This is a genomic window from Flavobacterium sp. FlaQc-57, from assembly GCF_044007395.1.
Taxonomy (GTDB): Bacteria; Bacteroidota; Bacteroidia; order Flavobacteriales; family Flavobacteriaceae; genus Flavobacterium.
The window spans coordinates 346,030-576,715 of sequence record NZ_JBIPDA010000003.1; the positions used below are offsets into that span (position 1 = coordinate 346,030).

The following is a 230,686-nucleotide window of genomic DNA, read 5'->3' on the forward strand; positions in this document are numbered from 1 at the left end:
ATAGGCCTAAAAGACTTGGCTTGGCTGGCTCCATACATTATTTTACATCAAAAGTTTTAAGATAACTTTCTGTTGATGTTTTCATAATATTTCTCGATAGTACGATTTCGTGATTCTGGTACTTATAGGTAACAAAAAGCTTTTGAGTGTAATTGCAATTTTGTTTTAACACATAGAAACATAGATTTTCTTTTTTGAAAGGGAATTTCAAAAAAAACTAGTTTTTCACACATAGTCAAACGCACAAGGCTATGATTATTAAAATAAAGTGAAACGCCTTAATTAGGTAAAAAACTATCCCGAAACTTCGGGACTATGTGTTAAAAGAATTACGCCAAAGGTTAACAATAAGTATTATGATAAAAAGAATCAAACATAGTTTAGAACATCTTATAGATAAAAGTTCTCAAAATAAAACTTCAATCGCAGAGGAAAATCTACTTGATGATTTTGCTTTTACTCAATATCAAAATTCAAAATGGAATGAAATTTCAATGGGTAATCCTGATGAAGTTTCACGAAACATATACGAAGATATTCAACTTCGAATAGGAAAGAAAAAAACTTTCAATCCTTATTTAAAATACATGGCAGCTGCCAGTATACTTTTTCTTGTTGGTTTAGGATTTTTCTTCAAACCGAGCCTTCCTAGCGAAAAGCAATTATCATTTAAAACTTCGTCGATCCCCAAATCTATCAAACTAAGTGATGGTTCGAAAATTTATCTGGCAGCAAATTCATCATTTCAATATCCTGAAAAGTTCGAGGGAGATGAAAGAAAGGTTTCGCTATTAAAAGGAAATGCATTTTTTGAAATTGCCAAAGACAAAAAGCATCCTTTTATTATTGCTTCGGGCGAAATTAAAACAAGAGTGGTTGGAACTTCATTTCACATTCAGCTATCAAAGTCTAAATGTGAAGTGATTGTTGTGACCGGAAAAGTAAAAGTTACATCAAAAGGGCAGAGCGTTGATCTGGTTCCAAATGAAGAGGCTTTGTTTCATTCTCAAAAATTGACCAAACAATTGGCTGATACATCATTTTTAGTCAATTGGTATGCGACTGATGTAACGCTAAATCAAACTACCCTTAAACATGTAATTGCAATTTTACAATATAAATACGGAGTTTCATTTCAATACGATAATGAACATGTATTAGCAACGCCATTAACGGTGTTCATAAAGAAGGACGCATCATTAGAGAATGTTTTAGAGCAAATAAATTATATCACAAACCTAAAATTTAAAGTTTATGGCGAAATAGTAAAAGTGAATTAAAAAAAAAGCAGTTGCTGAGAACAACTGCGATTAATAATTAAGTATCGATAAAAACCAATAACTTAAATCATGTATTTTAAACTTACCTATTTAAATCTAAAGAGAATTGTCTTTTTAGTACTAGCGTTACTGACCATTCAGACGGGTTACAGTAAGACTAATGTCTTAGAAAATTCAAAAGTAAAAAATAAAATAGAAAAAGCTACACTTGTTTCTATTTTTTCAAAACTAAGTAAACAAACGGATTACAAATTTAGTTACGGGCAGGCTATTATAGCTGACAATACAGTTTATACGGTTGATTATTCTGATGAATCGGTGACTTTAATCTTAAATAACCTTTCTAAAAAAGCTAATTTCAATTACAATATAAACGGTAAATTAGTTTTAATTCAGAAAACAGAAGCAGCAAAACCTGCAACTCATAAAATGATTGACAGAGTGAAGGTGAAAGGAAAAATTGTAGATGAAAACAAGGTGCCGATTCCTGGTGCAAGTGTTTTAGAAACGAGTACTTCAAATTCAACAGTTTCTGATTTTGACGGAATATTTGAAATTACGATTGGAGAAGGAAAAACACTTCAGGTTTCGTATGTTGGATATAAAACAAAAACAGTTGTAGTTCAAAATGGTTTTATGACTGTTCAGTTAGAACCAGATACAGCTGAGCTAAATGAGGTTTTAGTAGTGGGTTATGGTAAACAGTCTAAAAAAGATGTTACCGGTGCAGTAACACAATTAGAGGCCGCCAATTTTAAGCAAGGGATTACAATTTCTCCAGATAATTTATTGCAGGGTAAAGTGGCCGGAGTTCGTGTTGTAAGTACAAGTGGAGAACCGGGAGCAGGTGTTAATGTTACCATTCGTGGAGTTGGATCTATTAGAAGCGGAAGTACACCTTTGTTTGTTGTTGATGGTGTTCCGTTGGCAAATGATGACGTGAGTCCTTCCGGAAGTAACGTTGGTTTTGGAGCTTCGGCGGCTAAAAATCCGTTAAACTTTTTGAATAGCAGCGATATTGAATCGATTACGGTTCTTAAAGATGCATCGGCGGCAGCGATTTATGGTGCAAGAGGATCAAATGGAGTTGTTTTGGTTACGACTAAAAAAGGCTCTAAAGGCGAAGCGAGTTTGACTTTTGATACTTATACTGGACTTTCGACTGTAGCGAATAAGCTGGATGTTTTAAGTGCATCTCAATACAGAAGTGCTATAAAGGAACCTGCTTTTGATCATAAAGGAAATACAGATTGGCAAGATGTAATTTACAGAACGGCAATTACAAAAAACAATTCATTGTCTTTTTCTAAGCAAACTGAATCTGGAAATTATTATGCTTCTGTAGCACAAATGGATCAGGAAGGTATTATTCGCAACAGTAATTTTAAACGTATGTCGGGTAGAATTAATGCAGCTGAATCGTTTTTAGATAACAAACGTTTAAAGGTAAAAGTAAATCTTACGGCTAGTGAAACTAAGGACGATGGTGTGCCTACAAGTGATGACGGAGGTTCAAATGGTCAGTTGATCGTACATACTTTAATGGCAAACCCAACGAGATCCGTTTTTGATGCTAACGGAAAGTACACCAATTTCAATATGAATGCGCATTACAATCCTGCTTATTTATTGAGCATCTATGAGGATCAAACGCGTACGTTGAGAGTTTTAGGAAATCTTGAAGCTTCGTTAAGAATTATCGATGGATTAGAGTACAAACTGAACATTGGTATCGATCGTTCTACTGCCGAAAGAAATACGACAATTTATCCAAACGTAACCGATTTAAATCCAAAAGGGAAATATGTTCAGAATAATTTAGATTCAAAAAACTCTTTAATAGAGCATTATTTAACGTACAATCTTTTGTTAGATAAACATAAGCTTGAAGTTTTAGGCGGTTTCTCGTATCAAAAATTTGAAAGATCAGGAACAGCATTTAGTATTGATGGAATTTCTGGTCAGGGAACAGGTGTAAAACCTTCTATTAATCCTGGATTTGCCGGAACACAATCTGGAACAACCGGTTATGCTCAGGAAAATGAGTTGCAATCTTATTTTGGAAGGGTTAATTATACTTTCAATAACAAATATCTTTTAACTGCTTCGATGAGAGCTGACGGTTCGACTCGTTTTGGAGATAATAATAAATACGGTTACTTTCCTTCATTTGCTTTAGGATGGAATGTGTTTAAAGAACGTTTCTTAGAAGATGTTTCAGCAGTGAGTAACTTAAAATTAAGAGCAAGCTGGGGGCAAACAGGAAATCAGGAAGTTGAAAATAAAATTACGCAGGCAAGTTATTCTCTTGCCGGAGCAGATGGGTATTATTTATACAATGATTTGAATTTAGTAAACGGAGTTTCAGTAAACAGAACACCAAATCCGGATTTAAAATGGGAAGTTGTTACGCAATACAATCTTGGTTTAGATTTTAGTTTATGGAATGATAAATTGTACGGAACTTTAGATTATTTCAATAAGACAACTACAGATGCGATTTTAAATGTTCCGTCTCAGGCTTTAAGCCCAACAACTACAATCTGGACAAATATTGACGGGGAAATTATCAACAAAGGTTTTGAAATTATGTTAGGTTCAAAATTAGTTGATAATAAAAATTTTACCTGGAGTATTGATGCAAACGGAGCTACTTTAAGAAATAAAATTGAGAATCTTCCTGTTTCAGAAATTTTAACGGGAACTATTTCCGGCCCGGGACAATCAGGTGTAAATGCAAATATTTACAAAAGCGGATATGCTGCTGGTTCATTCTATTTATTAGAACATACGGGATTTGATGCAAACGGTGCGAATGTATTTAAAGACCAAAACGGAGACGGTAAAATTGACAATAGTGACAGAATAATTATCGAAGGTGCTTTGCCAACTTTCTATTACGGATTTAATAGTGATATGAGATACAAAAACTTTACGTTTTCATTCTCAATCATTGGTCAAACCGGAGGATATTTATTGAATAACACAGGGTTAAATGCTTTAAACATAAATAACCTGGCTTCTGATCGAAATGTAGCTACAGGCTATTATGAATCAGGTGCAAATGCAACAAACTCACCAATTTTATCGACGTTGTTCTTAGAGAAATCAGATTTTATCAGATTGAATACGGCACGTATTGGTTACAATTTTGACTTAAAAGGAGTGAATTGGTTAAACGGATTGACGCTTTACGTTACAGGTCAAAACTTAATTACAATTACCAACTATTCAGGTTATGATCCTTTAATCAACAGTCCAAAATCAAACGGAGGAAATCAATCTATAGGTATTGATTATGCTAGTTACCCAACTTCTAGAACGTTTAGTTTTGGAGCAACTTTAAAATTATAATTTATTATGAAAACAAATACATTTTTTAATATAAAAGTAATAACGGTATTCTCATTTATCTGGTTGTTTGCCAGTTGTACCAATCTCGATGAGGTGGTGCTTGATGAGGTATTAGGAGATAATGCTTCAAATCCTGCGGGAGCGCTTGCAGCAGCTTATGACAGACTTGGAGATGGAACTTTTGTAGATCATGGAGGAGTTTTTTCGTTACAGGAATACACAACAGACGAGGCTATTTTACCAACTCGTGGAAGTGATTGGGGAGATGGAGGAAAATGGAGAGATATGCATGAATTTACATGGAAGTCTGACAATGCAATTGTGGGAAGCAACTGGAATTTATTGACCAACGGTATTACACGATCTCTAACAGCAATTCAGTCAGTTGAAGAAAGCTCAATTCCGCAAAAGAAATTGTTTTTGGCTGAAGCAAAAGGGCTTCTGGCGTATTATTTATACACAACTTTAGATTTATATGGACAAGCACCATATAGAGATCCAATGAATCCAAATGCACCATTACAAATTTTAAAAGCCGATACTCAAATTGATAAATTAATTACCGATGTTGAAGCTTTAATTCCTGATTTGGCTGATCTTGGAGATCAACAAACCCATAACGGACGTTTTACAAAACAAGCTGCATATGGTTTTTTGAGTGTTATGTATCTGAATCGTGCTGTATTTAAAGATCGTTTCAGTGCGACTTCAAATTTTAATTTTAATGAAGCTGCCGTAACCGGATCAACAGGAACAGATATGGATCGTGTAATTTATTACACTTCATTGTTAATCAATTCAGGAAAGTTCAGTTTAGAAAGCGATTATTTCAAAAACTTTGCAAGAGATAATAGTAATGGTAAAGAACTTATTTTTGCTATAACTCAAAAAATTGACTACATCCGTAACGGTTCAAACAGTTTTGCTTATGTATGTATGGAGCGTAACCAGAGAACATCAGCAGCAAATAGAGGTACAAATGCAGCTTGTACAACTCCGGAATTCTACGCAACCTGGAATGGCAATCATGACGATCCAAGATTTAATCAGGCATATCAATACTCAGATGGAACATGGTTTACAAATGATGGTACAACGCCTAGTGTTCCTGCAACAGATATTGTACCTAAAAGCACTAATTTGCCTTGGTTTCACTTTACAAGAGGTATTGTAGCCGGACCACAATATGGACCAATATTACTGCCTTCAGGGTCTCTTGAAATGGTTGGTAATCGTATTAAAGTTTCTCCATTATATATGGAAAAAAGTACTACTACAAGAATGGATTTTACGCCATCTTTAACTTTTAAAAATCCATCTCAGGCAGTTTTTGCTCAAAACGAAATCAATCAGGGAGCACGTATTTTTAAATACGAATTTGATCCTGAAGGAGGAAACGGAAATAGTAATGTTGACATTCCGTTATTTCGTTTAGGTGGAATTTACACTATTAGAGCTGAGGCTTATTTTAGAAAAGGAAATTCTGGATTAGCGATGGACGATCTTAATAAATTGCGTACAAGCAGAAAAAGAGAATCTCTATACGGAAGTGCTACAGGAAAAGCATTAACATCATTAGATGCAACGCAATTGTACAACGAAATAGGTTTTGAGTTGTATTGGGAATTGTATAGAAGGCCGCAAATGATCCGTTTTGGTAAATTTGATTTACCTGGAACTGCAAAACCAGCCTCACAACCCTTTAGAAGAGTATTCCCAATTCCACAAGGAGTAATAGATGTTACTAAAGAATTCAAACAAAATCAAGGATATAATTAAAAGTTTGTGTTAGTGTTTATTTATTTTTTTTACAAAACGCCTGTTTCGAAAGAAGCGGGCTTTTGTTTTTTTAATTTAGAGCGTAAGGGTAAGAATGTGGCGGCATAAGTTTTAACTTTGATATAGTATAGTGTGAAGCTAAACCTTTGTACCTTTGTGTTTTATAGTTCTTAATTCTTAAAAATAAAGCATAGTTATTTTATAAAAACGCGATTAGAAGATATAATATTTGAATTGTAATCTGTAAGTACTTTTGATAAGATTTTGTATTCAAATATGAAAACATAATAACTTAAAATTAGTAACAATTCAAAACAAGAATATCATGATACATCAAATTGACACTACTGATAATATAGTAGCTTTTAGAGCATTGGCAGAAGTAACAAACGAAGATTTTTTAAGTGTCGTTATTCCTGCAGTTGAACATTTGGTAAAACAAACCAATGAAATTAATTTTTTACTGGTTTTGGATACCGATAATGATGCTCAAAGTTTTACCTCGGGTGCGTGGTTGCAAGAAGCATTACTTGGATTAAAACATTTAGGAAAATGGAATAGGGCAGCTATAATTTCAGATTCTGAAGAAATTATTTCTTTTACAAACGGATTTAGTTATGTAGTTCCGGGAGAGTTTCACGGTTTTAAAAAAGAAGCTTTTAATAGAGCCTTAAATTGGGTTGAAGGAAATATTAATATTTCTTAAAAAGAATTTGTTTCAGGTTTTCTTTGTTTCAGAGTTTCAAGTTGTTTTTATCAAGTATTAAAAAATATACTCTAATAAGTTCAATAGAAAAACTAAAATCTAAAACAAAGAAAACGTGAAACTTGAAACAAAAAATTAGTGATTGTATTCGATACCACTACTATCTGTGATTTCTTTTTTTGCTTTATGATTTTTAGATATCTGCTTGTAACAAGCTGAGGCTAATAAAGGTAATGCAAGACTTCCAACAACTGCAGCTGTTTTATTTTGTCCTGCTTTTTTTAATACAGCACCAACTAAAAGAGAACCTACTCCGGCTAAAACTAAATTTTTTACAGAAAGCTTAGAAGGCGGATTTGGTGTAATTCCGTGCAATAATGGGTCTATAAAATTTAAATTTTCCATGATTATAATAATTTATTTAATTAAACGTGTTTGTATTTACTGAGATAGTTTCTCACTATCTACTTCATTTTCTATTTTTTCGATTTCTACTTTTTCTTTTTTTATCGCCTGTCTTAATAGTGCAAAAAGACTCATATAAATATTTGCCATAAAAATAAGCGAAAATCCTGCCAAAATGTAACCGCGCCAATCATTTAGCAAAAGTTTATAATTACAAAGGATCAAAAAAGCAATCGTGACATAGTGGCTAAAGCAATATTCGCACGTAAAGAGATAAAATGCCTTTCGCACGAAAAGAGACCTATTATTTTTAGAATGTTTGATGCACCATTCCCGAGGTTCTTTAAATATTTCTTCATGTGTTACAGTCCAGCTAATACAAGCTATCGGAAGAGCTAAAACAAACAACCACACGATTTGAATTGTTAGATCCATGATACAAATGCATTTTCTTAATCCATTTTAATTTGTCTAAAACGGATATCCTAAAATTACTTAAATTCAATCTAATAAGATTATATAGTTTTGAATTTTTATTATAAAATTTCATTCTAAATTTCAAAAAAAATAACCGTTAAAGCTCAAGTCCTTAACGGTTATTTAATTATGGTGTATCACAATGTCTAATATTTTTCTGGATTTATACTCGGAAAAGGATCGTGTGTTACTTCATCTAAGTCTTCGTCGAGATCATCTTCGTCTTCTTTGAAATCATCGTCATCGTCATCGTCATCGTCATCGTCATCAAGATCGCTTTGATTAGGGTCGTTGTCAATGTCATCAGATTCTTGATCATTTGTAATTTGATCTTCCCCATTTAAGATTGGTTCTTCACCCGGATTATTTTCGTTTCTGTTATAATCATTTGTTTGATGATTAACATCATCAATAAATTCTTCCTGATTTTGATATTTATCATTTAGATTATCATTATCCTTATCGATAAGAGTATCTAAGTCTTGATTAAAATTACGATTATCTCGATCGTAATTTTCATTGTTTCCATTTTTCATAGTCATTCATACTTTAGAATTAATTACTTTTTTGCTGTCGAAGGTTTCTTATCGTCTTTTTCATTATGCTTAACTTCTCTTTTTGGAGATGTTTCTTTCTTATCTATTTTTTTATCCATAGACTTTGGCCCTGAAGTCGAAGTGCTGCTGTTTTTCTGATATGTACTTTTCATGATAATTTCTTTTTTAGCTTGTTATCATACAAATCTACTTCCAAATGCTTCCTAACTCCTTACAGAAAAATATATTCTAATTGTATAATTAACAGTAGTTTATAATTTTAGGTTTAGTTTTTTAAATTTTAGTATTACAAATCCTTAGGCCATTTCCAGGCATAAAATACTATCAAGCTCGTAATAACGCTTTCTAAAAGTGCCAGGAAAACATAAAAACTTTTCCAAGGTGTAAGTGAAGTAAAGGCGATTAAAACCATAATTGCAGTAAAAAATATTCCAATCAAAATATTGAGAAACCTATTAAATTTCGGTTTTAAAAATATAGAAAGAAATACCATTACAGCAGGAATTGCCAATAGAATGGATGCTGAAAGTAACTTCATTGGACTATTTAATAAATTATCTCCGTTTAAAAGACCTGTAGTTTTTTCAGGTACATACAATTCAAAGTAATCTCCATACAAATAACATAAAGTTACCGCTGTCCAAAGAAAGGCAAGTTTAATTTTTATGTTCACTTCGAAATCTTTTAAGTTGCTGGTTTTCGTTTGAGTATCCATACTAAAGTTGTTTTTTTATAGGTCTAAATTATCGTTGTTTTGTTACAATTGATAATTGATTTTCGAAGGACTTGGATTGTGTTTCATAAATGATTTCTTATGTGAGATAGTTAATTGTTGATGAGGTTGAAATATTTAATTTGATAGACAATCGCAAGTTTTTTTTAGTTGGCTTATTTTGATAGCATTATGACTTTTAGAAGACGGTTAAATTATTAGAATTAAATATTTTTATAAGAGACAAGTAAAGTCGGTTGAAAAAACACAAGAAAAAAATTAGCACAATCATTTTATGTTCCGATGGAACATAAGCTATTATTTGAAAGTCAGTTGTTTTTTGATAATGTTGGTTAATATTAAATAAAGAGGGTTGATTGGTTTCATAAAAATGAATCAGGATAAAACATGCCTGAAATATTCTAATTATTCAATTAAATATTATTTTTGCAAGACGAAAAGTTTCTGAGATATTCTTGAAATTTTGATATTCAATTAAACAATTAAAAAGTATGAAAAAGCTATTTGTAATTTTGTTGTTGATCTTGCAAATCCCTGTGACTTTTGGAAATAACCAAAACGAAGATCCTTCATCTAAAAAAATTATTGGAACTTGGTATACTGACGGAAACCGAAGTACAAAATGGGTCTTTACCCAGGATGGTAAGGTATACAATTATAGCAATGATATGTTTAAAGTAATGTATCATTATAAAATTTCTAATAGTTGTCAAAATAACTCCGATGATAATGCTGAATTTTTAACCTTAATGGATAAAGAAGCAAATGAATATTGCTTTCGAATTAATGGTATAAATGTGAATAAAAATGGCATTTTATCTCTTTTAAATATGAGTAATATGCAACCACTTTTGTTTGTTAACGATGTTAATATAAAAACAGGGAAGTAATTTTTCTAAGATGATTTAATAAATCATTAAAATTAAGCTCATTTAAAGCTATTTCGTATTAGGTTTTTATTAACAAAAACTAAAATTTCATTCGATTATATTTGTAAGGCACAAATTAATCCTAAGCGTTTTACTTTATGAAAATCAAGTCAATATTTATTTTTTTGATATTAATTTTTTCAACATCGGCGTTCAGCCAAAATGTAAAACTTATAAATATCGATCAGCTTAATGAAAGGATAAAAAACGGAAAAGACAGCACTTATGTGGTTAACTTTTGGGCAACTTGGTGTGCACCTTGCATTAAAGAATTGCCTCATTTTGAAAAGCTGAGTGCCGAACATAAATCAGAGAAATTGGCTGTTTTGCTTGTAAGTCTTGATTTTAAATCTAAACTCACTTCGAATGTAATTCCATTTGTGAAAAGAAAAAATTTAAAAAATGAAGTTTTTCTCTTGAACGAAAGCAGCCCGCAGGAATTTATTGATCGCATTGATCCTTCGTGGTCAGGGAGTATTCCGGCAACGCTTTTTATTAAAAATAATAAACGAAAATTTGTCGAAACTGAATTTACCTATGAACAATTATTAACTGAATATAAAAAACTATAAATCCATAAACCATGAAAAAAATAATTCTTTTATTAGCATTGGCATTTTCGGCCTTTCTTTCTCAGGCGCAAACAACAACATTAAAAGCCGGAGATACTGCACCGGATTTTAAACTTAAAAATGTAAATAACAAAGAAGTTTCATTTGCCAGTTTCCCAAAAGCAAAAGGATTTATTATTGTTTTTACTTGTAATACTTGTCCTTATGCGGTAGGTTACGAACAGAGAATTATCGATTTAGATAAAAAATTCAGTTCACAGGGATATCCTGTAATTGCCATTAATCCAAATGATCCGGAAGCTTCAAAAGCAGATGCATTTAATAAAATGCAAGATTTAGCGAAAGAGAAAAAGTATCCTTTCCCATATTTGTTTGATGCCGGACAAAAAGTTACAGATCAATATGGTGCAAAACATACACCACATATTTTTATTGTTTCTAAAACAGCAAAAGGTAATGTTGTAGAATATGTTGGAGCAATTGATAATGACCCTGAAGGAACGAAAACAGAAAAAATAAAATATGCAGAAGATGCGATTGCAGCATTAAAAAGCAATCAAAAACCTGCCGTTACACAAACCAAAGAAATTGGCTGTACTGTAAAAAGAAAAGCAAAAGCTTAATAATAAGTTTATAAAAGACAAAAACGCCTCAAAAATTTGAGGCGTTTTTTATGCAATTGCTGCATTGTTTTTCAGTTGTTCCTGAAGCTCCAGCTCGGCAATAATTTGTGTTTTCATTGTAGTATGAATGTAATCTTTTACCTCCGCATATGAGATGTTGTATTGACGCGGAATATCTTGTAAATGATCGGGAAAATGAGATAGTAATTTATTATAGTAAACATCCAGTTCTTTATTGTTGGGCATTTCAAATTTTAAACGAATCTGAAATCTTCGTAATATAGCCTTATCAATGCTATCGTAATAATTTGTAGCACCAATAAGTAAAGTATCTGTAGGCAGATAATCAATTAATTGAATTATAGTATTTACTAAACGTTTCATTTCGGCTACATCTTTATCTTCGCTGTCACGACTTTTGCTAATTTGGTCAAATTCATCTAGAAATAAAACGGCTTTTTCGCGAATAGCTTTATCAAAAATAGCTTTTACATTTTTTGAAGTTTCACCAATTCGGGCATTAATCAAAGTACTTAAATTGATAATTACAATAGTTTTGTTTAAAGCCTTAGCAATAGCTTTGGCAGTGGTTGTTTTACCACAGCCGGAATGTCCGTGGAGCAGTATTTTATTATCAACTTTAAGATTGTATTTTTTTAATTCGTCAATATATTTATGTTCTTTTATAATCTGCAGCAATGCAGTTTTATTTTCTTCGCTGAAAAGTAAATCGTTAAGTACAATTTTTTCAGTATCGTTTACAACAAGTTCGTACAGATTCATTTGAGATTTATTTGGTGCAAAATTATGTTTTATTCCTGAATATTTTCATTCCAGATTTCTTTTCCTAAAAATCGGTTTCCAAATATTGAAGTGCCAATTCTAACAATGTTTGAGCCTTCGGCAATAGCCAATTCTAAATCCTGCGACATTCCCATAGAAAGTTTTAAAGGGTTTATTCCGTCAATTTTTGCATCGTAGATATCATCTCTTATTTTCCGAAGTAATTGTAAAGAAGGACGCATTTTTTCTTTTTCAACATCTAATAATCCAATCGTCATTAATCCTTTAATTTTTAAAGTTTCGTACTTTTTTATTTCTTTTATAAATGAAATAACATCAGAAGGAGCTAGTCCAAATTTACTTTCTTCGAAGGATGTATTAACCTGAACAAAAACATCAAGATGTCTGCCTTCTTTGCTTAATTGTTTGTCTAATTCGGCAGCTAAACTTAATCGGTCTAAAGATTGAATACAGCTAACGTATTTTAAAACATCTATCACTTTATTAGTTTGAAGATGCCCTATAAAATGGCGTTCGATATTTAAGTCTTTTAACTCTGAATCCTTATCGCGGAATTCCTGCATTTTATTTTCGCCTATTAAAGTTTCTCCGGCCTCAATTGCTACTCGTATGTTTTTGGCATGAACTGTTTTAGTAGCCAATAAAAGTTGCACATCTGAAATATCTCTGCCTGATATTTCGCAAGCATTCTTGATACGAATGTGAACTTGTTTCAAGTTAAAAATAATTTCTTCTTTCATGATTGCAAATTTAGCTGCAATGTACAAGATCCGTAAGATCCAGTTTTAACTATTTAAAACAGTCCAGATTGTAGTTTTAACTGGACCAGAAAACCATTACAAATCGAAAAACTGGATTATTTACCAGCGAAATGTTCTGTCTAATTTTGTATAGAAAATTAAAAATCAATTAAAATGAAAAAATCAATTTTTTATCACGCCGGTTGTCCGGTTTGTGTAAGTGCAGAACAAGATATTCTAAATTTAATAAATGCTTCAGAAATTGAAGTTGTGAATCTTGGTGAAGATAAATCCAGAATTCCAGAAGCTCAAAAAGCAGGATTGCAGTCTGTTCCCGCATTGGTTACTCCAAACGGAAATGTATTGCATATTAATTTTGGCGCCTCAATGGCAGATGTGATTGGGTAATCTGTTTTGTAAACAGATTTCAAAACTAATTTAGATCTATAAAATTAATAACATGAAAATAGCAGTATGGGATACTTATGTAATTCGAAAAGATGAAAAAATTATGCATTTTGATATTCTTGTGAATGAAAATAATGATGCAGATCAGGTTTTTGAATACGGTAAAAACTACCATAAAACAGTTTCTCAGGATGGCCAAAGCTTAACTTCAAAAGAATGTAAGTTTTGTCACATTGATAAAGCTCCCGAAGCAATAGAAAACCAAATTTTAAAAAATGGATTCTCTATTATCGAAATGGAAAACTGTAATTAATGGATTCTTTTTTAAATGATAATTAGACTGAAAATTATGTTTTCAGTCTTTTTTTTGTGTTACAAATATTTAGAAAGTGCTATAATACCTTCTTCCATTTGTTGTTCTGTAAGTGAAGCATAACCTAATCTAAAGCCATTTACAGGACGTCCAAAACTAAATTTTTCTGAATTCATCAGTAGAATTCCTTTTGAGAGTAAATCTGCGCAAACTTTCTCAAAATCAATAGTTTTGTTGGGTACAATCCAAAAAGCTAAGCCACCTTCTGGTTTAGAAAAAGTAATTTTATCTTTAAGATGAAGCTTACACAAACCTGTAAAATGATCTCTTTTTGCCTTATATATTAGGTTTGTTTTTTTGAGATGTCTTTTAATTTTTCCTTCATTTATAAGATGCAAAACGGCTTCTTCCATAATATTATCACCTTGAACGTCAATAATTTTGCGATGGCTGGCAATTTTTGAAATGTTGTCGACTGAACTGGCTACATAACCTATACGTAATGCAGGTGCAACAATTTTACTTAATGTGCCTATATAAATAAAGTTTTTTACATTACCGTAACTTGAGATAGGCAGTATAGGTCGTTGTCCAAAGTGGAATTCATTATCGTAGTCGTCTTCAATTATTGTAAATCCGTATTGATTCGATAATTCAATAAGTTTTAATCTTTTCTTTAAACTCATTGTCACGGTAGTGGGAAATTGATGATGTGGTGTTACATAAATTGCTTTTATAGAATCATGATTTTTTAAATGATTTTCAACTTCCTCTAAATCTAAGCCATCAGCTGAAACATTTACAGGAAGCAAGCTGGCTCCGGCATTTTCAAAAGCCTCCCAGGCAGGTTTATAACCCGGGTTTTCGATCATAACAAAATCTCCTTTCGAAAGTAAACAGTGTGCAGCGAGATACATAGCCATCTGACTGCCGCGTGTTATGCAGATTTGTTCGAGAGAAACATTCATGCCGCGTTTAAAATTCAGCATTTGAACAATCGCTTTTCTAAATTCGATATTTCCCAATTCACTGCTGTAGCCCATAATCTGCCAGCGTGATTTTCTATTAAATATTTCACGATACGCACGTGCCAGATCATTCATAGGGGCAAGGCGGCTGTCAGGAAGTCCGTCATCAAAAACAAGATGCGGTTTATGGTCTTCAACGGCAATATTAATTTGAGTTTCACTTTTTTTATTGCTGCTGATTTCAGGAAGAATATCTGCGATAAAAGTTCCTTTTCGATCTATAGTAATCAGCCAGCCTTCGGCAATTAAAACATCCAGAGCTTCAATTACCGTGTTTCTATTCACATTTAATAGTCCAGCTAATTGTCGGCTTCCGGGTAAAGCATTTCCGCTTATTAGTTTGCCTGACTTTACAGCACTGATTATAGCATCAGCAATTTGTAGATAGAGTGCTTTATCTGATTTTTTATCTAATTGAATTTCAAATTGCCAAGGTCTTAACATCTGGACTAGGTGTTTATATTAAAACTGTGTTATATGTACAGACCAAAGTTACAATAATTTTGTTGCGCAATACTGCAGTAATTAAAAATATAATAAACATGGAAACGAAAGAAAAAAAATTCTCATCAAAAGATTTTCACCAAACTTATGCAAGACCAAGTTTTGTAATGCCGGATAAATTGATTCACAAAAATGTCGAAAATGCCGGCATACACAACGAATTTTCGACTGAAAGAAAACATCCTGTATTTTTTGTAGATCTGCCAAGTAAAAATGTGAGTATGACAATTGGCGGATTGTTGCCAGGCCAGCTTACAAACCGACACAGACATACGTACGAAACACTTTTATATGTAATTGAAGGGACAGGTTATACGGAAGTCGAAGATCAAAAAGTAGAATGGAAAGCCGGTGATGCAGTTTATATTCCTGCCTGGACATGGCACAGACATCAAAACTTAAGCAATACTGAAAATGCAAAATATATCGCGACTGAAAATGCTCCGCAATTGCAAAATTTAGGTGTAGCATTAAGAGAAGAAGAAGGTAGAGATTTATAAAATAGAAAGAAATGAAAGACATAAAATTTAAAGGAATTATCGCTTATCCGATCACGCCATTTGATACAAATGAGAAAGTAGATATCAAACTTTACAAGCAATTGTTAGAAAGATTAATTGTATCAGGATCTCATGCTGTTGCTCCTTTAGGAAGTACAGGAGTAATGCCTTATTTGAATGATGATGAAAAAGAAGCTATTACAGAAGCTACTGTAGAACAAACAAAAGGCAGAGTTCCAATTTTAGTGGGCGTTTCTAATTTGACAACTGAAAGAACTATTTATCATGCCAAATTTGCTGAAAAAGCAGGAGCAGATGCGGTAATGATTATTCCGATGAGTTATTGGAAACTCAGCGACGATGAAATTGTAAAACATTATGATACCGTTGCGAAACAAATTTCGATTCCAATAATGGCTTATAACAATCCGGCTACGGCAGGAGTCGATATGTCACCGGCTTTATTAAAAAGGATTCTTGAAATTCCGAATGTTACGATGATAAAAGAAAGTACCGGAGACATTCAAAGAATGCATTATTTAAAGAAAGAATTGAGAGAAAATGTGGCATTTTATAACGGATCAAATCCGCTTGCACTATCTGCATTTGCAGCGGGAGCGACAGGATGGTGTACTGCGGCTCCAAATTTAATTCCGGAATTGAATATTGCATTATACAATGCTGTTCAGGAAAATGATCTTCTGGAAGCGCAAAGATTATTTTATAAACAAATTGATTTATTGCGTTTTATTGTTGAAAAAGGACTGCCCAGAGCAATTAAATCGGGTCTTAAGATTCAAGGAATTGATAGCGGACATTTAAGAAAACCACTTCAACCACTTACTGAAAAAGAGATTACTGATCTCGGTAGTATTATAAAGTTAGTTAACGCTGACTAAAATAGCAAAAGGCATAACTTTATTAAAGTTATGCCTTTCTTTTATGTAATTTACAAGCTCTTTAATTTTTTCATAAATACAGGAAACACTTCGTTTAACTCATCAAAAAGCGGATTTTTGCGATGTTTGAGTTTTATTTCACTAAATAATTTAAGACCCAGCGCAAACTGTGTCGCTTCTTGATGATTATCAAATAAGTTTTTGTCTTTTATTTTTTCGATAATGCTAAAAATTTCGTCGTGATTGTCAAATTCTATTCCAAGTTCTTTTGCAGGAGTAGTTTCGCCATTTGCGTATTCTTTTAAGCTTAATGTCAAATAATATTTGTTCGATCTTTTTTCCATGGGGCTTTAAATTATATTTACTTCAACCATTTTTCAACGATGGTTTTAAAGGTTTCTTTGTATTGCTCACCAACTGTTATTTCAGTTTTATTTACGAATATTGAGTTTTTACTGATGGCGTTTATTTTTTCAAGAGAAACAATAAAAGAACGGTTAATTCGCATAAATTTTGAAGCAGGTAATTTTTCTTCTAATGCTTTTAAAGAAATCAAAGAGACTAATGATTTTTGCGCATCTTCAAGATGAACTTTGACATAATCTTTAAGACTTTCGATATATAAAATGTCTTTTAGAGGAATTCTAACCCATTGATATTCTACTTTTAGGAAAATAAATTCGTCGTCAGTTGTTACAGATTGGTATTGATTAGAGGCTTCTTCAGACAATTGTAATACTTTGTTGGCAGCGCGCAAAAACTCTTCGTAGCTAAAAGGTTTTAAAAGATAATCTACTGCATTAACTCTGTAACCTTCAATAGCATAATGATTGTAAGCAGTTGTAAAAATGATTTTTGGCAAGGGCCCGGGTTGTTCTTGCAAGAGTCTTGCCAGTTCCATACCTGTTAAATTAGGCATATTGATGTCTAGAAAAACAATGTCTGGCTGTTGTTCGCGTATCAAACTCATTGCTTCAACCGCATTATCACAGCTGCAAGCCAATTGCAAAAAAGGAGTTTGTTCAATAAAGGTCTCCACGAGTCTTAATGCTAGTGGTTCATCATCTACGGCGATACATTTTAATACAATCATTGTTCTAAAGTTATTTGCAGATTCACTTTGTATTTTCCATTTTTGTCAATACCCGCCGTCATAATATGTTTGTTTGGATAAATTAAATGCAATCTGCGTTTTGTATTCGTTAATCCAATTCCGCCTTGATCTGTGGTCGAAGTTTTTTCAAAAAAAGTATTTTCGACTTCAAATTCAAGATTAGTTTCATTTTGCTTCAGCGTAATATGTATTTCACTTTTATCTGTAGCATGTACGCCATGTTTAAAAGCATTTTCGACTAAAGGTAATAACAACATCGGAACAATTGGATGGTCGTGTATTTTTTCCGGAATATCTGCTGTAATTGTTAATTTGCTATTGGCACGAAGCTTCATCAAAGCTATAAAATCTTTCATGAATTCTACTTCTTTTAATAAAGTAGTTCTTTCTCCTTCGGTGCTATAAAGTAAATAGCGCATCATTCGGCTTAAGGTGTGAAGAGCCTTGCGAGAATCTTCGATATTGCTATAAGTAAGCGAGTAAATACTATTAAGTGAATTAAAGAAAAAGTGCGGGTTAATCTGAGCCTTTAGCATTGCTAATTCTGCCATCGTTTTATCCTGCTCCAGTTTTTGTTTGTGTTGTGCCGCTTTTTGCCAATGATGCAACATTGCCCAACTTGTACTAATTCCTAAAACCAATAAGGTAATTGTGAAAACATAATTGTCAAAATAATCATTTCGGTATTTTTTAAAACCAAGTATTTCTGCCAGTTTACTATGTAGATCGGTGTTGATATTATAGACATAAGCAATAAGCTGCATAGCAAAAATGATAAAAAGCGCCCACAGGAAAAAGGGACTTATATTATCTCTAATGATCGTTTTTGGAACTATTATTTTGGCATTAGAATAAAAAATAACAATCATAAAAAACAATACAATCGATTGCCATATCCAAAAGATTCTTGGAAGAACAATATTCCAGGTTAATGGTATGTAAAACAACAGAGTAAATCCTAATAATAACCATCCCAGAATATGTAATCCCGCGTAAATATAAGGTTTGAAAAAGGTTGGAGACATCTTAATTTATGATTTTAATGACAATATTACGTTATATTTATACATAATATAAAATCAATCGCTCAAAATGGAGTTAGAACCTCTAAAAACCATTTTAGAGCCGACGAGCCTTTTTAAAAATACCTATTTAGAGCAGAATAAGTTCCATCGGTTCTTATGTTATATCTATCGATTGTCTTTAGGTCTTCGTCTATTGAAAATTTTTTGTTTGAGTTATTTTAGTTCTTTTGTTCACATATAAATTGATAATTACACATTTCTCACAATGAATAAGCAATCCTTTTTAAGCATTCTCGCAGTAGCAGTTATGATCGCATCGTGCGGTAATAAAAACGACAAATCGGCTCAGGCCGGAGGTGCACCACAAATTAAAGATTATAAAACGTTGATTTTAGAGCCAAAATCTGCAACGTTAAATACAGACTTTCCTGCAAGTATCCAGGGACAGCAAAATATAGAAATCCGACCTAGAGTTGAAGGTTATATCGAAAAAATCTTTGTTGACGAAGGTGCTGTGGTAAAAGCAGGACAGTCTTTGTTTAAAATAAATGCTCCTGAATATGAGCAAGAAGTTCGTACTGCTACAGCAAGTATAAAAAGTGCCCAGGCAAATTTAAGTTCGGCAAAGCTGGCTGTAAATAAAGTAAAACCGCTTGTAGAAAAAGGAATCATTAGTAAATATGATCTGGAATCAGCTCAATATACTTACGAGTCAGCTTTAGCAACTCTAGCTCAGGCAAATGCAAGTTTAGTAAATGCAAAAGTAAATTTAGGATATACTACAGTAACAAGCCCTGTAAATGGAGTTGTGGGTTCAATTCCGTTTCGTTTAGGAAGTTTGGTGAGTTCTAATACTACAGAACCATTAACTACTGTTGCAAGTATTGGAAACGTATATGCTTATTTTGCATTGAACGAAAAAATGCTTTTAACCTTTACTGAAAATACAGGGACTTCATTGAGTCAGGCAATTAAAAAAATACCAGCAGTTTCATTACTTCTGGCAGATGGTTCTACTTACGGAGAAAAAGGATATGTAGAAACTGTGAACGGATTAATTAATACAGAAACCGGTTCGGTAAACATTAGAGCACGTTTTCCTAATCCAAAAGGAATTATCAGAAGCGGAAGCAGTGCAACAGTAAGAATTCCGAAAGAAGTTAAAGATGTAATAATAGTACCTCAGAGTGCTACATTCGAACTTCAGGATAAAATTTTTGCTGTGACAGTAGGAAAAGACGGAAAAACAAAGAATGCTAATATCACTGTACTTGAAAATACTGCAGGAAATTATTATGTCGTAACCAGTGGTTTAAAACCAGGTGATCAAATTGTATTAGAAGGTGTAGCTTCATTAAAAGACGGAAGCGAAATCAAACCTCAGAATCAAAATGCCGAAACTGTTTACGCAGACTTAAAATAAGAAAAAAATGTTTAAAAAATTCATACAAAGACCTGTACTTTCGACAGTAATATCTGTTATTATTGTCATCTTAGGTGTTTTAGGCTTGATTGAACTGCCTATTTCTCAATATCCTGATATAGCACCACCAACAGTAAACGTTGCAGCAAGTTATACGGGAGCAAATGCCGATGTTGTATTAAAAAGTATTGTAATTCCGTTAGAAGAGCAAATTAATGGGGTAGAGAACATGACATACATGACTTCTACAGCAACAAATGACGGAAATGCATCTATAAAAATCTTCTTTAAAGTAGGAACAAATCCTGATTTAGCAGCGGTAAACGTTCAAAACAGAGTTTCGAGAGCTACAAGTTTATTACCTGTAGAGGTAACTCAGGCAGGGGTAACGGTAACAAAGAGTCAGAGTAGTAACTTACTGATTTTCTCTTTATACAGTGATGGTAATGCTTATAGCCAGACTTTCCTTCAAAATTATGCTAAGATCAACCTTGTTCCACAAATTCAGCGTGTAGTTGGAGTAGGTGATGTTACGGTTTTTGGAGCAAACGATTATTCTATGAGAATCTGGTTAAGACCAGATGTAATGCAACAGTACAAATTGATTCCTAGCGATATTTCGGCTGCTTTGGCAGAACAAAATATCGAAGCGGCGCCAGGTAAATTTGGTGAGAATGGAAATCAGGCTTTTCAATACGTAATTAAATATAAAGGTCGTTTAACAAGTGCCAAAGAATTTGGTGATATTATCATTAAATCTGTTGGAAACGGACAAGTGTTGCGATTAAAAGATGTTGCCAAAGTTGAGCTGGGATCGCTTAGTTATGCTTCTACAACCAAAACAAATGGTATTGAATCTACAGCTATGGCAATCAGCCAGACTCCGGGATCTAATGCCCGTGATGTAATCATCAACTCAAAAAAGCTTATCGAAGAAGCTGCAAAGACTTTCCCGAAAGGAGTAAAATATACAATTCTGGTTGATGTTAATGAAAATTTAGATGCTTCGATCTCAAAGGTAATTCATACTTTAATTGAAGCTTTTATATTGGTTTTTATCGTAGTATTTATTTTCCTTCAGGATTTTAGATCAACTTTAATTCCGGCGATCGCAGTTCCGGTAGCTATTGTAGGAACATTTTTCTTCCTGAATTTATTTGGGTTTACAATCAACTTATTAACGCTTTTTGCATTGGTTCTTGCCATTGGTATTGTGGTCGATGATGCTATTGTCGTCGTCGAGGCCGTACATGCCAAACTGGATCATGGTTATAAATCGTCTAAAAAAGCAACGATTGATGCCATGGACGAAATTTCAGGTGCGATTATTTCGATCACGCTTGTAATGGCGGCGGTATTTATTCCGGTTACGTTTATTAACGGTTCTACCGGGGTTTTCTATAAGCAATTTGGTATAACATTAGCGGTTGCGATTATTCTTTCGGCAGTTAACGCTTTGACGTTAAGTCCGGCATTGTGTGCTTTACTTTTAAAACCTCATGCTGACGATCATAAACATAAAAGTTTTATTCAGAGATTTTATACCTCGTTTAACGTTGCATTTGATAATGTAACTGGTAAATACAAACGTTCGGTTCAGTTTCTTTCTGTAAAAAAATGGATTGTATTAGCCTCAATTGTGGTTGCCGGTGCAGCGTTATTTTATATGATGAAAACTACACCATCGGCTTTTGTTCCTGCAGAGGATCAAGGTACTGTTTTTGCCAATATTAGTTTACCACCATCAGCTTCTATGGAGCGTTCTGATGTAATTGCTAAAAAAGTAGATAGTATTGCCCAAACAATTCCGGGTGTTAAAAATACACTTCGTATTGTGGGACAAAACTTTACAGCTGGAGCGGGAAGTGCCTACAGTATGGTTATTATAAAATTAGAAACTTGGGAAAAACGTGATTTAAGTGTTAATGATGTAATTGGACAGCTTTTTGCTAAAACAGGCGGTATTCGAGAAGCTAGCATTTTCTTTATTTCTCCGCCAACAATTCAGGGTTTTGGACAAAGTGGTGGATTCGAATTCCAATTACAAGATAAGGGAGGACATACTACAGCAGAATTCTTTAAAGTGAACACAGACTTTTTAGAAAAATTGGCTAAACGTCCGGAAATACAGTACGCAACAACACCTTTTAATCCAGGATTCCCTCAATACATGATGGATATTAATCTGGCAAAAGCAAAAGATGCCGGTGTTCCAATCAATACAATTTTGTCAACGATGCAAGGTTATTATGGTGGATTGTATGCTTCGAATTTCAATAAATTCGGAAAACAATACCGTGTAATGATCCAGGCTTCTCCAGAATTTAGAACAAATACAGAGGGGCTTAATAAGATCTTTGTTAGAAACAGTTCAGGAACAATGGCCCCAATTACAGAGTTTGTAAAAATGACAAGAGTTTTTGGACCGGAATCTATTTCAAGATTTAACCTTTTCTCTTCTATTTCGATAACTGGAGCTCCAAATCCTGGATATAGTTCAGGAGATGCGATCAAAGCCATTCAGGAAGTTGCTGCACAAGAATTACCGGCAGGTTACGGATATGAATTCTCTGGTTTAACACGTGAGGAATTGGCTTCAGGAAGTGAAACTATTTTCATCTTTATATTATGTCTGGTATTCGTTTACTTCTTATTAAGTGCACAATACGAGAGTTATATTTTGCCATTTGCAGTATTATTTTCGATTCCGTTTGGATTAGCCGGAGCGTATTTATTCTCCATTATATTCAAATTGAATAGTAATATTTATTTACAGATTTCCTTAATCATGCTTATTGGACTTCTCGCGAAGAACGGTATTTTGATTGTTGAATTTGCTTTGGACAGAAGACGTAAAGGAATGCCAATTGTACAAGCAGCTGTTGAAGGAGCCGTAGCACGTTTAAGACCGATTTTAATGACCTCTTTTGCTTTTATTTTAGGACTTGTTCCTTTAATGTTTGCTTCTGGAGCCGGAGCTGTCGGAAATAAATCAATCGGAACCGGAGCCGTTGGAGGTATGTTAATCGGAACCATTTTAGGAGTATTTGTTATTCCGGTATTGTTTATCATTTTCCAGACTTTACAGGAAAGAGTGAGTGGTCCGCCTAAAGAAAATTATGATGATGAAGGAGACGATGAAGAGGAAATTCAACAGATAGAAGCTCATAAAGAGTAAATAATTTAATTAAGAAAAAATGACTCATAGTTCAAATAAATATATTCTTTTGGTAGTTGCAGCCGCACTTTTAAGTGCGTGCTCAATTACGAAGAAATACGAACGTCCTTCGACAATTTCGACGGATAAGTTATATCGAGATCAGGCTTCTGCCGATTCGACTACGATCGCCAATATGCCTTGGCAAACTGTTTTTAAAGATCAGAAGTTGAATGCTTTAATTCAAAAAGGATTAGATCAGAACTTGAATTTAAAAAATGCGATAGAAAACATTGTTCAGGCACGTGCTACTTTACGTCAGACTAAGTTGGCTTATTATCCAACTTTAAATTTTGATGCAAATGCAACGCGTAACAAGCAATCTAAAGCCGCGTTAAATTTTCCGGCGGGAATTAATATTAATACGTTAACCACGACTTATAAATTGGGATTAAGTACTTCTTGGGAAGCTGATATTTGGGGAAAACTGAGCAGTTCTAAAAGAGCGGCTCTAGCAACGTACCTTTCGACAGATGCGGCAAAACAAGCGGTTCAGACACAGTTGATTTCAGATATTGCTAATAATTATTTTTTACTGTTATCGTATGATAAACAATTAGAAATTACAAAAGCAACATTAGAAAGCCGTATTAAAAATGTTGAAGTTATAAAAGCTTTAAAAGAAGGAGCGATTGTTACAGGTGCTTCTGTTGTACAAAGTGAAGCCAACCAACATGCCGCCGAAGTTTTGATTCCGGACTTGAAAAGAAGTATTCGTGAGACTGAAAATGTGCTTAATATTTTATTAGGACAAGCTTCAGGACCAATTGAAAGAGGAACTTTAAGCGATCAGGTAATTCCTGAAAAAATTGCTATAGGTTTACCGGCTCAATTGTTAGAGAATCGCCCGGATGTTCGTCAGGCAGAGTTTAATTTCAGAACTGCTTTCGAAACAACGAATATGGCTAAAACTTATTTTTATCCAAGTTTAACGCTTACAGCAAGTGGCGGTTTATCGACTCTTGAATTAAAAAATTTCTTTGATCAGTCTATTTTTTATTCTATAATAGGAGGATTAACACAACCTATTTTTAATCAAGGGCTTAATAGAGAAAGGTTAACAAACGCACAATCAAGACAAGTTCAGGCTTTCAATACTTTTCAACAAAGCCTTTTAGTTGCTGGTCAGGAAGTATCAAATGCTTTATATGCTTACGAAATGGCAGTTGCGAAAGAAGATTCAAGAGAGAAACAAATTGAAGCTCTGGAAAAAGCAGTTGATTTTACACAACAACTTTTAGAGTACAGTTCTGCAACTAATTATACTGATGTATTAACATCAGAACAAAATCTTTTAGCCGCACAATTAAGTGGTGTAAACGATAATTTACAGAAATTACAAGCTGTAGTCGATCTGTACCGCGCTCTCGGTGGTGGATGGAAATAGATTTATAATCTACTGTTACTAAAAATTGTTAAAAACGAAAAGCGCCTCAAATATTTGAGGCGTTTTTTCATTAAATAAGTTTATGTCGGGTCAAAATGCGTATTCGTCGATTGAGGTAGTGATTCTGTATATTGAGTGCGATGAATCTGAATATTGGCACTACTTTAGCTTAGTATTAAATCATATAAATACTTAATACTATAAAAAATGAAAAAAATAGGAATTGCATTAATACTCTTGATGAGTGTTTTTGCTCATGCACAAGTTTCGATCAATGTAAATATTGGAACACCCCCAAGTTGGGGACCACAAGGAAATGATGATGCCAGATATTATTATTTGCCAGATATCGATACTTACTATGATGTTGCTAAAAGCCAATACATTTATGATAATAATGGTAGATGGATTCGCGAAAATAAACTTCCGTCAAGATATAGACAGTATGATTTGTATGGAGGTTATAAAGTAGTTTTAAATGATTACAAAGGAGACGCTCCTTATACATATCATAACAAACACAGAGCTAATTATCCTAAAGGGTATCATGGAAAACCTCAGAAAAATAGAGGAAATAAACCTGAAAAAAATAATAAATCAGATCATAAACAGAAATCTAATAAAGAGTATTCAAAAAATGAGAAAGAACATTCAAAAGGAAATTCTAATAAAGATCAAAAGCATTCACATGATGATCATCATTAATTAAAAATATACTCCAAAAAAAGCCTTCAGTGATGAAGGCTTTTTTTTGGTTTAGATTGATATTAAATTTTTAAAAAGTTAAAAGAGTTTTAATCGAAAAAGGAATGAAAATAATTGATTATCTTTAGATTACCTCAAAAATAAAATTGAATAGTAAATTCTTCTATGTTACATTAAACTTAAAAAAATCTAAAAAATGAATCCATATAATAACTTAACAGAGGCTTTAGAGGGTTTGATTTGTCAAGGATATAATAGAAATTTTGTCTTGAAAAAGGATTTTTTAAAAGAGAGGAACAGCAGAGAAAAAATAAACAAGGATGAGTTTGAAGTACAACAGATTTATCATTTTGTTGATTCCGATTCGAAATTCGATGCTGTTATCTATGGCGTTTCTTCTGAAAAACATCACATTAAAGGTTTGATCGTAGCAGATCGTGAGATATTGCCAAAAAACAATTCCCATCAAACAAAAAGTAAGGTTGACGAGAAATCAATTTTATAGTTATCTGGGATAGTAAAGAAACATTTTTTTTGTACACTTTTCTAACCTTGTTTTTGCTTCTTCTAAAAAATCAAATAATAAAAGAATTCCAATACATACCCTTCAAAGTATTAATTCAAAAAAGAGATTCTATGAGTAAGATAGTGGCAGAACAATTAGTCGATATGTTGGTAGAAGCCGGAGTAAAGCGTGTATATGCAGTTACTGGTGATAGTTTAAATCATTTTAATGATGCAATACGCCGAAATGGAAAAATAAAATGGATCCATGTACGCCATGAAGAAGTAGGAGCATATGCTGCTGCCGCTGAGGCCGAACTGGATGGATTTGCAGTTTGCGCCGGAAGTTGTGGTCCGGGACATGTTCATTTAATAAACGGTTTGTATGATGCCCATCGTTCTCATGTGCCTTTGTTAGCCATTGCTTCTACGATTAATACAGGCGAAATGGGGATGGATTATTTTCAGGAAACAAACACCATTAGACTTTTTGACGACTGCAGTTGTTACAATCAAATGATTATGACGGCCGAGCAAGCGCCACGAATTATACAAACGGCTATACAGCACGCATTAGGAAAAAAAGGTGTCGCAGTTATCGGTTTACCCGGCGATGTATCTCAATTAAAAGCTGTTGAAAGTAACATATCTACTCAGTTTTTTAAATGTAATCCTGTTATCAGACCTTCTGATTCTGAATTACAAGAGTTAGCAAATGTTATAAATGAGAGTACAAAAATAACTTTGTTTTGCGGAATAGGATCTGATAAAGCACACGATCAGGTTGTACAGTTATCGCAACATATTAAAGCTCCTGTAGGATACTCTTTTAGAGGAAAAATGAGTATTCAGCCCAATAATCCTAACGAAATCGGGATGACAGGTTTACTCGGTCAGCCTTCGGCATATCATAGCATGCATGAATCTCATTTAGTACTATTATTAGGAACCGATTTTCCTTATGATAAATTCATGCCCACAAACAATAAAATTATTCAAATAGATACAAGTTCTGAGCGTCTCGGGCGAAGAGCCAACCTTCATCTGGGATTATGTGGAGATGTTGCCCATACCATAGACGCCTTATTGCCATTATTGGATGTAAAAACGGAGGATAGTTTTTTACAAGCGCAACTTAAATTCTACAGCAGTGTAAAAGAAAACATGAATATTTACATTGATGATAATGGAGGAGAAGATACGATACAGCCAGAATACCTCGCCCACATTATTGATAAATTGGCTAATAAAGATGCCATTTTTACTGTTGATACAGGAATGACCTGCGTTTGGGGAGCTCGTTTTATAAAAGGAACCGGAGAACGAAAAATGTTAGGTTCATTTAATCACGGATCAATGGCAAACGCAATGCCAATGGCTATTGGAGCAGCTTTGGCTCATCCTGAAAAACAAATTATCGCTATGTGTGGCGATGGTGGTTTATCGATGCTTTTAGGAGACTTGGCAACAATTCATCAATATAATCTTCCAATTAAAATTATTGTTTTTAATAATCGTGCATTAGGAATGGTAAAACTTGAAATGGAAGTTAATGGTTTGCCAGATAACGAAACAGATATGGTAAATCCTGATTTTGGATTAATTGCTCAGGCAATGGGATTTCAAGGTATAAATGTTCATAAACCTGAAGAAGTTTTAGAAGTAATTCAAAAAGCATTTTTATTTGACGGCCCCGTTTTACTTAATGTCTTTACTAATCCAAATGCATTGGCAATGCCTCCAAAAGTAGATTGGGCGCAAGTTACAGGTATGGCAAAATCAATGACCAAATTAATGCTTGGCGGTAAAATGGACGAAGTTTTCGAAACAATTAAGTCTAATTACAAACATCTAAAAGAAGGTTTGTAAATTTGTATTTTAATTAAAAAATCGATTTGATGGATGCAAATAGTAATAGGTCGTATACCAAGTATTATATTATTGCTTGGGGGTTTGGTTTAGTTTTTTACTTTTTAGATTATGTAATACGTTCTGCTCCAGCAGTAATGATTCCGGAGCTTTCGCATAGTTTTTCTGTAAGTGAGGTAGGATTAGTGACTATTATAGGTACATATTATTATACATATTCAACCTGTAGTTTAATTGCGGGAATAGCATTGGATCGATTTGGAGCTAAATATTCACTTTTTGCCGGAGCACTTATTTTAGGAATTGGCTGTTTGTTATTTTTAATTTCGAGTCAGTTTGCCGGAACCACCGGACGATTGTTTCAGGGCGCGGGATGCGCATTTGCATTTCCGGGTTGTGTTTATCTGGCCAGTAAGGGGTTTTCTGCAAAATCGCTTGCAACGGCGATAGGATTTACCCAGTGTTTTGGAATGCTTGGCGGATCAGCAGGACAATTTGTTGTAGGACCTTTGATTGAAAAAGGAATCGACAATACCATTTTTTGGTTGTGGATTGGAGTTTTTACGATACTTGTAGCTTTTGGACTTTACTTTGTGATTCCGGCAAATAAAACGGAGAAAAGTGAAGAAATTAGCCCCAAAAAACAAAGTCTATTAAGTCCCTATAAAATTGTTTTCAGTAATCCACAATCGTGGTTTTGCGGTATTATTTCTGGATTATTATTTGCTCCAACAACAATATTTGCAATGACATGGGCAGTTGATTTTTTTCAAAAAGATCGTGCCTTAGATTTCCATACAGCCACAATTTCGAGTGCAATGGTAGCATTTGGATGGGTATTTGGTTGTCCGTTGTTAGGATATTTTACAGATAAAATAAGAAAACGAAAACCAGTTTTAGTATTGGGAGCTTCAATGATGATTTTAAGCCTCGTTCAATTATTGTATTTTCCTGAATTACTTCCCATTAAAGTTAGTATGTTTTTATTAGGAGTTGCTTCTGGTGCAGCAATGATCCCATATTCTATAATTAAAGAAGCAAATCCTGACAACGTAAAAGGGAGCGCCACGGGAGCTATCAATTTTATAACTTTTGGAGTTACTACTATTTTAAGCCCGATTTTTAGTCATTTGTTTGGACAAACTCTTGGAAACACTACTGATAAAATGGTACACTTTCAAGAAGCTGGTTCATTCTGGATTATCGGAATCGCCATCGCTATTTTAGTTAGTTTTATGTTGAAAGAAACTGGTCAGGGAACTATTACCAAAGATGCGGCTGGAAATTTTATAAAGGATTAAAATTTAAAAACGGAAACAGCTAATTCGTGCATTTTCCCCCGAAACAAATATATACCTCTCTAATATTTTAATATGAAATTAACCCCACCGGAACAACCTACAAAAAAACTTGATCAACAATTTTCTTTTATCATCACACTCTTAAAAGGCGTAGGGCAAATTATGCTTCAGGAAAGCGTATTTACTGGTTTGTTATTTTTGGCAGGTATTTTTTATGGATCGCTCAGTATGGGTTTTGCAGCACTTCTAGCAGTTTTTATTGGTACCATTACAGCAAAGATATTAGGCTTTAACAAAACAGAAACAGCGCAGGGAATTTATGGTTTTAGTCCGGCTTTGGTTGGAGTTGCGCTTTTGTTTTATTTTGAATCTAATTTAATTGTTTGGTTATCGGTAATTGTAGGTTCAGTATTGGCGGCAATTGTACAACATGGGTTTAGCGTTAAAAAAATACCGGTTTTTACATTTCCTTTTATTGTGGTTACTTGGGGTTTAATATATGTTCTAAGAAATAGTTTTGGAGTTCCAGCTGCAGAATTTCTAAATAGCACCGCAGTTTTGACACCTGATTTTGCTTTTGCACTTAGAGGATTTGGTCAGGTTATATTTCAGGGAAGTACTTTTGCAGGTGCCGCTTTTTTTATTGGCGTATTTGTTTGTTCTCCCATACGTGCTCTTTACGGATTAGCTGCAGCATTGATTGCAGGAATTTTGGCTGGTTTATATAATGCTCCTGCAGACGGAATTATGCAAGGTTTATTTAGCTATAATGCCGTATTGTGTGCAATTGTTTTTGCAGGTAATAAAGCAATAGATGGAGTCTGGACGTTCATAGCTGTGGCTTTGTCGCTTGTAGTTAGTTTTGTGATGAATGCGTATAATTTTACGCCGCTTACTTTTCCGTTTGTTGTAGGAACCTGGATTGTTTTAGTATTGCAAAAAAGTACTAAAGGCTTTTTTTTAGATGGAAAACCAGCTATAAATGAGTAATATTGGATTGTTACTTTTAATATAAAAACATATTTAAAACGAAAAAAGGGTTGAATCTAAAATATCTGATTCAACCCTTTTTTATTTTTTTAAACAATTACTTCACAGCTTTTACTTTGTGTCCAGAAATACCAAAATAAAGAATGATGAAGAAACAAAGTAACGGAATAATGTATCCAGCCTGAATATCATCATGTTTCATATCGATTAAAGTTCCCATTCCGTAAGGCAATATAGCGCCACCAACAATGGACATTACTAACCACGAAGAACCTGTTTCTGTGTTTGATTTTAATTCCACCAATCCCAAAGAAAAGATGGTTGGAAACATAATTGACATAAAAAATCCGATTCCGCCAAGAGCGTAAATCACGTAAATTCCAGTTCCGTAAATTGCAACCAGACACAATAAAATGCTGCAAACGCAGTAGATAGAAAGCAAGACATAATCTTTAACAAACTTCAAAAAGAACGTTCCGCTAAAACGTCCAACCATAAATAAGAAACCATAAGCAGTTAGATAATAAGCCGCCGTTTTTTCATCAAGTCCGGCTCCTTTTTGTGCTATTCGAATAAAAAAACTGGTTATACAAACTTGTGCGCCAACATAAAAAAATTGTGCAACAACGGCCCAACTTAAGTGTGAGAATTTCAAAACTGAAAAGAATCCAGGCTTGACTTCCGTTTCTGTTGGTTGAGATTTCATAGACGGTAAGTGCATGAAATAAAATACAATCGCTACTAAAACCAATACAGTTCCTAAAATAATATACGGCAATTTTACAGCCGATGCTTCTTCCAGTAAATAAGCTGCTTGTGCTGTTTCAGACATAGCAGACATTTGTTCCGGAGTATGATTGACACCTGAAAGTATAAAAACACCACCTAACAAAGGAGCTAATGTTACCGCTAAGCCATTAAAAGATGCTGCTAAATTCAATCTGGTTGAAGAGGACTCAGGAGGTCCTAAAATCGCGGCATAAGGATTAGCACTTGTTTCTAAAATAGTTAATCCACAGCCAATAATAAATAAAGCCAATAAAAAAAGTTCATAAGTTCGAGTGTTTGCGGCCGGTACAAATAGAAATGCTCCAACTGCAAAAACTAACAAACCGGTAATAATACTGTTTTTATACCCAATTTTTTTGATAATAATTCCCGCAGGAATCGCCATTATAAAGTAAGCAAAAAAGATCGCAGTATCAATCAACGTAGATTGCCTGTTGTTAAGCTGACAAGCTTTTTTTAAATGCGGAATCAAAATTCCGTCTAAACCATGTGCCATCCCCCAAAGGAAAAATAAGCTCGTAATTAATATAAATGGTAAAAGGTATTTTGTTCCCTGTACTTTTTCTGTAGTGACTTCATGTTGGTCACTAATTTGGTTGGTTATTTGCATAGTTTTTTTTAAAGGTTGATAGTTAAATAGGTGCTAAGTTACTAAGGTCCTAAGTTGCTAAGGTTGTGAGTTGTTAAGTTTTAGAGATTTGAGTTTGGTAACTTTTTTTCTAAAAAAAACTTAGAAACTTAGCAACTCAGAGCCTTAGCTGCTTTTCTTGACTAATAGTAAATGATCACAAACAAGAACGACTTCACCTCTTTGATTAATAATTTCTACGTGTTCCGTTACGGTTCCCATATCTGGTTTTTTTGCTTCTCCTTTTTCTGAGATCGTAATTTCAGAATGAATAGTATCACCAATGTGAACTGGTTTTACAAATCGCATTCTGTCATAGCCTTTCGAAAAAGCTTCGGGATTAATTTCAGAAGCTGTTAAGCCAATACCAATGCTGAAAACCATTGTTCCATGTGCGATTCGTTGACCAAAAGGTTGTGTTTTACACCATTCTTCATCCATATGATGTGGAAAAAAATCTCCCGTATGACCTGCGTGAACTACAAAATCAGTTTCGGTAATCGTTCGGCCAAAAGTGACGCGTTTTTCGCCAATTTGATAATCTTCAAAGAAGGTTGATTTGAAATACATATATTTTTTAGTTTAATAAAAGTTAGATTTTAGGAGTTAGGAGGAAGATGCAAGATGTAAGAAGTAAGATGTGAAATATTAAAAGTGAAATAAAAATAAAAATTGTTTAATAGCAATTGTTTCAAAATAGCTATCAACTAAAACTCTGTATCTAGTTTCTTGCATCTTGCTTCTAATATTTCACATCTTGCATCTTTCTTTCAGATTATAATTCGTTAAGTGAAACTCCTCCGTTTGTGTTGCTACTATAACAGGCTTCAACGACTTTCATCGTGTCTAAAACGTCCTGAACACTTGCTAAAAGTTTGGTGTCAGAACCTTCTTTAAAGCGCATTAAATTTGACATTGTTCCTATGAAAGCTTCGGGAAACCAGGAACCTTCCAGTGCTACTTTTTTCCATTCGTATTCGCCTTTTTCATTTAATACTGAATATTCAAATTCGTCCGGTAAACCATCAGGATAATTCATTAATAAGCCCATTTTAGCTTTAATAGCGCCTTTTGTGCCTTCCCATTTAATGTAACTTTCCTCGTGTTTAGGCCCAAAATGATGATCGTGATTGGTATTGATTACCACATGTTTGTCTTCTCCATAATCCAGAATAATTGTAGAACGGCAAGAGGATAATTTTTTTAACGGATGTTTTGCCGTTTTTGCCATCACACTTTTCGGGTTTCCTAAGAACGATCTTATACAATCAATATAGTGAACACTATGAAAAAGAATTTCTAATCTGGGATGTTCTTTAATAAGAGGAAACAATTCCCAAGGCGTATTAACGGTTACTTTAAATTCAAAATCATACAATTCGCCAATAATTCCCTGATCGATAAGATGTCTTGCTGCACTTACAAAAGAGGCAAAACGCAACTGAAAATTAATCGCTGCAACCAGATTTTTACGTTCGCAAACTGCAACAATTTCGCGTGCCTGAGCAAGGTCATTTCCCATTGGTTTCTGAATCAAAACTGCTGCTCCGTCTGGCAGTTGTTCTAAAATTTCAATGTATTGGTCGGGTAGAACCGTAATATCGTAAATTGCATTTGATGGTGCATTTTTAACCGCATCGGCAACATTTTCAAAAACATGAGCGATTTTAAATTGTTTTGCAAGATCGTGTGCTTTAGAAACCGTTCTGTTTGTGATACCAAAAACTTCAAAACCGGCCATTTCATAAGCAGGTAAATGCGCATCTTTTACGATTCCGCTTGCGCCGATGATGATGATCGGCTGGGTTGTTTCCGGTAATTTTGGTTGATATGGAATATTCATGTCTATTCTATTTTTTGAATATTAATTTGTGTTTCTTCTAATAATTGTGCCGAAGGAATATCACTATTTATAGCTTTTAAAACCATATGATCGATAAATTCAGCAACTTTTGGCCAAATTGGGGTTTGTGGTAATGTCAGCGCATTTTCGTGAAGCATTTCCAGTTTATGGTAGAACGGAATTAAAGTATTAATTTCTTCATCTTTCCAAGTTGATTTTCGACAGCCAATTCCGCCTTCGATAGTCAATAATTTGTCACTTTCCGGTGTAGTTGCAAACCGTAAAAAATCGTAAGCTAATCTTTTGTGTTTGCTTCCGGAACCAATTGTATACAACCAATACACATTCAAAGAAGCGGTTTTATGATTCGGATCAGATGGGAGAGAAGCAATATCAATTTTGCCTTTTACTTTCGATTCTTCGATAACTTCAGCCATCGAAGCAAATCCAAACCAGTTGATTGCCATTGCAGCTTGTCCATCTGCGAAAGCCAAACCTGCTTCTACAGAACCAAAATCCTTAGATTTTGGATGAACAGCATTTTTGTCATTTACGATTTTACGATAAAAATCTAAAGCCTGAACCGCTGCATCACTATTAATAGAGATTTGATTTTTATCGTTGATTAAAGATCCGCCACGGGTCCATAACTGCAGGCAAAAATCAAAAACCATATTGTGCCCGTCTGGATAATTGGCAAAAATACAGCCGTATAGATTTTGCTCGGGACGATTAAAGAATGTTGCGATTTCCGTAAATGCTTTCCAGGTTTTTGGAGTAGAAAGCTCATGACCAAACTGCTTTTTGAAATTCTCTTTTTCAGTTTCATTTTCGAATAAATCTTTTCTGTAAATCAAACATTCGGGTCCATCGTGAAAAGGAAGTCCATATGTGCCGTTATCCAATTGTTGTAAATGCAGAAGCGATTTGTGCCAGCCGTATGGATAATTTTCAGGAGGATTTTCGGCTATAAAGGAATATAAATCAACAACCGCTTTTTCGTGTACAGCATCAAAAATCCAATCGGTATTGAGGTGTGCAATATCCCATTTCCCTTCCTTTAGACCTTTTTTTAAAATTGTAGTTTCGTAAAGTTCGTGCAATTCCAGAGGAATCATTTCGACTTCAATCTGAATATTGTTTTTAAGACAAAATAAATCCCACAGCTTTTTCAGTGTACTTTCGAACGGATCAAATTTGCGAACAGCGATTCTTATTTTTTTCATTATATGGAAATAAATTCTTTAATAATTTTCTCGTTGTCCTGCCCTAATTTTGGAGAACCTTTACTGGAAGTCAGGTATTCGCCATCAATTTTTATTGGGCAACGCGTTGTTTCATAAGAGTAACTGTCAAGCATGAATACTTTCTGAGTAAAATCCAGAACTTTGAATCCTTCTTCAGCAAAAAGCTGTTGGTAGTTTAAAACTCCGGCGCACCAAATGTCTGCAGGTTCTAAAATATTCAGCCAAAAATCAGTATTTTGAGTTTGTAAATGTTCCGCCAGAATATTCTTGATTTCATCTCTTAAAGTGAATTTATTTTCAGGAAAAGCCAGAAGGGCATCACATTTTAAAAGCGAAGCCAAAACCGGAATAGAACCCATTGCCAAAGCTAAAAAGCCATTTTTGGTTTTGTAAATTCCGTACGGCGCACCCAAGTAAGCGTGCGCATTATTAGTTTTCGTTCGAACAGGTAATTCGCCACCATCATTAAAATAAGTCGTAATCGTTTCAAACTGAAAATCAAAAGCCGATTCTAACATACTTACTTCAACTAATGCACCGATATTTTGAGTAGCTTTTCGATATAAAGCAGCTAAAATTCCCTGTGCCAAATGTGCTCCCGCCAACATATCTACAATAGATAAACCCATTGGTACCGGGCCATCTTCTTGATTTCCGCTTAACCAGGTTAAAGCTGTTAAAGATTGTAAAAGTAAATCCTGTCCCGGTAAATCTTTAAGTTCGGGATGATTTCCAAAACCTGAAATTGACGCATAAACAACATTCGGATTTATTGCTTTTAAATCATCATAACTCAAACCCACGCGTTCCATAACTCCGGGTCTGAAGTTGTGCATAACGACATCGGCTTTAGCCAACAATTTTTTTAATTTTTCTAATTCTGATGGTTCTTTAAAATCAATAGCAAAAGATTCTTTGTTTCTGTTAATCGTATGAAAAACAGAAGATTCACCATTCATAATTAAATCAGAAGTATATAAGGTTCTGCAGATATCGCCTGTTCCCGGTTTTTCAATTTTTATCACGCGCGCACCCAAATCAGCCAATCGTAAACTCGCTGAAGGGCCAGAAAGAAACTGACTAAAATCTACTATTAAATAATCTTCTAATGGCTTCATTCTATTTGCTTAAAAATTGTTCGTGTATATTGAGATTATCTTCTCCAACTTTGGGAGCTGCTTTTGAACTTGTCAAAATCTTTCCGTCGAGCTGAATGGGACTTCTTGTAGTAATTAAAGTTTCTCCATCAGAGTTTTTGACGGTTTGTTTCAATTGCAATTCATTTACAAAAGGCTGATTGTCGAGTTCTTCATAATTGAATACTTTTCCGCACCAAATACCTTGTTTTTGAAGTAATGAGATCCAATAATCAGCTGATTGAGTTAATAATTTCTCTGCTAATATTGTTCTGATTTCATCTCTTTTTTCAAACCAAAGATGTTTATCAGTGTATTGTTTTAAATCAACGCCGAGTGTATTTCCAATAAAAATTAAATTACCCATTGCCAAAGAAAGATAAACGTCTTGGGTCTGATAAACTCCGTATGGAGCACTTAAAAAAGCATGCGCACTTCCTTTAATATCGCCTCTTTCGGGCAATTGACCGCCATCATTTAAGAAAGAGGTAATAGCTTCAAACTGTACATCTAAAACGGATTCGAGTAAACTCACTTCAACCAAAACCCCTTTACCGGTTTTAGCTCTTTTAAGCAATGCTGCTAAAATTCCTTGTACAAAATGATTGCCGCACATTAAATCGGCTACAGCCAAACCAAACGGAACGGGTTCCTGACTTTTTCTACCGCTTAACCAACTTAATCCGGATAGCGATTGCAACAATAAATCCTGCCCCGGTTTTTTTGCCCAAGGCCCAATGTTTCCATAGCCTGTAATTGTTCCGTATATTATTTTTGGGTTGATTGCTAATGATTCATTAAAATCTAATCCAATTTTTTCCATTACGCCCGGTCTGAAATTATGCGTCATAATATCTGCCTGAGCGATTAGTTTTTTAATCAGAATCAAATCTTCAGGGTTTTTAAGATCGGCTGCAAATGATTCTTTATTTCTGTTAATGGTATGAAACAATAAACTGCTATCATCAAGAAAAAGATCTTTGATACTCAATTGTCTGCAAGCTTCGCCTTTTACCGGACGTTCTATTTTAATGACTCTTGCACCCAAATCGGCCAGTTTTAATCCAGCTGAGGGACCTGCCAAAAACTGGCAAAATTCCAAAACCACTAATCCTTCTAACGGTCTCATGTTGTTTGCAGGTTTAAAGATTTAGCATAAAGAGAATTCAATGTTTCTAAAACCAATTCTTCATTTCCGCCATTCATTAAATAATCACGAACAACATCGCCTCCATGATCCTGAAAATACATATGCCCGGAATATCTTGGGCGTAAAAAAGCGCGTTCTAAAGCCGGTAAAGTATTTTTGAAATAGTCATGCGTTACAGCATTGATTCGGTCGCTTTTCCACGCTTGTAAATGACCGGGTTGTCCGCCATTATCGGCGAATATATTTTGCTGAACCTGTGAGGATCCGGTAAATTCGGCATATTTAATAGCTTCAGGAATATGCTTGCTGAATGAGGAAACAGCTAAACCTGTTCCGCCCAGCGAACTAATCATTGGATTATTATTCAAACGAACTAAATCGTAAAAATGAAGCAGGTTTTTACTGTAACCCGTTCTCGAATAATTCGAATAACCATAAGCAAAAGGGCAATAGGCAATTGTATCAGAATTAACCATTGCTTCGTAAACCTGAATTGGATTTCGGTTAAAATTTGCAGGATCAATTAATTGTGCCAATTCTCTAAACATTTGCAAAGCCTTTTTTCCTGTTTCTACAGAAATTACTTTGTCATCAGATTGAAAAGGAGCTTCACCTAAACTGCAGCAATACATATAAAAGCTCATTAAAACATCGACAGGAATTCCGGCAAAAGCAACTAATCCTTTCTTTGCGAGTGTTAATAATTCGTCGTATGTCTGAGGTACTTTTAAACCTTGTTTTTCTAAAATATCCAAACGAGCTGCGGCAACCGGTGTGGCTGCATCAATAGGTAGCGCCCAAAGTTTGTTGCTAAAAACGTAACTTCCGTACGAATATCCAACCGTATTGATTTCCTGATCTTTTATATATTCAGCTGAAAGATGATCGGAGAGGGGAAGTATTGCGTTTGTATGAGCGCCAAAGCCGGTCCATGGATGATCAATAACAAGAAGATCAAATCTTTTTGCCAAATCTTCAATTGATGCATCTGCAAATTCCTGTAAGCTCCTTTTCTCCCATGTGATTTCTACGTTAGGATTTAGTTCTGTAAAACGCTGTGCTGTAGCAACCATTGGCAATAAACCTCTAGTGTGATTCCACGTTATCCCTTTTAATACCGTCATTTTTATTCTAATTTATAGGTGATGATTTTGCTTTAAAAATAATAAATGTAAAAAATACAATTACAAAAATAGAAATAAGATTGAATTGCGCAATGAATGATCTGTTTATTAACAATAGTTTTTTGCAGTATGTGAATCAGGTGTCTTCTTTTTTTACAAATGATATAATAAATGTTATAAAATATTAAAGTATGATCATTTTTAAAGATTCATATGAAAATATATCTCATATATAAAATTAAAAATTACTTTTGTAATTGTGTTTTTTACATTTATTATTTTAAGAGCACTATAACAGGACAAATAAGGACTAAATACAAATAAAAATGTTTTCATTAAAAAATAAAAAAGCCGTTGTAACTGGAGGCGGTAGCGGAATAGGAAGAGCTATTGCGACGTTGTTTGCAAAGCAGGGTGCGGAAGTACATATTTTAGATTTAACTCTAGAAAGTGCTCAGGAAGCGGTAGACGATATTAAGAAATTGGGAGGAAATGTTTTTTCATACGCCTGCAATGTAGCGAACCAAAAAGAGGTTATTGCAACATTTGAAACCATTGGAAATATCCACATTCTAATTAATAATGCAGGAATTGCAAATGTTGGAAAAGTTGATACAACTTCAGAGTCTGATTTTGATCGTGTGATGGAAGTAAACGTAAAAGGTGTTTACAATTGTTTGTACGCAGCGATACCGCAATTTCGACTTTCGAAAGGTGGCGTTATTTTAAATATGGCGTCTATTGCGGCATGGGTTGGTATTCAGGACAGATTTGCATATTCGACTGCAAAGGGCGCTGTAATGGCAATGACTTTGTCTGTAGCGAGAGATTATATTGGCGAAAATATTCGTTGTAATTCTATTTCTCCTGCACGTGTCCACACACCATTTGTAGATGGTTTTATTTCGAAAAATTACGCTGGAAAAGAAGCTGAAATGTTCGAAAAACTTTCACAATCACAACCTATTGGCAGAATGGGAAAACCGGATGAAATTGCAACGCTTGCCTTGTTTTTATGCAGTGACGAAGCAGGATTTATCACCGGAAGTGATTACCCAATCGACGGAGGATTTATTAAACTAAATAATTAAGGACAGGTACTAAGGTGCTAAGATTCTGAGGTACTAAGATTTCTTAGCACCATAAAAAAATAAAAATAATAATTAATTAAAAAGTTACTAAGGTCCTAAGCAGCCAAGATTTAAAAAACTTAGCATCTAAGAACCTTAGCAACTCAGCAACTTTAAATGATATGAAATTAATACGTTTTGGAGAAATAGGAAAAGAAAAACCAGGAGTTTTAATTGCTGAAAAAAGATATGATGTTTCTTCTATCGTTTCAGATTTTAACGAAAGCTTTTTTGAAGAAAACGGTTTAGAGAAATTACAAAAAGCTTTAGAAGCAAATCCAACTTTACCAGAAGTTGATGCGAATGTACGTTTAGGATCTCCGGTAGCGAGACCATCAAAAATAATATGTATTGGTTTGAACTATGTAGATCACTGCAAAGAAACCGGCGCACCAATTCCAACAGAACCAATTATCTTTTTTAAATCAACGACTTCATTGTGTGGTCCTGATGATGATGTTGTAATTCCTAAGAATAGCGTAAAAACTGACTGGGAAGTTGAATTGGCTTTTGTTGTAGGTAAAAAAGCAAGTTATGTAGAAGAAGCTGAAGCTTTAGATTATGTTGCGGGTTATGCTTTACTGAATGATTACAGCGAAAGAGAATTTCAAATTGAGCGTGGCGGACAATGGGCAAAAGGTAAAGGCTGTGACACATTTGCACCGCTTGGTCCCTTTTTAGCTACTAAAGACGAAGTAAATGATGTTGATAATTTATCGATGTGGCTTTCTGTAAACGGTAAAAAATACCAAGACAGTAACACGTTAAATTTAGTTTTCAAAATACCTTATTTATTACATTACTTAAGTCAGTTTATGACTTTGCTTCCTGGCGATATTATTAGTACAGGAACACCTCCTGGAGTTGGTTTAGGAATTAAGCCTGATCCAATTTACTTAAAAGCTGGAGATGTTGTAGAGCTTGGTATTGAAGGTTTAGGAACAAGCAAGCAAACTGCAGTTGCATATAAAAAATAATTATTAATTCGTTGAGCATAATTATTTAAACACATAGAAACATAGATATTCGATACGCAAAAAAAGGCGTTTCACTTGTCTAAATACACATAGCTATGTTTAAATGATATATCATTTATTTTGGTTTTCTTATTAAAAAATGAAAAATCTATGTTTCTATGTGTTTTATAATTTTTTTTAATTGTGCCCTGCGAGTTAGCTAAAAAAATCTAAGATGAAATTTATCGTATGCGAAAAACCGCAAGAGTTTGTAATTAAAGAAAAAGAAATTCCAGAGCCAAAAGAAGGTGAGGTATTGCTAAAAATAAAAAGAATCGGAATTTGCGGAACTGATATTCACGCTTTTGGCGGAACGCAACCTTATTTTGAATATCCCAGAATTCTGGGGCACGAGTTGGCAGCAGAATATGTAAAAGGGAATGCTGAAGGTTTTAAACCAGGTGATAAAGTAACTTTTATTCCGTATTTTAATTGCGGAAAATGTGTGGCTTGTCGCAATGGATTAACAAACTGTTGTGTAAATATCAAAGTTTTTGGAGTTCATATTGATGGAGGAATGTCTGAATATGTTGTGATTCCGGAACAATATTTATTGTACGGTCAAGGATTAGATTACGACCAATTGGCATTGGTTGAACCTCTGGCAATTGCTGCGCACGGAGTGCGAAGAGCGGCTGTTGGACCAAACGATACAGTTTTAGTTATGGGTGCAGGACCAATTGGTATTGGATTAATTCAGTTTGCTAAAATTGCCGGAGCAAAAGTTATAGTGATGGATATCAACGATTACCGATTAGGTTTTTGTAAAAATGAATTGAATGCTGATGCTACAATCAATCCGTTGAATGAAAATGTAAATGCAAGACTGGCAGAACTTACCAACGGCGATATGGCAAATGTAGTTATTGATGCAACCGGAAATAGAAATGTTATGAATGACGCTTTTAATTACATTTCGCACGGTGGAAGATTTGTTTTGGTTGGACTTCAGAAAGGCGAATTAACGTTCAGTCATCCGGATTTTCATAAAAGAGAATCTACTTTAATGAGCAGCAGAAATGCCACGATTCAGGATTTTGAATATGTAATGGAATGTCTTAAAAACGGTAAAATAGATCCTAAAAAATACATTACACACAGAACAAGTTTCTTTGAAATGATTACTGATTTCGGAAAACTAATTGATCCAAAAAATAATGTCATTAAGGCATTGATTGAGATAGACTAAGAGTTTAGTAAATAAAAGTTTTATGACACAGTTGTATCATTCCACGTTCCTCGGAATGACACAACTGAGAAAAAAAATTAAATACATAGAAACATAGTTTTTATTTTTTAAGAAAGGCGAAAGAAACTCGTTTCTCACACATAGCTATGTGTGTTAATGCAAGTGCAACGACTTTTGTTACGTCTTCTAGATCTATGATTCTATGTGTTTAAAAAATCTAACTATTGATAACCTCAAATAACCACAAAATAAAATGGATTTAAATTTAAAAAATAAAATTGTCGTGGTTTCTGGTTCAGCCGGAAAAGAAGGCAGTATAGGTGAAACCATCATCAAAAGATTAGCAGATGAAGGCGCAATTCCGGTATTGGTAGATCGAAATAGCAGAGGGTTTGGTTATGCAGAAGCATTGCAGAAAAAAGGAATTGATTCATTATTCGTTCAGACTGACGTTACGGATCCTGTCGAAATAGAAAATGCAGTAAAAAAGATTGTTGAAAAATACGGAAGAATTGATGCTGTAATCAATAACGTTGGTGTCAATGATGGCGCAGGTTTAGATTCAAGCTACGAAGAGTTTATGAATTCTTTGAAACTGAATGTAGTAAGCTATTTTTTATTAGTGAAATATGCTCTTCCGTACTTAAAAGAATCAAAAGGAAATATTCTGAATATAGGTTCTAAAGTCGCTTTAACAGGTCAGGGCGGAACATCAGGTTACGCCGCTGCGAAAGGTGGAGTTTTAGGATTAACCAGAGAATGGGCGGTTGATTTGATTCAGTTTGGAATTCGTTCAAACGCGATTATTATTGCAGAAAGTTATACTCCGGCATACGAAGATTGGATTAAGACGTTGGAAGATGGAGAGACAGTTTTAAATAAAATCAATAAAAGTATTCCGTTTGAAAGCAGAATGACCAAAACTGTAGAAATTGCAGATACGGCACTTTTTGTAATTTCAGATCGTTCATCGCATACTACAGGACAATTTGTTTTTGTTGATGGCGGTTATGTGCATTTAGATCGTGCGTTAATTAGTGATGTAAATTAATAAAGATGAATGATCGTATTGATTCACATCAGCATTTTTGGAAATTTGATCCTGTTAGAGACAGTTGGATTGACGATTCAATGAAAAAGATTCAACGTGATTTTTTGCCAGATGATCTTTTGCCTTTGCTTCAGGAAAATCAGTTTTCAGGATGTGTAGCCGTGCAAGCAAGCCAATCTGAAGATGAAACGAACTTTTTAGTCGATTTGGCTTCAAAGAATGATTTTATAAAAGGAATTGTAGGTTGGGTCGATTTACGAAATAAGAATATCTCAGAACGATTGGAATATTTTTCGACTCATAAAAAGATAAAAGGATTTCGACATGTTGTTCAGGGCGAAGCGGATGATTTTATGTTTGGAAAAGATTTCCGTAACGGAATTTCAGCTTTAAAACAATTCAATTATACGTATGATATTTTAATATTTCATCGTCAGTTGCCAGCTGCACTTAGTTTAGTTCAGGATTTTTTGGAACAAAAATTTGTGATTGATCATATTGCAAAACCTGATATTAAATCAGGCGATATTGACTCTTGGAAAAAAGGAATTCAGGAAATTGCAAAATACGAAAACGTAAGTTGTAAAATTTCCGGAATGGTTACAGAAGCCAATTGGAATTCCTGGACTGCAGAGAATTTAAAACCGTATTTAGATGTCATTTTCGAAAATTTCTCCACAGATCAATTAATGTTCGGATCTGATTGGCCGGTTCTCAATGTCGCTTCAGATTATACTGAAGTGGTAAAAACTTTGGAAGATTATATTTTGCAACTTTCAATCGAAGATCAAAACAAGATTTGGTTTAAGAATGCGAGTTCTTTTTATGATTTGTAAGATTACCCTACAGTTGCCGCAAAGAATGTCATTTCGATCCTGAGGCTTCGCGATCGAAATGACAAATAGGAAAAAAAAGCAGGCTGTTCATTATGAACAGCCTACTTTTTTTAAACATCTAACATCTAACATCTAACATCTAACATCTAACATCTAATAAAACTAAAACTTAACAGCTTTCTTTTCAACGGTTTTATCAATAGTCGTCGTCTTAGAAAAACTAACAGAAGAACCGCTCAAATCGATGTTTTTGCAAGCTTTACCGTTAATTGTAATCGTGTTAGATGAAGCTGGAGTAAATTCTATATTTTTAAGCGAAAGGTTTTGAGTATTGTAAATTTCAAATGCATTTTTGGCCTCAATATCTAATTTTGCATTGCTAATTTTGATTCCGTTTGCGTCGATGATTGAAAAGCCTTTTTCAGCTTTAGCAATCAAATTTGTGATTTCGATATTTTCCAGATTCATTTCAGGTAAACCTTGTAAAAATACTGCTTGTTGAGCACCTTTTATCGTAATGTTTTTGATCGAAATATTTTTGAATTGTGGTGTCTCCTCGTTTACAGGCACCGCTTTTGTACTTACCGTGTTTCCACCTTCGGCCAAAGTTTCTGCGATTGATTTTCCTCCGTAATACAAATCAAAAGAAATAGCCTGCGATGGAATATCAGTCATAAAAATATCTGAAATAAAGATGTTTTCTACAATTCCGCCACGCCCGCGTGTACTTTTAAAGCGTAAACCAACATCAGTTCCCATAAAAGTACAGTTAGATACATGCAGATTTTTTACACCGCCAGACATTTCACTTCCAACCGTTACACCACCATGTCCGTGATATACGATATTGTTTTTTACGATAATATTTTCGCAAGCAACACCACGATCACGACCATCTTTATCTTTCCCTGATTTAATACAAATGGCATCGTCACCAACATCAAAACTTGAATTTTCGATAATTACATTCTTGCAGGATTCAACATCAAGACCATCTCCATTTTGAGAAAACCAAGGATTGCGAACCGTTATATTACGTACAATTAAATCCTCAATCATAAACGGATGAATGTTCCAGGCTGGAGAATTCTGAAAAACAGGACCATCAAATAATACTCTTTTACTATTTTGAATACTTACCAATACCGGACGAAGAAAATCATGAATCGCTTCAAAATCTTCTTTAGTTTTTAGATCAGGACGTACATTTTGATCAGCGCCTTTAGCACCTTTTAAATATTGTTCAGATGGATACCAACTGTCTTTTTTCTCATTTAAAACGCCGCCTGAAGCGACAAATTTCTTCCATTGTTCGTCAGTTAATTTGCTTTTTTTAACCTGTCTCCAAGCTTCACCTGAACCATCCCAAACGCCATTTCCAGTAAAAGCTATATTTTCTAAATTTTTACCATAAATTGGAGAGATGCAACGCCAAGTATTTAAACCTTCAAAACTGGTTTCAATAATTGGATATAAAGTTTTATCAGTCGAGAATTTAATTAAAGCTCCGGTTTGTGCATGTAATTCAAGATTGCTTTTTAAAATAATTGGACCCGTAAGCCAGATTCCGGGAGGAATAATAACTTTTCCACCGCCTTTTTTCGAAACCGCTTCTATAGCATCGGCGAAAGCTTTAGTATTTAAAACATAACCACCATTTACGGCACCAAAGTCCTTTATGTTTACTGTGTTATTTGGAATAATTGGTTCGTTGACTTTTGCCATTTTAAATTCAATGTTTGCATAAGTATCATATGGTTTTGAATCTTGTGCAAAAGTGTTTTGCGAACAGCTGGTTATCATAAAGACCAGAGCAATACGTAAAAGGTTAATTGGGTTAGTTTTCATTCTGATTGAATTTTATTTGAAATTTAATTATAAATGCAAAGCGTTTGATTACTAAATCTAGTATCGAATGATCTTTTTTTATGAATTTGAAAAAAAATCCGTTTGATAAAAATCAAAACTTAAATGTAATCGATTACACAAATCTAATAAAAAATATTTTATAAAAAATAGTTCAGTAGTCGTTTCCACAAAAGAAAAGTTAAAAGTTATGAATTTGTTTTCTGTAATTCATTTGAATAATGCAGGAGGGTACAGGACACTTATGTTTTTAGGTTCTGCTAAATTGTGCCATATATTTAATATTAATGTTAAAAAAACTTGAGATGTAAATTTTTTATTACTATAAATTATGTCTCCAATAATTTTAATAACTAAAAGAAGCTAAAAATTAAAAATAATGCGATTAAATACTTTTACCAAACTACTATTGGCCATTTTTATATTCTGTACAATATTTTCTGTGAATGCAGCTGAAATTTGGGTTTCTCCAACTGGAAAAGACAGCAACATTGGAACAAAGTCAAGTCCGTTGGCAACTGTTCAGATGGCGATGAGAAAAGCAAGAGAATTACGCCGACTAAAAGACGCATCGATAAAAGATGGTATTCGTATAATTGTAATGAATGGTACGTATTATTTGAACGAACCGTTGTTTGTGAGACCCGAAGATTCAGGAACTCCTGAAAGTCCTACTACAATTGAAGCCGACACGAATTCGAAACCAGTTATAAGCGGTGGATTCGAAATAAAGAACTGGAAAAAAGCCGTTTCTATAAATGGAGTAAAAAAGTCGAATGTTTGGGTTGCCGATGCACCTCAAATTGCGGGCGAGATTATCAATTACAGACAATTATGGGTAAATGATAAAAAAGCAGTAAGAGCAAAAAGCACGGCAGGAAACACAATGGATCGCATTTTATCGTGGGATAAGGAAACAGAAACTTGTTGGATTCCGTTCAAAGATAAATCGATAAAGTTTGAGCCGGGAATGGAAATGTTTATTGTACAATGGTGGTCGATTGCGAATCTTAGAATCAAAAACATTGAAATTAAAAAAGACAGCGCCAGACTTTCGTTTGAACAACCAGAAAGCCGTATTCAGAGCGAACATCCTTGGCCAGCGCCATGGATTTCTAAAAACAACGGAAATTCAGCATTCTATTTGAATAACGGAATTTCAATGCTAAATGAACCCGGAGAATGGTTTTTGGATAAAAAAAATGCCAAAATCTATTATATTCCAAGAGTTGGTGAAGATATGAATTCGGCTAAAGTAATCGTTCCAGTCTTAGAAAATTTAGTCGAAGTAAAAGGAACAATTGATTCTCCAGTTCATGACTTTAGATTTAAAGGAATTTCTTTTCAATATAGTAATTGGCTTCGTCCATCGCAACAAGGACACGTTCCGTTGCAATCAGGAATGTATTTATTGGATGCCTATAAGTTAAAAATTCCGGGAACTCCAAATCAAGCAACATTAGAAAATCAGGCTTGGGTAGGAAGACCACGCGCTGCAGTCGAAGTAAACTATTCGAGTAATATTCAGTTTGAATCCTGTCGTTTTGAACATTTGGCTTCAACAGGTTTAGATTTAAATAAAGGAACAAATCACAATACCGTAAAAGGAAATTTATTTAAAGATATTGGTGGAAGCGCTATAAATGTTGGTGTTTTCTCTGAAGAAACTTTTGAAGCGCATTTGCCTTTAGTTATAAAAGACGAAAGAGAAATTTGCTCTGATGAAGTTATTGCAGATAATTTAATTACCAATGTTACGACTGAAGATTGGGGAACACTAGGAATAAGCGCAGGTTTTGTTCGCAATCTAACGATAGAACATAACGAAATATCTGATGTATCATATTCCGCAATCGCAATGGGTTGGGGTTGGACGCACACCGCAAATGTGATGAAAAACAATAAAATTTCGGCCAATAAAATTCATCATTATGCCAAACATTTACACGATGTTGCGGGAATTTATACCCTTTCGTCTCAGCCAAATAGCCAAATCGAAGAAAATTACATCGATAAGGTTTATAACAGTCCGTATGCACACGATCCGTTTTTATGGTTGTATTTGTATACAGATGAAGGATCAGAAGGTTTTACAATCAAAAATAACTGGATTGCAGAAAAGAAAATACTAAAAAATCATAATGGTCCAAAAGGAAATATCTGGGGAAATAATGATCCTTATGTAAGTGCAAAAATTAAAGATGCTGCCGGAATTAGAGCGCCATATACTGATTTAACAAAAGAAGTTGTAATTGACGAACCGTGGGGATTGCAAGAAATGCCAAAAGCAGTTGCAATCGAGTTGATTGGTTCTGACTTTGATATCGAAAAAATTAGATCGACTATAAAAGGTTTCCGAATTGTGGGTGAAGAATTGTATCAATGGAAAAATCATTTGGTGATTTACGGTAAAATGAATCAACCCGAAAGAACCAAACGAAAATTGGCTTTGGTTTATCCATCTGCAGAAATTAAAGTATATGAAAATCCAATTTATGACTTTCAGAATTTTGAAAGATGCAAAGATTCAAAACCGGCAGCAGAATGGGAAAACATTGTTTTGACTGCCAATTTAGTAAATGATTCAAAATTGGAAAAAGAATATATTGATTATCATGCAAGTCAATTTGAAAAATGGCCGGAAATCGCAAAAGGATTCTGCAATGCCGATTTTCAGCAATTACAAGTTTTCAAGTTTGAAAAGCAATTGATATTGGTAATCAGTATTCCAAAAGGAGAAAGTCTGGATAAACTAAACCCAAAAACAACTCAAAATAATCCACGTGTAGACGAATGGAATGCTTTAATGAAAAAATACCAAACCGGAATTGATGGCGCAAAACCAGATGAAACCTGGATTTTCCTGAATAAAGTGAATGTAGAAGAGAAAAAATAGAATAAAGAACAGAGAATATAGAGAAATCTGCGGAATCTGCGTGAAAAAACAATTAAAACTAACTATTTAAAATATAAAATAACCAATGTTAAAAATAGCCATTTTAGGACTCGGAGAAGGTCGAAGCACAATGTCGGCAGCTTTAAAGAGTTCAAAAGTAGAACTCGTAAAAGTTTGTGACCGAAACGAAGATTTGTGTAAACAAAGAGCAAAAGAGTTTGATTTTCATTCGTATACCACAAATTATGAAGATATATTAAATGACAAATCAATTGATATTATTGCCATTTATACGCCTGATCATTTGCATGCTCAACATGTAAAACAAGCATTATTACACGGAAAACATGTAGTTTGTACAAAACCGTTTGTCGATGATCTTTCGGATGCGGCTGCATTATTAGAATTAAGCAAACAAACAGGAAAAAAGGTTTTTATAGGTCAAAGTTCACGCTTTTTTGAACCAGCAAAACGTCAGCGAAAAGATTTTGAAGAAGGCTTAATAGGCGATTTAATTACTATAGAAGCACATTATCATGCAGATCACAGATGGTTTTTAGAAAAAGAATGGTCGTTGTTGCAATCTTTCAAATGGTTATACGGCGGTTTAAGTCATCCAGTAGATTTTATCAGATGGTATTTACCCAATATTGAAGAAGTAATGGGTTACGGAATGATCAGTAGCAACGGAAGTGCAGCGGGTTTAAAAAACGAAGATACCATGCACTTTATCTTTAAAGCAACCGATGGAAGAATTGCAAGAGTTAGCGGAGTTTATACTTCGCCAACACAACCTGCACAACGCGATAGCGGAATGAGTACAATACTAAGAGCGACCGAAGGCGCGAGCCAATCTGATTATCACGAATTGCGTTATGCGATTACAGATAAAACAGGCGAAGAAAAAATAATTACTTGGGGAGATTCGACCTTAAAACACTATTTCCGATTTGAAGGGCAAAGCCATCACGCAGGCGAATATCAAAATTATCTGGAATATTTTGTAGACAGTATCGAACTCAATTTTACGGCATATCCAGATATGGAAGAAGGAATTGGAACCGTAGCTTTATTGCAAGCAATGGATAAAACTTTAAAAACCGGAATGCCAGTAAAAATAGCTGATATTCTTAACGAATACGGACTATGAACAATAGCATCTACGATAAGTTAACGACCTTAGATTTTATAATTGTTGGGGTTTATTTGGCCGCTTTATTAATTATAGGATACGTTGTAAGTGTTAAACAAAGCAAGAAAAATGAAACCCTTTTTCTGGCCGGAAATTCCTTAAAATGGTATAGCATCGGGTTTAATATGTGGGGAACCAATGTTGGTCCATCGTCATTACTGGCTTTTGCAAGTATTGGTTACGCAACCGGAATTGTAGCCGGAAATTTTGAGTGGTATGCTTTTGTTTTTTTACTGCTTTTGGCAATGGTTTTTGCACCGCGATATATTGCGAGCAAAGTAAGCACAATGCCCGAATATATGGGAAAACGTTATGGCGACAGTACACAGAATATTTTAGCGTGGTATGCTTTAGTCAAAATTTTGGTAAGTTGGTTGTCATTGGGATTATTTAGCGGAGGTGTTTTAGTGCGCCAGATTCTTGGAATCCCAATGTGGCAAAGCGTTACCGTTTTAGTAATCTTTTCCGGAATATTTACTTTCGCAGGAGGACTAAAAGCAATTGCCAAAGTCAACGTTTTTCAGATGATTTTGCTAATTGTGGTTTCGTTAACCTTATCTTATTTAGGTTTGCAAAAATTAGGAGGAATTGATGTTTTAATTGCCAAAACGCCGTCTAATTTCTGGAATTTAGTGCAGCCAGCAAACGATGCGCATTATCCGTGGCCGGCCATTCTTTTGGGTTATCCTGTTGCAGCTGTAGCATTCTTTTGCACAGATCAATCGATGGTTCAGAGTGTTTTAGGAGCTAAAAATTTAGAACAAGGACAACTTGGTGTAAACTTTATTGGCTGGCTAAAAGTAATGGCATTGCCGTTGTTTATTTTACCAGGAATTCTTTGCTACGCATTATATCCGGAACTAGGAAAAAACTCCGATTTGGCTTATATGACAATGGTTACAAACCTGTTTCCAAGCGGAATGAACGGTTTGGTTATTTGTGTTATGATTGCCGTTTTGGTAGGAACAATTGGTTCTTCCTTAAATGCATTAAGTACTGTTTTTACCAATGATATTTATGTAAAAAAAATAAATCCAACGGCAACGATTAAAGATCAAATTAAAATTGGAAGAATCACCATTGCAGCCGGATGTTTGTTTGCAATTCTTATTGCGGTTGCGATTGATAATATCAAAGGACAAAACTTATTCAATATATTTCAGGCGGTTTTGGGCTTTTTAGCGCCATCTTTATCAGTAGTTTTTCTGTTGAGTATCTTCTGGAAACGTACCACAAAAAAAGCGGTGAACGCTACACTTTCTTGGGGTTCAGCTTTTAGTTTATTTGTTGGAGTTTTATATTTATGGATATTCCCTGCCGATGTTTATACCATTTGGCCTCACTTTTTATTAATCTCATTTTACATTTTTGCAGTTTTATTAGTTGCTGCAATTATTATTTCATTAGCCGATAAAAATCCGGAAGTTAATTTTTCTGAAGAAGCCGATATTCCTAAAACAAGTAAAAAGGTAAAACTGTTATTTGGATTATTAGGATTGACTATTTTGGTTTTGTATTTGTTTTTTAATGGGAATTAATAAAATATTTTCTTTTAAAAATCTCTAGTATTCTGATAGTAGTAGTAGTTAAAAAGAATATTTTATTAATATATGGATAGATTTCAATGATTAACAATTTGAAGGAAAATAAATAAAATTAAGGAAAATAAGTATTACGTTTGTTAAAATTAAAAAACATAATCAAAAGCAATTTATGGAAGAAATTAATGAGATTGAAAATTTTAATGAACATATAAATGCTAACTCACTTGACTATAAAGTCTATAGAAAACAAGAACTGGAAGAAACTAAAGAACGTCTTTTAGGGAGATTGCGAAGACAAAAAAAATTGTCAAGATTTTCGATGTTAACAGGAATTTTTATAATTATAGCTACAATTGCTATGTATTATATCTCCGATTTTTCTAGAATGTATTTTGTTATAATGATAGGCTATGCGATAATTATTTTATCATTTCCTTTTATAAATTCAAATCCAGAAGCAGAAACTCAAATACAACAAGTACAAAACGAATTAGATTTATTAGAAATTGAAGATTCAAGTATCGAGATGCGTGCTGAAAAGCTTTTTAAGTATCATCAACTTGAGTTGAAAAAGTATTATGATCAAACATTAAGGCATAGCTCATGGATATTTTTGACTGGATTATTTTGCATTATTTGTGGATTTGCATTTATTGGTACCACTTTGTATTTAATTTTTAATAATAAATCAATTGAATTCAATGAAAAAATTCTTTTAGGTTCAATTGGGACTTTATCAACGTTACTTTCAAATTTTATTGGAGCAATATATTTAAAAATGTATTCAGAAACACTAAAGTCATTAACGGAATTTCATAATCGATTAGTAATTACACATCACTTACATTTTGGAAATTATTTAACTTCGAAAATTACGGACAAAGTACTAAGAGAAAAAACTTTATCTGATTTGACTTTAAAAATTGCAGAAAATAAATCTTGATATTAATTATACAGTTTTTTGTAGTTATCCACTCGTAAATAATTAATTCCTTATATAGTGAAAAGAAGTCGTTGAATTTAGAGGCTGTTATTTATGTTTTAATTTTAATGCTGCAACTTTTTTGAGTAATTTTAAAAAATATTTGTCATAAAATATGTCGATAAAAGTAAGAACTAGAAAAATTCTGTGGTCTAGATCCGGAAATAGATGCGCAATTTGCAAGAAATTATTAGTTCATAAAATAGATGTTGCTAATGCAGATTTTATTGTAGGTGAAGAATGTCATATTGTTTCTTCTAAAAAAAATGGACCTCGAGGTGAAATAGAGATTTTAAATGACTTTGATGATTATAAAAATCTTATTTTGCTTTGTGCTAATGATCACAAGTTAATTGATGATTTTCCTGAAACTTTTTCTTTAGATATTTTAATTGAACTAAAAAATAATCACGAAAATTGGGTTGAGAAAGCAATTGAAAAAGATTTACTAGAGTACATACAAAGCACTAATAATATTCAAGTGCTTGATGAAGTAAAAGGGCAAACAGAACTTAGATCAATAATCCCTAATTCACATATTTATTTTTTCGATTTTTCAACCATAAAAGATCGAAATTTATCTATTCGAGTTAGTGAATTTTTCGAGGATTTAAGAGACTTGATAGATATTTATTCAGAAATTGAAATTAGCCAATTGCAACGTTATTTATTAAACTGTGAAGATGAAATTAAAGAATTTAATAAGGAAGGAATACGCATTTTTGGAAAAGGATTGGTTAGAAAATATAAATTTCAAAATGTACCAGAAAGTGATTACAAAGTAGCAATGTTTATTGCATTTGATCCAAAAGAGAGTCCTCAATCTGTGGAAAATAATAAACTTACAGTTAAATTGCCGGATGATTTTAATCCATTAATGTAATGTTGGTAATTTCAAATTTAAAATACTATTTATTCCCCGTAGAAACCAACAACTCCCGAATATCAATTTTCAAATATTTAGAAATTTCATAAAGTGTTTCAACAGATGGTTGAATTTCATTTGTACACCAGCGAGAAACAGTTGTTTCTGTTTTGCCTAAATGACTTGCTAAATCTTTACCATTTCTATTTTTTTCTGCCAAGACAGATTTTATTCTATTCAAGTTTAATTTCGACACATTGTTAATTTATGAATTCTCCTGCAAATATCGCAAAATTTTAATGACTTGAAAATCAAAGCGTAATAAATTAAAATCAACATTATTTGTTGATTTATTTTCTTTTTAATATAATTTATAGTAATATTGTGTAAATTACTAATAATCATGAAGCAAGAAAATATAATTGAACGTGCAGGAAAACGGCAATTAAAAATCCATAGTAAGTATATTCGAAGAGCATATATGCGTTATGTGGTATTTCCTGAAATCCGTCTTTGCGGAAAATGGCTTCATGATATTGGTTTTGCTCACGGAAAATTTGTAACGGTTCAACACGAGGAAAATAAAATCATTATCACGGTTAACAATTAAATTGAGAAGAAGACAAAGTAGTGCGTATTAATTATTTTATTTTTAATGGAAACTAAAACTATCAGATAAACTTTAGAAAATAATTAAAAAATGCTTCAGAAACCCTGAAGCATTTTTTTATGACGATTTTCAAGAAGCCTGAATGATAAATCTCACAACCCATTATCTATTTAAATAAAAATGAAATAAAATTTAGAGAATTAGATAAAAAAATGGGACTAAAATTATGTTCAATGTATTAAAAAAGTTAATTATTCCGCGTAAACAGGACAGTACAGGTTATGAAATGTAAAAAGAACGTTTATCTTTAGCGTTAAATTATTTTTATATGCAGAACCAATTTTCAATTTTTAAAGTTATTCTTCTTTTTGTCGCTCTTTTTACTTGTTCTTTAGTATCGGCACAGGAAAAATCCAAAGAAGCAACATGGATCTGGTATCCAGGTGATTTTGAAGTTTGGTTAAGCAATAAAATGCAAGTAAGACGTACAGAACGCGAAGCAGTATTTCCGCCGCTTTGGCAATATTACAGTCCTTATGCCTTAGTAACTTTTCAAACAGAAGTAGATATTCCAAAACCAGACGAGGTAAAAATCTACTCAGAAGGACCTTTTCAATTACTTTTAGATGGTGTTCAGGTTTATGGACAGCCAAAATCAATAACAATTCCAGCAGGAAAACACAAAATTTCCTTCAAAGTGTATAATCAGGAAGTTTTGCCAGCGATTTATATTGCAGGTAATTACGTTAAATCTGATGCCTCCTGGAAGGTAACAAACGAAGATAAACTTTGGATTGATGAAACTGGAAAAGCACAACAATCTGGTACACCTTGGGTTCCTGTTGGTTCTTGGAATTTTGATGTACCAGAGCATAAACCATCTCAATTTAAACTAACAACCAAACCTTTAAACGCCAAAAAAACAGAAAAAATAGCTGGTGGTCAATTAATAGATTTTGGTAAAGAAACGTTTGGTTATATTAAAATTCACGGCTTAAAAGGAAAAGGTAAAGTAGCACTTTATTATGGCGAATCTCGCGAGGAAGCTTTAGATTCTGCTAAATGCGAAACACTAGATCATTTATCTTTTGATGGAAAACAACCGGAAACATATACACATAACGGATCAAAAGCATTCCGCTACGTTCAGGTTCATGCAGATGCATCGGTAAAATATGATTCAATTTCGATGCTTTACGAATATTTACCATTAGACTATCGTGGTGCATTCAAATCATCAGACCAACAATTGAATCAAATTTGGGATGTGTCGGCTTACACGATGCATTTAACATCTCGCGAATTTTTTATAGACGGAATAAAACGCGACCGTTGGGTTTGGTCTGGCGATGCTTATCAAAGCTATTTAATGAATTATTATTTATTTTTTGATTCGGCTTCAATAGAACGAACGCTGTTGGCACTTCGTGGTAAAGATCCTGTAACAGCTCACGTAAATATTATAATGGATTATTCGCTGTATTGGTTTGTAGGTGTTTATGATTACTATTTACATACTGGAGATACGAAATTCATCAAAACTTTTTATCCACGAATGAAATCACTTATGGATTTCTGTTTAGAAAGAAGAAACAAAAACGGATTCCTTGAACCATTAGAAGGCGACTGGGTTTTTATTGACTGGGCAGACGGATTACCAAAAACTGGCGAGGTTAGTTTTGAGCAAATGCTTTTAGTAAGAAGCTTAGAAGCCATGGAAGTTAGTGCTAAAATTGCAGGTGAAAATGAGGACCAAAAACAATATCAAAAATTATCTAATGATTTAAAAACAAAATTATTTGAGGTATTTTGGGATAAAAAAGAAAACGTCATGAAGCACCAGCGTATCGATGGTAAAGTGCAAAACATTGTAACCAGATACGCTAATATGTTTGGTATTTTCTTTAATTATTTTAATGAAGAACAAAAGCAAAGTGTAAAAAATAAAGTATTGCTCAATAAAGATGTTCTTCAAATCACGACTCCATATATGCGTTTTTACGAGTTAGAAGCATTATGTGCGATGGGCGAACAGGATTACGTTTTAAAAGAAATGAAAGATTATTGGGGCGGAATGTTGAATGAGGGCGCTACATCTTTCTGGGAAGAATACAATCCAAAGAAAAAAGGAACCGAACATTTGTCGATGTATGGGCGTCCTTACGGAAAAAGCCTTTGCCACGCTTGGGGCGCGAGTCCAATTTATTTATTAGGAAAATATTATTTAGGTGTAAAACCAACCTCTCCGGGTTATTCAGAATATGAAATTAAACCAAATCTTGGAGGTTTAAAATGGATGGAAGGAAAAGTGCCAACACCAAACGGAGAAGTTGCATTGTATTGCAGCACCAAAGAAATTAAAGTAAAAGCAGGTGAGGGAGAAGGAAAATTAATTTTTGAAAGTTCAGCTAAACCCAAAACAAACTCTGGAACGATTACAGAATTAGCCAAAAATAAATATCAATTGACCGTTAAACCGAATGTAGAATATAAAGTGAGTTATAAAGCGATTTGAGTTCTTAGTGTGTAAATGTCTAGTTTGTCATTTCGAGGAACGAGAAATCGCACGCGTAACCACAAAGATTATAACGCCAGTTTGTCATTTCGATCCCGAAGCTTCGGGATCGAAATGACAAAAAAATCAAAAATAAATAACCAATGTCACCAAAAATTACAAAATACACCTTCAAATTAAAATGCACTTTTCTAATGCTGTTAACTTTCTGTATTCAAGTTTCAGCACAAAACTCAGCTTGGAAACCAGCGTCTTTTGAAGTAATCAATAAGTACAAAACTTTCAAAACAACCAAGTATGCTCATGTGTTTTCAGGAAGTAAACACAATATTGTCAAACTTGCTCCAGAATTAGAAGGATTAACGGGAATTGAATTGCCATTAGAAAGTTATAAAAATGGAAAAAATGCTCCATTAAAATTGAAATTCAAAGAAGACGTTCAAATTCTTATTGGCGCTTTTCAGGAGAAAAATAATGTCGATTATCTTCAATTGAGTGATAAATCAAATGCCAAATTAATTCTTGAAAATGGAGTTACTGTATCAGGTTTGTCTCCTATAAATGTTTATGCAGTTTCTTATCCTAAAGGGACTCAAACTATAAATTTAGGAAAAGGATTATTCACAGTTTTAGGAATTGTGAAAAGCAGCCAAAAATTAGAACCAAGAAACGCAGCACTTCCAGATGGAAAACTTTGGAATCCAACATTTATTGTTGAAGGATTCTCAGATGAAAAACCACTTTTCGAAATTATTGGCGGTGAAAATAAACCCGTTGTTGAAGAAGGAATGCCCGGAACAGAAGGTATTCAAGGGGGTTTTGAAGGCGGAAGAGTTGTAAAAGTTGGCGATACCTATCATATGTTTCCCACCGAAAGAGCCGGAGAAAAAGGAGTTGATTATTATTATGATCGCGTAAAAACCAAAATTGGACATTGGACTAGTAAAGATGCAATTCATTGGAAACGTGAATCGACAATCTACCAAGCCAGCGGAACTTACGCCATAACCGAAGATGATAACCCAATGAATGATCGCCGTGCCGCTATTTGGTCGTATATGCCTGTTTTTAACGAAAAGGCAAACAAATGGTACGGCTATTATTTAGCGTATACCGTTCATAAAGAAATACAGCCAAACCATTCTTTTGGTAGAATCTGGCGTTGCGAATCAACCGTTGAAGGAATCAACGGAATTGGTGGCCCGTATAAAGATATGGGAATCATTATGGAACCTGGCCTAGATTCTCAACCGTGGGAAGGCCGTCAGGGAGTTGCCTCATTTTTTCCCTATAAAGTTGGCGATAAGTACTTCGGATTTTATAGCGGGGCATATCCGTTCAATTCTTGGGCAGATTATCCAAAGAAATCAGGAAAAGGCTGGTTTGTAGCTTTGGCCGAATCAAAGAGTTTAGAAGGTCCGTGGACAAGAATAAAAGACGAAAATACACCAATCAAATCCATGCATCCGTTTTTTGTGGAGAATCCAATTGTGAGCCAGCTTCCAAACGGAATGTACATCGCTATTTTTGATGGAGGCCCAGAAGGTTGGGGACATCATTTGCCTAACATGATTGCCTATTCATTATCCAAAGATGGAAAAAAATGGGGTGAAGCAAGATATCTTCCAATCGAAACTAAAGTCGATAAATGGTGGGATATAATGAGAACGCCTTTATGCTTAATTCCAGAAGGCAATGATATTTATACCATAGTTTATGCAGCAATCGACCTAAAAAGAAGATTTCACCCAATGGGAATGGTAAAAGTAAAATTGAATAAAGAGGTGATGGAATCCCGTTTAGAAGAATTGAAGAAATAGAAAAAGGATACAAGATTTTAGAGAATAGAATATAGAGAATAGAATATAGAGAATAGAATATAGAGAATAGAATATAGAGTAAAGAATATAGAAACTTTGTGACTGAGCGACTTTACGAGATTATTTCAATAGCTAAGATTCGTAGTGAATAAAAAAATTAGCGCCTTTGAGGCAAAAGTAATATAATATGAAAATTAAATTCTTATTAATCGCCATTTCTGTACTTGCTATAACAAGCTGTGCAACCAAATATAAGAAAAGAGAAATTACTGAAAACGTAATGCAGGAGATTTACAACGAAGTAAAAACGCCTTACAAATACGGTTTAGTAATGGTTCCCACAGACAACTCATACAAAATGGATTGTCCGAGTGTTTTTAGAAAAGACGGTAAATGGTATATGACGTATTTAATTTACGACGGTAGAGGTTATGAAACGTGGTTAGCAGAAAGCGACAATCTACTAGATTGGAAATATTTAGGAAAAGTAATGTCATTCTCAGAAAACGAAAAACACTGGGATGTGAACCAAAAAGCCGGATATATTTCATTACAAGACCCAACTTGGGGCGGAAGCTACGAATGGGAAAAATACGAGGATAAATACTGGATGAGTTATTTTGGAGGAGACAGTAAAGGTTACGAAGCAGGCGTTTTATCAATCGGAATGGCGTATACCAAAGAAGCACCAACAAAACCACACGAATTTCAAAGATTAGAAAATCCGGTTTTAACGCCAAAAGACAAAGATGCTAAATGGTGGGATAATAGTACGATGTACAAAAACAGTGTGATTCGTGATAAAGATAAATTGACAGGACACAATTTTATAATGTATTATAATGCCCGTGGCGATAGTATAAATCCTGCTAAAGGTGCAGAACGTATTGCGATGGCAGTATCGAACGATATGAAAAAATGGGAGCGTTATGGCAATAAACCCTTAATCAATCATCATAAAGGAATCTCGGGAGATGCTTATATTCAGCGTATTAACGATACTTGGGTGATGTTCTATTTTGGAGCTTTTTGGACAGGTTGGAATCAAGGAGCATTTAACCGTTTTGCAGTTTCGAATGATTTAGTAAACTGGACTGACTGGAAAGGCGAGGATTTAATTAAATCATCTGAACCTTATGATAATATGTTTGCGCATAAATCATTTGTCGTAAAACATGATGGAGTGGTGTATCATTTTTATTGCGCCGTAAACAAAGCCGAACAAAGAGGAATTGCTGTTGCAACTTCGAAAGATTTAGGAGTTAGCAAATTGAATTTTGTGGCACCACCGGAGAAGGTTAAAAAGAGTAAAGAGTAAAGAGTAAAGAGTAAAGAGTTTCGATAGAAAACCTGTTGGGACTTATAACTACAAGATAATAAAGACACAGTTTGTCATTTCGAGGAACGAGACCCGAGCAATAGCGAACAGACGCAGTAAATCACACAAGTAACTCTGTATAGAAAAGTTAATAATATTTGTTAATATACGAGTGTGATTCCTCCTTCGTCGGAATTGCAAAAAACTAAAAAAAATAGAATTAATGTTCAAGCCAGTTCAAATAAATCACTTTTCCAGGTTTCGATTTTCGATACCAAAGTCAGTATTCACATGTTGCATTTTATTATTCACATCTTACACACACGCACAATCTGTAACCGGTGAACCTGCGGGAATTCCTGAGATACCAAAAAAGTATGAATTTGCACCTTGGGAAGATCCAACCGTTACAAGTATAAACCGTCAGCCATCACGAGCAACAGCTTATTCATACACCAATGTAGAAGATGCTCTAAAAGGTGATAGAACCAAAAGCCGTTTAAAAATGCTTGCGGGCGACTGGGATTTTAAATATGCATCAAACTTAAAAGAAGCATCAAAAGATTTCTATAAAGGAAAAGTGGAAGGTTGGAAAAAAATCGAAGTGCCATCGAACTGGGAATTAAAAGGATACGATATTCCCATTTATAAAAGTGCTGTTTATCCGTTCAGACCAATAAATCCGCCTTTTATACCCAAAGATTATAACGGAGTTGGTTCCTATCAGCGTAGTTTTACCGTTCCCGAAAATTGGAAAGATATGACCGTAACCCTACATTTTGGTGCTGTAAGTTCAGGTTTTCAAGTTTGGCTTAATGGAGAGTTTTTGGGATATGGAGAAGACAGTTTTCTACCATCAGAATTTGATATAACACCTTATTTAAAAGAGGGAGAAAATGTAGTTTCGGTACAAGTAATTCGTTGGACAGATGGTTCGTATCTTGAAGATCAGGATCATTGGCGCGTAAGCGGAATCCAGCGTGAAGTTTTTATAATGGCAGAGCCAAAACTACGCATTCAGGATTTCTTTTATCAAACCAAATTAGACAAACAGTATAAAGACGCCTCATTTCAATTACGACCAAAAGTAGAAAATCTAACAGGCGAAAAAATCAAAGATTATACCTTTCAGGCACAATTATACGACGCTAATAATGTGGCTTTATTCAAAGAACCACTTCAGAAACCCGTTATCGACATGATCAACGAAAGTTATCCACGTTTGGATAATGTTCGCTTTGGAATGTTTAAAGAGAATATTGCAAATCCAAAAAAATGGAGTTCAGAAGAGCCAAATTTATATACTTTGGTAATGTCGATAAAAGATCCAAAGGGACAAATTACCGAGGTTAAAAGCTGTAAAGTTGGTTTCCGTTCTGTCGAATTCTCTAAAGAAAATGGCAAAATGCTCATCAACGGAAAGGAAACTTATGTGTATGGAGTAAACCGTCACGACCAGCATCCAACAAGGGGAAAAGCCGTTACAAGAGACGATATTAAAGAAGATATTACAACCATTAAAAAATTCAATTTCAATTTTATACGAACAAGCCACTATCCAAACGATCCCTATTTCTACGATTTATGCGATCAATACGGAATCATGGTAATGGACGAAGCGAATCAGGAAACGCACGGAATTGGCGGAAAATTAAGCAACGACCCAAAATGGACAAACGCCTATTTAGAGCGTATGTCCAGAATGGTTGAAAGAGATAAAAATCATCCATCAGTAGTTTTTTGGAGTTTAGGAAACGAAGGTGGAAAAGGCCCAAATCATGCAGCAATGGCTGGTTGGGTACATGATTTTGACATTACACGTCCCGTACATTACGAACCAGCGCAAGGAAATCCAAGATTAGACGGATACATTGATCCGTTAGATCCAAGATATCCAAAAACAATCGATCACGCGTATCGATTTGAAAATCCACAAGACGAACCGTATGTTGATATGGTCAGCCGTTTTTATCCGGGCGTTTTTACACCTAAATTTTTAGTCGATCAAAAGAAAGATACACGACCAATTATTTTTGTAGAATATTCTCATGCCATGGGAAATTCAGTTGGAAATTTAAAAGAATTATGGGATGAATTCCGTTCGCTTCCACGAGTTATCGGAGGTTGCATTTGGGAATTTAAAGATCAGGGATTATTGAAAAAAGATCCTGCAACAGGACAGGAATTTTTTGCACACGGAGGAGATTTTGGCGAAAAATACCACGATGGAAACTTTAATACAAAAGGAATTGTCGACTCAAACGGAAAACCAAAAGGTTCTATTTATGAGAACAAATGGATTTATCAACCTGCAACAAGTACATTAAAAGAAGGTTTTCAATTAGAAATAAAAAATCGTCAGGCAGTAAAATCGCTAGGAGAATATATTCCGGTTTTGAAAATTCTGGAAAACGGAAATGTTGTAAAAACTCAAATCTTAAAACCTTTCAATTTAGAAGCGGGACAATCTACGATTTTAGATGTAAAACAGTATTTGCCAAAGCTGAAAAAAGATGCTGAATACTTTCTAAATATCGAATTTCAGCTTTCAAAAGATGAACTTTGGGCAGCAAAAGGTTACGCTGTAGCGGAAGATCAATTTTTATTAAAGAAAGCTGATGTTTCTTCCGATTTTGCAAAAGGAAACAATCTTGGAATGAAAGGAACTGATACTGATTCAGATTTTAAAATTAAAGGAAAAACTTTTCAAATCAATATTAGTAAAACAAACGGGGCATTAAACTCTTATGTTTTCAATGGAGAAGAGCAAGTTTTTGCTCCGTTGTTGCCTAATTTTGTGAGACCTCTTACCGATAATGACAAAAGAGGCTGGAAATCAAATAAGGTTTTGAAACCATGGTATCAGGCAAAACCAAAATTAGTGAACACTAAAATGGCTACAGCAATTGAAGGAATAGTTGTTACCAGTGATTACGAAATTATAAAAGACAGTGCGCAAGTACAAGTTGTTTATAAAATCAATGAAAATGGAATTATCAAAGTTGATTACAGTTTGAAAGCCACAAACAAATTGCCAAACATTCCAAAAATTGGAATGCAGATGGGCGTTCAAAGAAAATTCGATCAGATTTCGTGGTATGGAAAAGGGGAATTAGAAAACTACAATGACAGAAGTTTCGGCTCATTTGTAGGCAAATATTCTTTACCAATAAATGATTTTCTGGAGCATTATGTGAAACCTCAGGAAAATGCCAATAGAACAGAAGTGAGATGGATGGCTTTTACAACGCCACAAAAAAACAAAGGTTTATTGGTTGTCGACGATAATAAAGTTTTGAGCATGAGTGTATGGCCGTACACACAAGAAAATTTAAGTGCTGCGAAACATACTTTTGATCTAAAAGATCCAGGATTTTTGACTGTCAATATTGATTTGATTCAGATGGGAGTTGGAGGAAATGATAGTTGGACAGCCGTTGCTCAGCCTTTAGAAAAATATCAAATTAAATCAGGAGATTACCAATATAGCTTTTATTTAGTTCCATTTGAATCACAAAAAAACGGATTAGAAGAAAGTTTGAAGAAGTTTAAGTTTTAATTATTACGCTTTAAACCCGACATTCCCGAAGCCTCGGGACTGTCGGGTTTACATAAAAAGTGAAAGCTATGATTTTGTCATCTCGACGAAGGAGAGATCACATTAGTAGTTCGACAAAGATTGACGATTCTCTGTGTAGAGTTTCGTGTGTGATCTCTCCTTCGTCGAGAGGACAAAAGAAAAAACAAGAAAAGCAATGTTCAAAAAAACAACCTTCTTTTTAATGTTACTTTTTGCGGGATTAGTTTTCGCACAGGAAATCCATAAAAAAGAAAATACAATATTTCAGCCTACAAAAGAATCCTCAAAACCGTGGACGTATTGGTATTGGATGCAAAGTGCCTATTCTAAAGAAGGTATCACAGCCGATTTAGAAGCAATGAAACGTGCAGGTATCGAAGGAGCTTATTTAATGACGATAAAAGGGCCTGCAAATCCGCCATTAATAAATCCGCCAGTTTTGCAGTTAAGCAAAGAATTTTGGGATTTGGTACGTTGGGCTTTAGTAGAAGCAGATCGCGTTGGAGTAAAAATAGGGTTTCATCCCGCCGATGGTTTTGCCGTTGCAGGAGGACCTTGGATAACGCCCGAAATGTCAATGCAAAAAGTAGTTTGGAAAGATACAATCCTAAGCGGAAATAACTTTAAAAACTTAAAATTAGCCGTTCCAAATCATTACAAAGACTATTATAAGGATATTGCAACGTTTGCCGTTCCGGTAAAAGAAGGTTTTATTACATCAAATAAAAAACGACCAAAAATAACATCAACCAATCCCGAATCTGATGCGACAATTCTAAGTTCATCAGATAAAGACGGATTATTTAGAATGCCAAAAAAGGGTTGGATTCAATACCAATTTGATGAACCTTTTTTATGTAAATCCATTCAAATAGAAACCAAAGGAAATAATTATCAGGCGCATCGTTTAATAATTGAATATAGCAATGATGGCATAAATTTTAAAAGTTTAGGAAGATTAACAACGCCACGTCACGGTTGGCAAGATGTTGATGCATTTTATACGCACAGCATTGTACCTACAAAAGCAAAATATTTTAGATTCGGTTACGATCCAGAAGGAACAGAACCAGGCGCAGAAGACTTAGATCCTGCAAAATGGAACCAAGGTTTAAAAGTGGCAAAAATCTATTTATCAAACGAACCTTTAATCGATAACTACCAGGGAAAATCTGGAGCTATTTGGCGATTAAGTCCACAAGTAACCGAAAATGAAATTAGCACTACAGATTGCGTTGATCTATCAAGAATGATCAATATTGCGAAGTTTGTTGATGCAAACGGAGTTTTAAATTGGAAAACTTCTACGAAAGGAAATTGGAGAATCATTCGTTTCGGACATACTTCTACAGGACACGAAAATGCCACAGCAGGAGCAGGAAGAGGTTTGGAAGTAGATAAATTTAATCCCGAAGCCATTCGTTTTCAATTGGATCATTGGTTTGGCGAAATGCTTCGTGTTGCAGGTCCTGAATTGGCTTCAAAAGTCGTTAAAATTCTCCACATGGACAGTTGGGAATGTGGAAGCCAAACTTGGTCGCCAGTTTTTAGAAACGAATTTAAAACTCGCAGAGGTTATGATATTGTAGATTATCTACCCGTTATGGCGGGAATTCCTGTAAAAAATATTGAGACATCAGAGAAAGTTTTATATGATGTTCGAAAAACAATTTCAGAATTAGTTGCCGATAATTTCTTTGGAACTTTACGACAAATTGCTGACGATGCCAATGTAAAATTCAGTTCAGAAAATGTCGCGCCAACCATGATGAGCGACGGACTTTTGCATTTTAAATATATCGATTACCCAAGTGGCGAATTTTGGCTAAAAAGCCCAACGCATGATAAACCAAACGATATGTTAGACGCTATTTCGGGCGGACACATTTATGGAAAAGATATTATTCAGGCAGAAGCTTTTACGGCTCTAAAAATGGATTGGGACGAGCATCCGGGCAATTTAAAAGTCGTTGCCGACAGAAATTATGCTTTAGGAATTAACCGTTTTTTCTATCACGTTTTTGTACATAATCCGTGGTTGGACAGAAAACCGGGAATGACTCTGGACGGGATTGGAACGTATTTTCAAAGAGACCAAACTTGGTGGGAACCCGGAAAAGCATGGTTTGAATATTGCCAAAGAGTACAGTTTCAATTGCAAAAAGGAAAACCAGTTATAGATTTGGCCGTTTTTGTTGGCGAGGATTTACCTTCTCGTTCCATACTTCCTGATCGTTTAGTGCCTTTTATTCCGAATATTTTTGGAAAAGAAAGGGTAGAAAGCGAAGCCATTCGTTTAAAAAATGAAGCACAGCCTAGCGCTAAAATGCCAAAAGAAGTTAGTTTCTCTAAAAACTCAACCGATTTATCGCAATGGATTAACGCAATGAACGGTTATCAATACGATTCATTCAACTCCGATGTTTTGATAAATCGGGCAAAAGTAGAGAACGGAAAAATTTCTTTTGATGGCGGAATCGAATACGGCGCTTTATTGTTTCCGGGAAGTCATAAAATGGCTCCAAATAAGTTGCTTTCTTTGGCTTCCGCCGAAAAAATCCTGCAATTAGTAAAAGATGGAGCAACTGTTTTTGTAGACGAAAAACCAAATTTAGAACCGGGTTTACAATCCAATGAAGATTTTAAAAAATGGCAGAATGTAATTGATCAAATTTGGAATAAGTCTAACGCGTTAACTTGGAAAATAGGAAAAGGAACAGTTATCAAATTACCTTATTTAGAAAATGATTTTACCTCAATTGGAATTACGCAAGATGTTTACTTTCCAAATTTAAACAGAACCGATTCTGAAACAATTGCCTGGACACACCGAAAATCGGATACGGAAGATATTTATTTTATTTCGAATCAAAAAGAGCAAAAAAGAACATTTAAAGCTTCTTTTAGAATTGCGGGAAAAGTTCCGAAATGGTACAATCCTGTAACTGATAAAACTTCGGTTTTAGACAATTGGATGATTTTAGATGACAGAACAATTGTTTCGATAACTTTAGATGCTAACGAATCTGGTTTTGTTATTTTTAAAGATGAAATGGAAGAGCTCATGGTTGATAACTATAAAAAAGATTCACAATTTGAAAAAGTTCAGACTTTAGATGAAAACTGGGAATTACAATTTGATCCTGAGTTTAAAGGTCCAAAAGAAGTGGTTAAAACGAGCAAACTTTTTGACTGGAGTACTTCTGAAAATGATCAGATTAAGTATTATTCAGGAACTGTAATTTATAAAAAAGAGTTTCTTTGGAAAGCAAAAGACACTAATAAAATCTGGTTGGATTTAGGTGAAATTACCAATATTGCGGAAATCAAAGTCAATGGAAAAGACTGTGGAACGCTTTGGACATTTCCTTTTAAAACAGATATTTCGCAAGCTTTGAAAAAAGGAAAAAATACTATAGAAATCAAAACCACAAATACGTGGGCAAATCGATTAATAGGCGACCAAAAATTACCGAAAGAAGAACGATTGACGTGGACAAATGCTACATTTCGTTTGGAAGGTGAACCGCTGCTTAAAGCAGGATTATTAGGGCCAGTTGTACTTGTGAAAGAGAAATAAATAAAAATTTAGCCACAGATTAAAATGATTAGCACAGATTAAATATTAGCCATTTTTCTAATTATATGTTTTAAGATAATTTGTGAATTCGTGGCAGAAAAAATCAAAATAATCCTTTTAATCTGTGGCAAAAAAAAATATAAAATGAAAAAATTAATTATTGTTTTTTTAATGCTTTTGGCAAGTATTCAAATCAATGCTAAAATCAAACTGCCAGCGTTGTTTAGTGATAACATGATGTTGCAGCAAAAATCAAATGCACCAATTTGGGGCTGGGCAGAAAAGAACGCCAATGTTACCATAAAAACATCATGGAATTCTAAAATCTACAAAGCAAAAGCAGACAATTCCGGTAAATGGAAAACGGAATTACAAACGCCATCATTTGGCGGACCGTATTCGATTGAAGTTTCAGAAGGAATTGAAAAAGTAAGTATTAAAAATGTTTTAATTGGTGAAGTTTGGCTTTGTTCCGGACAGTCGAATATGGAAATGCCGTTGAAAGGCTTTCAAGGTCAGCCCGTTAAAAACGGAAATGAGATCATTGTAAGATCAACTAATAAAAACATTCGATTAATCACAATTCCGCGTGCAACAGTTTTAGAACCTTTGCAAGATTTTGATGGAAAATGGGAAGTAGCATCTCCAAAATCAACATCAAATTTTAGCGCAACCGCTTGGTATTTTGGTTCACTTTTAGAACAAGTTTTAGATGTTCCGGTTGGGTTAATTCATGTTTCGTACGGAGGTTCAAGTATGGAAGCGTGGATGAATCTGGAAATGCTAAAAGATTTTGCAAGTGCAAAAATTCCTACTACGAAAGAAGAATTAGCAAAAGATCCAAATCGTGTTCCGACGACTTTGTTTAACGGAATGCTTTCGCCTGTAGTTGGTTACGGAATAAAAGGCTGTATTTGGTATCAAGGCGAATCCAATTACGAAAGAGCTTCGGAATATACAGCTTTGATGAAGAAAATGGTAAGTAGCTGGAGAGCTTTATGGAAACAAGGAGATTTTCCGTTTTACTACGCCCAAATTGCACCGTTTAATTATGCCTCGTTTCATCCAAAAGATTATTTAGAAAAATACAATTCAGCCTATATAAGAGAAGCACAGTTGAAAGCTTCAAAGGAAATTCCAAATTCGGCAATGGCAGTTTTAATGGATGTTGGAGAAGAAAATAATATTCATCCAATGGACAAGGAAAAAGGAGGAAACCGTTTGGCTTTTCAAGCTTTAGCAAGAACGTACGGAATCGAAGGTTTTGAATTTGAGAGCCCAAAATATAAATCGATGGAAATAAAAGACGGTTCAGTTACGGTTTCTTTTGATGATGTTACCAACGGAATTACGTCGTATGATAAAGAAGTTTTAGGTTTTGAAATTGCAGGAGAAGATAAAGTGTTTTATCCCGCTAAAACGGTTGTAAGAAGAAAATCAGTAGTGTTAACATCAGATAAAGTGGCTAAACCAGTAGCAATACGTTATTTATGGAAAGATTTTGCAAAAGCGGAACTTTTTAGTGCTGGTGGTTTACCGGTTTCGTCTTTTAGAACTGATGAATGGTGATTTATAATGGTGATTTATAATGGTGAATTGTTAATTGTTAATGGTGAGTTTAAACTCTAGTTTGTCATTTCGAGGAACGAGAAATCGCACTAGAAGTTCCGCACAGAATTTCTTTAATCTTTGTCGATTTACGCGTTTGATTTCTCGTACCTCGAAATGACAAAAAAATAAAAAAAAGAGTAAAATTGAAATACATAAAATACATACTTCTCTTTACCACGCTTTGTATTAAAGCGCAGATTCCTGTGCTCGAGAATTACAATCAAATTTGGACAACGCAAAGCAGTAATTCATCAGAATCGATGCCTTTGGGAGGTGGAGATATTGGAATGAATGTTTGGGTAGAAAATGGAGATTTGTATTTTTATTTCTCTCGAAGCGGGACTTTTGACGAACACAATACTTTATTGAAATTAGGAAGAGTAAAAGTGAGTTTAAGTCCGAATCCTTTTGCTGGAAAAGAAGGTTTTCATCAGGAATTAAAACTAAAAGACGGATACATTTTAATTGGACAGAATAATACCAAAATCAAGCTTTGGGTAGATGTTTTTAAACCTGTAATTCATTTGGATTTAGAAAGTAAGACAGCTTTAAAAATGACAGCTTCTTATGAAAGTTGGCGTTATAAAAACCGCGAATCAAAAGGAAAGGCAAATAATGCCAATTCTTATAAATGGGCACCGCAAGGCGAAATTATAACATATAAAGATTCAATTTCATTTGAAAATAATGGAGTCAAATTTTATCATAGAAACAGAGAAAATACGGTTTTTGATGTTGCTGTAAAACAACAGAAAATGGAATCTGTAAAGGATCAAATGCTTAATCCTTTATCTAATTTAACTTTCGGCGGTTTTATGACGGGAAGCGGTTTAAAACCTGACGGAACTTATTTAGGGAAATATCAGTCAACAGATTTTAAAGGGTTCAGTCTTTCGAGTATAAAACCTTCTAAAAAACAATCTTTAGAACTTCATTTATACACCAATCAAAGTGATATAAATACTTGGAATAACGAATTAAAAAAACAGATTTCTGCAAGTAAAATTACTTCCAAACAAGTTGAAAAAAACACTGTAAAATGGTGGAATGATTTCTGGAATCGCAGCTTTATTTACACTCAGAAAAGTAGTGCTGCGGCAAGTGATTCTGTTTATCAAATTGGACAAAATTATCAGTTATTCCGTTATATGTTAGGATGCAATGCATACGGAAAATATCCAACAAAATTCAACGGTGGACTTTTTACGGTTGATCCAGTTTTTACAAATCCGGATTTAGATTTCACGCCTGATTTTAGGAATTGGGGCGGAGGAACAATGACAGCTCAGAATCAAAGATTGGTTTATTTTCCGATGGTGAAAACCGGCGATTTTGATATGATGAAATCGCAATTGGATTATTATTTGAATTTGCAAAAGAATGCTGAATTACGAAGCAAGGTTTATTGGAAACACGGCGGAGCATCATTTACAGAGCAATTAGAAAATTTTGGTTTACCAAATCCTGCGGAATACGATTGGAAACGTCCCGCAGATTATGATCCTGGTATGGAATATAATGCCTGGCTGGAATATGAATGGGACACGGTTTTTGAGTTTTGCCAAATGATGCTGCAACAGAAAGAATACGCAGGTGAAGACATTCAAAAGTACAATTCGTTTATCATAAGCTGTCTTCGATTTTTTGATGAACACTATCAATATTTGGCGAAACAACGAGGAAGAAAAGCGCTGGACGGAAATGGGAAGTTAGTTTTATATCCGGGGTCTGGTGCAGAAACGTATAAAATGACCTACAATGCAAACAGTACAATATCGGCTTTGCAAGTAATTACAGAACAGCTTTTAAACTTTTCAGAAAAAGAATTGTCTAAAGAAAATCTCGAATATCTGAAAGGTTTTCAAACCAGAATTCCGCCTTTAAATTTTGGAGAAATTGAGAATCATAAAGTTCTAGTTCCTGCAAAATCTTGGGAACGAGTTAATAATTCAGAAGTTCCTCAATTGTATCCTGTATATCCATGGGGAATTTATGGTGTTGGAAAACCAGATTTAGAAACGGCATTAAATACGTGGAAATACGATCGTGATGCGATAAAATTTAGAAGTCACGTTGGATGGAAGCAAGACAATATTTTTGCAGCAAGATTAGGATTAACAAATGAAGCAGCAAAATATAATGTATTAAAAATGGCAAACTCAGAGAGGAGATTTCCAGCATTTTGGGGCCCTGGTTTTGATTGGGTTCCAGATCATAATTGGGGCGGATCAGGTATGATTGGTATGCAGGAAATGCTTTTGCAAGAGGCTAATGGTAAGATTTATATTTTTCCGGCCTGGCAAAAAGACTGGAATGTTCACTTCAAATTACATGCAACACAAAATACAACTGTCGAAGCTGAACTTGTAAATGGCGAATTGAAAGTTTTAAAAGTTATTCCTGAAGAAAGAAAAAAAGATATAATAAATCTGCTGGACAAATCAGCAGAAGAAAAAATAAAATTAAATTAAAAAAACATGATAAAGAAATTAGTTAGTTCTTTTGCTTTAGCACTACTTTTTGCTGCAAATGGACAAGCACAATCAGCTGAAAAACAAATCGTAAAAGTCGATTTTGATTTTTTCCAAAGAAGATTAGAAGAAGTTCATGATCCAAGTTATGAATCGTGGGTTATTAACGATGCAAAAGAGGCTGAGAAATCGTTCAATAACGTTAGTTTTAAGCTAAAAGGCAGCTTTACTTCAAAATGGTATAAAGTTGGAATGAGCGCGCCTTATTACAACAGATTAGGAAGTGACGGATTGGTTACAAGTGAGAATTTAGAATTAAAAATTAGCGGATTAAAACCTGGAAAACACACGCTTTTGACTTTTCACAACGCTTTTGATGTAATTACGGGAAAAACTTTTTCGCCTATAAAAATCTTTGTGAACGGAAAATTGCAGGAAACTATAAATGCGAGTCAAAGAGCCAATGCTAAAATTGATGCATCGATGGCGTACATTACTTTTAATGCTGAAAAAGGAAAAGATGTGATCGTTCGTTTTGAAATTGATCCAACGACAAATCCAGATGTTGTAAAACAAATTGTTATTAATGGTTTTGAAATTGATACGCCAAACTTGATGAATCAGGCACGTACCCCGGAACCAAGAAATCGAGACGAACATGTTGAAGTAACTAAAAGTATTCTTTTGAAATGGGATGCACCAAAAAATGTGGCATCGCATAAAATTTATTTCGGAGAAGATAAAAATGCTGTAGAAAAAGCAACCGAGGCCTCAAAAGAATTTAAAGGAAAATTGACTGACAAATCTTTTTCAGTTTCTGATTTATATAGCGGTACAACTTATTATTGGAGAGTCGATGAAGTAGATAGCAAAGGCGATGTGACTTTAGGAAATGTATGGTCGTTTAAACCGGCACAATTGGCTTTTCCGGGAGCTGAAGGATACGGCCGTTTTGCTGTTGGCGGACGTGGAGGAAAAGTAGTTGAAGTAACGAATTTGAACGATGACGGTCCAGGAAGTTTACGTGATGCTGTAAATCAGGAAATTGGACCAAGAACTATTGTTTTTAATGTTTCGGGAAATATCAAACTGGCTTCTAGATTAGTCGTAAATCAACCTTATATTACTATTGCCGGTCAAACAGCTCCAGGTGAAGGAATCACGATCAGCAGAGCACCTATTGGTCTTACAGGAAATGATGGTGTTGTACGATTCTTGAAAGTTAGAATTGGCGGTGGAACTACTTATGACGGAATGGGGCTTACTGGTGCTGATGTTAGTATTATTGATCACTGTTCGATTAGCTGGACGATCGATGAATCGTTTAGTTCTCGAGGAGCACATCATATTACTTTGCAGCGTACTTTAATTTCTGAAGCCTTAAATGTAGCTGGACATGATAAATATGAAGTTGGAAAAATGCACGGATTTGCAGCGACAATTGGCGGAGATATTGGAAGTTTTCATCATAATTTATTAGCGCACAATTATGGTCGTAACTGGAGTATTGGCGGAGGTTTGAACGGAGATGGTTATTATACGGGCAGACTGGATATCAGAAACAATGTGGTGTACAATTGGGGGCAAAGAACTACAGATGGAGGAGCAAATGAAGTGAATTTTGTAAATAATTATTATAAACCGGGAGCATCTACTAAGATATTTGTTGCACTAAACGCGCAACACGAAGGAGTTGGAAAAGGAATGCAACGTTATTATTTTACAGGTAATATAATGCAGGGGTATTTTGATGAGAAATCGCAAGAGAAAGGCAGAAAGTCTACTGTTTCGCACAATGAAATTGTGAAATATGAAACTTTCGTAGACAAACCGTTTTTTGAATCGTTTGTTACAACTCAATCGGCTAGAGGAGCTTATAAAAATGTCCTTTCGGATGTTGGTGCCAATCAGCCATTTTTTGATAAACACGACAACCGCATTGTTGATGAAACTTTAAAAGGAACTTTCACCTTTAAAGGAAGCAAAAGTGGTTTGGGCGGAATGATTGATAACGAAGCTGATACAGGCGGATGGCCAAATTTCGCTACAGAAACACGTGCAGCTGATTTTGATACAGATCATGACGGATTACCAAATTGGTGGGAAAAAGCATTTGGTTTAAATGAAAACTCTAAAGAAGGCGATTTTTCAGATGCCAATTCAGATACAGATAAAGACGGATTTACACAATTGGACAATTATTTGGATTGGTTGTCTACACCTCATTATTTTGTGAATTTAGGAGAAAATAAAAAACTTTCTGCAGTTGATTATTTCAAAGGTTACGAGAACAAACCAGTTTATACTTTCTCTGATCTTAAAAATGGAAAAGTAACTTTAAAAGGAAAAGAAATTCAGTTTACAACAGTTGAGAAAGGATTCGCTTCTTTTATTTTAACTGTAAAAGATGCGGACGGAGATTCTATGAGCAGAACAATTAATTTCTTCGTAAAGTAGAAAAAAGGTTGTCTCGAATTGTACTAATTTCCACGAATTAGTTTTTTGCCACAGATTAAAAGGATTAGCACAGATTATTTAGTATAAAAATCAATTTAATCCTTTTAATCTGTGGCAAGAAAAAGAAAAAATTAATGCAATTCGTGTAATTCTTGGCAAATAAAAAATAAATTCAAAATGAAAAAGAATATCATCATCTCAAGTTTGTTTCTTTCAACCGTAATCTTTGCACAAAACAAAGGTCTAGTAGCCAATTCTCAAAGTCCATATTCTAAATTACAAAGCGTTGGTCTTGAAGATGTAAAATGGACAAATGGTTTTTGGAAAGAACAGTTTGATGTAGAAACAAAAAACACATTGCCATACATGTGGAATTTGTATCATAACGATTCGATTTCACACGCCTACAAAAATTTTGAAATTGCGGCGGGTGTAAGTAAAGGTACTTTTAAAGGTCCATCTTTTCATGACGGCGATTTTTATAAAATTTTTGAAGGAATGGCAGCAACCTATGCTGTAACGAAAGATAAAAAGCTGGATGCAGAAATGGATAAAGCCATTGCTCTTTTTGCAAAAGTACAGCGCAAAGACGGTTATATTCATACTCCGGTTTTAATCGACGAACGCTGGGGAACTTTAGGCCCGGAAGAAGTAAAAAAACAGCTGGGTTTTGAGAAATATAATATGGGGCATTTAATGACAGCAGCCTGCATTCATTATCGTGCTACCGGAAAAACCAACTTCTTGAATATTGCAAAGGGTGTTGCCGATTATTTATATGATTTTTATAAAAAAGCATCTCCTGAATTGGCGCGAAATGCAATTTGCCCGTCACATTATATGGGAATTGTCGAAATGTATCGTACAACTAAAAATCCAAAATATCTGGAATTGGCCAATAATTTAATTGACATTCGAGGTACTACAAACGACGGAACTGATGATAATCAAGACAGGATTCCGTTTAGACAACAAACCATCGCAATGGGTCACGCAGTAAGAGCTAATTATTTGTATGCAGGAGTTGCAGATTTGTATGCAGAAACGGGCGAAAAGAAATTGTTAGACAATCTTGAATCGATTTGGGATGATGTTACTTATAGAAAAATGTACATTACGGGAGCTTGTGGAGCTTTGTACGATGGAGTTTCGCCAGACGGAACTTCTTATGATCCAACAGTAGTTCAAAAAATTCATCAGGCTTACGGACGTCCTTTTCAATTACCAAATGCTACGGCTCATACTGAAACTTGTGCCAATATTGGAAATGTATTATGGAACTGGAGAATGTTGCAAATTACGGGAGATGCAAAATATGCTGATATTGTAGAACTGGCTTTGTACAACAGTGTATTGTCAGGAGTTAATCTTGAAGGTGATAAGTTTTGTTACAACAATCCGTTGAATGTCTCTGATGATTTGCCTTTTCATCAAAGATGGGGAAATGAGCGTGAAGGATATATTGCATTATCAAATTGTTGTGCGCCAAATGTTACCAGAACTATCGCTGAAGTTGGTAATTATGCGTACAATCTTTCGAAGGAAGGTTTGTATGTCAATTTATACGGAAGTAATAGTTTGAAAACAATCACTTTAAACGGTGAAGCACTTGAAGTTGAGCAACAAACGAATTATCCTTGGGATGGAAAAATTGTTTTGAAGATCGTAAAAGCGCCAAAACAAAATCAAGCTTTCTTTTTGAGAATTCCGGGATGGAGTCAAAATGCAACGGTTTCAATAAATGGAAATAAAATAAACGATAAAATTGAAGCTGCTTCATACTTAAAAATAAATCAGAAATGGAAGAAAGGTGATGTTATTGAACTAGATATTCCGATGAAAGTTGAATTGATGGAGGCCAATCCTTTAGTAGAAGAAGTCAAAAACCAAGTTGCCGTAAAAAGAGGTCCTATTGTTTATTGTTTAGAGTCAAATGAACTTCCTGCAAACATAAGTGTAAATGACGTTATTTTGAATGTAAATTCTAAATTCACAACAGATTACATCGAATTAGATAATAGAAAATTATTGTCTATAAATGCTACTTCGTTAATAAATGAAGACGCTTCTTGGGATAAAAAACTATACAAACCTTTGTCTGATAAAAAAACTAAAGAATATGATTTAAAGCTAATTCCGTATTTCGCATGGGGGAATAAAGGAAAAGGAGAAATGACCGTTTGGATGTCGCATTAAAGATTATAAAAATCACGGTTTGTCATTCCGAGGAACGAGTAATCTTCATAAGTAGCTCGACATAGATTAGCGCCTTTCTTTGCGGAATTACTGGTAAAGATTTTTCCTTCGTTGAAATGACAAAAAAACTGCTATACTTAATTAAATTAAATATCATGAAATATATTCTAGCTCTATTTACACTAGTAACATTTTCTATATCAGCTCAAACGCTTGAGAATAAATTAGCGTTAACCGTTGCTCAAGATGGTTCTGGAGATTTTAAAACCATTCAGGAAGCAGTAAATAATGTAAAAGACAATTCGAATAAACGAGTTGTTATTACTATTAAACCTGGTATTTATGTTGAAAAAATGGTTGTTCCGGTAACTAAAACATTCATTACTTTAAAAGGTTTAGATAGAAACAAAACGGTTATTTCATTTAATGATTATTCAGGAAAGCCACTAAGAGAGCCGGATGCTTCAGGCAAAAAGGAATTTGGAACTTCGACATCCTATTCATTTTTAATTTTAGGCGATGATTGCACACTCGAAAATCTTACGGTTGAAAATACTGCAGGAAGAGTAGGACAGGCAGTGGCATTGCATATAAAAAGCGATCGGGTTGTTGTAAAAAACTGTAGCATTTTAGGAAATCAGGACACACTTTATTTATCAGAAGGAACCAGTCGTACCTATTTTGAAAACTGTTTTATCAATGGTACAACCGATTTTATTTTTGGAGCTGCGACGGCTTATTTTTATAAATGTACAATTGAAAGTTTAGCTAATTCTTATATTACGGCAGCTTCAACACTGAAAGATCAACCTTTTGGGTTTGTTTTTACTGATTGTAAGCTAATAGCGAAAGACAATAGTGTAGACAAAGTGTTTTTAGGAAGACCTTGGAGACCTTATGCACAAACCGTTTTTATAAATACAGAAATGGGTTCACATATTATACCCGAAGGCTGGAATGAATGGATTGATAAAAGATTTCCTGATAAGGATAAAACGGCTTATTATGCAGAGTATGGAAGTAAAGGTGCGGGAGCAAAAGATGTATTTAAAAGAGTAAGTTGGTCGTATCAGCTAAAAAAAGCAGATATAAAAAAGTACAAATTAGAGAACGTATTGAACGGTTGGAACCCAAATAAATAAAAAACTGATAATTATGAATAACTACAAAATTCTCTCTATTTCTTTGTTTTCAATACTATTCTTTAGTGCTTTTAGTTTTAAATCGAAGACTACTACAATTTTTTTAATTGGAGATTCAACAGTTGCAGATTATTCATTAGAAGAAGATTATCAAGCTAAAAAATTCCCACAGGTAGGCTGGGGGCAAATGTTTCAGTCATTTTTTCAGAAAGACAGTTTGAAACTGGTTCAAGGTATTTTAGGAAATACCAAAGAAGTAAAAATTGATGACCGGGCCAAAGGCGGCAGAAGCACCAGAACTTTTTTTCAGGAAGGACGTTGGTCAGCAGTTTATAATTCACTCCAAAAAGGCGATATCGTAATGATGCAATTTGGACATAATGACGCATCGGTCGAAAAGACAGAACGTTATGTGAACATTGAAGGTTACAAAGAATTTTTGCGTCTTTTTATCAATCAAACCAGAGAGAAAGCTGCGACGCCAATACTTTTAACCCCGGTTGCCAGAAACTATCCTTGGAAAGAAGGTAAATTAACAAACGTTCACGGAGAGTATCCGCAAGCTGTTAAAGATGTTGCAAAAGAGTTGAATGTTAAGTTAATTGATTTGAATGAATTGTCGATGGAATTCTTTTCGTCTAAAGGGCAAGACTTTGTTACAACAAATTATTTTATGAATTTCGAAGCCGGTACTTTCAGCGCTTACCCTAACGGACAAAAAGACAATACACACTTTCAAACTGTGGGCGGACGAGAAGTTGCAAGACTAGTTTTTGACGCTATGAAGAAATTGTAATGGATTGTTCATTTTTTTTTTTCTTTTTGATAGATTCCAATATGTATTGATTTTACTATTGGTCAGAATTTACGTTTTAAAAAAAAGAACTGAAAAAATAATTTAGCAATATAATTTAATTTCTTTACTTTCTGTATTGTAAGCTTTTCTTTTATAAAGTGAGCGTTTTTGGTACTGCTAAAGTGTTTTTTTAGTTTTAAACAGATGAACTTAACCGATTCTGTATCAGTATTCAAATTTGCTATTTTTGCGAATAAAACAATAAAAAATTGGTTTCCTTATTTTTTTTCTAGTTTTTGCTCAAAAGATGTTTTTGTATTGGGTTATACGCAAACATATTCTTAATTTTTTTCTATTCTACCTATTATTTCTTTCTTATTTTTATTAATATTGTTTTTTTTACATGTTTTTTTTTGGATAATAGTATTAAAACAGGATAGAGCAGGACGGTTGTAATGTATCATCGTTATATTTTTGGGTATCAAAAAATAAATGTGTTTTAAACATTTAATAAAGAACTTTAGATAAATTTAAAAGTTGTTTTAGTTTAAAAGAGGCATATTTGTTAAACATGACTAAACTAAAGATTACTAACCTAACCAAAAAAAACATTTATGAAACAAGCACTTATAAAGAAATGTAGTTTTCTTTTGTTTACATTAATGACAGTGATGAGTTATGCTCAGAACACAACAACTCAAACTATTGTAAATGCTTCAGGAACAGTTACCGATAATTTCGGAGTTCCACTGCCTGGTGTAAACGTAATGGAGAAATCTACTAAAAACGGTGTTACTACAGATTTTAACGGAAAATATCAAATTAAAGTTAGAGCAGGAAGCACCTTAGTATTTTCTTTCATTGGAATGAAGAAAAGTGAATTACCATTAAACGGACGAGATGTTGTTAACGTAAAATTAGCAGAAGACTCGAATCAATTAGATAATATCGTTGTCGTTGGTTATGGTACTCAAAAGAAAAAGGAACTTACAGGAGCTATTGCTACAATAAATCCTGAAAATTTAATGGATTTGCCAACTACGAACTTGTCTGACGCTTTAAAAGGACTAGTTCCTGGTGTCTCTGTTACAAGTGGTTCGGGGCGTCCTGGAGATCAGGCGAGTATACAAATTCGTCAATCTTTTGGATTTTCTAAAGACGGAAACTCAACAATACCATTAGTAATCATTGATGATATGATTCAGGTTGATCCATCAAATGGTAAACCAACCTTAGAGCAATTCAATAGATTAGATCCTTCAGAGGTTGAAAGTATTACAGTTTTGAAAGACGGATCGGCAGCAATTTATGGAGCTCGTGCTTCGCAAGGAGCTATCGTTGTAAAAACGAAAAGAGGAAAAGCAGGAAAAGCAAAATTCTCATACAACAGTCAATTTGCTGTTAATGACGCTGTTAGTCATAGTAAAGTAATGAATGCTAATGAGTTTGGAGTTTTTAGTAATAGATACTTTACTTCACAAGCAATTCCACCATCTGTGGTTGATCCAGCTAAATTGTATTCGGCAACTGAATTAGAAGAAATGAAGAGTTTGGATAATAACTGGTTAAAAGAAGCTTGGAAACCAGCTATACAACAAAAACACTCTTTTAATGTAAGTGGTGGTAGCGAAGATATTACGTATTTTGCAGGAGCGACTTATTTTAATCAGGATGCCAATTTAGGATATCAAAAATATGACAAATGGAATTTCCGTACAGGGATTAATGCTAAAATTGCTAAAAATTTAGAATTTTCTGCTTCTATTTCTGGAACTTCAGGAACTATCGATAAGTCTTTTACTAAAGCGTCAGCAAATATTAGTGATGGAAGTTTTGGATCTACTGCAGGTGGAGAACAAGCTGATTATGGATTCTTATTACACATGCCTCAACACGTGCCATGGCAAACAGTAGTTGATGGAAAAACGTATTATATGTCACCATTTCCTAATGCAAATAAAAATTTAGGAAGCGCAAATGCAAATACAACAATTGCAGGATGGAATTATTTTGCTAATCTAAATAACGGTTCACATCAAATAAGTGATGATAACTCGTATAATGTAAACGCATCTTTAAATTATAAAGTTGCTGCTATAAAGGGGTTATCTATAAAAGGAACTTTTTCAAGAACACAAAGTTCTACTTATACAGAGCAAATTCAATTGCCATATGATTTAGCGCAAATTACAAATTATCAATTACAAGATCGTCACCTTGCCAGCTCAGCTTATCCAAGTTTTGTAACTAAAAATCCATTAACAGGTACGATAGATTATGCATTACAGACTAATAATAAAAATTCGAGAGTTTATTACAATAATACTGATAGTAAAAATACTCAGGGAGATTTCTTAATTAATTATGACAGGACTTTTGGAGATCACCAAATTGGCGCAATGGTTGGAGGAGAAGCATCTGAGCAGTATGTTACAAGTACTCGTTTGGCTTATGAAACAACCGGTAAAGATTATTTAGGTAGTTCTGCTACAGCAGGGACATTAAATGCTGGTAACAGTTTTGCTACTAAAACTGAAGGAGGAACACTTTCATATTTTGGACGTATTAATTATAGTTATAAATCAAAATATTTAGCACAATTCCTTTTCCGTAGTGATGCTTCTACAAAGTTTGCACCAGAACATTATTGGGGATATTTTCCATCTATGCAAGTGGGTTGGGTAGTATCTAAAGAAGATTGGTTTTCTAATAATGTATCTTGGGTTGATTTCTTTAAAATTCGTTATTCGATTGGAAAAACCGGAAAAGATAATCTTCAGGCTTGGAAATGGGTACAATTATATGATGTTATTGTTGATAAAGGTTTTCAATTTGGAAGTAAGGGAGGAGAAAATGCAACAGGTTTGACTCCAAGAGTAAATCCAAATAGAGATGCGGTTTGGGATTCAACATTAAAAAATAACATTGGTATCGATTTGAATGTTCTTAAAAATAGATTGCAGTTTACAGCAGATTTCTATTACGACAGAACTACAAATATGTTAACAGATATGAGTAGTGCTACAGGTGTACCAATTTCTATTGGTGGAGCATTTGCTGAACAAAATTACGGAGCTGTTGATGCTTGGGGATCTGAGTTTAGCTTGAACTGGAATGATAAATTGAATAATGGTAAACTTAGTTATGATGTTGGTATCAACTTTAGTTATGCCAACAATGAAGTCAAAAAATACCCCGATCAAGGAAATGTAATTCCTTCTAATAACGTAACAAGAGAAGGACGCTCAATAGGATTTAATCCTGTTTGGGGATTTGAAACATGGAAAGGAACTTCTACAGGTGATGGTATTTTACGTACAGATGCAGATATCGCTAATTACTGGAAATATTTAACAGATAATGCAACTGCAGCTGGTGGTACTCCAAATTATTTAGGTATTAGCAATCCTGCATTAATAGGAAAAGGTTCATTGGCTTATAGAGATGTTGCAGGGACGATTAACGCAGATGGAACTTTGAAAGGACCAGACGGACAGATTGCAACTGGTAACGATTACGTTAAACTAGCAAATAGCAGCAGAACGTACGGATTTACTACAAATTTAGGAATGAAAGCGAATGGTTTTTATTTTAGAACTCAAATTTCAACTTCGTGGGGAGGAGCAACTTTTGTAGATCTTGTAAATCAAGGAACATCTTCGGCATCAAATATGTGGTCGCACGAAACTTTCTGGAACGATATGTACGGAGCAGATAATCCGAACGGAAAATACCCAAGCATGGCGCAATGGGCAAATATATCAAGCCCTTCAGATTTTTGGCAACTAAACACTTTCCGTTGTTTTATCAGACAATTATCTATAGGATACGAGATACCTAAAAAAGTTTTTGCAGATACTAAAATATCAGGTATAACACTAGGATTAACAGGAAACAACCTTTGGGATTTATATAATCCTTATCCAGATCATTACCGTAATATGTATGACAATTCTTCTGTAGGATATCCTACAATGAGAACATGGGCACTTAATTTTAACGTATCATTCTAATTTCAAATTGATAGTAATTATGAAAACAAAATTTAATATATATATAACTTTATCACTTGTGCTTGTATTAAGTGCTTCATGTAGTGATAGTTTTCTGGAAGACAAGAAAAATTATGGTTCGTATGATGATACTTTCTACCAAACTCAGGAGCGAGTACAAAATTACGTAGACAATCAGTACTATGATTTTTATAATGCTTATAAATCGCCAACGGCATCAGTAGTAGGGTCGTACACTGATACTTATACAAAGATGACCGAAGAATTAGGAGGAACACAAGATTTAATTAATCCTGGTAAAACCTTTTTTAGGTCGGATGATGCTAGTGCTTATTATGGTGCTAAAATTGGAACAGGTATTGTGAATTCACCTTATAACAGAATCAGAGAATGTAATAATTTACTTGAAGATATCGATGTAAAAGGAGCAAATCTGGATAAAACATTTCGTGATCAGGCAAAAGGACAAATGTATTATATGCGTGCCATGCAGTATTATGATTTAATGCGTACTTACGGTCCAGTGCCACTTGCAACAACAGTTCAAAATGCGGCAGCAGATAATCCGGCTATTCAACTTCCTAGAGCAAAAGTTTCTGAGGTAGTAGATCAAATCGTAAAAGATTTAGATATGGCCGCAACTTTGTTACCAAAAGAATGGCCAGGTGCTTACGGACGTTTTACAAGAGGAGCAGCTTTGGCACAAAAATCTCGTGTATTGCTAACTTATGCAAGTCCATTGTTCAACAAAAATTGGGATGGATCTAACGAGCGTTGGGATGCAGCTTTGAAAGCTGGATTAGCAGCAGAAGCTCAGTTAACACAAGACGGTTACGGATTGTACGGAAGCTCAGCTAAACAATGGGAAGCAATGTTTTTGATTGATAATAGTTTTTGTTCAGAAGCAATTACAGTGCAACTTTGTGGATCAGGTATAACATCGACAGCCATAAATAATTCTTGGGAGAAAGCAACACGTTTAGTAAGTCAAGGTGGAGTTAGTGGTGGTACACCAGCTCCAAAAGAGATGATTGATTTATTCCCAATGGCAGATGGTAAAAGACCTACAGCTGCAAACGGATACAATGATTTTACTTTTTTCGTGAATCGTGATCCTAGATTTTACAGAACATTTGCTTTTTCTGGTGTAAAATGGGGATATAAAGAAAATGTTAATCCTGTTCTTTGGACATACCGTTGGTTAGATGCTTCTAATAAAATTGGTTATGCAGATGGAAATACTTCTGGTTCAAGTCCCGCTTTTGTTAGAAAAATGACTAATACAACAGCTAGTAATGCAACTAATTACCAATTTTCAGGAACTGATATTTTTGAATACCGTTATGCCGAATTATTATTAAACATCGCCGAGTGTTATGCAGCATTAGGACAAACAGGAAATACTTTAGCATACTTAGGAAGAATTAGAAATCGTGTGGGGATTCCTTCTGCAAATAATTACGGAATTGGAACATTGGCAGATAAATATGCTGCAATCGAAGCCGTTTTATATGAGCGTAGAGTAGAGTTAGCATACGAAGGAAAACGTTACTGGGATGTTCAGCGTTGGATGCTTTATGATAATGAAACACTTGCAGGCGTTACTGGTGGTACAGTTAGTAAATTAGGTTTAGCACCTATTAACGGAACACAACGTACAGGGAACTATTTGCAATATAAAAATACAGCTCCTATATCATCAGATCCTATATCAGCAGCAGCGCGTGCAGCAGTAGTAGTAGATCCAGATGCGGCTAATTTCCAGACACAATTAACAGCTTTAGCAACTTTTTACAACAATAACTTTATCCGTACGGCATTAATTACACCATTGGATAACTTTAGTGGATTACCTGTTAAAATTAAATTTAACCCAAATTATTATATAATGGGTCTTAATACGACAGCTTTAACTCAAAATCCTTGGTTGTTACAAACTATTGGTTGGAATGATATCTCTGGTGGTGCCGGAACATTAAATTATCAAGAATAATTTTATCTCAAAAAAGACAATATGAAATTGTAAAAACAATCACCTGTATTTCTAAAAGATACAGGTGATTTGTTTAAAAAAGCTTATCATAATTAAAAATTAGTATGAAAAATATCACTTTACCGGCTCTTTTCCTATTGTTTTTAGGAAGTTTCCAATGTTTTGCTCAATACCCAAAAATTAGTCCGGAAGTTCAGGCGCAATCTAAAGTTATTATGGATGAGGCCGACAAACTTTCTGACGAAGCTTGGGAAAAAGCACTTGTAATTATAGAAGAAGAAGCCAAACATGGAAAACCATACATTCCGTGGGCATCAAGACCAAATGATTTGCCACAGGCAGATATTCCTTCTTTCCCAGGTGCCGAAGGTGGAGGAATGTATACATTTGGTGGACGTGGCGGAAATGTTTACACAGTAACAAGTCTTGAAGACAGAGGACCGGGAACTTTACGCGAAGCCTGCGAAAAGGGCGGAGCGAGAATTGTTGTTTTCAACGTTGCTGGAATTATCAGAATCAAAAGCCCATTAATCATTCGTGCACCATACATTACAATTGCAGGACAAACAGCTCCGGGAGATGGAATTTGTATTGCAGGAGAATCAGTTTGGATTAATACACACGATGTAATTATTAGACATATGCGTTTCCGCAGAGGAGAAACTTTTGTAGGCCGTCGTGACGATGCTATTGGAGGAAACCCAGTTGGAAATATTATGATCGATCACGTTTCTGCAACTTGGGGATTAGACGAAAATATGTCTATTTACAGACATATGTACAGTCCAGGTGCGGGTTATCCGGACGAAAAGAAGCCTACAGTAAACATTACAATTCAAAACAGTTTATTCGGAGAAGCCTTAGATACTTACAATCATGCATTCGGAAGTACTTTAGGTGGAGAAAACTGTGCTTTTGTTAGAAATATGTGGGCAAATAATGCAGGTAGAAATCCTTCAATAGGGTGGAATGGTATTTTTAATTTTGTAAACAACGTGGTTTTCAACTGGTACAACAGATCAACAGATGGTGGCGATTATACAGCCAACTACAACATCATGAACAATTTTTACAAACCAGGACCAGTTACAGATTTAACACAACCAATTAGCTACAGAATCTTAAAACCGGAATCAGGAAGAAGTAAATTACCTTATATGGTTTTTGGTAGAGCTTATGTAAATGGAAACGTTGTAAATGGAAACGAAAAAGTTACTAAAGACAACTGGGATGGTGGAATTCAAATCGAAAACAAAAAAGGGGAGTTAATGCCTTACGATGAAGCCAAAGATTATTTTGCTAAAATGAAAAGCGACAAACCATTTCCGATGCCATGGTTTAATAAATTTATGACAGCACAAGAATCGTATGATTTTGTACTTAAAAATGTTGGAGCAACTTTACCGATAAGAGATAAAGTTGACGAAAGAATCGTAAGAACAGTAAAAACAGGAGTTCCTGAATATGCAAAAGGATTAGAGAAAAAAACATTCTATCAGTTTGAGCACAGACGTTTACCAATGGATTCTTATAAACAAGGAATTATTACTGATATTTCGCAAGTAGGCGGATATCCGGAATACAAAGGAAAACCTTATGTTGATACAGACAAAGACGGTATGCCGGATAAATGGGAAAAGAAACACGGTTTGAATCCAAACGATGCTTCTGATGCCAAATTAGATACAGACGGAGATGGATATGCTAATATTGAAGAATATTTGAACGGTACAGATCCTAACCAAAAAGTAGATTGGAAAGATTTAGCGAACAATCACGAAACGCTAACAAAATCTTTACAAGAATAATTTAAAAGTAATTAAAAAAAAGAAAATCTGCTAAATCTGCCATTCTAGCGATAGCGATCAGGCGAAGCAAATCGGCGAGAAAAAAGCAAGTAAGTAGATTTAGCAGATTTTAAAAAATATCATTGTAATTCATAATTTTTATTAAAATGAAATCAATAAAAAATATAAGTGTTTTGATGATGTTATTGGTATTCTTTACCAGTATAGCACAACAGCATTTAGATCCGGAATACATCAAAGTGACCAACGAAAGAGCTACTAAAATTGTTGCTAAATTAGCCTTAGGAAATACTGAAAAAGAAAAAGCAGTTACTGATATTGTAGCGCAGCAATTTAGAGATTTAAGCGAAATCCAGGATGGAAGAGATGCTGAAATCAAAAAAATAAAAGAAGACACAAGTTTATCAAAAGAAAAGCAAAACGAAAAGATTGATAAATTAAAAGCAAAAGCAGATCAATCTATTGAAAAACTGCATAAAGCTTATTTGAAAAAATTAGGCAAACAATTATCAGAAGATAAAATTACCGAAATTAAAGACGGAATGACTTACGGCGTACTTCCAATTACAGTTGCGGGTTATAACGATATGCTTCCAAATTTAACTTCGGAACAAAAAGACTATATATACAAGGCTTTGGTTGAAGCCAGAGAACATGCAATGGACGGAGGATCTTCTAAAGAAAAGCACGGTTGGTTTGGTAAATATAAAGGAAGAATCAATAATTATTTATCAAAGCAAGGTTACGATTTGAATAAAGAAAGTACTGACTGGCACAAACGTCTTGAAGAACGAGAAAAAGAAAAAGCAAAGAAATAAAAGGCACAAATTTTCAGATAAACAGCTATGTTTATCCTCAGTATAAACTTCAGATCAAAACTCTCATGCAAAATAACTTTCCAAAAACCACACTGAAACGAACAATGATGATTATTTCATTTTGTTCTTTCTTTTTATCTGCTTACGCGCAATATCCAGAAATTCCAAAGCCACTTCAAGATAAGACCGATGCAATTTTGGCCGATGAAGAAAAGCGATTGAACGAAATATGGAATGCAAATTATAATACTATTCTAGCTGAAACAAAACTAGGACGTCCTTATTTACCATGGGCTTCTTATCCAAAAGATTTTGTTCAGGCTGATATTCCTGCTTTTCCCGGAGCTGAAGGTGGCGGAGCTTTCACTCAAGGTGGAAGAGGTGGAAAAATATTTGTTGTTACAAGTTTAGAAGATAGCGGAAAAGGAACTTTTCGTGAAGCTTGTGAAGCTGTTGGAGCAAGAACAATCGTATTTAACGTTTCTGGAATTATCCGATTAAAAAAACGTATCAGTATGCGTGCGCCGTACGTTACAATTGCTGGACAGACCGCACCAGGCGATGGTATTTGTATTGCAGGCGAAACTTTAGAAATTGACACACACGACGTTATTATCAGACATATGCGTTTTCGCAGAGGAGAAACAGATGTTACAAGAAGAGACGATGCACTTGGAGGAAATGTAATAGGGAATATTATTGTAGATCACTGCTCTGTAAGTTGGGGATTAGACGAAAATATTTCTTTATACAGACATCAGTTTCAGCCAAACGACAAATCAAAATTAGAGAAATTACCAACTTGTAATATTACGATTCAAAACACTATTTCGTCTGAAGGATTAGATACTTATAATCATGCTTTTGGAAGTACTATTGGTGGATTAAACAGTACTTTTATGAGAAATTTATGGGCTGATAATATTTCAAGAAATGCTTCTATCGGGATGTATGGTGATTTTAATTTTGTCAACAATGTAATTTTTAATTGGTGGAATCGCTCTCTTGATGGAGGAGATTATCGTTCAATGTTTAATATTATTAATAATTATTTTAAGCCAGGGCCAATAACACCAACTGATCAGCCAATTCGTTATAGAATTCTAAAACCGGAATCTGGTTATATGAAACCCAAAACTTATGGAAGAGCTTATGTTGCAGGTAATTATATTGATGGATCTCCAGAAGTTACAGCAGACAACTGGAACGGAGGTATACAATTGGAAGATATGAGTGCTGAAGAAACAAAATCATATTTAGAATTAATCAAACAAACAAAGCCATTCTCAATGCCTAAAATTACTGTTATGAAGGCAGAAGAAGCGTATGAGTTTGTATTGAATAATGTTGGAGCAACTTTACCAAAAAGAGATGCCGTAGATGAAAGAATAATCAAACAGGTCCGTACAGGAAAAATTGAAGTTAAAGACGGATTAGAAAATGCAATTGGGAAGGAATTTATTAAAAGAAGATTACCAGCCGATTCTTATAAAAAAGGAATAATTACAAACCCAAATCAAGTGGGCGGTTATCCTGAATATAAAGGAAAAGCATACAAAGATTCAGATAATGATGGAATTCCAGACGCTTGGGAGAAAAAATACGGTTTAAATCCAAATGATGCATCTGATGCTAATAAAGATTCAAATGGAGATGGATACACCAATCTTGAAAAATATTTTAATGGGATAGATCCAAAAAGTAAAATTGATTGGACAAAATTTGAAAACAATACAGACACATTAGCAAAGTCTAAAGGATTGTTACAATAAAAGATTAAATTTAATCTCATGAATAATCTAAACGTAAACCTGTAAGGTTTAATAACACAAAGAGTACACCCAAAGTTTGTCATTTCGACGAAGGAGAAATCTCCGCAAGAAACTAACATAAAGTTTATCAAGTAGGCGGAGCAACTAACGGAGATTTCTCCTTCGTCGAAATGACAAGATTGTGGAAAATGTAAAATTCTAAAAAAGCATTAAATTGAATTTGTCTCAGTTAAAAAATATCATTTCTTTCAAAAACACATTATTGTTAATGTGTGTCTTTTTGTTTTTACATGGAAACATCACAACAGCACAAACCAATTTCCCAGACATCGTAAAAACCAAAGAAGGAAAACTTTCATTTACAGCAGATGTAAAAGGAAATCAAATTCCTGATTTTTCTTATGCAGGATATATGGCTTCTGAAAAAGCAATTCCCAATGTTGAGAATAAAATTTTTGTTCCGAAACAAGAAGAAGATGCAACCCAAAGAATTCAGGCAGCAATAGATTATGTTGGTAATTTGAAACCAAATAAATCAGGTTTTCGCGGTGCCGTACTTTTAGATAAAGGAACTTTTAAAATCAGCGGAACGTTATTTATTAAAAAAACAGGAGTTGTTTTACGCGGAAGCGGAAACAATGAAAACGGAACTATTCTGTTAGGAACCGGATTAAAAAGAGAAGCAGTAGTAAGAGTTTTAGGAATTGACGATAAAAAGTTGAGAGAAACTTTCGAATTCAGTACAACTTACACACCACTTGGAACAAAAAAGATTCAATTAAAAAATACGGCAAAACTAAAACCATCAGACGAAATTATTATCAGTAAACCTTTAACCACAAATTGGATAAAGGAGTTAAAGATGGATGATTTTGGAGCAGAAACCGGTTGGATTGGTTGGAAAAAAGACGATTGGGAAATTACCTGGAATAGAGTAATTACGAACATTAATGGAAATGAAGTAACACTAAATGCTCCATTGACAATGACTTTGGATGATATTTATGGAACTGCAAAAGTGACTTCTTATTCTTGGTCTGGACGAATTGAACAAATCGGAATCGAAAATATTTTGATGAAATCAACCTATGAAGAATCAAAACCAAAAGACGAAGAACACAGATGGTTTGGAATCAGCATCGAAAACACAAAAAATGCTTGGGTAAAACAAGTAAGTTTCAAACATTTTGCGGGTGGTGCGGTCTCATTATTAAAGTCAGCGCAGCAAATTACAGTTGAAGATTGTATCGCAACCGAACCAATATCTGAAATTGCGGGTTTTAGACGACATACTTTTTATACAGAAGGACAGCAAACCTTGTTTCAGCGTTGTTACTCAGAAAATGGTTACCATGACTTTGCAGTTGGCGGATTTGGAACTACTGGTCCAAATGTATTTATTCAATGCGAATCATTTATGCCATTTAATAACAGTGGAGCGATTGGAAGTTGGGCAACAGGAGTGTTATTTGACGTTTCGTATGTAGACGGACATTCTTTGAGTTACAACAATAGAGAACAAAATGGCAGAGGAGCAGGTTGGACTGCAGCTAATAGTGTTATTTGGGAAACTTCGGCATCTAAAATCGAATGTTACAATCCGCCAACGGCACAAAACTGGGCTTTTGGAGTTTGGGGCGGAATTATGGCTGGAGATGGTCATTGGAAAGATGTAAACAATCATATTTCGCCAAGAAGTTTGTTCTATGCTCAATTAGAAAACAGACTCGAAAAACTTCCTGTAAATCCGCATATTTATGATTTAGGTTCAGAACCTTCATCAAGTCCAACGATTGAAGTAGCAGAAGAATTGACCAAAAATTCAGTCGCTCCAAAAGAAAGTTTAGTTGAATGGATTGCAGAAGTTTCAAAATTAAATCCAATTGATACAAACGCTACGGGACTTAAAAATGCAAATGATTTAAAAATAAATTCAGTACAAAGTATTACTTCAAATAACACATCTAAAGTAGTTCTAAAAGAAGGTTTACTAACATACGAAAATAAACTAATTGCCGGAAATAGATTAAGTGTGCCTTGGTGGCGAGGAAGCTTAAGAGATAGTGATATTTCTAAATCATTGCCAGACGTTACAAGATTCGTTCCTGGCAAAACAGGAACAGGATTCACAGACAACATCAACGACGTAGTAGATTATTTGAGCGCTAATAATATGGTTGCTTTAGAACATAATTATGGATTATGGTACGAGCGCAGAATGGATGATCACGAAAGAGTTCGTCGTTTTGATGCCGATGTTTGGCCACCATTTTATGAACAGCCATTTGCAAGAAGCGGACAAGATTTTGCTTGGGATCAATTAAGCAAATACGATCTTACAAAATTCAATGATTGGTATTGGGAACGTTTAAAACTTTTTGCTGATTTGGCTGAGATTAAAGGACAATTATTAGTAAATCAACAGTATTTTCAACATAATATTATCGAGGCTGGAGCGCATTGGTCAAGTTCACCATGGCGTTCGGCAAATAATATAAACAGCACAGGTTTTCCTGAACCACCGCCTTATGCAGGAGACAAACGCATCTTCATGGCAGAACAGTTTTATGATGTTACAAATCCTGTTAGAAGAAAAATACACCAAGGTTTTATTCGTAAATCGTTAGAGAACTTTCAGGAAAACAGCAATGTAATTCAATTGACAAGTGCTGAATATACAGGACCGCTTCATTTTATGCAATTTTGGTTAGATGAAGTTCAAAAATGGAAAGATGAAACCGGCAAAAAAGCTATTATTGGTTTAAGCGCTACAAAAGATGTTCAGGATGCCATTTTAAATGATGCACAAAGATTAAAAATAGTAGACTTAATAGATATTCGTTATTGGTATTACAAAGAAGACGGTTCGGCATATGCGCCTGAAGGAGGAAAGAATTTAGCACCAAGACAACACGCCAGAAAATTAAAAACCGGAAAAGAAACTGAGAATCAGGTTTATCGTGCCGTTCGTGAATATCGCGAAAAATATCCTGAAAAAGTGATCTTGTATTCTACAGATGCTTCACCAAGATTTGGATGGCCGGCTTTAATGGCGGGAGCTTCTTTACCAAATATTCCACAAATTAAGCTTCCGGAATTTTATTCCGCTTTAAGCGAAATGAAATTTGTTGCAGGAACAACTTTTTCAGACAGTCTTTGGAAATTAGAAAACAAAGGTAAAAGTTATCTTTTCTATTTGAAGAATGATCAGGATATATCAGTCGATCTATCCAATTATAAAGGAGATTTTGAAGTTTACACAATCAACGCAACAAGTGGAGAATTGAATAAAAAAGTAAACATTAAAGGTGGAAAAAGTGTGACAGTTCCAGCTTCTGAAATAAAAGAAAAGGTACTATTTATAATTAAAAAATAATAAGGAATGATCGCCACGAATTGCACAAATTAGCACGAATTATTTTAAAAATAATTTGCTTAATATGCAAAATCTACGAGAAACAAAAGGTCAAACAGAATAAAAATTCGAGAAAATTAGTGCAATTCGTGGCAAACAAAAAACACCAAAAAACATAATTCAAAATAAAACCAAAATGAATCTGAAAATTAAATATTTATACGCTTTTTGTATATGCTTTTTGTTTACAGCGCAAAGCGGATTTTCGCAGTCCGCTAAAACAAAAACATCTCTGCCTGAAATCAAAGTTTCTAAAAATCAGCACTATTTTGTAACCGAAAACGAAAAACCATTTTTCTGGTTGGGTGACACTGGCTGGCTCACATTTGGAAAATTAGACAGAGCGGGAGTAGATAAATATTTTAAAGACAGAAAAGATAAAGGTTTCAATGTAGTACAAGTAATGGTTTTACATACCTTAAACGTAACAAACGCTTATGGTGATGCAGCTTTAACAAACGAAGATATTTCTAAACCATTAGTAACTACGGGGAACGATTTTAATAATCCGGCGGAGTATGATTATTGGGATCATGTAGATTATGTTTTAGATGTAGCTCAAAAAAACGGAATTTACTTAGCAATGGTTCCAGTTTGGGGAACAAACGTATCAAAAGGAAATAAAGTAAGTAAAGAACAAGCAATTGTATATGCTAAATTCCTAGCAGACAGATATAAAAACAAAACAAACATTATTTGGTTAAATGGTGGTGATACACACGGAAATGAGTTTATGGATATCTGGAACGCCATTGGAAATACTTTAAAAACAAATAATCCGAATCAATTGGTAACATTTCATCCTTTTGGAAGAACAGATTCATCAGAGAATTATCATAACGAAAAATGGTTAGATTTTAATATGTTTCAATCTGGGCACAGAAGATACGATCAGGATACATTACCAAATTCTTTTAAAGAAGACAATTACAAATTTGTTCAAAGAGATTTAACTTTAAAACCAATAAAACCAACTCTTGATGGAGAGCCATCTTACGAAGGAATTCCGCATGGTTTGCACGATACATTACAGCCAAAATGGACAGATAACGACGTGAGAAGATATGCATATTGGTCTGTTTTTGCTGGAGCTGCAGGTTATACTTATGGACACAATGCCGTAATGCAAATGTTCAAAAAAGGAGATAAAGGAGCTTATGGAAATAAAGTACTTTGGACAGATGCTATCAATGCACCGGGAGCAAAACAAATGATTTATATCAAGAAATTAATGTTAGAATTTCCATATTTAGAAAGAGTTCCAGATCAATCATTAATTGCCAAACAAGGCGAAAAATACGATTATCTGATCGCAACAAAAGGAAAAAAATACGCTTTGATTTATACCTACACAGGCCGAAAAATAGTACTGAACATGGGTAAAATAGCAGGAGAAAAAGTAACAGCAACCTGGTACAATCCGAGAGATGGGCAAAAGACAAAAATTGGAACAGTAGACAATAAAGGAACCAAAGAATTTCAGCCATCAGGCAGTAAAAAAGATGGAAATGACTGGGTTTTAATTTTAGAGTCAAAATAACGACAATCTTGTTATCCCGAGGAACGAGGGATCCTCACAAGAGACTTACATAAAGTTTTTGAAACATGTCGAGCTACTAATGGAGATTTCTCCTTCGTCGAAATGACAAAAAATGAGAATAAAATATTTCACGCAGATTTAAAATGATTTAAGCAGATTCTGCAGATATTTTGTAAATATAAATCTGCCAGATCTGCGTGAAACCAAAAACAACAGAACTATGAAAATCAAAAACATACTAATCATACTCAGCTTCATATTAGGATTTAATACCGCTTTCGCAAACGACGGTTGGCTTAATATCTTAAACGAAGGGGGAAACAATAAAGGAATAAAATGTACCGAAGCCATTCAGAATGCCATCGAAAAAGCATCTAAAAACGGCGGAGGAACAATTTTTTTTCCAGCAGGAGAATATTTGACCGGTGCTTTAAAATTAAAAAGTAATATCACGATTCATTTAGATTCAGGAGCGCTTTTGAAATTTTCAGACAACTTTGATGATTTTTTACCTTATGTAGAAATGCGTTATGAAGGATTAGTAATGAAATCATTTTCTCCATTATTTTATGCAAAAGATGTCGAGAATATTACCATAAAAGGAAGAGGTGTAATCGACGGACAAGGTAAAGCCTGGTGGAATGAAGTGTACAGAATTGAAACTGCAAAAGGACCAATTCCGTTGACGAAGTATCAAAAAATGTGGGAAGAACAAAATCAAGGAATTGTTTATTCTGATTATTATAAAAGAACGATCGATAAAAAGTTTTTCAGACCTTCTTTTTTCCAAGCCTACAATTGCAAAAACATTTTAATCGAAGGAGTTACATTTCAAAACTCTCCATTTTGGACCATTAACCCAGAATTCTGCGATAATGTAACTGTTACCGGAATTTCAATTTTTAATCCGCATTCGCCAAATACAGACGGAATCAATCCTTCTTCTTGTAAAAATGTACATATTTCAAATTGTCATATTAGTGTTGGCGATGATTGCATTACAATAAAATCGGGTAGAGATGAAGATGGGCGTAAATACGCTAGACCAACAGAAAATGTTACGATTACAAATTGTACCATGTTAAGCGGTCATGGCGGTGTTGTTATTGGAAGTGAAATGTCTGGCGGAATTAAAAAAGTTACGATTTCAAATTGTGTTTTCGACGGTACAGATCGCGGAATTCGTATCAAGGCAGCCCGTGGAAGAGGCGGAGTTGTAGAAGAAATTCGCGTTGATAATATTGTAATGAAAAACATCAAAGAAGAAGCCATTGTATTGAGCCTTTTTTATGATAAAGACACCAAAGTAGAACCCGTAACCGAGAAAACCCCTATTTTCAGAAATATTCATATGAGTAATATTACGGGTTCTAATGTCAACAAAGCAGGACTTATTTTAGGAATTACTGAAATGCCAATTCAAAACATAACTTTCTCTAATATCAATATGGAGGGGAAAGAAGGTTTTACAGTAAACACGGCAACTGATGTAGAATTTCATGATGTAAAAGTAAATGCTTCAATAGGTTCTTCATTCAAAATCTCTGATGCTAAAAATATCATTTTGGATAATGTTAGCTCTTCAACACCGATAAAAGGAGTTCCGGTAATCAAATTAGAAAATGTTTCGAATATGATGATCAATAATAATTTTCCATTTAATGCAACAGATATTTTTATCGAAGCTGATGGAAAAGAAACTAAAAATGTTTTCCTTAAAAATAATGTATTCAATAATGTAAATACAATTGTAAAAAAAGCAAAAGACTTAGATAAAAAAGCAATTACAGAATAAAAAGGGTCTGCCAGCTTTGTAAAAGTTTAAATGTAACATAATATGAAAAAAATATTCATCATAATAACACTTTCTCTTTTTGCGATCAGTTATTCGCAGAAAAAGAAAGACTTATATCTTTTTACTTCGTTTAGAGAACCGGCAACAGACGGTTTACATCTTGCTTACAGCGAAGACGGATACAACTGGAAAGCTCTTGAAGGATCATTCTTAAAACCTGAAATTGGAGCAAGTAAAATCATGCGCGATCCATCAATTACAAAAGGCGCTGACGGAACATATCATTTGGTCTGGACAACCGATTGGAAAGGCGGAAACGGTTTTGGATACGCAAATTCTAAAGATCTAATTCATTGGTCTGAACAAAAATATATTCCTGTTATGAAAAACGAACCCGAAGTAGTAAACGTTTGGGCTCCCGAAATTTTTTATGATGATGTAAAAAAAGAATACATAATTATTTGGGCTTCAACAATCCCGTTTCGTTATGCAAAAGGTGTTGAAGAAGAGAAGAATAATCATAGAATGTATTATGTAACCACAAAAGATTTCAAAACATTCTCTGATGCAAAATTATATTACGAACCCGGCTTTAGCGTGATTGATTGCGTAATTGTAAAGAAAGGCAAGAAAGATTATGTTCTAGTTTTAAAAGACAATACAAGACCGATGCGCAATATAAAAGTGGCCTTTGGAAAATCGCCTTTAGGGCCATTCGGGAAAAGTTCGGAACCTTTAACAGAATATTTATCAGAAGGACCAACCGTAGTAAAAGTTGGAAAAAAATGGTTGTTGTATTATGATAATTACGGTTCAAAAAATTATAAAGCATTAAGTACGTCAGATTTTATTCATTTTGATGATGTGTCATCAAAAATAAGCCTTCCGCAAGGACACAAACACGGAACGATTTCCACAATATCTGAAGACGTTTTAAAAGGATTAATCGAAAAGAAATAAAATATAGCCACAGATTATACGGATGCTCACAGATTAAAAAATTAAAGAAATCTGCCTAATCTGCTAAATCTGCGAGAGTAAATTTTTCACGTAGATTTAAAATGATTTAAGCAGATTTTATTTTAAATAATAGTAGAAAAGAATCTGCGTTGATCAGCCAAAATCTGTGAAATCTGCGTGAAACAAAAACATAAAAACAATGATTGCTTTCCAAAACATAAAAACCAACATCTTAACCACAGCCACAATTCTATTGATTTGTACCGCTGTAAATGCACAAAACGACACTGTGCGTTACGTTGGTAAAACACTTTCAAATATCGATTATCATCATGGACAATTGAGTCCGGCTGTGGGAGTTCACGCCACACAAATCATGCGCGCAAGCCGTGAACATCCTGAAAAAGCAGATGGTTTTGGATGGACATACAATCATCAGCCAACAATGGCATACTGGAATGATACATTTTATCTGCAATATTTGAGTGATCCTGCAGGAGAACATATTCCGCCAAGTCAGACATTGATTATGACTTCGAAAGATGGTGAAAGCTGGAAAATGCCAAAAGTAATTTTTCCTATTTATCACATTCCGGACGGGTGGAAAAAAGAAGGTGTACAAGGCGTTGCTAAAAATCTGGATGCGATTATGCACCAAAGAATGGGCTTTTATACCTCAAAAGACAAGCGACTTTTTGCGCTGGCGTATTACGGAATTGCAATGGATGAAAAGGACGATCCAAACGACGGAAAAGGAATTGGACGCGTGATTCGTGAAATCAAAAAAGACGGAAGTTTTGGCGATATTTATTTCATTAGGTGCAATAAATCTTGGGATAAATCGAAATCGGCATTTCCATTTTATACACAAGCAAAAGACAAAGGATTGAAAAAAGCCTGCGAAGAAATACTTTCAGATCCTTTGGTTTTACAGCAGTGGGTTGAAGAGGCAGATCGTGATGACGAATTGATTCCGTTAAAAAAGCCATACAAAGCACTTAGTTCTTACCATTTGCCTAACGGAGAGGTAGTAGGTTTATGGAAACACGCTTTAACTTCGATCAGTAAAGATGGTGGAAAATCATGGGAATATATGCCTGTTCGTGCTCCAGGTTTTGTAAACAGCAACGCCAAAATTTGGGGACAAAAAACATCAGATAACCGTTACGCAACCGTTTATAATCCATCAGAATACCGTTGGCCTTTGGCTATTTCTACAAGTGATGATGGTTTAAATTATAAAGATTTATTATTGGTTCATGGCGAAATAAGTCCAATGCGTTATGGTGGAAACTATAAATCGGCTGGTCCACAATACGTTCGCGGAATCTCTGAAGGTGACGGAACTCCGCCTGACGGAAAACTTTGGGTAAGTTACAGCGTAAACAAAGAAGATATTTGGGTAGCTTCGATTCCGGTTCCGGTCGTTTCTAAAGTAACAGACGATGTAAATGATAATTTTAATGAACTTCCAGACGGACAAGAATTAAAATTATGGAATACTTATGATTTATCTTGGGCATCAGCCAAAATCGAAAAGAAAGCCGATGGCAAAAAATGGTTAACCTTAAGAGATCAGGACTATTTTGATTACTCGCGTGCCGAACGCGTAATTCCGTTTGCTGAAAAAATGGAGGTGACTTTTGTCGTTAAACCAGAACAAAATAATCACGGATTATTGCAAGTTGAATTTCAAAATAAACAAGGATTACCTGCTGTAAGATTGATTTTTGATGCTGATGGACAATTAAAAACAAAAGCTGGAGCTCGTTTGAATAACATTGCAAAATACGAAGCAGGAAAAGAATATAAAATAACGCTGAAACTAAACGTTAAAACCCGTTCTTACACGATAAAAGTAAACGGCGAAAAAGAATCAACAAAGATTTTTTATGCTCCTGTAGATGGTTTTGAACGTATTATGTTCCGTACGGGTGAACAAAGATATTCTCCTAATCCAGACACAGCACCAGACACAGACGATTATGATGATTTGCCGCAAACTGGAAAATTAATTCCCGAGGCCGTATTTAATATTCAATCGTTGGTTACCAAAAAGAATTAAACTAAACCCGCAATCAAACCTGACAGGTTTCTAAACGTAAAAAAGAAGTGAAGTTTTTTAAATACATATTATTAGCAATTACACTTTTAGTCACTTTCATCTCGAATGGACAGATTTCTGTAGTGAGGCTAACTTGCGAAATGGCAGAAAATCCATTGGCTGTAGCTCAGGATCAACCGAGATTAAGTTGGCAGTTGGTTTCAAAAGAATCCAATGCATCGCAAATTGGTTATCAGATTTTGGTTGCTTCTTCTGAAGAAAAATTAAAAAATAACGAAGGAGATATATGGAACAGCGGAAGAGTAAATTCTAATAAAAACTTGCAGATTGTTTTTGGCGGAAGCCCGTTAAAAAGCGAAACTAAATATTTCTGGAAGGTTAAAGTGTGGAATCAAACAGGCAAAATTTCAGAATGGAGTAAAACGGCTTTCTTTAGAATTTCTCCTAAAGATTCTGATTTAAACCCAATTTGGATTGGCGCAATTACAAAAGCCGACAGTCATTTGCCGGAAGGAAGAAATTATCATTCGGCGACCTACAAAAGAGAGAAAAAAGACGCTATAATCAATGCTTCAGATTCTTTATCACGAAGAAGTATTATGCTTCGTAAACCTTTTTTAGTAAGCAAAGAAATCAAAGAAGCGGTAGTTTATATTTCCGGATTAGGGCATTATGAATTAACGATTAATGGCAAAAAAATTGGCACTAGCGAATTTGCTCCATTATGGACAGATTACGACAAAACAGTCAATTATAATACTTACGAAGTAACTTCTGAACAACTTAAAAAAGGCAAAAATGTAGTTGGTGTTCTTTTAGGAAATGGAATGTACAATACGCTTGCCGAGAGATATACCAAGTTTTTTGTGAGTTTTGGTCCGCCAACTTTATTTTTCAAAATGAAAGTTGTTTATAAAGACGGATCTGAAGAAACTATAAAATCAGACGAAAGCTGGAAATACAGTAAAAGTCCAATTACGTATAATAGTATTTTTGGAGGAGAAGACTATAATGCCAATTTAGAACAAAAAGACTGGAATAAAGCAGGATTTAATGATTCAGCTTGGAAAAAAGTTGTAGTGCAGGAAGCTCCAAAAGGAGTTTTAAGAGCACAAACTGCACCTCCAATTACAATTCAAAAACAATATAATATTGCTTCTGTAAAAGAACTTAAACCCAACTTTTATGTGTTTAATATGGGACAAAATCTTTCGGGATTTACGACTATAAAAGTAAAAGGAAAAAAAGGTCAAACGGTTCGTGTTTGGGTAGGCGAAGGTTTAAATGATGACGGAACTATTGGCCAAGGCAGATCAGGAAAACCATATTATTACGACTATACCTTAAAAGGTGAAGGTGTAGAAGAATGGCAGCCGAAATTCAGTTATTATGGTTTTCAATACGTACAAATTGAAAACATCAATTATAAGAAAACTAAAGATCAAAATCTGCCAACATTGGTTGATTTAAAATCAAATTTCATTTATAATTCGGCGGGAGAAGCAGGAACTTTTGAATCTTCGAATGTAATTTTTAATAAAGCGCACGAACTGATAAATAACTCGATAAAAAGTAACTTTCAGAGTGTTTTTACAGATTGTCCGCAGCGCGAGAAATTGGGATGGTTAGAAGAAGTTCACTTAAACGGTCCGGGATTAATGTTCAATTATAATCTGGAAAGTTATATTCCTGCAATGATGCAAAACATTTCAGATTCGCAACGAGAAAACGGATTAATTCCGACAATAGTTCCCGAATATGTGGTTTTTGGAGGTGATTTTACTGATTCTCCAGAATGGGGTGTAACCGGAGTTATTTTGCCTTGGATGTATTATGAATATTACGGAGACGCTTCTTTATTAGAAAAATACTATCCTGTAATGAAGAAATATGTTGATTATTTAGGAACAAAAGCAACGAATCATATCGTTTCTCACGGATTAGGAGATTGGTACGATTACGGAACGCACGCGGCGGGATATTCAAAAAATAGTCCAATAGCACTTTCAGCAACAAGTCATTATTTTTATGGAGCAAGTTTGGTTGCCAAAGCGGCTAAGTTGTTGAATAAAACCGAAGATATTTTAAAATATGAAACATTAACTGCAGATATAAAAAATGCATTCAACAAGGAATTTTTCAATGTAGAAACCAAACAATACGGAACAAATAGTCAGTTTAGCAATGCTGTTCCTGTTTACATGGATATTGTAGAACCGCAATATAAAGCGGCAGTAATGCAAAATTTACTGAGTGATATAAAAGCAAAAGGTGATCGACTGACAACGGGCGATGTTGGAAATCGCTATTTGTTTCAGGCATTGGCGCAAAATGGCGAAAATGAAATGATGTATAAAATGAACAATCATTATGATGCGCCGGGTTATGGATTTCAAATAAAATTTGGACTGACCACTTTAACAGAGCAATGGGATCCAAGAAAAGGAAATTCATGGAATCATTTTATGATGGGACAAATTGAAGAATGGTTTTACCAAAGTTTAGCAGGAATTGTTCCTGATAACAAAAATCCGGGTTTCAAACATTTTTTTATTCAGCCGGAAATTGTGGGCGATATGACTTTTGTAAAAGCAAGTTATAAATCGATTTACGGAAATATTGCCTCGGCCTGGGAGAAAAAAGACGGGAAGTTAATTTTGAAAGTTGAAATTCCGGTAAATACATCGGCAACAATAAAATTACCAATTGCAAAGAATTCAGAAGTGAAAGTAAATGGAAAATTGACGAAACATTTAAATTTAGGATCAGGAAAATATACAATTGAATGTGAAATTTAGAATGCAAATCCGTGTCAGCCGCGTTCAATTTCAAGCCAGTTTAATAAACAATAAAATGATGAAAATAAAATACATATATATAGCAATTTCATTCTTTGCATTAACACTTTCAAATGCACAAATAACCTCTGACGAAAATTTCAGAAAACCAGTTTCTGAAACGATAAAGAAAATCGAAACTGCTTTTCATGTTACTATAAACGATGATAGAGGTTTATTAAAAGGAAAAGAACTTGATTATGCCGATTGGAGAATAGAACCGGGAAATCTGGCAATTTCTTTGACTAATATTTTGGCGCCATTTGAATTGATGTATTTCAAACAACCAGACGGCACTTATATCATCAGAAAATATGAAAATCATAAAGTTTCGGTTGATAAAGGAAGAGAGCGTTTGGATTATTTGACGACTTTATATTCGAATGTGAAAGAATGGGAAGCAAGAAAAAAAGAGTTGAAAGCGTGTATGATAACATCTTTTGGTTTAGATAAAGCACCACCAATGCCAAAATCAAAACCAATTTTAACGCCAAAAAGAATTTATAAAGATTATAGTATTGAGAATATTGGACTAGAAATTTTACCAGGTGTTTATGCTACAGGCTCTATTTACAGACCTTATCCTTTAAATAAAAAAGCACCAATTATATTGACTCCAGACGGACATTTTGGAGATGGCAGATATAGAAAAGACGAGCAATATCGTTGCGCTATGATGGCAAAAATGGGCGCGATTGTAGTGAGTTACGATTTGTTTGCGTGGGGAGAATCGTTACTTCAATTCCCAGAAGAAACGCATAGAAATAGCATTGCATCAACTGTTCAGGTTTTAAGCGGAATTCGATTGTTAGATTATTTGGCAACAACCAAAAATGCTGATATTTCGAGAGTTGGCGTTACCGGAGGTTCAGGCGGCGGATCGCACACGATGTTTTTGGCCGCGTTAGACGATCGAATTACTGTCTCGGCTCCGGTTGTAATGGTTTCTTCACACTTCTCTGGCGGTTGCCCTTGTGAAAGCGGTCGCGGAATTCACCTTTGTGGAAACGGAACTAATAACGCTGAAATCTCTGCAATGATGGCGCCAAAACCTCAATTAATTGTTTCTGATGGAAAAGACTGGACGCTTGCAGTTCCGGAATTAGAATTCCCATTTATTCAGAGAACTTATGCATTGTACGGAAAAAAAGATTTAGTCGAAAATGCTCATTTTGCGAAAGAAGGACACGATTTTGGAATTTCAAAGCGAATGGCTTTATATCCTTTTATGGCAAAATATTTAGGTTTAGATTTGAATAAAGTAAAGAATGATAAAGGCGAAATTGACGAATCGACTTGTGTAATTGAACCGTATGATAAATTATATGTTTTTGGGAACAAAGCTGAAAACTTACCTAAAAATGCCTTGAAGGATATCAATAAATTATATGAAATGTTCGGGGAGAAAAATAATAAAGTTTACGAAGTTAAGAAGTAAAAAAGGTTGCCATGAATTACACTAATTAGCGCGAATTTAATTTTTTGCCACAGATTAAAAGGATTTGAAAGATTTTATTATCTGTATAATCTGCTAAATCTGCGAGAATAATTTTTCACGCAGATTTAGCAGATTTTTAATCAGTATAAATCTTTTTAATCTGTGGCAAAATAAAAAAGAAATTAGTGCCAATTCGTGTAATTCGTGGCGAAAAAAAAACATATTTATGAAGTTAAGAAATAAAATAACGGCAATCTGTTTTGGAATTTTCTCGTTTGCTGGAACAGCACAAAATAATGACTTAAAACTTTGGTATGACAAACCAGCCGCAATCTGGAACGAAGCTTTACCATTGGGTAACGGACGTTTGGGGGCGATGGTTTTTGGTGATCCTGCAGTAGAACGTTTGCAATTGAACGAAGAAACTATTTGGGCAGGTTCTCCAAACAGTAACGCACATTCAAAATCATTGAAAGCTTTGCCAATTGTTCGACAATTAATATTTGACGGAAAGTTTGATGAAGCACAAGAATTGGCAACACAGGATATTATGTCGCAAACCAACGACGGAATGCCTTATCAAACTTTTGGAAGCGTTTATATTTCCTTTGCCGGTCATCAAAAATATACTGATTATTACAGAGATTTAGATATTAGCAATGCCACTGCGAAAGTAAAATACAAAGTAAACGGTGTCGAATTTACAAGAGAAATTCTAACAGCGTTTTCAGATCAGGTTATTGTGGTAAAACTTACTGCCAGTCAGCCGGGACAAATTACTTGCAACGTTTTCATGAACAGCCCAATTGATAAAACGGTAGCTTCGACAGAAGGAAATCAAATTATACTTTCTGGCTTAGGAACTAATTTTGAAGGCGTAAAAGGAAAAGTAAAATTTCAGGGACGATTATCTGCCAAAAATAAAGGTGGCGAAATCAACGCCAGCAATGGAGTTTTGAGCATTAATAAAGCCGATGAAGTAACTTTATACATTTCGATCGCAACCAATTTCAAAAACTACAAAGATATATCAGGCGATGAAATTGCAAAGAGCAAAGAATTTTTGGCTAAAGCCGTAGTAAAAGATTTTGAAACAATAAAGAAAGATCATGTAGCTCATTATCAAAAATACTTCAATCGAGTTTCTTTTGATTTAGGAACAAATGAATTGGCGAAAAAACCAACAAACGAAAGAATTAGAGATTTCTCAAAACAATTCGATCCGCAGTTGGCAAGTTTATATTTTCAGTTTGGACGTTATCTTTTAATTTCAAGTTCACAGCCGGGTGGTCAACCTGCCAATCTGCAAGGAATTTGGAATGATATGGTTACGCCGCCTTGGGACAGTAAATACACGACAAACATCAATGCTGAGATGAATTACTGGCCGGCAGAAGTAACTAATCTTTCAGAAATGCACGAGCCGTTTATACAAATGGCAAAAGAATTAAGTGTTACAGGTGCCGAAACAGCCAAAATGATGTACAATGCAAACGGTTGGGTGTTACACCATAATACAGATATTTGGCGAGTAACCGCACCCGTAGATTCGGCAGCATCAGGAATGTGGCCAACAGGCGGCGCGTGGGTTAGTCAGGATTTATGGGAAAGATATTTATATACAGGCGATAAAAATTACTTGAAAGAGATTTATCCAGTAATGAAAGGCGCAGCAGATTTCTTTTTGGACTTTATGATCATCGACCCAAATACAGGTTATTTGGTTGTAGTTCCTTCAAGTTCTCCTGAAAACACACACGCTGGCGGAACCGGAAAAGCAACAATTGCTTCTGGAACAACAATGGATAATCAGTTGGTTTTTGATTTATTTACGAACGTTATTAAAGCTTCAAAAATAGTTTCACCTGACGAAAATTATATTAAAAAGATAAAAGAGGCGTTGGCCAAGATGCCGCCAATGAAAGTAGGGAAACACAGTCAATTGCAGGAATGGCAGGAAGATTGGGACAATCCGGAAGACAAACACAGGCACGTTTCGCATTTGTATGGATTATTTCCGAGTAATCAGATTTCGCCAATCAAAACGCCAGAATTATTTGAAGCGGCTAAGAATTCCTTAAACTACAGAGGCGATGAATCGACAGGTTGGTCAATGGGCTGGAAAGTTTGTTGGTGGGCCAGATTGTTAGATGGAGATCACGCTTATAAATTGCTACAAGATCAATTGCATTTGGTAACAGCAGAACAAAGAAAAGGCGGTGGAACGTATCCGAATATGTTAGATGCGCATCAGCCATTTCAGATCGATGGAAACTTTGGCTGCACCGCAGGAATTGCCGAAATGTTAATGCAAAGCCAGGAAGATGCCATTCAGTTATTACCCGCTTTACCAAGTGTTTGGAAAAACGGAAATATCAAAGGTTTGGTTACACGAGGCGGATTTGTAATTGATATGATGTGGGAGAATAATAAAGTTTTTATGTTGAAAATCCATTCTAAAATAGGAGGGAATTGTAGACTGCGTTTAGAAAATAAACTTGTTACAGAACATTTTACTTATGTTTCAAGAGACGGAAGACAAGCTTCAAGTCCTCAATTGTTGGGAGCTCCAATTTACGATACTTATAAGTCAAGACCTGAAAAAGGAATAAATATTAGAAAAGCAAAAGGTAAAAATCCAAATCCGTTGTTTTATGATGTAGAAGTTAAGAAACCGATTATAGCGAAAGAAGCAAAATTGCCTAAAGTAGAATTGCCAAAGTACAATGAATATGATATAGAAATGAAAGCTGGACAGACTTTTACTTTTTATGGAAATTAATTTTTTAAATATAGTATAAGTTAGTTTTGTCATTTCGAGGAACGAGACTTGAAATGACAAAATTGTACAATAAAAAATAAAATAAAGTAATGATGTTACAACATTTCAAATATAAAATAATAGCGCTTTCAATAGTAATTGCCAGCATAACGAGTAGTTGCAAATCAGGTTCAAGTGCATCAAATCAAGGAAGATCTGCGATTCTTAAAGGAAAAAACTTCAAACATTATGTTGATTATTTCAACACGATGGAAGATGAGAATTTAAAATTTGCAATTCCGAATGATTCTGCCTGGACTTGGATGGAAAAAAACATTCCGTTGTTCGAATGTCCGCAGCAAAATTTTGAAGAAATCTATTATTTCCGTTGGTGGAGCGCGCGTAAACATATTAAAAAAACGCCTCAGGGATATGCCATTACAGAGTTTTTGGTAGATCGTTCGTATGCTGATAAATACAATATGATTAGTTGTGCTTTGGGACATCATATCAACGAATTTAGATGGTTGCACAATCCGGAATATTTAGAGCAGGATGTTCATTTATGGTTTAGAGGAAATGATGGAAAACCAATGGAAAAACTCAGAAAGTTTAGTAGTTGGACAGCTGATGCTTTGTACAATCGTTATTTGGTAAATAAAGATGATAAATTCTTGTTGGATATGTATCCGGATTTGGTCGCTGAATATGCAGCTTGGGAAGGTGATCGAAAACGCAAAGATGGTTTGTTCTGGCAGTTTGACGTAAAAGACGGAATGGAAGAATCGTTGAGTGGCGCAAGAAAATTTAGAAATGCGCGTCCAACGATTAACAGTTATATGTTTGGAAATGCGACAGCTTTGGCTAAAATGGCGAAGATGAAAGGTGATACCAAACAAGAGCATTATTTTGAGGCAAAAGCAGATACGCTTCAGAAATTAGTTGAAACAAAATTGTGGAATACCAAAAGTGAATTCTTTGAAACGTTCACAGAAAAAGATACTTTAGCGCAGGTAAGAGAAGCAATTGGATTTATACCGTGGTACTTTAATTTACCACAAAAAGACAAAGGTTTCGAAAAAGCGTGGGAACAAATTAAGGATGAAAAAGGATTTTCGGCTCCGTTTGGATTAACAACGGCAGAACGCAGAAGTCCGCGTTTTAGATCGCACGGAACTGGAACTTGTGAGTGGGATGGCGCAATTTGGCCTTTTGCAAGTTCGCAGACGTTAACGGCTTTGGCGAATGTCTTAAATAATTACGATCAGAATTTTGTTGCTAAAACAGATTATTTCAAACAAATGAATTTGTATGTAGAATCGCAATATTACCGCGGAAGACCTTATCTTGGAGAGTATTTGGATGAAACTACCGGATATTGGTTAATGGGTGACAGAGAACGAAGCCGTTATTACAATCATTCAACTTTTAATGATTTAATGATTACAGGTTTAGTTGGTTTGCGTCCGCGAGCAGATGAAAAGATAGAAGTAAATCCGTTGATTCCACAAGAAAAATGGGATTGGTTTTGTTTGGATAATGTACTGTATCACGGCAATATAATTACAATTATTTGGGATAAAACCGGAGAAAAGTATAAAAAAGGAAAAGGTTTCAGAATCCTTAAAAACGGAAAAGAAATTGCGTTTTCTGAGAGATTGGAGAAGTTGGTTTCTGAGTAAATTGAAAATAGTTAGGCTGAATTTTTTCACGCAGATTTTAAACAGATTTAAGCAGATTAAAAAGGATTTTTTTATTCTTATTTTGTGGATAATTTGTGGTTTTCTGACATGAGAAATATGAGAATAAAATCTGCAAATATCAGCTTAAATCTGCAAAATCTGCGTGAAATAGAATCATCGCAAAGACAATAAAATATAATACCATGAAAAAGTTTTTTTTACATCTTACATTCATTATCATAACATTGATTTCTATTTCGGCGCAAGCCCAAACTAAAATCAACGTTAGTAATTTGCAATGCGAAATGCTAAACAATCCCGAGGGAATTGATGTCGTTCAGCCTAGACTTAGCTGGCAAATAAAAGCGGATGTTAATGATGTAAAGCAAACGGCATATCAAATAATCGTTGCTTCAACTTTAGAGAATTTAAATTCTAATAAAGCCGATTTATGGGATAGTGGAAAAGTAACAAGTGATGAATCAATTAATGTTATTTACAAAGGAAAAAAACTGGAAGACAGACAAAATGCGTTTTGGAAAGTAACAATTTGGACGAATAAAGGTGAAATTCAATCTGTAAAAAATGCTCATTTTAGTATGGGGATTTTGAATTATGTTAATTGGAAATCAACACGTTGGATTGGGTATGAAAAAACTTCAATTGGAGATAGTATTTCTCAATATTCAAGATTATCAGCAAGATACGTTCGAAAAGAAATTAATTTAAAAAAGCAAATCAAAAGTGCCAAGGTTTACATCATGGGTATGGGTTTGTATGAGTTATACATTAACGGAAATAAAATTGGCGATCAGGTTTTGGCTCCCGTCCCAACAGATTATACTAAGAATGTAAAATACAATGTTTTTGATGTGACTTCTCAATTGAAAGAAGGTAAAAACATGTTGGGAACTATTTTAGGAAATGGACGTTTTTTTACGATGCGCCAGGATTTTAAACCTTATAAAATTAAAACTTTTGGTTATCCAAAAATGGCTTTGCAATTGTTTGTAGAATATACAGATGGAAGTAAAGAAGTTATTAGAACTGATGATACCTGGAAAGTAACTACAAACGGGCCTATTTTATCTAATAATGAATATGATGGCGAGGAATACGACGCACGCAAAGAAATGAAAAATTGGAATACTACCAATTTTGATGATAAAAAGTGGTTTTTAGCTGAGTATGTGCAAGAACCGGGCGGTTTTTATGAAGCGCAAATGACTCCGAATATGCAAATTAAGGGAGAGGTAAAACCAATTTCAATCAAGCAAACTCCTAGAGGAACTTATATTTTAGATATGGGCCAGAATATGGTAGGCTGGTTGCAACTAAAAGTTAAGGGAAAAAGTGGTGATCAAATAAAACTGAAGTTTGCCGAATCATTACAAGCCGATGGATCTTTGTATATCGAAAATTTACGTGATGCAAGAACTACAGATGTTTATACTTTAAAAGGGGAAGGTGAAGAAACTTGGGAACCAACTTTTGTCTTTCATGGTTTCCGTTTTGTAGAAGTTACAGGATTTACAACCAAACCAACTGTAGATAATTTTACAGGAAAAGTGGTTTACGACGATATTAAAACAACCGGAACTTTTGAATCATCTGATGCTACGATGAACCAGATTTTCAAGAATGCGTATTGGGGAATAAGTGGAAATTACAAAGGAATGCCAATCGATTGTCCGCAACGAAACGAGCGTCAGCCTTGGTTGGGAGACAGAACGACTGGTGCTTATGGCGAAAGTTTTTTATTCGATAATCAAACCTTATATGCAAAATGGCTGGATGATATTAAAAACGCACAAACTGCCGATGGTGGAATTCCGGATGTTGCGCCTGCATTCTGGCGTTATTACGGAGATAATGTTACATGGCCAGGAACTTATATTACAGTTGCCGATATGTTGTATCAACAATTTGGAGATAAAAAAGTTGTGGAAAAACATTATCCATCCATGAAAAAATGGATTGTTTACATGGAACAAAATTATTTGGTTAAGGATTTAATGACCAAAGATAAGTATGGAGATTGGTGTGTTCCGCCAGAATCATTAGAATTAATTCACTCAAAAGACTCAGCAAGAACCACAAATGGCGAATTAATTGCCAGCGCTTTTTATTATCATTTATTGCAAAAAATGAGGAAGTTTGCGACAATTAATGGAACAAATTCTGAAGATATTAAATACTACGATTCACTTTCTGAAAGAATTAAAACAGCATTTAATGCCAAGTTTTTCAATGTTGCAAAGAACAATTATGCCAATAATACAGTAACAGCAAATTTACTTCCGTTGGCTTTTGGAATGGTTCCGGAAAATCTTCAGTCAAAAGTATTTGATAATATAGTTCATGAGGTCGAAGTAACTTACAAAGGACATATTAGTACTGGAGTTATTGGAACTCAGTTTTTAATGCGAACATTATCTGAATATGGAAGACCGGATTTGAGTTATAAATTAGCTTCGAATGACACCTATCCAAGTTGGGGTTATATGGCGAAAAACGGCGCGACAACTATTTGGGAATTGTGGAACGGAAACACTGCCGACCCTAAAATGAATTCGCAAAATCATGTAATGCTTTTGGGCGATTTATTGATTTGGTATTATGAAAATATTGCCGGTATCAAGAGTAATCCTGAAACTCCGGGTTTCAAGCAAATCATTATGAAACCAGATTTCGAAACGGGATTATCGTATGTAAACGCATCTTACGAATCTATTCACGGAACTATTAAAAGTAATTGGAAAACGGATAAAAAAGCTTTGCAATGGAAGATTACTATTCCTGCCAATACTTCGGGAGTGGTTTATTTGCCAACAAATAATATTTCGAATGTGAGTTTGAATTCAAAAAAAATAGATAAATCTTCACCAACTTACAAAGTCGAAAACAATACAATTATTTTGACATTGTCATCGGGTTCTTATAATATTAGCGTTAAACGTTAATTTTAAAAATTTCGGGACAGTACAGGATACATTTTTAATTTTTTAGTGTCATTTTTACACTTAACAAATAATTTTGTGCGAAAAATTATTTAGAATGCATTAAAAATCAAAAATTTTAATTCAAAATAAAATTAAGAATGAAGATTGTAAAATTGACTTTGGTCTTATTTAGTTTATTTCTTTTAGGAAGTTGTAAAACTGCTTTGCAGCAAAAAACGTGGAAAGAAGGTATTTTAGTAGATGAATTTATTTATGACAAAGCACCTTATCCATCTTGCCACGCCGTTACAATTGTCGAAGCGTCAAACGGAGATTTAGTTTCGTCATGGTTTGGAGGAACTCACGAAAGACATCCTGATGTTTGTATTTATGTAAGCATCAAACCTAAAGGAAGTGATAAATGGAGCGAAGGTGTAAAAGTTGCGGATGGTGTGATGAAAGAAGGGCCAAGATTACCAACTTGGAATCCGGTTTTATATCAAGTTCCGGGTGGCGATTTAATACTTTTTTACAAAATAGGACCAAAACCATCTGAATGGTGGGGCGTAATCAGAACTTCATCTGATGGCGGAAAAACTTGGTCTGAGGCTAAAAAGATGCCTGATGGTTTCTTAGGACCAATCAAAAACAAACCAGTTTTATTAAGTAACGGAACATTATTATGTCCGTCAAGTATAGAAGGCGACGGTTGGAGACTTCGCATGGAAAGCACATCGGATTTTGGAAAAACCTGGATAATGGGTGATACTTTAGCAAGAGGTAAACAAAAAATAAATGCTATTCAGCCAAGTATTCTTTTTCATAAAGACGGACGTATTCAAGCAATTGGAAGAACTCGAAATAGAGCTATTTTCAGCACATTTTCTAAGGATAACGGAAAAACATGGTCAGATTTAGAATTGATTGGTTTACCAAATAATAATTCAGGAACAGATGCCGTAACACTTAAAGACGGAAGACATTTGTTAGTTTACAATCATGTTCTGCCTCCGGGAACGGAAGCAAAAGGACCTAGAACGCCATTGAATGTTTCGGTTTCTAAAGACGGAATTAATTGGAACGCGGCTTTGGTTTTAGAAGATTCAAAAATCAGTCAATATTCTTATCCGTCAATGATTCAAAGTTCTGACGGAATGGTGCATATCGTTTATACCTGGAGAAGAGAGAAATTGAAGTATGTAAAAATTGATCCAAGTAAATTAAAAACCCTTCCTATCAAAAACGGAATCTGGCCGGGCGACGAAAACAAAGTCGTAACCGCTGTTAAGGCCGAAGAAGAGTAATTTTAAAAATATATTTGCCACAGATTAAAAGGATTCAATTGATTTAAAAAAAAATCTGCTAAATCTGCGTGAAAAATTTTACTCTCGCAGATTGAGCAGATTATAGATATTAATTAGAAAAAAATCATTCTAATCCTTTTAATCTGTGGCAAAAAAAAATATAAGCATGAAATCTAAAAGAAATTTATTTATTGCAATGCTTGTTGTTTTGTCGGCGAGTTTCAATAGTTGCGCAACGGCGCAGTCATCTAAAAACAAACAACAATACAAAGTTGCAGTATGCGACTGGATGATTCTAAAAAGACAAAAGCTTGGTTCTTTTGCTCTGGCGGCAGAAATAAAAGCGGACGGAATCGAATTGGATATGGGAGGTTTAGGAAACAGACCAACTTTTGACAGTAAATTGGGTGATCCGGTCGAAAGACAAAAATTCCTTGATAAATCAAAAGAGTTAAATGTTGACATAAGTTCGATTGCTATGTCTGGTTTTTATGCACAATCTTTTGCTAAAAGAGAAACAATCGCACCAATGATCGAAGATTGTGTAAAAGCAATGAAAGACATGAAAGTAAAAGTGGCTTATTTACCGCTTGGTACAGAAAGCGATTTGAATAAAAATCCTGAATTACGTCCTGTAATTATTGAAAGGTTAAAATGGGCAGGAAAACAAGTAGGGAAAATAGGAGGAGTAATTGCGATTGAAACCTCATTGAATGCAACAGAGGAGAAAAAACTACTTGAAGAAGTTGGTTCAAAATACATTAAAAGCTCTTTCAATTTTGCAAATGCAGCTGATAATGGAAGAGATATTCCGACTGAATTAAAAATTTTAGGTAAAAAACATTTGGCACAGATTCATGCATCAAACACAGATAAAGTTTGGTTAGAAAACGATACAGCCATTAATATGCCTGAGATAAAGAAAACGCTTGATGAAATGAAATGGAGCGGATGGTTAATAGTAGAGCGTTCCCGTGACGTAGCTCAAGTTCATAATGTTAAGGCCAATTATGGAGCAAATGTGGCGTATTTAAAACGCATTTTTCAAAACTAATTTTTATAGCCACAGATTAAAAAGATTACAATGATTTTTCTTAATCTGTGAAAATCCTTTAATCTGTGGCAAAAGAATAAAATCTCATTTTTGTCATTTCGACGAAGGAGAAATCACACTAGATTTTACAGTATTGTGGTTACGCGTGCGATTTCTCCTTCGTCGAAATGACAAACTAAACAGAATAAGATTTCAAGAACAAAAAACATTACAATGAAATATTTAAGCTTACTTTTTTTAGGTTTCTACGTCTCTTTCGCGACAGCGCAAAATGTTACTATTGTTAGTGATTCAAAATCACCAAGAGCACAGTTTGGAGCCGAAAAATTATCTGAAACATTATCTGCCAAAGGATTTAAAACAACATCGTCTAATAAAATATCAAAATCAAAAGATCAGGTAATTGTTATTGGCGAAAAAGGAACTGATTTTTGGAAACAAAACGCAAAAAGTGCAAAAATAGACGATAGTAAACTGACTAAAAAAGAAGGTTTTCAAATTCGTACCCAAAAAAATATCATTTACGTAGAAGGAACAGATGCTTCCGGAGCTTTGTATGGTGCAATGGAATTAGTAGATCGCATTAAAGATTCAGGAAAAATTCCGTCAGAAATAAATAAAGACGATAGTCCTGAAATGGTATTGAGAGGTGCTTGTATTGGGATGCAAAAAACAACCTATCTTCCAGGTAGAGATGTTTACGAATATCCGTATACACCAGAAACATTTCCTTGGTTTTATGATAAAAAACTTTGGATCAAGTATTTGGATATGATGGTTGACAATAGAATGAACTCGTTGTATTTATGGAACGGACATCCGTTTGCTTCATTGGTAAAACTTAAAGATTATCCGTTTGCATTAGAAGTAAGTGAAGAAGATTTTAAAAAGAACGAAGAAGTTTATAAATTTCTGACTGTAGAAGCGAACAAAAGAGGAATCTGGGTGATTCAGATGTTTTATAATATTATAGTTTCTAAGCCTTTTGCAGAACATTATAATATGAAAACGCAAGATCGTTCAAGACCAATTACGCCTTTACTTTCTGATTATACCAGAAAATCGATCGCTGCTTTTATCGAAAAATATCCAAATGTTGGATTGTTAGTTTGCCTTGGAGAAGCTATAAATACAATTGATGATGATGTTGAATGGTTTACCAAAACAATTATTCCGGGAGTTCAGGACGGATTAAAAGCGTTGGGAAGAACTGATGAACCGCCAATTATTTTGCGTTCGCACGATACAGATGGGCCTTTGGTGATGGAAAAATCACTTCCGTTATATAAAAACCTGTACACAGAAAGTAAATATACAGGTGAATCTTTAACAACTTACACGCCGGGAGGACCTTGGGGAGAAACGCATAAACAATTAAGTGCGTTAAAATCTATTCATATCGAAAACGTTCATATTTTGGCAAATCTGGAACCTTTTAGATATGGTTCTCCAGATTTTATCCAAAAAACAGTTAAAGCTATGCACAGCGTTCACGGTGCAAATGCGTTGCATTTATATCCGCAGGCATCGTATTGGGATTGGCCATATTCTGCAGATAAAACCAAAACTGGCGAACGAATACTCGAAATGGATCGTGACTGGATTTGGTACAAAGCATGGGCAAGATATGCTTGGGACAGTAAAAGAGACAAAAACGAAGAAGTTAAATTCTGGGACAAAGATTTAGCTGCGAAATACGGAACAGATAAAGAAGGTGCCAATAACATTTTAAAAGCATACGAAGAAACAGGAGAAATTGCTCCCAAAACATTAAGACGTTTTGGAATTACAGAAGGAAACCGTCAAACATTATTATTAGGAATGTTCGAAAGCCAATTGGTAAATCCATCAAAATGGCGTGTTTATCCTGGATTTCATGAGTCGTGCGGACCAGCGGGAGAATTGCTTTTAGAATACGCTAAAAAAGAGTGGAATAAAGAACCACATTCAGGTGAACTTCCAACTCAGATTATTTCTGAAATCACTGAACATGGAAGACTTGCAGTTGAAGCAATTGATAAAGCCGAAGCAAGTGTAACTAAAGACAAAGAAGAATTTTTACGTCTTAAAAATGATATACATGCTTATAAAGCTTTCGCCGATTTCTTCTCAGAAAAAGTAAAGACTGCATTATTGGTATTGCGATACAGTTATTCAAATGATATTGCTGATTTAGATAAAGCGATACCTCATTTAGAGAAAAGCATAGAATATTATGAATTATTGGTAAAACTAACGAAAGATACCTATTACTACGCAAATAGTATGCAAACGGCTCAACGACGAATTCCAATTGGTGGCGATGATGGAAACAATAAAACATGGGCAGAATTATTGCCTCATTATGAGCGTGAATTAGTTAATTTTAAAAGAAATTTAGACTTACTAAAATCATCCAAAGATGGTAAAATAGTAACTAAAGAAGCTAAACCATGGCAAACAGCAGAGGTCACTTTATTGAGTGAAAGCAAAGGAACTTACGCTGTAAAAAATGGAACAAAAGTTTACGGAACACCAATTTCTGAACTTACAAAAGTAGCACCGGAATTGCAAAACCTAAAAGGAATTACATTTGATGAAACTTCTCAAAACGAGAACGGAACACATTTGAAATTCAAAAATACCAAAGCCGTAAAATTGGTTGTTGGTTATTTTAATTCAGATCAAAAGAGATTTTTGTTTCCACCAAGTTTAGAAACAGATGCGGCAGGAAATGCACACGGTCAGGCCGAGGTAATTTTGGCAAGCGCCATGAATTTAAAAGAATTACCACGTGTAAATATTCATACATACACTTTTCAACCGGGTGAAAATAAATTAGATTTAGGCAAAGGAAGAGTATTGATTTTAGGATTTATAGATGCCAATCAAACCATTACGCCACGCGATGTTGGTTATATCGATGCAGGAGAAAAAGGAGCAATAGACTGGTTGTTTTATTAATGATATTTTGGGCGTGACCACAAGGGTCGGGCTGTACGTTCCCGCTTTTTTTAAGGCAAAGAAAAATTGCCTTAAAAAAGAGCTCCACTGCCATCCCTCACGCAAACCAAACGTCGAGTTAAAAAGTACAATCTTGTCACCCCGAGGAACGAGGGATCACACTAGAAACTCGACAAGGATTGGTAACATTTCTATGCTGAGTTTTATGTGCGATTTCTCTCCCGAAGCCTCGGGATCGAAATGACAAACAGAAGACTTTTGAGTCTTAATTGAATATAACTTAAATTGCCTTATATCAATTATATGGTTAATAGAATATGAAGAAATTAATATTTTTTATTTTTTGTTTTTGTTCAAGTTTTTGCCTTGTTTGGAGTCAGGGCAATAGTGGTTCAGCGAAGTTTCGTCAAGAAGTTTCGCTGAATTCATCTTGGTCAACGATCGTTTTAGATCAACTTCTAAAACAAGAAGAAACCTTTGTGAACGATCCTAAAGTTGATGCAAAATGGCAACAAGTAAATGTACCACACAATTGGGATCAATATTATGGTTTTAGAAGAACAAAACATGGTAATTTACACGGAACAGCGTGGTATCAAAAATCTTTAAAACTTGATAAAGCAACCAAAGGAAAACGACTTTTTCTATATTTCGAAGGAGTAAGTTCATATGCTACCGTTTGGGTAAATGGTAAAAAAGCCGGAGAACACAAAGGCGGAAGAACCACTTTTACAATCGACATTACCAATCTTGTGGTTTTTGATAAAGAAAATAATATTGTAGTCAAAGCGGCGCATCCATCATTCATTGCCGATTTGCCGTGGGTGTGTGGCGGATGTTCCGGAGAATGGGGATTTTCAGAAGGTTCTCAGCCAATGGGGATTTTCAGACCAGTTTCTTTAGTCATTACAAACGATGTTAGAATACAGCCTTTTGGTGTTCATATCTGGAATGATAAATCGACATCAAAACAAAAAGCTATTTTACATACCACGACAGAAATTAAAAATTACAGCAATTCAGATCGAAATTTAACGTTCGAAAATGTCCTTTTTGACGCCTCAGGAAAGAAAGTTGTGGCATCAAAATCAGATCTTAAAAATAGTGCAGGTGAGACAAAAGAAATAGCACAAACATTACCCGAAATTTTGAATCCAAAATTATGGTCGCCATCAAATCCTTATTTGTACAAACTGGTAACTTCGATTTATGAAAACGGAAAAATAATAGATCAGCTAACAACGCCTTACGGAATTCGTTGGGTCAGTTGGCCGGTAAGCCGTGACGGAAAAGACAATCGATTTTTTATCAATGACGAACCTTTATTCATCAACGGGACTTGCGAATACGAGCATTTAATAGGAAACAGTCATTCGTTTTCAGATGAAATGATTCACTCAAGAATCGAACAAATAAAAGCAGGAGGATTCAATGCTTTTAGAGAAGCGCATCAACCACATAATTTAAAATATCAGGCAGCATTAGACGAAAACGGAATCCTGTTTTGGAGTCAGTTTTCGGCACATATTTGGTACGATACGCCAGAGTTTAAAGAGAATTTTAAAACCTTATTGCGAGAATGGATAAAAGAACGCAGAAACAGTCCATCGGTTGTCATGTGGGGATTGCAGAATGAAAGTACGATTCCAAAAGAATTTGCTGAAGAATGCACAAAGATTATTCGCGAAATGGATCCAATATCGGCTTCACAGCGCATTGTAACCACTTGCAACGGAGGAGAAGGAACTGATTGGAATGTCGTGCAAAACTGGTCAGGAACTTATGGTGGTGATCCGTTAAAATACCATCTTGAAATGTCTACGCAATTATTAAACGGCGAATATGGCGCGTGGCGTTCGGCAGATTTACATACTGAAGGAGAATTTGATCAAAAAGGAATTTTGAGCGAAAACAGATTTTCTCAATTAATGGAAATCAAAGTTCGCGAAGCCGAATCGGTAAAAGATAAAATTGCAGGACAATTCAATTGGCTTTTTGCATCGCACGAAAACCCGGGACGCGTTCAAAACGGCGAAGGTTTTAGAGATATTGATAAAGTTGGACCTGTAAATTACAAAGGACTTTTCACGATTTGGGGCGAACCTTTGGATGCATTTTATATGTATCGCGCCAATTATGTTTCGAACAAAACAAACCCAATGGTTTATATTGTTTCGCATACTTGGCCAAATCGATGGGAAAGACCCGGAATCAAAAACGGAATTGATGTTTACTCTAATTGCGACGAAGTAGAATTGTTTAATGATGTCAATAAAGGATCATTAGGCAGATTGAAAAATCCGGGAATAGGACAGCATTTTCAGTGGAATAATGTCAATATTCAAAACAATGTTTTGTACGCCGTTGGTTATGTAAAAGGGAAAGCTGTTGCTAAAGATTATATAGTTTTAAGTGATTTCTATTTTCAAAAAGCACCAAATTTAAAAGCTTTATATTCTAATCAAGCCGATATTGTAAAAGCTGATAAAGGGTATAATTATTTGTACAGAGTGAATTGTGGCGGTTCTGAATTAACAGATTCGTCTGGAAATGTTTGGTCGACAGATACTCATAAAAGCGGAGCGAATACTTGGGGTTCACTTTCGTGGACAGATAATTTTGAAAAACTTCCGGATTTTTATGCTAGCCAAAGAACAACTTTTGATCCAATAGACGGCACAAAAGACGAAGCTTTATTTCAAAGTTTTAGATATGGAGCTTATAAATTAAGTTATGAATTTCCTGTGCCAAACGGAGAATATTTGGTAGAATTATACTTTACAGAACCTTGGTACGGAACCGGTGGTGGATTAGATTGTAAAGGCTGGCGTTTGTTTGATGTCGCGATAAATGATAATGTAGTTCTTAAAGATTTTGATATTTGGGCAGAAGTTGGGCATGATAAAGCATTAAAAAAGAAGTTCATTGTAAAGAGTATAAATGGAAAAATTAAAATTTCGTTTCCAAATGTAAAAGCAAGTCAGGCAATTATTTCGGCAATTGCTATTGCAACAAAAGACAAGAATATTAAATCCGCAAAAGAGTCTCCTAAAAATATTCAGAATGTAAGTTTAGATTCAGATTTGGAGTATAAAGTAGCTTCGTGGCTGGATAATAATTCAAAACAGTTTTTAGATTTAAAGTCGGGAATAGTTTTAACGCAAATACCGTCAGAAGTAGTAGGAGCAGAGTATTTACAGTTTTCAGATAGAAAAATAAGCGGAGGAAGTTTTAATCTACTTAAAGATTCAAATGTATATTTTTTCTTGCTTAATGGAGAAGAAGTACCAGTTTGGTTAGAAGGTTATACAAAATTGGAAGAAACGGCAAAAAACACTTTAGGATTTACATTTAATGTTTACAAGAAGAAGTTTAATGTAAGTGAAAAAGTATCTTTTAAATCTTTGGGTTCGCATTTTGTTATAGCTGCCGTTCCAACTTACGATATGGGCGAAAAAGACGATTCGAGACCTGTAGTTCTTATCGAAGCAGAAAATGCAAAAATTACGGGAACAGGAATCGAAAAAGGTAACTTTAAAAAAGCCGATTACATTGAGTTTACAAAAAAGACCAATAATAGTATTGAGTTTGAAGTAAAACCTGGAGTTGCTGGAATTTATTTAATGCGTTTTAAATTCATGAACAAAAACGAAACGCCATTAAAAGTAAAATTCAAAATGGAAGATGCTTACGGGATTTTAATGCGAAATGACACTATCGAATTTTTCCCTTCATCAGAAAAATGGAAAATTTTAAACACAACTTCCGGAGGTTATATTAACGCCGGAACGTATAAAATTACATTAGAAGGAGAAGATTTAAAAGGATTGATGTTGGATAATTTTGAGTTTCAGTAAGAGAGAAAATAGAAAATAGAAAATAGAAGAAAGACTATTTGAAAATGAGATAGACTAAAATAATGTTATAATGAATAAACTAATATTGACCTTAAAGCAATTTGGAATTGTATGTATTTTATTGCTTTCGATACCAACTTTCTCACAACAAAAACAAGCCAGGATTGTTGAAGATTTTAATAAAAACTGGAACTTCAAATTAGGAGATTATGCTACGGCAATTCAATCTAATTTTGATGCAAAAGATTGGAGAACGTTGCAACTTCCGCATGATTGGAGTATTGAAGGAGCTTTTGACAAAGACAGTAAAACCAAACAAGCGCAAGGATTTTTGCCTGCAGGAAAAGGCTGGTATCGCAAAGTTTTTACTGTTCCTGCAAATTGGAAAAACAAAACGGTTTCGGTTGAGTTTGATGGTATTTTTAAAAATAGTGAAGTATTTATAAACGGAAAATCTTTAGGAATACGTCCGAATGGATATATCTCTTTTGGTTACGATTTATCGCAGTATTTGAATTTTGGCAAAGAGAATATTATTGCAGTAAAAGTCGATAATGATGCACAACCCAATTCACGATGGTACACAGGTTCCGGGATTTATAGAAATGTACGTTTGGTTGCCAGTGAAAAACTGCATGTAGGGAAGTGGGGAACTTATGTAACAACTCCGGAAGTTTCTGAAGCAAAATCTAAAATACATTTAGAAGTTACGATTGATAATGACAATGTTACTACGAAAGAGTTTAAATTGGTGACTTCGATTGTAGATGCAAAGAATATAGAAGTGGCTAACTTTTCTTCAACAGAAAAAATAGGCGCTAAAACAACGGGAAAAAAAGTTCATGATTTGGTTTTAAACCAGCCAAAATTGTGGAGTACAGAAAGTCCGTACTTGTATAAAGTGATAACCAAAATTTACGAGAAATCGAAATTGGTAGATAATTATGAAACGCCACTTGGGTTTCGCTATTTTAATTTTGATGCTGAAAAAGGATTTTCATTAAACGGTAAACCAACGAAAATTTATGGAGTTTGTCTGCATCATGATAATGGAGCTTTGGGCGCGGTTGAAAACATTAACGCGGTTAGAAGAAAACTGAAGTTGATGAAAGAAATGGGAGCAAACGCTATTAGAATGTCTCATAATCCTCATTCTTTAGAAATGATGCAATTGTGCGACGAAATGGGATTTATTGTTCAGGACGAAGCTTTTGATGTTTGGAAGAAGAAAAAAGTAACCAACGATTACCACAAAGATTGGGATGCCTGGCACAAACAGGATTTGGAAGATTTTATTAAAAGAGATCGAAATTTCCCATCGGTAATGATGTGGAGTATTGGAAACGAAATCAGAGAACAATTTGATTCGACTGGAATTGCGATTACAAGAGAATTGGCTAAAATTGTAAAATCATTAGATACGACACGTCCTGTAACTTCGGCATTGACCGAAAATATAATTGAGAAGAATTTTATATATCAATCCGGTGCTTTAGATCTTTTGGGATTCAATTATAAACATGAAGATTATAAAGATTTTCCAACCCGATTTAAAGGACAAAAAATATTGGCATCTGAGAGTGTTTCGGCTTTAGAAACGCGTGGTCATTATGATTTTCCTTCAGATGGCGTAAAAGCCTGGCCTGCAAAATACGGTGCTCCGTTTGATGGAAATGCAGATTGGACAGTTTCGGCTTTCGATAATGTAAAATCGTACTGGGGAGCGACGCATGAAGAGAATTGGAAAACGATCAAGAAACAAGATTTCATGGCAGGAACTTTTATCTGGACAGGTTTTGATTATATAGGTGAACCTGATCCGTATCCGTTTCCGGCGAGAAGTTCTTATTTTGGAATTGTAGATTTGGCAGGACTTCCAAAAGATGTTTATTATATGTACCAAAGTGAATGGACAACAAAACCTGTTTTGCATATTTTTCCGCATTGGAACTGGAAAGCTGGTCAGGAAATTGATATTTGGGCGTATTATAATAATGCCGATGAAGTCGAATTATTCTTAAACGGAAAATCTCTTGGAAAAAAATCAAAACAAAACGACGATCTTCATATTTCATGGAAAGTGAAATTTGAGCCCGGAACTTTAAAAGCGATTTCAAGAAAAGATGGTAAAGTAGTTTTAGAAAAGGAAATTCATACGGCTGGAGAAGCTTCAAAAATTGATTTAAAGGCAGATAAAACGACCATCAAAAATGATACTTACGATTTGGTTTATGTAACTGTTTCTACGGTTGACAAAGATGGAAATGTATTACCGAATGCTACCGATTTAATTAATTTTGAAGTTACTGGCGGCGGAAAATTAGTTGGTGTTGATAATGGTTATCAGGCTAATTTAGATTCTTTTAAAGCCAATTCTTGCAAATTGTTCAGCGGTAAATGTATTGCGATTATTCAGTCGAACGGGAAAAAAGAGAATATTCAGTTGAAAGCTTCGACAGGTAGTTTACCTGCTTCAGTTATTGAAGTTAAAGTGCAGTAAAAATAGTTCTTACAAAGTCACTGAGGCGCAAAGTTTTTGAACCATATAAGTTATATAAGTTAATTTGAGTTTTTGTTAGTTATATTAGCACTAATAAATTATGCATTTTAATTAATAAAGAATATTTTCATAATTGCTTTATGTGGTATTGTTCTTTCATATACAATTCATGAATTTGGATATTTGTTTATGTCAATTCCTGTTTTTATTTTATTATCGTATTATTTAAGTGATTTGTTTTTGAAAATTACTGATAAAAAGAAGGACAATAAACGGGAACTAAGTAAAAATTTTCAATTCATTTTTTTTATAGGTCTTATTCCTTCCTTGTTTGTTTTTAGATATTTTGAAAATACAATTGGAGGTTATAATTTGTTTTGGAAGTTGGCTTTTTTTAGTTTAGTTTTTACTGTTTTAACCACAATAATTTTAAACCGATATTTTGATTTTAGCGGGGATTCTAAGGTTGAAAATTTATTAAGTATTTGTATTTGCTTTTTTTTATTGATTCCGGATGTTGGGATTTTTATGAATACACAATTTTCTAATGAAGGAGAGAGAAGACAAGTAACAATAATTAATTATAAAGAAATAAACAAAAGGACTAAAGGAGGAAATAGCTATAATCTTTTCATAAAAACTCCATATGACAGTAACGAACGTTTAGAGGTTGAAAAAAAATTGTATGAATCAATCAAAGAAGACAATCGTATTGTTTTGACCTTGCGAAAAGGAATATTAGGTTATGGTTATGTTACTAGATTTGATGCACAATAAAAAGGCTTTATAAATTGTAGAAAAAAAATAGAAAAGTTTGAATTTGAATATCCATCAAATATAATCTTAGTCAAACTAATTTAATTCAATAAAAAAACATTCCGCTTCAAAACTGAAACGGAATGTCTAATTAAAAAAAAAATCCAAGTAATAACAATTATTATAGTTGCCATTTCTGACAATGTTATTTTTTAGAATACACCAATGTAATGGTTTCCAGGTTTGTTTACCAATTTAGCACCTTTAGTAACTGCTCCTGTTGGAATATCAATAACATAAATGTTTCCGTCTTTTCCAACTGGTGTAACTGCGATGTATAAATCATTTCCATCAACTACAAAACCTTGATATTGACCAAAATCAATAGCTGAATCGTAAGCAATACCTTCTACTTTTGTAACTGTTTTTGCATTTAAGTCAATTCTAGCCACAAAACCTTGTTCTCCTGTTTCTGTTGCAGTATAAAGTGCATAAGCAATTCCATTTCCAGCATATCTCCAAGCATCGATATAAGATCCTTTTACGCCCAAAGCTGTATCTAAACTAAGAACAAAAGAGTTGTCGTATTGGTTGTTTTGGTTGATTTTTAAGATGTAAGAACCATTTTTTGTATCTCTTTGGGTTGCTTGGTAAATGTTTCCATCAGTTCCTACGAAGCTATTAAAACTACGGAAACCACTTGTATCTCCAAAAGCTACTGTAGAGGTAATAATTTGTGGATTCTCTAATGACGGATAATCAACCACTACAGATTTAGAACCTAAACGATCGAATGTAGTTTCAAGTGCTCCAGTTGCAGGATTTGTTTTACGCATCCAAGTACCAATAATCAATTTATTTCCTGCTTTGTTCAAAGTTGGAGCATCTAAACGAAATAGGTGATGTCCTTGTGCTTCTTCCTGAGCTGTTAACGGAAGTTCGTATTGTTTAAAACCTGAGATTAAAATGTTTTTAAGGTCTAATGCTAGAACTGTTGCGCTTCCTCTTGTATATTTATACGTTTTATCTGCATTGGTAACAACCACTGGAGTAGTAATGTTTACAGCGACACCAGTTTTATCTCCGTCAAAAAGTTTTGCCCATCTTGGAGACGTTCCTGCATATTGCGAAATATTTACGGTTGTTCCTGATTGTGTAAAACTCTTGGCTCCATTAACTTTATAAGTCATGAATTCTCCTCCGTTACTACCCGTATAAGTAATATTAAAAAGAGTACTTCCGTCTACAGATGATTGCAAACGAGCAGTTCTGTTAGATTGAACCGGCATTCCGCTTTCGTAAACATTAATAGAAAAGTTTGGATCTTTTGCGTTTTTCTTTGTCACAGCATAAACCATAGTTCCTCCGTTTCCGTCACCTGGTGCGTCTTGCATTAATGCTCCCGAAACCGTGATCCAACGATCTTGTGTTTCCGGATTTACAGGATCTGTACCTTTTTCATCATTACTGCTACAAGCTGTAGTTAATGACAATGTGCCTAAAACTAAACCACATGCAAGTAGTTTAAAAGTACTTTTTCTCATATTCATTGTTTTAAAAAATTAGATATTATAAATTATTTATGGTATAATTCAACTTTACATAAAAGGCACGTCCGGGTTTTTGAACGGCGTAATTGTCATAAATTTGTTTGTCCAGTATGTTTTTAGCATCAAAACTGACTACAAATTGTTTGTTTGGAAATGCATAACTCAAACCTAAATCCTGTACAAATTGTGCCGGAGTTCTATAGCTCTCCAGCTCCAGCCAAAGTGTATAAAACGGATCTACATAACCACAGTTGTAGTATACATTCATTTGAGAATTTTCTTGTATCAGATTCTTAAAGTTGTATTGTGCATTTGCATTTATAGTAAAATAAGGCTCGTTTGGTATTTGTTTATTGTAATTCTCTAGTTGCCCTCCGTTGTTATCGTAACGCATTTTGAACAACGAATTGAACTTCGACATATTAAACGACACAAATAATTTGTCTTTATAGACATAATCTACCGAAGCTTCAAAGCCTATAGATTGTGCTTTTCCTAGATTCTCGAAAGGCAATGTCTGTATTGCATCATTTAAACGAGAACTTGTAGTTCGAACAATTTTATCTTTTGTATCTCTTAAGAACCCAGAAGGAGCAAAGGAAATTTTATGTTCATTGATCATATAAGGACCAAATCGTAAACCAACATTCAGGTTATTACTAATCTCTGGTTTTATAGTAGGATTGGCAATTATGTTTTCTCCCGGGCTACCAAAAACTTCATTTTCAGAAGGCATTCTTACCGCTTTTTCTGCCGATGTCAATACCATTATTTTAGGTTGAAGTGCATAAGAAATAGCCATTCCATAACCAACAGTTGTAGTTGTATTAGAGAAAACAGTTTCAGTAACTTTACTCTGTCCATTTTCAGTTACAATAGTAGGATCTCTTTTTTCAATCTTTTGTTCGTAGAATTTTCCAAAAACACTAGTTCTCAGGCGAGAGTCAAACGCTTGCAATTCATATGCTAATGATGAAACCATTTTTTGCAGATCTCGCGTTTCCTGAAACGTTCTTTCCAATTCTGATTTTAATTCATCATAATCCTCTCGATCTACCGTGTTGAACATGGTACTGAATATAATTTTGTTATTACGATCCAGATTATAATTAAATCCACCTCTAACACTTAATATATTTCTTTGAATGTGGTTGATTGTTGGTGCACCTTGCTGAGCTCCAAGTGGAGACAAAATTGGTCCGCCATAGAGTCCAATTGCTTTTTCCCCGTTCCAGTTATAATTCCATTTTACAGTATCATTTACAACTTGTTCTCTTTGGCTGTATGCACCGGTTAGGTTGAAATCAAGACCTTTTGCCAGAAAATTTTTCTTATTATAATTTAAAGTCAAAACATTTGCTTCAGATTCGGTAAAACGGCCTTTGTAAGGTTTCGTCATAAATTGACCGTGTTGTATTTGGTTATAATCCTGCGATCCGTTATAGCCAATTAAAAAAGTGTCTGCCCATTTTACATCTGTAAAACCAGCTTCGATTCTTGCTCCGTAAGATCTGTAAGCATCGTTAAATCTTTTGGCTCTTACATATTCATAGCGTCCGTTAGGCAGAATATTGTACACAAATTTTCCCCAAACTTCGTAGTCATTATCAGAGTAGTTGTAGAAACCGGATCCTTTTACAGTAAAACCAGATTCTCCTCTATAAGTTGCGCTTAAATTAGATTGAAAAGTGTTAAACGAACCATACGATGCCGACGCGTTTAGCATGTTTTTAGCTCCTTTTTTTAGTATAACATTAATTGCACCACCCAAAGCATCATCGGCCAAATGGGCAGGAATAACCCCTTTGTACACTTCGATACGCTCGATTAAAGCCGGAGGAATACTATTTAAATTAAAAGATGAGCCGTATGTAGAAATTGGAATTCCGTCAATAAAAATTCGAACAGAGTTGCCGGACATTCCGTTTAAGTTATAATCAACACTAGAACCTAAACCTCCATTTTGACGAATTCTAACTCCAACAGAGCGATCCAGTAAATCATTGGTTTGTAAATTTCGTTTTGCCGCTTCTTGAGTTTCAATAACATTTACCGCAAAACCTTTATTGATAATCTCCTTTTTTACAGAGGTCTTCTGTATTACTACTTCTTTTAAAGCTTTAGGTGAATTTTTCTCAATAACAATATTTATTTGTTGAGATGAACTATTAAGAAGTACATTTACCATTTTGGTCTTTGCTTCGATTGAAAAGATTTCTAAAACGTAATTTCCGTATGCTAATCCTTTAATTTCAAATTGACCATCGTTGTCTACGATTACAAAATTTTGAGTTCCTGAAATCAAAACCGAAGCACCAAAAGCCGATTCAGTATTTTCGAAAGTAACTTTTCCAGTAATGTTTCCATTTTGAGACCAACCTTGAGAAAAAACGAACAAGAACACAAATAATAAAAACCTCATAACAACTTTACTTATCAATAGAATTGCAAACTTATATCATTGTTTATATTTAATCTAAATAAAGAGATTAGAAGATCATTAGAATTACATTAGAAATTCTAATGTTGGATTTTATAGCTTTTGTGGGGAATATTTTAGTAATTTTGGATGAACCGATTTTGTTGTATAATGGGTTGTATTTCAGTTTTATATGTCTTTGTTTTAAGGGTGGAATAGTTTTTATCTCAAAACATAAAAGAGATTTTGATTGGATGTAAGATTAGATTTCAAAACGCTGTTTGTAACAATCTGTGATCATTTTCTTAAATTTCAGAATTCAATTTGCTTTAAATATGCTTTCTTCAAAAATACTCCACAACGAATTTGATCCTCCTGAAGAATTACAGGATGTAATAAAATGCTTTTGGTACGAGAAAAGAAATCCTGAAACTGAACAGTTGAGTTTGGAGGTTTTACCCGATAGTTATGCCGAAATTATTTTTTATTTTGGAAGTGAATTGAGTATTTCTTACAATGGAGATTTTCAAATTTTGTCATCGCCATTTATTATGGGTTTGCTTAATCAGCCATTTACTATAAAGGCAGATAAAGGTTTAGAAATTATTGGTATCAGATGCTTTCCCTGGACGGTATTTGATTTGCTTGGATTGCCATCTGGAAAAGCAGGATTACAAATATTTGATCATCCAATAGGGAAACTTCAAATTGTATTAAATGAATTGATTGAAGCTAATAAAATCGATGAAGCGATTGATGTTGTAAAAGAATGTTTTTTGAACCTTAAGTCTCAAATTTCGAGTGATAGTATTTTATATAAAGCTGGACTTGCCATGCGAGAATCTGGCGGTACGTTACCAGTAAGTCAGGTAGCAAATGCTGCCCACGCAACGATTCGTACACTAGAGCGCAATTTTAAACAATCGTCTGGTTATACGGTAAAAGACGTTTCGGGTTTAATGCGTTTTGAGCAAGTACGAAACCAATTGTTACTGAATCCTGATTTGAATATATCAGCTTTGGCTCATGAATTGGGATATACAGATCAATCTCATTTAAGCAGAGAATTTAAACGTTACAGTGGCACAACGCCCGCGGCATTTGCAAGAAAGACAAAAAAGGAAATTCTAAACATTGATTTTGTCGCATTTATACAATCCTAAAAAAATAGCATTACGGAATTTTGTACTTCAAACTAAACGTGCAAAATAATGTTATTAAAAAATAAAAAGATTGCCATTATTGGTGCAGGATCTGTTGGTCTTACAATGGCGAGATTACTGCAACAAAATGGAATAGAAGTAAAGGTTTACGAAAGAGACAAAAACGCTCAAACAAGAATTTCAGGAGGAACACTCGATTTGCATAAAGGTTCCGGACAAGAGGCAATGAAAAAGGCTGGATTACTGGAACATTATTATGAAATGGCAACTCCGATGGGAAGAACCGTGGCGAACGATCAAGCTGAAATTTTGTTTTGTAAAGAAACGACAATCGAAAATCAATATGATAATCCTGAAATCAACAGAAACGATTTACGACAATTGTTACTTAAAAGTCTCGAAAAAGATACGGTTGTTTGGGATCGAAAATTGAATGATCTTAAAGAAGACAATGGAAAATGGATTTTGCATTTTGATAATGAATTTACAGCAATTGCAGATTTTGTCATTGTAGCCAATGGCGGAATGTCTAAGGCTAGAAAATATGTTACTGATGCAGAGATTGAATATACGGGAACGCTTATTTTGCAAGGCGATGTAATTCAACCAGAAACGGCATGTCAGGATTTCTATCAATTGTGTAATCATAACATCTTGATGGTAGCAAAAGACGGTAATTTACTTGTTGCAAACCCAAAGAACGGAAGTGTTTTGAGTTATAGTGTTATTTTGAAAAATCAGGAAGCAATTGGATTGGATCTTAAAAATACTGAAAATATTAAGTCATTTTTATTGACTAGATTTTCAGATTGGAGCGAATCTTACAAGGATTTATTTCGTGCGACAGCATCATTTGTGGCGTGGAAAACCAGAAAAATAACATTAGATACATCTTGGAAAACTAATCGGCTATTGCCTATAACGCTTGTTGGAGACGCTGCTCATATAATGCCGCCTTTTGCCGGACAAGGTGTGAATACTGGATTGATGGATGCTTTGATTTTATCTGAAAATCTTACGAATGATAAGTTTGAAACGATCGAAGAAGCGATTAATGACTATGAACAAAGAATGTTTGTGTATGCAAAAGAGGCTCAACTTGAAACATCTGAGAATGAAGTGAAAATGCTTAATCCTAATTTTTCATTCCAAAAATTGTATCAATAAAATGATTAAAGTTTAGCTTTGAATTTCTTGATTTGAAAATTTTTTGACTTTACCAATTTTCCGTTATCGGTAATCATTACACAACTGTATTCAGGATATTTTTTAAGTAAAAGTAATCCCTGAGTTTGTCCTAAAACCATTAATGAAGTGCTTAAACCATTTGCAGTTTCGGCATTTGGACCAAAAACAGATACGCTGCATAAACCTGTTGCAGGATAACCTGTTGCAGGATTAATAATGTGCGAATATCGTTTTCCGTTAAAAACAACAAACTTTTCATAACTTCCAGAAGTCGTTACGGCGCCGTTGTTTAAAGGAACTACGGCAAACAAATCATCAGGATGAAAAGGATTTGTCATTCCAATATTCCAATCTTTGCCGTTGGGTTGTTTTCCCCAAGCCGTCATATCTCCGGATCCGTTTACGATTCCGGCTTTAATGCCTTTTGCCAGCATCATATTTCGGCATTTATCAGTTGCATATCCTTCGCCCAAAGCACCAAATCCAATTTTCATTCCTTTTAATTTTAAGAATATAGTCGATTGCACAGAATCTAAAATGATATTTTTATAGCCTACTTTTTCGACAGATTTTTTGATGGCTTCCGCCGAAGGCATTTCGGTCATCGAACCATCAAATTTCCAGATTCTGTCCATTGCAGCAAAACTTACGTCAAAACCACCCTTTGTAGCTTCCGAAAATTGTATTGCTCTTTGTGTCAATTCAAAAACTTCACGATCAACTTTTACAGGTTTAATTCCTGCATTCTGATTGACTTCAGAAACTTGGGATGTTGATTTCCAATCGGATATTAGATTTTCAATTCGAGTGATTTCGGCAATTACCTCATCGATATTTTGTTCAGCCGAAAGTGAATCTTTTGCCACAATGGTGATGTCAAAACGTCCTCCCATAAGTAAAGTCGTTCTTTTTCGTAAAACTTGTGCGTTGCTTGATAAGCTGCACATTATTACAAAAATGAATAAGAGTTTAAAGGTTGATTTTTGAATTGACATATATTTTTTTAAATGCTATTAATAATTTTTATAGCTTCTTGTGTAAAGTTTTTTCTCTCGCAGATTTAGCAGATTCTTTTTCCAATCTATAATATAAAAAGTTAGTAACAATCCGTTAATAACTGGCCATTATTTTTATACTCTAAAATGCTTTTTGTGTTGTTCTCTAAGCACAGTTGATCAAGAATAGATTCAACATCTTTTTGCATCGCGAGCGATCCGCAAATCATGATTACACCACCTTGTTTTAGTAAATCGATAAAAAAGCAGGCATCACGTTTAATTAAATCCATTACATAAAAACGTTCTTCCTGACGTGATAAAGCGAGGTGAAAACTTTTCAGTTTTTGCTTTTGAATCATTTCTGATGCAAATTCTTTATAACCGGAAACATTTTCGGTTTCCATTCTAAATCCAGCGTATAAATGAGTTTCAATTTTAGCTTTATTTTGCTCAATCATTCCAAGAAAAGGAGCGATACCGGTTCCGTTTGAAATTAGCGCTACTTTTGATGCTTTTTTAGGAAAATGAAATGCTTTATTATTGATGATTCTTGCTTTAATAACATTTCCGGGAATCAGATTATTTAAAAATTCAGAACCCAAACCATGCGGATGTAATTTTACAACCAATTGTATATTTCCGGAATGATTTCCAATAGAGTAGAGGCGTTCTCTGGTGTCGTTTGCCGGATAAATGGCAAGTAAATCTCCTGAATTGAATTTTGCTCTCATGTTGGCTCTTAGCGTAACAATAAAAGTCTGTTCCGTTTCAGAAATTAGTGTTTTATTCAACACCATTAGTTTCTGTAAACCTTTTGGGACATGATTGTACAATGAAGGGGTCGTTGACAATGGAATTCCAGTTTTGGCACTCCATAATTTTATCCAATTTACAAATTCCTCAGCCGATTTATCGTTTACAGTTTGTACGTCTAAGAAACGTTCTGTCCAATTTTGATTGGCTAATGCTGTATCAATTTGATACGCAAAACCACAGAAATCAGGATATGCTTTTGAACCAAAACCAACTACAGAATAATTGATTTGTTGTTGTTGCGCATCATTCTTTAAAAGTGATACAAATTTATTCGCATTAGAAGGCGCATCTCCCATTCCGTGAGTAGATGAAAAAATGATAATATGTTTTGCCTTAGGAAAAGTAGTAAAACGATTCAATTCGCAAACAAAAGCTTTTTGTCCGTTAGCAATTAATTGTTTCAGAATGGCATTGGCAAATCGAAGCGAACTTCCGTTTTCAGAGCCTAAAAGTAAAATAAACTCGCTTTCATTGGCTTTGAATTTGTTTTTAATGCGGCTTGCTCTTCTTTTTAAAGTAATTGCAAAACCAGAATAGATAAAAAAGAGAATATTAATACTAGCAATAGCTAATATAAAAGCCCAAATTCCATTTGCTCTTCCTGTGTGAAGATCAAGACTTAAATCTGATAATTGAGCGGTCGTTGCAGTACGTTTTTCAGTAACAATTGCTCCTGTAACCTGATTAATCTCGATTTCTTTATCTTTTAATTGAATAATGTAGTATTCTTCGGGATCATCTGTAAAAGGGAATTCTATTTTTTTTACATCCGCTAAAAGAGTAGAGGTAAATATTGAAGTAGTTTTTCCTTTTGGAGCTTCTACAGTTTCAGTTTTTTCCTTTTTATCTTTCTCTTTACCCATGAAAAAGTTAAATCTTTCTAATGATAAATAAGTGCCGGAAAGCGCGATAATTAAAATTGGAATAAGAGCCAGTCTTCCTAAAACAACGTGGTAATATTGAGCAAAATACTCTTTGACTACTTTGGAGAAAAAATTGCGAATACCTCTTTGTCGGTTCAAAACTAAGGCAAAACCTGAAATCGCAATTAATACTAATAAAAAGGAAATGACCCCAACAAAAAACCGACCCGTTTCGTGAAGAAATAAAGAACGATGTAAACCAGTAACCCATTGAATGAATTCACTTTTCTTTACAGGTTTTCCCAGTTTTTTTCCTGTTCTGGGATCAATGTAAGAATTGATGTCATTGCCATCTTCATCGATTGCTTGTAAGGTTACAAACTTATTATTATCGACACTTAATTCGGTTATTTCAGGATAGTTTTTTTTGAGTACCGTTAAGGTTTCACCCAAATTTATTTTGTCGAAATTTTCTACTCGGTACGGAAGTGTTTTTTCTTGCATGGCATCAACTGCCAGAATAATTCCGGTTACTGATGCTAATATTAAAAATAAAGAAGAGAACAAAGCCAGAGCCAAGTGTGTGTAACGCCAAAAAGAAAGAGTCATTGAATGTAATCTAAATAGTAATCAAATGTAATTGAGGATGTAAAATATTAGATTTTACTTAATCGTACGTATCTAATATATCCTTTTCCTTCTGTTTTATCAGCCATTGCTTCAGTTGTAAGCGGAATTTCTAAATCGCTAACATAATATTTTTGATCTTCTACAGCCGATTCAAATCTAAGTTTATATCCTTTATTGATTTTAGAATCGTCAATTTCGATTGTAGTAATACTACGGTCTCCACCCGTTACAGATGCACCTGTTTTTGCGCTGATATCTGCTGGTTTTGACGTTTGAAATTTATTCCATTCTTTCAATGATTTGTACCATTTTTTATCGTCGCCCATTACATAAAGTGTTTTTTCGTAATCTCCTTTTGGATTGATTAGAGAGACAACGATATAAGCACCTTCTCCCATGTAATTAGACATTTGAAGCATACATTTGTATTTGCTTTGAGCAGAAGATTGAAATGAGATAAGACAGATTAATGCACCTGTAAGGGCTATTTTAAATATTGATTTCATATTGAGAATTATAATTGTTTTTTATTGGAATATAGGGTTGCCAAAGACCATTTCTAATCCTTGGCAATTTCTTATTATTATTTTAAAAAATCAACAGAGATGTTATTTTTAGTTAATGACTCATTTTCTTTTGCCAATGCATAAGCGCTTTCGTCAAATTCAGTATTAATGTCTTTTTTAGCACCAATTGAAATTAGATATTTCAAAATCGAATCGTCTTTTGAAACCATTGCAGCTTTGTGCAAAGCGGTTAAACCATCTTTGTTTTTAGCATTAACATCGATATTTAGATTCGCTAATTTTTTTACTAATGTTAAATCGTTTTTAGCGATAGCAAAGTGGTATAAAGTACTTCCGTCTTTTTGAGCAGCTGCAAGATTTAATCCTTTTTCCTGAAGTAATTTTACTTTAGCTTCAAAAGGATCTTTTGCTGCATTATCTCCACGACCTGCCGGGCGGTAAGATTGTACTAAATATAAACCTAAGTTATTTCCGTCTTTATCTTTTACATTTACATCTGCACCTTTGCTTAGAAGAATTGAAACTGCTTCAGGAGTTCCTGATCGCACTGCCATTGTCAATGCCGATTCTCCTTTAAGGTTTTGTAAATTGATATTTTTTGCAACTGAAAGTAATTTTTCTAATGAACCATTTTCTCTCGCTCCGGCAGCAATCATAAACGGAGTATTTCCTTCGTTATTCACTTTGTTAGCATCTACACCTTTAGCAAGGAAATAATTGATTATTTCTGACTGGTTTGGCTTGTTTGCTAAAATATGAAGTACATTATCTCCGGATTTATTTGTAGCTGTAGGTTTTAATTTTACATCTTCAACCAAATATTTGTACGTTTCAAGCGTATTAGTTTCTCTGCGTGAACCTTGAGCAGCGATAAGAAGCGCGTTATCTGTAGCTTTTACTTTTCGGTCTAATAACTTTTTTAAAAGTGCGATGTTTCCAGTTCTTGCAGCATAATCAAAAGCAGTACTTCCGTTAGCGTCAACATCTTTAAGAGATAATCCTTTAGTTATGAAATAATCAGTAAGGGTAAGATCTTTATCAGATGCGATTGCCATTAACAATAAGTTAGCGCCATCAGCGTATTTTTTCTTAGGATTAATTCCTGCTTTAAAAAAAGCATCATAAAGAGCCGTATTGGTTTGTCCGCTAGAAGCAGCAAAAGCTAGTGGAGTTGTACCGTGGCTGTCTTCAAGATTAATATCTGAACCTTTAGAAATTAAATATTGAACTAATTCAGTGTTTCCTCTATATGCAGCCCAGTGTAAATAAATACGATTGTCGTGAGTAGATTTATTTACTGAATTTCCTGGTTGGTCTAATAAGAATTTGATACTTGCTATAGGAGCATCATTGTTAATGGCAATAACTACAGCGTCAAAAGCACTTGCATTGGCTTCTGCCGGATTGTTTCCTTTTGCAATTTCTGCTTTAACTGCGTTAACGTCTGGTGCTGCTTTCCAAAAAGACTGTTCTAGTAAGATGTTTTTTTGCTGAGCACTAACAAATAAAGAAGCGACTAATGCTAAAGAGATAAAAAAATTCTTTTTCATATTTAGGTATTTACTGTTTTTTGTGAATTTGATTTGGTTATTTAATGTAATAGAATCAATTTTAAAAACGTATTCTATTTAGAATAAATAAAAATAACGCAAATGTAAAAATTAATATTAGTAAATCAAGTTTATTTGATCAAGAAAACGCCAATTCTAACGTAATTTTAATGTTGGAGTAAAAATTACACTTATGCTTTACTATAAAACCTTTTATGAGAATAGTGTCGATATTAAATAATAAAAAGCCTGATACGAAAAATAATCTTTCGTATCAGGCTTTTTATTAGAAGTTAATATAGTATTTATTTATTTATTTATTCTGTGAAATTATTTTAAACACATAGATACATAGATTTGTATTCTAAAAAAGGTGTTTCACTTATTTTAAATACACATAGTAACTATGTTTGAGAAACATATTTCTCTTTTGTATTCTTTCATTGATAAAAAAACTATGTTTCTATGTGTTTACTATTTTTATTGCGTTAGTAAATCGAATAAGCTAAATAATTACCACAAAGGCTTATTTTCAATTTAACTTTTTTGAGTTTTTTTCCTTCCTTCAATATTCGGAAGAAAACCAGTTAAAACGCCAATTAAAGGTAAGAAAGAACAAATCATAAAGACATATTCGATGCTGGTAGTATCGGCTAATTTTCCAAGAACAGCAGAACCTAATCCACCCATACCAAAAGCCAATCCGAAGAAAAGTCCGGCGATTAAACCAACTTTACCGGGAACAAGCTCAGTTGCATAAACCAAAATTGCTGAAAAGGCTGATGATATAATTAATCCAATTATTACAGATAGTACACCAGTCCAAAATAAATTAGCATAAGGCAATAGCAACGTAAAAGGCGCAACTCCTAGTATAGAAATCCAGATAATATATTTTCGACCAAAACGATCTCCTAACGGCCCACCAAATAGAGTTCCTGCGGCTACTGCACCAAGAAATGCAAAAAGATAAACTTGAGATTCTTGTACAGACAAATGAAACTTATCAATTAAATAGAAAGTATAATAACTCGTCATACTTGCCATATAAAAGTATTTTGAAAATATAAGTACCAACAAAATACCCAATGAAACAATCACTTTTTGTTTAGAAAATGCATGATGAACTTCTTCTGTAACAGTAGTTTTGCTTAAAGCTCTTAAATTTAAATGTTCTTGATACCATTTTGCAATTCTGGAAAGAATTCCAATTCCTAGAACAGCAATAATACAGAACCAAATAATATTAAACTGTCCATAGGGAACAACAATTAACGCTGCCAATAATGGTCCAACGGCACTTCCTGCATTTCCTCCTAATTGAAAAATAGATTGTGCCAATCCCTTTTTTCCTCCTGAGGCCAGATGCGCAACTCTCGAAGCTTCTGGATGAAATATTGAGGATCCAATACCAATTAAACTTACAGCAAATAAAAGATTTGTAAAGCTAGAAGCGATAGAAACCGCTGCTAAACCAATTAATGTAAAAGCCATCGCAATAGCCAATGAATAAGGACGTGGTTTTCTATCCGTATAAAAACCAATAAAGGGTTGTAAAATGGATGCCGTAAGTTGATAGGTTAGGGTAATTAATCCAATTTCTGTGAAGGTTAAATTAAATTTGTCTTTTAAAATTGGATAAACAGCTGGAATAACAGCCTGTAGCAAGTCATTTATAAAATGCGAAAGACTAATGGCAAATAAAATAGAAAAAATGGTTTTCTGTGCTAATTGCTGCGAGCTGCTTTTTGTGTTTGGTAAAGTAGTATCTGTTTTCATAATGTAAAAATAAATCAGATGATCTGATGAATTTGAGTAAAAAATTAGTAATTAATATGTCCTATTATTTTTGCAACAGTGTTCCATGCTTTTTTGGGATCTTTTGCAATAATGCTTTTTAAAAGTTGTTCATGTATGGTCGAGGTTTCCAGAAATATTTTGGTATCAGGATAAAGGTGAAGAAAACCTTTTTTAAGATGCACAGAAGCAGATTTGTACAAATCAGCAAGAATTTCATTTTTTGATGCTTCGGCAATAGCGATATGAAATTGTACATCGGCTTCTATACATTCTTCGATATTACCTTCATTGGCTGCTATCATTCGGTTAGAAAGATGCTTTTTCATGGCTATGATATCATCTTCAGATCTGTTAATGGCAGCTTTTTCAGCAATTTTCAATTCTAACAACTGTCTTACCTCATCGAGGTCCTGCACATTGGCGCGCATTAATCGCTGATCCATTGGCTCTCTTGTAGTATTGACTTCTTGTACAAATGTACCCACACCTTGCTGAATGCGAAGTAAACCTGAATTTGCCAATAACTTCATCGCTTCTCTAATAGACGAACGACCTACACCAAAACTTTTCATTAACTCCGCTTCAATTGGTAGCTTCTCATTGATCTTGTAATGACCTAGAGATATTTGCTCTTGTAGCTTAGAGGCAACTTCTTCTGCGAGAGATTTTCTTTGTATAAGTGCTTTCATTTATTTATCATATCATCTGATGATTGCAAAAGTAGAAAATAATTTTATAAAATGAATTTTAGGGATCATTTATTTTTGAGATTTATAAATTAGTTACGCTGTAATATGTTTTCGTTTCTATATGGTATTAGAATATTTTATAACTATTGTCAGACTGAGTAAAGTCTAAGTCCCGCAAAATGATTCAGTAAACGAGGCTCCTTCTGAAATTTTAGCAAGTTTAGCCTCATACTTAAACTTTAATTGTATTAATTTTTATATAAGAATTTTAATATCAGTTAATTGTGTAACTTTTAAAATAAATTATATAAGTCTTTCTAATTTTAATTTAAGAAATTTGGTTAAAATCCCCAATAACCATTTATTAATTTTTAAATCTACCCAAACATGAGAAAAATAAAATATATCGCCATTCTGCCGAGTCTATTATTTGCTTTCTTTAGTTGTGCAAACGACAAAGAATCGAATACTAACCCTGGAACTGTAACAAATCCTGTAGAAGGTAATGCTGCGAATACAACTTATAAACCTGCATTTTCAGGACAAACACGTATAAACGGAATTCAAACTAATACTCCTTATCAGGTAGATGTAATTACAAGCGCGCTTACGAGTCCGTGGGGAATAAAAAGCCTTCCAGACGGGCGTTTCTTAATTACTCAAAAAACGGGTACCATGCGTATTGTTACTGCTGCAGGTGTAGTAAGTGAGCCCATTACAGGTATTCCTGCAGTTAATTCTGGTGGGCAGGGAGGTTTGCTAGGTTTATGTTTGGATCCTGATTTTGCAACGAATAAAATGATTTATTGGGTTTTCTCTGAAGCTGTGGCTGGCGGAAATAACACTGCTGTAGCAAAAGGGAAATTAGCGAGTAATGAAAAAACAATAGAAGGAGCAACAGTTATTTATCGCGCAATTCCTGCCAATGCTAGTACGCTTCATTATGGAGGTCGTATACTTTTTGATAAAACAGGAAATCTTGTAGTAAGTACAGGTGAACGTTCTGTTCTTGAAACGCGACCTTTGGCACAATCACTAACATCTGGTTTAGGAAAAGTGGTTAGAATTACAAAAGAGGGACAACCTGCTTCTGGAAACCCCTCATTTGGTGTAGCTGGATCATTGCCTGAACTGTATACTTATGGACACAGAAATCCGCAAGGATTAGCACTTAATCCAAATACGGGAGAGATTTGGTTGGCCGAGCATGGACCACGTGGCGGTGACGAAATCAATCGCTTAAAAGCAGGTTCTAATTATGGCTGGCCAACGATCACATATGGAATTGAGTACAGCGGAGAAAAAGTGGGTGCAGGTATTCAGCAACAAGATGGTATGGAACAACCTGTTTATTATTGGGATCCGGTTGTATCGCCAAGCGGAATGACTTTTTATACCGGTAATCGTGTTCCTGAATGGCAAAATAACCTTTTTATTGGTGCTTTAAGCGGAATGCATATTGTGCGTCTTGCTATCGAAAATAATAAAGTCGTGGGTGAAGAAAGACTTCTTGCTTCTGAAAATCAAAGATTCAGAGATATTACTCAGGGAAATGATGGCGCTTTGTACGCTATTACTGATGGCGGAAAATTATATAAAATCGATAAGAAATAAATTTCAGATTTTATTTGAATTAAAAAAAATGGCGCTATTTAGTGCCATTTTTTGTTATGCGAAAAAGGGTTAGCTATATTTGAATAGATTAAAAACAAAAACGCTTGAAGAATACCATTTCAACATATTCGCTTACGCATCATAAAAGTCTGTTTTCAAATGAAGACAACAATGATGATTACTTCTATATTCAGGCGCAAGATCATCCTTATATAAATGAACCTTATCGAGCTGAAAGTTATGCTATAGAATTCCTCAGAAAAGGCAGTATTATAATGCAAACTCAATTGGAGAAAATCGTTATTGATGCTCCGGCAATCATTACATTAAGTCCGTCAGTGATACGAAGTTTTACTAAAAATAGTGATGAAATCTTAATCGACATCATTTTTTTTAAACCCCAGTTTTTTCTGGAGACGCAAACAAATGTTTTCTTCTTGTTGCAATATGAGTTTTTCGAGAATAATCATGTGTTTAATTTGGAAAAGAAATCTAGAAATAAATTTGAACAAATCTTTAATCTCATCAGCCAAACGTTAGCGGCTAATTACGAAAATCAGTCCCTTATTTTAAGAAGTTATCTTTATATATTGATTTATGAAATAGACAGTATTCAAAAAAGAAGCCCTAAAAACTCTGCGCAAAATCCTATTTTCGAAAAATTTAAAGAAATACTGTTCAAAGATTTTTTAAGTCAGCGATCTGTTCAGTATTATGCCAATTCACTGAATATTACCCGCAAATATTTATCAGAAGTCATCAAAAAGAATAGCGGAAAAACAGCGAGTAATTGGATTGATGATATGATAATTCTTGAAGCTAAAGTGTTGTTGCAGAATAAAGATTTAACGATTAATCAAATAAGTGACATTTTACACTTTTCTAACCAATCGGTTTTTGGGCGGTTTTTTAAAAATCATGAAAGTATTTCGCCTTTAGAATACCGAAAAAAACTACCGACATAGTGAACAAAATTGCCGACATTTTGCTCTTTACTTTAAATGTAAATCTGCGGAATTTTGTAATGTGATAATGAACGTAATTCTTGGCAGTAATTCGTTAAAATAATTAAAACACATAGAAACATAGATTTTGAACTTTTGAAAAAGGCGTTTCACTTATTTTAAACGAATCCCGAGGCTTCGGGACTATGTTAAAGAAGTGTATTTTTTTTGCATTCTTTTTTGCGAATAAAATCTATGTTTCTATGTGTTAGAATTAATTACCCCAACAGATTAGTAATTTATCATTTTAAACAGTTAAAAAAGTAAGCATGGTTAAAGTTGCAAAATTTGTTGTTATCATTAATGATAATGTGGTTTGGATGGAAAATAAAGCCATTCAGTTCTATTCCGGTTTATTTGGGCAAAAAGCATTAGGAGAAAAGTATGTCGATGAGAATCTTTCGCATCAAAAATTATTCAAAATACAAAATGATTTTTCAGTCGAAGTACTAATGGTTTATGAAGGTGATAATCCGTTGTCTTTTATGAAACTAAATTCTTCCAGGCTTTCAAATCAAAATTTGGGAGCGAACAAAGCGGTTGGGATTGAGCATATTGTTTATTTCAATCCAGAAGATGTAGCAGTATTGTTCAAGCGTGCTGAAGAAATTGCACTTCAAAGAAAATACGATTTGATTTGGGTAAAGGTTTTAGAAATTGATACTGTTTTAATAGAAACATTACAATCTCTGGATTACGAAAAGTTCAGTTTTGAAGAACCTATAAATAAAGAGTTTCATCAGAAGCTAGTTTATTTTAGAAAATCAGTTTAATTACGATTGCGGCTTATTTATTAATAGTTTCAATTATTTTTTCACGATGACTCAAACCCCATTGTACCAGAGTTTCAGTAACCGGAAGCACAGATTTTCCATATTCAGTAATAGCATATACCACCGTAATTGGTCGTGTTTGCTGTTCTGCTCTGGAAATAAGTAAATTGGTTTCTAATTCTTTTAATTCCTTGCTTAACATCTTTGCAGAAATACCATCGATTTCACGTTGCATTTTCTTAAAATGAATTACCTGATGCGTTCTGTTGGTTAAGAAACGTAAAATCATCAATTTCCATTTTCCACCCAAAACATCCAGGCTGTCGCGCATTGCCATCAATTCTTCAGAGCAATTGGCTTCTCGAAGCGTACCGTTATCGTTAATTTTTGCCATAGTAGTTTCTCTTAGGTAACTGGTTACCTTGGGTTAACCTATAGCAAAAATAAGGCATTTCTATTTTAATTTTGTAATCCTAAACAAATAAAAATGAAAGCAATTGTATTACATCAAAAGGGAACATTTTATCTGGAAGAGGTAAATATACCGCAACCTCAAAGCCATGAGATTCAGGTAAAAATAAGTGCGGCAGGTTTTAATCCGATAGACTATCAGATGACCGAAAATGCTATGGAACGCAAACTATTGCATTCGCCAATATTGGGTCGGGAATTTTCGGGAATAGTATCTGCAATTGGGAATCAAGTAACCGATTTTAAAATTGGTGATTCCGTTTTTTGTGGTTCCGGAAGTATGGGCTCAAATGGTACTTATGCAGAATATATTTGTGTTCCCGCAGCAATTGTAATGCATTTACCTAATACAGTTTCTTTAGAACAAGCAGCCGGAATACCTTCTGTCGGGCTTACTGCATTACAGTCAATTAATAGAATGAATGCCGGTTTAAATGATACTATTTTTATAACTGGTGCAGCTGGCGGAGTGGGGAATATGCTAATTAAATTACTCCTTGCAAAGGGCTATCATAATCTTATTGTTACTGCAGGGAATGAGAATAGTATTGCATCGTTATTTAACATTGGAGTAAAAAAGAATCAAATTATTGATTATAGAAATGATGCTGTATATGATACTGCTTTAAGGCTTAACAATAATAAATCGTATGATTTTGTGGTGGATTTGGTTGGAAATGAAATTGCTGTTGTAGCGGCTAAACTTTTAAAAGCAAATGGGACTTATGTTGATGTAACCAATTTTTCTACGTTGGATTCTCGTGAAGTACTTTTTAGTAAAGGAACAACAATTCTAAATATCTCTAACTACGTGTATGGACAGGAAAAGAGATATGATTATTATAAAAACGGATTGAGTGAATTAGCGTCTTTATTGTATCAGCAATTAATTACTCCGCCGGATATTGAAATGATTGGCAATCTGGAAGTTGAAACTGTTCTGAAAGCGCACACCATACTTCGCAAGAATAAAACGAATGGAAAGAAGTTAATAATGCAAATACAGTAGATTTATGAAAACAATTCCGAGGAGAATCGTTACAGGCTTACGAAATGGAAAATCAATAATTGAAAATGATGCAATTGTGTCTAATGTTTCAGAACATTTTCCGGGCTTGATTATCTCAGATATTTGGTCAACAGATAGTATGCCGGTTAAATTGGATGTAGAAAACGCAATTGAAAACACCGCTTTTCCTAATACACCAGTAAACGGAAGTTATTTTAGATATGTTCAGATTCCTCCGGATAAGGATCTTGGAATTGTAGCAAAGGAAGGTCAGCCGCATCCATTAATGCATCAAACCGATACGCTCGACTATATCGTAATTCTCTCAGGAGAAATTTATCTTATTGTCGACGAAGATGAAACGCTTTTGCAAGCCGGAGATATTGTTGTGCAAAGAGGTACAAATCATGCATGGAGTAATCGATCTGATTTGCCTTGTATTCAGTTAGCAATATTGCTTGATGCTTCAGAAAGGTATTAGTTAACTCTAGCTTTGTTGAAGTTTCGAACTTACAATGCGTTGATTATACTAATTTATTTGTTTCCATTCGTAATCTTTTCATTTTGAGCGAAGTCGTAGAGCACGACGTAACTCGACAAAGAATATCGATTTTGATTGCGCCCTTCGACTTCGCTCAGAGTGACATTAAAGTTTTGTAAATTTTAAGGTGTTTCACATTTTTGCATATATTTATGCATGAATAAGACTTGTAGTCAATAAACCCCAATAGCATAAAAGCATAAACAAGTCAAAATATTAATAAAAGAAATCAAAATTGTATGAAAGCAATATGTTCAAATTGTGAAGCTGAAAACGATGCAAATTCCAAATATTGTTCGGTTTGTGGATTTAAATTACCAATTCATGAAAATGAAAATACAGTTCCTGAAATTAAGAAACAGCAATCTGATAAACCTTCAAGAAAGTTTAATCTTAAAACTATTTTAGGATTTGTGGTTGGTTTTGCTATCATGTTTTTTTTGATGCAATTTTTATTAAATCCATCTAGTGACGCATCCGTTGACAAAGCCTTAGTTGAAGCAGCAAATGAAATAAATAAAAATTGTCCAATGAACGTTGACCAAAACACAACGTTAAAAAATGCTGTGGCTTTACCGGATAAAACATTTCAATATAACTACGTTTTGGTTGGAATTACTAAAGCCAATGTTAAAATAGATACGGTTCGAAAGTACATTTTTCCGCGTATTTTAGAAGAGGTAAAAAATAATCCACAATTGAAATCTTTCAGAGACAATAAAATTACTATAAAGTACAATTACACAGATGCAAATGGACAGTTTGTAACAGAGTATGTTGTTAAACCTGAAATGTACGAGAAATAATCTTTTGATATAATAATTCCAAATCGTTGATAAAAGCAGTATAATGCCTGATTCTCTAAGTATTCATCAATATTTCGCTTTAATTAGTCTATTATATTGATAGGATAATAAAAGTTTTGATAATTTTTGCTTTAATATTCAAAATATCTCTTTAAATTTGCCGCAGCAATGAAAAACAATAACCAGTATACAATTCATTATAGCTGCAACATGATAATGTGTTGTAATACAGCTATGAAAAGGTATGAACTGGCTTATATATAAAAGTAAATTTATTTATTTCTAAGGCCTTTCAAAATAAATTGAAAGGCTTTTTGATTTTAAAATTTGCAATTTCAGAAGCTATAAAAAATTATGTCAGTGAATTTTCCTGACTTAACTTGAATTAAAGAAATGATTGAATTAAAAAATGTTACCAAAAATTTTCATCAGAAAAACCGAATTGTTTCGGCTTTATCAGATGTTTCACTTAAGGTTCCGCAAGGAAAGATCTTTGGTGTGATTGGAACTTCGGGAGCTGGAAAAAGCACATTAATTCGATGTGTAAATTTACTGGAGCGACCAACTTCAGGAGAGATTGTAGTCGACGGAAAATCGTTGATGCAATTATCAAATGCGCAATTGGCTATTGAAAGAAGACAAATCGGAATGATTTTTCAGCATTTCAATTTACTTTCATCGCGTACCGTTTTTGATAACGTAGCTTTTCCTTTGGAACTTGTTGGAACTTCAAAAGCTGAAATCAATACTCGTGTTTTAGAATTATTGGATTTAGTAGGCTTAAAAGAAAAGGCAAATGATTATCCGGCAAGTCTTTCGGGTGGTCAAAAACAAAGAGTTGCGATTGCAAGAACTTTAGCTAATAATCCAAAAGTGTTGCTTTGTGATGAAGCTACAAGTGCATTGGATCCGGCAACTACAAGATCGATTCTTAATTTGTTGAAGGATATTAATCGCCGTCTTAATATCACTATTTTATTAATTACACACCAAATGGAAGTTGTTAAATCGATTTGCGATGAGGTTGCCGTAATCAGTCACGGAAAATTAATAGAGCAGGGAAGTGTAGGAGAAATTTTTGCAGATCCAAAACATGAATTAACAAAAGAATTTATTGCTTCATCATTACATCTTGATATTCCAAGAGTGTATCAGGAAAAATTGCATAAAGAAGATGGCGAAGGTTTATCTCCGTTGTTAAGGCTTGAAATGACAGGAAAATCGGTTAATGAACCTGTAATCTCTGAAGTTTCAAGATTGTTTGATACTGATTTCAAAATTGTCAGCGCACAAATGGATCAGGCCGGAGATGTAAATTTCGGAGTAATGCTGATCGAATTATCTGGTAAACGTGAGAATTACGAAGCAGCAATAGAATATTTTATTTCTAAACATATTAAAACAGAAATCATAGGTTATGTCTGATACGATTATTGAATTATTATTAAAAGGAACTTGGGAAACCATTGTAATGACTTTTGTATCGGGCTTTTTTGGCTTTGTACTTGGACTTCCAACAGGCGTTTTACTTTTCCTTACCCGAAAAAACCAAATATTAGAACAACCTGTTTTAAATAGAACCTTATCGGTTTTGGTGAATATTTTCCGTTCTATTCCATTTATTATATTAATTGTTTGGATGATTCCGTTTACACGTGCATTGGTAGGAACTTCTATTGGTGTAAGTGCAGCATTAGTTCCGTTGAGTATTGGTGCAGCGCCTTTTATTGCAAGACTTGTAGAGAATAGTCTTTTAGGATTGCCTTCAGGTTTAATTGAAGCAGCAAGAGCTTTAGGAGCAACGCCTTTGCAGATTGTATATAAAGTATTACTTCCAGAGGCTTTACCGTCTTTAATCAACGCAGCATCGATCACATTAATTACGCTTGTAGGTTATTCTGCAATGGGTGGAGCTGTTGGAGCAGGAGGTTTAGGACAAGTTGGTTATCAATACGGATACATTGGTTATGATGCCGTAACGATGAACTCGGTACTAACATTATTGGTGATCTTGGTATTCATTATTCAGTTTGTCGGAGATGCTTTATCAAAACGATTTGACCATAGATAGTTTATAGTCGAAAGTCAAAAAGTCAAAATATTAATAATTAAATGAAAATAGAGAAATGAAAAATAAACTAAATATTTTAAAAATTGCTGGAGTTATGGCTTTAGCACTTGTTTTATCAAATTGCGGAAAAAGTAAAACTAACGATCCGCACCACATTAAAGTTGGAGTTGCTTCGGGACCTGAATTAAAAGTTGCAGAAGCGGCTAAAAAAGCGGCAAAAGAAAAATTCGGATTAGAAGTAGAATTGGTTTCTTTTAACGATTATGTGATTCCAAATGAAGCTTTAAGTCAGGGAGATATTGATGTAAATGCTTTTCAGCACAAACCTTATCTTGATGAGCAATCGAAACAACGTGGTTACAAATTGGCGATCATTGGAAAAACTTTTGTTTACCCAATTGCTGCTTATTCTAAAAAGATCAAGAACCTTTCTGAATTAAAGAATGAAAGTACTATTATCATTCCAAATGACCCTACAAATGGAGGTCGTTCGTTATTGCTTTTAGAGAAAAATGGTTTATTGAAGCTTCGCCCAAATGTTGGTTTATTACCTAAAGTAACAGATATAGTAGGTAATCCTAAAAATCTGAAAATATTAGAGTTAGAAGCGCCTCAATTACCAAGAGCATTAGACGATCAAAACGTAACAATTGCAATTATCAACAATACTTTTGCTTCGCAGGCAGGATTGGTTCCGGCTCGTGATGCTTTGTTTGTAGAAGATAAAGATTCACCTTATGTTAACTTAGTGGTAAGTAGAGAAGACAATAAAAACGAAGAGAAAGTAAAACAGTTTTTACAAGCTTTTCAATCTGCAGAAGTAGAGCAGGCTGCCATTCGTGAATTTAAAGGCGGAGCAGTAAAAGGCTGGTAATCGATTAGTTTTAAGATATAAAGAAGAAAACCGCCAATATTTTGGCGGTTTTTTTTGTGTCTTTTTAAAGTGATGCTGCGGCTTCTAAAATTAATGCAGTTACTTCTTTTGGGTGTGTTGCCAAAGAAAGATGTCCTGAATCAAGGTGAATAATCTTTTTGGGATTTATTCTTTCCGCCATTTCTTTTTGAGTTTCAGGAGGAATCATATTGTCGTTGTCAGAAATCTGGTACCAACTTGGTTTTGTTTTCCATGCTGGTTCGCCAGCTTGATCTCCAAAACATTGTCCGTGTATTGCCTTTTGTGATAAAGACAATATTAATGACGATTCTTTGTCTAAATCCTGACAGAATGCGTCATGAAATTCATCGTATTTAATCCATAAAAAACCTTTTGAATCTGGATAAATACTTGCTCCGCCTGAACCCGGTCTTTTGCCTAAAAGTGCACCTAAACTATCTCCTGCATCTGGAGCAAATGCTGCGATATAAACCAATCCCGCTACTTTTTCATGATTTCCGGCTCCGGAAATTACTGCTCCTCCATAGGAATGTCCTACTAATAGAACTTTTCCATCTTGTGCATCAATTAAATCTTTAGTTTTATTGATATCATCTTGTAAGGATGTTAGAGGATTTTGAACGCTACGTACTTTATAACCTTCTTTTACCAATGCTGGAATCACATGTCTCCAATGCGAACCATCTCCCCAAGCACCGTGAACTAAAACAATTGTCAAATCTTTTGTTGCCATAATTTTTACTTTTAAATTGTTAATAAGACAAAATTACCCACTAGAAATTCAATAGACGTTCACTTAAGTTAACTAATGCGTTTGCGTATTCTGCTTAGAGATTGTGGGGTTATGCCTAAATAGCTTGCAACGTGTTTTTGATTGATTTCTTGAAAAATTAATGGGTTTTCATTTAATAAATTGATGTATCGTTTTTCAGGCGTGAAATACAATAAGTCTTCTATTCTTTTCTTGGCGTCGATATAGAGTTTTTCCTTTGTTTTTCTGCCAAATTCCTGCCAATAAATTCCTTTGTTGTATAAGGCTTTTAAATCATCTTTATGGAGTAGAAATAATTCTGATTTATGAATGGCTTGTATGTTTAGTTTCGATTTCTTGTCAAACAATAGACTTTCGTAATCTGTGAAAAATTGATTTTTAAAGTGAAAATTGAAGCTTATTTCATTTCCATTTTCACCACTATGAAAGCTTCTTAGAGTGCCCGTTTTAATGAAACCAATATATTCACATTTTTCTTCCTGTTGTAAAAAGAAATCTGATTTTTCGAGTGTAGTGCTTTTTAAAACAGAAAAAAGATCATCAAAATGTTCCTTATCTACTTGAAACAAATCGCCATACTTTTGAAAATTATCAGACATTCAGTTAATTTTTAATGTCTGTTAAAGATAAAACAATTTGGTGATAATTTTGATAGCGAATTTTGGGTGGTATTAGATAACTAATTATAAAAGTTTACCCCGTGGGTTCAATTAGTTTGTCCGTTCTCTTCGCTAGGGCATAAAAAAAATTAACACATAGAAACATAGTTTTTTTACGCACAAAAGAAAGCAAAAGAGAAATGTATTTCTCGCACATAGTTAACTATGTGTATTTAAAATAAGTGAAAAGCCTTTTTGAGAATATATAATCTATGTTTCTATGTGAAAATAATAATTTCACTCAACGGGTTAGAGTCTACATTATCTTAAAAAATGATAAATGTTTTTTTAGTTTTTAATAGTAACCACTTTTTCAAAACGACCATGATGACTAATCGATACATCTTGGGGTATATTTGAAAAGGAATTTATAAAGTACGGAATACCATTATTGTCTTTTATAATGTTTTTGTTTTCGATCTCAATTACATTCTGAAAATCAGCTATAGTATTTACAGCTATAGTATTAATACTTTCATGAGAAAGAATAGTTTTTGTATAATATATACTTTCATCACAATTTACTTTCCCAAGTACGCAATCTTGGTTTTGTGATGTTATAGTGCAAACGAATTGTTGTGGTATATAGCTGCGCAGTTTCGTTTTCCGATTATAAATTTTATAGGCTGCTTCTTTCATACTCCAAAGGATCCAAAGCATTATTTCTGAATCCTGGGCATTTGAAATTAATAATTGTTCTTCGACGGTAAAGATCTTTTGAATAAAACCTTTGCGCTGCCAATTGCTTTCGCGGCGGGATTGTACAATATCTATAATATCGTTACCAATCATTTTGCAGCCAGTTTGGTCGAGATAATTTCGACTGCAGTTTTAACGTCAAGCATATGCTCCATATCAGTATTATCAATTACGACATCAAACGTTTCTTCTATATCGAGTACGATATCTACCAAATTAGCCGAATTAATACCTAAATCATTAATGAAATCAGTTTCTTCTGTAAGAGTATCATAAGCTTCTGTATTTGTAGTGTAGGGCTTTATAATTACTTTTAGCTGAGCAATAAGTTCTTCTTTGTTCATATATTTTATTTTTGAAATTTTTTAAAGATGATACAGGCATTAACGTCACCAAAACCAAAACTTGCTTTGGCTATTGTATTGGGTTGAGTATTCATTGTTTTTAAAGGTACTTTAGATGGATCAATATGCGCTGTAATTTCGGGGTGAAGATCATTACAATTGATGTTTCCAAATATAAAACCTTCGTGAAGTTGTAGAATTGCGGCAATACTTTCTATACTACCTGCAGCACTTAAGCAATGTCCAGTCATACTTTTTAGAGAATTAATGTACGGAAAATCATTTCCACTTCTCCCTAAGGCTTTTGTCCAATTTTCAATTTCAAGACTGTCTTTTGTAGTCGCGGTAAGATGACCGTTTATAGCATCAATTTCATTTGCAGAAATTTGCGCATTATGTAGTGCAGTAGTAATACATTTTTGTACAGCAATACTGTTTGGCGCCGTCATACTTCCGTTTCCACGTTGTCCGCCAGAATTTACATTTCCGCCCAGAATTTCGGCATAGATAGTTGCGCCACGTTCTAAGGCACTTTCTAAATCTTCTATAACCAAAGCACCAGCACCACTGCCAGGCACAAATCCTGCTGCTGAGGCACTCATTGGGCGGGAGCCTTGCTCAGGACTGTCGTTATATTTAGAACTGCAAACGCGCAAAGCATCAAATCCAGCCCAAATATAAGGCCCACTATCGCCAGTACTTCCTGCCAATATGCGTTTTGCCTGTCCTGATTGTATGCGATCGTAAGCCATTAAGATAGCTTCTGTACCTGTTGCACAGGCTGATGAATTTGTCGTAACCTGATTTCCTAGTCCTAGTTTACCACCAAGATAAGCACTTACACCACTATTCATGGTTTGTGCTACTACAGTACTGCCAAGTTTTCGGACTTGCAATTCGTCTATTTTGTAAATGCTTTCGCGAAATTTATCGATACCGGATGTTCCAGAACCAAAAATAGTCCCGCTATCCCAATCTGGATTTTCATTGTTTTCTATTGGCAATCCGGCATTTTTCCAGGCTTCTATACCTGCAATAACGCCATACAAAATACCTGTACTATTAAAACCCCGAAGTTCAAGTTCTGTAAAATATTCTAATTTAAGCTCTTCAGATATTTGTGGCTGACCTGCAATTTGACAAGAAAATTGTAACTCCTGTAATTGTGCGTCATGCCGAATTCCGGATATTCCATTTTTTATGGATTGTGTAAATGCAGGAATTCCAACTCCGTTTGGAGCCGCAACGCCTAATCCTGTTATTACAACTCGCTTGCTCATAGTTTATTTGTAATCATACCAGCCAAAATACCTTTACAAACTTCTTGTCCGGCTTCGTTTTTCATAATTACATCACACTTCAATTTACCAAATCTGAAGAATGATTTTTGAGAGGTTACGGTTACTTTTTCGTTAGGATATACAGGTTTTAAAAACTGCATATCTGCCGATGTAAAAGCGATTACGGTATCTTTATTAAAAGCATCACCCAACAAATAAATACCAAGGCAAACCATTCCAATTTGCGCCATGGTTTCTGTCAGGATCACGCCCGGAGTTACTGGATTATCTTTAAAATGTCCTTTGTAAAAATCCAGATCTTCATTATAAGTATAAGTTCCTATAGCACTATTTTCGTCTACATGAAGCAATTCGTCTATAAATAGAAAGGGCTTGCTGTAAGGTAACTTTGTAATGATATTTTCGAATGCCATAATTTGTTTTGTTTAATAGGTTATTTTGTAATTGAACACTGATGCAACGGATTTCATTCTTTAAATATTCAAGAGATTTTAATTATTAAAAAAATCCGTATTTATCCGCGTTCTATTTTATCTAATAATTACCATTGCAATAAAACGCGTTGCGCTGAAAATCCCGGGCCAAAACTTAGCATCAATCCTTTTTCTCCCGATTTTGGGTTTCCGTCCATAATACGCTCTAAAACATACAATACAGTTGCACTCGACATATTGCCGTATTGTTTGAGAACTTCTTTAGTATCATCAATATTTTTACCCAATCCTGAAAAAAGAGCTTCGACGGTAGTAATGATCTTTTTTCCACCGGGATGAAATATCATGTGATGTATGTCTTTTATTTCCAGATTGTTTTTTTGTAAAAAGGGGTGAATAATAGTACCAAAGTGCGATGCAATTGTATCAGGAACTTCGATATCCAGCACCATTTGCAAACCGCTATTAGTGAGTTTAAACCCCATCATATGTTCTGCATCATAAAAATGATACATTTGTTCATCAAGTATTTCGGGACCGTTATCTTCTTCATAAGATGATAAAAGACAACAAGCGGCTCCGTCTCCAAAAATTGCTGCACTAACGATATTAGGCATCGAAAAATCATTCAGCTGAAAAGTTGCTGTTGGCGATTCGACAGCTATTACAGCGGCACGTTTACCGGGATTAGCTTTTAAGAAGTTCTTTGCATAAATAATTCCTGATATTCCGGCGGCACAACCCATTTCGGTAACCGGAAGTCGTACAATATCTTGTCTCAATTTCATTTTATTGATAAGATATGCATCTAGGGACGGAATCATAATTCCGGTACAACTTACCGTAATAATATAATCGAGCGTTTGTGGATCCCAGTTGGCTTTAGCAAGTGCTTTTTCTAATACTTGTTCGCCCAGAATAATTACTTCGCGAGTATAAATATCATTTTTATCTTCAAAGGAAGTTGCTGTAAAAACTTCTGCAGGATCCATTATAGAGTAGCGTTTGTCTACAGCGGCACCTTCAAATATTTTTTTTACTTTTTTTATAAAGCGATCGTCTTGTCCGTGCAGCCAAGTTTCCAACATTGGGAGTATGTCGGCTGTTTCACGGGAATATTGGGGTAGTTGCTTAGCAACAGTTACTATTTTTACACTCATTTGTTAGCGATTATCCACTGGTAGCGAAAAGCCCATTTCCAGCTTATGGTATAGTTTTTAAAATTTAGTTTTTTGGAGAATTCTTCTAATTCATTTTTCTTAAATCCTCTCAAAATAGAGACTAATCCATCTTCACGCGACATTTTATTCAAATTAAAAATAAAGCAAATTAATTGAAAAAGACGGTATGCTAATTTACTGCGATGCAAATCGTTAATGATAATGCCAATTTCAGCATTGTTATTAAAGGTAGTGATTATATTTAATATTTGTTCATTGGTAAAATGGTGCAGAGTAAGAGTACATAAAACAATATCGTATTTTAAGGCTTTAAAATCTGCGCTAAAAATGTCTTCACATAAAAACTCAATATTTGAATATTCGCTTGATAATGTTTTGGCATAATTTATTGTAAATGCATTGGCATCTATGCCTACAAGTATAAAATTCAGTTTGTTTTTTTTACCAAAATCCGATAGCATTCGCAGCATATCACCATTGCCACAACCTATATCGGCTATGGTTATGTTTTGAGATCTATTACATTTCTTTAATAATCTTTTGATTCCGTGCAGCGTAAGATTGTTTCCGCCTAGCAATTGATTTATTTGTGCAATTTGATCAAGTGCAACTTTTAATTCTTCTCCATGAAGAGAAAAATCATCCATTATTTCAGTTTCCTGCGTTCTGTATTTTGTGCTTATGATCATTTAATTGATTGCTATAGGTTTACCATGTGTTTGCTTAATTATTCTGCGCAGTATTCCGGGGAATGCTGCTACTATTCCAACGAGTATATTCGTGATGGTTTTATGAGTTAAGATCTGAGCCAGAATTCTGCCCATATATATTCTTTTTCCAAAATGGGTATTCCATTCTTCAGTATATTTTCGTTCTAATAATTCTCTGGACATTTCCTTATTCGAATAGTAATCTAGTATTAATTCGGATGCTATTTTTGCACTGTGAATTGCCATTGCCATACCATTACCACAAAGCGGATGAATAAGTCCGGCAGTATCGCCAATCATTAAAATATGGTTTTCTACAGGCTGCTTCTTATCAAATGATATTTGGCTTATTGTAATAGGCTTATCAAAAAGAAGTGAACTGTTTTCAAAAACCGATTTAAGATGCTTGTTCTTATAAAGTACGTTCTGTTGATAATCTTCAATGTTTTTATATTGTTTGAAAGTACTATAGTCGGCCAAATAACAAATATTTATAATGTTATTCTCCACTTTAGAAACGCCGCAATAACCTCCATTAAAATTGTGCAGTGCTACAAGATCATTATCTAGAGTACCTGAATAATGTGCTTTTACTGCTAACCAAGGTGATTTTTTATTGATGAAATCTCTGTCTAAAACCTGATCAATATTAGAACGTTTACCAAAAGCTCCCAATATTATTTTGGCAGATAAAATTTGATCTGGAAGTGTAACAGTGAAAATATCATTACTTAAAGAAACATTAGTAACAGTTTCTTTAATAATAGAGCAGTTGTTCGTTAATGCTTTTTGATATAAAAAATTATCGAGTGCATAACGGCTAATCCCAAATCCGCCTAAGGGAAGTTTTGCAGTTGCAGCTTTTCCATTAATTGTTGTAAACTCGAATTTAGTGATATTGGTAGGATTGAGTTTTGAAACCTCTACGCCAAGCCATTGTAAGTAAGGCAGAATTTCATTAGAGATATATTCTCCGCAAACTTTATGTCGGGGATAATCTGACTTTTCAATCAGGACTACTTTTAATCCCTTTTGAGACAAATGTATTGCTGATGTCAAACCAGCAAGTCCTCCGCCAATAATCAAAACATCAGGGCTTGTTTCCATGTAACTAATTTAGTTATTAAATCTCAAATAATGCACAGGAGGAGGAAACTAAGTTTATCTCAATAAAATAAAATAAGAACTCAATCGTATTGGATTTTGAGAATAGGTCAAAAAAAAGTCTCCCAGTTTCATAAGGGATGAAACTGGGAGACAATAAAAAAAATAAAACACAATCTTTAGAACGAATATCTCAGTCCAAGCTGTCCTTGGAATCTTGAAGCTAGTTGATCTACAGTATAAGGTGCTGACGTAGGTTTTTGGAAAGTGTAAGTTGGATCGCCAGTAGCAACTCCTCCTATATTTCCTGATTTTGTTAACCCAAGATTCGCTGTTGAATTGTAAGTGTTTGGAACAAAATAACTTCTTCCCCAATCTTTATTGATAAGGTTTCCAATATTTGCCATGCTAAAAGAAATTTGTAATGTACCCACTTTTGTAATTTTGATTTCATCCATTAATTTCAAATCAGCTTGTATGTTCCATGGTGTAGTGTCACCGTTTCTTTCTGTGAATGTTCCTCTTCTGCTTTTCAAATAGTCATTTCCGTTTACAAAAGCTTCGTAATTTGCTACCTGTTGTGCTGCTGTAGCCGATGGTACTCCAGCTGAATTTACTCCAATATATTTAGCAGCTTCTGTTGCATCTTTAAAAACGTAAGCTAATCCTGCTGCTTGTCCTGTTCCTGCAATTGTAGCGTTTACAAATCCCCATGAAAACGGATTTCCTGATTGCGCATTAAAGTATACGTTGGCAGAGAAAGTATTATTATCTGCTACTTTTACAGCATATCCAACATTAGAAACAATTCTGTGTTTGATATTAAAGTTAGAAGTTGCCAATTGAGGATCATTAGGTGTTAATGATTGATTCATTTGAAAGTTACTTTCCATAGAGTTACGAATTCCGTTTGTAACATCTTTAGAATTTCCGTAAGTATATGCTACCATAAAGTTAAGACCAAAATCGTATGTTTTCGTAATCATTTCAGTAATGCTATATCTGTATCCTTTATTAGTGTTTGACAATAAATAAGCATTTGAAAAGGCCGAATTGATATTGGCTGCATAAATTGGCATTTGATGATTGGTGTCGTAAGAGAAATAAGTTGGATTATCTGTCTTATTTACTTGCTGAAATTCAAGATCACGAATCACTTTTGTATAAATACCTTCAGTTGTAAATTTATACCCATTAATGATTTTATCTATAGCAAGAGAGTTTCTTAAAACAGCCGGCATTTTGAATTTATTATCAACTAAATCTGCCTGAACTTTTGGAGTTGCATCGTGATATCCGTTTAAACCGTTTGCTGCCAAAGGATCACCAGCCGCTGCAACTTGTGCAGGAGTAAGGTTGTTTTTGTCATAACTTCCGTAACCAACACCGTCATTGTAATAAGCATATCCTAACCATGCAAACGGAATTCTACCTGTAAATACTCCTGATCCACCTCTTAAAACTAAGGTTTTATCTTCGTCTACATTGTAAGTAAATCCAATTCTTGGAGAAACTAATGCTGTACTAAAGAAGTTGTTTTTGATTTGATTTAAAGGAGTGTATGTATATGTAGTTCCGTAATTTGGATCATTTGGAGAATTTTGTACTTGAGAGCTCAATTTTGGTTTATTTGGCAAGTCAGTATAATCAACTCTAACACCAGGAGTAACTTTTAGTTTATTACCAATTCTAATTTCGTCTTGAACGTAAACGCTATATAAGTTAATTTTGAATTTAGCATATGGATTATTAAAAATTTCATCTCTTGTTGAACCATCAAAAGGGTAAGTTCCACGAACACGAGTAGGAAGTTTATTGAAGAAATCTCCCAAAGATTTGTATGAAACTCTTCCGTTAAGAGCATTTACAAAACCGTAATTAATGTCATAAAATTCGTTGTGTGTACCAAATAATAAAGTATGGTTTCCTGTTTTGTAAGTAACGTTATCAGTGATTTCGGCAGTATTTTGTTTCATATTAAAAACAGTTGCTTCACGATCATTTCCTAAGAAAATTGTTCCGCCATTGTAACCAATTTCTGTTTGGGGAAACATAATGTTGCTTGATTTTGGATCACGATAATCTTTAATTGCTGAGTAACTTGCAATAAATGAATTTGACCATTGGCTGTTAAAATGACTTTTTAGTTCTAGAACAGTACTGCTAGATTGGTTTTTTTGCGTAAAATCCATGCTTGAGAACCTGAAGTTTGCCGCATCACGCTCTAAATTTGAAGCTTGAGAAACTACTGTATTGTTTCTTAACGAAAGAGAATGTTTGTCGTTAATTTTCCAATCTAATTTATTGAAGAATTTTTGACTCTTAGCAAAGTTATTGTACGAACCATAAGTTCCCGGATCAAATCCGTAGTTTGCTTTAACAAAATTCGAAATTTGTTCAGCTGTCGCATTATCTACTAATGAAGTTAGCTTTCCGTCAGAGTTTGTCGACCCGGCATTGTAAAATAAAGGATCAGTCCTCTCAGCATATTCCATATTGGTAAAGAAGAACAATTTGTCTTTTACAATAGGTAATCCTAATCTAAAACCAATTTGATAATCACCAAAAGAGTTTGGCATTTTAGATCCGTCACCCGCATTATTTGGGCCAGTAATGGCGGCATTTCTTCCGTAGCTATAAATAGATCCGCTCACTGTATTTGTACCGCTGCGCGTAACTGCGTTTACACTTCCGCCTAAAAAGTTTCCTAGTTTAATATCATAAGGCGCAATATAAACCTGAATATCCTGTATAGCATCTAAACTGATAGAGTTAGAGCGCGTACTGCTTCCCGGCATTCCTGAAGTTCCTGATTGACCTCCTAATGACGGACTAAAACCAATCGCATCATTGTTAATAGAACCGTCAATCGTTACGTTGTTATATCTAAAGTTGGTACCTGCAAAAGAGTTGTTCGAACTTTGCGGAACTAACTTTGTAACATCTTGTATTCCTCTGTTGATTACCGGTAAACCATTAATTTGTTTTTCGTTAATACCTGTTCCGTTATTCTTAGAGGATGGTTTAGAACTTGTGATAACTACTTCTTCCAAAATATTATTATCGGCTTTGTTTACCACGATTGTTGGCAAATCATTATCACCAAGTGCTAAATGGATTTGTGCATTAGAATAATCTTTAGTGTCCTTGCTTTTAATTTCTAATTCGTAAGGTCCACCAGCATTTAAATTTTCGAAACTAAACCGACCTTGTTTGTCAGTTGTGGCTTTGTAAACTGAGTTTGTAGGTAAATGTGTTAAGGTAACCTGAGCGTCAGTAAGCGGACTTGTACCATCATTAACTTTAGCAGATAAAGATGAGGTTGTAATTTGAGCAAAAATGTTCCCCATAACAAGAAGCATTAAAGCAGAAAAAAAGAGTTTTAGTTTTGTCATGTTGTTATTAGTTTTTATTTGACAAAGAAACTCAGTTTGTTTCGATCAGATTTAACGCTTTTGTTAACTTAAAATCATAAAAATTTTCATTGTTAATTTACAATTACGAATGTGTATTTATTGCAAAGATAGTTTAGCACTTTAAAATCAGTGTTTTGTGTAAGATGTTATAAATAAGTAGATTATGGTTTTGTTTGAAGTAGATTAGAAAAAGATTAGAGTGTTAAGTGAATGTTATCGGAAGGGAAAATCGATAATCTTAGAGATTCATAATCAATCAATAAATAAACAAATTTTGTCATTTCGAACAAAGAGTAAACCCAACAGGTTTTTATTCCGAGGCTTTGGAACTGTCGGGTTTACTTATGTAAACTTTGACTATTTATTTGCGAAGATGAAGTACGACACAAGAAATACCACAAATCTAATTTTAAAGTTGATTAATTCGACTGAGACAAAAATCTGTTTAATCTGCCAAATCTGCGTGAGATAAAAAAACCGTATTATATATTAAGGAAATACTAAAGAAAATGAAGTACCTTTTTCAAGTTCAGAATCTACGACCAAAGTTATATTATGAAGTTTGAATATTTGCATTGTTATAAAAAGCCCTAATCCTTGTCCTTGAATATGACGTGTGCGATCGCTTCTAAAAAAGAGATCAAAAATAGATTTTTTATCATCTTCTGAAATTCCCGGTCCCTTATCTGTGATTTTTAAGAGAAGTTTTCCCTCTTTTGAAAAAGCAAAAATTTCTACTGGCGCAGGAGATGAAAATTTAATTGCATTATCTAAAATATTATAGAGAGCAATAAAAAGCATGTGCTTATTCGCGTAAACAGACAGTGACTCTTCATGATTGGCAATCGCGTCAAAATTGACAGAAACCTTAGATTCAGGATATTCAATCGCTTTCTTTTCGAGAACATTCCATAATATTTCGTCTATTCTGACGGTATCCATTTGCTGAGGTTCTGAAAGTTGAAGTCCGGATAATACCAAAAGGCCTTCTAAAGTAGATTTTAAATGTAACGCATCTTTTTTTAGTGATTTTAGAATTTCTTCGTATTGTTCGTTTGTTCGAGGCTGTTGTAACGATACATCAATATCTCCAATAATAATAGTAAGAGGTGTTTTTAGTTCGTGCGAAGCATTTTTTAGAAAGTTGTTCTGAATCATGATTCCACTTTCAAGCCTTTCTAAAAGATAATTAAACGTTGTTATAAGTTCTTTAATCTCATCTTTTCCGCTTGTCTGCGGAACTTCTAATCTCGAATGAAGATTTTGAGTTGTTATCGTGTTTACCTTGGCTATAACCTCTTCAAAAGGACGAAAAGTTTGTTTGGATAAAAAAGTTCCTAAGAAAAAATTTAAAGCTATTCCAACCAAATAAAAAAGAATAAACATTAAACCAAGTGCCTCCAGTTGTTTGTTGCCAGTATGATCGATTCCCGAAACAACAATGATAAAATCGCCTTGATTGTCTTTGTAAAAAAGACCAACAAACTGTCTGTTGTCTAAGGTAAAATGAAGGATCTTGTTTTTTGTTATCGCATCTAGATAATGTTTACTTAATTTAATATCAACATTGTCACGTATATAAAGTTTTTTTGTTTTAGCATCGTAAACGCGTATCGACTCGTTATTAATTCTATTGTATTGAATTTCAATTTGACGATATCGTTCATTGTTAATTTCCTTAATCTCGTCTTTTTCAAAATAAAAAAGAGCAGTTATCATGGCATGATCTTCAAGATTATCAAAATAAAGATCTTTCATATGACTTCTAAAAAGAAGGAAAGCACCGGCCATAAGAAGTCCAACTGTAAAAGCAAAAAGCAGTGTCGAATTTAAAGACAACTTATTCTTTAGATTCATGACTCTTTATTTTTGAGCATATATCCGGTTCCTTTTATGGTATGAATAAGCGGAGTAGGGAAGTTCTTGTCTATTTTATTTCTCAAATAATTAATATAAACATCTACCGTATTCGATGTTGTATCAAAATCAATATTCCAAACCGCTTGCGCAATAGATATTCGGGATAAAGCCTTCTCGCGATTTTTCATAAAAAAGATCAAAAGTTTCAGTTCCCGGGACGAAAGGTTGAGTTCTTTTCCGTCTCGCGATGCACTTTGCTCTTTCATATTAATTTCGACACCTGCATACGACTGAAAATCAAGAATTCCGTTACTAAATTCTGCACGGCGCAACTGTGCATTTATTCTGGCCAGTAACTCTTCAAACAAGAAAGGTTTGGCCAAGTAATCGTCGGCTCCGGCTTGCAACCCTTTTATTTTTTCATGTGGCGTATCGAGCGCACTCAGAATAAGTATCGGAACAATAATTTTTCGGCTTCTTAAAAGCTCACAAACTTCAAATCCGGTAATATCAGGAAGCATAATATCGAGAATAATAATACTATATTCATTCTCCATAACCTCTTTAATCGCTTCAAAACCTTTTGTAATGGTTTTGACTTCATATAGATTTTCCTCAAGTCCTCTCGTAATAAAAGAAGCGACCCTTGGATCGTCTTCAACCAGCAATACTTTATTCATAACCAAATATAATTGAAGTGTTTATCATAAATTAAGTAATACAATAATCAGAAGTTTTATTGACTGGAGTTACTTTTTTACCATTTATTTCCTGTAATGTATTTTCAATCATTTGAGACATCGCATCAAGAGCAAGATCGTTGGGCTGTAAACCAAACGGATTTTCTAATTCATCTGCAATTGCTTCGAGAGCCACAAAAGTATAGGCAATAAATACTATTATAAACGGAGTAATCCAGCCCATTGTTTCAACAAAACCAAAAGACAATAAGAAACAATAAATGTAAACTGTTCGATGTAATAATACACTATAGGTATAGGGTATTGGCGTGCTGGCGATTCTTTCGCATCCGCCTACAATATCAGAGAGTTTGTTGAGGTTATCCTCAAAAGCCAATTGTGTAACACTGTCTATTTTATTTTCTAATTTTGTATTCTTCACCCAAATACCCAATTCCCGCAGGATAATTATGGGTTTATATTGTACTTCTTTGAGTTGTTCTACTAATTCTTTTGGTAACAATCGATTCAAATCCTGATCAGGATTAGTTTCTCTAAGTTGATGTTTTAGGCTGTATACAAATGCTGTGAGCAGGTTAATGAAGTTCGCACGTTTATCATTATAATCAGGATCATTGATCAGTGTGATACTTTGTCGGGCAAGAGATCGGGTGTCATTAAGCAATGCGCCCCAAAGTTTTCTGCCTTCCCAAAAACGATCATAACTTACGCTGTTTCTAAATCCCAGAAATATAGCCAGTGCAATCCCGAAAAGCGTAAAAATAGCAGGATTGATATGTAAATCATATTGTATTAAATAGGACTTAAAATAGACAACTGAAAACGAAAATAACAACAATAACAAAAGTCTCGGAAGAAGTTGGGGTAAAACAGAACCTCTCCATTCAAAAAGCATTTTAAACCAGGTGTTCTTTTTCTTTATAATCATTGGGAGTGATCAAATTTGATGATATAAAAGTAATTAAAAGTATTACCTCACGCAATAAATGAATTGAAAATACCAATGATTTTTCTCAGAAAACAACAAATTAATCTTCAAGAAGGCAAATCTCAAAAATAGTCTTTTCGTTTTCGCGTTTATAAGTAATATAACCGCCGTGGGCTTCAATAATATTTTTAGATAAAGTTAATCCAATTCCGGCACCTTCAGTTCTGGTGGTGAAAAACGGAAGAAATATTTTATTTTCGATTTCAGTTTCAATTCCATTTCCGCTATCTGTAATTTTGATGAAAGTTCTGTTTTCTTTGGCTTCCGCCGAAATTAGAATCTTTTTTTCGGCAGTATCTTTCACGGCATAAATACAATTTGTTAGAAGATTGATCAAAACCTGTTCTATTTGCTGCGGGTCGACATCGATGTATCTTTTGAATGAAATCGCATTTACAACTTCAATCTGATTTTCTCTAAACAGCGGATTCATTATTTCTATCGCAATATCGATGAGGTGATGAAGTTCTAATTTTTCCTTTTTTGGAGAAGGAAGCATGGCTAGTTTTCGATAACCTTCGACAAATTTTTGCAAATGATTGCTTCGTCTCAACATTGTTTCGACACTATTTTTTACATCTTCTAAATCTTCTGCAGACAACGAATCCTGTTCTACCAAATCCTGTAAGTTTTGGCAAATAGAACGAATTGGTGTTATCGAATTTAAAAGTTCATGCGAAATCACTTTCATCAAATTTACCCAGGCATCCTTCTCTTTTTTTTCTACTACATTTTGAATCGAATCGAGTAAAACAATAAAATAATCTTTTTCGAAAATCTCTGTCCTTGAAGCCTGCAAAACAAAAGTTTGCATATTTTGCTCGTTGATACGAATTTCTACAGCTGTTTTTATTTCCTGAAAGTTACCTTCTTCAATAATCTCACATAACGAAGGCAGTTGGTTTTTCAAGTACTTCCATTTTGAAACTTTAGGCACATTAAAATGGCTCGAAAAATAATCGTTCATCAAAAAGATATCCCAGTCTTCTTCTTGTTTTTGCAAAATGATAATTCCGGTTTCAATATTATTTAAAATAGAGCGGTAAATAATATCTTTTGAAATTTCCTCGTTTTGCTTGTTTTTTAGGTTGTCGTACAAAAGAAATAAATCATCGTAACTCTTGTTGAATTTGTGTTTGGTAAAATCTGATGTAAAATCATTTTGCAGAATCGACGCAATCGTTTTGTCATAAAGCATAACGAAATTACGAACATAAAAATACATTTCGCGAATGAGAAGAAAAACAAAAAAAAGACCAAATACTGCTGTGAAAATCAATCCTATTTTAAAAAAATAGATAGAAATTTCGATCATCACAACAATAGCAATTAATCTTAGAAATAAAAGTTTGTATGTTTTGAGTGCTTTAAACATATTAATTGATGCTAATATTATATTTCTCTAAACGTCGGTATAACGAACCTCTTGACAAACCAAGTTCTTCGGCAGTTTTACTGATGTTATTATTGTTTTTCAGCAAAGCTTTTTCAACAGCAGCTTTTTCAACAGATGAAAGCTGAATATCATCCGGATTTTCTTCATAAGCTGTTATTGTTTCTAAATCTAAATCAGAAACTGTGATTTTATTGTTTTCGCAAAGAATAACGGCTCGTTCAATTTTATTCTCCATTTCTCGGATGTTTCCATTCCAGGCATGTTTTTCAATTTGTTCTAAAACTTTTTTATCGAAAGTAATTTGATCTCTGCCGTATTTTTGAATCATTTTATCTAATAGATATTCGGCCAACGGTATTTTATCTTCATTTCGTTCGCGAAGAGGAGGTAATACTATTTCCATCGTATTAATACGATAATACAAATCTTCTCTGAAACTTTTATCAGCAACTTCCAATTTCAGATTCAAATTGGTTGCAGTAATAATACGAACATTTAAAGGTCTCGCCTTTGTTTCACCTAATCGTGTTACTGTTTTTGTTTGAATAACCTGCAAAAGTTTTGATTGTAAATGCAGCGGAACATTACCAATTTCATCTAAAAATATAGTTCCGTTTTGAGCCATTTCAAAACGTCCCGGCGTGTCTATTTTGGCATCCGTAAAAGCACCTTTGGCATAACCAAATAATTCACTTTCGAAAATATTCGAATTTAAAGAGCCTAAATCGACGGCAACAAAAGGACTGTTTTTTCTTTCAGACTGGCTAAAAATATGATGAGCCAACACAAATTTTCCCGTTCCGTTTTCTCCTAGAATTAGAACGTTTGCGTCGGTTTTGGCCACTTTGTCCGCCAGAGAATAGGCTTTTTTTATAATTTCCGAAGAGCCAACAAAAAAGTCATTTTCTATTTCAATATGCTTCGCTTTCTTTTGTTCTTTACGAGATTTATCAACAGCTTGTTTTACAGATTCCAGTAGTTTTATATTTTCCCATGGCTTCAAAATATAATCAAAAGCGCCAGATTTTAATCCTTCGACAGCCGTTTCTACTTTTCCAAAAGCCGTCATTAAAATCACAACCGTTTTTGGCGAAAGCGTTTTTATTTCTTTTAATAAATACAAACCTTCTCTTCCGTCTTCAAAACCAATTCTGTAATTCATATCGAGCAAAACAACATCGATGTTTTTTTTCGACAATAAATCGACAATATTTTTTGGATTATTGAGCGTATAAATCTCTTCAAAATACTTTTTAAGGAACACTTTTGATGCAAAAAGGATGTCTTCCTGATCATCGATGATTAATATTGAGGCATTTGTCTTTTTCATTTTTGTTCGGTTTTGGACGAAAGCTGTCCGATAATGGACACTTTAAATTTCTTTATAAAAATAAAAATGTAAAAATAAGGCAGTTACACTTTTTAAGTTTTTGGCACGAAAATCACATTATGGTTAGTAAATCATCAAACATGAATCTTATTATTGCTGGTAAAAGTAACAAAAATACATATCTAACAACGATATTGTTAATTATCTTCGTTTCTAGATAAGTTTCTTTTCCATCGGTAATAAAAATTATTAAAAACATCAATCTAAAAACAACAATTATGATCAAAATTGAAAAACTTTCGAAAGTATTTAGAACCGAAGAAATAGAAACTAATGCTTTAAGCGAAATTTCCTTAACCGTAAAAGAGGGCGATTTTATATCGATTATGGGACCATCCGGAAGCGGAAAGTCAACTTTATTAAATATCATTGGATTATTAGACAGTGCTTCTGGTGGAAGTTATCAGTTGCTTGGCCAGGAAATGGTTGGAACAAAAGAGAAAGCAAAATCAAAAGCAAGAAAAGAAAACATTGGATTCATTTTTCAGAATTTTAATTTGATTGACGAATTATCGGTTTTTGACAATATCGAATTGCCTTTGATTTACAATAATGTTTCATCATCAGAAAGAAAGAAAAAAGTAGAGGAAATTGCAAATATATTAGGTATTTCGCATCGTTTGAAACATTTTCCACAACAACTTTCAGGAGGTCAGCAACAGCGTGTAGCGGTGGCTAGGGCTTTAATTAATGACCCGAAAATTATTCTTGCCGATGAGCCTACAGGAAATCTGGACAGTAAAAACGGAAATGAAGTAATGGAGCTATTGACGGATCTTCATGCTAGTGGATCTACAATTTTAATGGTGACGCACTCTGATTATGATGCTTCGTTTTCGCAAAAAACAATTTTAATGAAAGATGGAGTTATCCTTTCGGAAAAATTAAACAATAAAAATGTTGACGTTTTTGCAGCAAACTTAAATAATTAAGATCATGCTAAAAAACTGGATTAATATATTTATATACCACATCAAAAACAATAAGTTCTTTACGGCGCTTAATGTTTTGGGTTTGAGTATTGGAATCGCAGGATTAATTTTTGCGATTTTGTATTGGAACGAAGAACATTCGTACGACAAATGGAATCCTGATAAAGACAGAATCTTTTTACTGGTAAACCAAATGGATGAAACTAGATTTTGGGCATCAAGTTCTTCTCCTGCTGGTGCAGCTATAAAAGAGAAAACACCAGAAGTAGAGGATTATTGTTATTTGACAGGTGACTATACCAATGAAATTATTAGGTTTAGAGACAAAAAAATACAGTCGGATAAAATTGTAAGCGCTCAGAAAAATTTCTTCACGTTTTTTCCTTTTGATTTTGTCGAGGGAAATAGAGCAAAAGCATTGCCGGACGAAAACAGCATTTGCTTATCTGAAGATTTGGCTTTGAAAATTTTTGGAAACGAAAGCGCTTTGGGTAAAGAAGTCGTTTTACAAAATAAAAAATTACTGGTAAGAGGCGTTTATAAATTAGACAAAAAATCGTCTTACAATCCGTCGTGTGTAGTAAATTTTGTTGATTATGGTTTAAGAGAAACGTTAGGGCAGTGGGGGAATTTTCAGCTTGTTTTATTAATTAAAGCTCGTAATGCCAATGCGACTTCTGATATAATTAGAAATCTTGATAAGCTATATTATACGAATCTTACCGTGCGTTTTGCAAAATTCAACGGAATGTCTCCAGAAGAATATGTAAAAAAATATGGTGTTCCTAAACCGCATTTAGAGTCGTTAGCTTCTCTTCGTCTGCATACTAAAACGGGTGGTTTAGTCGAAGGTAGAGGGAATTATCAATTTCTATTGATAATGCTTGGCTTATCTATTTTAATACTAATTCTTTCGATTGTGAATTACATCAATTCGGCGACTGCCAATGCCATTAAAAGAGCAAAAGAAGTTGGAGTTCGTAAAATTATTGGAGCATCAAAAGGTAATATCATTCAGCAGTTTGTTTTTGAAACGGTATTAATAGTATTGTTTGCCATTTTAATAGCGCTTGTAATTGTAGAGTTATCATTGCCTTATTATAATAATTTTTTAGAAAAAACATTAACGATAGAAGGCAGTCAGTTCTACTTGCAACTTATAATCATATTTTTTGTAACTGTAGGTGTTGCAGGAATTATTCCGGCAGTTTATGTTTCTAATTTTGAGGTTTTACAAGTTCTAAAAGGGAATTTCGGCCGCAGTAAAAGAGGTATTTGGCTGCGCAACGGAATGTTGATTCTTCAATTTACGATAGCTTCATTTTTCACTATTGGTTCGTATATCGTGTACAGTCAAATTGAGCACATGAACAAGAAGGATTTAGGTTTTAAAGCCAGTAACATTCTTGATATTTCGTACCGAAATACCTATAATGACAATGATGAAAAAATTAAAGTAAACAGGTTCAATCAATATTTATTGATTAAGAATGAATTGGCGCATATTAAAGGCGTTAAAAAAGTAGCCGGAAGCGGATTCGTTTTTGGTGGCGGTGTTTCGACTACAAGCTATCTATACAAAGATACTGAGGTAGATGGTAACAATATTGTAGTAGATTTTGGCTTTTTGGAAATGCTGAATATTAAAATGGCAAAAGGGAGATATTTAAGTCCAAAGTTTGCTCAGGATACCATAAGTTCAATGCTAATTAATGAAACGGCTTTAAAACAATTAAATGAAAAAGATCCTATAGGTAAAGTAATAAAATGGGGAGACAAAGATGTTACAATTGTTGGAGTTGTAAAAGATTTTAACCTTGGAAATCCAGGAGATCCAATTCCTCCAATGTCATTTTTTCATTTCAAAACATTTCCTTGGTTTGCAAATTCGTTAAACAATATTTATGTTGACGTAGATGCTGCGAACACAGAACAAACGTTGGCTGATATCGAAAAATTTTGGACCAAAAATGTCGATCAGGATTATCCGTTTACTTATGATTTTGTCGAAAAAGAATACAGCAGATCATACAGTAATTACATTAAACAAAAGAATCTGTTTTCATTATTGAATATAATTGTAATTATAATTGCACTCTTTGGTTTGTTTTCATTGGCTTCATTTTCTATCGAAAGAAGAATGAAAGAAATCGCGATTAGAAAAACACTGGGAGCAGAGACGAATACGTTATTACAAGAACTTTCTAAACAGTACGTATTGCATTGTATTATAGGGTTTTTGCTGGCTTTGTTTCCTACTTATTATTTTCTAAGCAAATGGCTGGAAAACTTTTCATACAGAATCAGTATTTCTATTTATCCGTTTTTAATAGGATTTACAGCGTTACTGATATTAACACTATTGGTTGTACTTTCAAGAGCATATCAGGCCACTAAAATTGATATTTTAAAATATTTAAAATACGAATAAGATGCTGAAAAATTGGATCAACATATTTGTATACCATATCAAAAACAACAAATTCTTTACGGCTTTGAATGTTTTGGGTTTGAGTATTGGAATTGCAGGATTAATTTTTGCGACGTTGTATTGGAACGAAGAGCATTCGTATGATAAATGGAATCCTGATAAAGACAAGATTTATTCTGTTATGAACGATATTGGAGGCGGTAATATTTGGACTGTAAATCCAACAACGACAGCTCCATTACTAAAAATGATTTCGCCAGACCTTGATAGTTATTGTTATACGCAATGTTTGTACACCAAAGAAACTGTCGCTTATAAAGGTAAAAGGGAATTATTCGATAAGATTTACACCGCACAAAGTAATTTTTTTACTTTTTTTCCTTACGAATTTATTCATGGTAACGGAAAAACAGCTCTAAAGGATATTAATAGTATTGCCTTGTCTGAAAAAACAGCTTTTAGATTGTTTGGGAACGAAAATCCGATGGGCAAACAAGTACGATTTCTGAGTAAGTTATTTGTAGTTAGGGGCGTATATCGATTAAATCAAACTTCATCTGTAATGCCGGACTTGGTTACTACTATTATTGAAGAAGATTTAGAAAAGGATCGTGGAAAGTGGAGTTATGATTATGGCTTGATGATTAAGCTAAAGAATCAAGGCAATCCTGATGCTATAGTAAAAGATCTTGACCATATATTTATTGAAAAATGTTTAAAAGTATCTGCAAAGGAGGAAGGATTAACGGTAAAAGAGTACATAAAAACGTACGGTGAACCCGTTAAGGCAAGTTTACTTTCATTACCAAATACAAGAATGCATATGGGTAATGATCCTTTTCCGGAAGGAAGCGGAAACTTGAGATTCTTGCAGATTTTGATGGGATTGTCTGTGCTAATCTTAGTACTTTCGATAGTTAACTATATCAATTTGGCTACAGCCAATGCAGTAAAAAGAGCCAAGGAAGTAGGAATAAGAAAAATTGTTGGTGCAGGAAAAAGGCAAATTATAGCACAATTTGTCTTTGAAACTGCGATGATCACACTTTTCTCTCTTTTACTCGCGCTGGTAATCGTTGAGCTTTCATTGCCATTTTATAATTCGCTGTTAGCTAAAAATCTTATGCTTGAAGGAGCTCAGTTTTATTTGCAGTTAGTGGTAATTTTTATAATTGTCATTATTGTATCGGGAGTTTTACCTGCCATTTACGTATCAAATTTTGAACCATTAAAAGTATTAAAAGGAAATTTCTCCCGCAGTAAAAACGGAATATGGCTAAGAAATGGAATGCTGGTTTTGCAATTTGCAATCACTACTTTTTTTATCATTGGTTCGTTTATCGTAAACAGGCAGGTAAAATATATGATCGATAAAGATTTAGGATTTAAAGGTTCGCAAATTATCGATGTAATTTTTAAACCTAAAGAAGGAAAAGATCAATATGCGAGATATAAAGTAATTAAGGAGCAAGCACTCAAAATTAAAGGAGTTGAAGCTGTTTCTGCAGGATTATTTTCAATTGGAACTAACGAAAACACCTGGGATAGTTATTCATACAAAAATAATAAAGGAATGCTAATTCAGCGAATGGGAGTTGATTTTGGTGTATTAGATATGCTTGGAATTAAAATCGTAAAAGGAAGAGATTTAAGCGAACAGTTTTCCTCAGATACCGTTACAAATGTTTTATTAAATGAAAGAGCTGTAAAAGTAATGCAGGAGAAAAACCCAATAGATAAAACCATCAATTGGAAAGGTAAAGATTACAAGGTGGTAGGAGTTGTAAAAGACTTTAATTATTTTGGATTGGAAAGTCAAATTAGTCCTATGATTTTTGTTCACTTGACGATGAAGGGAATTAATAAACAAGAATTGCACAATATATCTTTTAAAATTGCGCCAGAGGAAATGTCTAAAACGATCGCTGATCTGGATAAACTTTGGAGAACTAAAGTAGATTCTGAATATCCTTTTGAATACAATTTTGTAGATAAAAATTACGCTAGAAACTATCAAAAGTATGAGAGTCAAAGAGATCTGTTTTCTTTATTAAATGTGATCGTAATTCTGATTGCCGTTTTCGGATTATTTGCTTTGGCTTCTTTTTCAATGGAACGAAGATTTCGTGAAATCGCCATTAGAAAAACTTTAGGTGCCGAGACAAATGTTTTATTAAAAGAATTGTCAAAGCAATATGTAGCTTTCTGCTTTATTGGTTTTACTATCGGAATAATTCCGGCTTATCTTTTATTGCGAAAATGGCTTGAAGATTTTGCTTTCAGAATCGACATTCCGCTGCTTCCTTTTCTTGTGGCACTTGTATTCTTATTGTTTTTAACCTTAACAATTGTTTTGGCAAAAGCTTATCAGGTTACCAAAATCGATGTTTTAAAATACCTCAAATATGAATAAAAGATTTAATATCTTTTTTCAATTAACCATTAACTAAAACCATGATACTAAACTATATTAATATATTTATTTACCAGTTAAAGCACAATAAACTGTTTTCTTTTCTTAATATTCTAGGATTGTCAATAGGAATTTCAGGATTGATTTTTGCCTTGCTGTATTGGAACGACGAGCAGAGTTACAACGAATGGAATCCTGAAAAAGATAATGTTTATCAGGTTTTGGTTAAACTAAGCGATATGCCGGCTCTGTCAGATTGTGCCTTATTCCTGAAACCGACTTTAGACCAAGATCCAAATGTCAAATCTATACTATATGCTGATAGCTGGTATCAAAAGGATAAAATTATTTACAAAGGAAAAAAGGAGTTTGTAGATAAAATTATCAATGTCGAACAAAATTTCTTTTCTTTTTTCCCTTTCAAAATTATTAAGGGCGATGCAATTTCAGCTATAAAAGATGATGCGAGTATTGCTATTTCAGATGTTACGGCTAAAAGGATTTTTGGAAATGAAAACCCTATTGGAAAACAAATAAAATGTTTTGACCAGCTGTTTTCTGTAAGGGCCGTGTATCATATTCCAGGAAATTCTTCGATTGCGCCAAATGTCATCATCAATAAAATGAAACAATATACAACTTCGGGATTGACTGGTCCGTTTGTTTTAAAGTTATTGTTAAAAATAAAAGACCCATCAAAAGTGGATCTTACAAGACAAAAACTCGAAAGAATTTACAACAACGATTTTATTGCGATAATTGCCAAAGAAGCAGGTTTTACAGTCGCAGTTATGACTAAAAAAGTAGGTCATTTTACAGTTATTCTTGAACCTTTATCAAAAGCCAGATTACATTCGATAATAGATGGTTATCCTGAAACACGAGGAAATTATCAGTTTTTAATAATCATGATGGGGCTGTCTCTTTTGATTCTCGTTTTGTCGATTGTTAATTACATCAATCTCGCAACTGCTAATGCTGTAAAGCGGGCGAAAGAAGTTGGAGTTCGTAAAATTTCGGGTGCATCAAAAGGCGATATTATTAGTCAGTTTCTTTTTGAAACAGTTTTAACCACGACTTTTTCTATTTTACTGGCGCTAGTAATTGTAGAGTTGACTTTGCCGTATTACAACAACTTTTTAAACAAAAACATTGTACTTCTTGCCAGTCAGTTTTACATACAATTGATATTGATTTTTATCATTACAATTTTAACTGCTGGATTATTTCCGGCCATTTATATATCCAATTTCGAAACTTTTAAAGTTTTGAAAGGAAATTTCGAAAGAAGCAAAAATGGTATCTGGCTGCGCAACGGAATGCTTATTTTTCAGTTTGCCATTGCGGCCTTTTTTATTATTGGCTCAAATATCGTATACCAGCAAATTAAATATTTACAGAATAAAGATCTGGGTTTTAAGGGCGATCAGGTAATTTCGGTTTCTTTAAATTTTCCATCGGTTGATTACCAAGGAGAAAATGCAGCCAAAAATATTTACAACAAATACAACATCATAAAACAGCAGCTCAGCAAAATTAAAGGCGTCGAACAAATCTCTACAGGGCTTATTACGTTTGATGGTTCAGACAATTCTATATCGGGGGTTTTATATAATGATGAACTTTTTAAACAACGCGTTATCCCTTTAGATTTTGGCATGTTTGAAATGTTGAACATCAAAATAATTAAGGGAAGAAATTTTGATAGAAAACTGGCTTCAGATACTATAAATTCTGTGATCATAAACGAAAGCGCATTAAAATTAATGAATCTTAAAGATCCTATTGGCAAGGAACTTGTAATTCGAGAGCATAAAGTAAAAATAATTGGTATTGTTCAGGATTTCAACTTATTAAGTCCTGAAGTAGAAGTGCCGCCAATTGCTTTTTACAATATCAAAATGTTTGGTATGACGCAGAATATTAACAAAGTTTATGCAAAACTAAAATCAGACGATCTTGGAAACACTATTGCGAACATAGAAAAATTATGGTCGAAAGTCGATACCGAATATCCGTTTAAATATGATTTCGTAGATAAAGAATATGCAAGAACTTATGAAACTTATACGAAGCAAAAAAACTTGTTTTCGCTTTTGAATATTGTTGTAATCGCAATTGCGCTTTTTGGTTTATTAGCTTTGGCATCGTATTCTATACAAAGGCGAATGAAAGAAATCGCGATAAGAAAAACTCTTGGAGCCGATACAAAAGTTTTGCTGATAGAATTATCGAAACAATATGTTTTGTATTGTATAATAGGCTTTTTAATAGCCGTATTTCCTGTTTATTATCTATTGAACAAATGGTTGGAAAACTTCGCTTTTAGAATAGATGTTTCGCTATTTCCGTTTATTATAGGATTCATTGTGCTATTGTTTTTGACATTATTAATTGTATTGTCCAGAGCGTATGCGGCAACAAAATCAGATGTTTTAAGGTATCTGAAATATGAATAGATTTTGAAAAAAACAAAACCTCCAAGATGATTTTATTTTGGAGGTTTTTGCTTTTATAGAAAATTAGGTTATTTTATGTAATGAAATTTTAAATGTAAATTTTGACTAATAAAATAAATTGTAGTACTCAGGAAATATGTATCTTTAAATTCAATACTATCTTATTAATTTGAAACGTAATTCTTTAAAAGAGAAATAATACATGAAGATAATTTTTACTAAAATATTATTGTTTTTAATGCTCCTGACTTTTTTATCATGCGAAACTAAAAAGCAAAAAGCAGAACCAAAACCTTATAAAGCCGGAGTAATTTTATCTTTTGATGATGCTTATGTAGACGAATGGTACGAAGCGGATCAAGCTTTGAAAAAGTACGGATGGAAAGCTACTTTTAATGTTTGCAGAATTGATTCGATTGGCGAGCCTGAAATTAAAAAGTTGCTTCAAATGCAAAAAGAAGGTCACGAAATTGCCGGACATGGTTATCATCATTACAATGCCGTTAAGTTTGTAAAAAAACACGGAATCGATGCTTATATGAATCAGGAAATCTATCCGATGATAACTTCGATGAAGAATAAAGGGTTTAACGTTACTTCATTTGCGTATCCATACGGAATGCGATCTGATGCTCTTGATCATGCATTATCAAATAAATTTAAAATTATCAGGGGAAGAGCTTTTGGAGGTGAAATTCCTGAAAAACAAGACAGTTACTTTAATAACTCAAAAATTGTATTTGCATTTGATATCGACAATAGTCACATTCATTTTAGTATTCCATACGTTTTAGAGTTACTGGATTATGCAAAAAAGCACAATAGAATTTTACTTTTATGCGGTCACAGACCCGTTAAAAATGTAACAAAAAATTACGAAGTAAAAATCGAAACTTTAGAGTTTGTTTGTAAATACATGAAGCTTAATGATTTGAAATTCTACACTTTAAATGACCTTGACGATTTAATTCCGCAAAAGTAATAATGCTTTGAAAACTAATTTAAAGGAGCTTTTTTGTTGTAGAGTATCAACTATTTTTTCTTTCTCCCTAACCAAATCAAGAGTCCCGTAATAGGTAAAGTTACAGCAAAAAGACAAACCAAAAAGGCTATTATTTTAGTGGTGTAACCATAAATACTACCAGTATGAATAGGGTACATGAGACGCTTTAATTTGTCACCATTTGAAAAAGATTCATAAGGTCTTACTTCGATATTCTTAGCAGTGTATTTGTCAAAATAAGCAGCACTGGATTGAAACGGAATTGTTTTTTCTAAATTTTCTTTAAGTACCGTAATGCTATTAATAGTATCAACAGGCATCCTAATTTGAATATTTCCTGTATAAGGAAAAATGCTATCTGTTTTTTCGTAAATACTTTGGTAAAAAGCGGTTTTATCTAACTTCGGATTTATTTTTGTTGGGTTTTTGACTTTTGCAGAAAGCTTTGGTTTTGAGCCATCGGCAAGGTAAACAATACCATTTTGGAACCAATCAAAAGCAAAGTTCAATCCGCTTAGAGAGATGATTAGCAGAATTAAAAAACTATAGAATCCAAAAGTAGAATGAAAATCCCAATTGACTCTTTTAAAAGACGCTTTCCATTTGACAGTTAACCTTTGTTTTAAGTTTTTTATTTTTTTCGGCCACCATAACACAATACCCGAGAGGAGCATAAAAACAAAGATTAAACAAGAAGTTCCCATGATAATTTTGCCTGAATCTCCTAATAATAATTGTCTATGTAAAGATAACACTACGACAAAAAAACGGCTTTCCTGAGGTGTATTTGCGAGAACTTTTCCCGTATATGGATCAAACGAAAAAAACTGTGATTTTTTATCTGAATCTTTTGCTATTATCTGTATGGTGCGGGTAGGATCATCGAAGGTATATATTCGATTTATCTTTTTTATCGAATATTGTTTTTCAAGAATATCAGTACAATAATCGATTGTCTTTTTTGTCGATCCAACCGAAGAAACATTGTAATATTCTGGATGGATAGCCTTGTCGATTTCTTTTTCAAAAACTAAAAGACTTCCCGTAAGAGCAGCAATAAAAACAATAAGCCCCGAGCCAAGTCCCAACCATAAGTGCAAAAGGCCAATATTCTTTTTAAACGTTTTCTTCATACAAAGACAGATTTTTATGATCGATTATGCAATTTTAAAATGTAAAGTAAACCGTAGTTTGAATCGGTTGCAAATTTATACTTATTAAGACTAATTCTATTTAAATATTGAAAAAATCTTTTATAAAATGAATATTTTGGTTTGTCTTATTTGATAGACTAGAAATGATTTTTATGAGATCACATTATCATTAGTGACAAGTAAATTGAGGTTTGATTTTGCAATGCGTTAGAAGGGGCGGTTTTGCTTGCCAAAAGAATAACTTCAAATAGTACTTGTTAAACGAATATTAATATTTACTTTTGCACTGTTTTTATCGATTCTAAATAAAAACAAAATAACCAACCAATTCTCAAAATCAATGAAATATCTAAGTTTACGAAGGTCAAAGTTTTTACTTGTAATTAGTTTTTTGTTTTCAATTGCTTCTTCTTTTGCGCAAAATAGCGGAAAAATAAAGGGAGAAATAACGACTTCTGACGGAAAACCAGTTTCAGGAGTAATGATCGTTTTGAAAAATTCAACTTACAAAATCATCACAAATGATAGTGGTGATTTTAAATTTAATAAAGTTGTAGAGAATATCTACATACTTCAGGCATCTTTAAATGGATATGAAACAATAGAACAACAAATTACTGTTGTAAACAACGAAACCGCAATTGTTAATTTGCAATTTAAAACTTCAAACGAATCTCAGATAAAACAATCTCAGAAAGATTCTGATGGAAGTAGTGCTCACCTAGATGAGATAATTGTTTCCGCAAGTCGCAAAGTTGAAACTTTGTCAAAAACGCCATCGTCTGTAACAGTTATCAATTCGAAGGATATTGAAGATTTATCGATTGTAAGTCCAAACATTGCCAATATTCTGGCTTATGCGGTTCCGGGTTTAGGATCTGCAACTAATAATACGGGTAATTATGGACAAACACTTCGCGGAAGAAATCCTTTAGTTCTTATAGATGGGATTCCGCAATCGACTCCATTAAAATCTGCGGGAAGAGAAATGCGTTCCATTGATCCTTCGGTAATTGAACGTATCGAAGTGATCAAAGGTGCAACTGCTATTTATGGAAATGGTGCCGATGGCGGACTTATAAACTACATCACTAAATCGGGTAAAACTCAAAAGAAATTTGCAGGATACAGTGAGGCTGGAACTACCGGTAATGTAAAAGGGGATAGTACAGCGGGATATCGATTTAACCAGCAGTTTTATGGAAAAATCAACAAGTTCAATTATATTGTAGGCGGTACTTATGATAAGACGGGAGTTTTTCGTGATGGAGAAGGAGAGGTTATTTCGCCTGAATATGGTTTGGGTGAAACTAAAACTTATAATGTTTTTACTAAAGTAGGTTACGATTTAACGGATAAGCAAAGAATCGAATTAATGTACAATTACTTTAGTTCAAATCAAGATTCAGATTATATCCTAAAAAATGGTGTTTACGGAAAAACTCCGGCAATTGGAATACTAGGTAACAGGCTTGGGGTTGATGAGGGAACACGTTATAATCATAATGCAAATCTGCAATATGTGAACAAACAGATTTTTGGGAATACATCATTAACAGCAAATTTATATTTTCAGGATTTCTTAACGATATTTTCGAACTCTGCTTTTTTCTATGGTGGAGGACAATCTCAAACAGCATCTACAAAGAAAGGTTTAAGAGTATATTTGAACTCGCCGTTTACAATATCTTCCAACTTTTCTGGAGATGTTATTTATGGTTTCGATTTACTTAATGATAAGACAAATCAGAAATTAGTCGACGGACGTGTTTGGGTTCCCAATATTAATATGGTCAATTTGGCGCCATATGCGCAAGTGTCTACAAGAATTTTTGGCGATTGGAATGTAAAAGCCGGTTTACGTGCCGAAAATATTAAGATAAATATTGACGATTACAATACAATCGCGACCGGAACAAATGGAGGAGGAAGTATTGCCGTAAAAGGTGGTGATCTTACTTATGATGCATTCGTTTTTAATACAGGAATCAGATACTCAAGATTTAAGTTTTTTAATCCGTTTGTAAGTTTCTCTCAGTCATTTTCGATTTTTGACCTTGGCAGAGTTCTTACAGCTGCCAAAGAAGACGCTATATCAAAATTACAAACCAAACCTATTATCGTTAATAATTATGAAGGAGGTTTTAGCAGTCAATTAGGGAAGTTCAATTTAAGTGCTGCTTATTATTTCAGTACTTCAAAACTAGGTACTAATATGATTCAGGTTGATGGATTTTCAGTTGCGGAACGCTTACCCGAACGTGTTTGGGGCTATGAAGTTCAGGCAGATTACCAAATTTTGAAGCAATTGACTGTAGGAGGAAACTATGCTTATGTACAAGGAAGAGGTGATAAAGATTCTGACGGTCATTTCTATGGACCTAATGATATTTATCTAAAATCAAATAGAATTCCACCTGTTAAAATGACTGCTTATGCAAAATTTGGAGATAAAAGATTGAATGTAGAGCTGTATTGGATGTATGTTGGTGATCGTGATCTTTTTCAGCCCAATGCAAAAGGTGCTTATGCAATTGGCGAAGGTCCAATTCATTCTTTTGATTTATGGAATTTGGCTACTGCTTATAAAGTAACGGAACGAATTAGAGTAAAATTAGGAATAGAGAATTTATTCAATACAGATTACTATCCTACAACTTCTCAGTTTTACGGTACGAACGCTAATTATACTAGAGGAAACGGAACTAGATTTAATTTAGCTCTTGGATACAGTTTCTAGGAATACAATGTTTTTTTTTTTTAAGGTTTCTGGTAGTTTTTATCAGGAACCTTTTTTAGTTACTTTTTATGATTTACAAAAGAATCAATTCACTTTAACGTTTCTAAGTTTTACTTTTTTAATAAGATATAAGGAATCTTTAATTAATGATTTTATTTCTAAAGAAGGTGCTTTACGAACTTCATGCATATTTTGTTTTAAGCCTTCAATATTCATTTTAGCAGCCAGCAAATCTGTTTCAAAAGTTTTTAGAAAGTGATTTTCTATATTCGGATTCTTCTTGTAGTAGTAAATTGCATTGTGAAGATCTTCAATTTGACCGGTAAAATCTAAAATGGCTTTTTTAGAGACTGCTCTATTGTAATAAATGGAGAATTGCAGCGGCTCAATTTCAATTGCTTTGTCAAAATCTTCAATAGCATGATAATGATAATCTAATTTTTGAAAACAATTTCCACGTATAACATAGGCATCATTTTCGAATCCAGAGTTGATTGCATTGTCTAGATGTAACAAAGCTTCTTGAAATTGATGGGACAAAAAGAGTCGTTTTCCCTTTTCTAAATTGGCGGAACCCTCTTCATTAGAAATAGAATTTGAAAATCTTTCTTTAAATCTTTTTACTGTTAAATTGTGGAACCAGTTCATATTTGTTTAGATTTTGGTTGGCAAATTAGTTTAGGTCAGGAAAAGATTTATTAAAGAGGGGGATTAAATATAGTTAATTTTTTGAAATTTAACAAGTTACATTTTTGTTTTCTTGAATTAATATGAAATTGAAAGATTAATATCAAAGTATTAATCATGAGCTTATACTACGAGAATAATTCACGGTCTCTTATTTTTCTGGGATCAGTATAAAATCTGTCCCACCAGGTTTTATCAGTTGCAATTTTTGGAGGTTTGGCAAGACATAAAGGTTTTCCGATTTTTTTAGATTCTTTTTGTAGTACTCTAAAATGATAATGATCAAAAATTCTTAATGCCTCAATCATATAGGATACGGCAATTTTTCGATCTTGAATTAATATTAGATTCTCACCATTTTTTGTATCGGCAGTTCCTGAAAAATTATAGGATCCTAAATAAACTCTTGCGGTTGGTTTGTCAAAATCAATTACAATAAATTTATGATGCATTCTTGCTCCAAAGCCTCCTGTTGGTTCTGATTTAAAAGGTTCCGGAAGATTTTTCGACAATTCAGCTGAGTAAACGGGCGCTACATTGCCATCTGGTTTTAGTAGATCCAGCCCCCCAACTTTTTTATCTGAAACGCCGTAAACGAAAATTGTATCATCTTCCGTCAACTTTGTGACTGTTTTTCTTATCGAATCTTGCGTTGAGAATAAAAAGGCGAGTGAATAGAATACACTTGACTTTGCATGACTCATATCTTCAGCAATTTTATCCAGAAGCACATTTTTTGCAGAATGTGGTGAAAATGATACTTTAGCATCAATTCCTGATAGCTGTAAGTCAGACCATTCTGCGGATGGTGTTTGACCGAAATTTTTTGCATCGTCATATTTCCAATATTTATCAAAAGCTTCTAAGAAAGGTTCAATTGCTTTTTCTCCTCGAACTATAACAGCATTATTTGCTTGAACATAAAAACCTCTCCACGAAAAATTAGTAGAGCCACAAATCGCAGCATTTACTTTTGGGCCTTTCACAATAATGGTTTTATTGTGCTGAAGCTGACCCATATGATGCCTTTTTACATTTCCCTTAGTAGATTTTTTGAGTTCTGTTTCTGCTTTAAGTTCGCTAGAATCTTCCTCACCGTGATCACCGCTATTATCAATAATTATTTGCAAACGATCCCCCAATTTTATAAGTTTTTTTACAACTTCGGGATGGTTAAGGTCGTAGGCGACAACTTTTATTTCTGCATCTTTATCTTTATCGGCTTCATCTAGTAACGCCAGAATCTCCTTAACAGCTTCAAATCCCATCCAGGAAAGTGCTTCATCAGTTTTTGGATGCGTCGGTTTGAAATCAAGTCCCAGAGCAGCTTTAGGCGGTAGGAGTGCGGCCATACCGCCATCTTTTTCATATTTATCGACAAATGCCTGAGAAGAAACAAATCCACGTGTAAAGGATACATTTAATTGATCAGGATAAGTTTCGCGATTTAATATGATTTCAGCAATTTGAGCCTCACCATAACTCAATTCGTCGTTGCTGTTCATAAAAACGGGTTTAACTTTATAAGTAAACTTACCTTTTAAATCTGCATTTCTTGGAAAATGAACCCATCTAAACATTTGAAACGGAGCCTGAAGTGACGAGGTACTAACTGTATTTGCTTTGCCGTTTTTATCTAAGAATGAAAGACGATTTTTAAGCGAAAAAAATTTGTCACCGTCGGGTTCTTTATATTCAATCGAAAATCCAACAAAGTCTAGTGGAGGTTTCTCTTTTTTCCAATTCATTGCTAGTAAAAGCATACCTTCTCCACGCGAAACTTTTAGTGTAAATAGTGCGTCTTTATTATTGCCTAAGACTTGAAATTCGGAAGTGTTAGTTTTTGCCATTCTTTGTAGATTTTTTTAAAATTAAATAATTAAGTATTTGTTTGTCAAGTAATTAATGAATTAAAATTAATAAAATATTACGTGCTATACGACAGGTATCACTATTTTTTATAATAAATAATTATTATCATTCCGACAATTCATAGCAAAAAAAAGAGTTTACACTTTTCAGTATAAACTCTTTACTATAATTTAAAGAACAATTTTTTAATTCGTTCCGGCAGCACTTTTATCTACAAGAAATAATAATTCGCCAGAAACAGGTTTAATCAACTGCATTGGGTAAGTTGCAGGATTGAACTTTCCGGTTGTTACTTCTTTTAATGCAGGTGCTTTTTTCTCTCCAAAAGCCACTACAATAATCTTATTGGCCTTGTTTATTAATGGCGCAGTAAGCGTGATACGATACATTTTTTGAGGTTCCAGATAATAGGCAGCAACCCACTTATTTTGTTCGTCTAATACTGCTTGGCCAGGGAAAAGAGAGGCTGTATGTCCGTCATCGCCCATACCTAATAAGATAAGATCAAATTTTCCTTCATCGCCTAAAACTTTTCTAATAGACAGTTCATAGGTAATTGCAAAATCTTCAGGCGTTACACCATCTTTATACATTTCAAAAATATTTTCTGCAGGAATAGGAACGTGGCTTAATAATGTAGCATAAGACATTTTTGCATTGCTAAGATCATCATTAAGAGGAACCCAACGTTCATCACCCCAAAATATAAAAACTTTACTCCAGTCTATTTTAGTTTTGTAATCGTCAGAAGCTAATAATTTGTAAATCCCAGCCGGTGATGAACCTCCTGTAAGTACGGCTGTGAATTTGCCTTTTTCAGCAATCGCTTTTTGCGCTGCTGCTACAAAAAGAGCTGCAGCTGTGGTGTTAATTTCTTCTGTATTATTGTATATCTGTATCATCTAAAACTTCTTCTTTTATATTACTTTGTGTGTTTCGAATCCAGGCATGTCCTTGGCGTGCCAATAATTCGTCAGCTTCTTCCGGACCCCAGCTTCCGGCTTCATAATTAGGAAAATTAGTAGGCGCGGTAGTTTTCCATACTTGCTGAATAGTATCAATAGCATCCCAGGCTTGTTCCACCTGATCCCAACGCATAAATAGGGTAGGATCTCCTGCTAAGGCGTCAGCAATCAATGTTTCGTAAGCTTCTGGCGACATTGTAGAACAGGCAAAATAATCGAATACCATTTCTGCCGGTCGTAATGAAAGTGACAGTCCGGGTTTTTTGGTCATAAACTGCAGTTTGATATCCATTGCGGGTTGAATATTGATAATCAATCTGTTTGGTGTCATACCTTGTTTTCCGTAAGAGAATGCAGAATGCGGAACAGGTTTAAATTGTATAATAATCGAAGACTGTTTTTCTTCCATTCTTTTTCCTGTACGGAGATAAAACGGAATTCCCTGCCATCTCCAGTTGTCCAGATAAATTTTCATTGCTACATAGGTTTCTGTATTAGAATCCGGAGCAATTCCTTTATCCTGACGGTATCCGTGAACCGGATTTCCTTTTATTGAACCTGGACCGTATTGACCTCTGACTACATAATGATCAACTTCATCTGGTTTGATACGACGAATCGATTTCAGCACATCTGCTTTACGGTTTCGAATGTCATCAGCTTCTAATGATGCCGGTGCTTCCATCGCTGTCATACACAAAATTTGAAGCAAATGGTTCTGGATCATATCTTTTAAGGCTCCAACACCTTCATAGAAACCGCCGCGTTCTTCAACACCAACTTCTTCAGCAACTGTAATTTGAACAAAATCAATGAAGTTACGACTCCATAAAGGTTCAAACATTGAGTTTCCAAAACGGAAAGCAAGGATATTTTGAACGGTTTCTTTGCCTAAATAATGATCAATTCTGTAAATCTGTTCTTCTTTGAAAGTCTGCGAGAGCATTTCATTAAGTTCAATCGCAGAAGTTTTATCGTAACCAAAAGGTTTTTCGATAATGATACGATCTTGCTTGGCATTAGCCGCAAGGCCAATTTTCTTTATATTATTAGAAATTGTAGTAATGAAAGAAGGTGTGATCGAAAGGTAAAAAAGACGATTCGCACGTGTTCCAAAGGTCTCATCAATACTATTTATTTTCTCATTTAATCTTTGATAAGATTCTTCTTTATCAATATCAAGACTGTGATAAGTTACGTGAGAAAGAAATTTTTGAGTTTCCGGATCTGAAAGTCCTTTTTTTCTTGAAAAGGTTTCAAGATTTTCTAAGACATAACTGCGGAATTCTTCATCGCTTTTTTCGGCTCTTCCAAGTGCAATAATCTGAAACTTATCTGACATACGGCCATCAAGGTACAGATTTTGAAATGCGGGAAAGAGCTTTCTCTTTGCCAGGTCTCCGGTTCCTCCAAAAATAACGATGATTGTTGGATTTGTATTTTTGAACTTACTCATTTTTGTAGTTGTGTTGCTTAAATTTTCTTATTCAGACCATTGTGTATGGAATACTCCGGTGGCGTCAATACGCTCGTAGGTATGGGCTCCAAAATAATCACGCTGTGCCTGAATTAAATTTGTTGGAAGGTTTTCTGATCTGTAGGCATCAAAATAAGCTAATGAATTCATAAGCCCGGCTACAGGTAACCCTTTTTGAACAGCAAATTGAATAACTGATCTCATTCCTGCCTGATTTTCGGTTAGTTTGGAAGCGATTCCAGAATCTAAAAGTAAGTTTGGCAAATCAGCTTTTGTAACATAAGCTTTTCTGAAATCTTCTAAAATGTTAGCACGAATAATACAGCCTCCGCGCCATATTTTGGCAACAGTTTCTAAATTTAGTCCGTAATTGTATTCTTTAGAAGCAGTATGAAGCTGTGCTAATCCTTGTGCATAAGTCACAACAATAGAAAAGTATAAAGCTGATTTTAATGCTGCAATTGCTTCGGTTGTATGTACATCTGTTTTAGGAGCGTTCCAAACTAATTTTGTTGCTGCTTCAATTCTTTCAGGTTTTGTTTTAGACATATCGCGCATAAAAACTGCTGCGTCGATTGTTGGAACTGGCACTTGTAAATCCATTGCGTTTTGAGAAGTCCATTTTCCCGTTCCTTTAGATTTTGCCCAATCTGAAATTTTATTGATCAGTCTGCTTCCGTCTTCATCTTTTTGTTTCAGAATGCTTCCTGTAATTTCAATCAAATAAGATTTAAGATCATGGGTTTGATTCCATTCTTCAAAAGTTTTCTGAATTGTATCTTCATCGAGATTATAACCTCTTTTCATCAGGTCATAAATTTCAGAAATCAATTGCATAATTCCATATTCGATTCCGTTGTGAACCATTTTTACATAGTTACCGGCAGATCCGTTTCCTAAATATTCAACACAAGGTTCTCCATCTACTTTTGCTGCAATCGCTTCAAAAATTGGACGAAGCCTCTCATAAGCTTTCTGATCTCCACCTGGCATCATTGCCGGGCCAAATCTAGCACCTTTTTCTCCGCCTGAAATTCCCATACCAAAGAAGTGAATTCCTTTAGCCGATAATTCCAAAAACCTTCTGTCTGTATCGGTGAAATAAGTATTACCACCATCAATTATAATATCTCCTTGATCTAAATGAGGAAGTAAACTTGCTATTGCGCTGTCAACCGGTTTTCCGGCAGGAACTAGCAACATAATAGCTCTTGGTTGTTGTATAAGCTCTACAAAATGCTTAACATCTGTTGTCGCTTCAATAGTATGGTCAGAATCTGCTTCTTGTTGAAGAGAGTTGACTTTTTCAGTATCTAAATCTAAACCTGCCGCCGCAAAATTATGACTAGCAATATTCAAAAGTAAGTTACGGCCCATTACACCGAGCCCAACAATTCCAAAATCAAATTTGTTCATAGTTTTCAATTAACTAAAATTATTAGAAAAATGCCTTTTCCAAAAAAAGTAAGAGAAAAAACAGTAATGCTTTTTCGGTCAGTTCTTTGCAGAAAAACAAAGTATGTATAATCTTATATTTTAAGATTTACTGTGCTAAGTTAAAGAAAAATGCTGAAACTGTAGGTGATTTATAGTCCTCTTTAAAGCTTTATTGCAATACTTTTTTAAGTGTAAAATATATATTTAAAGCTGCGTATTAACTACAACGTTTTCATAAATACATTAGAAACAGCAAAAAAACGCTTAAAACATTCTCTTCTGAAAAGATTGCGTTTTAAGCGTTTTATGAATGATAGTAAGTCCTTTTATATAATATATGATATCCTGATACTACATATTTTAAGTAGAATTTTTATGATCTATAAAGCAAAAAGGGAATAGTATTGAAACTATTCCCTTTTTTGTATTTCTAATTGTATGCTTTAATTATTTAACTCTGAAAGTTACTTTACGAACTAATTTTCTAGCAGCGTCTGAATCTTTCTCAACTGAAGCATCTTCACCAGCAGAAACAATATTTAAACGTGATGCATTAATCTTAGCTTTTACTAAAACATTTTTAACACTGTTTGCTCTTGAAGCAGCTAATTTATCGTTGTAATCAGATTTTCCAATTTCATCTGCATGACCAATAATATCAACTGAAGCAGATGGATTGTTTCTTAAGTAATTTAAGATAAAGTCAATACCTTCTGTAGAAACATTTGTTGGAGTAGATTTTCCGAAATCAAAATAAGTACAAACATAACCACCATTGATCAAGTTTTTAATCAATTCATTGTTTCCTAAAATTGGAGATTTGTCAGTATTACTTCCGTAAGTTTTTAGTAAATAACTTTCTAATTCATCAGGAACGTTATTGTTGTTCAAGTCGATAGATTTTCCTTTAGTGTTTACCATTACACCAGAAATAGTGTTTGGCTCTTCGTCTAAATAATCAGCTACACCATCTTTATCAGTATCTAACATAGATGTTTCAATGTCAGCAATTCTTTGTTTCAACTCATCGATTTCGCTTCCGTTATCGATAACCCAGTCAGCATGTTTTGCATTTTTACCTAAGTAAACTGTTAAACCAACTGTACCGTTAAAAAGTACTCCTGAAAAGCCTCTACCGTTGTTAGCAGTTGCTGCGTCAAAAGTATAATCTTGTCTTGCGTTAAGGATAGTTGTAAAATCTCCTGTTAAAACAATTCTGTTTGATAATTTAATTTGTCCGGTAATACCAGCAATAAAATTACCCATTCTGTCTTTTATAGCTGAGTTTTGATCTTCAAACTGCGCTACTCCAAAACCTGCATGACCTAAAATACCGATAGTATTTGTCCATGTTTCAAAATTCATGATTCTTCCTAAGTTAGCAACAGCCTGAATGTCTGCTCTGTAGTATTTAGTGTCGAAATCAATAGAATTATTTTTTCCAGTAAAACTGTTGTAACCAAAGTCAGCTTTTAAACCAAATTTATTGTTGAACATGTATCGAACTCCTAAATCAGCGACATAAGGACTTGGTGTCGAAGTAAAGTAAGATGTTGACATTGGTCTTTGTGGTTTATTAACTCCACCTGCTAGTTCTATAGACCACTTGTTAAAGTCGTTAGTTGGTTTTTTTTCAATTTTGTTTTGAGCACTTAAAGTTGTTATTGCACTTGCAAAAACAATCGAAAGTATTAAATTTTTCATTTTATAATTATTTTAAAATTTCGGGCAAAACTAGAAGAGAATATTTGACGAAAAAAATGAGCAGTAAAAAGTAGAAGGTTTTATACCATTATTTGTTCTTTAAAAATGATCTTTTTTTTATTGTAAGTAATTGTTAGTTAGTTGTTTGTTTCTTATTTGAAAAATGATGAAAAAAAAATAAGCTCGTGAAGTAATTGAATAAAATGGGCATTCAGCAAGGAATTGTATATGGTGACTGTTTCAAAAAGAAGTGTTTGCAAATGCTTTAATGTTTATTTTATCAGTATTATTTGTAAATCTGAAACACAAAAAAGCAGTACATTTACGTAGAACAAGTTCTACATATAATAGTAGAATGTTCTACACTATCTTTGATCTTAGGAGAGTACTTTTGCACTTATTTTAAAAATAAAAGCAAATAAATATTTGTAAAATGAATTAAAATATGTAAATTGTTTATGACATATTTATTCAATTGAAAGATGCCCCCAAATCTCTTTTAAATATTTTTTTGTCGTTATAATAAATGTTAGTTTTATAAGAGCTTTAGTCGGTTATTTTCATAGTAAGCGATTTCGTTTTTTAAAACAAAACTATTTTATGGCCAATAGATTTTAATTCATTGATCTTGACTTAAAATCTAAAAAATTATATTTATTCAAAATGTAGTACATCATTTATTTATGATCGTACTTCTGCCACCTAATTAAAACAGTTATTAGAGTTGTTGATTTTTTTTTAACTCGTTATTTTTTCATTTTAAAATAGAAACTTTGATTAGAAAACATTTTACGAATAATACATTTAGTTTTTTAAAACTAAAATTCCAGCATAGAAAAATTATTCACTATACTTTATTGGCATGTGTTATTTTTTTACAAATAATTGTTGTCATCATATGGTATAATGAATCAGCGAATGCATCTGAAACAACTAAAGCTTTAGATTCAATGAATTCGTTGAATAAAATTTCGCACTTTACAAGTCGAATAAATCATTCGTTTATAGATTCCCAAAAAAAGTTTAATAATTATACAAGTAATAAGGACCAGATTTCATTAGATAAATATACGGTAGCTTTAAATGATATAAGCAGATTGCTTGACAGTTTAAGTTTAATTACTAAAGACAATAAAGCATTTATGGAGATTTTGATGAAAAAAAATCAGTCAGAATCTAATATTCTGTCCTTAAAAGCTGATATTGACTCTATTATTAGTACACAGATTAATCCGGATAAAAGTAATAGTTCGAAAACATTTAAACTCAACCAGTTTGAGTACAAGAAGATTTTAGACAGTATTAAAACAGACTCGTATATTAAGGTAGATAGTGTATCGAAAAAAGGATTGTTTTCGAGATTAGGAGATGCATTTGTTGGGAAAATGGATGTACAAAAGGAGCAGTTAAATATTACTGTAACAATGAAGTACAATAATAAAGTGGTGTCTGGAAGCATTGAAGATCAAATTGCAAATTTGTTTGCGACTACCAATAAGTATTATGAAAATCAGTTTAAAAATTTGAAGAAATCTTTTGCAAGCTTAAATGAACAAGATTTAAAGTTGACAACGCTTAATAATGAACTTCTGGATTTGGAGTCTGTAATAATGCCTAATTATACCAGATCTTTGAATGTTCTTCAGGATAATGTGCAAAAAACGCTGCAAGAAAGAGCTAGTGCAACCAAAGCTGCGAGAAATTATACCATAGCAATTTTAATATTACTAATGTTTATAATTTCTATTATCGTATTTAGTTTTACCAGGTTGTCTTTTGAATATGAAAAAAGATTAACCATCGCTCAAGATCAAATACGACAAAGCTTAAATTTTAAAAATAGAATTATGGGAATGATCAGTCATGAAATTAGATCTCCTTTAAGTATTATTTCAATTTACAGTAAAATGATTAGCTCCTCGATAAAGGATGAAGAAATAAAAGAAACTTTCAAATCTATTCAGTTTACAACAAATTCGCTATTACTATTATCAAGTCAGATTTTAGAATATTCTAAAGATGAAAATCGTTCTCCGGAATTAAAAAATAAAAACTTTCATTTGAAGAATGAAATAAATCAAATTATTACTTCGATGAATTCGTTGGTTGAGACCAAAGGAAATAAAATGGAAGTGAGGTCTAATTTGGTTGAAGATTATGAAGTTTCATCTGATGCGGCAAAAATACATCAGCTATTTTACAACATAATTGGTAATGCAAATAAGTTTACCAAAAACGGTCTTATATTGATCGTGATTGATGGTGAAAAGAAGGAAGATAAAAAGTTGAATTTAAAAGTTGAAATTCAAGATAATGGTATTGGTATTGCAGCAAATGATTTGAAAAACATATTTGAACTGTATTATCAAGGAACTGTTTCTGGAAAAGTTAATGATGTTGGTGTTGGTTTAGGATTGAATCTATGTAAAGAAATAGTTGAATTATTTGAAGGGGAAATTAATGTTCAGAGTGAAGAAGGTAAAGGCACTAAGATTATGTTTAATTTGATATTAAACTTAGTGTAAAACATAAAAGAGAAAAATACTTTATGTTTTATTGTTCTAATAATAATTAGAGACGAGTGTTGCAATAATTTTAATTTATGTAGATGCAAATGAAATCATCATCAAATAACTATAGTTTTTTAATAGCCGATGACCATAGCGTGGTAAGGCAAGGAGTTTCTTTAATTATTAAAGAATTATTTTTGAATGCCACAATTTATAAAGCAGGGAACTTTAAAGATACTTTTGGTATTCTGAAAGAAGTAAAGATTGATATGTTAATTCTGGATGTGAATTTTCCCGATGGAAATAGCATCAATATTATTTCCGAAATAAAAGCAATTCGGCCAGATATTAAAATATTAATATTTTCGGCATATGACGAGAATATCTATGCTATGCGCTATTTGAATGCAGGAGCATCTGGATATTTGAACAAAGAAACTTCAGAGGATGAAATGAAGAATGCGATCAATACAATGATTTCAACCGGAAAATACATTACTCAAAATATTAAGGACCGAATTTTAGATTCATATATTTCAAAAAAACCAACTAATCCGTTAGATTTATTATCGAATAGAGAGATTGAAGTAGCGCAATTATTGATTAAAGGTTATGGTAACTTAGAAATACTGGAATTATTAAACATTAAAAAAACTACGGTTAGTACTTATAAAAACAGAATCTTCGAAAAGCTGGAAATAGATAATTTGGCAGATTTAATTAAGTTTTTTCAATTGTATTTTGATGAGTAACAGATGTTTAATTTTGTGTTAGGTCTAATTCAGGATTACAACACTTTTATCGATTTTTTATATGAAACCAGAGATTTGTAATTCTCTGGTTTTTTTTTGGATAAACAATGCAAAAAAAAGCCTTCATTTCCTGTAGAAATAATTCTACATCGAGTTGTTCATTATTCTATAATGTATTGATTTTATTGGGAGTATTTTTGTAATGTCAGGAAAAGAAAGTGTATTTCTAATCTAAATAGGATTAAAAATAAAAGCTTTTTCAGAACCATTATTTTTTGTTTTAGAATGTTTTTTTGTTGCTGTGGGCGGCTACTGTTTGTGTTTTTGGATTTAGTACGAAGAGGGTCAAAGTTTTTTGGGGTAAGCCGTCTCAACAGTAAAATATTGCTTTTGTAATTTGAGAAATAGGATAAATACATAATGTGATAAAGGAGAGAGAATGTTTGTGGAATTGGGGGTTCAATTGTGCTAAATTTATGTAAGATGCTTTATGAAATCTCTCCTTTTATATTATAACTAAATGTTTGTTTCTAATTATGATAAGAGTCCGTTACTCTTATTCAGATTAAAATTCATTAAAAGAGTTCGTTTGTACAATGTAATTGGGAGATGATGAAAAAAAGAGCACTTATATATGGAAATCAAAAATGCTTTTCGAAATTCTTAAAATGCAAATTTCAAGATGTATTAGAGTTTGATGTTCGCAGAAATTTTAATTTTCTTAACGAAGAGTTACAAGTTTACTCAGTAGTAGTATTTGTAATTTATGAAGAAGAAGATTTGATTGATTTTTTTAAAGTATATGGTAGAGATATTCCTTTAGTTGTCTGTGCTTTTAATAAAAGAATTATAGAAATTTTAATTGGTTTAGAAAGCATCGTTTTATTAGACACTACAAAAATTAGATCGGAAATATTAAATCAATTGAACTTTTATTTAGAAGAAACAATACTCAATATTCCACTGCTGCATTCTATTGATTATGAAGAAGTAGTATTCAGGTGTTGATCAGTTGTAATCGATCGTAGAGATTAATGAATGTTATTAAAATTAAGAAGATGGAATTCGATTTTTATAAAACTAAAAAGAACAAAAGTGCTAGCAGTTTGAAATCTAAATTATTTGATGAAATTCAGGATGCTTTTTTCGTTTTAACGATTTCAGCAGATAATGATTATAATATGCCATTTATAAATGATTCAGCATATAAAATGTTTGAAATTTTAGTAGATGATATATTTACCAATACGATACTTTCAGTATACGATCGCATTCATGAGGATGATAAAAACACAGTAAAGCAGTCTTTGATCGATTCTATAAAAAAGGGAAAGAAATGGGATGTGGCTTTTAGGGCTCAAATGCCGATGAAAGGATTGCGTTGGTTCAGGATTTCGTCAAAAAGAGAATTAGATAGAGATAAGAATGTCGCTTTTTATGGACGAATTGTTGATATAACAGATTTGAAGAATCAGGAATTGAAGTTAAAAATTGCTGAAGAGCGTTTTAAATTTGCCCTCGAAACTTCTACATCTGGTGTTTGGGATTGGGATATGAAAGCCAATAGTGTTTTTTACTCTCCACAGTCTTTAGATATATTAGGACTTGAAGCTACCAGTACTTTCGATTGCCCGGAATCATGGAATGAAATTGTACATCCGGATGATTTGGAAAAATATTATGTAGCGCTGTATGATCATTTTGAAGGTAAAACACCTTTTTATGAAAATTTTCATCGCGTCTTAACTTCCAATAAAAAATACAAATGGATACTGAACAGAGGTAAAGTTATTGAACGAGACACGAGTGGAAAACCATTAAAAGTTATAGGAACTCATACTGATGTTTCGGCTCAGAAAGAAAAGGAGCTGGAATTAATGAAAAAGATGGAGTCTTACAGTGAAAAAAATGACAGACTGTTGAATTTTTCGCATATAGTATCGCATAATCTAAACTCGCACGCAGGAAATTTCAAACTACTTCTGGATATGATTGATTTAGAAGAAAACTTTGCTCAAAAACGCGAAACGATGAAATATCTCCGTACTGTTTCTAATGATTTAAACAAGACGATTGAAGATTTATCGCAGATAGTTAATATTGAGAACAACGCCGATATTGTTGTTGAACCATTGAATTTAAATGCTTATTTGAGTCGGGTACTTAATATCGTTAGTGCTTATAATCACCGAAATAATGCAACGATTATAAACAATATTCCTGACGATGCGACTATTAATTTTAATCCGGCCTATCTTGAAAGTGTTTTACAAAACTTGTGCACAAATGCTATGAAATATGCCAACCCGAATGAGTTTTTAAAAATTGAATTCAATTTTTTTCTGGAAAACGGCAAAAAAGTGTTGACGATAAAAGACAATGGTTTAGGGATTGATCTTAAAAAATATGGGCATTTATTATTCGGAATGTATAAAACATTTCATAAGCACGAAAAGGCAAATGGAATTGGATTGTATATAACAAAAAATCAGATTGAATCTATGAACGGCTCTGTAGCTGTAGAGAGTCAGGTAGGAAAAGGAACTACGTTTAAAATCATTTTTAATGATTAAAACTATAATCATTTAGTATCTAAAATTAATATCAACTTTAAAAAAAAAGAAATAATCTTAAAATGGAAAAATTTGTAATTAATAAAAAAACAAATGGAGAATTTCAGTTTGATTTTATAGACAAAAAAAACAAAATTATTCTAAGCAGTGGCGGATATACAAGGAAATTGATGTGTATAAAAGGAATAGAATCTGTGAGACGAAATTCACAGGATAATGTGAAATTTTTTAGAAAGACAACTTTAACTAATGAAACCTATTTTAATTTAAAAGCCTTTAACGGAAAAATTATTGGCGTAAGTAAAATATTTAAAGATAGATTTTCGCGTGACAAAGGAATAGAATGTTTAAAAGATAAAGCTCCTAATGCCATTATTGAAGATAGATCAAAACAATCATATAAAATATTAGCCACTATTTCATCGTACGATATGGCACTTTAGAAATTATCTATTATAAACGGCTTTAATTTTTAGTGATTAAGCTGATATATAATTTGCATATTCGTTCTGGCAGTCTTTTTTCTTTGCGCTTCTGGAATACTCTCAAAAAAATAACAGATTTACACATTCGTTTTCAATTTTTAAGCGGTGTAAATCTGTTTACTTTTTAATTAAAATAACCATTAATGGTATTTCATCATCTAACGATGAATTTTGATTAATCAAAATAGATTTTGTTTTGTCATATTTTGTAGAAATAGTTCTACAAACTTTAGTTTTTTATACTACATATTTTTGATTTTTAGTAAGTTACATTTGCGCACTGATTAATTGTAACAATTGAAAACGCTTTTTTTAAGATCCCAAATCTAAAAATAAACTTAGCTAATTGTGTTTTAGAAAAATGAGAATTTATCATTTTCTAAGTCTTAATGTATTAGAATTAATTCATGTTAAAATTAATTGTTTTTAAAATGTTTTTTATGAAAAATTATTACTTATTACCACTTTTAATAGGATTTGTTTTTTTGGGTCATGCACAAGTAGGTGTTGGAACTCAATTGCCTAATGCATCAAGTCAGCTTGATGTTGTAGCTTCAAACAAAGGTATACTTATACCAAGGGTTGCATTAACGAGTACAAAAGATAAAGTAACTATTACTGATGGGAATGTAAATAGTCTTTTAGTTTTCAATACGCAAACAATTAATGATATACTACCGGGTTATTATTACTGGTACATCGATAAATGGTATCGTATGGGTGAAGCTGGTAATGAAACAATTACCACTTTAGTAGATAATAATAATGGTACTATTACCTATACAAATGAAAAAGGCATACCGGTAACAATCAATTTGATTTCGGGCCCGAAAGGAAATGCTGGTGCTGATGGAAAATCAATTACTGGCGGAACCGGAGCACCAGGAGCAACCACTCCAGGAAAAGATGGTGATACTTATGTAGATAATAGTACAGGAGATGTTTATGTTAAACAAGGCGATACTTGGGTAACCACAGGAAACATTAAAGGACCAAAGGGTGATAATGGAAAAGATGGTAGTGATGGAAAATCAATTACTGGCGGAACCGGAGCACCGGGAGCAACCACTCCAGGAAAAGATGGTGATACTTATGTAGATAATAGCACAGGAGATGTTTACGTTAAACAAGGTGATACTTGGGTAACCACAGGAAACATTAAAGGACAAAAAGGTGATGATGGAAAAGATGGAGTTGATGGAAAATCAATTACCGGAGGAACCGGAGCACCAGGAGCAACCACTCCAGGAAAAGATGGTGATACTTATGTAGATAATAGTACAGGAGATGTTTATGTTAAACAAGGCGATACTTGGGTAACTACAGGTAACATTAAAGGACCAAAAGGTGATGATGGAAAAAATGGTGTTGACGGAAAATCAATTACTGGCGGAACCGGAGCACCGGGAGCTACAACTCCAGGAAAAGATGGTGATACTTATGTAGATAATAGTACAGGAGATGTTTATGTTAAACAAGGCGATACTTGGGTAACGACTGGAAACATTAAAGGCCCAAAAGGTGATGATGGAAAAGATGGCGTAGACGGAAAATCAATTACCGGAGGAACCGGAGCACCGGGAGCTACAACACCAGGAAAAGATGGTGATACTTATGTAGATAATAGTACCGGAGATGTTTATGTTAAGCAAGGTGATACTTGGGTAACTACAGGTAACATTAAAGGTCCAAAAGGTGATGATGGAAAAGATGGGGTTGACGGAAAATCAATTACTGGCGGAACCGGAGCACCGGGAGCTACAGCTCCAGGAAAAGATGGAGATACTTATGTAGATAATAGCACAGGAGATGTTTATGTTAAACAAGGCGATACTTGGGTAACAACTGGAAATATCAAAGGTCCAAAAGGTGATGATGGAAAAGATGGGGTTGACGGAAAATCAATTACCGGAGGAACCGGAGCACCAGGAGCAACCACTCCAGGAAAAGATGGTGATACTTATGTAGATAATAGCACAGGAGATGTTTATGTTAAACAAGGTGATATTTGGGTAACAACAGGAAATATCAAAGGTCCAAAAGGTGATGATGGAAAAGATGGGGTTGACGGAAAATCAATTACTGGCGGAACCGGAGCACCGGGAGCTACAACTCCAGGAAAAGATGGAGATACTTATGTAGATAATAGCACAGGAAATGTTTATGTTAAACAAGGCGATACTTGGGTAACTACAGGTAACATCAAAGGCCCAAAAGGTGATGATGGAAAAGATGGAGTTGATGGAAAATCGGTAACAGTAAAAGATAATGGAGATGGAAGTTCTACAATAACTGATGGTACGGGAAATTCAATTACTGTTAAAAATGGAACAAACGGAACAAATGGTACTGATGGAAAATCGGTAACAGTAAAAGACAATGGAGACGGAAGTTCAACGATTACTGATGGTACAGGAAATTCAGTTACCGTTAAAAATGGAACTAATGGAACTAACGGAACTAACGGAACAAATGGTACTGATGGAAAATCAGTAACAGTAAAAGACAATGGAGACGGAAGTTCTACAATTACAGATGGTACAGGGAATTCAGTTACCGTTAAAAATGGAACTAACGGTACCAATGGAACAAACGGAACAAATGGTACAGATGGAAAATCAGTAACAGTAAAAGATAATGGAGACGGAAGTTCAACGATTACTGATGGTACAGGAAATTCAGTTACCGTTAAAAATGGAACTAACGGAACTAACGGAACAAATGGTACTGATGGAAAATCAGTAACAGTAAAAGACAATGGAGACGGAAGTTCGACAATTACTGATGGTACAGGAAATTCAGTTACTGTTAAAAATGGAACAAACGGTACTAATGGGACAAACGGAACAAATGGTACAGATGGAAAATCAGTAACAGTAAAAGACAATGGAGACGGTAGTTCAACGATTACTGATGGTACAGGAAATTCAGTTACCGTTAAAAATGGAACTAACGGTACTAATGGGACAAACGGAACAAATGGTACTGATGGAAAATCGGTAACAGTAAAAGATAATGGAGACGGAAGTTCGACAATTACAGATGGATCAGGAAATTCAATTACTGTTAAAAATGGGACAAACGGAACAAATGGTACCGATGGAAAATCGGTAACAGTAAAAGACAACGGAGACGGAAGTTCGACAATTACAGATGGTACAGGAAATTCAATTACTGTTAAAAATGGAGCTACAGGTCCACAAGGTCCAATAGGAGTAGCGGGTCCAACTGGAGCAGCAGGAGCAAAAGGAGATACTGGCGCTGTAGGTCCACAAGGTCCAATAGGAGTAACAGGAACAACTGGAGCAGTAGGAGCAAAAGGTGATCCCGGAGCTGTGGGACCACAAGGTCCGATAGGATTAACTGGAAATACAGGACCTCAAGGTCCAATTGGAGTGACGGGTTCAACTGGAGCAGTAGGAGCAAAAGGTGATCCTGGAGTTGCGGGCCCACAAGGACCAAAAGGTGATCCCGGAGCTGTGGGACCACAAGGTCCAACAGGATTAACTGGAAATACAGGGCCACAAGGTCCAATTGGAGTGACGGGTTCAACTGGAGCAAAAGGTGATCCTGGAGTTGCGGGACCACAAGGACCAATAGGAGTAACAGGCTCAACTGGTGCAGTAGGAGCAAAAGGTGATACCGGAGCTACAGGTCCTCAAGGCCCAGCAGGAAATCCTGCTACAAATATAAATACAACATTGAGTTATAATGCGACATCAGGTGACTTGACTTATATTAATGAGTTAGCAAATAATCCAGTAATTAATTTGTCTAAATTAGCTATAGAACCTTGGTATGTGCAAAATACATCAACTAAAGCAACTTTAAATACAGATCCTATTTATCAAAATGCCAAGGTAGGCGTGGGGGGGTTCAGCGGAGCTATTTCAACTAAACAATTTGAAGTAAAAGGGGATTTTAAGTCTGAAATTACGATAGGAGGAAATCTTGTCGGAATGGAGGTTAATAGCCCATTATTACCTCAAGGTGCTGGAAGCTATTGGATTAATCCAAGTACACGTCAGTCACATTCATTGAGTACTTCTAGTGGGGCTGTAAGTGCTACAGCTACGAGTGATTATTCAGCTGCGGTTCCGTCAAAAGTTTCGACTTTTATAGTTGATTTAAACGCTGTAAATGCTTATTCAAAACAAGGTGGTGAGGCTAAACAAGCTACTTTAGAGTTGAATGGAAACGACGGAAGATTTGCTATATATGCTAATCAATATGTTTCAAATTGGGGATCAATGGTAAAGTCAGATGCTGAAAATGGATTGTTACTTTATCATGCAGGATCTAGTGCTTCGACTAGTATTGTTGATAATAATGATAGAACTCAGATTACTATTAAAAAAGCTGATGGTGTCACTTTTGAACATCATAATAGCTCAGGTGCATTAACATCTCTTTATAAATTTCCATTAACAACTGGAACAACAGGGCAGGTAATGACTCAAAGTGGTAGTTCTGATGGGAGAATAATTTGGACCAGTCCGTCAAGTTTTGTACAGGAACCTTGGAATGTAATTGGATCTTCTCCTGCAGCGCCGGCAACCGCTAATACACAAAATATTTATCAAATGGGTATTGTAGCTATTGGTGCATTGACCGCTCCTACATTTGTAGTGGCTGGGACAACTATACAACCTAAATTTCACGTAGCTGGAGATATTTCTACTACAGGAAAAATTTGGACTACTAATAGTGTTTATGCAGATTACGTATTCGAAAAGTACTTTATAGGTCAATCAGAGATTAATCCTGATTATGAATTTAAGTCATTAAATTATGTAAAAGAATTCGTGAAAGCAAATCATCATTTACCTGGAGTAGCTTCAATAGATGAATTAAGAAAAGCAGAGAACGGTTACACATTCGATATGACAAAACTGACAATACAAAGCTTGGAGAAAATCGAAGAACTATACTTGCACACTATTGAGCAAAAAGAGAAAATCGATCAACAGCAAATGGAAATCGATACTCTTAAAAAAGCATCGAAAGAAACAAATGATCGTTTAGAGATGCTGGAAAAGTTATTGCTTAAGAAATAAAATAATTGAATTCTGGGAGAATTTTCTCCTGGAATTCTCCTTTACAAAATGATTATCATGAAAAAAGTAATTACCATTTCTTTCGTATTTCTTCTAACAGCATTTAAATCGAATGCTCAAACAGGTGTAAATACAAGAACTCCGGATGCTTCTGCAAACATGGAAATATCTTCACTTAATAAAGGTTTATTAATTCCTCGCTTAAGCATTGCAGATATAACAGTAAGAACTCCAGTAGCAGTCGCTCCAAAAGATGGTTTGTTAATTTATAATACAAATACAGCAACAAAAAAAACGTTGTTTCACTGGGATGCTTCAGCAAATTCAGGTGCAGGAAGTTGGAATGCACATTTGTTTTTTAAGGAAACACCAAAAACAGCAGTAATTGGTATGACAGGTTCAAATTTTGCCGCGCTTAATAATTTGGATGCAGGTAATAGCACCTATCTCAACAATTCAAATGGTAATGCTTTGGTTATTCAAAGTTCAGGTTATATGCCCAATCTTGATGTTGGAAATTCATCAGGGCTTCTTACAGTGAATTTAGGGTCAGGGGTTTATATGTTTGAAATCTCTTTTTTAATAACGGCTCCTGTACCAGATTCAGGAAGAGGAGCGGTTTTGACCGGAACTACATATTATAACATGGGATACTATACAGATATCGTGGCTCGCACACTGCCTGGAACATTAATAAATTATGCTAGAGTCGAAAGAGGAGTATTGTCGCAGGCAAATCAAAATCATCGTGTTACCTTCATTACCACCTTTACATTACCAGATGATGTAAATAATCCAGTTTCCAGATTAACAGTTGCATTAGGAAGGAGATTAGGATCATCACATGAAGATTTGGTATACATTATTCCTAGTGGTTCTTATTATAAATTAACAAAATTGAAATAATGAAAGCAACTATAAAACTAATAATATTATTAATCATAATCGGGATTCCCGTTTTGAGTTTTGGACAAGGAGGAGCAATTGTAAATGCTCAGACGGGTCATGCTTCAGCAGTTTTAGATTTATCAAACAATACAGCTAAAAAAGCTTTTTTACCACCTAGAGTTGCTTTGACTACTTTGGCTGATAAAGTAAACCCGATCGCAGCTCCGGCAGCAGGCTTAATTGTATATAATATTGGAGCAACACAATTGCCGGGTTATTACATATTTGATAACGGTGTTTGGAGTTTAATGGCAACCAGAGAAAATTCTGTAGTAAATGCAATTTTTACAAAAACTACTTCTGAAACAAAAACAATATCTACAACCTATTCTAATGTTACTGGATTTACAAATTTGTTTAACAACTCGGGAGTAGGTATTTCAGATGATGGAAATAGTACAATAACATTACAACCTGGTAAATACGTTGTAAATGTAAGTTTTAATATTTCTACAGGTGAAACGGCAACAAATGGAATTGGTGGAAGTACAAGAACACAAGCTCACTTTTATTCTGGTAGATTATGGGATGGAAGTAAGGCACTAGGGCCAGAAATTCAATTAAATGAAATTTCAAATACATCCGGAAACAAAAAGCATGCACCAACATTTGTTTTTTCTTTTGAATTGACTACTGCTGATTCTTTCCAATTTCAATTGGCAAGAAGAACAGGAGGAACGTACACAGGAACGATAAATATAGATAATGCATTTATAAATATTGAAAAATCATTACCATGATCAGAGCAGTTATATTTTTAGTATTCAGTCTATTTAGTTTTAATGTATTTGCTCAAACGGGAATTAATACAAGAACACCAGATGCTTCAGCAGCTTTAGATGTTACGGCTACTGATCGTGGTATACTAACTCCTCAATATACATTAACGAGTTTAACAGATAATGTAATTGCTGTTAACGGTCCGCAGAAAGGCTCTTTGATTTTTAATCTTGGCGGAACTTTTGCCCGAGGATATTATTATTGGGATGGAGAAAAGTGGAATAGAATGATCGTAAACAGTGAGATGGATAAAATCCTGAACCTTAAAATTTCAGGAACTTATGATACAAATGATGATCAATCAAAGCAATTAATTCCAAGTGGGACCTTAGATAATTATATCAATTTTAGTACAGCTCAAACTACCTACATCAATACAATGGGTGTTGCTAATCCAAATGGGCAGAGTATTGCTCTACCAGCAGGAACATATAAAGTTGATATTTCTATGGATTGCATTTCGCCTACGGCCCCTGCTTCAGGTTATCTTATAAGTGATAAACATTTGTATGTTATTGATGCAGCGATTGTAAACTCAGCAAATGTATTATTGACTGATGTGAAAACGGTGTCAAGTATTTCAAATGATGGAGGAACAAGTGTTCAGGGGTATAGCTTTTCATTTGTTTTCAAATTAACTGCTTCTAATACAGTGAAAGTATTACTTAGACACGGGACCGGAGCAACAACGAATGTTGCGACAAGAACAAATCAATCCGGCTTGGTTGTTAATTTTTATAAGATGTTTGAATAGCTTAAAAAATTACTTGCAATTTAAATACCATGTAATTTATAAGTTTTACCCAATAATAGTAAACTATGAAATCAAAAACTCAAAATATTATTTCAACTCTATTAATATTTCTAAGCGGAATACTAACAGCACAAACAGTAAATACTGGCGATTTGTATATAAGTGAAGGAACAATTATGTCTACCGTTGGAGCTATGGATAATAAGAATAGTGGTAATTTATTTAATGATGGAGATTTCTATGTTTACAGTCATTATAATAACGATGGACTTGTTACTTTTTCTAATGGTTCTACCAAAGGAATAACAAGAATGAGAGGAATATCAGGATCTCAGAAAATTTCAGGTAGTTCACCAATGGAATGGTACAATGCTGAGTTTAGAAACAGTAATGTACAGCCTGCATTTCTTTTGTCTAATGAAGTAAGTATTTCGGGAATGTCAGATTTTCAAAAAGGAATAATTGATGATGATAATTACGGAGGCTTATTAGTTTTTGAAGAAGGAGCCGAATCAGTCAATGTTAGCGATAATAGTTTTGTAGACGGTAAAGTGAAAAAAAATGGAAAAGACGCTTTTATTTATCCAATAGGGGACAAAAGCAAATATCGATTTGCTGGTATTTCGGCACCAACAGAAATATTGAGCAGTTTCACAGGTAAATATTTTTATGAAAATTCAGATGCTTTATACTCACATAATAATAAAGCAAAAGGAATCAATCTAATAAACAATCAGGAATATTGGACTTTAGATAAAACCGGAGGAAATTCAGATGTTATGCTTACCCTAAGTTGGGACGAAACATCAACTACACCGGCAGATATATTGATCGCTCCACAAAGTTCTATACATATCGTTCGTTGGGATGATGAGAAAAAACTTTGGATCGACGAAGGCGGAGTTGTAGACAGTGATAAAAAAACAGTTACTACACCAATTAATGTTTCTGGATACAACGTGTTTACAACGGCAAGAGTTGATGATAATAGTATTGTTTTGCCTTGTAGCACTTTAACGATCCATAATGCAGTTTCGCCAAATGGAGATAATAAAAACGACTACTTTAAAATTGACGGTTTAACCGAATGTTCATCAGATAATACAGTAGAAATTTATAATCGTTGGGGAGTAAAAGTATTTGAAACGAATAATTATGATTCTAACGGAAATGTCTTTAGAGGTTATTCTGAAGGTAGAGTTACAGTATCTAAAGATAGAATGTTACCAACAGGTACTTACTTCTATATTTTAAATTTCAAATATTCGGAAGGTAAATCGCAAACGGTAAAAAAAGCAGGATATCTATACTTAAGCAGAGAATAATTTTTAGAGCAAAAAAACTTCAATAAATCAGTATTCCAAATGCACAGAAGATTTCTAATCATGTGTTGAGTGAATAGTTATGAATGATTAAACATACAAACATGAGAATAAAATTTTTGACAGTGATTATGATGTTAACAGGGCTTTTTTGCACTGCACAACAAGATGCACAGTTTACGCAATATATGTACAATACCATAAATATAAATCCTGCTTATGCGGGATCCAGAGGAGCACTGAGCGTTTTTGGTTTATATCGTACCCAATGGGTTGGACTTGATGGTGCTCCGGAAACAAGCAGTTTTTCGGTTAACAGCCCAATTAATAATAGCAATTTGGGAGTCGGAGTTTCGTTAGTCAATGATAAAATTGGTCCAACAAATGAAAACACTTTATCGGCAGATCTTTCCTATACTGTTCAGACATCAGCAGATTTTAAACTTTCATTTGGAATAAAAGGAACTGCTAATTTATTTAACCTTGACATTAATAAATTAAATCCGGAAGATCAGGGAGATCCACAATTTCAAGACTTAAAGAGTAAGTTTTCGCCAAATGTAGGAGCAGGAGTGTATTGGCATTCTGACAAAGCCTACATTGGTTTATCCGTACCAAATTTCATCGAAACCAATCGTTATAGCGATAATGACGTTGCCATTTATAAAGACAAAATCAATTATTATTTAATGGCAGGATATGTATTCGATTTAGATAAATATCAATACATCAAATTTAAACCCGCTGTATTAACCAAAATGGTAGAAGGTGCACCGTTGCAGGTAGATGTTTCGGCAAATTTCATGTTTAACGATAAATTTGTAGTCGGCGTTGCTTACAGATGGAGCGCGGCATTGAGTGCCATGGCAGGATTTCAAATAAGCGATGGACTTTATATTGGATATGCTTACGATCGTGAAACAACTCAGCTAAACAATTATAATTCAGGATCGCATGAAATATTTCTTCGATATGAATTCTTTAAAAATAATGGAAAAATAACAACCCCACGTTTCTTCTAAAATACCTAATATGAAAAAAATTATACTCATCTACATTTTAATAAACAGTGCTTTTTCATTTGAAAGTTATTCTCAGCAAGCAAAGATAAATTCTGGCGATAAAAAATATGATAATTACGCTTATATCGATGCTATTAAAACCTATGAACGTGTTGCTGAAAAAGGATACAAATCTGAAGACATGTTTAAAAAATTAGCCAATTCGTTTTATTTCAATTCAGAGTTTGACAAAGCTGCTAAATGGTACGGCGAATTATTTGCAATGAATACTGAAGTTGAGCCTGAATATTATTATCGTTATGCCCAATCGTTAAAATCAATTGGAGATACAGTAAAAGCCAATCAAATACTTGATTTGTTCAATAAAAAAGCAAAAAATGATAATAGAGGCAAGCTGTATGAAAGCAACAAGAATTATCTGAATCTAATTAAAGCCAATTCCGGACGCTACAATATTGAAGATGCCGGCGTAAACAGTAAATACTCTGATTATGGAACAGCATTTTATAAAAATAAAATAGTTTTTACCTCTGCAAGAGATACCGGTAGTTTTAGTCAGAGAAAGCACAACTGGACAGGAGAACATTTTACCAATCTGTATCAATCAGATTTAGATGAGAATTTTAATCCAAACGCAGTTAATAAATTCAAATCAAAAATCAATTCTAAATTTCACGAATCGACTCCAGTATTTACAAAAGATGGTAAGACAGTTTATTTTACAAGAAACAATTACATCGATGGCAAAAAAGGTAAAAATGAAAACAAAACTACTTTAATTAAAATATACAAAGCAACTTTCGAGAATAACGAATGGAATAATATCACAGAGCTTCCTTTTGACAGTGATAGTTACAGCACGGCGCATCCTGCATTAAGTCCAGATGAGAAAACCTTATATTTTGCATCAGATATGCCGGGAACATTTGGTCAATCTGATATCTATAAAGTAAGTATCAATAATAATGGAGGATTTGGATCGCCAGAAAATTTAGGACGAACAATTAATACAGAAGGAAAAGAAACATTCCCGTTCGTAACCGATGAAAATGAAATTTATTTTGCTTCAGATGGACATCCGGGACTTGGCGGATTAGATGTTTTTGTTGGCGAAATTGGTCAAAATGGAGTCAGTAATATTCAAAATATTGGAGCCGATATCAATTCACCAAACGATGATTTTGCTTATATAATAGATACTAAATCGAGAAAAGGTTTTTTCTCTTCTAATAAAGAAGGAGGAAAAGGATCTGATGATATTTATAAATTTTTGGAAACCAGAAAACTAAAATGTATCCAGGAATTAAGCGGTATTATTACTGATGTTGAAACAGGAGTTGTTTTGCCTGAAACAAAAGTTTCGTTGTATGATAATCAAATGGTATTAAAAAACAGCACTATTTCAGACGAAAACGGATACTATAGTTTTGCTGTAGAATGCGGTAAAACGTATAATGTAAGAGCCGAAAAAGCTACGTATTCAACTAAAGAAGTTAGCGTTACAATAGCGACTCAAAACGGTAAAACAAACTTACCAATTGCATTGGAAAAAGAAGGATGCAAAGTAACTATTGGTGATGATTTAGGAAAATGTTTCGGAATTAAAATGATCTATTTTGATTTGGATAAATCGAACATCCGTACTGAAGCGGCATTAGATTTAGAAAAAATACTAGATGTTTTAAATCAATATCCATCAATGAAATTAGATATTCGTTCACATACAGATAGCCGACAAACACATGCTTACAATGAAATACTATCTGACAAAAGAGCCAAATCGACTATAAAATGGTTGGTTAAAAATGGTATTTCACCAGATAGATTAACAGGTAAAGGTTATGGTGAAACTCAACTAATTAATGGTTGCTCAGACGGTGTAAGCTGTACTGAAGAAGAACATCAAATGAACAGACGTAGTGAGTTTATTATTAACGAACTATAAATAAAAGATAAGTTAAAAACAATACAAAATGAATAGAAAAACCATTTCAATCATTAGCTATCTAACAATCGTTGGGTGGATAATATCTTTCGTAGTTTACCATAATGGAGGAAGATCGTCTTTTGCGCAGTACCATTTAAAACAATCATTTGGTTTAGGTATTTTGGGGGTAATATTAGGTCTGATTTTTATTCCGATAATTCCTGTTGATCCCGTCATCTCAACTTTGTTTTCAGTCTTAAGTGCGATTGTCGTAGTTGTTTTGATCTTTGGAATAATAAATGCCGTTAACCAAAAAAGAAAGCCAATACCTTTAATTGGTCTTATGTTTGTCGATAGATTCCATTTTATCAAATATTAATTTTTGCTAGTTTTATATTACCGAGGCCGCTTTTTTTAAAGCGGTCTTATTTGTTCTTCCAACTAGTCAAACGGGATATTTTTTAGAATAAACAGCTAATAAATAAAAGTCCTATTCTTGCTATTATATACCTTATAATGGTACAAGAAAACTTGTAAGTCAAGATACCTTTGCAGAAATTTTGATCTCTTTAAAAGTAGAGATGAAAAGTACGTTGTTAATTTAACTTCAGTAAAGAAATTAATCATGAAAAAGGAAATGGTTTTAATACGAGATGATAAGAGAGTTTTCTTGAAAATGTTTAAAAAAGAACTTGTTGATGAATTTCAATTCACAGAAACTTCTATGAAGGATGATCGTCAAACCCAGTTAATGGCGTTTGATCGATTTGTATATGTTGTATATAATAAACTCGAACTAGTAGAATTTTTAAAATTAAATAAAAGAGGTTCAAATGTTTTAGTATGCTTATTTGATAAGCAATTGCAAGTAAATGAATCTTTTATGGAAGAAATTCATGACCTGGTTTTATTAGACGGATATAAAACAAAAAAAGAAACGATCAGAGATCTTATACTTCATTTAAAAAACACTTCGAAATTTAAACAGCCTTTTGCTGAAGACAAGGTACCTATTTTACCTAAAAACCAATCTCAATTTCATAGTTTTTTCAAAACAGTGCTTCTTTTTAGATAACATACTTCAAACTTTGGGAAGTAGTAAATAATTGTACAAACTTATTTGTGAAAATAAAGTGATCTCTTTAGATTATTAAATTGGTTTTGATTGAAAATTTTCATTTTGCTGCAATTTAAAAAACGCATAAAAACTATATGTAGTTGATTTTTAATTTGTTGAAATACAGTAATTTGTAATTACTCGTACTTTTGATAAAAGTACTCGAACGTATTTTTTTTAACAAATGAGTTCGAATATTTTTACTCGGTCGCATAGCTTTAATTTCCTCCACATATTTGTATCGAAATAAATTGATAACATAAAAACACGATACAATGAAAACGTCATTAAAATTTTTAGCAGCACTATTATTAATAAGTAATTTTTCTTTTGGACAAGATATCACTAAGAAGATTGATTCCATAATAAAGGATAATTATAAAAAAAATCCCGAAGTAAGTATTAGCATCGGTTTTATTAATAATAACGAAGAGTATTATACAGCATATGGCAAATTGAATGCAGAAAGTAAAACTGAAATCAATAAAAATTCTATATTCGAAATTGCATCGATTACGAAAATTTTGACTTCAAATTTAATTGCACAAGCGGCAATAGAAAAGAAAATCAAACTAGATGACTATATAGATGGTTTTCTTCCAAAAGTATATGTATTAAATGAAAATCTGAAAAACAAAATAAAAATTTCAGATCTGGCATCACATCAATCAGGATTGCCTGATATCGACTTTGGAAAACTAATAGAACTAAATCCGCAGCAGCCTGTAAGTAGTGTAAATCAAGAAACGCTGGCGGCTATAATCAATAATTGCCGTGAATTAAAAGATTACGGAAAATATCGTTATTCTACGATAGGATATACTTTACTTGGGCAAATATTAGAACAAGTATACGGTAAGACTTACGATGAAATTATTAGAGAAAAAATAATAGATCCGTTAAAGATGAAAAATACATTAACTAAAGATTTTAATGTAAAGAATAGAACGGTTGGTCATAATCCGGAAGGCGGTATTCAGGAATTCTTCGAATGGAATATTACCGCACCAGCCGGATTAGTAAAATCTAATGCATCTGATATGGTAAAATACTTAAAGGCGGTTTTGAACAAAGAAACAGAAATAGGGAAGGCTGCTATGATCACAGAAAAAATCTTTTATAAAGACCAAAAAAGAGAAATGGGATTAGGTACAAATATCGTAACAGACGAAAAAAATACACTTTATATGAAATCGGGTGATTCTATGGGACAATCTTCAATTATATGCTACAATAGATCTAAAAATTGGGGAATTATAATACTTCTTAATCAAAGAAATTCAAAGATGAGACAAGACTTGTTGAATAAAATTTGCGACACAGTACTAAAATAATATCCACAGTTTATAGTAAATAGAAAAGAGGCTTTAATTTTAATAATAATTAAGGCCTCTTTTAATTTTTAATAATATAAAATTGCATTTAATACTTTTTAAACTGCCTGTAAAAGCGAGCAATTAAAGGCAGTTTTGATTATTTTTGAAAAAATGTGTGCTTACGATTTAATAAAATCCAAAATATCATTATTGATTGTTTCAGCCTCTGTAGTCGGCATTCCGTGAGGAAATCCTGGATACGATATTAGTTTTCCATTTTTCAAAAGTTTAGCAGCTCTTGGTGCTTGGTTATAAGGAACAATTTGATCATCTTCACCATGAAGTACAAGAACAGGAATATCTAAACTTTTAAGATCTTCAGTAAAATCAGATTCAGAGAAAGCTTTTATACCTTCATAATGAGCTAGAACAGACCCCATCATTCCCTGACGCCACCAATTGTGCTTTATTCCTTCCTGAATCGTTTTTCCTTCGCGGTTCCATCCATAAAATGGGATCGGAAAATCATAAAAGTATTGCGCTCTGTTAAATCCGGTTCCTTGTCTAATTTCATCAAAAACAGAAAGTGGCACACCTTCGGGATTTGTTTCGCTTTGAATCATAATAGGCGTTACGGCACTTATAATTACTGCTTTTGCAACACGTCCTTTTCCGTATTTTGCTGCGTAGCGAATTACTTCGCCGCCACCAGTTGAGTGACCTACGTGAATAGCATTCTTTAAATCTAGAGCAGCAGCTAATTCAGCGATGTCTGATGCATACGTTTCCATATTATTTCCTTCTGAACTTTGTCCTGAACGACCGTGTCCGCGACGATCATGTGCGATAACTCTGTATCCTTGTTGTAAGAAAAACATCATTTGCGCATCCCAGTCATCACTAGACAATGGCCATCCGTGGTGAAAAACAATTGGCTGACCTGTTCCCCAATCTTTGTAAAAAATTTCTGTTCCGTCTTGTACTTTAAATGTGCTCATTTTTTTATGGTTTTAGATTAATAAATGCTAGTGATAAATATTTGAAATTAGAATGATGATTAAACCCGATTTTGATTTGATCGTTGTTGTTAGATTTCTTTTACAAACTTACAGAAGGTGTAGAAGTCTAATGGTTAACCTAGATTAAGAAAAAAATAATTGTTTGATTTTTAAAGAAATAGTATTTCTCTGTTTTATTTTAAATTGTTTTGCCATGTTGCACATTTTTCAATTTATACAAGATGCAGAGCAATAGCGAAATAACAGACCGTAAGAATGAAGGCTTATAAAATTAAGGCTTTTATGTTGTAAGAGAGGTTTTTTGTTTGCAATATTTTGCAGATCTATTGGTGCGATATTTATAAAACATAAAAAACATCCAAAATAAAAGTGAATATGAATGTTTTAAGATTGTTCAAATATCTTTTGTTTTAATTGTGCTTTTAACGGATAGTTACGGCTTAATTTTTTTGAAATTAACGAAACCAATTAATGGAAAAACGAAGTTTATTTGCTTTACTAGTATCTATAATCACGTCTACACAAGAAAGAGCAAATTTCACAGTGAAATATGAAATCTTTTTAGATAAAATAGCTAAAACTCTCTTAAGAATTTAAACGCAAATTTTTCTTTATTCCAAGCAACAAAAATAAGAAGCTCTTTATTTTTTCGTCAAGCGAAGAGCGTAAAATCGAGAATGCTTTGGTTATTTGAGCTTCAACGGCTTTAATTGAAACATCAAGATGTTCTGCAATTTCAATATTAGTTAAACCCTCTTTTTTACTCAAAATGAAAACTTCCTTGCATTTTGGAGGCAGATTCTGAATTTCTTTATTAACAACATTGATAACGCGCTGAAAAGATTCAGAATCATCTTCCAATACAATTGAATTTAACGCGTCGTAATATGATTTTTCTAATGAAAATAAAGATTGATTTTTTCGATACAAATCAATAAACTCATTATAAACTAATTTATAAAGAAAGCTCTTAATTGCATGATTTGTTTTTAAGCGAGTTCGTTGTTCCCAAACTTTTATAAATACATTTTGCACAATATCTTCGGCACTATAAACATTCTTTACCAGACTGTTAGCATAAACACAAAGCTTGTGATGATAGGTGTCGATCAAATAAGTATACGCTTTCTCATCTCCGTTTTTTAGAGATTCAATTAATATATCGTTATCGTTATAATCTTCGCTTTTCATAGAAACAAATATATAAATTTATAATTTTTACGACTCAAATGGCTAGTTTTTTTGCTAAAAACCTCTTCTTTTTCTATTTTCTATTGAATTTTATTACAAATAAAAAACTACTTGAAAATGCAAAGGTATATTAAAAAGTTTATTAATTCTATATAACTAGTAGTGTTTTTGGAATTTTATATTGAAAGAAAAGGACTTCAAATAATAAAAAAATCACTAAAATGAAAAAAAAATTATCAAATTGTTAGGGTTTTGTTTTTTAGCTTCGTAATAATATTTAAAAAGAGTAAAATGACAGTGAAAAAGTCAGAGCGATTAATCGTGAAATTCATCACGAATCAAGCCAGTCAGGACGAAATAGAAACGTTGACGGAATGGCTTAAAAAAGAGGAGAATAAAATTGTATTTGAGGATTTTGTAAAAACCAATTATGCAATAGATACTGTCATGAATACTTTTGATTCGACTGAAGTAAGAAAACAATTATCAGACAGAATTCAGAAAGAGAATAATGTTTTTCAGAAAAGAAGATTCTCATCGTATTATAAATATGCTGCTATTTTGATTGTAGCATTAGGCAGTTTTTATTTTTATAAGAATTCAAATTTTTTTCATTCTAAAGGAAATGTCGTGGTTCCGAGACAAGATGAAATTGTACTTCAGTTAAACAATGAATCGGCAGAAACAATCGATACATCTGAATCTAAAAATTTAACAGATAAAGATGGAAAAATAATTGGGAAACAGGAAAAAAACAGATTAGTATATTCTAATGCTTATTCAGAAGGAAAACTGGTTTATAATACATTAAAAATTCCGTACGGTAAAAAGTTCGAAGTTCAGTTGTCTGATGGAACAGTAGTTTATTTGAATTCGGGAACTTCATTACGATATCCGGTTCAGTTCTTAAAGAATCAAAGCCGACAAGTTTATTTAACCGGTGAAGCTTTTTTTGAAGTATCAAAAGACAAAGCGCATCCGTTTACGGTAAATACACAAGAGGTTAATGTTGAAGTTTTGGGAACTAAGTTCAATGTGAATTCGTATACAGAAGATATAAGTACTGATATTGTTTTGGTTGAAGGAAAAGTTTCGCTTTATAAAGACAAAAAAACAACCGAAAATCAGGTGTATTTAACTCCGGGAATAAAAGGTTCGAACACACGCGGACAGCAGAAAATTACGACTGAAAGTGTCAATACAGATTATTATACAGCTTGGGTAAAAGGAAGTTTAGTGTTTAAAAATGCTTCTTTTGAATCGATTATTAAAAAATTAGAACGCCATTATAATGTCACTTTTATCAACAAAAATAAAAAACTGGGAAAAGAAATTTTCAATGCCCGTTTTGATAATGAACCTATTGAAGTAGTACTGAAATATTTTAGCGATAGTTATGCCATTGATTATAAGATCGATGAAGATCAGATAACGATTAAGTAAAGAAGAAAGATAATAGAAGAAAGATAATAGAAGAAAGATTTTGGATGTTAGGAATCTAAAATATAAAGCAATAATCTAATATAAATAAATGCCTATGTAACAAAACGTCTAGAAAAAATAGATCGTTATTTAGAAAAAAACCGGAAAATGCGCCAACATTTCCCGGTAGGATAAAATGCGATCGGTAAACTAACCAACCACAATTAAAAACATTTAAAAGTATGAAAAAACTATTGAACAAAATCAGGTTCGACAAGCCTTTTTTGAAATTTGATTTGAAAATGAAATTGACTACATTATTTTTATTGACCACTTTGACAGTGATGCAAGCGGGAGTAACCTATTCTCAAAAAGCAAAAATGTCATTTAATGCCAGCGACTTGACCGTTGGAAAAATAATTGAAAAGATTGAATATACCAGTAATTATAGATTTGTTTATAATGTGCGATCGGTTGATTTAGATCGAAAAATTGACATCAAACTCAATGATGTTTCTATTGAAACGATTTTAAATACAATCTTTGCTAATTCAGGTACTGATTTTAAAATTTCAGGATCTCATATTATTCTAACACCTAAAAAAGCTCCTGCAGAAAAACCTGTTGTACTGCAAAAAGTGGCAGAAGATTTTATTGTAAAAGGAAAAGTGACTGACGAAAAAGGCAATCCTTTAGTAGGTGCTGCGGTTTCAGACAATGGTTCAGGCAGAGGCGTACAAACTGATTTTAATGGTGAATATCAGATTATAGCCGTTAGTAAAGAAACTACTTTAGCTTTTGCTTATTTAGGATTTGTTAGACAAGAAATAAAAGTAGCCGGTAAAAGCGTTATTAATGTTGTTCTAAAAGAAGATACAGTTGAATTGGGTGGTGTAGTATTGACTACAGGATATCAAAATATTTCATCAGAACAGGCAACAGGATCGTTCTCTAATTTGAAAGCGAAAGATTTTCAGGAACAGCGTTTAAGCAGTTTGGATAAAATATTAGAAGGACGTATTGTAGGATATCAGGATGGTAAAATTCGTGGTCAAACTTCTATGAATGGTTTAACAACTCCACTTTATGTAATTGATGGTTTCCCAATCGAAAACACAAAATTTACTGAGTTTTTTAGATTAGAGGAAAACCTTCCAAACTTGAACTTAGAAGATATTGAAACGATTACAGTTTTAAAAGATGCGGCAGCGTCGTCTATTTATGGTTCACGTGCAGCAAATGGTGTTGTTGTAATTACAACTAAAAAAGCCAAAGCCGGAAAAACAAATATTTCGTTTTCAAGTAATTTAACCGTAACTCCATATAGAAATTACACCGGAAATCTTACAGATGCAGGCGATATTATTGGTTTGGAAAAAGGATGGGCAGATGCAAACCCAAGTTTAAAAGGAGCAAATGCTAGTACTTATGCAAAATCATTATTAAGCAATGCTATATTTACAAGTCAGGGAATGCAAACCCTGTTAAATGGTTATGCGGGAAATATCTCCCAAACAGAGATGAATAATCGTTTAAATCAGCTTGGTTCTCAAGGATACAGATATTATGATGACATTGCCAAATATGCAAAACGTGATCAATATTTTATTCAGCATAACGTAAGTTTAGGGAAAGCAACCGAATCAAATACGTTTAATGCTTCGCTGACTTACAAAGGAAATAAATTTGAAGACCGTTATTCGGATAACCAATCGGTTGGAATCAATTTAAAAAACTCGACAGATATTACAAGCTGGCTGTCTTTAGATTTAGGTACTTATATTAATTATGGAGAGAGCGATACACAAACTTATAATGCTTTTAGACCACAATTTAAATCTCAGATGTACAATCAATTAGTAAATAATGATGGATCAAATTTTACTTCTACAGCTGCATCTCGATACAATAATTTTACGCTTCAATCGATGCAGACATTGGGTCTTTACAGCATGGATATTACACCAATGGATGAATTGGGACGTAACATAAATGAAACTAAAAACTTCTTAAACAGAACTTTTGCAAAATTTAATGTAAAATTCAACAAAGCACTTACATATAATGCTATGTTTCAATACGAATACGGTGTTGATCGTGGCAGTTTAATAAGAGAAAAAGATTCGTATGATGTTAGAGCCACTGTAAATAGTTTAGTAACAATTGCCAATAACAAAGCAGTTTACAACTTACCTTATGGTGATATCTTAAAAGAAACCAATCAATTTTCTAATGCTTACAATTTCCGTCAGCAATTGAATTTTGATCAGACTTTTAATAATGTACACGAAGTAACTGCCATTGCGGGTATGGAAATCCGTCATTCAAAAATAGAATACGGAGATAACACACGTTACGGTTGGGACGAGCAAACTTTATCGTATACACCAGTAAATCAAGTAGATTTATTAAAAGTTTACGGTTCTGTTTTTGGAGGTTCTATGAATCGTAATAACTTTTCAGCAGATCGTGAATTGGTAAATCGTTATGTTTCTTTTTATTCAACAGGTGGTTATACATACGACAGAAGATATTCATTAACAGGAAGTTTGCGTTGGGATCGTTCGAACCTTTGGGGAACTGACAATAAATATCAAAATAAACCAACATGGTCTACAGGAGCAGCATGGAATATTGATAAAGAATCTTTTTTTGCGGTAGACTGGATAAATTCACTTAAACTTCGTGCTTCATATGGTATTGGAGGAAACGTCGCCAAAGATGCCGCACCTTATTTAACAGCTACTTATTATGCTAACCAAAATGTAGGAGGAAATCAAGGATATGTTAACCAACGACCGAATCCTGAATTGTCTTGGGAAAAAACAACCACAACCAATATAGGTGTAGATTTTTCATTCTTCAAAAATAGATTGAGCGGAACTTTTGATGTTTACAACAAAAAAGGACAGGACTTATTATCAAATAGTAACGGAGTTCCAACAGAAGGGTTTGGTTATTCTACCTATAAAATAAATAATGGAGAAATGACCAATAAAGGTATCGAAACAACTTTAAGAGGAACAATCATTAAAACACCTTCTTTCTCTTGGGATGCCTCAGTTTTATATGCTTACAACAAAAACAAAGTCGATTATGTAAAGGTAGTAGCTCCAGTAGCTTATCTACAGTTAGATGTTCCATATGCATATCCTAGAGTTGGTAACGATTACAATAGTATTTACGGTTACAAATGGGCAGGTTTAAATGCTAAAGGTTTACCTCAGGTTTATAATGCAAAAGGCGAAAAAGTAATTTACAATCCGGCAGATTTGAATGCTATTAACGATTACGGTTCGACAGTGCCAACACACAGCGGATCATTTCATACATCCGTAAACTACAAGAATTTCTCACTTTCGGCATTGTTTATTTATGAGTTAGGACATAAAATTAGAAATACATTTTTACCAATGTTAGAAAATAATTATTCTAGCGGATTAGGTACCTATGTAACAGATATTACAACGGTTAATAAAAACATTGTGAACCGTTGGCAAAAACCGGGTGACGAAGCTTTTACTAATATACCTCGTGCGGTTTACGAATACGAAGCAGATTATATTTCAGACTCTCGCGATATTTATCGTAATGCTGATATCAATATTTTGGATGCCTCAAATATTAGATTAAGTAATGTTTCCTTGGCTTATAGATTGCCTTCATCAGTTTTAAAAACAGTAAAATTACAGGATGTACGTTTTAATCTAAATGCCGAAAATGTTTTTACAATTGCTAAAAGTAGAGATGCTAAGTACCTTTTAAATGGCTTTCAATCTCCAAGTTTAGTTTTTGGTGTAAATATTAATTTCTAATTTAAAAAGAGTATACCATGAAAAATATATATATAAAGGCATTTTGCATATTAACATTAGGATTGACTTTTGCATCTTGCAACGACTATTTGGATGATGCACCAAAGGGATCTAAAATTCCAACAACATTGGCAGATTATGAAGCATTTCTTCGTGATGAGTATTCAAACCAAAGTGTAGATATTGCACAAGCTTCAACCCTGATTAACGATAAATTTATCGATATAGCTACCCTTGCAGCCGAGCGTTTGACAAAAGCTAATTACATGTGGGATGAAACTGCTAACCGTATCGAATTAAAGCAGTCAGACGAAAGAATGTACTACGGGCAGTATCAAGGAATTTCAACCTTCAATTTGATTATTGAAAATGCTTTAACAACAACAGAAGCAACCGAAGATCAAAAAAGAATAGTTTGGGCCGAGGCAAAAATTTTACGTGCGATGTCATACTATAATCTGGTTAATTTTTATGCAGATACATATGATGCATCAACAGCATCAACAAAACTATCAGTGCCCTTAATTACAAGTGCCGATGTTAATGCACCTAGCAAGCAGGTAACCATTCAGGAACTGTATGATTTTATTTTAAACGATGTAAAAGACGCATTACCTTATTTGCCAAAAGTTTCTCAAACCGCTTTGCATCCTAATTTAGGAGCAGGTTATGCTTTTTATTCACGCGTTTATTTGCAAATGAGCAACTATACTGAGGCTCTAAAATATGCAAATCTGGCTTTGACCGAAAATAATAAACTATACGATTGGAATGCTTATTATACTGCTAACAAAGCCATAATTGATGTCCCAAATTCTTATACGAATACACCATCTCCAATGGGATTTGACTATGTTGAGAATTATACGTTCCGTCATGGAGAAAGAACCTATTTATCTGTAGAATATAGTCTTCCGGTAGAACGTGCACAACGTTTTGAAGCTGGAGATGTTCGTTTTAAATCACGTTGGAAAATCAGAACCGTTGGTATTGAAACGTATTACAGAAGAACCTTGTCCGGTATGTTTAATTATGGCGGAATTACAACTGTCGAAATATATTTGATTAAAGCAGAATGTCTGGCACGTGCAGGACAAATTAGCGATGCTTTGACCGCATTAAATGCAGTACGTAAAACGCGTATTCAGCCAGCTTCTTATCAGGATATTGTGACTACAGATAAGACAGTTGCTCTAAATGCTATTTTTAAAACGAAGAATAACGAACTTATTTTAACACTTATTCCTTTCGCAGACGCGCGTCGTTTAAATGCTGAAGGAGTTTATAAAGTTAGTTTCTCAAAAGTAGATAACGGAACGACTTACAACTTGTCATCTACTTCTCATTTATGGACAATGCCATTTCCTCAAGGTGCTGTAAAAAATCCAGGAAACGGAACCATAACCCAAAATGTTGCAAAATAAAAACCTTAAAGCTTCCTGATTAGGACACCCGAAAGGGAAGCTTTTACTTAAAATATCAATCTCAAAATGAATACAATTAAATATAAAATAGTAGGATTGTGCATCTGTTTATTTGCATTTTCCAACAACAGTCAGGCGCAAAAGAAAAAGCCAGCAATTAAAGCCGCAACTTCATATCATCTTGAAGGAAATATAACAGGACTCGAAGACGGAACAACAATAAAATTAATTCCCGGAGCAACACATACATCAGAGTCTGCAGTTGCCGAAACAACAATTAAAGACGGCAAATTTGCCTTTACAGGAAAATTAAATGAACCTCGTTTGTTTTATCTTGAATTTGGAAAAAACAAAGGTTACATCCCGGTTTTAGTAGAAAATTCTAAAATAAAATTAACAGCTGAAGCAGAAGTTTCAAATAAGGAAGATGGAAGAATCAATTTTAAAAATGAGGTAATTTCAGGATCAAAATCGAACGATTACTATAAAAAAGAAACCGCTTTTAGAGAAGAATTAAATAAAGATTACGTAGAATATCATAAAGGAACTGAAGAAGTTTCTAAAGCATATTCGAATGCAAGAGTTGCGGGAAACAAAAAACTAATGGATTCTATTGGAAATAGTCCGGAATGGAAAAGTTTTGAAGCAAAAGAAAAAGCCTTTTTTGCTAAAGTTGAAAAATCAACAAAAGATTTAATCACAAAAAATAAAGCCACTTGGTGGGGACCATTTTTCATGTTGACTCAATATAGCTATTTTACGCCAGACAAAAAGCCGGTTTATGAGCAATTTTCTGAAACAGCTAAGAAAAGTTACTACGGTCAGGTTGTAGATAAAGATCTAAATCCGAAATCATTAATTGGAACAAGTGTTGCAAATTTTGGATTAAAAGACAAAGACGGAAAAGCTTATAATGTAAAAGACATCGTTGCAGGAAAAAAATACATATTAATTGATTTTTGGGCATCATGGTGTGCGCCATGTCGTAAAGAAATTCCGAATTTAAAAACAGCTTATACAGCTTATTCAGATAAAGGATTTGAAATTTTAAGCATTTCAATTGATAAAGATGAAAAAGCATGGCTTAAAGCTTTAGGACAGGAAAATATGCAATGGCATAATCTTTTAGACGACAATAAAGTGAGTAATGCATTCAACGTAAAAACAATTCCAGCCACATATTTAGTTGATAGTAAAGGTGTAATTATTAGCGATAATTTAAGAGGCGCTGCACTAGAAGAAAAATTGAAGGAACTTTTAAAATCGTAGTTTTCAGTTTTTAGCGGCAGTTTACAGTCACAGTGTCAGTTTACAGTTTACATTTTCACTGCTCACTGAGACCGAAAAATGAGACTGCGACTGAAAACTGAAAACTAAAAAAAAGTAATACATAGAACTAAAAAAATATCAACATGAAAAGTACAATCTTAAAATCAGGTTTATTGGCGTTAGCGCTTATAAGCACCATTACTTCCTGCTCTAAAAAAGAAGAAGGATTTACAATCAACGGTACAATTGCCGGATTAGATAAAGGAACAGTTTATCTGGAAAATACAGATGAAAAAGGAGATAAAAAAATTGCTGATTCGGCAGAAATACAAAAAGGCGGCGTTTTTGCATTTACAGGAAAAGTTTCGGAACCATTATTATATACCATTAAATTAAAAGGAGAAGAATATGGTGCAACTTTTCTTTTAGATAATGAAAACATTAAAGTTGAAGCCAAAAAAGATTCCATTTTTAAAGCAAAAGTAAGCGGAGCAACACAAAATGATATTTACAAATCATATTATGATAATGAATTTAAAAAAATTCAGGCAATTGCAGGTCCGGTTTATAAATTTTCAGATTCGTTAAGTCAAAACGGAAAAGTGAAGTTAACGGCCGAGCAGCAAACTATGATGGATAAGAAATGGAAAGATCTTCAAGCTTTTGCTGATGATTTAACAGATAAGTTTATTAGAAAAAATAAAGATAAAACTGCTGCTGCCTTAGTAATAAGTGATCGAATTGTATCATACGGAACGCCGGAACAAGTAAAAACATATTATGCAGTTTTGTCTCCTGAAGTACAAAAATCAGTTTATGGAAAACAGCTAAAGGAAGCAATTGATCTTAATGACAAAACAGCTGTTGGTGTTGCTGCTCCCGAATTTTCTCAGACAGATGTAAACGGGAAAGAGGTAAAATTATCTGATTACAAAGGAAAATATGTTTTAATTGATTTTTGGGCTAGCTGGTGTGGGCCTTGCAGAAAAGAAAATCCAAATGTTGTTCTGGCATACAAAACGTATCACGATAAAGGTTTTGAAGTTTTAGGAATCTCATTAGACGACAAAAAGAATCTGTGGGAAAAAGCAATCGAAAAAGACGGCTTAACTTGGACACACGTTTCTGACCTAAAAGGATGGAAAAATGATGTTGCCGTTTTATACGGAGTAAAACTAGTTCCAACCAATTATTTAATTGGACCTGATGGAAAAATCGTAGCTAAAAATCTTAGAGAAGAAGCACTTCAAACTAAATTGAAAGAGATTTTTAGTAAATCTTAGAACAAGTCTTTTAGTCTGGGTTTCAGTCTCAGTTTTCAGTCTCAATGTAAACTACGACTGAAAACTGCGATTGAAAACTATAAAAAAATATCAAAAAAATGAAAAAATACATCTTTGTGGGCTATTGCTCACTAGCTTTCTGTACGCTTATTTCAGCGCAAAATAAATCGGCAAAATTTAGTAAAATCAAGGAATTAGGTGGTATCGAAGAGTATTTGTACCAACCCAACGGTATGAATGTTTTACTTTTGCAAGACAATGCTTCGCCAGTTGTAACTGTGCAAATTGTGTATCGTGTAGGATCTAAAAATGAAGTTTTAGGAAACACAGGATCAACGCATCTTTTAGAACATTTAATGTTTAAAGGAACTCCAACTTTCAATAAAAAAAGCGGAACAACAATTACAGATGTTCTTCAAAATACAGGAGCGCAACTAAATGCTACAACCTGGTACGACCGAACCAATTATTTTGAAACATTGCCGAGTGATAAAATAGCTTTGGCACTTCAAATTGAAGCGGACAGAATGCGAAATTCTTTATTATTGAAAGAAGATAAAGATGCTGAAATGACTGTTGTACGCAACGAATTTGAACGTGGAGAGAATGACCCGAATAGTTTATTAGATAAAGAAATTTGGGCGGCGGCGTATATCGCACATCCGTATCATCATTCGACAATTGGTTGGAAATCGGATATTGAAAAAGCACCAATTGAAGTTTTGCGTAATTTCTACAACACTTACTATCGGCCGGATAATGCAACTTTGACGATTATTGGTGATTTCAAAAAAGAGAATGTTTTTGAATTGATCGAACAATATTTTGGCAAAATTACAAAAGCGCCAAATGCAATGCCACAACCTTACACCGAGGAACCACAACAATATGGGCCTCGAAAAATTGTAGTTAGAAAACCTGGAGAATTGGGTGTCGTAAACAAAGCATATAAAATTCCGGGAGCTTTAAATGAAGATTTACCTGCTTTGAATATTCTGGCAGAAATTATAGGATCAGGTCCATCAGCGATTTTAAACAAGACTTTTGTAGACACTCGTTTGGGAATTTACGCGTATGCAAGTGCAACAAATTTCAAAGAAGTTGGACTTTTTAATATTGGAGTAGGTTTTCCAACCACTTCGAAACACGAAGATATTGATGCTAAAATTAGCGAGGTTATTGCTAAAATTCAGAAAGATGGCGTTACGCAAGAGGAAGTAAATCGTGTGGTAGCCAAAATAAGTGCGCAAACTATTTTGGCGCGCGATGGTTCTGGTGTAATTGCATCTGAGTTGACAGAGGCAATTGCATCTGGAGATTGGACTGACTACATAACGGGAGTAGACCGGTTGAAAAAAGTAACACCAGCAGATGTTTTGCGCGTGGCTAAAAAATATTTAGTTGACGATCAAAGCACAACCGGATATTTTATTCCGAAGCAAAATGGGAATCAAAGTCAAGAATCTGCACAAGCCCAGAATTTTATGCCGGATAACGGACCGTTTTATTACAGACATCCAGAAGACGGACATGATTTTAAAGAAGGTGTTGAAGTTCATTTATCGAAACAAAAAAATGCAGTAAAAACAGTTTCTATTGGAGATAAAAATGCAATCGAAAAACCAGCTTCAGCTTACAAAAGAGAAAAAGTAGCAGGAATAGATGTAGTTTCTGTTAAAACTTCAGCTAAAGATTTTGTAACCGTTGCGGCAAGTATTTCACTTGGAAATTATGCCAATGAAAATAAAAATCTGGCGATTCCATCCTTAACAGCTTCCATGTTGTCAAAAGGAACGACACTAAACGATAAGTTTAAGTTCTCAGAAAAACTACAAAAATTAGGCGTAAACATTAATGTAAATGCTTCTACAACCAAAATAAACATTGGCTTTAAATGCCTGAAAAAAGATTTGGATCAGGTAGTCACTTTATTGGCTGAAGAAATAAGAACCCCATTGTTTGACAATAAAGAATTCGAAAATCTAAAACAACAATTTACAGGAAGCATTCAGCAAAACCTGAATGATCCTGGCGAAAGAGGAAGTATCACGTTAACACAAGCCATTTATCCAAAAGCAAATCCCAATTATGCGCCAAGTGTTGAAGAAAATTTGACCAATGTTAAAAATGCTACTTTGGAAGAAGTTAAAGCGTTTCATAAAAAATATTTTGGACCAGCTTCGATGCATTTAGTTATTGTTGGAGATACTGAAGGAGCAAATTTGAATGGTTCATTAAACAAGCATTTTAAAAATTGGAACGGCGGAGTAGTCGAAAATATGAAGTTTGAAGAAGCTGTAAAAGCAAATGCCAAAACAGAGGTTATTACAATTGCAGAAAAACCAAGTGCTGAACTGTTCATTGGACAGTATACAGGATTAAAAAGAACCGATGCCGATTATATTCCGTTTTACATCGGAAATTACACTTTGGGTGCCGGTTTTGCTGGACGTTTGATGCAAACGGTTCGAGACAATGACGGTTTAACATACAATATATCATCAGGAACTGGCGGAAACATCAGCACTGGCGGGTACTGGATGGTAAATGCATCGTTTAATCCAAATTTATTCCAAAAAGGATTAGACGCAACAATGGTTCAGGTAAACAAATGGGTTAATGATGGAATTACTTTGGAAGAATTAGAAAACAAGAAAACCAATTTAATAGGAAGTTTTAAAGTAGGAATGGCCACCACAAATGGTATGACCAGAACAATTTTGAGTTTCATAGAAAGAGGTTTAGAACCAAGTTATATTGAACAATATCCAAAAGATATCGAAAAAGTAACGTTGAAACAAGTAAACGATGCCATCAAAAAATATGTTCAGTTAGATAAAATGATCATCGTAAAAGCAGGTTCATTAGACAAAGATGGTAATCCTTTAAAATAGATTAATCTACGTTTTTTTGTCATTTCGACCGAAGGGAGAAATGACAAGATTGTGGTGATGCTTTGTCAAAGTTAAAGACTGTGACAAAGTTATCGCAATCCAAACCTGAAACCTGAAACCTGAAACCTGAAACCTGAAACCTGAAACCTGAAAAAAAATCAGAAAAAATAAATTTTAATAGTAGTCTTTCATTTTTTAATATTAGAAACCGAATTAGTAAGCAATTTTCTAAGAAAGACCGTAAAAGAGCTGTTTGCCAACAGCTCTTTTTTTAATCAAACTTAAAATATCAAAACCAAAAAACAATGAAAAAAATCATTATAACCTTACTACTGCTTGTGAGTTTCAGTATGTTTGGACAAATGTACAATCCGGTAAAGTGGACAACTTCTGTAGAGAAAATTTCAGATAGAGAATATATCTTAAAAGCCGAAGCTGCGATTCAGTCCGGTTGGCATTTGTACGGGCAATATATTGAAGAAGGAGGGCCATCGGCTACAGCCTTTTCGTTTAAAAATTCTAAAAAGAACTTTGAAATAATAGGTAAAACGACTGAAGGAAAAGGCCATGAAGTAGTGGATAAAATCTTCAATATGAAAATTAAATATTTTGAAGACAAAGCACTTTTTACACAAAAAATAAAATTCAATTCAGATCAAATTACCAACATCGCTGCCGAAGTTGAATTTATGGTTTGTGATGACAGTAATTGTTTACCGCCATCATCTGAAGAATTATCATTTAAAATACCGAATTCGAAAAAGTTAGCTTCTATAAAAGAAACAACGGTTAAAGAAGATTTGGCACTTGTAGAAGAAAATGCGTCAGTTAAAACAGCAGAAAAAGTAGAAACAGCAATTGTTAATCCAGTTAAAAAGAAGGATACAAGAGGCTTGGTAAGCATTTTTATTATTGCCTTTTTGTCTGGTTTTGCAGCTTTATTAACGCCTTGTGTTTTTCCGATGATTCCAATGACAGTAAGCTATTTTACCAAACAGAGTAAAACAAAAGCTGCAGGAATCAGAAATGCTTTGATTTACGGATTCTCAATCATTATTATTTACGTTTTATTAGGTTCAATTGTAACGGCGGTTTTTGGTGCAGATTCCCTAAATGCGTTATCTACTAATGTTTGGTTCAACTTGATTTTCTTTATTTTATTGGTTGTTTTTGCAGTTTCTTTTTTAGGAGCTTTCGAAATTATGTTGCCAAATGCATTGGCCAATAAAGTCGATTCGCAAGCAGATAGAGGAGGATTAATCGGGATTTTCTTTATGGCTTTGGCTCTGGCTATCGTTTCATTTTCTTGTACAGGTCCAATTGTAGGAACATTATTAGTCGAAGCAGCATCAAAAGGAGGTATCGCACCAATTGTTGGAATGTTAGGATTTTCGACGGCTATTGCTTTGCCTTTTTCATTATTTGCTGCATTTCCGGGTTGGCTGAATGCTTTGCCAAAATCTGGCGGATGGTTGAATACGGTAAAAGTTATTTTAGGCTTTTTAGAATTGGCTTTAGCTTTTAAATTTTTATCAAATGCTGATTTGGTTTTGCAATTGCATTGGCTGGAAAGAGAAGTATTTCTAACGATTTGGATTGCTGTTTTTGGAACGTTGGCTTTCTATTTATTCGGAAAAATTACGTTACCGCACGATTCCCCATTAAATCATATTTCAGTTGGAAGATTAGGTTTTGGATTAATCGTTTTGTCTTTTACCATTTATCTGATCCCCGGACTTTGGGGTGCACCTTTAAAGTTAATCAGCGGATTTGCACCTCCAATGCAATACAGCGAATCGCCTGATGGATTTGGTGCTTCTAAAACTGTTAGTGAAACAAAATCGGTTTTGCCGGATGGAGCAGAGTTTGGCCCGCACAACATCATTACTTTTCATGATTATGATAAAGGAATGGAATTCGCAAAGAAAAGCGGGAAACCGGTTTTATTAGACTTTACAGGCTACGCATGTGTGAATTGTCGCAAAATGGAAGAATTGGTTTGGTCAGATTCTAAAGTCTTAGATGTTTTAAAAAATGAGGTAATTTTGATTTCGTTGTATGTAGATGATAAAAAAGAGCTTCCTGAAAACGAACAATATGTTTCTGAAACAACAGGTAAAAAAATCAAAACAATTGGAAATAAATGGAGTGATTTACAAATTAAAAGGTATAAAGCTAATGCACAGCCTTTTTACGTAATTGTAGATCACAATAGCGTAAACCTGACAGAACCATCAGCATATAATCCCGATATAACAGCTTATTACAGTTGGTTGAATGCGGGAATCAAAAATTTCAAGAAATAATTGTTTTAAAAATATAGCTATGGAAACTATTATGGAAAAAACAACGGAGACAAAATTAGAACGGTATTTTTCTAAATTTAGAGAGAATACAATTGGCGTTAATCATACTTTCGAATCGGCTTACGGAAAACAAAAAATGCTGTATGCTGATTGGATTGCCAGCGGAAGATTATATCTCCCGATCGAAGATATAATGCTCAATAAAATTGGCCCAATGATTGCGAATACTCATTCGTTTTCGAGCGAAACAGGCAAAACCTCTACATATGCCTACCAACATGGGAGAGCATTAATTAAAAAGTATGTGAATGCTGATGATACTGATTGCCTGGTAACTACGGGAACCGGAATGACAGCGGCTTTATCAAAATTACAACGAATTATGGGACTTCGTTCTCAAGATAATATTTACAATGTAAAACTGCAGTTTGATGATGATAGACCAGTTGTTTTTATCACACATATGGAACATCATTCTAATCAGGTTCCATGGTATGAAACCATTGCTGATGTTGTGATTTTACCAGCTGACGAAAACAATTTGGTTGACCCAAACAAATTGTCAGCAGAACTTCAAAAATACAAAAACCGAACTTTAAAAATAGGTTCATTTACTGCTTGTTCTAATGTCACAGGGATTATCACGCCATATTATGAATTAGCTAAAGTAATGCATCAAAACGGAGGCTTTTGTTTTGTTGATTTTGCGGCTTCAGCGCCTTACGTTTCAATAGATATGCATCCTGAAGATCCTGAGGAACGATTAGATGCAATTTTCTTTTCACCTCATAAATTCTTGGGAGGACCGGGGACTTGTGGTGTTTTAGTTTTTAATGAAAAACTATACAATTCCAACTTTCCGGACAATCCTGGTGGCGGAAATGTAAAATGTACCAATCCGTGGGGTGAATATCATTATAATGATACAATTGAAGTAAAGGAAGATGGCGGAACTCCGGGTTTTCTGCAAGTAATAAGAACGGCCTTGTGTTTGGAATTGAAGAAACAAATGGGCATCGTAAATATGAAAAACAGAGAAAGAGAATTATTAAATCTTTGCTACTCAAAACTTCAAAAAATAAAAGGACTTTCTATTTTAGGCGATTTAAATACAGAGCGAATTGGCTGTGTTTCTTTAACTATTGAAAATATTCATTATAATTTAATTGTCCGACTTTTAAATGATCGTTTCGGAATTCAGGTTCGCGGCGGTTGGTCATGCGCAAGTACGTATGCGCACTATTTATTTGATATTGATGAAGAAAAATCAGTAAAAATAACAACAGAGCTTCTTCAGAAAAATTTAAGTAATAAACCGGGTTGGGTTCGTATTTCTTTACATCCAACAATGACAAACGACGAACTATTATTTATATGTGATGCCATACAAAAGATAACTTTTCAGTATAAACAATGGCAGGAAGATTATAGATATAATTCAGCAAACAACGAGTTCGAGAGTATTGTAAATCAGGGAACAATTGCTGACGATGTTAAACAGTGGTTTTCTTTGGAATAATAAAACAGGAGTTTTTTAATTATACAAAAGAGTGTGTTTGTCACATGTCAATAAATAATTGATTTTTCTAGTAACAGTTTGTACTTTTGCATTTATGAATGATAACTTTATAAATGAATATTTTGGGATAGGAATACAAAATGGTAAAACGCCTGAAAATTTGGGTGTTTTGTGGCGCTCTGCTCAAAATTTGGGCGCTACTTTTATATTTACCATTGGTAATCGATATGCCAAACAAGCTTGTGATACTCACGATGCGGTGAAAGCAATTCCTTATTTTCATTATGATACTTTTGAAGCTTTTTTTGAAAACTTACCTAAAGGAGCGCGATTGGTTGGTGTTGAATTAGATGAGAAAGCTACTGACCTGGAAACTTTTGAACATCCAAGGCGCTGTGTATATTTATTGGGAGCAGAAGATCATGGATTATCCAGAAAAGTAATGGATAAATGTCATTATTTAGTGAAATTTAAATCAGAAAAAAGCTTGAATGTGGCCGTAGCAGGAACTATTATTATGTATGACAGAAACTTGCCTAAACCACGCTCTTAAAATAAAATTTGCATTTATTACCTTCACTCCGATAGATTATGATTTCGGAGTGGAAGTGATAATTTAGCGTATAATTTTAGTTAAGTGCAAAATTATATGGAGATCATTTTATTGAAACTCTTAAAGTATATCTTTTAAAATGTAAGCGAATACTTTTTCAATCAGAGCTTACTTTAAAGCCTATATTACTAAATGAATTAGTTTAATCTTTCGGTACTTTCCATTCTTAAGCAATGTTCAGTCCCTAAATAGAGTGGATTTCCGTGTTTCTCAGACCAAAAACCTTCTAGAATGTCTTTAGTTATACAACGGTAAACAGCGACACCTTTATACTTTTTATTATTGTCTCCTTTATAGTTAAAATTAATGACTAAAATATCGTCTTTAAAGAAACCAAAACCCTCTTGTTGTTGGGTATTGTTAATAAGCCATTGAGCAATAATTCGGTTATTTTCATCTAAAGATAAATTCAAAATACCTTTATAGGTTATTTCTTGACTCTCGTCTTGATTGCTTCCAGAAATGGAATAGCGTCCGATTAAATCTTGTATAATCATTTATTTCCCGATGCAATATCTTGTTTTTCTTTATTTGTAAGGGTTTAAGAGGGGAGAGGTGTACAAAAGATGTAGTTGTTTAGTAAAGAAAGGGGTAATTGATGATAGTAAAAATAATTGGTACTTGTTTACTTTTTAATTTTAGCAAAACCAAAATACAGTAAAAAAGGATATTTCAACTAAAATCCCAATCTAGCTAAACTTCTCTTATGCGATTGTGCTTATTTTTAATTTTTTAAGTACATCTATTAATAAATATTTGATTGATAGTAAAAAAGTCTTATCAAGCTCACAGACCATAGTGCCAAATTGTTTTTTGTAATCGTCATTTATTTTATTTGTTATTTGCAAAATTTCATCATCAGTAAAATTATTATCTTTCAATATATCTATGGTCAATTCGTCATTTTTGATGTTAAGAATTTTATGATCTATTTCTATTTTATTTAAATCTCTTTGCGCTAACCAGCCTTTTTCATTAGCCAACTTCCAACACTCTATTGAAATTAAATCTTCAATAGTAGTCGGGAAAGAAATACCTTTTGATTTAATAGATTTTAAAATAATTGAATATTTATAACAATTTTTTATAATAGAAAAAGTTTTAAATTCTGCTGAGTTTATGTCGATTTGGGCTTTGATATTTTCGATACTCGATCTGCCGGCAACATCATCATCAAAGATTCCAACGGCTTTTAGATATACTTCTTCATTAGACTTTGTAGATAGAGATTTTGCCCAAATAAACAATTGTCTTTCAACCCAACTAGCCCCTCCACCATAATTTATTGTGTCTATATAAATTTTGTGGATATGATCTTCAAAAAAATGATGAAAGCAACATTCAATAATTTTTTTATCAGTTGGTCCTTCAACAAAGATTGTCTCAATTTTATCAGTTTTAACTCTTGATTTTACTAAACTGATATGATGGATTAAATCTCTTAAGTTATTTTTCCATGTCTCAGAACTTGCATCAAAATGCCAAATTTTCCAAACTCCATCATAAGTATTTTTTAAATCTTCAAATTGAGTCAAACCAACGATATACATTGGGACATTAACTTTATTTCTTTTTTTGTATAATTGCTTTATAAGGGACTTTCCTCCATTGTCATTTGGTTCATCATCATATTTTAAAGGCATTTGTAAGTCAGTAATTAATAGATGGAATTCTTTTTTTTGAAGATTTTCTATAGCTTCTTGTACACATGAAGCCTGACTAATTGATAAAGTTTCGCTAAAAACTTCTTTGATGGTGGTAATGATAGATGATATTTTATTTAAATCATCATCAACTATTAGAATGCTTATATGATTCATGATTTTATTTTAGCAATTAAATTTGACATATCTATCTGCCAATTATCCTCATTTGCATTGTAAAAAACAGCTCCAAAATAAAAATCAGAAAACTCTTCCTTGAATATTATGTTTATTTCATTAAAGGTTATATTTCCTTCTTTGGTTGGAAATACATCAAACATTGTAAATAGAATAGTTGGTAGAAATAATTTTCTACGTTTCATTTCTCTTAGAATCTTTTCTCCGCCAAACTGTTCATAATTACCACCTAAATCATTATTACCTTTTTCCCAAAGTGGTATTGTCATATCTAAGATTAAAAAATCATAATTTTTTAAATTACTTTTTAATTCGGATACTCCTCCTTGAAATGATTCCTTAACCGTTAACTCTTCATTACTGAAATAACTAGTTAATCTTTCAATTTTTACTTTGTCATCTTCAATTATTAAAACTTTATTCATCATGATTAATTGATTTTTTATATGGAAAAAAAAGTGTTATGGTAATAGTGCTTTTACTTAAACTGTATTCAAACTTATCAGTTTTAGCTAAAGCTTCGTATAAGAGGATCCTTTTTATTTTGTCATATCCGCTTTCTCCTTCTTTATTCGATCTTTCAATGTTGTTATGATTGTTCCAATTGTTCTTTATTGCTTCAAGTTTATTTTTATTTGCCGAATAATCAAAATTAGTGTTTAAATTATGTGAGAATTCAATCATTACATACTCACTATTGTCATCAATACATGAATTAATTTTTAAATTTATTTTATTAGTACTAAGTCTTGAATGTTCTATTACATTTTTCAACATTATATTAAATACAAAAATTAAATTACTGTATCCCGCAAAATTATTCTGAACATTAATTTTAGGTTCTAAGTTGAATAAAGGATTAATTCTATTAGTTAAATTCAAACTAGCATTAATTATAGTTTCGATGCTTAATAAAGAAGATGAACTAGTTGTATTTAAATAGAACCAATCAGATAAGTATTCTAGCTCATTCTGTATTTCTGTATTTGATTTTGATAAATTTGTCATTAGTTCACAATCGTTTGGAATATTCAAATTCCTTAATTGACATGCTGTGTTTTCAATTATTTTTTGGAATTCCGTTGGGATTATTACGGTAAAAGCCTTCACAATTGTTTTTTGCAAATTTATTAAAGTGTAATTAACAAGATTATTTAATATGATTTCTATCGTTGAATCAACAGAATCAAAATATTTTTTGTGTTCAGAATAAAATTCATATAATAATTCGTCATTTGTGTTATATTGAAATAATCCATTTGATTTGTCAAAATTCTTTTCCGTTCCAATTTGAATTAGTATTTCAACAATAAATGAGGAGTAATCATCTATTTCCTTAGAAAATTGCTTCAATAAATGTTGTACAGTATTGTTTAAATCAAGATGATGTATAAGTTGATTTTTCCATTTCTCATTATCTTTATATTTCTCATTGAATTTTGATGTAATTAAATTTAATTTTTCAAATACACTTCTAATATGATTTTTTAAAGCTCCGTGTCTAATTCTGGTACTTAGACAGCTGTCTAGACCATATTCTTTACTAAAAAGGAAATTTTCTCTAGATTCTAAATAAATGCTTTTAAAAGCTAGATAATCTGCACTATTGTATTTTTCCTCAATTTCATTTTTTTCTGTAAGTGCTTTTTCCCAATTTTTAGTATTAGATGTATTAAATCCAATTAGATTTTGTACAGTAGAAGAAGCTTCAATTTCTTTAAATCTTTTAAATTCATCATTAAAATTTTTAATTTGAATTTCTTTTAGACTGCTAACATCAATGTAAAGTCTTCCTTCGTCTACCTCTTTTAAAACCTTTCTAACAGAATTTATTCTATAAATCTCATTAATTTCTTTCTCATAATTTAGTTTGTTTGACGAATCAATTGAAATTAATATATTTAGTATTTTTACCCTGTCTTCTTCAACATCACTTATAGAGTTATATTCTGTTGAATATTTAAGAGTGTCTATCGTTACAACATTATTTAAAAAATAGATAACCTTTTCCAAAGAAAATTTTTCAATGAAATGATCAAAATCTAATTCTTCTATACTATAAATATCAGAAGAACACATAAAATCATCATAAGCTTCATATAAGTCATATTCTTTTATAATTAGAGAAAATAAGATTGGATACTCAATTAAATTTACAAAATCATTCTTTTTATTACTTGTTTTAATTACATTATATAATTCAACCTGATTTAATTTTCTAGTTATTATTGAATTATTAAAAAAGATTTCTCCAAATAAAACTAAAGCTTCACTTAATAATTTTAAATTCAAAAAAGAGTAATATAATAAGCTAATTTTTCTTTCATAATAATAAGATAAATAATTAAGATCTATTCCATTTTTTAAATAGGAGATTACTTCAGGATAATTACTTTTTTGAAAACTTCTTACTGCGTTAATCATTGTATTTTGTATTTCTGACGTAGAAATACTTTCTTCAAATTGAACATTGTTTCCTTGCTTAAAAGATTGCACTTTAAAACTATGATTAAAATAAAAAGCTTCAAAATTATTATTAACTAAAGGTCTGTTAGCTGTTAAAATTAAATTTTTGTGTGAATTAAAGGATGAAGATAAAAATCCAATAATTTGATTTTTTTCACTCTTTCCTTCTGTTTCGTTGAGTAGTCCAAAAATTTGTTTTCCAAAATTTGTGTTCATTAACATAAGAGAAACTTTAAGAAGTTTTTTCCAACTATCCTCTTTGTCTTTTCTAAAAGTTAATAAATCAAATGTATAGTTTAGTATATTATCAGTTGTTGTACTAAGTTTGATTGGAATAAAATCTAATTTTAGATTTATTAATGATTTACAATATACTTCATAATTTTCAAATTCTAACGGAGATGATATAATTCCTTGTTTTGATGTTTCAAGTGCTTCTTTAAAGTTTCCAGAGTAGTATAAATTTAAACTATTAAAAACATCATTGTTCTTTTCAAGTTTTAATAGTTGTTCTTTTTCATTTATGACGTTGTAAATATTTTTAATTCTGTTATCATTAAATAAATTATCCTTTGCTAAATTAATGAAAGGAAAAAACAACTTGTCATTATTATTTGAAATTGAGATATTATAAAGAATGACATCAATTAAAATTAAATACTGATCAATTATTGAAAATATGTTTGATACATATAAAACACTTTCAAGATTCTTATATTTATAATCATAATTAACTAAATTAAAATTTTTGAAAACGAAAAAATCTTTAATTAGACCATCTGCATTAATTGTGTCAATTTCATTTTGAAATTGATTTAAATAGCTGTCGTAAGAGAGTTTTGATTCAATTCTTTTACTACTTGAGTTTATTGTAAATTCATATATTGAATTTTTAATTTCTTTTAAATAATAAGAAAGTTTGTTCCAGTTTGATTCAGAACCATTAACTTTTTCTTCAATTATCAAGTTGGCCTCAATACTCCATAAACTAATTCCAAATAAACCTTCAATATCTTTTAATACAGAGTTTGCTTTTTGAAAATCATCTAAAACAATATGTTCTTCAAATTTGTTTTTTAAATTTAGAAAAGAATTAATTTCTTTCAAGTGATTTTCTAAAATATTTGTAATCCATCGATACTCTTTTTTAAAATTTTCTGTAAAAGAATAGGGTTCTTTTAAATAGATGTCACTTAGAGATTGAAAAAATGGATTTTTATTTAAAGTTTTATTAAAAATCGGGTGTGATTTTAATGCCTCTTTATATTCACCTGCGTTAATATGTTGTTTGATTTGATTGATTTGATTAGCAATTGTTGATTTTCGATTGCTTAAAATTAATCTGATTGTTTTTTTATAATCCATTTTTAGTTTTTTTAGCATATAGCATAATTTATATATATGCGTGATTTAAGGCGAGATTAATTTTAAATGTATTACTTTTTCTTATTTAGACCTCTAAGAAAAGGTTATAATGTTTTGATTTTATCACTCGAAGAGAGTACTTTATTTTTCAATTTTTAAAATGTGTCTTTTAAAACATAGTGAGTACTTCTTCCTCCCGAATTCGCCTTAATCAAGATCCCTTTGTTTACTAGATCTGTTATATCTCTAAGTGCTGTATCTGCGGAAGTTTTTACTATTTTAGCCCACTTGCTTGTATTTAAATGGCCTTCAAAATTACCCATAAGTTTATTAAGCATAATTTGTTGACGTTCATTACTTATTTTACCTGCATTTTTAACCCAAAAATGATGCTTTTTAACTACTTTGTCAACTATTATACTTGAATAAAGGATACTGTTTTTTAAGCACTCTAAAAACCAAACGATCCATTCTGTAATGTCTATATCTCCTTTTTGAGTTCGCTCTAAAATGGTGTAATAGCTTTTCTTTTGTTTGTTTATTTCAGTAGACATACTGTAAAACCTTTGATTTACGCCATCGGATTTTGAAAGTTGCATATCCGTAATTGCCCTGGCTATTCTTCCATTTCCATCGTCAAATGGTTGGATGGTTATAAACCATAGATGAGCTACGGCAGCTTTTAGCAATGATTCTAGATTTTGGTCGTTATTGTACCATTCTATAAAATGTTTCATTTCTAACTCTAACTGTTCTGCTTTTGGAGCTTCATAATGAACTATTTCTCGCCCCATTCCACCGGAAACCACTTGCATGTCTCGTGAACGCCAATTTGCTACTTCAATTTTATGCATACCACTTCTTCCCGTTGGGAATAGTGCTGCATGCCAACCAAACAAACGATCTTCTGTCAATGTTTTGTTGTCATTTTGAGTGGCATCTAACATTAATTCTACGATTCCATCAACGTGTCTATCTGAATGCTCTAAACCAGAATATTCTAATCCTAGTCTTGTGGCAATAGAGGAGCGAACTAATTCAGGATTTAATATTTCTCCTTCTATTTCTGAAGTTTGTATTACATCTTGAATTAAGGTTTCTAAGTTAGCTTCATCCTTTAGTTCGAAACCTAGCAATTCAACTTTACCCATGAGTTTTCCTTGCAAGATTCTAACTTCGCTTAGTAACGAAATGAATTCTTGGTCATTCCACTGTAAATTGGGCCAATTTTTAAGTTGATGAATGTAGATAGCCATTGATTTTTAGTTTATGCGGTAAATATAATGATTATTCACCGCAAAAATTGCGGTAAATAAATTATTTAATCACCGCAATTTTCTATGATTTAAATATGTTTAAGTTTGTAATTTATTATAAAACATTGTTTTGTAATGTTTTAAGGGGTGGTAAAACGATAATTTCTATAGATCTTAAAATTAATTGTAAATTTAGTTTGTTAATTATTAGCTAGTTATCCTCAATTTTAATCGAATTCTCTTTTATAAATTGGATTATTAAATCGCAAATACTTGGTATTAAATCTTTGGATATACTATTAGTTAGTTGTCTGGTATGAATCAATAATCTTGGATTTTTTTCTTTACTAATCTCTGAATGTATCCATATTTTATCTTTCGCATTTTCATTATATAAATTATTAAATTTCACATTAAACAATTCGCAAACCTCTCCAGGATATGTTTCTATGTATTTATTATCACTCGCAAATATTACGATTATTGGAAATTGCTCGATAAATTTGCTTCTGAAAAAAGAATCTTTTCTTGATTTTAATTCGTTACTAAAATTTTCCTGCTTTTTAGCATCGTTTGTGTTAGGTGCGTGTAAATTACTTAACTCTGTAGTAAAAATATTTTCAACAAAATTGATTTCATATTTGTCTTCTTTACTGTTCTCTAAATTTAAATTTGACAAAATACAATCATATAGTTTTTGATATCTTTGCCAAGTATGATTTAAATTTCTAATTTTCGGATCATTTGGAATGTATTTTTCAGAATAATTAATTTCTTTTTCTTTCCAAGATCTAGCACTTCCATGAAATATTTCAGTTTCAATTTCTGCTCCGGCTTCTTTTCCGATAAATAATATTTTTGCATTTGGATTTCCTAATCCAATGTATTGATTTTTAGGTATTTTTTTTAAAAGTTCTTCTAAATATATGTTTTCGGTCATTATTATCCATTTTTTAAGGCAATATTACTGACAAGGTTCTGTTATTACAGCGGGTTTGGGGTTAAATTAATTTCCTTATTTGGATTTGCTAAATCGTTCCAAATACAAAAACAACTTTCCACTAAGACAGTACACAAATCCGATGTATTAGCTACTAGCGGTAGCTTTTTTATTGATACAGTTCAAATGCTGTATTTTCTAAGTCAGTTTCAAGTTGAGAAAATTCTTTATCCCAAAATTTCAATAAAACTAATTTTACCTTTAATGTATTAAATTCGATGTCAGTTAAAATTATTGTGGCTGTAGTTGCTGAATAAATGGAATTTGGAAGTCCTTCTTTCATAAGGTCTTTTGTGCCATTAATTATTCTATTTTTTCTTCGTGTGCTTGTTTGAATACCATTAATGAAGTCATCAGTGATTTCGTTTAGTTGTTCTAATCTTACTTGGATGGCATTACCAATTTCATACCTTTTCTTAACTAATCTATCTTGATCATTTAAGTTTAAGACTGAAATAGTTAATTTGCCCAAGTCATCAGCCCCTTTTATTCTATATCTCCAATACTTTAAATGCTTCTTTGGTTCAACAATGCTTGGGTCGATTATTGGTTCTAATTTAGTATCGTGGTCATTTTTAGTTCCATTACATTTTTTACAAGAAGGAAGTAAATTATCCCATTCTAATACTTCATCATTATATTTACCTTTATGATGAAAATGCTCTACTTCTAAATATTTACTTTCTTCATTAATGTTGGCTTCGCAATAACAACATTTGTCATTTGAAAGACTTAGTAAGCCCTTTTTTATAAAATCAGTATTCCAGACTGATTTCCCTGTTAGTTTAAATTCTTCCGTTAGTTCAACTTGTAATTTTGGTGTCAACTCAACAGGTTTTGGTGTTCGGTTTAACT

165 protein-coding genes (2 of these 165 running past the window's edge) are annotated in these 230,686 nt (G+C 33.6%); 104 read left to right on the top strand and 61 right to left on the bottom strand.

From position 1 onward, the window contains the following. The 5 genes from ACHRVZ_RS12375 to ACHRVZ_RS12395 all read left to right on the top strand — a co-directional run. Window positions 1–60, top strand: partial view of an RNA polymerase sigma-70 factor gene (locus ACHRVZ_RS12375; protein WP_395422795.1) — the end only. It extends 465 nt beyond the left edge of the window; the window shows 60 of its 525 coding nt (coding positions 466–525); its start codon lies beyond the left edge, outside the window; its stop codon occupies window positions 58–60. 296 nt (window positions 61–356) lie between these two features. Next, window positions 357–1,280 (top strand): FecR family protein, encoded by a 924-nt coding sequence (locus tag ACHRVZ_RS12380; RefSeq protein ID WP_395422796.1) that lies wholly within the window; start codon window positions 357–359, stop codon window positions 1,278–1,280. Window positions 1,281–1,349: 69 nt separating this feature from the next. Then, entirely contained in the window at window positions 1,350–4,634 is a 3,285-nt protein-coding gene (locus ACHRVZ_RS12385) for a SusC/RagA family TonB-linked outer membrane protein (RefSeq protein ID WP_395422797.1), read from the top strand. A gap of 6 nt (window positions 4,635–4,640) precedes the next feature. Continuing rightward, window positions 4,641–6,413 (top strand): RagB/SusD family nutrient uptake outer membrane protein, encoded by a 1,773-nt coding sequence (locus ACHRVZ_RS12390; protein WP_395422798.1) that lies wholly within the window; start codon window positions 4,641–4,643, stop codon window positions 6,411–6,413. Window positions 6,414–6,738: 325 nt separating this feature from the next. Next, entirely contained in the window at window positions 6,739–7,119 is a 381-nt protein-coding gene (locus ACHRVZ_RS12395) for an STAS/SEC14 domain-containing protein (protein WP_395422799.1), read from the top strand. A gap of 135 nt (window positions 7,120–7,254) precedes the next feature. On the opposite strand, the gene ACHRVZ_RS12400 is transcribed toward ACHRVZ_RS12395, so the two are convergent. From ACHRVZ_RS12400 to ACHRVZ_RS12420, 5 genes are all read right to left on the bottom strand, one after another. Then, window positions 7,255–7,524 (bottom strand): PrgI family protein, encoded by a 270-nt coding sequence (locus tag ACHRVZ_RS12400; protein WP_395422800.1) that lies wholly within the window; start codon window positions 7,522–7,524, stop codon window positions 7,255–7,257. Between the two features lie 36 nt (window positions 7,525–7,560). Next, a complete protein-coding gene (locus ACHRVZ_RS12405) occupies window positions 7,561–7,959 on the bottom strand; it encodes a hypothetical protein (RefSeq protein WP_395422801.1) in 399 nt (132 codons plus the stop codon). Between the two features lie 188 nt (window positions 7,960–8,147). After that, complete coding sequence (locus ACHRVZ_RS12410; RefSeq protein ID WP_395422803.1) at window positions 8,148–8,537, bottom strand: hypothetical protein; 390 nt, start codon at window positions 8,535–8,537, stop codon at window positions 8,148–8,150. A 23-nt stretch (window positions 8,538–8,560) separates the two neighbouring features. Beyond that, the gene (locus tag ACHRVZ_RS12415; protein WP_395422805.1) at window positions 8,561–8,710 is read right to left on the bottom strand and encodes a hypothetical protein; all 150 of its coding nucleotides are present in this window, start codon (window positions 8,708–8,710) and stop codon (window positions 8,561–8,563) included. Between the two features lie 134 nt (window positions 8,711–8,844). Then, entirely contained in the window at window positions 8,845–9,273 is a 429-nt protein-coding gene (locus tag ACHRVZ_RS12420; protein ID WP_395422806.1) for a DUF6326 family protein, read from the bottom strand. A 509-nt stretch (window positions 9,274–9,782) separates the two neighbouring features. Here ACHRVZ_RS12420 and ACHRVZ_RS12425 point away from each other — a divergent pair. From ACHRVZ_RS12425 to ACHRVZ_RS12435, 3 genes are all read left to right on the top strand, one after another. Then, window positions 9,783–10,181, top strand: coding sequence for a hypothetical protein (locus ACHRVZ_RS12425; protein ID WP_395422808.1), 399 nt, complete (start codon window positions 9,783–9,785; stop codon window positions 10,179–10,181). Window positions 10,182–10,345: 164 nt separating this feature from the next. Next, window positions 10,346–10,792, top strand: a complete 447-nt coding sequence (locus tag ACHRVZ_RS12430) for a TlpA family protein disulfide reductase (RefSeq protein ID WP_395422809.1) — start codon at window positions 10,346–10,348, stop codon at window positions 10,790–10,792. A gap of 11 nt (window positions 10,793–10,803) precedes the next feature. Continuing rightward, window positions 10,804–11,415, top strand: a complete 612-nt coding sequence (locus ACHRVZ_RS12435) for a thioredoxin family protein (RefSeq protein ID WP_395422810.1) — start codon at window positions 10,804–10,806, stop codon at window positions 11,413–11,415. Between the two features lie 48 nt (window positions 11,416–11,463). Here the strand turns inward: ACHRVZ_RS12435 and ACHRVZ_RS12440 are convergent, their stop codons facing one another. Beyond that, window positions 11,464–12,198 carry an AAA family ATPase gene (locus tag ACHRVZ_RS12440; RefSeq protein WP_395422812.1) on the bottom strand — a complete coding sequence of 245 codons (735 nt, stop codon included), beginning with the start codon at window positions 12,196–12,198 and terminating at the stop codon, window positions 11,464–11,466. Between the two features lie 29 nt (window positions 12,199–12,227). Then, window positions 12,228–12,959, bottom strand: coding sequence for a YggS family pyridoxal phosphate-dependent enzyme (locus ACHRVZ_RS12445; protein ID WP_395422814.1), 732 nt, complete (start codon window positions 12,957–12,959; stop codon window positions 12,228–12,230). 174 nt (window positions 12,960–13,133) lie between these two features. Between ACHRVZ_RS12445 and ACHRVZ_RS12450 the strand changes: the two genes are divergently transcribed. After that, the gene (locus ACHRVZ_RS12450) at window positions 13,134–13,367 is read left to right on the top strand and encodes a thioredoxin family protein (RefSeq protein WP_395422815.1); all 234 of its coding nucleotides are present in this window, start codon (window positions 13,134–13,136) and stop codon (window positions 13,365–13,367) included. Between the two features lie 52 nt (window positions 13,368–13,419). After that, window positions 13,420–13,680, top strand: coding sequence for a DUF2024 family protein (locus ACHRVZ_RS12455; RefSeq protein WP_395422816.1), 261 nt, complete (start codon window positions 13,420–13,422; stop codon window positions 13,678–13,680). Between the two features lie 59 nt (window positions 13,681–13,739). Here ACHRVZ_RS12455 and ACHRVZ_RS12460 read toward each other — a convergent pair whose 3' ends face one another. Continuing rightward, on the bottom strand, window positions 13,740–15,152 hold the full coding sequence (locus tag ACHRVZ_RS12460; protein ID WP_395422817.1) for a PLP-dependent aminotransferase family protein: 1,413 nt from the start codon (window positions 15,150–15,152) through the stop codon (window positions 13,740–13,742). A 98-nt stretch (window positions 15,153–15,250) separates the two neighbouring features. On the opposite strand from ACHRVZ_RS12460, the gene ACHRVZ_RS12465 reads away from it, so the two are divergent. Both ACHRVZ_RS12465 and ACHRVZ_RS12470 read left to right on the top strand, forming a co-directional pair. Then, a complete protein-coding gene (locus tag ACHRVZ_RS12465; RefSeq protein WP_395422818.1) occupies window positions 15,251–15,712 on the top strand; it encodes a cupin domain-containing protein in 462 nt (153 codons plus the stop codon). 11 nt (window positions 15,713–15,723) lie between these two features. Continuing rightward, window positions 15,724–16,611 carry a dihydrodipicolinate synthase family protein gene (locus ACHRVZ_RS12470; RefSeq protein ID WP_395422819.1) on the top strand — a complete coding sequence of 296 codons (888 nt, stop codon included), beginning with the start codon at window positions 15,724–15,726 and terminating at the stop codon, window positions 16,609–16,611. A gap of 50 nt (window positions 16,612–16,661) precedes the next feature. Here the strand turns inward: ACHRVZ_RS12470 and ACHRVZ_RS12475 are convergent, their stop codons facing one another. From ACHRVZ_RS12475 to ACHRVZ_RS12485, 3 genes are read right to left on the bottom strand one after another with little or no spacing between them, the layout of a single operon-like run. Continuing rightward, entirely contained in the window at window positions 16,662–16,955 is a 294-nt protein-coding gene (locus ACHRVZ_RS12475; protein ID WP_395422821.1) for a DUF3861 domain-containing protein, read from the bottom strand. Between the two features lie 17 nt (window positions 16,956–16,972). Next, entirely contained in the window at window positions 16,973–17,704 is a 732-nt protein-coding gene (locus ACHRVZ_RS12480; protein WP_395422822.1) for a LytR/AlgR family response regulator transcription factor, read from the bottom strand. Beyond that, window positions 17,701–18,750 (bottom strand): sensor histidine kinase, encoded by a 1,050-nt coding sequence (locus tag ACHRVZ_RS12485; protein WP_395422824.1) that lies wholly within the window; start codon window positions 18,748–18,750, stop codon window positions 17,701–17,703. Before ACHRVZ_RS12485 ends, ACHRVZ_RS12480 begins: the two co-directional genes overlap by 4 nt. 265 nt (window positions 18,751–19,015) lie before the next feature. Here ACHRVZ_RS12485 and ACHRVZ_RS12490 point away from each other — a divergent pair, with 265 nt between their 5' ends. The 8 genes from ACHRVZ_RS12490 (at window position 19,016) to ACHRVZ_RS12525 (ending at window position 30,146) form a co-directional block, all read left to right on the top strand. After that, a complete protein-coding gene (locus ACHRVZ_RS12490) occupies window positions 19,016–20,173 on the top strand; it encodes an efflux RND transporter periplasmic adaptor subunit (protein WP_395422826.1) in 1,158 nt (385 codons plus the stop codon). Window positions 20,174–20,180: 7 nt separating this feature from the next. Further along, a complete protein-coding gene (locus tag ACHRVZ_RS12495; protein ID WP_395422827.1) occupies window positions 20,181–23,351 on the top strand; it encodes an efflux RND transporter permease subunit in 3,171 nt (1,056 codons plus the stop codon). A 19-nt stretch (window positions 23,352–23,370) separates the two neighbouring features. Beyond that, window positions 23,371–24,777, top strand: a complete 1,407-nt coding sequence (locus ACHRVZ_RS12500; protein WP_395422828.1) for an efflux transporter outer membrane subunit — start codon at window positions 23,371–23,373, stop codon at window positions 24,775–24,777. A 207-nt stretch (window positions 24,778–24,984) separates the two neighbouring features. Further along, on the top strand, window positions 24,985–25,482 hold the full coding sequence (locus ACHRVZ_RS12505) for a hypothetical protein (protein WP_395422829.1): 498 nt from the start codon (window positions 24,985–24,987) through the stop codon (window positions 25,480–25,482). A 196-nt stretch (window positions 25,483–25,678) separates the two neighbouring features. After that, window positions 25,679–25,987, top strand: a complete 309-nt coding sequence (locus tag ACHRVZ_RS12510; RefSeq protein WP_395422831.1) for a hypothetical protein — start codon at window positions 25,679–25,681, stop codon at window positions 25,985–25,987. Window positions 25,988–26,118: 131 nt separating this feature from the next. After that, window positions 26,119–27,855, top strand: a complete 1,737-nt coding sequence (locus ACHRVZ_RS12515; protein ID WP_395422833.1) for a thiamine pyrophosphate-dependent enzyme — start codon at window positions 26,119–26,121, stop codon at window positions 27,853–27,855. A gap of 29 nt (window positions 27,856–27,884) precedes the next feature. Then, window positions 27,885–29,156: an MFS transporter gene (locus ACHRVZ_RS12520; RefSeq protein WP_395422835.1), complete on the top strand. Its 1,272-nt coding sequence runs from the start codon at window positions 27,885–27,887 to the stop codon at window positions 29,154–29,156. A 72-nt stretch (window positions 29,157–29,228) separates the two neighbouring features. Then, a complete protein-coding gene (locus tag ACHRVZ_RS12525) occupies window positions 29,229–30,146 on the top strand; it encodes an urea transporter (RefSeq protein WP_395422836.1) in 918 nt (305 codons plus the stop codon). Window positions 30,147–30,243: 97 nt separating this feature from the next. Here the strand turns inward: ACHRVZ_RS12525 and fucP are convergent, their stop codons facing one another. The 7 genes from fucP to ACHRVZ_RS12560 all read right to left on the bottom strand — a co-directional run bounded on the left by fucP (window position 30,244) and on the right by ACHRVZ_RS12560 (window position 38,063). Next, complete coding sequence (gene fucP / locus ACHRVZ_RS12530) at window positions 30,244–31,545, bottom strand: L-fucose:H+ symporter permease (RefSeq protein WP_395422838.1); 1,302 nt, start codon at window positions 31,543–31,545, stop codon at window positions 30,244–30,246. A 144-nt stretch (window positions 31,546–31,689) separates the two neighbouring features. Continuing rightward, entirely contained in the window at window positions 31,690–32,133 is a 444-nt protein-coding gene (locus tag ACHRVZ_RS12535; protein WP_395422839.1) for a MaoC/PaaZ C-terminal domain-containing protein, read from the bottom strand. Window positions 32,134–32,338: 205 nt separating this feature from the next. Next, on the bottom strand, window positions 32,339–33,406 hold the full coding sequence (locus ACHRVZ_RS12540) for a Gfo/Idh/MocA family protein (RefSeq protein ID WP_395422841.1): 1,068 nt from the start codon (window positions 33,404–33,406) through the stop codon (window positions 32,339–32,341). A 2-nt stretch (window positions 33,407–33,408) separates the two neighbouring features. Further along, complete coding sequence (locus ACHRVZ_RS12545) at window positions 33,409–34,632, bottom strand: extracellular solute-binding protein (RefSeq protein WP_395422842.1); 1,224 nt, start codon at window positions 34,630–34,632, stop codon at window positions 33,409–33,411. Then, the gene (locus ACHRVZ_RS12550; RefSeq protein ID WP_395422843.1) at window positions 34,632–35,771 is read right to left on the bottom strand and encodes a CaiB/BaiF CoA transferase family protein; all 1,140 of its coding nucleotides are present in this window, start codon (window positions 35,769–35,771) and stop codon (window positions 34,632–34,634) included. The genes ACHRVZ_RS12545 and ACHRVZ_RS12550 overlap by 1 nt, the downstream gene beginning before the upstream one ends. Window position 35,772: 1 nt before the next feature. Beyond that, the gene (locus ACHRVZ_RS12555) at window positions 35,773–36,918 is read right to left on the bottom strand and encodes a CaiB/BaiF CoA transferase family protein (protein ID WP_395422845.1); all 1,146 of its coding nucleotides are present in this window, start codon (window positions 36,916–36,918) and stop codon (window positions 35,773–35,775) included. After that, entirely contained in the window at window positions 36,915–38,063 is a 1,149-nt protein-coding gene (locus ACHRVZ_RS12560) for an ABC transporter substrate-binding protein (protein WP_395422846.1), read from the bottom strand. Before ACHRVZ_RS12560 ends, ACHRVZ_RS12555 begins: the two co-directional genes overlap by 4 nt. A gap of 326 nt (window positions 38,064–38,389) precedes the next feature. Here ACHRVZ_RS12560 and ACHRVZ_RS12565 point away from each other — a divergent pair, with 326 nt between their 5' ends. The 5 genes from ACHRVZ_RS12565 to ACHRVZ_RS12585 all read left to right on the top strand — a co-directional run bounded on the left by ACHRVZ_RS12565 (window position 38,390) and on the right by ACHRVZ_RS12585 (window position 43,285). Then, a complete protein-coding gene (locus ACHRVZ_RS12565; RefSeq protein WP_395422848.1) occupies window positions 38,390–39,154 on the top strand; it encodes an SDR family NAD(P)-dependent oxidoreductase in 765 nt (254 codons plus the stop codon). A gap of 161 nt (window positions 39,155–39,315) precedes the next feature. Beyond that, the gene (locus ACHRVZ_RS12570) at window positions 39,316–40,170 is read left to right on the top strand and encodes a fumarylacetoacetate hydrolase family protein (protein ID WP_395422849.1); all 855 of its coding nucleotides are present in this window, start codon (window positions 39,316–39,318) and stop codon (window positions 40,168–40,170) included. A 214-nt stretch (window positions 40,171–40,384) separates the two neighbouring features. Next, window positions 40,385–41,398 (top strand): zinc-binding alcohol dehydrogenase family protein, encoded by a 1,014-nt coding sequence (locus ACHRVZ_RS12575; protein ID WP_395422850.1) that lies wholly within the window; start codon window positions 40,385–40,387, stop codon window positions 41,396–41,398. Between the two features lie 253 nt (window positions 41,399–41,651). Then, a complete protein-coding gene (locus ACHRVZ_RS12580; protein ID WP_395422853.1) occupies window positions 41,652–42,449 on the top strand; it encodes an SDR family oxidoreductase in 798 nt (265 codons plus the stop codon). A 5-nt stretch (window positions 42,450–42,454) separates the two neighbouring features. Further along, window positions 42,455–43,285, top strand: coding sequence for an amidohydrolase family protein (locus ACHRVZ_RS12585; protein ID WP_395422854.1), 831 nt, complete (start codon window positions 42,455–42,457; stop codon window positions 43,283–43,285). A gap of 162 nt (window positions 43,286–43,447) precedes the next feature. Here the strand turns inward: ACHRVZ_RS12585 and ACHRVZ_RS12590 are convergent, their stop codons facing one another. Beyond that, the gene (locus ACHRVZ_RS12590) at window positions 43,448–45,133 is read right to left on the bottom strand and encodes a glycoside hydrolase family 28 protein (protein WP_395422856.1); all 1,686 of its coding nucleotides are present in this window, start codon (window positions 45,131–45,133) and stop codon (window positions 43,448–43,450) included. 397 nt (window positions 45,134–45,530) lie between these two features. On the opposite strand from ACHRVZ_RS12590, the gene ACHRVZ_RS12595 reads away from it, so the two are divergent. The 5 genes from ACHRVZ_RS12595 to ACHRVZ_RS12615 all read left to right on the top strand — a co-directional run bounded on the left by ACHRVZ_RS12595 (window position 45,531) and on the right by ACHRVZ_RS12615 (window position 52,648). Continuing rightward, window positions 45,531–48,047 carry a right-handed parallel beta-helix repeat-containing protein gene (locus ACHRVZ_RS12595; RefSeq protein ID WP_395422858.1) on the top strand — a complete coding sequence of 839 codons (2,517 nt, stop codon included), beginning with the start codon at window positions 45,531–45,533 and terminating at the stop codon, window positions 48,045–48,047. Window positions 48,048–48,132: 85 nt separating this feature from the next. After that, window positions 48,133–49,197, top strand: a complete 1,065-nt coding sequence (locus tag ACHRVZ_RS12600) for a Gfo/Idh/MocA family protein (protein ID WP_395422860.1) — start codon at window positions 48,133–48,135, stop codon at window positions 49,195–49,197. Then, entirely contained in the window at window positions 49,194–50,777 is a 1,584-nt protein-coding gene (locus ACHRVZ_RS12605; RefSeq protein WP_395422861.1) for a sodium:solute symporter, read from the top strand. The genes ACHRVZ_RS12600 and ACHRVZ_RS12605 overlap by 4 nt, the downstream gene beginning before the upstream one ends. A gap of 175 nt (window positions 50,778–50,952) precedes the next feature. Then, window positions 50,953–51,726 carry a hypothetical protein gene (locus tag ACHRVZ_RS12610; protein WP_395422862.1) on the top strand — a complete coding sequence of 258 codons (774 nt, stop codon included), beginning with the start codon at window positions 50,953–50,955 and terminating at the stop codon, window positions 51,724–51,726. Window positions 51,727–51,880: 154 nt separating this feature from the next. Further along, entirely contained in the window at window positions 51,881–52,648 is a 768-nt protein-coding gene (locus ACHRVZ_RS12615) for an HNH endonuclease signature motif containing protein (RefSeq protein WP_395422864.1), read from the top strand. Between the two features lie 25 nt (window positions 52,649–52,673). On the opposite strand, the gene ACHRVZ_RS12620 is transcribed toward ACHRVZ_RS12615, so the two are convergent. After that, window positions 52,674–52,871 (bottom strand): helix-turn-helix transcriptional regulator, encoded by a 198-nt coding sequence (locus tag ACHRVZ_RS12620; protein ID WP_395422866.1) that lies wholly within the window; start codon window positions 52,869–52,871, stop codon window positions 52,674–52,676. Window positions 52,872–53,033: 162 nt separating this feature from the next. Here ACHRVZ_RS12620 and ACHRVZ_RS12625 point away from each other — a divergent pair, with 162 nt between their 5' ends. From ACHRVZ_RS12625 to ACHRVZ_RS12785, 33 genes are all read left to right on the top strand, one after another. Beyond that, on the top strand, window positions 53,034–53,240 hold the full coding sequence (locus ACHRVZ_RS12625; RefSeq protein ID WP_395422868.1) for a SymE family type I addiction module toxin: 207 nt from the start codon (window positions 53,034–53,036) through the stop codon (window positions 53,238–53,240). Between the two features lie 328 nt (window positions 53,241–53,568). After that, window positions 53,569–55,755 carry an alpha-rhamnosidase gene (locus ACHRVZ_RS12630; RefSeq protein ID WP_395422870.1) on the top strand — a complete coding sequence of 729 codons (2,187 nt, stop codon included), beginning with the start codon at window positions 53,569–53,571 and terminating at the stop codon, window positions 55,753–55,755. Between the two features lie 143 nt (window positions 55,756–55,898). After that, window positions 55,899–57,575 carry a hypothetical protein gene (locus ACHRVZ_RS12635; protein ID WP_395422872.1) on the top strand — a complete coding sequence of 559 codons (1,677 nt, stop codon included), beginning with the start codon at window positions 55,899–55,901 and terminating at the stop codon, window positions 57,573–57,575. Between the two features lie 187 nt (window positions 57,576–57,762). Beyond that, window positions 57,763–58,893 (top strand): glycosylase, encoded by a 1,131-nt coding sequence (locus tag ACHRVZ_RS12640; protein ID WP_395422875.1) that lies wholly within the window; start codon window positions 57,763–57,765, stop codon window positions 58,891–58,893. A 223-nt stretch (window positions 58,894–59,116) separates the two neighbouring features. Beyond that, window positions 59,117–62,452 carry a glycoside hydrolase family 2 TIM barrel-domain containing protein gene (locus ACHRVZ_RS12645; RefSeq protein WP_395422877.1) on the top strand — a complete coding sequence of 1,112 codons (3,336 nt, stop codon included), beginning with the start codon at window positions 59,117–59,119 and terminating at the stop codon, window positions 62,450–62,452. A gap of 196 nt (window positions 62,453–62,648) precedes the next feature. Then, window positions 62,649–66,053: a glycosyl hydrolase gene (locus ACHRVZ_RS12650; protein WP_395422879.1), complete on the top strand. Its 3,405-nt coding sequence runs from the start codon at window positions 62,649–62,651 to the stop codon at window positions 66,051–66,053. A 144-nt stretch (window positions 66,054–66,197) separates the two neighbouring features. Then, window positions 66,198–67,622, top strand: a complete 1,425-nt coding sequence (locus ACHRVZ_RS12655; RefSeq protein ID WP_395422881.1) for a sialate O-acetylesterase — start codon at window positions 66,198–66,200, stop codon at window positions 67,620–67,622. A 185-nt stretch (window positions 67,623–67,807) separates the two neighbouring features. Further along, entirely contained in the window at window positions 67,808–70,135 is a 2,328-nt protein-coding gene (locus ACHRVZ_RS12660) for a DUF5703 domain-containing protein (RefSeq protein WP_395422884.1), read from the top strand. Window positions 70,136–70,141: 6 nt separating this feature from the next. Beyond that, on the top strand, window positions 70,142–72,592 hold the full coding sequence (locus tag ACHRVZ_RS12665) for a polysaccharide lyase family 1 protein (protein ID WP_395422886.1): 2,451 nt from the start codon (window positions 70,142–70,144) through the stop codon (window positions 72,590–72,592). Between the two features lie 177 nt (window positions 72,593–72,769). Next, window positions 72,770–74,788 carry a glycoside hydrolase family 127 protein gene (locus ACHRVZ_RS12670; protein WP_395422887.1) on the top strand — a complete coding sequence of 673 codons (2,019 nt, stop codon included), beginning with the start codon at window positions 72,770–72,772 and terminating at the stop codon, window positions 74,786–74,788. Between the two features lie 155 nt (window positions 74,789–74,943). Beyond that, window positions 74,944–75,930, top strand: a complete 987-nt coding sequence (locus ACHRVZ_RS12675) for a pectinesterase family protein (RefSeq protein ID WP_395422890.1) — start codon at window positions 74,944–74,946, stop codon at window positions 75,928–75,930. Between the two features lie 13 nt (window positions 75,931–75,943). Further along, a complete protein-coding gene (locus ACHRVZ_RS12680; RefSeq protein ID WP_395422891.1) occupies window positions 75,944–76,726 on the top strand; it encodes a rhamnogalacturonan acetylesterase in 783 nt (260 codons plus the stop codon). A gap of 614 nt (window positions 76,727–77,340) precedes the next feature. Further along, window positions 77,341–80,739 carry a SusC/RagA family TonB-linked outer membrane protein gene (locus tag ACHRVZ_RS12685; RefSeq protein ID WP_395422893.1) on the top strand — a complete coding sequence of 1,133 codons (3,399 nt, stop codon included), beginning with the start codon at window positions 77,341–77,343 and terminating at the stop codon, window positions 80,737–80,739. 19 nt (window positions 80,740–80,758) lie between these two features. Then, a complete protein-coding gene (locus ACHRVZ_RS12690) occupies window positions 80,759–82,732 on the top strand; it encodes a RagB/SusD family nutrient uptake outer membrane protein (protein WP_395422894.1) in 1,974 nt (657 codons plus the stop codon). Between the two features lie 104 nt (window positions 82,733–82,836). Beyond that, entirely contained in the window at window positions 82,837–84,540 is a 1,704-nt protein-coding gene (locus ACHRVZ_RS12695; RefSeq protein WP_395422896.1) for a polysaccharide lyase, read from the top strand. Between the two features lie 146 nt (window positions 84,541–84,686). Next, window positions 84,687–85,358: a DUF3826 domain-containing protein gene (locus tag ACHRVZ_RS12700; RefSeq protein WP_395422899.1), complete on the top strand. Its 672-nt coding sequence runs from the start codon at window positions 84,687–84,689 to the stop codon at window positions 85,356–85,358. Window positions 85,359–85,423: 65 nt separating this feature from the next. After that, window positions 85,424–87,130 (top strand): polysaccharide lyase, encoded by a 1,707-nt coding sequence (locus ACHRVZ_RS12705; RefSeq protein WP_395422901.1) that lies wholly within the window; start codon window positions 85,424–85,426, stop codon window positions 87,128–87,130. A 214-nt stretch (window positions 87,131–87,344) separates the two neighbouring features. Further along, window positions 87,345–90,506, top strand: a complete 3,162-nt coding sequence (locus ACHRVZ_RS12710; protein WP_395422904.1) for a DUF6298 domain-containing protein — start codon at window positions 87,345–87,347, stop codon at window positions 90,504–90,506. 175 nt (window positions 90,507–90,681) lie between these two features. Further along, the gene (locus ACHRVZ_RS12715; RefSeq protein ID WP_395422905.1) at window positions 90,682–92,085 is read left to right on the top strand and encodes a glycoside hydrolase family 140 protein; all 1,404 of its coding nucleotides are present in this window, start codon (window positions 90,682–90,684) and stop codon (window positions 92,083–92,085) included. A 220-nt stretch (window positions 92,086–92,305) separates the two neighbouring features. Beyond that, on the top strand, window positions 92,306–93,880 hold the full coding sequence (locus ACHRVZ_RS12720; protein WP_395422907.1) for a glycoside hydrolase family 28 protein: 1,575 nt from the start codon (window positions 92,306–92,308) through the stop codon (window positions 93,878–93,880). 42 nt (window positions 93,881–93,922) lie between these two features. Next, window positions 93,923–94,840, top strand: coding sequence for a glycoside hydrolase family 43 protein (locus ACHRVZ_RS12725; RefSeq protein WP_395422910.1), 918 nt, complete (start codon window positions 93,923–93,925; stop codon window positions 94,838–94,840). Window positions 94,841–95,039: 199 nt separating this feature from the next. After that, entirely contained in the window at window positions 95,040–96,905 is a 1,866-nt protein-coding gene (locus tag ACHRVZ_RS12730; RefSeq protein ID WP_395422912.1) for a six-hairpin glycosidase, read from the top strand. A 47-nt stretch (window positions 96,906–96,952) separates the two neighbouring features. Further along, a complete protein-coding gene (locus ACHRVZ_RS12735; RefSeq protein ID WP_395422913.1) occupies window positions 96,953–99,703 on the top strand; it encodes a glycoside hydrolase family 78 protein in 2,751 nt (916 codons plus the stop codon). Window positions 99,704–99,758: 55 nt separating this feature from the next. Next, window positions 99,759–101,180, top strand: coding sequence for an acetylxylan esterase (locus tag ACHRVZ_RS12740; RefSeq protein WP_395422915.1), 1,422 nt, complete (start codon window positions 99,759–99,761; stop codon window positions 101,178–101,180). 226 nt (window positions 101,181–101,406) lie between these two features. After that, entirely contained in the window at window positions 101,407–103,962 is a 2,556-nt protein-coding gene (locus ACHRVZ_RS12745; protein WP_395422916.1) for a glycosyl hydrolase family 95 catalytic domain-containing protein, read from the top strand. 89 nt (window positions 103,963–104,051) lie between these two features. Continuing rightward, window positions 104,052–105,623 carry an MGH1-like glycoside hydrolase domain-containing protein gene (locus ACHRVZ_RS12750; RefSeq protein ID WP_395422917.1) on the top strand — a complete coding sequence of 524 codons (1,572 nt, stop codon included), beginning with the start codon at window positions 104,052–104,054 and terminating at the stop codon, window positions 105,621–105,623. A 203-nt stretch (window positions 105,624–105,826) separates the two neighbouring features. After that, the gene (locus tag ACHRVZ_RS12755) at window positions 105,827–108,586 is read left to right on the top strand and encodes a family 78 glycoside hydrolase catalytic domain (RefSeq protein WP_395422919.1); all 2,760 of its coding nucleotides are present in this window, start codon (window positions 105,827–105,829) and stop codon (window positions 108,584–108,586) included. Between the two features lie 137 nt (window positions 108,587–108,723). Then, window positions 108,724–109,869, top strand: coding sequence for an exo-alpha-sialidase (locus tag ACHRVZ_RS12760; protein ID WP_395422921.1), 1,146 nt, complete (start codon window positions 108,724–108,726; stop codon window positions 109,867–109,869). 166 nt (window positions 109,870–110,035) lie between these two features. Continuing rightward, the gene (locus ACHRVZ_RS12765; protein ID WP_395422923.1) at window positions 110,036–110,923 is read left to right on the top strand and encodes a sugar phosphate isomerase/epimerase family protein; all 888 of its coding nucleotides are present in this window, start codon (window positions 110,036–110,038) and stop codon (window positions 110,921–110,923) included. Window positions 110,924–111,136: 213 nt separating this feature from the next. Further along, window positions 111,137–113,866: a glycoside hydrolase family 20 zincin-like fold domain-containing protein gene (locus ACHRVZ_RS12770; RefSeq protein WP_395422924.1), complete on the top strand. Its 2,730-nt coding sequence runs from the start codon at window positions 111,137–111,139 to the stop codon at window positions 113,864–113,866. Between the two features lie 317 nt (window positions 113,867–114,183). Further along, window positions 114,184–117,723, top strand: a complete 3,540-nt coding sequence (locus ACHRVZ_RS12775) for a malectin domain-containing carbohydrate-binding protein (protein ID WP_395422926.1) — start codon at window positions 114,184–114,186, stop codon at window positions 117,721–117,723. Window positions 117,724–117,793: 70 nt separating this feature from the next. Continuing rightward, window positions 117,794–120,223 (top strand): sugar-binding domain-containing protein, encoded by a 2,430-nt coding sequence (locus ACHRVZ_RS12780; RefSeq protein WP_395422927.1) that lies wholly within the window; start codon window positions 117,794–117,796, stop codon window positions 120,221–120,223. Between the two features lie 189 nt (window positions 120,224–120,412). After that, window positions 120,413–121,000, top strand: coding sequence for a hypothetical protein (locus ACHRVZ_RS12785; protein ID WP_395422928.1), 588 nt, complete (start codon window positions 120,413–120,415; stop codon window positions 120,998–121,000). A 191-nt stretch (window positions 121,001–121,191) separates the two neighbouring features. On the opposite strand, the gene ACHRVZ_RS12790 is transcribed toward ACHRVZ_RS12785, so the two are convergent. Both ACHRVZ_RS12790 and ACHRVZ_RS12795 read right to left on the bottom strand, forming a co-directional pair. Beyond that, complete coding sequence (locus ACHRVZ_RS12790; protein ID WP_395422929.1) at window positions 121,192–122,523, bottom strand: hypothetical protein; 1,332 nt, start codon at window positions 122,521–122,523, stop codon at window positions 121,192–121,194. Window positions 122,524–122,548: 25 nt separating this feature from the next. Next, window positions 122,549–124,951 (bottom strand): TonB-dependent receptor, encoded by a 2,403-nt coding sequence (locus ACHRVZ_RS12795; protein WP_395422931.1) that lies wholly within the window; start codon window positions 124,949–124,951, stop codon window positions 122,549–122,551. A 332-nt stretch (window positions 124,952–125,283) separates the two neighbouring features. Here ACHRVZ_RS12795 and ACHRVZ_RS12800 point away from each other — a divergent pair, with 332 nt between their 5' ends. Both ACHRVZ_RS12800 and ACHRVZ_RS12805 read left to right on the top strand, forming a co-directional pair. Next, window positions 125,284–126,111 (top strand): helix-turn-helix domain-containing protein, encoded by an 828-nt coding sequence (locus tag ACHRVZ_RS12800; protein WP_395422932.1) that lies wholly within the window; start codon window positions 125,284–125,286, stop codon window positions 126,109–126,111. A 48-nt stretch (window positions 126,112–126,159) separates the two neighbouring features. Beyond that, entirely contained in the window at window positions 126,160–127,278 is a 1,119-nt protein-coding gene (locus tag ACHRVZ_RS12805) for an FAD-dependent oxidoreductase (RefSeq protein WP_395422934.1), read from the top strand. A 5-nt stretch (window positions 127,279–127,283) separates the two neighbouring features. Here the strand turns inward: ACHRVZ_RS12805 and ACHRVZ_RS12810 are convergent, their stop codons facing one another. The 6 genes from ACHRVZ_RS12810 to ACHRVZ_RS12835 form a co-directional block, all read right to left on the bottom strand. Beyond that, window positions 127,284–128,294 carry an FAD:protein FMN transferase gene (locus tag ACHRVZ_RS12810; RefSeq protein WP_395422935.1) on the bottom strand — a complete coding sequence of 337 codons (1,011 nt, stop codon included), beginning with the start codon at window positions 128,292–128,294 and terminating at the stop codon, window positions 127,284–127,286. A gap of 101 nt (window positions 128,295–128,395) precedes the next feature. Then, a complete protein-coding gene (locus ACHRVZ_RS12815) occupies window positions 128,396–130,585 on the bottom strand; it encodes a PepSY domain-containing protein (RefSeq protein ID WP_395422936.1) in 2,190 nt (729 codons plus the stop codon). Between the two features lie 47 nt (window positions 130,586–130,632). Continuing rightward, on the bottom strand, window positions 130,633–131,112 hold the full coding sequence (locus tag ACHRVZ_RS12820) for a DUF2271 domain-containing protein (protein WP_395422938.1): 480 nt from the start codon (window positions 131,110–131,112) through the stop codon (window positions 130,633–130,635). A gap of 77 nt (window positions 131,113–131,189) precedes the next feature. Then, complete coding sequence (locus ACHRVZ_RS12825) at window positions 131,190–132,683, bottom strand: ankyrin repeat domain-containing protein (RefSeq protein WP_395422940.1); 1,494 nt, start codon at window positions 132,681–132,683, stop codon at window positions 131,190–131,192. A gap of 537 nt (window positions 132,684–133,220) precedes the next feature. Further along, the gene (locus tag ACHRVZ_RS12830; protein WP_395422941.1) at window positions 133,221–134,462 is read right to left on the bottom strand and encodes an MFS transporter; all 1,242 of its coding nucleotides are present in this window, start codon (window positions 134,460–134,462) and stop codon (window positions 133,221–133,223) included. 44 nt (window positions 134,463–134,506) lie between these two features. After that, complete coding sequence (locus ACHRVZ_RS12835; protein ID WP_395422943.1) at window positions 134,507–135,172, bottom strand: FadR/GntR family transcriptional regulator; 666 nt, start codon at window positions 135,170–135,172, stop codon at window positions 134,507–134,509. A 387-nt stretch (window positions 135,173–135,559) separates the two neighbouring features. On the opposite strand from ACHRVZ_RS12835, the gene ACHRVZ_RS12840 reads away from it, so the two are divergent. The 3 genes from ACHRVZ_RS12840 to ACHRVZ_RS12850 all read left to right on the top strand — a co-directional run bounded on the left by ACHRVZ_RS12840 (window position 135,560) and on the right by ACHRVZ_RS12850 (window position 138,563). Beyond that, window positions 135,560–136,786 (top strand): PQQ-dependent sugar dehydrogenase, encoded by a 1,227-nt coding sequence (locus ACHRVZ_RS12840; RefSeq protein ID WP_395422944.1) that lies wholly within the window; start codon window positions 135,560–135,562, stop codon window positions 136,784–136,786. 104 nt (window positions 136,787–136,890) lie between these two features. Continuing rightward, on the top strand, window positions 136,891–137,751 hold the full coding sequence (locus tag ACHRVZ_RS12845; RefSeq protein ID WP_395422945.1) for a helix-turn-helix domain-containing protein: 861 nt from the start codon (window positions 136,891–136,893) through the stop codon (window positions 137,749–137,751). A gap of 308 nt (window positions 137,752–138,059) precedes the next feature. Then, entirely contained in the window at window positions 138,060–138,563 is a 504-nt protein-coding gene (locus tag ACHRVZ_RS12850; protein ID WP_395422947.1) for a hypothetical protein, read from the top strand. A 13-nt stretch (window positions 138,564–138,576) separates the two neighbouring features. Here the strand turns inward: ACHRVZ_RS12850 and ACHRVZ_RS12855 are convergent, their stop codons facing one another. Further along, the gene (locus ACHRVZ_RS12855) at window positions 138,577–138,957 is read right to left on the bottom strand and encodes a winged helix-turn-helix transcriptional regulator (protein ID WP_395422948.1); all 381 of its coding nucleotides are present in this window, start codon (window positions 138,955–138,957) and stop codon (window positions 138,577–138,579) included. Between the two features lie 93 nt (window positions 138,958–139,050). Between ACHRVZ_RS12855 and ACHRVZ_RS12860 the strand changes: the two genes are divergently transcribed. From ACHRVZ_RS12860 to metQ, 6 genes are all read left to right on the top strand, one after another. Further along, complete coding sequence (locus ACHRVZ_RS12860; RefSeq protein WP_395422949.1) at window positions 139,051–140,043, top strand: NADP-dependent oxidoreductase; 993 nt, start codon at window positions 139,051–139,053, stop codon at window positions 140,041–140,043. Between the two features lie 4 nt (window positions 140,044–140,047). After that, window positions 140,048–140,524 (top strand): cupin domain-containing protein, encoded by a 477-nt coding sequence (locus ACHRVZ_RS12865; RefSeq protein ID WP_395422950.1) that lies wholly within the window; start codon window positions 140,048–140,050, stop codon window positions 140,522–140,524. A 299-nt stretch (window positions 140,525–140,823) separates the two neighbouring features. After that, entirely contained in the window at window positions 140,824–141,390 is a 567-nt protein-coding gene (locus tag ACHRVZ_RS12870) for a zinc-ribbon domain-containing protein (RefSeq protein ID WP_395422951.1), read from the top strand. A 393-nt stretch (window positions 141,391–141,783) separates the two neighbouring features. Then, a complete protein-coding gene (metN, locus tag ACHRVZ_RS12875) occupies window positions 141,784–142,815 on the top strand; it encodes a methionine ABC transporter ATP-binding protein MetN (RefSeq protein ID WP_395422953.1) in 1,032 nt (343 codons plus the stop codon). Continuing rightward, entirely contained in the window at window positions 142,808–143,461 is a 654-nt protein-coding gene (locus ACHRVZ_RS12880) for a methionine ABC transporter permease MetI (RefSeq protein ID WP_395422954.1), read from the top strand. Before metN ends, ACHRVZ_RS12880 begins: the two co-directional genes overlap by 8 nt. A 55-nt stretch (window positions 143,462–143,516) precedes the next feature. After that, window positions 143,517–144,335 (top strand): methionine ABC transporter substrate-binding lipoprotein MetQ, encoded by an 819-nt coding sequence (gene metQ, locus ACHRVZ_RS12885; RefSeq protein WP_395422956.1) that lies wholly within the window; start codon window positions 143,517–143,519, stop codon window positions 144,333–144,335. 64 nt (window positions 144,336–144,399) lie between these two features. On the opposite strand, the gene ACHRVZ_RS12890 is transcribed toward metQ, so the two are convergent. The 15 genes from ACHRVZ_RS12890 to ACHRVZ_RS12960 all read right to left on the bottom strand — a co-directional run bounded on the left by ACHRVZ_RS12890 (window position 144,400) and on the right by ACHRVZ_RS12960 (window position 161,251). Then, window positions 144,400–145,089 carry an alpha/beta fold hydrolase gene (locus ACHRVZ_RS12890; RefSeq protein ID WP_395422957.1) on the bottom strand — a complete coding sequence of 230 codons (690 nt, stop codon included), beginning with the start codon at window positions 145,087–145,089 and terminating at the stop codon, window positions 144,400–144,402. Between the two features lie 68 nt (window positions 145,090–145,157). Then, the gene (locus ACHRVZ_RS12895) at window positions 145,158–145,727 is read right to left on the bottom strand and encodes a Crp/Fnr family transcriptional regulator (protein ID WP_395422958.1); all 570 of its coding nucleotides are present in this window, start codon (window positions 145,725–145,727) and stop codon (window positions 145,158–145,160) included. A 348-nt stretch (window positions 145,728–146,075) separates the two neighbouring features. After that, entirely contained in the window at window positions 146,076–146,579 is a 504-nt protein-coding gene (locus tag ACHRVZ_RS12900; RefSeq protein WP_395422959.1) for a 4'-phosphopantetheinyl transferase superfamily protein, read from the bottom strand. Further along, complete coding sequence (locus ACHRVZ_RS12905; protein WP_395422961.1) at window positions 146,576–146,830, bottom strand: acyl carrier protein; 255 nt, start codon at window positions 146,828–146,830, stop codon at window positions 146,576–146,578. The genes ACHRVZ_RS12900 and ACHRVZ_RS12905 overlap by 4 nt, the downstream gene beginning before the upstream one ends. Before the next feature lie 5 nt (window positions 146,831–146,835). After that, on the bottom strand, window positions 146,836–148,110 hold the full coding sequence (locus ACHRVZ_RS12910) for a beta-ketoacyl-[acyl-carrier-protein] synthase family protein (protein ID WP_395422962.1): 1,275 nt from the start codon (window positions 148,108–148,110) through the stop codon (window positions 146,836–146,838). Next, window positions 148,107–148,544, bottom strand: coding sequence for a 3-hydroxyacyl-ACP dehydratase FabZ family protein (locus ACHRVZ_RS12915; RefSeq protein ID WP_395422964.1), 438 nt, complete (start codon window positions 148,542–148,544; stop codon window positions 148,107–148,109). Before ACHRVZ_RS12915 ends, ACHRVZ_RS12910 begins: the two co-directional genes overlap by 4 nt. Before the next feature lie 128 nt (window positions 148,545–148,672). Further along, window positions 148,673–149,725 carry a type III polyketide synthase gene (locus ACHRVZ_RS12920; RefSeq protein WP_395422965.1) on the bottom strand — a complete coding sequence of 351 codons (1,053 nt, stop codon included), beginning with the start codon at window positions 149,723–149,725 and terminating at the stop codon, window positions 148,673–148,675. Beyond that, entirely contained in the window at window positions 149,722–150,435 is a 714-nt protein-coding gene (locus ACHRVZ_RS12925) for a methyltransferase domain-containing protein (RefSeq protein WP_395422966.1), read from the bottom strand. The genes ACHRVZ_RS12920 and ACHRVZ_RS12925 overlap by 4 nt, the downstream gene beginning before the upstream one ends. After that, entirely contained in the window at window positions 150,436–151,563 is a 1,128-nt protein-coding gene (locus ACHRVZ_RS12930; protein WP_395422967.1) for an NAD(P)/FAD-dependent oxidoreductase, read from the bottom strand. A 176-nt stretch (window positions 151,564–151,739) separates the two neighbouring features. Continuing rightward, on the bottom strand, window positions 151,740–154,955 hold the full coding sequence (locus ACHRVZ_RS12935) for a TonB-dependent receptor domain-containing protein (protein ID WP_395422969.1): 3,216 nt from the start codon (window positions 154,953–154,955) through the stop codon (window positions 151,740–151,742). Between the two features lie 510 nt (window positions 154,956–155,465). Continuing rightward, the gene (locus ACHRVZ_RS12940; protein ID WP_395422970.1) at window positions 155,466–156,833 is read right to left on the bottom strand and encodes an ATP-binding protein; all 1,368 of its coding nucleotides are present in this window, start codon (window positions 156,831–156,833) and stop codon (window positions 155,466–155,468) included. Beyond that, a complete protein-coding gene (locus ACHRVZ_RS12945) occupies window positions 156,830–157,516 on the bottom strand; it encodes a response regulator transcription factor (RefSeq protein WP_395422972.1) in 687 nt (228 codons plus the stop codon). The genes ACHRVZ_RS12940 and ACHRVZ_RS12945 overlap by 4 nt, the downstream gene beginning before the upstream one ends. A 31-nt stretch (window positions 157,517–157,547) precedes the next feature. After that, complete coding sequence (locus ACHRVZ_RS12950; RefSeq protein ID WP_395422974.1) at window positions 157,548–158,465, bottom strand: bestrophin family protein; 918 nt, start codon at window positions 158,463–158,465, stop codon at window positions 157,548–157,550. 100 nt (window positions 158,466–158,565) lie between these two features. Further along, window positions 158,566–159,900 carry a sensor histidine kinase gene (locus ACHRVZ_RS12955; RefSeq protein ID WP_395422975.1) on the bottom strand — a complete coding sequence of 445 codons (1,335 nt, stop codon included), beginning with the start codon at window positions 159,898–159,900 and terminating at the stop codon, window positions 158,566–158,568. A gap of 1 nt (window position 159,901) precedes the next feature. After that, window positions 159,902–161,251: a sigma-54-dependent transcriptional regulator gene (locus tag ACHRVZ_RS12960; RefSeq protein ID WP_395422976.1), complete on the bottom strand. Its 1,350-nt coding sequence runs from the start codon at window positions 161,249–161,251 to the stop codon at window positions 159,902–159,904. Between the two features lie 278 nt (window positions 161,252–161,529). Between ACHRVZ_RS12960 and ACHRVZ_RS12965 the strand changes: the two genes are divergently transcribed. The 5 genes from ACHRVZ_RS12965 (at window position 161,530) to ACHRVZ_RS12985 (ending at window position 170,528) form a co-directional block, all read left to right on the top strand. Further along, a complete protein-coding gene (locus ACHRVZ_RS12965; RefSeq protein WP_395422977.1) occupies window positions 161,530–162,243 on the top strand; it encodes an ABC transporter ATP-binding protein in 714 nt (237 codons plus the stop codon). 4 nt (window positions 162,244–162,247) lie between these two features. Then, on the top strand, window positions 162,248–164,674 hold the full coding sequence (locus tag ACHRVZ_RS12970; protein ID WP_395422979.1) for an ABC transporter permease: 2,427 nt from the start codon (window positions 162,248–162,250) through the stop codon (window positions 164,672–164,674). Between the two features lies 1 nt (window position 164,675). Then, the gene (locus ACHRVZ_RS12975; protein ID WP_395422980.1) at window positions 164,676–167,087 is read left to right on the top strand and encodes an ABC transporter permease; all 2,412 of its coding nucleotides are present in this window, start codon (window positions 164,676–164,678) and stop codon (window positions 167,085–167,087) included. 41 nt (window positions 167,088–167,128) lie between these two features. Beyond that, window positions 167,129–169,546, top strand: a complete 2,418-nt coding sequence (locus ACHRVZ_RS12980; RefSeq protein WP_395422981.1) for an ABC transporter permease — start codon at window positions 167,129–167,131, stop codon at window positions 169,544–169,546. A gap of 202 nt (window positions 169,547–169,748) precedes the next feature. Beyond that, window positions 169,749–170,528 carry a polysaccharide deacetylase family protein gene (locus tag ACHRVZ_RS12985; protein WP_395422983.1) on the top strand — a complete coding sequence of 260 codons (780 nt, stop codon included), beginning with the start codon at window positions 169,749–169,751 and terminating at the stop codon, window positions 170,526–170,528. Window positions 170,529–170,578: 50 nt separating this feature from the next. On the opposite strand, the gene ACHRVZ_RS12990 is transcribed toward ACHRVZ_RS12985, so the two are convergent. Then, window positions 170,579–171,682, bottom strand: a complete 1,104-nt coding sequence (locus ACHRVZ_RS12990; protein WP_395422985.1) for a PepSY-associated TM helix domain-containing protein — start codon at window positions 171,680–171,682, stop codon at window positions 170,579–170,581. Window positions 171,683–172,043: 361 nt separating this feature from the next. Between ACHRVZ_RS12990 and ACHRVZ_RS12995 the strand changes: the two genes are divergently transcribed. After that, complete coding sequence (locus ACHRVZ_RS12995; RefSeq protein ID WP_395422986.1) at window positions 172,044–174,443, top strand: TonB-dependent receptor; 2,400 nt, start codon at window positions 172,044–172,046, stop codon at window positions 174,441–174,443. An 84-nt stretch (window positions 174,444–174,527) separates the two neighbouring features. On the opposite strand, the gene ACHRVZ_RS13000 is transcribed toward ACHRVZ_RS12995, so the two are convergent. The 6 genes from ACHRVZ_RS13000 to ACHRVZ_RS13025 all read right to left on the bottom strand — a co-directional run bounded on the left by ACHRVZ_RS13000 (window position 174,528) and on the right by ACHRVZ_RS13025 (window position 182,585). Continuing rightward, window positions 174,528–175,091 (bottom strand): hypothetical protein, encoded by a 564-nt coding sequence (locus ACHRVZ_RS13000; RefSeq protein ID WP_395422987.1) that lies wholly within the window; start codon window positions 175,089–175,091, stop codon window positions 174,528–174,530. Window positions 175,092–175,258: 167 nt separating this feature from the next. Beyond that, window positions 175,259–176,980: a phospholipase D-like domain-containing protein gene (locus tag ACHRVZ_RS13005; protein ID WP_395422988.1), complete on the bottom strand. Its 1,722-nt coding sequence runs from the start codon at window positions 176,978–176,980 to the stop codon at window positions 175,259–175,261. Between the two features lie 207 nt (window positions 176,981–177,187). Then, complete coding sequence (pgl, locus tag ACHRVZ_RS13010) at window positions 177,188–177,904, bottom strand: 6-phosphogluconolactonase (protein ID WP_395422989.1); 717 nt, start codon at window positions 177,902–177,904, stop codon at window positions 177,188–177,190. Beyond that, window positions 177,885–179,423, bottom strand: a complete 1,539-nt coding sequence (zwf, locus tag ACHRVZ_RS13015) for a glucose-6-phosphate dehydrogenase (RefSeq protein ID WP_395422990.1) — start codon at window positions 179,421–179,423, stop codon at window positions 177,885–177,887. The genes pgl and zwf overlap by 20 nt, the downstream gene beginning before the upstream one ends. Before the next feature lie 27 nt (window positions 179,424–179,450). Next, window positions 179,451–180,860 carry an NADP-dependent phosphogluconate dehydrogenase gene (gene gndA, locus ACHRVZ_RS13020; RefSeq protein WP_395422991.1) on the bottom strand — a complete coding sequence of 470 codons (1,410 nt, stop codon included), beginning with the start codon at window positions 180,858–180,860 and terminating at the stop codon, window positions 179,451–179,453. Between the two features lie 468 nt (window positions 180,861–181,328). Next, entirely contained in the window at window positions 181,329–182,585 is a 1,257-nt protein-coding gene (locus tag ACHRVZ_RS13025; protein ID WP_395422993.1) for an OmpA family protein, read from the bottom strand. 773 nt (window positions 182,586–183,358) lie between these two features. Here ACHRVZ_RS13025 and ACHRVZ_RS13030 point away from each other — a divergent pair. The 15 genes from ACHRVZ_RS13030 to ACHRVZ_RS13100 all read left to right on the top strand — a co-directional run bounded on the left by ACHRVZ_RS13030 (window position 183,359) and on the right by ACHRVZ_RS13100 (window position 203,166). Further along, complete coding sequence (locus ACHRVZ_RS13030) at window positions 183,359–185,110, top strand: sensor histidine kinase (RefSeq protein ID WP_395422994.1); 1,752 nt, start codon at window positions 183,359–183,361, stop codon at window positions 185,108–185,110. An 89-nt stretch (window positions 185,111–185,199) separates the two neighbouring features. Continuing rightward, on the top strand, window positions 185,200–185,847 hold the full coding sequence (locus ACHRVZ_RS13035) for a response regulator (protein WP_395422996.1): 648 nt from the start codon (window positions 185,200–185,202) through the stop codon (window positions 185,845–185,847). A 609-nt stretch (window positions 185,848–186,456) separates the two neighbouring features. Next, window positions 186,457–186,855: a hypothetical protein gene (locus tag ACHRVZ_RS13040; protein ID WP_395422998.1), complete on the top strand. Its 399-nt coding sequence runs from the start codon at window positions 186,457–186,459 to the stop codon at window positions 186,853–186,855. A 50-nt stretch (window positions 186,856–186,905) separates the two neighbouring features. Next, a complete protein-coding gene (locus ACHRVZ_RS13045; RefSeq protein ID WP_395422999.1) occupies window positions 186,906–188,420 on the top strand; it encodes a PAS domain-containing protein in 1,515 nt (504 codons plus the stop codon). 62 nt (window positions 188,421–188,482) lie between these two features. Continuing rightward, window positions 188,483–188,863 (top strand): YegP family protein, encoded by a 381-nt coding sequence (locus tag ACHRVZ_RS13050; RefSeq protein WP_395423001.1) that lies wholly within the window; start codon window positions 188,483–188,485, stop codon window positions 188,861–188,863. A 482-nt stretch (window positions 188,864–189,345) separates the two neighbouring features. Further along, entirely contained in the window at window positions 189,346–193,962 is a 4,617-nt protein-coding gene (locus ACHRVZ_RS13055) for a hypothetical protein (RefSeq protein WP_395423002.1), read from the top strand. Window positions 193,963–194,019: 57 nt separating this feature from the next. Further along, window positions 194,020–194,868 carry a hypothetical protein gene (locus tag ACHRVZ_RS13060; protein ID WP_395423003.1) on the top strand — a complete coding sequence of 283 codons (849 nt, stop codon included), beginning with the start codon at window positions 194,020–194,022 and terminating at the stop codon, window positions 194,866–194,868. Beyond that, window positions 194,868–195,650, top strand: coding sequence for a hypothetical protein (locus ACHRVZ_RS13065; protein WP_395423005.1), 783 nt, complete (start codon window positions 194,868–194,870; stop codon window positions 195,648–195,650). The genes ACHRVZ_RS13060 and ACHRVZ_RS13065 overlap by 1 nt, the downstream gene beginning before the upstream one ends. Then, a complete protein-coding gene (locus tag ACHRVZ_RS13070; protein WP_395423006.1) occupies window positions 195,647–196,444 on the top strand; it encodes a hypothetical protein in 798 nt (265 codons plus the stop codon). The genes ACHRVZ_RS13065 and ACHRVZ_RS13070 overlap by 4 nt, the downstream gene beginning before the upstream one ends. Before the next feature lie 65 nt (window positions 196,445–196,509). Next, on the top strand, window positions 196,510–197,769 hold the full coding sequence (locus tag ACHRVZ_RS13075) for a gliding motility-associated C-terminal domain-containing protein (protein ID WP_395423007.1): 1,260 nt from the start codon (window positions 196,510–196,512) through the stop codon (window positions 197,767–197,769). A 101-nt stretch (window positions 197,770–197,870) separates the two neighbouring features. After that, complete coding sequence (locus ACHRVZ_RS13080) at window positions 197,871–198,788, top strand: type IX secretion system membrane protein PorP/SprF (protein WP_395423009.1); 918 nt, start codon at window positions 197,871–197,873, stop codon at window positions 198,786–198,788. 10 nt (window positions 198,789–198,798) lie between these two features. Next, window positions 198,799–200,733: an OmpA family protein gene (locus ACHRVZ_RS13085; RefSeq protein ID WP_395423010.1), complete on the top strand. Its 1,935-nt coding sequence runs from the start codon at window positions 198,799–198,801 to the stop codon at window positions 200,731–200,733. Window positions 200,734–200,761: 28 nt separating this feature from the next. Further along, window positions 200,762–201,094: a DUF4870 domain-containing protein gene (locus ACHRVZ_RS13090; protein ID WP_395423011.1), complete on the top strand. Its 333-nt coding sequence runs from the start codon at window positions 200,762–200,764 to the stop codon at window positions 201,092–201,094. A gap of 246 nt (window positions 201,095–201,340) precedes the next feature. Next, on the top strand, window positions 201,341–201,790 hold the full coding sequence (locus ACHRVZ_RS13095) for a hypothetical protein (RefSeq protein ID WP_395423012.1): 450 nt from the start codon (window positions 201,341–201,343) through the stop codon (window positions 201,788–201,790). 317 nt (window positions 201,791–202,107) lie between these two features. Beyond that, complete coding sequence (locus tag ACHRVZ_RS13100; protein ID WP_395423013.1) at window positions 202,108–203,166, top strand: serine hydrolase domain-containing protein; 1,059 nt, start codon at window positions 202,108–202,110, stop codon at window positions 203,164–203,166. Between the two features lie 161 nt (window positions 203,167–203,327). Here the strand turns inward: ACHRVZ_RS13100 and ACHRVZ_RS13105 are convergent, their stop codons facing one another. Together ACHRVZ_RS13105 and ACHRVZ_RS13110 are read right to left on the bottom strand one after the other, a co-directional pair. Next, a complete protein-coding gene (locus ACHRVZ_RS13105; protein ID WP_395423014.1) occupies window positions 203,328–204,146 on the bottom strand; it encodes an alpha/beta fold hydrolase in 819 nt (272 codons plus the stop codon). A gap of 606 nt (window positions 204,147–204,752) precedes the next feature. After that, window positions 204,753–205,358 carry an RNA polymerase sigma factor gene (locus tag ACHRVZ_RS13110; RefSeq protein WP_395423015.1) on the bottom strand — a complete coding sequence of 202 codons (606 nt, stop codon included), beginning with the start codon at window positions 205,356–205,358 and terminating at the stop codon, window positions 204,753–204,755. Between the two features lie 291 nt (window positions 205,359–205,649). Here ACHRVZ_RS13110 and ACHRVZ_RS13115 point away from each other — a divergent pair, with 291 nt between their 5' ends. The 9 genes from ACHRVZ_RS13115 (at window position 205,650) to ACHRVZ_RS13155 (ending at window position 221,843) form a co-directional block, all read left to right on the top strand. Beyond that, the gene (locus tag ACHRVZ_RS13115) at window positions 205,650–206,801 is read left to right on the top strand and encodes a FecR family protein (protein WP_395423017.1); all 1,152 of its coding nucleotides are present in this window, start codon (window positions 205,650–205,652) and stop codon (window positions 206,799–206,801) included. A gap of 221 nt (window positions 206,802–207,022) precedes the next feature. After that, entirely contained in the window at window positions 207,023–210,595 is a 3,573-nt protein-coding gene (locus ACHRVZ_RS13120) for a SusC/RagA family TonB-linked outer membrane protein (RefSeq protein ID WP_395423018.1), read from the top strand. Window positions 210,596–210,612: 17 nt separating this feature from the next. Then, entirely contained in the window at window positions 210,613–212,019 is a 1,407-nt protein-coding gene (locus ACHRVZ_RS13125; protein ID WP_395423019.1) for a RagB/SusD family nutrient uptake outer membrane protein, read from the top strand. Between the two features lie 66 nt (window positions 212,020–212,085). After that, window positions 212,086–213,288 (top strand): redoxin domain-containing protein, encoded by a 1,203-nt coding sequence (locus tag ACHRVZ_RS13130; protein ID WP_395423020.1) that lies wholly within the window; start codon window positions 212,086–212,088, stop codon window positions 213,286–213,288. A gap of 143 nt (window positions 213,289–213,431) precedes the next feature. Beyond that, complete coding sequence (locus ACHRVZ_RS13135) at window positions 213,432–214,571, top strand: redoxin domain-containing protein (protein ID WP_395423021.1); 1,140 nt, start codon at window positions 213,432–213,434, stop codon at window positions 214,569–214,571. Between the two features lie 98 nt (window positions 214,572–214,669). After that, window positions 214,670–217,465 (top strand): M16 family metallopeptidase, encoded by a 2,796-nt coding sequence (locus tag ACHRVZ_RS13140; protein ID WP_395423022.1) that lies wholly within the window; start codon window positions 214,670–214,672, stop codon window positions 217,463–217,465. A gap of 305 nt (window positions 217,466–217,770) precedes the next feature. Next, window positions 217,771–219,771, top strand: a complete 2,001-nt coding sequence (locus ACHRVZ_RS13145) for a cytochrome c biogenesis protein CcdA (RefSeq protein WP_395423023.1) — start codon at window positions 217,771–217,773, stop codon at window positions 219,769–219,771. Window positions 219,772–219,790: 19 nt separating this feature from the next. Further along, entirely contained in the window at window positions 219,791–221,290 is a 1,500-nt protein-coding gene (locus ACHRVZ_RS13150; protein ID WP_395423024.1) for an aminotransferase class V-fold PLP-dependent enzyme, read from the top strand. A 94-nt stretch (window positions 221,291–221,384) separates the two neighbouring features. Further along, complete coding sequence (locus ACHRVZ_RS13155) at window positions 221,385–221,843, top strand: RNA methyltransferase (protein WP_395423025.1); 459 nt, start codon at window positions 221,385–221,387, stop codon at window positions 221,841–221,843. Between the two features lie 197 nt (window positions 221,844–222,040). Here ACHRVZ_RS13155 and ACHRVZ_RS13160 read toward each other — a convergent pair whose 3' ends face one another. The 8 genes from ACHRVZ_RS13160 to ACHRVZ_RS13195 form a co-directional block, all read right to left on the bottom strand. Beyond that, window positions 222,041–222,400, bottom strand: a complete 360-nt coding sequence (locus ACHRVZ_RS13160) for a hypothetical protein (RefSeq protein ID WP_395423026.1) — start codon at window positions 222,398–222,400, stop codon at window positions 222,041–222,043. A 207-nt stretch (window positions 222,401–222,607) separates the two neighbouring features. Then, window positions 222,608–223,723 carry a hypothetical protein gene (locus ACHRVZ_RS13165; protein ID WP_395423028.1) on the bottom strand — a complete coding sequence of 372 codons (1,116 nt, stop codon included), beginning with the start codon at window positions 223,721–223,723 and terminating at the stop codon, window positions 222,608–222,610. Then, entirely contained in the window at window positions 223,720–224,172 is a 453-nt protein-coding gene (locus ACHRVZ_RS13170; RefSeq protein ID WP_395423030.1) for a hypothetical protein, read from the bottom strand. The genes ACHRVZ_RS13165 and ACHRVZ_RS13170 overlap by 4 nt, the downstream gene beginning before the upstream one ends. Beyond that, window positions 224,162–227,575: a hypothetical protein gene (locus tag ACHRVZ_RS13175; protein ID WP_395423032.1), complete on the bottom strand. Its 3,414-nt coding sequence runs from the start codon at window positions 227,573–227,575 to the stop codon at window positions 224,162–224,164. Before ACHRVZ_RS13175 ends, ACHRVZ_RS13170 begins: the two co-directional genes overlap by 11 nt. A gap of 155 nt (window positions 227,576–227,730) precedes the next feature. Beyond that, entirely contained in the window at window positions 227,731–228,831 is a 1,101-nt protein-coding gene (locus tag ACHRVZ_RS13180) for a Fic family protein (protein ID WP_395423033.1), read from the bottom strand. Window positions 228,832–229,042: 211 nt separating this feature from the next. Further along, the gene (locus tag ACHRVZ_RS13185; RefSeq protein WP_395423034.1) at window positions 229,043–229,771 is read right to left on the bottom strand and encodes a hypothetical protein; all 729 of its coding nucleotides are present in this window, start codon (window positions 229,769–229,771) and stop codon (window positions 229,043–229,045) included. Window positions 229,772–229,940: 169 nt separating this feature from the next. Further along, window positions 229,941–230,657 carry an HNH endonuclease gene (locus ACHRVZ_RS13190; protein ID WP_395423035.1) on the bottom strand — a complete coding sequence of 239 codons (717 nt, stop codon included), beginning with the start codon at window positions 230,655–230,657 and terminating at the stop codon, window positions 229,941–229,943. Between the two features lie 28 nt (window positions 230,658–230,685). Next, window position 230,686, bottom strand: partial view of an AAA family ATPase gene (locus ACHRVZ_RS13195; RefSeq protein WP_395423037.1) — a 1-nt sliver only. The gene runs 1,178 nt beyond the window's last position; a 1-nt sliver of its 1,179-nt coding sequence is all that appears in the window; its start codon lies beyond the right edge, outside the window — the gene reads right to left on this strand; only part of the stop codon is in view: it crosses the right edge, with 1 base visible at window position 230,686.

What these genes read in the sequence shown, in the direction of transcription:
- ACHRVZ_RS12380 (WP_395422796.1), top strand. Translation starts at nt 357, where the DNA reads ATGATAAAAAGAATCAAACATAGTTTAGAACATCTTATAGATAAAAGT.
- ACHRVZ_RS12385 (WP_395422797.1), top strand. Translation starts at nt 1,350, where the DNA reads ATGTATTTTAAACTTACCTATTTAAATCTAAAGAGAATTGTCTTTTTA.
- ACHRVZ_RS12390 (WP_395422798.1), top strand. Translation starts at nt 4,641, where the DNA reads ATGAAAACAAATACATTTTTTAATATAAAAGTAATAACGGTATTCTCA.
- ACHRVZ_RS12395 (WP_395422799.1), top strand. Translation starts at nt 6,739, where the DNA reads ATGATACATCAAATTGACACTACTGATAATATAGTAGCTTTTAGAGCA.
- ACHRVZ_RS12400 (WP_395422800.1), bottom strand. Translation starts at nt 7,524, where the DNA reads ATGGAAAATTTAAATTTTATAGACCCATTATTGCACGGAATTACACCA.
- ACHRVZ_RS12405 (WP_395422801.1), bottom strand. Translation starts at nt 7,959, where the DNA reads ATGGATCTAACAATTCAAATCGTGTGGTTGTTTGTTTTAGCTCTTCCG.
- ACHRVZ_RS12410 (WP_395422803.1), bottom strand. Translation starts at nt 8,537, where the DNA reads ATGAAAAATGGAAACAATGAAAATTACGATCGAGATAATCGTAATTTT.
- ACHRVZ_RS12415 (WP_395422805.1), bottom strand. Translation starts at nt 8,710, where the DNA reads ATGAAAAGTACATATCAGAAAAACAGCAGCACTTCGACTTCAGGGCCA.
- ACHRVZ_RS12420 (WP_395422806.1), bottom strand. Translation starts at nt 9,273, where the DNA reads ATGGATACTCAAACGAAAACCAGCAACTTAAAAGATTTCGAAGTGAAC.
- ACHRVZ_RS12425 (WP_395422808.1), top strand. Translation starts at nt 9,783, where the DNA reads ATGAAAAAGCTATTTGTAATTTTGTTGTTGATCTTGCAAATCCCTGTG.
- ACHRVZ_RS12435 (WP_395422810.1), top strand. Translation starts at nt 10,804, where the DNA reads ATGAAAAAAATAATTCTTTTATTAGCATTGGCATTTTCGGCCTTTCTT.
- ACHRVZ_RS12440 (WP_395422812.1), bottom strand. Translation starts at nt 12,198, where the DNA reads ATGAATCTGTACGAACTTGTTGTAAACGATACTGAAAAAATTGTACTT.
- ACHRVZ_RS12445 (WP_395422814.1), bottom strand. Translation starts at nt 12,959, where the DNA reads ATGAAAGAAGAAATTATTTTTAACTTGAAACAAGTTCACATTCGTATC.
- ACHRVZ_RS12450 (WP_395422815.1), top strand. Translation starts at nt 13,134, where the DNA reads ATGAAAAAATCAATTTTTTATCACGCCGGTTGTCCGGTTTGTGTAAGT.
- ACHRVZ_RS12455 (WP_395422816.1), top strand. Translation starts at nt 13,420, where the DNA reads ATGAAAATAGCAGTATGGGATACTTATGTAATTCGAAAAGATGAAAAA.
- ACHRVZ_RS12460 (WP_395422817.1), bottom strand. Translation starts at nt 15,152, where the DNA reads ATGTTAAGACCTTGGCAATTTGAAATTCAATTAGATAAAAAATCAGAT.
- ACHRVZ_RS12465 (WP_395422818.1), top strand. Translation starts at nt 15,251, where the DNA reads ATGGAAACGAAAGAAAAAAAATTCTCATCAAAAGATTTTCACCAAACT.
- ACHRVZ_RS12470 (WP_395422819.1), top strand. Translation starts at nt 15,724, where the DNA reads ATGAAAGACATAAAATTTAAAGGAATTATCGCTTATCCGATCACGCCA.
- ACHRVZ_RS12475 (WP_395422821.1), bottom strand. Translation starts at nt 16,955, where the DNA reads ATGGAAAAAAGATCGAACAAATATTATTTGACATTAAGCTTAAAAGAA.
- ACHRVZ_RS12480 (WP_395422822.1), bottom strand. Translation starts at nt 17,704, where the DNA reads ATGATTGTATTAAAATGTATCGCCGTAGATGATGAACCACTAGCATTA.
- ACHRVZ_RS12485 (WP_395422824.1), bottom strand. Translation starts at nt 18,750, where the DNA reads ATGTCTCCAACCTTTTTCAAACCTTATATTTACGCGGGATTACATATT.
- ACHRVZ_RS12490 (WP_395422826.1), top strand. Translation starts at nt 19,016, where the DNA reads ATGAATAAGCAATCCTTTTTAAGCATTCTCGCAGTAGCAGTTATGATC.
- ACHRVZ_RS12495 (WP_395422827.1), top strand. Translation starts at nt 20,181, where the DNA reads ATGTTTAAAAAATTCATACAAAGACCTGTACTTTCGACAGTAATATCT.
- ACHRVZ_RS12500 (WP_395422828.1), top strand. Translation starts at nt 23,371, where the DNA reads ATGACTCATAGTTCAAATAAATATATTCTTTTGGTAGTTGCAGCCGCA.
- ACHRVZ_RS12505 (WP_395422829.1), top strand. Translation starts at nt 24,985, where the DNA reads ATGAAAAAAATAGGAATTGCATTAATACTCTTGATGAGTGTTTTTGCT.
- ACHRVZ_RS12510 (WP_395422831.1), top strand. Translation starts at nt 25,679, where the DNA reads ATGAATCCATATAATAACTTAACAGAGGCTTTAGAGGGTTTGATTTGT.
- ACHRVZ_RS12515 (WP_395422833.1), top strand. Translation starts at nt 26,119, where the DNA reads ATGAGTAAGATAGTGGCAGAACAATTAGTCGATATGTTGGTAGAAGCC.
- ACHRVZ_RS12520 (WP_395422835.1), top strand. Translation starts at nt 27,885, where the DNA reads ATGGATGCAAATAGTAATAGGTCGTATACCAAGTATTATATTATTGCT.
- ACHRVZ_RS12525 (WP_395422836.1), top strand. Translation starts at nt 29,229, where the DNA reads ATGAAATTAACCCCACCGGAACAACCTACAAAAAAACTTGATCAACAA.
- fucP (WP_395422838.1), bottom strand. Translation starts at nt 31,545, where the DNA reads ATGCAAATAACCAACCAAATTAGTGACCAACATGAAGTCACTACAGAA.
- ACHRVZ_RS12535 (WP_395422839.1), bottom strand. Translation starts at nt 32,133, where the DNA reads ATGTATTTCAAATCAACCTTCTTTGAAGATTATCAAATTGGCGAAAAA.
- ACHRVZ_RS12540 (WP_395422841.1), bottom strand. Translation starts at nt 33,406, where the DNA reads ATGAATATTCCATATCAACCAAAATTACCGGAAACAACCCAGCCGATC.
- ACHRVZ_RS12545 (WP_395422842.1), bottom strand. Translation starts at nt 34,632, where the DNA reads ATGAAAAAAATAAGAATCGCTGTTCGCAAATTTGATCCGTTCGAAAGT.
- ACHRVZ_RS12550 (WP_395422843.1), bottom strand. Translation starts at nt 35,771, where the DNA reads ATGAAGCCATTAGAAGATTATTTAATAGTAGATTTTAGTCAGTTTCTT.
- ACHRVZ_RS12555 (WP_395422845.1), bottom strand. Translation starts at nt 36,918, where the DNA reads ATGAGACCGTTAGAAGGATTAGTGGTTTTGGAATTTTGCCAGTTTTTG.
- ACHRVZ_RS12560 (WP_395422846.1), bottom strand. Translation starts at nt 38,063, where the DNA reads ATGACGGTATTAAAAGGGATAACGTGGAATCACACTAGAGGTTTATTG.
- ACHRVZ_RS12565 (WP_395422848.1), top strand. Translation starts at nt 38,390, where the DNA reads ATGTTTTCATTAAAAAATAAAAAAGCCGTTGTAACTGGAGGCGGTAGC.
- ACHRVZ_RS12570 (WP_395422849.1), top strand. Translation starts at nt 39,316, where the DNA reads ATGAAATTAATACGTTTTGGAGAAATAGGAAAAGAAAAACCAGGAGTT.
- ACHRVZ_RS12575 (WP_395422850.1), top strand. Translation starts at nt 40,385, where the DNA reads ATGAAATTTATCGTATGCGAAAAACCGCAAGAGTTTGTAATTAAAGAA.
- ACHRVZ_RS12580 (WP_395422853.1), top strand. Translation starts at nt 41,652, where the DNA reads ATGGATTTAAATTTAAAAAATAAAATTGTCGTGGTTTCTGGTTCAGCC.
- ACHRVZ_RS12585 (WP_395422854.1), top strand. Translation starts at nt 42,455, where the DNA reads ATGAATGATCGTATTGATTCACATCAGCATTTTTGGAAATTTGATCCT.
- ACHRVZ_RS12590 (WP_395422856.1), bottom strand. Translation starts at nt 45,133, where the DNA reads ATGAAAACTAACCCAATTAACCTTTTACGTATTGCTCTGGTCTTTATG.
- ACHRVZ_RS12595 (WP_395422858.1), top strand. Translation starts at nt 45,531, where the DNA reads ATGCGATTAAATACTTTTACCAAACTACTATTGGCCATTTTTATATTC.
- ACHRVZ_RS12600 (WP_395422860.1), top strand. Translation starts at nt 48,133, where the DNA reads ATGTTAAAAATAGCCATTTTAGGACTCGGAGAAGGTCGAAGCACAATG.
- ACHRVZ_RS12605 (WP_395422861.1), top strand. Translation starts at nt 49,194, where the DNA reads ATGAACAATAGCATCTACGATAAGTTAACGACCTTAGATTTTATAATT.
- ACHRVZ_RS12610 (WP_395422862.1), top strand. Translation starts at nt 50,953, where the DNA reads ATGGAAGAAATTAATGAGATTGAAAATTTTAATGAACATATAAATGCT.
- ACHRVZ_RS12615 (WP_395422864.1), top strand. Translation starts at nt 51,881, where the DNA reads ATGTCGATAAAAGTAAGAACTAGAAAAATTCTGTGGTCTAGATCCGGA.
- ACHRVZ_RS12625 (WP_395422868.1), top strand. Translation starts at nt 53,034, where the DNA reads ATGAAGCAAGAAAATATAATTGAACGTGCAGGAAAACGGCAATTAAAA.
- ACHRVZ_RS12630 (WP_395422870.1), top strand. Translation starts at nt 53,569, where the DNA reads ATGCAGAACCAATTTTCAATTTTTAAAGTTATTCTTCTTTTTGTCGCT.
- ACHRVZ_RS12635 (WP_395422872.1), top strand. Translation starts at nt 55,899, where the DNA reads ATGTCACCAAAAATTACAAAATACACCTTCAAATTAAAATGCACTTTT.
- ACHRVZ_RS12640 (WP_395422875.1), top strand. Translation starts at nt 57,763, where the DNA reads ATGAAAATTAAATTCTTATTAATCGCCATTTCTGTACTTGCTATAACA.
- ACHRVZ_RS12645 (WP_395422877.1), top strand. Translation starts at nt 59,117, where the DNA reads ATGTTCAAGCCAGTTCAAATAAATCACTTTTCCAGGTTTCGATTTTCG.
- ACHRVZ_RS12650 (WP_395422879.1), top strand. Translation starts at nt 62,649, where the DNA reads ATGTTCAAAAAAACAACCTTCTTTTTAATGTTACTTTTTGCGGGATTA.
- ACHRVZ_RS12655 (WP_395422881.1), top strand. Translation starts at nt 66,198, where the DNA reads ATGAAAAAATTAATTATTGTTTTTTTAATGCTTTTGGCAAGTATTCAA.
- ACHRVZ_RS12665 (WP_395422886.1), top strand. Translation starts at nt 70,142, where the DNA reads ATGATAAAGAAATTAGTTAGTTCTTTTGCTTTAGCACTACTTTTTGCT.
- ACHRVZ_RS12670 (WP_395422887.1), top strand. Translation starts at nt 72,770, where the DNA reads ATGAAAAAGAATATCATCATCTCAAGTTTGTTTCTTTCAACCGTAATC.
- ACHRVZ_RS12675 (WP_395422890.1), top strand. Translation starts at nt 74,944, where the DNA reads ATGAAATATATTCTAGCTCTATTTACACTAGTAACATTTTCTATATCA.
- ACHRVZ_RS12680 (WP_395422891.1), top strand. Translation starts at nt 75,944, where the DNA reads ATGAATAACTACAAAATTCTCTCTATTTCTTTGTTTTCAATACTATTC.
- ACHRVZ_RS12685 (WP_395422893.1), top strand. Translation starts at nt 77,341, where the DNA reads ATGAAACAAGCACTTATAAAGAAATGTAGTTTTCTTTTGTTTACATTA.
- ACHRVZ_RS12690 (WP_395422894.1), top strand. Translation starts at nt 80,759, where the DNA reads ATGAAAACAAAATTTAATATATATATAACTTTATCACTTGTGCTTGTA.
- ACHRVZ_RS12695 (WP_395422896.1), top strand. Translation starts at nt 82,837, where the DNA reads ATGAAAAATATCACTTTACCGGCTCTTTTCCTATTGTTTTTAGGAAGT.
- ACHRVZ_RS12700 (WP_395422899.1), top strand. Translation starts at nt 84,687, where the DNA reads ATGAAATCAATAAAAAATATAAGTGTTTTGATGATGTTATTGGTATTC.
- ACHRVZ_RS12705 (WP_395422901.1), top strand. Translation starts at nt 85,424, where the DNA reads ATGCAAAATAACTTTCCAAAAACCACACTGAAACGAACAATGATGATT.
- ACHRVZ_RS12715 (WP_395422905.1), top strand. Translation starts at nt 90,682, where the DNA reads ATGAATCTGAAAATTAAATATTTATACGCTTTTTGTATATGCTTTTTG.
- ACHRVZ_RS12720 (WP_395422907.1), top strand. Translation starts at nt 92,306, where the DNA reads ATGAAAATCAAAAACATACTAATCATACTCAGCTTCATATTAGGATTT.
- ACHRVZ_RS12725 (WP_395422910.1), top strand. Translation starts at nt 93,923, where the DNA reads ATGAAAAAAATATTCATCATAATAACACTTTCTCTTTTTGCGATCAGT.
- ACHRVZ_RS12730 (WP_395422912.1), top strand. Translation starts at nt 95,040, where the DNA reads ATGATTGCTTTCCAAAACATAAAAACCAACATCTTAACCACAGCCACA.
- ACHRVZ_RS12740 (WP_395422915.1), top strand. Translation starts at nt 99,759, where the DNA reads ATGATGAAAATAAAATACATATATATAGCAATTTCATTCTTTGCATTA.
- ACHRVZ_RS12745 (WP_395422916.1), top strand. Translation starts at nt 101,407, where the DNA reads ATGAAGTTAAGAAATAAAATAACGGCAATCTGTTTTGGAATTTTCTCG.
- ACHRVZ_RS12750 (WP_395422917.1), top strand. Translation starts at nt 104,052, where the DNA reads ATGATGTTACAACATTTCAAATATAAAATAATAGCGCTTTCAATAGTA.
- ACHRVZ_RS12755 (WP_395422919.1), top strand. Translation starts at nt 105,827, where the DNA reads ATGAAAAAGTTTTTTTTACATCTTACATTCATTATCATAACATTGATT.
- ACHRVZ_RS12760 (WP_395422921.1), top strand. Translation starts at nt 108,724, where the DNA reads ATGAAGATTGTAAAATTGACTTTGGTCTTATTTAGTTTATTTCTTTTA.
- ACHRVZ_RS12765 (WP_395422923.1), top strand. Translation starts at nt 110,036, where the DNA reads ATGAAATCTAAAAGAAATTTATTTATTGCAATGCTTGTTGTTTTGTCG.
- ACHRVZ_RS12770 (WP_395422924.1), top strand. Translation starts at nt 111,137, where the DNA reads ATGAAATATTTAAGCTTACTTTTTTTAGGTTTCTACGTCTCTTTCGCG.
- ACHRVZ_RS12775 (WP_395422926.1), top strand. Translation starts at nt 114,184, where the DNA reads ATGAAGAAATTAATATTTTTTATTTTTTGTTTTTGTTCAAGTTTTTGC.
- ACHRVZ_RS12780 (WP_395422927.1), top strand. Translation starts at nt 117,794, where the DNA reads ATGAATAAACTAATATTGACCTTAAAGCAATTTGGAATTGTATGTATT.
- ACHRVZ_RS12785 (WP_395422928.1), top strand. Translation starts at nt 120,413, where the DNA reads ATGTCAATTCCTGTTTTTATTTTATTATCGTATTATTTAAGTGATTTG.
- ACHRVZ_RS12790 (WP_395422929.1), bottom strand. Translation starts at nt 122,523, where the DNA reads ATGAGAAAAAGTACTTTTAAACTACTTGCATGTGGTTTAGTTTTAGGC.
- ACHRVZ_RS12795 (WP_395422931.1), bottom strand. Translation starts at nt 124,951, where the DNA reads ATGAGGTTTTTATTATTTGTGTTCTTGTTCGTTTTTTCTCAAGGTTGG.
- ACHRVZ_RS12800 (WP_395422932.1), top strand. Translation starts at nt 125,284, where the DNA reads ATGCTTTCTTCAAAAATACTCCACAACGAATTTGATCCTCCTGAAGAA.
- ACHRVZ_RS12805 (WP_395422934.1), top strand. Translation starts at nt 126,160, where the DNA reads ATGTTATTAAAAAATAAAAAGATTGCCATTATTGGTGCAGGATCTGTT.
- ACHRVZ_RS12810 (WP_395422935.1), bottom strand. Translation starts at nt 128,294, where the DNA reads ATGTCAATTCAAAAATCAACCTTTAAACTCTTATTCATTTTTGTAATA.
- ACHRVZ_RS12815 (WP_395422936.1), bottom strand. Translation starts at nt 130,585, where the DNA reads ATGACTCTTTCTTTTTGGCGTTACACACACTTGGCTCTGGCTTTGTTC.
- ACHRVZ_RS12820 (WP_395422938.1), bottom strand. Translation starts at nt 131,112, where the DNA reads ATGAAATCAATATTTAAAATAGCCCTTACAGGTGCATTAATCTGTCTT.
- ACHRVZ_RS12825 (WP_395422940.1), bottom strand. Translation starts at nt 132,683, where the DNA reads ATGAAAAAGAATTTTTTTATCTCTTTAGCATTAGTCGCTTCTTTATTT.
- ACHRVZ_RS12830 (WP_395422941.1), bottom strand. Translation starts at nt 134,462, where the DNA reads ATGAAAACAGATACTACTTTACCAAACACAAAAAGCAGCTCGCAGCAA.
- ACHRVZ_RS12835 (WP_395422943.1), bottom strand. Translation starts at nt 135,172, where the DNA reads ATGAAAGCACTTATACAAAGAAAATCTCTCGCAGAAGAAGTTGCCTCT.
- ACHRVZ_RS12840 (WP_395422944.1), top strand. Translation starts at nt 135,560, where the DNA reads ATGAGAAAAATAAAATATATCGCCATTCTGCCGAGTCTATTATTTGCT.
- ACHRVZ_RS12850 (WP_395422947.1), top strand. Translation starts at nt 138,060, where the DNA reads ATGGTTAAAGTTGCAAAATTTGTTGTTATCATTAATGATAATGTGGTT.
- ACHRVZ_RS12855 (WP_395422948.1), bottom strand. Translation starts at nt 138,957, where the DNA reads ATGGCAAAAATTAACGATAACGGTACGCTTCGAGAAGCCAATTGCTCT.
- ACHRVZ_RS12860 (WP_395422949.1), top strand. Translation starts at nt 139,051, where the DNA reads ATGAAAGCAATTGTATTACATCAAAAGGGAACATTTTATCTGGAAGAG.
- ACHRVZ_RS12865 (WP_395422950.1), top strand. Translation starts at nt 140,048, where the DNA reads ATGAAAACAATTCCGAGGAGAATCGTTACAGGCTTACGAAATGGAAAA.
- ACHRVZ_RS12870 (WP_395422951.1), top strand. Translation starts at nt 140,824, where the DNA reads ATGAAAGCAATATGTTCAAATTGTGAAGCTGAAAACGATGCAAATTCC.
- metN (WP_395422953.1), top strand. Translation starts at nt 141,784, where the DNA reads ATGATTGAATTAAAAAATGTTACCAAAAATTTTCATCAGAAAAACCGA.
- ACHRVZ_RS12880 (WP_395422954.1), top strand. Translation starts at nt 142,808, where the DNA reads ATGTCTGATACGATTATTGAATTATTATTAAAAGGAACTTGGGAAACC.
- metQ (WP_395422956.1), top strand. Translation starts at nt 143,517, where the DNA reads ATGAAAAATAAACTAAATATTTTAAAAATTGCTGGAGTTATGGCTTTA.
- ACHRVZ_RS12890 (WP_395422957.1), bottom strand. Translation starts at nt 145,089, where the DNA reads ATGGCAACAAAAGATTTGACAATTGTTTTAGTTCACGGTGCTTGGGGA.
- ACHRVZ_RS12895 (WP_395422958.1), bottom strand. Translation starts at nt 145,727, where the DNA reads ATGTCTGATAATTTTCAAAAGTATGGCGATTTGTTTCAAGTAGATAAG.
- ACHRVZ_RS12900 (WP_395422959.1), bottom strand. Translation starts at nt 146,579, where the DNA reads ATGATTGGTAACGATATTATAGATATTGTACAATCCCGCCGCGAAAGC.
- ACHRVZ_RS12905 (WP_395422961.1), bottom strand. Translation starts at nt 146,830, where the DNA reads ATGAACAAAGAAGAACTTATTGCTCAGCTAAAAGTAATTATAAAGCCC.
- ACHRVZ_RS12910 (WP_395422962.1), bottom strand. Translation starts at nt 148,110, where the DNA reads ATGAGCAAGCGAGTTGTAATAACAGGATTAGGCGTTGCGGCTCCAAAC.
- ACHRVZ_RS12915 (WP_395422964.1), bottom strand. Translation starts at nt 148,544, where the DNA reads ATGGCATTCGAAAATATCATTACAAAGTTACCTTACAGCAAGCCCTTT.
- ACHRVZ_RS12920 (WP_395422965.1), bottom strand. Translation starts at nt 149,725, where the DNA reads ATGAGTGTAAAAATAGTAACTGTTGCTAAGCAACTACCCCAATATTCC.
- ACHRVZ_RS12925 (WP_395422966.1), bottom strand. Translation starts at nt 150,435, where the DNA reads ATGATCATAAGCACAAAATACAGAACGCAGGAAACTGAAATAATGGAT.
- ACHRVZ_RS12930 (WP_395422967.1), bottom strand. Translation starts at nt 151,563, where the DNA reads ATGGAAACAAGCCCTGATGTTTTGATTATTGGCGGAGGACTTGCTGGT.
- ACHRVZ_RS12935 (WP_395422969.1), bottom strand. Translation starts at nt 154,955, where the DNA reads ATGACAAAACTAAAACTCTTTTTTTCTGCTTTAATGCTTCTTGTTATG.
- ACHRVZ_RS12940 (WP_395422970.1), bottom strand. Translation starts at nt 156,833, where the DNA reads ATGAATCTAAAGAATAAGTTGTCTTTAAATTCGACACTGCTTTTTGCT.
- ACHRVZ_RS12945 (WP_395422972.1), bottom strand. Translation starts at nt 157,516, where the DNA reads ATGAATAAAGTATTGCTGGTTGAAGACGATCCAAGGGTCGCTTCTTTT.
- ACHRVZ_RS12950 (WP_395422974.1), bottom strand. Translation starts at nt 158,465, where the DNA reads ATGATTATAAAGAAAAAGAACACCTGGTTTAAAATGCTTTTTGAATGG.
- ACHRVZ_RS12955 (WP_395422975.1), bottom strand. Translation starts at nt 159,900, where the DNA reads ATGTTTAAAGCACTCAAAACATACAAACTTTTATTTCTAAGATTAATT.
- ACHRVZ_RS12960 (WP_395422976.1), bottom strand. Translation starts at nt 161,251, where the DNA reads ATGAAAAAGACAAATGCCTCAATATTAATCATCGATGATCAGGAAGAC.
- ACHRVZ_RS12965 (WP_395422977.1), top strand. Translation starts at nt 161,530, where the DNA reads ATGATCAAAATTGAAAAACTTTCGAAAGTATTTAGAACCGAAGAAATA.
- ACHRVZ_RS12970 (WP_395422979.1), top strand. Translation starts at nt 162,248, where the DNA reads ATGCTAAAAAACTGGATTAATATATTTATATACCACATCAAAAACAAT.
- ACHRVZ_RS12975 (WP_395422980.1), top strand. Translation starts at nt 164,676, where the DNA reads ATGCTGAAAAATTGGATCAACATATTTGTATACCATATCAAAAACAAC.
- ACHRVZ_RS12980 (WP_395422981.1), top strand. Translation starts at nt 167,129, where the DNA reads ATGATACTAAACTATATTAATATATTTATTTACCAGTTAAAGCACAAT.
- ACHRVZ_RS12985 (WP_395422983.1), top strand. Translation starts at nt 169,749, where the DNA reads ATGAAGATAATTTTTACTAAAATATTATTGTTTTTAATGCTCCTGACT.
- ACHRVZ_RS12990 (WP_395422985.1), bottom strand. Translation starts at nt 171,682, where the DNA reads ATGAAGAAAACGTTTAAAAAGAATATTGGCCTTTTGCACTTATGGTTG.
- ACHRVZ_RS12995 (WP_395422986.1), top strand. Translation starts at nt 172,044, where the DNA reads ATGAAATATCTAAGTTTACGAAGGTCAAAGTTTTTACTTGTAATTAGT.
- ACHRVZ_RS13000 (WP_395422987.1), bottom strand. Translation starts at nt 175,091, where the DNA reads ATGAACTGGTTCCACAATTTAACAGTAAAAAGATTTAAAGAAAGATTT.
- ACHRVZ_RS13005 (WP_395422988.1), bottom strand. Translation starts at nt 176,980, where the DNA reads ATGGCAAAAACTAACACTTCCGAATTTCAAGTCTTAGGCAATAATAAA.
- pgl (WP_395422989.1), bottom strand. Translation starts at nt 177,904, where the DNA reads ATGATACAGATATACAATAATACAGAAGAAATTAACACCACAGCTGCA.
- zwf (WP_395422990.1), bottom strand. Translation starts at nt 179,423, where the DNA reads ATGAGTAAGTTCAAAAATACAAATCCAACAATCATCGTTATTTTTGGA.
- gndA (WP_395422991.1), bottom strand. Translation starts at nt 180,860, where the DNA reads ATGAACAAATTTGATTTTGGAATTGTTGGGCTCGGTGTAATGGGCCGT.
- ACHRVZ_RS13025 (WP_395422993.1), bottom strand. Translation starts at nt 182,585, where the DNA reads ATGAAAAATTTAATACTTTCGATTGTTTTTGCAAGTGCAATAACAACT.
- ACHRVZ_RS13035 (WP_395422996.1), top strand. Translation starts at nt 185,200, where the DNA reads ATGAAATCATCATCAAATAACTATAGTTTTTTAATAGCCGATGACCAT.
- ACHRVZ_RS13040 (WP_395422998.1), top strand. Translation starts at nt 186,457, where the DNA reads ATGATGAAAAAAAGAGCACTTATATATGGAAATCAAAAATGCTTTTCG.
- ACHRVZ_RS13045 (WP_395422999.1), top strand. Translation starts at nt 186,906, where the DNA reads ATGGAATTCGATTTTTATAAAACTAAAAAGAACAAAAGTGCTAGCAGT.
- ACHRVZ_RS13050 (WP_395423001.1), top strand. Translation starts at nt 188,483, where the DNA reads ATGGAAAAATTTGTAATTAATAAAAAAACAAATGGAGAATTTCAGTTT.
- ACHRVZ_RS13055 (WP_395423002.1), top strand. Translation starts at nt 189,346, where the DNA reads ATGAAAAATTATTACTTATTACCACTTTTAATAGGATTTGTTTTTTTG.
- ACHRVZ_RS13060 (WP_395423003.1), top strand. Translation starts at nt 194,020, where the DNA reads ATGAAAAAAGTAATTACCATTTCTTTCGTATTTCTTCTAACAGCATTT.
- ACHRVZ_RS13065 (WP_395423005.1), top strand. Translation starts at nt 194,868, where the DNA reads ATGAAAGCAACTATAAAACTAATAATATTATTAATCATAATCGGGATT.
- ACHRVZ_RS13070 (WP_395423006.1), top strand. Translation starts at nt 195,647, where the DNA reads ATGATCAGAGCAGTTATATTTTTAGTATTCAGTCTATTTAGTTTTAAT.
- ACHRVZ_RS13075 (WP_395423007.1), top strand. Translation starts at nt 196,510, where the DNA reads ATGAAATCAAAAACTCAAAATATTATTTCAACTCTATTAATATTTCTA.
- ACHRVZ_RS13080 (WP_395423009.1), top strand. Translation starts at nt 197,871, where the DNA reads ATGAGAATAAAATTTTTGACAGTGATTATGATGTTAACAGGGCTTTTT.
- ACHRVZ_RS13085 (WP_395423010.1), top strand. Translation starts at nt 198,799, where the DNA reads ATGAAAAAAATTATACTCATCTACATTTTAATAAACAGTGCTTTTTCA.
- ACHRVZ_RS13090 (WP_395423011.1), top strand. Translation starts at nt 200,762, where the DNA reads ATGAATAGAAAAACCATTTCAATCATTAGCTATCTAACAATCGTTGGG.
- ACHRVZ_RS13095 (WP_395423012.1), top strand. Translation starts at nt 201,341, where the DNA reads ATGAAAAAGGAAATGGTTTTAATACGAGATGATAAGAGAGTTTTCTTG.
- ACHRVZ_RS13100 (WP_395423013.1), top strand. Translation starts at nt 202,108, where the DNA reads ATGAAAACGTCATTAAAATTTTTAGCAGCACTATTATTAATAAGTAAT.
- ACHRVZ_RS13105 (WP_395423014.1), bottom strand. Translation starts at nt 204,146, where the DNA reads ATGAGCACATTTAAAGTACAAGACGGAACAGAAATTTTTTACAAAGAT.
- ACHRVZ_RS13110 (WP_395423015.1), bottom strand. Translation starts at nt 205,358, where the DNA reads ATGAAAAGCGAAGATTATAACGATAACGATATATTAATTGAATCTCTA.
- ACHRVZ_RS13115 (WP_395423017.1), top strand. Translation starts at nt 205,650, where the DNA reads ATGACAGTGAAAAAGTCAGAGCGATTAATCGTGAAATTCATCACGAAT.
- ACHRVZ_RS13120 (WP_395423018.1), top strand. Translation starts at nt 207,023, where the DNA reads ATGAAAAAACTATTGAACAAAATCAGGTTCGACAAGCCTTTTTTGAAA.
- ACHRVZ_RS13125 (WP_395423019.1), top strand. Translation starts at nt 210,613, where the DNA reads ATGAAAAATATATATATAAAGGCATTTTGCATATTAACATTAGGATTG.
- ACHRVZ_RS13130 (WP_395423020.1), top strand. Translation starts at nt 212,086, where the DNA reads ATGAATACAATTAAATATAAAATAGTAGGATTGTGCATCTGTTTATTT.
- ACHRVZ_RS13135 (WP_395423021.1), top strand. Translation starts at nt 213,432, where the DNA reads ATGAAAAGTACAATCTTAAAATCAGGTTTATTGGCGTTAGCGCTTATA.
- ACHRVZ_RS13140 (WP_395423022.1), top strand. Translation starts at nt 214,670, where the DNA reads ATGAAAAAATACATCTTTGTGGGCTATTGCTCACTAGCTTTCTGTACG.
- ACHRVZ_RS13145 (WP_395423023.1), top strand. Translation starts at nt 217,771, where the DNA reads ATGAAAAAAATCATTATAACCTTACTACTGCTTGTGAGTTTCAGTATG.
- ACHRVZ_RS13150 (WP_395423024.1), top strand. Translation starts at nt 219,791, where the DNA reads ATGGAAACTATTATGGAAAAAACAACGGAGACAAAATTAGAACGGTAT.
- ACHRVZ_RS13155 (WP_395423025.1), top strand. Translation starts at nt 221,385, where the DNA reads ATGAATGATAACTTTATAAATGAATATTTTGGGATAGGAATACAAAAT.
- ACHRVZ_RS13160 (WP_395423026.1), bottom strand. Translation starts at nt 222,400, where the DNA reads ATGATTATACAAGATTTAATCGGACGCTATTCCATTTCTGGAAGCAAT.
- ACHRVZ_RS13165 (WP_395423028.1), bottom strand. Translation starts at nt 223,723, where the DNA reads ATGAATCATATAAGCATTCTAATAGTTGATGATGATTTAAATAAAATA.
- ACHRVZ_RS13170 (WP_395423030.1), bottom strand. Translation starts at nt 224,172, where the DNA reads ATGATGAATAAAGTTTTAATAATTGAAGATGACAAAGTAAAAATTGAA.
- ACHRVZ_RS13175 (WP_395423032.1), bottom strand. Translation starts at nt 227,575, where the DNA reads ATGGATTATAAAAAAACAATCAGATTAATTTTAAGCAATCGAAAATCA.
- ACHRVZ_RS13180 (WP_395423033.1), bottom strand. Translation starts at nt 228,831, where the DNA reads ATGGCTATCTACATTCATCAACTTAAAAATTGGCCCAATTTACAGTGG.
- ACHRVZ_RS13185 (WP_395423034.1), bottom strand. Translation starts at nt 229,771, where the DNA reads ATGACCGAAAACATATATTTAGAAGAACTTTTAAAAAAAATACCTAAA.